This window comes from Rhizobium sp. YTU87027, assembly GCF_050644135.1.
Classification (GTDB): Bacteria; Pseudomonadota; Alphaproteobacteria; order Rhizobiales; family Rhizobiaceae; genus Rhizobium.
This window is the reverse complement of record NZ_CP098441.1, coordinates 225,638-456,323: the sequence shown is the minus strand read 5'-3', so window position 1 is coordinate 456,323 and position 230,686 is coordinate 225,638. Positions and strand designations below refer to the sequence as shown.

188 protein-coding genes and 8 pseudogenes (2 of these 196 cut by a window edge) are annotated in these 230,686 nt (G+C 59.1%); 105 read left to right on the top strand and 91 right to left on the bottom strand.

All coding sequences use genetic code 11. From position 1 onward, the window contains the following. Positions 1 to 43: the end of a CocE/NonD family hydrolase gene (locus NBG89_RS20905; RefSeq protein ID WP_431324038.1), read on the top strand. Its footprint begins 1,961 nt before the window's first position; 43 of the gene's 2,004 nt are visible here — the last part of the coding sequence; the start codon falls outside the window, past its left edge; its stop codon occupies positions 41 to 43. 3 nt (positions 44 to 46) lie between these two features. Here NBG89_RS20905 and NBG89_RS20900 read toward each other — a convergent pair whose 3' ends face one another. From NBG89_RS20900 to NBG89_RS20890, 3 genes are all read right to left on the bottom strand, one after another. Continuing rightward, on the bottom strand, positions 47 to 958 hold the full coding sequence (locus NBG89_RS20900; protein ID WP_431324037.1) for an alpha/beta hydrolase: 912 nt from the start codon (positions 956 to 958) through the stop codon (positions 47 to 49). Positions 959 to 1,182: 224 nt separating this feature from the next. Beyond that, the gene (locus NBG89_RS20895) at positions 1,183 to 2,178 is read right to left on the bottom strand and encodes an AraC family transcriptional regulator (RefSeq protein ID WP_431324036.1); all 996 of its coding nucleotides are present in this window, start codon (positions 2,176 to 2,178) and stop codon (positions 1,183 to 1,185) included. Between the two features lie 117 nt (positions 2,179 to 2,295). Further along, the gene (locus NBG89_RS20890) at positions 2,296 to 3,195 is read right to left on the bottom strand and encodes an AraC family transcriptional regulator (protein ID WP_431324593.1); all 900 of its coding nucleotides are present in this window, start codon (positions 3,193 to 3,195) and stop codon (positions 2,296 to 2,298) included. On the opposite strand from NBG89_RS20890, the gene NBG89_RS20885 reads away from it, so the two are divergent. The 8 genes from NBG89_RS20885 to NBG89_RS20850 all read left to right on the top strand — a co-directional run bounded on the left by NBG89_RS20885 (position 3,174) and on the right by NBG89_RS20850 (position 12,494). Next, positions 3,174 to 3,464 (top strand): hypothetical protein, encoded by a 291-nt coding sequence (locus tag NBG89_RS20885; protein ID WP_431324609.1) that lies wholly within the window; start codon positions 3,174 to 3,176, stop codon positions 3,462 to 3,464. The genes NBG89_RS20890 and NBG89_RS20885 overlap by 22 nt on opposite strands. Positions 3,465 to 3,747: 283 nt before the next feature. Next, on the top strand, positions 3,748 to 4,329 hold the full coding sequence (locus NBG89_RS20880; protein ID WP_431324035.1) for a helix-turn-helix transcriptional regulator: 582 nt from the start codon (positions 3,748 to 3,750) through the stop codon (positions 4,327 to 4,329). Positions 4,330 to 4,905: 576 nt separating this feature from the next. Further along, positions 4,906 to 6,564 carry a methyl-accepting chemotaxis protein gene (locus NBG89_RS20875; RefSeq protein WP_431324034.1) on the top strand — a complete coding sequence of 553 codons (1,659 nt, stop codon included), beginning with the start codon at positions 4,906 to 4,908 and terminating at the stop codon, positions 6,562 to 6,564. 128 nt (positions 6,565 to 6,692) lie between these two features. Then, entirely contained in the window at positions 6,693 to 6,959 is a 267-nt protein-coding gene (locus NBG89_RS20870; protein ID WP_431324033.1) for a hypothetical protein, read from the top strand. Positions 6,960 to 7,487: 528 nt separating this feature from the next. Then, entirely contained in the window at positions 7,488 to 9,614 is a 2,127-nt protein-coding gene (locus NBG89_RS20865; RefSeq protein WP_431324032.1) for a bifunctional diguanylate cyclase/phosphodiesterase, read from the top strand. 348 nt (positions 9,615 to 9,962) lie between these two features. Beyond that, positions 9,963 to 11,381, top strand: a complete 1,419-nt coding sequence (locus tag NBG89_RS20860; protein WP_431324031.1) for a pilus assembly protein TadG-related protein — start codon at positions 9,963 to 9,965, stop codon at positions 11,379 to 11,381. A 10-nt stretch (positions 11,382 to 11,391) separates the two neighbouring features. Beyond that, the gene (locus tag NBG89_RS20855) at positions 11,392 to 11,901 is read left to right on the top strand and encodes a TadE/TadG family type IV pilus assembly protein (RefSeq protein WP_431324030.1); all 510 of its coding nucleotides are present in this window, start codon (positions 11,392 to 11,394) and stop codon (positions 11,899 to 11,901) included. Then, complete coding sequence (locus NBG89_RS20850; RefSeq protein WP_431324029.1) at positions 11,901 to 12,494, top strand: TadE/TadG family type IV pilus assembly protein; 594 nt, start codon at positions 11,901 to 11,903, stop codon at positions 12,492 to 12,494. The genes NBG89_RS20855 and NBG89_RS20850 overlap by 1 nt, the downstream gene beginning before the upstream one ends. Before the next feature lie 368 nt (positions 12,495 to 12,862). Here NBG89_RS20850 and NBG89_RS20845 read toward each other — a convergent pair whose 3' ends face one another. The 3 genes from NBG89_RS20845 to NBG89_RS20835 all read right to left on the bottom strand — a co-directional run bounded on the left by NBG89_RS20845 (position 12,863) and on the right by NBG89_RS20835 (position 15,261). Further along, the gene (locus NBG89_RS20845; protein ID WP_431324028.1) at positions 12,863 to 13,201 is read right to left on the bottom strand and encodes a hypothetical protein; all 339 of its coding nucleotides are present in this window, start codon (positions 13,199 to 13,201) and stop codon (positions 12,863 to 12,865) included. An 11-nt stretch (positions 13,202 to 13,212) separates the two neighbouring features. Then, entirely contained in the window at positions 13,213 to 13,989 is a 777-nt protein-coding gene (locus NBG89_RS20840; protein WP_431324027.1) for a protocatechuate 3,4-dioxygenase, read from the bottom strand. A 156-nt stretch (positions 13,990 to 14,145) separates the two neighbouring features. Continuing rightward, positions 14,146 to 15,261 (bottom strand): LysR family transcriptional regulator, encoded by a 1,116-nt coding sequence (locus tag NBG89_RS20835; protein ID WP_431324026.1) that lies wholly within the window; start codon positions 15,259 to 15,261, stop codon positions 14,146 to 14,148. A 152-nt stretch (positions 15,262 to 15,413) separates the two neighbouring features. Here NBG89_RS20835 and NBG89_RS20830 point away from each other — a divergent pair, with 152 nt between their 5' ends. After that, complete coding sequence (locus tag NBG89_RS20830) at positions 15,414 to 16,022, top strand: EamA family transporter (RefSeq protein ID WP_431324025.1); 609 nt, start codon at positions 15,414 to 15,416, stop codon at positions 16,020 to 16,022. 189 nt (positions 16,023 to 16,211) lie between these two features. On the opposite strand, the gene NBG89_RS20825 is transcribed toward NBG89_RS20830, so the two are convergent. The 3 genes from NBG89_RS20825 to NBG89_RS20815 all read right to left on the bottom strand — a co-directional run bounded on the left by NBG89_RS20825 (position 16,212) and on the right by NBG89_RS20815 (position 19,887). Further along, the gene (locus NBG89_RS20825; protein WP_431324024.1) at positions 16,212 to 17,234 is read right to left on the bottom strand and encodes an ABC transporter permease; all 1,023 of its coding nucleotides are present in this window, start codon (positions 17,232 to 17,234) and stop codon (positions 16,212 to 16,214) included. Beyond that, entirely contained in the window at positions 17,218 to 18,738 is a 1,521-nt protein-coding gene (locus NBG89_RS20820; protein WP_431324023.1) for a sugar ABC transporter ATP-binding protein, read from the bottom strand. The genes NBG89_RS20825 and NBG89_RS20820 overlap by 17 nt, the downstream gene beginning before the upstream one ends. Positions 18,739 to 18,900: 162 nt before the next feature. Then, entirely contained in the window at positions 18,901 to 19,887 is a 987-nt protein-coding gene (locus NBG89_RS20815) for a sugar ABC transporter substrate-binding protein (RefSeq protein WP_431324022.1), read from the bottom strand. Positions 19,888 to 20,223: 336 nt separating this feature from the next. Here NBG89_RS20815 and NBG89_RS20810 point away from each other — a divergent pair, with 336 nt between their 5' ends. Continuing rightward, a complete protein-coding gene (locus NBG89_RS20810) occupies positions 20,224 to 21,234 on the top strand; it encodes a LacI family DNA-binding transcriptional regulator (RefSeq protein ID WP_431324021.1) in 1,011 nt (336 codons plus the stop codon). Between the two features lie 134 nt (positions 21,235 to 21,368). On the opposite strand, the gene NBG89_RS20805 is transcribed toward NBG89_RS20810, so the two are convergent. From NBG89_RS20805 to msuE, 8 genes are all read right to left on the bottom strand, one after another. Continuing rightward, the gene (locus NBG89_RS20805) at positions 21,369 to 22,616 is read right to left on the bottom strand and encodes an SfnB family sulfur acquisition oxidoreductase (RefSeq protein ID WP_431324020.1); all 1,248 of its coding nucleotides are present in this window, start codon (positions 22,614 to 22,616) and stop codon (positions 21,369 to 21,371) included. A gap of 25 nt (positions 22,617 to 22,641) precedes the next feature. Beyond that, complete coding sequence (locus NBG89_RS20800; protein ID WP_431324019.1) at positions 22,642 to 23,421, bottom strand: ABC transporter ATP-binding protein; 780 nt, start codon at positions 23,419 to 23,421, stop codon at positions 22,642 to 22,644. Positions 23,422 to 23,490: 69 nt separating this feature from the next. Next, complete coding sequence (locus NBG89_RS20795) at positions 23,491 to 24,825, bottom strand: ABC transporter substrate-binding protein (RefSeq protein WP_431324018.1); 1,335 nt, start codon at positions 24,823 to 24,825, stop codon at positions 23,491 to 23,493. Between the two features lie 117 nt (positions 24,826 to 24,942). Continuing rightward, positions 24,943 to 25,983, bottom strand: a complete 1,041-nt coding sequence (locus NBG89_RS20790) for a branched-chain amino acid ABC transporter permease (protein WP_431324017.1) — start codon at positions 25,981 to 25,983, stop codon at positions 24,943 to 24,945. 1 nt (position 25,984) lies between these two features. Beyond that, entirely contained in the window at positions 25,985 to 26,884 is a 900-nt protein-coding gene (locus NBG89_RS20785) for a branched-chain amino acid ABC transporter permease (protein WP_431324016.1), read from the bottom strand. Further along, positions 26,884 to 27,801 (bottom strand): ABC transporter ATP-binding protein, encoded by a 918-nt coding sequence (locus NBG89_RS20780; protein ID WP_431324015.1) that lies wholly within the window; start codon positions 27,799 to 27,801, stop codon positions 26,884 to 26,886. The genes NBG89_RS20785 and NBG89_RS20780 overlap by 1 nt, the downstream gene beginning before the upstream one ends. A gap of 115 nt (positions 27,802 to 27,916) precedes the next feature. Then, positions 27,917 to 29,020, bottom strand: a complete 1,104-nt coding sequence (gene sfnG, locus NBG89_RS20775; RefSeq protein ID WP_431324014.1) for a dimethylsulfone monooxygenase SfnG — start codon at positions 29,018 to 29,020, stop codon at positions 27,917 to 27,919. A gap of 24 nt (positions 29,021 to 29,044) precedes the next feature. After that, a complete protein-coding gene (gene msuE / locus NBG89_RS20770) occupies positions 29,045 to 29,638 on the bottom strand; it encodes an FMN reductase (RefSeq protein WP_431324013.1) in 594 nt (197 codons plus the stop codon). Positions 29,639 to 29,943: 305 nt separating this feature from the next. Here msuE and NBG89_RS20765 point away from each other — a divergent pair, with 305 nt between their 5' ends. Next, positions 29,944 to 32,196 carry a bifunctional diguanylate cyclase/phosphodiesterase gene (locus NBG89_RS20765; protein ID WP_431324012.1) on the top strand — a complete coding sequence of 751 codons (2,253 nt, stop codon included), beginning with the start codon at positions 29,944 to 29,946 and terminating at the stop codon, positions 32,194 to 32,196. 235 nt (positions 32,197 to 32,431) lie between these two features. On the opposite strand, the gene NBG89_RS20760 is transcribed toward NBG89_RS20765, so the two are convergent. After that, entirely contained in the window at positions 32,432 to 32,593 is a 162-nt protein-coding gene (locus tag NBG89_RS20760) for a DUF1328 domain-containing protein (protein WP_088705163.1), read from the bottom strand. Positions 32,594 to 32,650: 57 nt separating this feature from the next. Further along, positions 32,651 to 33,055: a hypothetical protein gene (locus NBG89_RS20755; protein WP_431324011.1), complete on the bottom strand. Its 405-nt coding sequence runs from the start codon at positions 33,053 to 33,055 to the stop codon at positions 32,651 to 32,653. Between the two features lie 537 nt (positions 33,056 to 33,592). Here NBG89_RS20755 and NBG89_RS20750 point away from each other — a divergent pair. Both NBG89_RS20750 and NBG89_RS20745 read left to right on the top strand, forming a co-directional pair. Further along, on the top strand, positions 33,593 to 34,228 hold the full coding sequence (locus NBG89_RS20750; protein WP_431324010.1) for a UdgX family uracil-DNA binding protein: 636 nt from the start codon (positions 33,593 to 33,595) through the stop codon (positions 34,226 to 34,228). A 274-nt stretch (positions 34,229 to 34,502) separates the two neighbouring features. Next, entirely contained in the window at positions 34,503 to 34,808 is a 306-nt protein-coding gene (locus NBG89_RS20745; protein ID WP_431324009.1) for a hypothetical protein, read from the top strand. A gap of 28 nt (positions 34,809 to 34,836) precedes the next feature. Here NBG89_RS20745 and NBG89_RS20740 read toward each other — a convergent pair. Further along, positions 34,837 to 35,025 (bottom strand): annotated as a pseudogene (locus NBG89_RS20740) (nucleotidyl transferase AbiEii/AbiGii toxin family protein); the annotation flags it as partial. 99 nt (positions 35,026 to 35,124) lie between these two features. Here NBG89_RS20740 and NBG89_RS20735 point away from each other — a divergent pair. After that, on the top strand, positions 35,125 to 35,421 hold the full coding sequence (locus tag NBG89_RS20735) for a hypothetical protein (RefSeq protein WP_431324008.1): 297 nt from the start codon (positions 35,125 to 35,127) through the stop codon (positions 35,419 to 35,421). A 211-nt stretch (positions 35,422 to 35,632) separates the two neighbouring features. Here NBG89_RS20735 and NBG89_RS20730 read toward each other — a convergent pair whose 3' ends face one another. Continuing rightward, complete coding sequence (locus NBG89_RS20730; RefSeq protein WP_431324007.1) at positions 35,633 to 36,493, bottom strand: DMT family transporter; 861 nt, start codon at positions 36,491 to 36,493, stop codon at positions 35,633 to 35,635. An 89-nt stretch (positions 36,494 to 36,582) separates the two neighbouring features. Between NBG89_RS20730 and NBG89_RS20725 the strand changes: the two genes are divergently transcribed. Beyond that, positions 36,583 to 37,998, top strand: coding sequence for a PLP-dependent aminotransferase family protein (locus NBG89_RS20725; protein WP_431324006.1), 1,416 nt, complete (start codon positions 36,583 to 36,585; stop codon positions 37,996 to 37,998). 37 nt (positions 37,999 to 38,035) lie between these two features. Here the strand turns inward: NBG89_RS20725 and NBG89_RS20720 are convergent, their stop codons facing one another. Further along, the gene (locus tag NBG89_RS20720) at positions 38,036 to 38,812 is read right to left on the bottom strand and encodes a DUF1194 domain-containing protein (protein WP_431324005.1); all 777 of its coding nucleotides are present in this window, start codon (positions 38,810 to 38,812) and stop codon (positions 38,036 to 38,038) included. A gap of 109 nt (positions 38,813 to 38,921) precedes the next feature. After that, positions 38,922 to 39,270, bottom strand: a pseudogene (locus tag NBG89_RS20715) (AAA family ATPase); the annotation flags it as partial. A gap of 143 nt (positions 39,271 to 39,413) precedes the next feature. Here NBG89_RS20715 and NBG89_RS20710 point away from each other — a divergent pair. Next, positions 39,414 to 40,379 carry a S1C family serine protease gene (locus tag NBG89_RS20710; RefSeq protein ID WP_431324004.1) on the top strand — a complete coding sequence of 322 codons (966 nt, stop codon included), beginning with the start codon at positions 39,414 to 39,416 and terminating at the stop codon, positions 40,377 to 40,379. Positions 40,380 to 40,521: 142 nt separating this feature from the next. On the opposite strand, the gene xdhC is transcribed toward NBG89_RS20710, so the two are convergent. Together xdhC and NBG89_RS20700 are read right to left on the bottom strand one after the other, a co-directional pair. Beyond that, positions 40,522 to 41,376, bottom strand: a complete 855-nt coding sequence (xdhC, locus tag NBG89_RS20705) for a xanthine dehydrogenase accessory protein XdhC (protein WP_431324003.1) — start codon at positions 41,374 to 41,376, stop codon at positions 40,522 to 40,524. A gap of 36 nt (positions 41,377 to 41,412) precedes the next feature. Further along, on the bottom strand, positions 41,413 to 41,613 hold the full coding sequence (locus tag NBG89_RS20700) for a hypothetical protein (RefSeq protein WP_431324002.1): 201 nt from the start codon (positions 41,611 to 41,613) through the stop codon (positions 41,413 to 41,415). A 295-nt stretch (positions 41,614 to 41,908) separates the two neighbouring features. Between NBG89_RS20700 and NBG89_RS20695 the strand changes: the two genes are divergently transcribed. Beyond that, positions 41,909 to 43,456: a Fic family protein gene (locus NBG89_RS20695; RefSeq protein ID WP_431324001.1), complete on the top strand. Its 1,548-nt coding sequence runs from the start codon at positions 41,909 to 41,911 to the stop codon at positions 43,454 to 43,456. A 273-nt stretch (positions 43,457 to 43,729) separates the two neighbouring features. Here the strand turns inward: NBG89_RS20695 and NBG89_RS20690 are convergent, their stop codons facing one another. Further along, positions 43,730 to 44,791 carry an AraC family transcriptional regulator gene (locus NBG89_RS20690; protein WP_431324000.1) on the bottom strand — a complete coding sequence of 354 codons (1,062 nt, stop codon included), beginning with the start codon at positions 44,789 to 44,791 and terminating at the stop codon, positions 43,730 to 43,732. A 100-nt stretch (positions 44,792 to 44,891) separates the two neighbouring features. On the opposite strand from NBG89_RS20690, the gene NBG89_RS20685 reads away from it, so the two are divergent. The 8 genes from NBG89_RS20685 (at position 44,892) to NBG89_RS20650 (ending at position 53,597) form a co-directional block, all read left to right on the top strand. Next, the gene (locus NBG89_RS20685) at positions 44,892 to 45,659 is read left to right on the top strand and encodes a 3-hydroxyacyl-CoA dehydrogenase (protein ID WP_431323999.1); all 768 of its coding nucleotides are present in this window, start codon (positions 44,892 to 44,894) and stop codon (positions 45,657 to 45,659) included. A 25-nt stretch (positions 45,660 to 45,684) separates the two neighbouring features. After that, positions 45,685 to 46,872 carry an acetyl-CoA C-acyltransferase gene (locus tag NBG89_RS20680; RefSeq protein WP_431323998.1) on the top strand — a complete coding sequence of 396 codons (1,188 nt, stop codon included), beginning with the start codon at positions 45,685 to 45,687 and terminating at the stop codon, positions 46,870 to 46,872. A 22-nt stretch (positions 46,873 to 46,894) separates the two neighbouring features. Then, a complete protein-coding gene (locus NBG89_RS20675) occupies positions 46,895 to 48,022 on the top strand; it encodes an acyl-CoA dehydrogenase family protein (RefSeq protein ID WP_431323997.1) in 1,128 nt (375 codons plus the stop codon). Between the two features lie 68 nt (positions 48,023 to 48,090). Next, positions 48,091 to 49,323 carry a 3-methyl-2-oxobutanoate dehydrogenase (2-methylpropanoyl-transferring) subunit alpha gene (locus NBG89_RS20670; RefSeq protein ID WP_431323996.1) on the top strand — a complete coding sequence of 411 codons (1,233 nt, stop codon included), beginning with the start codon at positions 48,091 to 48,093 and terminating at the stop codon, positions 49,321 to 49,323. 1 nt (position 49,324) lies between these two features. After that, positions 49,325 to 50,338 (top strand): alpha-ketoacid dehydrogenase subunit beta, encoded by a 1,014-nt coding sequence (locus NBG89_RS20665; protein ID WP_431323995.1) that lies wholly within the window; start codon positions 49,325 to 49,327, stop codon positions 50,336 to 50,338. Positions 50,339 to 50,341: 3 nt separating this feature from the next. Continuing rightward, complete coding sequence (locus tag NBG89_RS20660) at positions 50,342 to 51,568, top strand: dihydrolipoamide acetyltransferase family protein (protein WP_431323994.1); 1,227 nt, start codon at positions 50,342 to 50,344, stop codon at positions 51,566 to 51,568. A gap of 5 nt (positions 51,569 to 51,573) precedes the next feature. Further along, complete coding sequence (gene lpdA / locus NBG89_RS20655; RefSeq protein WP_431323993.1) at positions 51,574 to 52,971, top strand: dihydrolipoyl dehydrogenase; 1,398 nt, start codon at positions 51,574 to 51,576, stop codon at positions 52,969 to 52,971. A gap of 101 nt (positions 52,972 to 53,072) precedes the next feature. Then, positions 53,073 to 53,597 carry a hypothetical protein gene (locus tag NBG89_RS20650; protein WP_431323992.1) on the top strand — a complete coding sequence of 175 codons (525 nt, stop codon included), beginning with the start codon at positions 53,073 to 53,075 and terminating at the stop codon, positions 53,595 to 53,597. A gap of 55 nt (positions 53,598 to 53,652) precedes the next feature. Here the strand turns inward: NBG89_RS20650 and NBG89_RS20645 are convergent, their stop codons facing one another. Continuing rightward, positions 53,653 to 55,413 (bottom strand): acyltransferase family protein, encoded by a 1,761-nt coding sequence (locus tag NBG89_RS20645; RefSeq protein WP_431323991.1) that lies wholly within the window; start codon positions 55,411 to 55,413, stop codon positions 53,653 to 53,655. A gap of 327 nt (positions 55,414 to 55,740) precedes the next feature. Then, entirely contained in the window at positions 55,741 to 56,757 is a 1,017-nt protein-coding gene (locus NBG89_RS20640) for a LacI family DNA-binding transcriptional regulator (RefSeq protein ID WP_431323990.1), read from the bottom strand. Positions 56,758 to 57,199: 442 nt separating this feature from the next. Here NBG89_RS20640 and paaX point away from each other — a divergent pair, with 442 nt between their 5' ends. From paaX to NBG89_RS20590, 10 genes are all read left to right on the top strand, one after another. Next, a complete protein-coding gene (gene paaX / locus NBG89_RS20635) occupies positions 57,200 to 58,093 on the top strand; it encodes a phenylacetic acid degradation operon negative regulatory protein PaaX (protein ID WP_431323989.1) in 894 nt (297 codons plus the stop codon). 191 nt (positions 58,094 to 58,284) lie between these two features. Next, the gene (pcaF, locus tag NBG89_RS20630) at positions 58,285 to 59,490 is read left to right on the top strand and encodes a 3-oxoadipyl-CoA thiolase (protein ID WP_431323988.1); all 1,206 of its coding nucleotides are present in this window, start codon (positions 58,285 to 58,287) and stop codon (positions 59,488 to 59,490) included. A gap of 25 nt (positions 59,491 to 59,515) precedes the next feature. Further along, positions 59,516 to 60,520 carry a 1,2-phenylacetyl-CoA epoxidase subunit PaaA gene (paaA, locus tag NBG89_RS20625; RefSeq protein ID WP_431323987.1) on the top strand — a complete coding sequence of 335 codons (1,005 nt, stop codon included), beginning with the start codon at positions 59,516 to 59,518 and terminating at the stop codon, positions 60,518 to 60,520. A 104-nt stretch (positions 60,521 to 60,624) separates the two neighbouring features. Further along, on the top strand, positions 60,625 to 60,909 hold the full coding sequence (gene paaB, locus NBG89_RS20620) for a 1,2-phenylacetyl-CoA epoxidase subunit PaaB (protein WP_088705202.1): 285 nt from the start codon (positions 60,625 to 60,627) through the stop codon (positions 60,907 to 60,909). Beyond that, on the top strand, positions 60,909 to 61,688 hold the full coding sequence (gene paaC / locus NBG89_RS20615) for a 1,2-phenylacetyl-CoA epoxidase subunit PaaC (protein WP_431323986.1): 780 nt from the start codon (positions 60,909 to 60,911) through the stop codon (positions 61,686 to 61,688). Before paaB ends, paaC begins: the two co-directional genes overlap by 1 nt. A gap of 15 nt (positions 61,689 to 61,703) precedes the next feature. Further along, positions 61,704 to 62,228, top strand: coding sequence for a 1,2-phenylacetyl-CoA epoxidase subunit PaaD (gene paaD, locus NBG89_RS20610; protein WP_431323985.1), 525 nt, complete (start codon positions 61,704 to 61,706; stop codon positions 62,226 to 62,228). A gap of 25 nt (positions 62,229 to 62,253) precedes the next feature. Then, positions 62,254 to 63,330 (top strand): 1,2-phenylacetyl-CoA epoxidase subunit PaaE, encoded by a 1,077-nt coding sequence (gene paaE, locus NBG89_RS20605; RefSeq protein WP_431323984.1) that lies wholly within the window; start codon positions 62,254 to 62,256, stop codon positions 63,328 to 63,330. 27 nt (positions 63,331 to 63,357) lie between these two features. Beyond that, complete coding sequence (locus NBG89_RS20600; protein WP_431323983.1) at positions 63,358 to 64,113, top strand: Phenylacetic acid catabolic protein; 756 nt, start codon at positions 63,358 to 63,360, stop codon at positions 64,111 to 64,113. A gap of 17 nt (positions 64,114 to 64,130) precedes the next feature. Next, positions 64,131 to 66,188, top strand: coding sequence for a phenylacetic acid degradation bifunctional protein PaaZ (gene paaZ, locus NBG89_RS20595; RefSeq protein ID WP_431323982.1), 2,058 nt, complete (start codon positions 64,131 to 64,133; stop codon positions 66,186 to 66,188). Positions 66,189 to 66,193: 5 nt separating this feature from the next. Beyond that, on the top strand, positions 66,194 to 66,808 hold the full coding sequence (locus tag NBG89_RS20590; protein ID WP_431323981.1) for a phenylacetic acid degradation protein PaaY: 615 nt from the start codon (positions 66,194 to 66,196) through the stop codon (positions 66,806 to 66,808). 834 nt (positions 66,809 to 67,642) lie between these two features. Here the strand turns inward: NBG89_RS20590 and NBG89_RS20585 are convergent. The 6 genes from NBG89_RS20585 to NBG89_RS20560 all read right to left on the bottom strand — a co-directional run bounded on the left by NBG89_RS20585 (position 67,643) and on the right by NBG89_RS20560 (position 73,615). Then, positions 67,643 to 68,650, bottom strand: coding sequence for a ScyD/ScyE family protein (locus NBG89_RS20585; RefSeq protein ID WP_431323980.1), 1,008 nt, complete (start codon positions 68,648 to 68,650; stop codon positions 67,643 to 67,645). Next, positions 68,629 to 69,357 (bottom strand): formylglycine-generating enzyme family protein, encoded by a 729-nt coding sequence (locus tag NBG89_RS20580; RefSeq protein WP_431324592.1) that lies wholly within the window; start codon positions 69,355 to 69,357, stop codon positions 68,629 to 68,631. Before NBG89_RS20580 ends, NBG89_RS20585 begins: the two co-directional genes overlap by 22 nt. 28 nt (positions 69,358 to 69,385) lie before the next feature. Then, positions 69,386 to 70,447, bottom strand: a complete 1,062-nt coding sequence (locus NBG89_RS20575; RefSeq protein ID WP_431323979.1) for an ABC transporter ATP-binding protein — start codon at positions 70,445 to 70,447, stop codon at positions 69,386 to 69,388. Positions 70,448 to 70,450: 3 nt separating this feature from the next. Next, positions 70,451 to 71,308, bottom strand: a complete 858-nt coding sequence (locus NBG89_RS20570) for a carbohydrate ABC transporter permease (protein ID WP_431323978.1) — start codon at positions 71,306 to 71,308, stop codon at positions 70,451 to 70,453. 10 nt (positions 71,309 to 71,318) lie between these two features. Beyond that, complete coding sequence (locus NBG89_RS20565) at positions 71,319 to 72,221, bottom strand: carbohydrate ABC transporter permease (RefSeq protein WP_431323977.1); 903 nt, start codon at positions 72,219 to 72,221, stop codon at positions 71,319 to 71,321. 128 nt (positions 72,222 to 72,349) lie between these two features. Continuing rightward, positions 72,350 to 73,615 carry an ABC transporter substrate-binding protein gene (locus tag NBG89_RS20560; RefSeq protein ID WP_431323976.1) on the bottom strand — a complete coding sequence of 422 codons (1,266 nt, stop codon included), beginning with the start codon at positions 73,613 to 73,615 and terminating at the stop codon, positions 72,350 to 72,352. A 244-nt stretch (positions 73,616 to 73,859) separates the two neighbouring features. Here NBG89_RS20560 and NBG89_RS20555 point away from each other — a divergent pair. Continuing rightward, positions 73,860 to 74,356, top strand: a pseudogene (locus NBG89_RS20555) (IS66 family transposase); the annotation flags it as partial. A gap of 194 nt (positions 74,357 to 74,550) precedes the next feature. Continuing rightward, positions 74,551 to 76,221: an FAD-dependent oxidoreductase gene (locus tag NBG89_RS20550; RefSeq protein ID WP_431323975.1), complete on the top strand. Its 1,671-nt coding sequence runs from the start codon at positions 74,551 to 74,553 to the stop codon at positions 76,219 to 76,221. Between the two features lie 3 nt (positions 76,222 to 76,224). Here the strand turns inward: NBG89_RS20550 and NBG89_RS20545 are convergent. Next, a pseudogene (locus tag NBG89_RS20545) lies at positions 76,225 to 76,287 on the bottom strand (DUF6429 family protein); the annotation flags it as partial. 86 nt (positions 76,288 to 76,373) lie between these two features. Between NBG89_RS20545 and NBG89_RS20540 the strand changes: the two are divergent. The 3 genes from NBG89_RS20540 (at position 76,374) to NBG89_RS20530 (ending at position 79,192) form a co-directional block, all read left to right on the top strand. Then, entirely contained in the window at positions 76,374 to 76,736 is a 363-nt protein-coding gene (locus NBG89_RS20540; protein ID WP_431323974.1) for a hypothetical protein, read from the top strand. A gap of 245 nt (positions 76,737 to 76,981) precedes the next feature. Beyond that, positions 76,982 to 78,391 (top strand): NfeD family protein, encoded by a 1,410-nt coding sequence (locus NBG89_RS20535; protein WP_431323973.1) that lies wholly within the window; start codon positions 76,982 to 76,984, stop codon positions 78,389 to 78,391. A 27-nt stretch (positions 78,392 to 78,418) separates the two neighbouring features. Further along, a complete protein-coding gene (locus tag NBG89_RS20530; RefSeq protein WP_431323972.1) occupies positions 78,419 to 79,192 on the top strand; it encodes a slipin family protein in 774 nt (257 codons plus the stop codon). A gap of 85 nt (positions 79,193 to 79,277) precedes the next feature. Here the strand turns inward: NBG89_RS20530 and NBG89_RS20525 are convergent, their stop codons facing one another. From NBG89_RS20525 to paaG, 4 genes are all read right to left on the bottom strand, one after another. Continuing rightward, positions 79,278 to 79,874 carry a TetR/AcrR family transcriptional regulator gene (locus tag NBG89_RS20525; protein ID WP_431323971.1) on the bottom strand — a complete coding sequence of 199 codons (597 nt, stop codon included), beginning with the start codon at positions 79,872 to 79,874 and terminating at the stop codon, positions 79,278 to 79,280. A gap of 108 nt (positions 79,875 to 79,982) precedes the next feature. After that, positions 79,983 to 81,293 (bottom strand): phenylacetate--CoA ligase PaaK, encoded by a 1,311-nt coding sequence (gene paaK / locus NBG89_RS20520; protein WP_431323970.1) that lies wholly within the window; start codon positions 81,291 to 81,293, stop codon positions 79,983 to 79,985. Between the two features lie 33 nt (positions 81,294 to 81,326). Then, positions 81,327 to 81,776 (bottom strand): hydroxyphenylacetyl-CoA thioesterase PaaI, encoded by a 450-nt coding sequence (gene paaI, locus NBG89_RS20515; protein ID WP_431323969.1) that lies wholly within the window; start codon positions 81,774 to 81,776, stop codon positions 81,327 to 81,329. Beyond that, positions 81,773 to 82,567: a 2-(1,2-epoxy-1,2-dihydrophenyl)acetyl-CoA isomerase PaaG gene (gene paaG, locus NBG89_RS20510; protein ID WP_431323968.1), complete on the bottom strand. Its 795-nt coding sequence runs from the start codon at positions 82,565 to 82,567 to the stop codon at positions 81,773 to 81,775. Before paaG ends, paaI begins: the two co-directional genes overlap by 4 nt. Before the next feature lie 101 nt (positions 82,568 to 82,668). Between paaG and paaN the strand changes: the two genes are divergently transcribed. Next, positions 82,669 to 84,342: a phenylacetic acid degradation protein PaaN gene (gene paaN / locus NBG89_RS20505; RefSeq protein ID WP_431323967.1), complete on the top strand. Its 1,674-nt coding sequence runs from the start codon at positions 82,669 to 82,671 to the stop codon at positions 84,340 to 84,342. Positions 84,343 to 84,403: 61 nt separating this feature from the next. Further along, a complete protein-coding gene (locus NBG89_RS20500) occupies positions 84,404 to 86,461 on the top strand; it encodes a 3-hydroxyacyl-CoA dehydrogenase NAD-binding domain-containing protein (protein ID WP_431323966.1) in 2,058 nt (685 codons plus the stop codon). A gap of 234 nt (positions 86,462 to 86,695) precedes the next feature. On the opposite strand, the gene NBG89_RS20495 is transcribed toward NBG89_RS20500, so the two are convergent. Then, positions 86,696 to 90,334: a hydantoinase B/oxoprolinase family protein gene (locus NBG89_RS20495; RefSeq protein WP_431323965.1), complete on the bottom strand. Its 3,639-nt coding sequence runs from the start codon at positions 90,332 to 90,334 to the stop codon at positions 86,696 to 86,698. A gap of 89 nt (positions 90,335 to 90,423) precedes the next feature. Here NBG89_RS20495 and NBG89_RS20490 point away from each other — a divergent pair, with 89 nt between their 5' ends. The 5 genes from NBG89_RS20490 (at position 90,424) to NBG89_RS20470 (ending at position 94,345) form a co-directional block, all read left to right on the top strand. Beyond that, positions 90,424 to 90,945: a winged helix DNA-binding protein gene (locus NBG89_RS20490; RefSeq protein WP_431323964.1), complete on the top strand. Its 522-nt coding sequence runs from the start codon at positions 90,424 to 90,426 to the stop codon at positions 90,943 to 90,945. Between the two features lie 873 nt (positions 90,946 to 91,818). Next, positions 91,819 to 92,331: a copper chaperone PCu(A)C gene (locus NBG89_RS20485; protein WP_431323963.1), complete on the top strand. Its 513-nt coding sequence runs from the start codon at positions 91,819 to 91,821 to the stop codon at positions 92,329 to 92,331. Between the two features lie 50 nt (positions 92,332 to 92,381). Next, entirely contained in the window at positions 92,382 to 92,750 is a 369-nt protein-coding gene (gene copC / locus NBG89_RS20480) for a copper homeostasis periplasmic binding protein CopC (protein ID WP_431323962.1), read from the top strand. A 50-nt stretch (positions 92,751 to 92,800) separates the two neighbouring features. Beyond that, positions 92,801 to 93,625, top strand: coding sequence for a copper homeostasis membrane protein CopD (gene copD / locus NBG89_RS20475; protein ID WP_431324591.1), 825 nt, complete (start codon positions 92,801 to 92,803; stop codon positions 93,623 to 93,625). A gap of 117 nt (positions 93,626 to 93,742) precedes the next feature. Then, a complete protein-coding gene (locus NBG89_RS20470) occupies positions 93,743 to 94,345 on the top strand; it encodes a HupE/UreJ family protein (protein WP_431323961.1) in 603 nt (200 codons plus the stop codon). 37 nt (positions 94,346 to 94,382) lie between these two features. Here NBG89_RS20470 and NBG89_RS20465 read toward each other — a convergent pair. Together NBG89_RS20465 and NBG89_RS20460 are read right to left on the bottom strand one after the other, a co-directional pair. Then, a pseudogene (locus NBG89_RS20465) lies at positions 94,383 to 94,493 on the bottom strand (SDR family oxidoreductase); the annotation flags it as partial. Then, entirely contained in the window at positions 94,494 to 94,895 is a 402-nt protein-coding gene (locus tag NBG89_RS20460; protein ID WP_431323960.1) for a response regulator, read from the bottom strand. It abuts the pseudogene before it with no gap. Between the two features lie 542 nt (positions 94,896 to 95,437). Here NBG89_RS20460 and NBG89_RS20455 point away from each other — a divergent pair. The 3 genes from NBG89_RS20455 to NBG89_RS20445 all read left to right on the top strand — a co-directional run bounded on the left by NBG89_RS20455 (position 95,438) and on the right by NBG89_RS20445 (position 104,772). Then, positions 95,438 to 100,915, top strand: coding sequence for an MG2 domain-containing protein (locus NBG89_RS20455; protein ID WP_431323959.1), 5,478 nt, complete (start codon positions 95,438 to 95,440; stop codon positions 100,913 to 100,915). Further along, positions 100,912 to 102,993 (top strand): penicillin-binding protein 1C, encoded by a 2,082-nt coding sequence (gene pbpC / locus NBG89_RS20450; RefSeq protein WP_431323958.1) that lies wholly within the window; start codon positions 100,912 to 100,914, stop codon positions 102,991 to 102,993. Before NBG89_RS20455 ends, pbpC begins: the two co-directional genes overlap by 4 nt. A gap of 525 nt (positions 102,994 to 103,518) precedes the next feature. Then, on the top strand, positions 103,519 to 104,772 hold the full coding sequence (locus NBG89_RS20445; protein WP_431323957.1) for a polysaccharide pyruvyl transferase family protein: 1,254 nt from the start codon (positions 103,519 to 103,521) through the stop codon (positions 104,770 to 104,772). Here the strand turns inward: NBG89_RS20445 and NBG89_RS20440 are convergent. The 4 genes from NBG89_RS20440 to NBG89_RS20425 form a co-directional block, all read right to left on the bottom strand. After that, positions 104,755 to 105,774 carry a glycosyltransferase gene (locus NBG89_RS20440; RefSeq protein WP_431323956.1) on the bottom strand — a complete coding sequence of 340 codons (1,020 nt, stop codon included), beginning with the start codon at positions 105,772 to 105,774 and terminating at the stop codon, positions 104,755 to 104,757. The two genes, NBG89_RS20445 and NBG89_RS20440, sit on opposite strands and share 18 nt — an antisense overlap. Next, on the bottom strand, positions 105,744 to 107,210 hold the full coding sequence (locus NBG89_RS20435; protein ID WP_431323955.1) for an oligosaccharide flippase family protein: 1,467 nt from the start codon (positions 107,208 to 107,210) through the stop codon (positions 105,744 to 105,746). The genes NBG89_RS20440 and NBG89_RS20435 overlap by 31 nt, the downstream gene beginning before the upstream one ends. A 404-nt stretch (positions 107,211 to 107,614) precedes the next feature. Then, the gene (locus NBG89_RS20430) at positions 107,615 to 110,086 is read right to left on the bottom strand and encodes a glycosyl hydrolase family 28-related protein (RefSeq protein ID WP_431323954.1); all 2,472 of its coding nucleotides are present in this window, start codon (positions 110,084 to 110,086) and stop codon (positions 107,615 to 107,617) included. 138 nt (positions 110,087 to 110,224) lie between these two features. Then, positions 110,225 to 111,358 (bottom strand): MraY family glycosyltransferase, encoded by a 1,134-nt coding sequence (locus tag NBG89_RS20425; protein WP_431323953.1) that lies wholly within the window; start codon positions 111,356 to 111,358, stop codon positions 110,225 to 110,227. A gap of 528 nt (positions 111,359 to 111,886) precedes the next feature. On the opposite strand from NBG89_RS20425, the gene NBG89_RS20420 reads away from it, so the two are divergent. After that, the gene (locus NBG89_RS20420) at positions 111,887 to 112,141 is read left to right on the top strand and encodes an alpha-hydroxy-acid oxidizing protein (RefSeq protein ID WP_431324590.1); all 255 of its coding nucleotides are present in this window, start codon (positions 111,887 to 111,889) and stop codon (positions 112,139 to 112,141) included. Positions 112,142 to 112,196: 55 nt separating this feature from the next. On the opposite strand, the gene NBG89_RS20415 is transcribed toward NBG89_RS20420, so the two are convergent. Beyond that, entirely contained in the window at positions 112,197 to 113,393 is a 1,197-nt protein-coding gene (locus NBG89_RS20415; protein ID WP_431323952.1) for a glycosyltransferase family 4 protein, read from the bottom strand. A 320-nt stretch (positions 113,394 to 113,713) separates the two neighbouring features. Here NBG89_RS20415 and NBG89_RS20410 point away from each other — a divergent pair. The 5 genes and pseudogenes from NBG89_RS20410 to NBG89_RS20390 all read left to right on the top strand — a co-directional run. Beyond that, positions 113,714 to 113,841, top strand: a pseudogene (locus NBG89_RS20410) (IS630 family transposase); the annotation flags it as partial. 830 nt (positions 113,842 to 114,671) lie between these two features. Then, a complete protein-coding gene (locus NBG89_RS20405; RefSeq protein WP_431323951.1) occupies positions 114,672 to 115,415 on the top strand; it encodes a LuxR C-terminal-related transcriptional regulator in 744 nt (247 codons plus the stop codon). A gap of 253 nt (positions 115,416 to 115,668) precedes the next feature. After that, a complete protein-coding gene (locus NBG89_RS20400; protein ID WP_431323950.1) occupies positions 115,669 to 117,036 on the top strand; it encodes a glutamate-1-semialdehyde 2,1-aminomutase in 1,368 nt (455 codons plus the stop codon). A gap of 147 nt (positions 117,037 to 117,183) precedes the next feature. Further along, positions 117,184 to 118,233 carry an NAD-dependent epimerase/dehydratase family protein gene (locus tag NBG89_RS20395; RefSeq protein ID WP_431323949.1) on the top strand — a complete coding sequence of 350 codons (1,050 nt, stop codon included), beginning with the start codon at positions 117,184 to 117,186 and terminating at the stop codon, positions 118,231 to 118,233. 9 nt (positions 118,234 to 118,242) lie between these two features. After that, the gene (locus NBG89_RS20390) at positions 118,243 to 119,577 is read left to right on the top strand and encodes a DUF4910 domain-containing protein (protein WP_431323948.1); all 1,335 of its coding nucleotides are present in this window, start codon (positions 118,243 to 118,245) and stop codon (positions 119,575 to 119,577) included. On the opposite strand, the gene rfbC is transcribed toward NBG89_RS20390, so the two are convergent. After that, on the bottom strand, positions 119,574 to 120,116 hold the full coding sequence (gene rfbC / locus NBG89_RS20385) for a dTDP-4-dehydrorhamnose 3,5-epimerase (RefSeq protein WP_431323947.1): 543 nt from the start codon (positions 120,114 to 120,116) through the stop codon (positions 119,574 to 119,576). The genes NBG89_RS20390 and rfbC overlap by 4 nt on opposite strands. 298 nt (positions 120,117 to 120,414) lie before the next feature. Between rfbC and NBG89_RS20380 the strand changes: the two genes are divergently transcribed. The 7 genes and pseudogenes from NBG89_RS20380 to NBG89_RS20350 all read left to right on the top strand — a co-directional run bounded on the left by NBG89_RS20380 (position 120,415) and on the right by NBG89_RS20350 (position 127,529). Further along, a complete protein-coding gene (locus NBG89_RS20380; protein ID WP_431323946.1) occupies positions 120,415 to 121,710 on the top strand; it encodes a methyltransferase domain-containing protein in 1,296 nt (431 codons plus the stop codon). Further along, positions 121,707 to 122,510: a sugar phosphate nucleotidyltransferase gene (locus tag NBG89_RS20375; RefSeq protein WP_431323945.1), complete on the top strand. Its 804-nt coding sequence runs from the start codon at positions 121,707 to 121,709 to the stop codon at positions 122,508 to 122,510. Before NBG89_RS20380 ends, NBG89_RS20375 begins: the two co-directional genes overlap by 4 nt. Further along, positions 122,507 to 123,160 carry a PIG-L deacetylase family protein gene (locus NBG89_RS20370; RefSeq protein WP_431323944.1) on the top strand — a complete coding sequence of 218 codons (654 nt, stop codon included), beginning with the start codon at positions 122,507 to 122,509 and terminating at the stop codon, positions 123,158 to 123,160. The genes NBG89_RS20375 and NBG89_RS20370 overlap by 4 nt, the downstream gene beginning before the upstream one ends. 75 nt (positions 123,161 to 123,235) lie before the next feature. Next, complete coding sequence (locus tag NBG89_RS20365; RefSeq protein ID WP_431323943.1) at positions 123,236 to 124,000, top strand: LuxR C-terminal-related transcriptional regulator; 765 nt, start codon at positions 123,236 to 123,238, stop codon at positions 123,998 to 124,000. Positions 124,001 to 124,131: 131 nt separating this feature from the next. Then, positions 124,132 to 126,249, top strand: a complete 2,118-nt coding sequence (locus NBG89_RS20360; RefSeq protein ID WP_431323942.1) for a GumC family protein — start codon at positions 124,132 to 124,134, stop codon at positions 126,247 to 126,249. Next, a pseudogene (locus tag NBG89_RS20355) lies at positions 126,246 to 126,530 on the top strand (polysaccharide biosynthesis/export family protein); the annotation flags it as partial. The gene NBG89_RS20360 and the pseudogene NBG89_RS20355, both read left to right, overlap by 4 nt. A gap of 51 nt (positions 126,531 to 126,581) precedes the next feature. Next, a complete protein-coding gene (locus NBG89_RS20350) occupies positions 126,582 to 127,529 on the top strand; it encodes an SLBB domain-containing protein (protein ID WP_431324589.1) in 948 nt (315 codons plus the stop codon). A 260-nt stretch (positions 127,530 to 127,789) separates the two neighbouring features. On the opposite strand, the gene NBG89_RS20345 is transcribed toward NBG89_RS20350, so the two are convergent. Together NBG89_RS20345 and gmd are read right to left on the bottom strand one after the other, a co-directional pair. Beyond that, positions 127,790 to 128,770, bottom strand: a complete 981-nt coding sequence (locus tag NBG89_RS20345; protein ID WP_431323941.1) for a GDP-L-fucose synthase family protein — start codon at positions 128,768 to 128,770, stop codon at positions 127,790 to 127,792. Beyond that, a complete protein-coding gene (gene gmd / locus NBG89_RS20340) occupies positions 128,754 to 129,824 on the bottom strand; it encodes a GDP-mannose 4,6-dehydratase (RefSeq protein ID WP_431323940.1) in 1,071 nt (356 codons plus the stop codon). The genes NBG89_RS20345 and gmd overlap by 17 nt, the downstream gene beginning before the upstream one ends. A 312-nt stretch (positions 129,825 to 130,136) precedes the next feature. Here gmd and NBG89_RS20335 point away from each other — a divergent pair, with 312 nt between their 5' ends. Genes NBG89_RS20335 through NBG89_RS20325 form a run of 3 tightly spaced genes read left to right on the top strand, consistent with a single transcriptional unit; the run spans position 130,137 to position 133,862 of the window. Further along, positions 130,137 to 131,396: a glycosyltransferase family 4 protein gene (locus tag NBG89_RS20335; RefSeq protein ID WP_431323939.1), complete on the top strand. Its 1,260-nt coding sequence runs from the start codon at positions 130,137 to 130,139 to the stop codon at positions 131,394 to 131,396. Next, positions 131,393 to 132,652, top strand: coding sequence for a glycosyltransferase family 4 protein (locus NBG89_RS20330; RefSeq protein WP_431323938.1), 1,260 nt, complete (start codon positions 131,393 to 131,395; stop codon positions 132,650 to 132,652). The genes NBG89_RS20335 and NBG89_RS20330 overlap by 4 nt, the downstream gene beginning before the upstream one ends. Positions 132,653 to 132,704: 52 nt before the next feature. Next, entirely contained in the window at positions 132,705 to 133,862 is a 1,158-nt protein-coding gene (locus NBG89_RS20325; protein WP_431323937.1) for a glycosyltransferase, read from the top strand. On the opposite strand, the gene NBG89_RS20320 is transcribed toward NBG89_RS20325, so the two are convergent. Genes NBG89_RS20320 through NBG89_RS20305 form a run of 4 tightly spaced genes read right to left on the bottom strand, consistent with a single transcriptional unit; the run spans position 133,844 to position 137,313 of the window. Continuing rightward, positions 133,844 to 134,446 (bottom strand): putative colanic acid biosynthesis acetyltransferase, encoded by a 603-nt coding sequence (locus NBG89_RS20320; RefSeq protein ID WP_431323936.1) that lies wholly within the window; start codon positions 134,444 to 134,446, stop codon positions 133,844 to 133,846. The two genes, NBG89_RS20325 and NBG89_RS20320, sit on opposite strands and share 19 nt — an antisense overlap. After that, a complete protein-coding gene (locus tag NBG89_RS20315) occupies positions 134,436 to 135,734 on the bottom strand; it encodes an O-antigen polymerase (RefSeq protein WP_431324588.1) in 1,299 nt (432 codons plus the stop codon). The genes NBG89_RS20320 and NBG89_RS20315 overlap by 11 nt, the downstream gene beginning before the upstream one ends. 26 nt (positions 135,735 to 135,760) lie before the next feature. Further along, positions 135,761 to 136,357, bottom strand: coding sequence for a YdcF family protein (locus NBG89_RS20310; protein ID WP_431323935.1), 597 nt, complete (start codon positions 136,355 to 136,357; stop codon positions 135,761 to 135,763). A gap of 53 nt (positions 136,358 to 136,410) precedes the next feature. Beyond that, the gene (locus NBG89_RS20305; RefSeq protein WP_431323934.1) at positions 136,411 to 137,313 is read right to left on the bottom strand and encodes a glycosyltransferase family 2 protein; all 903 of its coding nucleotides are present in this window, start codon (positions 137,311 to 137,313) and stop codon (positions 136,411 to 136,413) included. 702 nt (positions 137,314 to 138,015) lie between these two features. Here NBG89_RS20305 and NBG89_RS20300 point away from each other — a divergent pair. The 5 genes from NBG89_RS20300 to NBG89_RS20280 all read left to right on the top strand — a co-directional run bounded on the left by NBG89_RS20300 (position 138,016) and on the right by NBG89_RS20280 (position 143,110). Continuing rightward, complete coding sequence (locus NBG89_RS20300) at positions 138,016 to 140,532, top strand: heavy metal translocating P-type ATPase (RefSeq protein ID WP_431323933.1); 2,517 nt, start codon at positions 138,016 to 138,018, stop codon at positions 140,530 to 140,532. A gap of 8 nt (positions 140,533 to 140,540) precedes the next feature. Continuing rightward, positions 140,541 to 140,936: a Cu(I)-responsive transcriptional regulator gene (gene cueR / locus NBG89_RS20295; protein WP_431323932.1), complete on the top strand. Its 396-nt coding sequence runs from the start codon at positions 140,541 to 140,543 to the stop codon at positions 140,934 to 140,936. Positions 140,937 to 141,076: 140 nt separating this feature from the next. Then, positions 141,077 to 141,616, top strand: a complete 540-nt coding sequence (locus NBG89_RS20290; RefSeq protein ID WP_431323931.1) for a sigma-70 family RNA polymerase sigma factor — start codon at positions 141,077 to 141,079, stop codon at positions 141,614 to 141,616. Then, the gene (locus tag NBG89_RS20285) at positions 141,603 to 142,370 is read left to right on the top strand and encodes an anti-sigma factor family protein (protein WP_431323930.1); all 768 of its coding nucleotides are present in this window, start codon (positions 141,603 to 141,605) and stop codon (positions 142,368 to 142,370) included. Before NBG89_RS20290 ends, NBG89_RS20285 begins: the two co-directional genes overlap by 14 nt. A 23-nt stretch (positions 142,371 to 142,393) precedes the next feature. Beyond that, on the top strand, positions 142,394 to 143,110 hold the full coding sequence (locus NBG89_RS20280) for a Bax inhibitor-1/YccA family protein (RefSeq protein ID WP_431323929.1): 717 nt from the start codon (positions 142,394 to 142,396) through the stop codon (positions 143,108 to 143,110). 136 nt (positions 143,111 to 143,246) lie between these two features. Here NBG89_RS20280 and NBG89_RS20275 read toward each other — a convergent pair whose 3' ends face one another. From NBG89_RS20275 to repA, 3 genes are all read right to left on the bottom strand, one after another. Next, entirely contained in the window at positions 143,247 to 144,371 is a 1,125-nt protein-coding gene (locus NBG89_RS20275) for an RHE_PE00001 family protein (protein ID WP_431323928.1), read from the bottom strand. Between the two features lie 170 nt (positions 144,372 to 144,541). After that, positions 144,542 to 145,525 carry a plasmid partitioning protein RepB gene (repB, locus tag NBG89_RS20270; protein ID WP_431323927.1) on the bottom strand — a complete coding sequence of 328 codons (984 nt, stop codon included), beginning with the start codon at positions 145,523 to 145,525 and terminating at the stop codon, positions 144,542 to 144,544. Further along, complete coding sequence (repA, locus tag NBG89_RS20265; RefSeq protein ID WP_431323926.1) at positions 145,522 to 146,718, bottom strand: plasmid partitioning protein RepA; 1,197 nt, start codon at positions 146,716 to 146,718, stop codon at positions 145,522 to 145,524. Before repA ends, repB begins: the two co-directional genes overlap by 4 nt. A gap of 197 nt (positions 146,719 to 146,915) precedes the next feature. On the opposite strand from repA, the gene cobF reads away from it, so the two are divergent. The 5 genes from cobF (at position 146,916) to NBG89_RS20240 (ending at position 151,235) form a co-directional block, all read left to right on the top strand. Continuing rightward, positions 146,916 to 147,683 carry a precorrin-6A synthase (deacetylating) gene (cobF, locus tag NBG89_RS20260; protein WP_431323925.1) on the top strand — a complete coding sequence of 256 codons (768 nt, stop codon included), beginning with the start codon at positions 146,916 to 146,918 and terminating at the stop codon, positions 147,681 to 147,683. A gap of 66 nt (positions 147,684 to 147,749) precedes the next feature. Continuing rightward, complete coding sequence (gene cobG, locus NBG89_RS20255; protein WP_431323924.1) at positions 147,750 to 149,111, top strand: precorrin-3B synthase; 1,362 nt, start codon at positions 147,750 to 147,752, stop codon at positions 149,109 to 149,111. A 2-nt stretch (positions 149,112 to 149,113) separates the two neighbouring features. Beyond that, a complete protein-coding gene (locus NBG89_RS20250; protein WP_431323923.1) occupies positions 149,114 to 149,746 on the top strand; it encodes a precorrin-8X methylmutase in 633 nt (210 codons plus the stop codon). Further along, positions 149,743 to 150,474: a precorrin-2 C(20)-methyltransferase gene (locus NBG89_RS20245; protein WP_431323922.1), complete on the top strand. Its 732-nt coding sequence runs from the start codon at positions 149,743 to 149,745 to the stop codon at positions 150,472 to 150,474. The genes NBG89_RS20250 and NBG89_RS20245 overlap by 4 nt, the downstream gene beginning before the upstream one ends. Next, the gene (locus NBG89_RS20240; RefSeq protein ID WP_431323921.1) at positions 150,471 to 151,235 is read left to right on the top strand and encodes a precorrin-3B C(17)-methyltransferase; all 765 of its coding nucleotides are present in this window, start codon (positions 150,471 to 150,473) and stop codon (positions 151,233 to 151,235) included. Before NBG89_RS20245 ends, NBG89_RS20240 begins: the two co-directional genes overlap by 4 nt. Here NBG89_RS20240 and NBG89_RS20235 read toward each other — a convergent pair. Continuing rightward, the gene (locus NBG89_RS20235) at positions 151,199 to 151,969 is read right to left on the bottom strand and encodes a cobalt-precorrin-6A reductase (protein WP_431323920.1); all 771 of its coding nucleotides are present in this window, start codon (positions 151,967 to 151,969) and stop codon (positions 151,199 to 151,201) included. The genes NBG89_RS20240 and NBG89_RS20235 overlap by 37 nt on opposite strands. Here NBG89_RS20235 and cbiE point away from each other — a divergent pair. Both cbiE and cobM read left to right on the top strand, forming a co-directional pair. Beyond that, on the top strand, positions 151,968 to 153,200 hold the full coding sequence (gene cbiE, locus NBG89_RS20230; protein WP_431323919.1) for a precorrin-6y C5,15-methyltransferase (decarboxylating) subunit CbiE: 1,233 nt from the start codon (positions 151,968 to 151,970) through the stop codon (positions 153,198 to 153,200). The two genes, NBG89_RS20235 and cbiE, sit on opposite strands and share 2 nt — an antisense overlap. A 10-nt stretch (positions 153,201 to 153,210) precedes the next feature. Beyond that, positions 153,211 to 153,972 (top strand): precorrin-4 C(11)-methyltransferase, encoded by a 762-nt coding sequence (gene cobM, locus NBG89_RS20225; protein ID WP_431323918.1) that lies wholly within the window; start codon positions 153,211 to 153,213, stop codon positions 153,970 to 153,972. 13 nt (positions 153,973 to 153,985) lie between these two features. Here the strand turns inward: cobM and NBG89_RS20220 are convergent, their stop codons facing one another. Continuing rightward, positions 153,986 to 154,798 carry a TIM barrel protein gene (locus NBG89_RS20220; RefSeq protein ID WP_431323917.1) on the bottom strand — a complete coding sequence of 271 codons (813 nt, stop codon included), beginning with the start codon at positions 154,796 to 154,798 and terminating at the stop codon, positions 153,986 to 153,988. A 679-nt stretch (positions 154,799 to 155,477) separates the two neighbouring features. Between NBG89_RS20220 and NBG89_RS20215 the strand changes: the two genes are divergently transcribed. Further along, entirely contained in the window at positions 155,478 to 156,263 is a 786-nt protein-coding gene (locus NBG89_RS20215; protein ID WP_431323916.1) for a LuxR C-terminal-related transcriptional regulator, read from the top strand. Positions 156,264 to 156,381: 118 nt separating this feature from the next. Here NBG89_RS20215 and NBG89_RS20210 read toward each other — a convergent pair whose 3' ends face one another. Beyond that, complete coding sequence (locus tag NBG89_RS20210) at positions 156,382 to 157,374, bottom strand: sterol desaturase family protein (protein ID WP_431323915.1); 993 nt, start codon at positions 157,372 to 157,374, stop codon at positions 156,382 to 156,384. Positions 157,375 to 157,624: 250 nt separating this feature from the next. On the opposite strand from NBG89_RS20210, the gene NBG89_RS20205 reads away from it, so the two are divergent. From NBG89_RS20205 to NBG89_RS20170, 8 genes are all read left to right on the top strand, one after another. Then, a complete protein-coding gene (locus NBG89_RS20205; RefSeq protein ID WP_431323914.1) occupies positions 157,625 to 158,527 on the top strand; it encodes a DMT family transporter in 903 nt (300 codons plus the stop codon). A gap of 465 nt (positions 158,528 to 158,992) precedes the next feature. Continuing rightward, entirely contained in the window at positions 158,993 to 160,384 is a 1,392-nt protein-coding gene (locus tag NBG89_RS20200) for a nucleotide sugar dehydrogenase (protein ID WP_431323913.1), read from the top strand. A gap of 111 nt (positions 160,385 to 160,495) precedes the next feature. Next, positions 160,496 to 162,151 carry a glycosyltransferase gene (locus tag NBG89_RS20195; protein WP_431323912.1) on the top strand — a complete coding sequence of 552 codons (1,656 nt, stop codon included), beginning with the start codon at positions 160,496 to 160,498 and terminating at the stop codon, positions 162,149 to 162,151. A 10-nt stretch (positions 162,152 to 162,161) separates the two neighbouring features. Continuing rightward, positions 162,162 to 163,292: an HlyD family efflux transporter periplasmic adaptor subunit gene (locus NBG89_RS20190; protein ID WP_431323911.1), complete on the top strand. Its 1,131-nt coding sequence runs from the start codon at positions 162,162 to 162,164 to the stop codon at positions 163,290 to 163,292. Between the two features lie 86 nt (positions 163,293 to 163,378). Continuing rightward, a complete protein-coding gene (locus NBG89_RS20185) occupies positions 163,379 to 167,122 on the top strand; it encodes a NosD domain-containing protein (RefSeq protein ID WP_431323910.1) in 3,744 nt (1,247 codons plus the stop codon). Next, positions 167,119 to 168,288 carry an alginate lyase family protein gene (locus tag NBG89_RS20180; protein ID WP_431323909.1) on the top strand — a complete coding sequence of 390 codons (1,170 nt, stop codon included), beginning with the start codon at positions 167,119 to 167,121 and terminating at the stop codon, positions 168,286 to 168,288. The genes NBG89_RS20185 and NBG89_RS20180 overlap by 4 nt, the downstream gene beginning before the upstream one ends. Next, positions 168,285 to 171,230, top strand: a complete 2,946-nt coding sequence (locus NBG89_RS20175) for a tetratricopeptide repeat protein (RefSeq protein ID WP_431323908.1) — start codon at positions 168,285 to 168,287, stop codon at positions 171,228 to 171,230. Before NBG89_RS20180 ends, NBG89_RS20175 begins: the two co-directional genes overlap by 4 nt. Positions 171,231 to 171,503: 273 nt before the next feature. Further along, complete coding sequence (locus NBG89_RS20170) at positions 171,504 to 173,285, top strand: tetratricopeptide repeat protein (RefSeq protein WP_431323907.1); 1,782 nt, start codon at positions 171,504 to 171,506, stop codon at positions 173,283 to 173,285. Positions 173,286 to 173,531: 246 nt separating this feature from the next. On the opposite strand, the gene NBG89_RS20165 is transcribed toward NBG89_RS20170, so the two are convergent. Next, positions 173,532 to 174,563 (bottom strand): IS110 family transposase, encoded by a 1,032-nt coding sequence (locus tag NBG89_RS20165; protein WP_099086550.1) that lies wholly within the window; start codon positions 174,561 to 174,563, stop codon positions 173,532 to 173,534. Between the two features lie 161 nt (positions 174,564 to 174,724). Between NBG89_RS20165 and NBG89_RS20160 the strand changes: the two genes are divergently transcribed. Then, on the top strand, positions 174,725 to 175,780 hold the full coding sequence (locus NBG89_RS20160) for a hypothetical protein (protein WP_431323906.1): 1,056 nt from the start codon (positions 174,725 to 174,727) through the stop codon (positions 175,778 to 175,780). A 24-nt stretch (positions 175,781 to 175,804) separates the two neighbouring features. Further along, entirely contained in the window at positions 175,805 to 177,097 is a 1,293-nt protein-coding gene (locus NBG89_RS20155) for a tetratricopeptide repeat protein (protein WP_431323905.1), read from the top strand. A gap of 36 nt (positions 177,098 to 177,133) precedes the next feature. Here NBG89_RS20155 and NBG89_RS20150 read toward each other — a convergent pair whose 3' ends face one another. Continuing rightward, positions 177,134 to 178,000 (bottom strand): hypothetical protein, encoded by an 867-nt coding sequence (locus tag NBG89_RS20150; RefSeq protein WP_431323904.1) that lies wholly within the window; start codon positions 177,998 to 178,000, stop codon positions 177,134 to 177,136. Positions 178,001 to 178,417: 417 nt separating this feature from the next. Here NBG89_RS20150 and NBG89_RS20145 point away from each other — a divergent pair, with 417 nt between their 5' ends. From NBG89_RS20145 to NBG89_RS20105, 9 genes are all read left to right on the top strand, one after another. After that, positions 178,418 to 178,789, top strand: coding sequence for a hypothetical protein (locus tag NBG89_RS20145; RefSeq protein WP_431323903.1), 372 nt, complete (start codon positions 178,418 to 178,420; stop codon positions 178,787 to 178,789). Between the two features lie 85 nt (positions 178,790 to 178,874). After that, positions 178,875 to 179,231 (top strand): hypothetical protein, encoded by a 357-nt coding sequence (locus tag NBG89_RS20140; RefSeq protein WP_431323902.1) that lies wholly within the window; start codon positions 178,875 to 178,877, stop codon positions 179,229 to 179,231. A gap of 72 nt (positions 179,232 to 179,303) precedes the next feature. Continuing rightward, positions 179,304 to 180,341: a LacI family DNA-binding transcriptional regulator gene (locus NBG89_RS20135; protein ID WP_431323901.1), complete on the top strand. Its 1,038-nt coding sequence runs from the start codon at positions 179,304 to 179,306 to the stop codon at positions 180,339 to 180,341. 329 nt (positions 180,342 to 180,670) lie between these two features. Next, entirely contained in the window at positions 180,671 to 181,669 is a 999-nt protein-coding gene (locus NBG89_RS20130) for a Gfo/Idh/MocA family protein (protein WP_431324587.1), read from the top strand. A gap of 11 nt (positions 181,670 to 181,680) precedes the next feature. Beyond that, on the top strand, positions 181,681 to 182,583 hold the full coding sequence (locus tag NBG89_RS20125; RefSeq protein ID WP_431323900.1) for a sugar phosphate isomerase/epimerase family protein: 903 nt from the start codon (positions 181,681 to 181,683) through the stop codon (positions 182,581 to 182,583). Between the two features lie 65 nt (positions 182,584 to 182,648). Beyond that, entirely contained in the window at positions 182,649 to 183,887 is a 1,239-nt protein-coding gene (locus tag NBG89_RS20120; RefSeq protein ID WP_431323899.1) for an ABC transporter substrate-binding protein, read from the top strand. Between the two features lie 283 nt (positions 183,888 to 184,170). Beyond that, positions 184,171 to 185,073 carry a carbohydrate ABC transporter permease gene (locus tag NBG89_RS20115; protein WP_431323898.1) on the top strand — a complete coding sequence of 301 codons (903 nt, stop codon included), beginning with the start codon at positions 184,171 to 184,173 and terminating at the stop codon, positions 185,071 to 185,073. Continuing rightward, positions 185,070 to 185,897, top strand: coding sequence for a carbohydrate ABC transporter permease (locus NBG89_RS20110; protein ID WP_431323897.1), 828 nt, complete (start codon positions 185,070 to 185,072; stop codon positions 185,895 to 185,897). The genes NBG89_RS20115 and NBG89_RS20110 overlap by 4 nt, the downstream gene beginning before the upstream one ends. Then, positions 185,894 to 186,964, top strand: coding sequence for an ABC transporter ATP-binding protein (locus NBG89_RS20105; protein ID WP_431323896.1), 1,071 nt, complete (start codon positions 185,894 to 185,896; stop codon positions 186,962 to 186,964). Before NBG89_RS20110 ends, NBG89_RS20105 begins: the two co-directional genes overlap by 4 nt. A gap of 42 nt (positions 186,965 to 187,006) precedes the next feature. Here NBG89_RS20105 and NBG89_RS20100 read toward each other — a convergent pair whose 3' ends face one another. The 3 genes and pseudogenes from NBG89_RS20100 to NBG89_RS20090 all read right to left on the bottom strand — a co-directional run bounded on the left by NBG89_RS20100 (position 187,007) and on the right by NBG89_RS20090 (position 191,802). Next, on the bottom strand, positions 187,007 to 188,038 hold the full coding sequence (locus NBG89_RS20100; protein WP_431323895.1) for an aldo/keto reductase: 1,032 nt from the start codon (positions 188,036 to 188,038) through the stop codon (positions 187,007 to 187,009). Between the two features lie 49 nt (positions 188,039 to 188,087). Further along, complete coding sequence (locus NBG89_RS20095) at positions 188,088 to 189,986, bottom strand: ABC transporter ATP-binding protein (RefSeq protein ID WP_431323894.1); 1,899 nt, start codon at positions 189,984 to 189,986, stop codon at positions 188,088 to 188,090. 11 nt (positions 189,987 to 189,997) lie between these two features. Further along, positions 189,998 to 191,802 (bottom strand): annotated as a pseudogene (locus tag NBG89_RS20090) (ABC transporter ATP-binding protein). Positions 191,803 to 192,253: 451 nt separating this feature from the next. Here NBG89_RS20090 and NBG89_RS20085 point away from each other — a divergent pair. Continuing rightward, on the top strand, positions 192,254 to 193,660 hold the full coding sequence (locus NBG89_RS20085; RefSeq protein ID WP_431323893.1) for an FAD/NAD(P)-binding protein: 1,407 nt from the start codon (positions 192,254 to 192,256) through the stop codon (positions 193,658 to 193,660). Here NBG89_RS20085 and NBG89_RS20080 read toward each other — a convergent pair whose 3' ends face one another. The 5 genes from NBG89_RS20080 to cyoA are packed head-to-tail and all read right to left on the bottom strand — an operon-like array spanning position 193,661 to position 198,710. Beyond that, positions 193,661 to 194,416 (bottom strand): SURF1 family protein, encoded by a 756-nt coding sequence (locus NBG89_RS20080; protein WP_431323892.1) that lies wholly within the window; start codon positions 194,414 to 194,416, stop codon positions 193,661 to 193,663. 45 nt (positions 194,417 to 194,461) lie between these two features. Next, entirely contained in the window at positions 194,462 to 194,863 is a 402-nt protein-coding gene (cyoD, locus tag NBG89_RS20075; protein WP_431323891.1) for a cytochrome o ubiquinol oxidase subunit IV, read from the bottom strand. Further along, the gene (gene cyoC, locus NBG89_RS20070) at positions 194,860 to 195,480 is read right to left on the bottom strand and encodes a cytochrome o ubiquinol oxidase subunit III (protein ID WP_431323890.1); all 621 of its coding nucleotides are present in this window, start codon (positions 195,478 to 195,480) and stop codon (positions 194,860 to 194,862) included. The genes cyoD and cyoC overlap by 4 nt, the downstream gene beginning before the upstream one ends. A gap of 4 nt (positions 195,481 to 195,484) precedes the next feature. After that, positions 195,485 to 197,488, bottom strand: a complete 2,004-nt coding sequence (cyoB, locus tag NBG89_RS20065) for a cytochrome o ubiquinol oxidase subunit I (RefSeq protein WP_431323889.1) — start codon at positions 197,486 to 197,488, stop codon at positions 195,485 to 195,487. Between the two features lie 46 nt (positions 197,489 to 197,534). After that, a complete protein-coding gene (gene cyoA / locus NBG89_RS20060) occupies positions 197,535 to 198,710 on the bottom strand; it encodes a ubiquinol oxidase subunit II (protein ID WP_431323888.1) in 1,176 nt (391 codons plus the stop codon). Positions 198,711 to 199,091: 381 nt separating this feature from the next. On the opposite strand from cyoA, the gene NBG89_RS20055 reads away from it, so the two are divergent. Further along, entirely contained in the window at positions 199,092 to 200,423 is a 1,332-nt protein-coding gene (locus NBG89_RS20055) for an MFS transporter (RefSeq protein WP_431323887.1), read from the top strand. 73 nt (positions 200,424 to 200,496) lie between these two features. Here the strand turns inward: NBG89_RS20055 and NBG89_RS20050 are convergent, their stop codons facing one another. The 10 genes from NBG89_RS20050 to NBG89_RS20005 all read right to left on the bottom strand — a co-directional run bounded on the left by NBG89_RS20050 (position 200,497) and on the right by NBG89_RS20005 (position 215,127). After that, entirely contained in the window at positions 200,497 to 200,967 is a 471-nt protein-coding gene (locus tag NBG89_RS20050) for a cyclic nucleotide-binding domain-containing protein (RefSeq protein WP_431323886.1), read from the bottom strand. Between the two features lie 92 nt (positions 200,968 to 201,059). Next, on the bottom strand, positions 201,060 to 203,774 hold the full coding sequence (locus NBG89_RS20045; protein WP_431323885.1) for an ABC transporter transmembrane domain-containing protein: 2,715 nt from the start codon (positions 203,772 to 203,774) through the stop codon (positions 201,060 to 201,062). Between the two features lie 195 nt (positions 203,775 to 203,969). Beyond that, positions 203,970 to 205,103 carry a glycosyltransferase family protein gene (locus tag NBG89_RS20040; RefSeq protein ID WP_431323884.1) on the bottom strand — a complete coding sequence of 378 codons (1,134 nt, stop codon included), beginning with the start codon at positions 205,101 to 205,103 and terminating at the stop codon, positions 203,970 to 203,972. Next, the gene (locus NBG89_RS20035) at positions 205,100 to 206,347 is read right to left on the bottom strand and encodes a glycosyltransferase (protein ID WP_431323883.1); all 1,248 of its coding nucleotides are present in this window, start codon (positions 206,345 to 206,347) and stop codon (positions 205,100 to 205,102) included. Before NBG89_RS20035 ends, NBG89_RS20040 begins: the two co-directional genes overlap by 4 nt. Positions 206,348 to 206,358: 11 nt before the next feature. Then, complete coding sequence (locus tag NBG89_RS20030; RefSeq protein ID WP_431323882.1) at positions 206,359 to 207,567, bottom strand: glycosyltransferase family protein; 1,209 nt, start codon at positions 207,565 to 207,567, stop codon at positions 206,359 to 206,361. A 91-nt stretch (positions 207,568 to 207,658) separates the two neighbouring features. Continuing rightward, on the bottom strand, positions 207,659 to 208,831 hold the full coding sequence (locus NBG89_RS20025; protein ID WP_431323881.1) for an ABC transporter permease: 1,173 nt from the start codon (positions 208,829 to 208,831) through the stop codon (positions 207,659 to 207,661). After that, positions 208,832 to 209,830 carry an ABC transporter permease gene (locus NBG89_RS20020; protein WP_088693997.1) on the bottom strand — a complete coding sequence of 333 codons (999 nt, stop codon included), beginning with the start codon at positions 209,828 to 209,830 and terminating at the stop codon, positions 208,832 to 208,834. A 3-nt stretch (positions 209,831 to 209,833) separates the two neighbouring features. After that, positions 209,834 to 211,741 carry an ABC transporter substrate-binding protein gene (locus NBG89_RS20015; protein WP_431323880.1) on the bottom strand — a complete coding sequence of 636 codons (1,908 nt, stop codon included), beginning with the start codon at positions 211,739 to 211,741 and terminating at the stop codon, positions 209,834 to 209,836. After that, the gene (locus tag NBG89_RS20010; RefSeq protein ID WP_431323879.1) at positions 211,735 to 213,627 is read right to left on the bottom strand and encodes an ABC transporter ATP-binding protein; all 1,893 of its coding nucleotides are present in this window, start codon (positions 213,625 to 213,627) and stop codon (positions 211,735 to 211,737) included. Before NBG89_RS20010 ends, NBG89_RS20015 begins: the two co-directional genes overlap by 7 nt. A 153-nt stretch (positions 213,628 to 213,780) precedes the next feature. Then, positions 213,781 to 215,127, bottom strand: coding sequence for an adenylate/guanylate cyclase domain-containing protein (locus NBG89_RS20005; RefSeq protein WP_431323878.1), 1,347 nt, complete (start codon positions 215,125 to 215,127; stop codon positions 213,781 to 213,783). Between the two features lie 429 nt (positions 215,128 to 215,556). On the opposite strand from NBG89_RS20005, the gene NBG89_RS20000 reads away from it, so the two are divergent. After that, positions 215,557 to 216,918, top strand: a complete 1,362-nt coding sequence (locus tag NBG89_RS20000; protein WP_431323877.1) for a nucleotide sugar dehydrogenase — start codon at positions 215,557 to 215,559, stop codon at positions 216,916 to 216,918. On the opposite strand, the gene NBG89_RS19995 is transcribed toward NBG89_RS20000, so the two are convergent. Next, entirely contained in the window at positions 216,908 to 218,086 is a 1,179-nt protein-coding gene (locus tag NBG89_RS19995; protein ID WP_431323876.1) for a DUF3095 domain-containing protein, read from the bottom strand. The two genes, NBG89_RS20000 and NBG89_RS19995, sit on opposite strands and share 11 nt — an antisense overlap. A gap of 124 nt (positions 218,087 to 218,210) precedes the next feature. Between NBG89_RS19995 and NBG89_RS19990 the strand changes: the two genes are divergently transcribed. Next, positions 218,211 to 218,690, top strand: coding sequence for a class I SAM-dependent methyltransferase (locus NBG89_RS19990; protein ID WP_431323875.1), 480 nt, complete (start codon positions 218,211 to 218,213; stop codon positions 218,688 to 218,690). Here NBG89_RS19990 and NBG89_RS19985 read toward each other — a convergent pair whose 3' ends face one another. Both NBG89_RS19985 and NBG89_RS19980 read right to left on the bottom strand, forming a co-directional pair. Then, positions 218,691 to 219,569 (bottom strand): FkbM family methyltransferase, encoded by an 879-nt coding sequence (locus tag NBG89_RS19985; protein ID WP_431323874.1) that lies wholly within the window; start codon positions 219,567 to 219,569, stop codon positions 218,691 to 218,693. Then, positions 219,566 to 221,287 carry an adenylate/guanylate cyclase domain-containing protein gene (locus NBG89_RS19980; protein WP_431324586.1) on the bottom strand — a complete coding sequence of 574 codons (1,722 nt, stop codon included), beginning with the start codon at positions 221,285 to 221,287 and terminating at the stop codon, positions 219,566 to 219,568. The genes NBG89_RS19985 and NBG89_RS19980 overlap by 4 nt, the downstream gene beginning before the upstream one ends. A 192-nt stretch (positions 221,288 to 221,479) precedes the next feature. Here NBG89_RS19980 and NBG89_RS19975 point away from each other — a divergent pair, with 192 nt between their 5' ends. Both NBG89_RS19975 and NBG89_RS19970 read left to right on the top strand, forming a co-directional pair. Next, a complete protein-coding gene (locus NBG89_RS19975) occupies positions 221,480 to 222,568 on the top strand; it encodes a glycosyltransferase family 4 protein (protein ID WP_431323873.1) in 1,089 nt (362 codons plus the stop codon). Beyond that, positions 222,565 to 223,314 (top strand): polysaccharide deacetylase family protein, encoded by a 750-nt coding sequence (locus NBG89_RS19970; RefSeq protein ID WP_431323872.1) that lies wholly within the window; start codon positions 222,565 to 222,567, stop codon positions 223,312 to 223,314. Before NBG89_RS19975 ends, NBG89_RS19970 begins: the two co-directional genes overlap by 4 nt. Here the strand turns inward: NBG89_RS19970 and NBG89_RS19965 are convergent. The 8 genes from NBG89_RS19965 to pcaG form a co-directional block, all read right to left on the bottom strand. Then, the gene (locus tag NBG89_RS19965; RefSeq protein WP_431323871.1) at positions 223,311 to 224,141 is read right to left on the bottom strand and encodes an MBL fold metallo-hydrolase; all 831 of its coding nucleotides are present in this window, start codon (positions 224,139 to 224,141) and stop codon (positions 223,311 to 223,313) included. The two genes, NBG89_RS19970 and NBG89_RS19965, sit on opposite strands and share 4 nt — an antisense overlap. Positions 224,142 to 224,491: 350 nt before the next feature. Next, entirely contained in the window at positions 224,492 to 225,208 is a 717-nt protein-coding gene (locus tag NBG89_RS19960; RefSeq protein ID WP_431323870.1) for an ABC transporter ATP-binding protein, read from the bottom strand. Next, positions 225,189 to 225,953, bottom strand: a complete 765-nt coding sequence (locus tag NBG89_RS19955) for an ABC transporter ATP-binding protein (protein ID WP_431323869.1) — start codon at positions 225,951 to 225,953, stop codon at positions 225,189 to 225,191. Before NBG89_RS19955 ends, NBG89_RS19960 begins: the two co-directional genes overlap by 20 nt. Continuing rightward, positions 225,950 to 226,960, bottom strand: coding sequence for a branched-chain amino acid ABC transporter permease (locus NBG89_RS19950; RefSeq protein WP_431323868.1), 1,011 nt, complete (start codon positions 226,958 to 226,960; stop codon positions 225,950 to 225,952). The genes NBG89_RS19955 and NBG89_RS19950 overlap by 4 nt, the downstream gene beginning before the upstream one ends. 1 nt (position 226,961) lies before the next feature. Continuing rightward, on the bottom strand, positions 226,962 to 227,825 hold the full coding sequence (locus tag NBG89_RS19945) for a branched-chain amino acid ABC transporter permease (RefSeq protein ID WP_431323867.1): 864 nt from the start codon (positions 227,823 to 227,825) through the stop codon (positions 226,962 to 226,964). A gap of 101 nt (positions 227,826 to 227,926) precedes the next feature. After that, on the bottom strand, positions 227,927 to 229,099 hold the full coding sequence (locus NBG89_RS19940) for an ABC transporter substrate-binding protein (protein ID WP_431323866.1): 1,173 nt from the start codon (positions 229,097 to 229,099) through the stop codon (positions 227,927 to 227,929). Between the two features lie 126 nt (positions 229,100 to 229,225). Beyond that, positions 229,226 to 230,278, bottom strand: a complete 1,053-nt coding sequence (locus NBG89_RS19935; protein ID WP_431323865.1) for a 3-carboxy-cis,cis-muconate cycloisomerase — start codon at positions 230,276 to 230,278, stop codon at positions 229,226 to 229,228. A 73-nt stretch (positions 230,279 to 230,351) separates the two neighbouring features. Continuing rightward, positions 230,352 to 230,686, bottom strand: partial view of a protocatechuate 3,4-dioxygenase subunit alpha gene (gene pcaG / locus NBG89_RS19930; protein ID WP_431323864.1) — the 3' portion only. 280 nt of this gene lie beyond the right edge of the window; only the last 335 of its 615 coding nucleotides appear in the window; its start codon lies off the right edge, out of view; the stop codon is at positions 230,352 to 230,354.

Genomic DNA, 230,686 nt, shown 5'->3' with positions numbered 1-230,686 from the left:
AAAGATCTTTGCGGAAAAACGGATCGGGCGCGACCTGATGTGATCGTCAGGCCGTCGCAAAATGCCTGATGGCCTCGCAGACGGCATGGAAGCCGTCCCGCGCGCCATCGCTCATGTGGCGGGCCCGCAGCCAGGCATGCACCATCTGTGGCTCTTCTCTGAACCGAACTTCAATGCCTTCAGCGGCTAGTCGGGCGGCATATTGCCGGCCGTCGTCTCGCAGTGGATCGAAATGCGCGACCGTGATGAAGGCCGGCGGCAGTCCTGTAACGGTAGATGCCTTTAGCGGCTCGGCGATCTCATTGTCTGCCGGCGCCCGCAAAATCTCGCGGTAATAGGCGACATCCGCGGTCGTCAGGCCGGGAGCTGCTGCCATTTCGACATAGGAGCCGGCGGCAAGGTCTCCGCCGAGGGCCGGGTAGATCAGGACCTGGCCGACGACGCCCGGCATGCCCTCACCGCGTGCACGCAATGCAAGGCCTGCCGCAAGATTGCCGCCGGCACTGTCGCCGATCAGCACAACCCTTTTGTTGGCGCAAAGCAGATGTTTTAAAACGGCAAAGCCGTCGTCCGTCTGAGCCGGCCAGCGATATTCGGGGGCTAGCCGGTAACCGACGGAAACGAGTTCCGCGCCGGCATAATCAGCAATCTCGGCGCAGATTGCATTGTGGCTATCAAGTGAGCCTACAACGAAGCCGCCACCATGCAGGTAGAGCAGAGTGGTGGGCGTGGTGATATCCCGCGGACGGTAGCGCCGGATCGGTATGCGCTGGAGCATGCCGTCCGCAAAGGTCATCTCGGCGGGCAGCGGGCGGTCAAACCGTGCGCAAAGGGCGTTGTACCAATCCCGCTGCTGTTCAATCGGCGCTTCAACAGCGTCTGGCGGATAGAAGGCATCGCAGATCGCGAGAAACTGTAGAATGCCCTCTTCGGAGGGGACAGGCGATTGGGCGGACATGAAAGGTCCTTTCGCGATTTGGGACAAGCGGATCATGTCCGCGCCAGCTCAACGCCCGATCATAGGCCCTCGTGATGAAACCGACCTGTCTGGTCGCGACCCGTTGATGTCGCGCAGGGCACGTGAATACGGTCAAGATGCCGGCGCCCCATACGAAGAGCGCATTTTCCGTCTTATCGGATAGGCCCTCGAAGAGCTCCTCCGCCTGGCCGATCGACGAAGCGTCAAATGACGTCACGGGGCCCTTTTTTAGTTGCGGATGGGGCTTCTCCGTAGGCGGCTTTATAAAGCTGAGAGAAGCGGCCGAAATGAAAGAAGCCCCACTTCAGGCATATGTCTCGTACCGATTGCCGGTTTGACGGATCGAGCAGATCGTCTCGAGCCGCTCGTAGCCGCATGGTTCGTAGAAAGGCTGCCGGCGTCGTTGCTCGGAAGGCCCGAAAGCCGGTTTCAAGCGCACGAACGGAAATACCGATCTCCTCCGCGACCGTTTGCATGGAAACCGGCCGGGCAATATTTACCTGCATATACTCAATGGCTTGGCGCACATGCCATGGCGCGATCAAAGACGTTTTCTTGTCCAGGAGATGGGAGAAGCGATGCGGGATTGATCGCAGCATCAGGTCCGCAAACGCGTCAGTGAGATTCGACATGGCGATCGGCGAATGCAACAGTGGCCCATCGTCACGCATGCCAACAATGATCGTCTGGGCCAGGCGCCCGATCAACTGGCCGGACGCAGTGGAGAGATCAACCACAGGCGAAAGCTCCAAGGCGCCCACCAACGGCGTGTCCAATATAGCGGCAAATTTCCGCACAATCATTGTCCAGTTCAGGCGAAGCACGTCTGACAGATGGGGTTCTCCCCTTACAAAAAAGCGTTCCGCCTCATGATTGGCCGCCAGAAGGAGCTTTCCTGGTGTGCCCTCAAATATCTCTCGGCCGAGAGCGACATTGATGGCGCCGCTGCGAGGAAACATGATCGACAGCCATTGTGGCGTCTCAGGTTCGGCGCTTGCGGACCACTCGGACGCAAAATGGGAGGTAATCAGCGTAGCTGTACCATCGGAACAGAAATCACTTTTCCAGTGGAAGTTTCGGGCCGATTTAGCAGGCGATGCAGCAAAAGGGCCGAAACTCCCTTTGAATGTTTCGACCATCTGCTCGAAAGATGATCCTTGATAGCGCGGCAAGAAATCGCGCGGGACATTATCTGGCATGCAAAATCACCACATGGAATACACGAGGACTGAACACGTAAAACCGCGTCGTTCCGCACTCAGAAGCCAACGCAAGACAAACAAATTTCGTGCCATACTGGCGTGATCCATAAAACCTCAGCGCTTCAGGGTTTGCGATGGCAGATGCCCGAAACGCTTTTTGTATTCGGCAGCAAATCGCCCGAAATGCGTAAATCCCCATTTGAGGGCAATGTCGGCGACGACCGGTTTCGTACCGGCCTCGAGCAAATCGCGATGGGCGGCAACCAACCGAATTTCATGCAGATATGACATCGGGCTCGTGTTTCTGAATTGCCTAAAGCCCTGCTGCAGGGTTCGAACGCTCACCTTGGCTGCAATCGCGATATCGACGAGCGAAATCGGCTCCGCCTTATGCTCCTGCATGAAGTCGACTGCCCATTTTACATGGCGCGGGGCCGGTGCCGGAGCGGCTCGTTCGAGCTCATTTGAATATCGATTGGGACAGTTCTCCAGAAGGAGGTAGATGGCAGCGTCGCAGAGAGAGCTGAAAGCCAATGGCGAGCGTTGCAGGGGTCCACTGTCGCTCAGACCACGATGAAGGTTCTGCACAAGCTGCATCAATGCAAGCCCAGCACCGGCCGTCAGGTCGATGTGAGGATGAATGTCGAGATCGCCGCCGACCGTGCGCTCAAGCATTTGGGTCAGGTGGTTGGCAATTACCGCCTGATCAATGAACAGACCGAGATGACGGCGGGGACCAACCAGACGGGCACCTGTGTTACGGCTTGCCTCCAAGATTGCAGCGCGGCCGGGAATTGAGTGTATCTCCTCCCGCCCGTAGTCGAAGGAGGCGTTTCCTTGCAGGGGCAGAAAAACAAGCACTTTTTCAAACGGCGCCTCGCGCTTTACGAGAAATGTCCCTTCGTAAGCGCAATCTGCCAAAACGATCTGTCCCGCCGATACGAAATTGCAGCGGAATGCGGTAGGTCCACTGCATTGCGCGATAACCTTGAGTGGTGACTGCGACGTCGACAATGCTTGTGAGAGCTCGTCCGGATTTGTTCCACTATGCGTCGTTTCGCGAAATGACACGCTTTGGATTGCTTGATGCTGGCTTGGACCACCGCTGGAGCGCGTATGGGCATTTATGGACATTCGTGACCTCAAAAACACCCGAAGCTCGTGATCAGGCACGTACCTCAGATCACCTCAAAGCTGTCATCGCGTCAGAGCTGACGTCGATCAGCCTCATCGACGATCCAAAAATTGGGGTAGACCGATTAACGATTGGTAAAAAATGGTAATAAGTATGATTAAAATTAATCAAACCCGGAGCGGCAAACGAGTACAGCGGGTTATTGATGGGAATTCTTGCTTATGACGATAGTGCTCTCTTAACTGTTCCTCGCCAGAATCGTGAGCCACTTGGTTATCAAAGGGATCGCGATGGCCTTCAATGACCGTGTAGGTGACATCAAAAGCTACGCTGACCTGTCTTCGGTTCCAACGGTCCGACGGCTGCGCGACAACGCGCTCGTCGACAGACTGCGGAAGGCTGTTTCATTCGAGTACCTGACCATCGGCGGTTTGGATCTGGAAGGCTACGAATTCGGTAGCAGCCAGTCGATCGACACGGACATGCCTCCGCATTACATTGAAGCCTATTTTGCAGAAAAGATGAGTCCGCAAGACCCATTGGTTGCTGTGGGCAAGACCAAGAAGACGACCTACACCGAGGAAGAGGCTTTCGATCTGATCTCGCCGCCGCAGAGATTGGTTTATCTTTCCCGCGCCCACGGTGTTCGAAACAGAATCTTGTTTCCATTGTCCAGGAAAGACACCGTTTACGGCGCCGTTTGCTTCACAAATGCACGGCCATTCACACAAGGCGAATGCGAGTTTTTGTCTTTGATGGCCGAACCGGTGCATACTGCCATCACCAAACCTATCATGGACAGATTTGCTGCCGACCAGCTTCGCCTCACCAAGGGCGAACTTCTTTGCCTGGAAATGGCCGGCCGGGGTCTGACAAGTGAAGAGATCTCCAATGCATCCGACTACGCATTGGAAACAATCAACAGCTACCTCAAATCGGCAACGCGAAAACTTGGAGCATCCAACCGCCTGCAAGCGGTCGCCGAGGCGATCAGAAGGCGCCTGATCGACTGAGGTCCTCAAGCCGGGTTCGTAGCCGGCGACGGCGCGGCTATGCGCTGCGGAGACGACGCACACACAGTCCGGCGGCCCCAGCGCGTAACTGTTATGTGTGGCCTTCGGTTCATCCGACGGCAATAGCGGCAACCACACGCCTCCCGGCTTCCGACATGCTGTCCGTCAAGGGGACGAAGGTGGCGACGCCCCTCGCAAGCGTGGGGATGTGGCTCGTCTTGATGGGCGATTGCCTCACATCGATGCCGCCAAGCGAATCGTCCCAGCTTCCGCATCAACCAGCCAAGGCGAGAGTGAAGACCCGCCCGGTATTGATACCGACTCGGTTCGTGCACCGAACGCAGGCTCGGCTCGGCCGCTGACAGCAATCCAAATATACGGAACGCGAAGTGGCTATCCACCATGCGCAACATAAGTTGTGCGGCATTCAAGCATTTACTTCTTGTAAACCATACAACCCCGAATTGGGGGCTACCCGATAAGGTTCGGTCTGTACCTTTTAGCGCCATGAAGGCGGGTCTCGGAGCGCAATAGCGCACATCATTATTTTAGAAACCTTACTTCTCAGAGGGTATAATGTCGAACCATTCTCATGCACGTGCCGGTCATAACCACGGGTTGGCCGCGGCACCGGCGAAAAACCAGAACATCGAGCGCCGCTTGGAGTTCATGCAACTCGATGGTGAAGGCCGCGCCAGCATCCGGTCCTTGAAAACCTTGATCGAACGTGAGCTGCCGCACGGGCTCGACAAGTTCTACACCCAGCTTCGCAAGAGCCCCGAGGTGAAACGCTTCTTCTCTTCCGACGAGCACATTTCCCGGGCCAAGGGTGCGCAGATGGGCCATTGGGTGAATATTTCCGACGGCAACTTCAACGAAGACTATGTCGGAAAGGTCCGGACGATCGGCACGGTTCACGCCCGGATCGGCCTTGAGCCTCAATGGTATATTGGCGGCTATGCCATTATCCTCGATCACCTGATCCGCAGTGCGATCGAGGAAATGTTCCCAAAAGGCGGAATGTTCTCGAAGAAGTCGATGAAGCCTGCCGACTTCGGCAACGCGCTCTCAAGTCTCGTAAAGGCTGTCTTGCTCGACATGGACCTCGCCATTTCCGTCTATATTGACGAGGCAGAGATCGCAAAGCAGAAGGCGCAGGCTGAAGCTATCGATGCCGAAAGACGGCTCGTCTCGGACAGTTTCGGCAAAGCCATGGCCGCGATCGCCAGCAAAGATGTAAGCTACCGTATTGCTGACGATCTGCCGGAAGCCTACGACGCGCTGCGTAACGACTTCAATTCCGCGCTGGAGCAGCTCTCCGGCACAATCGACCGGATCAGTGACGCTGCTTCGCAAATTCATGCAGGATCGCAAGAGATCCGCTCTGCGTCCGACGATCTTTCCAAACGCACCGAGCAGCAGGCAGCGTCGATCGAAGAAACAGCAGCAGCTCTCGAGGAAATCACCACGACCGTCAAGGATTCGAGCCGGCGTGCGGAAGAAGCCGGCCAACTCGTTGCCAAGGCCCGCATGGGTGCGGAGAAATCCGGCGAAATCGTCCGGCAAGCCGTTGGCGCGATGGGCGCCATCGATACCTCGTCACGCGAGATCTCGAACATCATCGGCGTGATTGACGAAATCGCCTTCCAGACCAATCTTTTGGCTCTCAATGCCGGGGTTGAGGCCGCACGCGCGGGCGAAGCCGGCAAGGGTTTCGCCGTTGTCGCCCAGGAGGTGCGCGAACTCGCGCAGCGCTCCGCCAAGGCAGCAAAAGAAATCAAGGAGCTGATCAACAACTCGGGCGAACAGGTCAAGTCCGGCGTCTCGCTGGTTGGGGCGACCGGTGAAGCGCTGACGGTGATCGTCGAGGAAGTCAAGGAGATCGACCGGCATATCGGTGCCATCGTCGAGGCGGCCCGCGAGCAGGCAACGGCGCTCCAGGAAATCAACACAGCCGTCAACACCATGGATCAGGGGACGCAACAGAATGCGGCCATGGTCGAGCAGTCGACCGCCGCAAGTCATACGCTGGTCCAGGAGGTCAGCCGCATCGCGGCGATGCTTAGCGAATTCAATATCGGCAAAGGCTCTGCGCCGCATGCATCGCAACGCCAGGGCGCTGCGATGGCGCATTCGTCCAATTCACCCGCACGCGAACTCAGGGCCAAGATCGCCAGAGCGTACCCCGCTGATGGAAATGCCGCCGTCGCCACCGACGGTTGGGAAGCGTTCTGACGTTCCTTCCACCATCCCTTGTTTGCAGCCTGAGCACAAAGCGCTGGAGAGCCGCGCTCTCCGTCGCCTTGAGCAGAAGTGTGTTTGCGCTCGGATAGAGTTCGGGCATTTCAGATACAGGAATTTCAATGAGCAATATTGTCGCTTTTCCACTCAATCAGACTTCCGGAGTTTCAGGGCTTGGTAGCGATGGGGCCAATTCGTTGCGAAAGATGGAAGATGCCCGCAGCGAGATCCAGCTCGTCTTTACCCGACTGACCGCCATTCTGGAGGAGCTGACGAAATCCAACCTTCCCGCTCATCTGCAGCTGGAGGCTGCGACCATGCGCCAACCGGCATCATCGGGCCCGGCAGGACCGAAGCGATATCCGATAGGCGCAAAAGATATACAATAGGCGACGAAATTCGAGCATCGTGAAGCGTGCCGTCGCCAAAAGCATTGAACTTCGACGCCCGAGCCAGCAACCTCAAACGGCAAGCGTGACGACCATGAGGGTCAACAGCTTCATATAGCACCCGCCCATCGAACCATCCCTCGATGGGCGGGTCGCACTACCGGCTCAGTCCCCCTTGGGAAAACTGCCCGCCAGGACTTCTCATCCAATGTCGAAGCGCGCAGAGGCAACATGGTTGCTGCGGCATCGTCGATGTCCGTCGAGATCACATTTGTCAACAAGCCAGGTGTCGGGAAGAGATACAGAGGTTCGACCGCATTCGCTTCGCGACGAGTTGGCCAGATAGCGCAATGCCTAGCCGCATAACGCATAATTTGTCGGGGGAAGGCGCACCTTCGAGGCATATGCGGCGGATGTTAAGCATGCCTTATGGCATCGGCGCTAGCGGCTTGAATGCAGCGCGTTGCGGACATGATGTCTCCTGCCGTCTCTAAGGCATGACCTTCCAATCCCATTCGCGGAGCCCTGATGTCGTCGACCTTCGCAGCCGGGCGTATTCGTGCCCAAACGTCTTCCATCATCACTACAACAGTCTGCTTTCTTGTGATTGCCCTGTTGCTTACCGGGCTCGTGGCGCACGTCGTCACGACAATGACCCAGTCGGCAAATGAAATCGACGATGCTCGAGCGGAGCGAGCCGCGCGAGCGGCCCTCACCGCTCTTGCGACCCAACTGGATGCGACCACCAAGGACAACGCGGTCTGGGACGACGCCTATTCCGCCGTTGGCTCTCCCGCGGCTGCGGACTGGGCCTATGAGAATTGGGGAAAAACGAGCGCCGATTATCCACTCTATGACGGCGCGATCGTGATCGGACCCGACGGTCGTGCCATATCATCCTATTCGAAGGGCAATCCGTTTCAACCGCTGGAATATTTCGGGAAGGCGTTCGATCGGCAGATCAAGGCCGCCGCCCATCCTCAATCCGCACCTTTGCTCAACTTCTTCCGGACCGAAACCGGCATCGCGTTGGTGGCGACGCAGGCGATCCAACCCTTTGAAGCAACTGACGAGCTTTCGTTGCTCAGCGTGCTGAGCTTTTACAAGGAACTTACGCCGACTGTGATCGACATGCTCTCAAACGAGCACGAGCTTGAGGGGCTGCGGCTCCAGTCGACGCCCGAACCCGGCTTGCTGAACGCTCCGATCAAAGACATGGATGGCGCCACCATTGCTTATCTCGTCTGGCCAAGCAAAGCGCCAGGAAGTGCCGTGTTTCGCAAGGTCTCTCCCTACGTGGCCGCCGCCGGTGTTATCCTTGTGTTATTTCTGGGAGGGGTCTTGCTTGCCGGTGCGTCTGAGGCCCGACGTCTCCATCGTCTCGCCGAGGGGGCGCGCTTTGAAGCAAGCCATGACAGTCTGAGCGGTTTGCTTAACAGACACGGCCTCCTCAATAAATTGGAGCAATCGGACAGCGCGGGTCCGGCCGCGTCGCTCTACTTGATCGACCTCGATGGCTTCAAGGCCGTCAATGACGCCTGGGGGCATGCGGTTGGTGACGAGCTGATCCATATCGTGGCGAAGGCGCTACAAAACTGTCATCCTGAAATCCTTGCTTCGGCAAGACTTGGCGGTGATGAGTTTGCACTGCTGCAATTCGGATCTGCACCCCACCGCGAGATAGAGGAATCCATTCTCCGGCTCTTTGTCGACCCCTTCAAAATTGGCGGGCGAACGATTGAAGTCGGTGCCAGCATCGGCATAGCAGCACGGACTGGCAGCACAACGCCCCTGGAGCTGCTTCGCAGAGCCGACATGGCACTTTATCGCGCCAAGGAAAATGGCAAGGGCCAGGCGGTTGCCTATGACGTCGAGTTGGATCGCGAGCGCCAGCGTGTCGCCGAACTGGAAAGTGAATTGAGAAGTGCTATCGGCGACGGAGCGATAGAGCCTGTTTTCCAGCCTCTTGTCTCCGCCTCGACCGGCTCCATTATCGGCCTTGAGGCTCTGGCGCGCTGGCAAAATGCCGCCGGAGAGATCAGTCCGGAGGTTTTCATCCCGCTTGCCGAAAGATCGGGGCTTATCGACGCGCTCGGTGTCCACATGCTGAAGACGTCGATCCGTCACGCAAAGAACTGGCCCCAGCTCAGCCTGTCGGTCAACGTCTCGCCAATCCAGCTCTGCAATCCCGATTTTGCCGCGCAAGTGACTTCGGTCCTTCGGGAGTTCGATTTTGATCCCGGCCGTCTGACGCTGGAGATAACGGAAGGTGTGTTGATGACAAATCCCGATCAAGCACGTCGCTCCATAGACCAGCTCAGGCAGATCGGCATCAAATTCGCGCTTGATGATTTCGGCTGCGGCTATGCAAGTATCGGTGCATTGCGTCAGTTCGGATTCGATCGCATGAAAATTGATCGATCGCTTGTCGCCGGCCTTGAGGAAAATGCAAACGGCGCCGATGTGCTGCGCGCGACGATTGCTTTGGCAATCGCGCTCGATATTCCCGTGACGGCCGAGGGCATCGAAACCCGTCGTCAGGCGGAGATCTTGCGAGATTCCGGCTGCGACCAGTTTCAGGGCTATCTGGTCGGAAAACCGATGTCTGCCGGCGAGGTTCAAGACAGGCTGCGCCAGCAAGCGACCGCTGCGTGAGCTCCAAGCCATCCATCTTTATCGACTTCGAGCGATTGTACACCGGAAGGCCGCTCGGCATGGCGGACTGAATCAAGGAGCCTTGCCGAAACGCTTCTTTGCCCGTTGACCGGACATCAAGGCATCTTGCTTGGTCATCAGATCCGCTGCTGTATTCTCCTTGGACGTCGCAAGGCTGGACCAGGCGCTGTGGCTTAGTCCTAGGCAATGCAGGCCTGCTAGCAACGAATACTGCGCGATCTGGCTAGGGATGCGCAATTTGGATTCGCCGCGAAACTTTCATTAACCTGCGCATAAGCCTTCGCCCCCAGCATGCCCGCCATCTAGAACCCGGGGGCTGGTGGCATAGTGAAACTCAAACACGTCTGGAGCAAAGTTCGCTCGACCACGTGGGCAGCGCTGCTGCACAGCAGCAACGGCAACGTCGCGATCTCCTTCGCCCTGGTTCTGGTACCAATGCTGCTCGCGGTTGGCGCGAGCATTGACTACGTTCGAGCCTATAACGTCCAGGCAAAGATGCAGAGTGATCTTGATGCTGCGCTGCTCGCCGCCATCAAGGAGGTCGACACTTTGGACGAGGACAAGATCCAGAAGAAGGTGGAGACTTGGTTTGCGGCCCAAACCGACCTTGATAGCAGCAAATATTCGCTTTCTGGAAGCAACATCAAAATCAGCAAGACGAACAAGTCAATCCAGGCTGTTGCCGCGGCGAGTGTCGCCACGACCTTTATGCGCCTTGCCAACATCGATACGGTGAACGTCTCCGTGGCGTCGTCAGTGGCGGGGCCTGCGACTTCGTTCATGAATGTCTATGTCGTACTGGATAAGTCGGCCTCGATGCTGCTTGCCGCGACGACTGCTGGCCAAACCTCACTGAGAAACAGTGCTGCAAGCTGCGAATTTGCCTGCCACACCGATGAGGGGCAGAGCTTTACGTACAAGGGGACGAAGTACAGCAATGTCTACGACCTGTCCAAGGCAATGGGGATAACCCTGCGCGCCGATGTATCTGTCGCCGCAGTCAAAGAAGTCCTCACCATGATCGATAGCGCGAATAAATCGAGCAGCCATGTCAAGGTCGGCCTTTATACGATCGGTGCGACCGCCACCGAGGTTCTTGCTCCAACCTATTCGACGGCGACGGCGCTGAAATATCTTTCGACCGATTCCATGAAGCTCAATAGCGCAACGTCCGAGGACGCGACCTATTTCGATGTGGCGCTTGCCAAGATGGCCTCGCTTGTCGGGACGGCCGGCGACGGCAGCAGTGCGTCGCAGCCCTTGAAACTGGTGCTCCTGCTGACCGACGGTGTTCAGTCGACCCGCGACTGGGTGATTAACAATCCCAAGAAAAAATGGTTGTGCACGCAATGGTCAGGTTCGACCTGTATCCACTTCGATTCCAGTTACTTTCCCTATCAGCTCAAAGTCTCGCCACTCAATCCGAAGTGGTGCGACGCGATGAAGACAAGCGCTGTCACGATCGGTGTCCTCTATACTGAATATCTGTCGATTCCCAAGGACTGGGGCTACAACATGACCGTTGGCGAAACGATGAAATCCAGCGGCTTTGCCTCGATCTGGGGCGGCACGATGCGCTCGGATGTTTCAAGCAGCACGACGAGACGTGACTACATTCCCTATGCTCTCAAGGATTGTGCATCGTCGGAAGACTTGTTCCTTTCGGCATCGGATTCGAATGAAATCGAATCCGGACTATCCTCACTCTTTCAACAATACCTGACCAGTGTCCGGCTCACTCAATAGAGTTGCTCAGATGTTAATCCTACGGCGTTTCGCCGGAAACCGGCAGGGTGCTGCTGCGATTGAGTTCGCCATCCTCGCTCTTCCTTTTTTCCTCGTGATCTTCGCCATAATCGAGATTGCCGTAATGTGTTTCGTCGATGCAGGTCTCGATAGAGCCTTGCACAAAACTGCCCGACAGGTGCGTGTGGGGACTGCGACGGCCGATCGATGGGATCTCAGCAAATTCAAGGCGACCCTGTGCAGCGAACTCTCCTATTACTTTGATTGCTCAAACAGTTTGCTGGTAAGGGCAACGGTCATCACGGACATGAATTCGGTTACACGCATCTCGGGGATAGCCGATGGGACGCTATCAGTATCCGAGGACTTCGATATTGGTGGTGCCGGCGACTACGTGCTTATCCAGGCATTTCTTCCCTGGGATCCCGTCGTGCACTACTACAGTTATTCATCGAGCAAGCTGGACGATGGAAGATACGTCCTAGGTGCTGCCGAACTCTTCAAGAACGAGCCGTTTTGATGCCTCAGGCAAAACACACGCCATCGCCCCTGCTAGCGCGACTGACCCGCATTTCGCGCAAATTCCTGCGCAACGGGAGCGGCGCCTCGGCAATCGAGTTCGTTATAGTCTTTCCAATAATGATCGTCCTGCTTGCCGGTACGGTCGATCTTGGCCAGGCGCTCCTTGTTAACCGCAAGATGAACCAGATTGCCGCCACCCTTGGTGATATGATTTCTCAAAAGGCGACATGGAAGGAAGCCGACGTAAACGCCATCATTGTAGGTGCTGCAAGCATCATCGAGCCGTTCGATACGAGCGACCTCACCATCCAACTGGCCGTCGTCGACATTGACAGCAATTTGGCAGCGAGCGTGGATTGGGCGCAGGCCTACAATACGACTGCGTTGTCGAAGGGTGCCGCATCGCCGGTTGATATCCCCTCGGAGGTTGCGAGCGCCGACGTGCAGCTGATCGCCGTCAATGCCACCTATACGCTGACCACGCCGTTTTCCAGTTTGCTTGAGAGCATCACCGGGATGACCTCGTACCACTATAGCAAGAACTATATCATGCGGCCGCGTATTCAGGATTCTGTTGCACTGAAAACTTGACCCACTGCTGAACAATCGATCGCTCCTGGACACTGCCGAATTCGCCATTGACGTCAGGACGGACGACAAAGGGATCGTGCAACAAATCCGGCTGCGTTTGCAGACTTCAATGGCAACATATGGGTACGGTGGTCGTGACGATACTCGCGGAAGAAAGCGGGCCCCGGGGAGCCGTTTGATCGGGCTCGCGCCTGCACCGCAAGGCAACAGGGCATTCGAGAGTTATCACAAGATCGCGATCTATTCTGGGCCTTAGCGTGAAGGGGGTAGGCCTTAAAAAAAAGAGGGCGCGACGGTCAAGGACTCCGGCCAGATTATTTCCTTGGAAGCATCCCCATCATAGCGCCTGCAGTTGGTCCAACAGAAGGCTACCCAAAATTGCCCGTCTTTATGCGGTAAGCTGCAAAGCCCAAGAAAGCGATCAACACAATGCCGAAAATCACGATCTGACGGATAACCCGCAACCGCTTTTCTTGTGGGGACAAGGTTTTTTCTCCTGGCTGATGTAATTTACGGATTGGAGCCTGATAGACGGCGGCAGAAGAACGAGTGAACGATCTGGCCAAAGCGGTTGCAAAGAAGGCCAAGCCGGTAATGGGAGACTGGATTAGAGCCCGGCGCGTTTCGAACCCGCCCAGGTTTCTGGACCACCAGACTGCAGTTTCTGGCTGCCGGTTATCCGGAGGAACAGGGAACAGGCTTGCCACCCCGAGATGCCTCACGAGGAAAATCCGATCGTGATCGTTGCTGAGAGGACACCCCTGTCGATCTTTTCGAAATCGAAAATGTGATTGGCGGCATCGGCCGGTATGATGCCATCGTCGCTATTGCGGGTATCACGCGCCGGTCGCCCGACATAATCGGGATGCTGGTCATAGACGATGTCGTTCAGCGTATCGTCGAAATAAAGCTGACTGACCAGCAGCTCCTTGCCGTCGGCGAGGATCCGACAATGGATATGCGACGTGCGTCCCTGGTACCAACCTGGATAAGTCGTCAGGAATGTGGCCTGCCCTGTTGAATTCGTCAGCTGCCGCCCGCGAAACGCAAGGCCACTCAGCGCTTCCAAGTCACCGCTGGTACACATCTCGGCCGCCTCGCGGCCGGAATAGATGCCACGATGGTCGGTATGCCAGATTTCGACAGCTGCATTTTCGATCGGCCGGCAGTCGTCGGCATGGACGATCCTGAGCGCCATGCGCATCGGCAGGCCAACCTTGCCTTCCGACACGTCCTGACGCTCGGGAACGTCGTTGACGTGACAGGGTCCAAGTGTCTGGGCGGCGGTGACGATGCAATTCGGGTGGCTGCGAAACACAGGCGCCGGCAGTGTCGCCAGATCCACGGCCCTGGTGCCGCCACTCAGAAAATCGCTTCCCTTCCAGTCGAAGCGTTGAGCAGCAATGGCTCGCTGCCGATGTGGCCACAGAGATACGCCGGCTAGGGATGTAGCGGCGATCGCAGCTCCGCCAAGGATAATAGTTCGTCTCTTCATTCGGTCCCGTCCAATCCTGGCGGAAAATCGTGTACGGCTGGGTAGAAGAAATCCAGTTAAATCTTGTTCATGGCTGAAGGACGGTAAATGGCGTGCGTGAGCCGCCGCCATCGAAGGATACTCACGAACAAGCGAGACTGTCCTTGGCGAGGAGCGTCATCTGCTTGCTAGATCATCCTGAGGAATTTGAAGTTCATTGGCGATGCACTCCCACAGTGCTCCGATCGGCTGGGAAGACAGGTCCTTCCCCTCGGCCATAAAGAGCCCGAATTCCACGAGCGGCGCAGGCGGCATGCCATCGGCAGGCTCCAGAACCGTCATTGTCGCCCGGCGGATGTTAACATCCAAGAGAACGGCAACACCCAAGCCAGCTTCAATCGCCGACTGTATGGACGAGAGATTGGTGCTGCTTAGCGCTGTGCGCCAGGGTCTGGTGACGCTGTTCAGCGCTGCCGTCATCTTCTGGTTCCAACTGCAAGTCCCGTCAAATGTAATCAGGGGCAAAGGGATCTGTTCCTGCGCGACAAAGCCTCGCGCGGCGACCCACCTCAAGGGCAGCTGCCAGGCCAATATCGGGGCAATGCGAATCCGTGCCGGGTCGCCAACGACAATGTCCAACAAGCCCGATGACAGTTTTTCGGAAAGCGCATCGCTATCTGCGACTGTCAGATCCAAAGCGACACCAGGATAAGAGGCCGCGAAACTCTGCAGTGCCTTGGGCAGCGAACCGACGGCAATGTCTTCGATCATTCCCAGCCGGATCCGGCCCTCCACGGTTTGACCGGAAAGTGCCCGCCGTGCGCTTGCTCCGAGACCCAATATCTTGTGGGCATATGGAAGGAGAACGTGCCCGGCTTCTGTCAGATCCATTCCCCTTGGACCTCGCCTCAGCAGTTGCACGCCAACATCGTCCTCCAGACGTCGCAATTGCATGCTGACCGCAGCCTGGGTCCTTGCAAGGCGGCGTGCCGCCTTGCTGACGCTTCCGCATTCGGCGGTGACAACAAAGGCTCGCAAGAGGCTGGTTTCCAAATCACGCATATAAGATTTTCTAATACCACCATCAGAACTATCAGAGTTCCTTAATTCTATCGCCTTGCTATCTCTGCGCAAGAAGCAATGAGGAACATCAAGAGATGGCGCAGACAGCAACGACAGTTGAGAGCAACAAGCGGCCTCAGGCCGCGAAGCAGCAGAATTTTGCTCGGAAGACCTATCTCGCTGTCGTCTTTTGCGTTCTATCCATGTGTAGCGTGCAGTTTGGCGCAGCATTGTCCAGGCCGATTATGCACATCACGGGCTCTTTCGGAACGACGTGGCTCCGGCTCTCCTTTGCAACAGTGATGTTGTTTGTCTTCGTCCGTCCGCCTTTTTTACGCTTTTCACGGTCGCAATGGCTCGCCGCCCTGGCGCTGGGCGGCGCCATGGCCATGATGACACTTTGCTTTTTCGCTGCGATCGAGCGCATCCCGCTTGGGTTGGCCGTAGCGATTGATTTCTTCGGGCCGTTGACCGTTGCAACCCTGTTTGGCGGCCGCGGGTGGCGGCTCGTCTGCCCGTTGATCGCCGCAGCTGGCATTCTTTGCCTGTCGTGGGATGGGAGGGCCCTGGTCGGTGATTTGATCGGTGTGCTGTTTGCGTTTGGCGCAGCGGTCGGCTGGGGCAGCTACATTGTGCTCATGAAGCGCGTGGGCCAACAGTTCAAAGGGCTCGAGGGTCTGTCGGTGTCGCTCATATTTGCGGCGCTTGCTGCAGCCCCTTTCGGCATTCATCAGTGGCAGTCCGGATTTTCCTATGAGGCCGTCCTCGCGGCCGGCTTGCTTGCGGTCCTCGTACCGCTGCTTCCATATGCGCTCGAGTTCACGGCGCTTCGCTGGATGAAGGCATCGGCCTTCGCCATCCTGATGAGCCTGGAGCCGGCGATCGGCGCGATAGCCGGCTTCATCGTTCTCGGGCAGGCGTTGACCGGGATCCAAATGCTTGGCGTTGCGCTGGCCGTTGCTGCAAGCGCAGCCAGCACCGTGTCGAGCTAGGCCGACCGTTCTTCGACACCGGCGTTCAAGACAGTGCCCACGATCTTAACGCCCTGCTGGCTTGAAGCAGGTCGATGTGAACAATCCGCCCGCCTTTGTCATCTCGTCGTGCCACCAGATCTCTGGCGCAGTTCTCCTGGCCTTCGGCCAAGGCGTACTACCAAGTTGGGCCTGGAGCATCGCGATCGATCACCGCGTTTCCAGTATCCGCATCAATCGGCCGCGATAGCTATCCAGGATAACCGCCAACACGATAACGGCACCGATGACGATCGGCTTGATGTTGTCGTCGGCACCCAAAAGCTGCAATCCCGTCGACAGAACCTGCAGAATGCAGGCCCCGACGAGCGTGCCGATGATCGAGCCCTTTCCGCCCGCGAGACTGGTCCCGCCGATAATGACTGCGGCTATGGCATTCAGTTCGTAGCCAATGCCCGCAACCGGACTGCCGACATTGAGGCGGAGCAGATAGACCATGGCGGCAATGCCCGCGGTCAATCCAGAAATCGTGAATACGGCGATCTTGTATCTTTTGGGCTCGTGGCCCGACAAGCGGACAGCCTCCTCATTGGTGCCGATCGCAAAGACGAAGCGCCCGAAGACGGTGTAGCGCAGTACAAACCAGCCGATAAGGACGACGACGATCGCAATCAGAAAGATCGAGGGAAAAATGCCCCAGAAGATCAGGTTGCCGAAGTCAACGAAGGGCTGTGGCAGGCCGGTAATCGTGGAATTATCACTGACCACGCGCGCCAGCCCGCTTGCGACGTTCAGCATGCCGAGAGTGACGATGAACGAAGGAAGCTTCCACTTCTCGCATATCCACCCGTTAACGGCGCCGAGGACCGCGCCCGTGCCCATCGACGCAACAGATGCCAGAACGATGGCCTGCCAGGGAGAAAACTGCGGATTGATCATGATCGTTGCGCCAATGACCGTGCAAAGGGCAAGCAGCGACCCGACCGAAAGATCAATGCCGCCGGTAAGGATGACGAAGGTCATGCCCGAAGCAAGCACGGTGTTGATGGCGATCTGCACGAAGATCTTCAGGAAGTTCTCTGGTGTTGCGAAATACGGCGCCGTCGCCGAAAAAAACACCAGAATGAGAACAAGGGCGATGGCGACGCCCGCTTCCTTCATCGAGATCCGAATAAGCTTGTCCCAGAAGCTGGTCTCTTTCGCCTCGGTCTGTTTTTCAATGCTGGCGGACACGGCTGTACTCCTTGTAGGCGAGTGAAAGGATCCTGCTCTCGTCAAATTGCTCTCGAGGTACTTCGCCGGCTATCTTGCCATCGGAGAAAACGATGATGCGATGGCAAATGCCGATGAGCTCCGGCAAATCCGAAGACACGACCAAAACACCTTTTCCCTCGGCCGCAAATTTCCACAGAAGCTCGTAAATCTCGGCTTTGGCACCGACGTCGATTCCACGGGTCGGCTCGTCGAAAATCAAGACTTTAGGGCCGCGGAACAGCCATTTCGCAATAACGACCTTCTGCTGATTGCCGCCGGAAAACGTTCTGACGGCCTGATGGATGGAGGGCGTCTTTATATGCAGCTCACGCACGAGGCGCTGCGCTTGATCATCCTCCACCCTTTTGATGATCAGGCCATTGCGAGAAATCTTGCCGAGATCCGTTATGGTGGCATTTTCAGCGCAGCTCATGTCGAGCATCAGGCCCTGCATCTTGCGGTCCTCGGTTGCCAGGCACAGCCCGGCAGCAACGGCGTCCCTCGGCGAATTGATCTCGGCCGGCTCGCCATTCAAGCGAATTTCGCCGGCAGCTTTGGCGTCGGCACCGAATATGGCGCGCACCGCCTCCGTCCGACCACTGCCGACAAGTCCTGCAATGCCGACGATTTCTCCCTTTGCCACGGAAAATGACAGTTCCGGGCTATTTCGCGTCACCTTCAGCCGGGAAATGCCGAGCGCCTCCCCTGACACGGCGCTGCCGCTGCGAAAGACGCCATGATCCGAAAGCTTGCGCCCGACCATGAGTTCGACGATATCAGGAATAGCCAGTCCCGACAGCGGGCGCGTCATCACATGCTGGCCGTCGCGCAGCACCGTCACATCGTCACCGACTTCGAATATCTCCTCCAGCCGGTGAGATATGTAGAGCGTCGTAACGCCACGCCTCTTCAGCCGCTTCAAGATTTCAAAGAGGCGATCGACCTCCTTGGAGGTCAGGGTTGCTGTCGGCTCGTCAAGAACGAGAAGCCTGCTTTCGTAGCAGAGCGCCTTGGCTATCTCGACCAGCTGGAGTTGCGCGACACTGAGGCGATTGGCAGGCGCCGTCGGCGGCACGTCCAGGCCAACCTCTTCTAGCAGTTCGGCCGCCCTCTTATTCATCTGCTTATAGTTCACCAACCCGTATCGGCGCGGCAGGTGCTCAAAGAGCAGGTTTTCTGCGACCGTCAGGTTGGAAAGGGGGTGCAGTTCCTGATGGATGACACGGATGCCCGCCTTGAATGCCTCCAATGGCGAGGCAGGATCATAATGCTTGCCGTCAAACAGGATGTGACCGTCATCCGGTTTGAAGACGCCGCCCAGCAGATTGATCAGGGTCGACTTTCCGGCGCCGTTCTCGCCAAGGAGAATGTGCCCCTTGCCGCGACCGATCCGCATGGAAACATCTTTGAGCGCAACAACACCAGGGAATCGCTTGCCGATCCCTTCCAGCTTCAGGATGTCGTCATCTGATGTGTCTGACACGTCCACCTCATGTGTGGTCTATTGCAATGGGAGATGGTCAGCCTCCACGCAGCACGTATCCCCGAGGCCGAAAAAAACGACCTCACCGGCGTGATCAACACGGAAAGCGGCTGCGGTGAGCGCCGGCCATCAGCCGGCGCCTGTCTTTAGCCTTACAGTCGGCTATTTGAGGTCCTTGGCGGTGACGAGCTTGACATCCGTCTTGACCCAACCGGTGAACTTTTCACCGGCAAGTTCACGCAGACCATAGTCGATGCCCATGACCGCCATCTGCGCACCATATTGCTCGACGGTAGCCAGCATCTTGCCATTCTTGATCAGCGGCTGAACCGGCGGGATGTTGTCGAAGCCGACAACCTTGATCTTGCCGCTCTGGCCGCTTGCATCGAGAGCCTTGACGACACCGAGGGCCATGGAGTCATTGGCTGCCATGACACCCTGAATGTCCTTATATTTCGTCAGGAAGTTGGTCATGACGGTGTTGGCTTCTTCTGTCTCCCAATGAGCGGTCTTGCTGTCGAGAAGCTGAAGCTTGCCGCCACTGACGGAGTCCATAAAGCCTTCCTTGCGCTGCTTGGCGTTGTCAGCCTCGGGGTTGCCCTCCAGGATGACAACCTTCGCGCCAGGTCCCAAATCCTTGGCAAGCGCATCACCCGCAAGCTTCGCCCCTTCCCGATTGTCAGGACCGAAGAAGGCGAGATCGATACCGGCTGCCTTCTTCGCATCGGCATCGAGCGGCACGTCGATGTTGATGACCTTGACGCCGGCCTTCACAGCTTTGGCAAGCGGAGTGGCCATTGCCTTTGAATCGGCCGGCGCAACGACGATGATGTCGTATTTCTGCGTGACGAAGTTTTCGACGGCATCGACCTGTGCGGCGAAATCACGCTCGTCCTTCATGCCGACGGCCTTGAAATCGAACTTGTCCTTGTTTTCAGCCGCATATTTGTCGGCGCCGGCCTTCATCTGTTTGAAGAACTCATTGGACAGCGACTTCATGATCAAGCCGACCTTAGGCTTGCTCGCAGCAAAGGCTGGGGACACGCCACAGGACAGCGCGAGCATCAACGTACCGGCAAGCCCAAGCTTCAACGCCGCACGACGCGGCGCACTCATCAAGACGGATTCACGCTTCATAGAATTGGACATTTCTTTCCTCCCGAACGGCCCTAGGCTCAGCTCCATCTGAGTTGCCAGCGGCAATGAACCGTTTCCAACGGTCCCTGCGTAACAGCGCCACAAATGGCTGTCAAGTCGCCGCAACGAACCAGAAAGGCGGTGCGCACCGGGAAACCGCCATTCTTCGAAGCGAAATGGATGAACCGTTTCCATTGAATATCTGCAGTGGCGATGTTATGGGAGATCAGCGGTCAGAATTGAGATGTAGCCCTTTGACCAAGGCGATAGAGACGATTAGCTGAAAGCGCGGATCAGGCGCCTTTGGATGTCCCCGAAGGCGAAGATGAAGGGACGTATGTTTCTGCTATGCCAAAGGTTGGAATTCGAGACGTTGCCAGGCTCGCGGGCGTTTCTACCGGGACCGTCTCAAGGGTTTTGAATGATCATCCCTCTGTTACGGATGAATTGAGAGCACGTGTCAGAGGCATCATCGAAGAACTGGACTACCTGCCCGACCCATCCGCCAGAAGCATGCGCAGCAAGGTCAGCCGCCTCATAGGGATTGTCATTCCTGACCTGACCAATCCCTTCTTCTCGGAGCTCGTCCAGTCCGCCGAACAAGCGGCAGCAGACCATGGCTATAACATCATCGTCATGACCTCCTTTGACGATGCGTCCAAGGAGGCCGATCGTATCGGACAGCTGACAAGCAGGAAGGTGGACGGCATCATCCTCGTTCCCAGCAACGATTTCCATACGATCAAGCCGCCGAGGGGATTGCCAATCATCGTTGTGGACCGTCTCATGCCAGGATATTCTGGCATTGCCGCCGACCATCGCAACGGCGTTCGCCTGGGTGTTGAATACCTTCTGAAGCTTGGCCATCGCCGCATCGGCTTCATCTCGGGCCCGAAAGATTCTGTCCCAGCCAATGACCGCCTCAAGGGCTATCTGGGCGCAATGGAGCAGATAAAGGGCGACGGGCAAACGGATAGTCCATCCCTGATAGCCGAGGCGGGCTTTGACTATGAAAGCGGCCGCCTCGCAGGAAACTATCTTCTTGCCCGCGCACGCAACGAGCGCCCGACTGCGATCTTCGCAAGCTCGGACCAGCAGGCGATCGGCTGCATGCGCGCGGCACACGATCTCGGCATTCCGGTACCGGCAGCACTCTCGATCATGGGCTTCGACGGCATCCCCCTCTCAAATATGACGACGCCGCGCCTAACGACAGTGAAGCAACCTATTCAAAGGATTGCTGCGGTCGCTGTGGCAATTCTGCTAAACAAGCAATCCGTCCCCGATCTCGACCATCCCATCCTGCTTGCTTGCGAGATTTTAGATGGCGAAACGACCTCGGCGCCCCAACCAGACTGAACAAAATGCTGGCCGGGCCTCTAGCAAACGCTCACCGAAAGGCTCGGGTTCACAAAGGAGATTGGACCATGGCCAACACCACCTTTTAGGAACAACAGTAGCGGTGCGCCAGATTCTGACGCACCGTTACCCAATCAGCTCCAGGCATGAAGCGGTGGTTTTTCACCGTTCAGAAAATACTTGCCGAGGATGGCGTATTTCCACCGCACGGGATCGTGTAGCGTATGCGTGCGCGCATTGCGCCAATGCCGGTCGAGGTGGTGTTCGGCCAAGGTGGAACGGGTGCCGGCTAGCTCGAACAGCTTGTTGCTCGCAGCGATGGCGATTTCCGTCGATAGGATTTTTGCCTCGGCGGTGACGATCTGGGCTTCGGCCACCGTCTCCGCATTGGGCTTTTCCACAGCGCGGTCGATAGCGTGGCCGGCCTTTTCAAGAAGGGCCTGCGCCGCATGCAGGTGGAGTGTCAGGTCCCCGACGGCCTGGATTGTGTATGGATCGTCCCAAGCATGCTCGAGACCGCTGTCGACCCAGGCCCGGCTCTTGGTGCGCACGAAGGCAACAGTCTCGTCGATTGCTGCCTGGGCAATACCGGTATCGACGGCCACCTGGATGATCTGGAAGATTGCGCCGTCCGCAGTCGGCACCTCGTAACCCTTGTAGCCTGGCACCAAATGGGTCTTTGGTACCTTGACATTATTGAGGATCACCGTGCCTGAAAGCGTCGTGCGCTGGCCGAATGAGGACCAGTCGTCGATGACGGTGAGGCCAGGCGCATTGCGCTCGGCAATTGCATACCAGGCGCGACCTTCCTCATCCAGCGCAACAATCGGCACGAGATGGGCGAGCAGCGCGCCGGAGGAGTAGAACTTCTGGCCATTGACGACGACATGGTCGCCCGCGTCGGTAAACTTCGTTTCGAAATCCACCGCGCGCCTGGAGCCGAATTCGGAGAAGGCATTGCCGAAACGCGTACCACGCAGCACCTCGGCAAAAAGCGCCTTTTGCTGCGCTTCATCGGAGACGGTGCGGATCGCCGCGACGACGCCGAGATGGTTCTGCGCAATCTGACCGATGGAGGAATCCGCCGCAGAAATGATCTCAATGACCTTGGCAAGCGTCGCGTAGGAGACTTCCGGGCCACCGAACGCCTTCGGCACGTTGATCGACCAGAGGCCGCTTTGCGAGAAGGCGTCAAGTTCCTTCACCGGCCAGATGCGGTCGCGGTCGCGGATCGCCGCGCCGGGCGCGATCTCGGATGCGACCCGCCTGGCAACAGCAATCGCCTCGGCATCGCTCTTAATAATGTGCGCCGGCTCGCTCGGCCGCGGCACTGCGGGAACGCCCTCGGCGGCATTCTTTGTGTTGACGTTTGAAACGGTCACGACATGTCTCCTTTTCGGGTTGGGTTCAATGGGCAAGACGGCCGGCGGCCGCGACGGGTCTCTGGCCCAGATAGAAGGCCTTGACGTCGTCCCGTGCCTTGAGCTCGGCAGCACTGCCTGAATGCACGCTGACGCCGTTCTCCAGGATAACGGCCCTGTCGGCGTAGGTAAGCGCGACTGCCGAGTTCTGCTCGGCAACGAGGATTGAGAGCCCCTCCTCGCGATTGAGGCGCTTCAGGGTGCAAAAAATATCCTGCACGACAAGCGGCGCGAGCCCCATGGACGGCTCATCAAGCACGATGAGCCGTGGGCGTGACATCAGCGCCCGCCCGATCGCCGTCATCTGCTGCTCGCCGCCCGAGGTGAGGCCAGAAAGTATCCGGCGCCTTTCCTTAAGCCGCGGGAAATGAGCGTAGACCTTCTCAAGATCGGCCGAGATCTCGGCGCGTGAAGCAGAACGACCGAGGCCACCGGAAACAAGATTTTCTTCCACCGTGAGTGTCTTGAAGCAATGGCGGCCCTCCAGCACTTGCACCACACCGAGCCGAACGAGGCTTGCCGGTGTCAGGCGCGTCACGTCACGACCTTCGACGAGGATACGGCCCGCCAGTACCTGCCCACGCTCGGCCGGCAGGAGGTTCGAAACCGCCTTCAGCGTCGTCGTCTTGCCGGCGCCGTTGGCGCCGAGAATGGCGAGGATTTCTCCGCGCCCGAGCGAAAGGGTGACGCCGTGCAGAGCCTGTATGGAATGGTTGTAGGTCACATGGAGGCCCTTCACGGTGAGCAGCCTGCTTTCCTTGGTCATGTGCGGTCTCCTTTCGGGCGTTTTACAGCCGGGCGCAGCGGGAATGGCCTCTCAGCCCGGCTGCAAGCATCAGTTTGTTACGACACCGGCATCCTCGGCCGTGCGAAGCTTGATGCCCTTCTCCGCCGCATAAGCTTCAGACGACTTCTCAATGATCGGACGCAGCAACGCCCAATCCGGCGCGATCCAATCGGAGACAACCTTCCACTTCTTGCCGTCCCATTGCTGGAAGGTCACGTAGCCATTGCCCTCATGATTATCCCAAGTGACGTTGATGGAGTGGAAGAGGTCCTTGGCCCCGAGCGCCTCGACACGGGCCGGGTCGAGTTGCAGGTGCTCGAACCCCCAGCGCACTTCGTCGCCGGTCAAGGTGCGCTTTCCGAACTTCTCCTGGGCGATGCGCACTGCCTCGACGTTCAGGATGCCATTGACGATGCCGAGGTTATGATAGACCGAACCGATGCGGCTCTTGTCTTCGAGATTGCCCTTCCCGGCATCGTAAAGGGTCTTCACGATCTCCTTGACGACCGGATACTCGGCGCCCGAAGCCTGGGTGGTAATTGCCGTATAGCCTTTGGCCGCATCACCCGCCGGGATCACGTCCTCTTCCGAGTTCGACCAGACGTTGCCGATGATGTGGTCTACCGGGAAACCTGTCTTGGCAGCCGTCTTCAATGCCACCGGGTTCATCACCCCCCAGCCGCGCAGCACGACGTAATCCGGCTTGGCGCGGCGGATTGTCAGCCACTGCGACTGTTGCTCATTACCAGGATGAGGAACCTCGATCTGCTGCAATTCGAAGCCGTACTTCTTGGCCAGAAGTTCGTAGATCGGGATCGTCTCCTTGCCATAGGGCGAGCCATGATAGAGTACGACGATCTTCTTGCCCTTGAGCCCTTCGAGACCGCCTTCCTTCGAGGCGATGTAGTTCACGATGCCGGAAGTCTCGCTGTAAGGGTTCAGCAGCAGCGGGAAAACGTAGGGGAAAACGCGCCCGTCAGTGGAATCTGTGCGGCCGTGATTGATCGTGATCAGCGGCACCTTGTCCTGCGTGATGCGGTCGATCATGGCATAGGCGATGCCGACCGAAAGCGGGTTCCAGGCAGCGATGCCGGGATTGCTCTTCAGGCGCTCGTAGGCCTCTACGCCGCGCTCGACCTCGTACTGGGTTTCAGCCTCCGACCACGTCAGCTTGACGCCGTTGACGCCACCGTCGCGGGTGTTGATGAGGTTGAGATAGTCGATGAAGCCGCCGAAGAAGCCGGTTCCGCCGGCCGCATAGGGCCCGACGCGGTAGCTCTGCAGCGGAAAATGCTGCTCGTCTGCCTGTGCCTGGAAGGCGATGGCTGCAAGGCCGATGCCGGCGGCAAAAGCAGCTGCTCTGATCTTCGTATAAATGGTCATGTCTGGACGCACTCCGTCTGTCGGCTGGCGCTCGGCCACCCGGTCTGGTTTCGAATTTTCAATGGCTTTTGTTGTTGGAAGCCCATTTTGATTTTCATGGCTGGGCTTCGGAGGATCTCACGGCTGCCTGACGGCAGATTGAACGTGCAACCTCAAGCGATCCCACAACGACACGAGTCCGTCGGGCTCGAGGATCAGGAACAGGATGATGAAGGCGCCGATGACGATGCGCTGCGTCATGTCGAGGACGCCGGAATCGAAGAGGTCGCCGAGCAGGAAGGCGCCGAGCCGGGAAAGAACGAGCGGGAAAATGACGATCAGTGCCGCGCCGAAGAAGGCACCGCGGATCGACGCGAGGCCGCCGATGATGATGATGAAGAGGATCTGGAACGAGCGATCGAGGTTGAAGCCGGCCGGTTCCACGGTGCGCAGATAGGCGAAGGCCCAGAGCACACCGGCAACCCCGATAATGAAGGACGAGATCGCGAAGGCGAGCAACTTCGTTTTGAGCACCGGCACCCCGATAATGCGTGCAGCCGTCTCGTTGTCACGCACGGCGATGAAATTTCGGCCGGTCTGCGACGACACAAGACGGTAGGCGAGAAAGGTGATGACTGCCACGACCGTCAGCGCGAAGAGATAGCGACCGACCGGCCCCACAAAGGCAATGCCTGCGAGTGACAGCGGCGGCGCATCAATCACGCCCGAAGCGGAATTGTTGGAGAACCAGCTGAATTTCGTCAGCGCCCACTGGACGAAGAACTGCGCGGCGAGCGTGGAGACGGCGAGATAGAAGCCGCGCAGGCGAAGGCTCGGAAGGCCGAAGACGACACCGATGACGGCAGCTGATAGGCCGGCGAGCACTGTCGAGACGATGAGCGCCAGCCCATCGATCCGAAGATTGAAATTGTATGCGGCAAACGCACCCACGGCCATGAAGGCGGCCGAACCCAACGAAACCTGGCCCGCATAGCCGGTGAGAAGGTTCAAACCCACCCCGGCAAGACTGAGCGCGAGAAACGGCAGCAGGATTGCCTCAAAGAGATAGCTTGTACCCAAAAACGGCACGAGGAGATAGGCGACGGCAAGCACTACGACTGTCGCGACATGACGCAGCGGGGGAAGGGGCGAAGGACGTTTGGTCGTAATGGCGGACATGTCAGACCCTTTCCACGAGCTTCTGGCCAAATAGGCCGGAGGGGCGAATAAGCAGGAAGGCGAGCGCGACGACATAGGCAAACCAGCCCTCGATACCGCCGCCGAAGTAACCGCCGATATAGACTTCGGCGAGCTTTTCGGACGCGCCGACCAGAAGGCCACCGACGATCGCGCCGAGAATGGAATCGAAGCCGCCGAGAACGAGCACCGGCAACGCCTTCAGGACCACCAGCGATAGCGAGAACTGTACGCCGAGCCGCGCACCCCACAGCAGCCCGGCGACCAGCGCCACAAGACCCGCCGCTGCCCAGACGCTTGCCCAGATCAAGGGAAGCTTGAGGCCGACGGCAAGGGCGGCGAACTGATCGTCGGCGACCGCGCGAAAACCGAGGCCGATGCGGGTGTAGCGGAAGAAGACAGCAAGCAACACCACCATACCAGAGGCGACAACAGCGGCAAAAATGTCGAACTGGCTGACGAACACGCCACCGACATCGAAGGGAATGTCTTCGATGCCAAGGTCAAGGCCGTGAACCTGTGTGCCCCAAATCAGCTGTGCGGCACCTTCAATGATGTAGGAGAGGCCGAGCGTCGCCATAAAGAGCGTGATCGGCGGCTTGTTGGTGAGCGGCCGCAACACCGCGCGTTCGATTGCGATACCGATAAGCCCCATGGCAGCGAAGGTGATGGCGAAGGCAACGGCGAAGGGCGCACCCCGTTCGACAAGGCTGACAAAGGTCAGCGCGGCAAAAAGGAGTAGGGCACCCTGCGAAAAGTTCAGCACGCCAGAGGTTTTGTAGATCAGCACGAAGCCGAGCGCGACGAGCGAATACATGACGCCGGAGAGAAGCCCGCCGATCAACACCTCAGTGAAGAAAAGCCAGTCAAAGTCAGCAGCCATCAGATGCCCTCCCCGTCTTCGTTTTCCGGCGTGACGCCGAGATACGCATCGATCACGCGCTGGTCCGCGGCGATCTCCTGCGGGGTACCGTCGGCGATCTTGCGGCCGTAATCGAGAACGGCGATCCTGTCGGAAAGGCCCATGACCACGCCGATATCGTGCTCGATCAGCACGACCGTGATCGCGTATTCGTCGCGCGCCAGACGGACATAGTCGGAAAGCTCGTTCTTCTCGGTTGCCGTCATGCCGGCCATCGGCTCGTCAAGCAACAGGATGCGAGGTTCGGCGGCGAGCGCCCGGGCAAGTTCGACGCGCTTCTGCAGGCCGTAGGGCAGCGTGCCGGCAAGCCGGTCGGCATAAGGCGTCAACTGCAGGAAGTCGATGGCGCGGCTTGCCCGCTCACGCGCATCAGCCTGCTCGCGACGCGCCTTCGGCAGACCGACGATCTGGCTCAGGAAATTTGCTTGCCCGACATAGGCCCGCCCCGCCGCCACGTTGTCGAGTACGCTGAGGCCCTTGAACAGAGCGAGGTTCTGGAAGGTACGAGCGACGCCGAGACGAGCAAGCTTCTGCGTCGGAACCGGCTGAAAGGCGACGCCGTTTATCGCGACATGTCCATGGTCGGGACGATAAACACCGGAAATGATATTGATGAGCGAGCTTTTGCCGGCTCCGTTCGGGCCAATGATCGCGCGGATTTCGCCAGGCTGCACGGCTAGGTCGATATCCCGGAGGGCCACGACCCCACCGAAGGAGAGGTTGATGCCATGCAGCTCCAGGGCAGGCGTCTCATCCGGACGGGCCGCGGCCCGGCCCGGCGCCGCAGGAGCACTGCGAAGGGCAAATTGCTCCGCGATGTCCGGCCGTCGTGCCACGTCGCCGGTGAGGCCTGCGAGCAGAAAGTTCGGTGCCGACATGATTTGTTCCATGCTTCGTCCCTATGGACACAGGTTTCCACGCGCGGGCGCGATGGCGCCCGCGTTGGAGGGAGGGAAAACGCCGCGTCGCCGCGCCGTCTCAATTCTCTTGGCCCTACTCGGCTGCGATTGCTGCGCCTTCTTCCAGCTCTTCCAACTCGCGCACGAGCGGAATGACGTGCTTGCCAAAAGACTCGACTTCTTCCTGGAAATGCAGGAAGCCGAGCAGAATGAGGTCGGCGCCGGCGCGTTTCAAGCGGAGGATGCGTTCGGCCACCTGTCTTGGCGTACCGATCAGGTTGGAACGGAAACCGTCATTGTATTGTACAAGATCCTCAAAGCTGGACTTCGCCCAGTTGCCCTCGCCCTCCGGCGAAGCCTTGCCGGCATTTTTGACCTCGTGGCCGAAGGCATTGACCGCCTCCGGATTGGCCTTCTCGATAATCTCGGCAAGTACGGCCTTGGCCTCTTCCTCGGTTTCGCGGACGATGGCGAAGGCATTGACGCCGACCTTGACCGAATGGTTGTTCTCCTTGGCCTTGGCGCCGATGTCGTCGACCTGCCTGGCGATTTCCTCCGGCGTGTTGCCGTTGGTGAAGTACCAGTCGGAGACACGGGCGGCCATGTCGCGCGCCGCGCGTGAAGAGCCGCCCTGGAAGATTTCCGGCTGCGGATCGATCGGCTTCGGCTTCAGGGAATAGTTGTTGAAACGGTAGAAGTCGCCGCGGAAGGTGAAGTTGTCTTCCGTCCAGATGCCGCGCAGCGCCCGGATGAACTCTTCCGAACGACGGTAGCGCTCGTCGTGGTCGAGCCATGGTTCGCCGATGGCGTGGAACTCGCCCCGGAACCAGCCGCTGACGATGTTGACCGCCACGCGGCCGTTCGTCAGGTGGTTGATCGTGGCGATCTGCTTGGCGGCGAGCGCCGGGTTCCACGGGCCTGGCAGAATGGCAGCGATGACCTTCAGTTTCGTGGTCGCCTCGAGCAACGAATGGCTGAAGGAAACGGATTCATGCTGGAATTCCGCGCCGTAGCCAGCCGTGAAGCGGATCTGGCTCAGCGCGTAGTCGAAGCCACCTTCTTCGGCGATCTTCGCGAGTTTGCGATTATAGTCGATCGTCCAGCTGGTTCGCTGCTCGATGTTGGAGATCACGAGGCCGCCGGAGACGTTTGGTACCCAATAGGCGAATTTCACGGGTTCCCTGCTGCGCTCGGTCATGGGTAAAGTCCTCTCTTCCTGATGTCAGTTGGCGGCCGTTTCGCGCGAAACGAGGCGGATGGCCGGATGGGCGAGATCGCCGCCGGCAAGGGTGGCGGCGGGCAAAAGGTCGAACAGTTCGGCCACGGCGCGCTCGATGCGTGCTTCGACAGCCGGATTCGTCAGGGTGTATTCGGTAAAGTCGCTTTCGAGCGCGTAAACGGTCGTCGGGATGGTAACGGCACCGAAGAACCCGAACAGCGGCCGGAACTGGTGCTCCAGCATGAGGCCATGAAATGGCGTGCCGCCGGTGGCGGCCAGGATCACACGCTTGCCTTGAAGCGCACGGAAATCGACGAGGTCAAAGAGATGCTTGAGGGCGCCCGTGTAAGAGGCCCGATAAACGGGTGAACCAACGACCAATACGTCAGCACTTTCAACCGCCTCCACGATTGCACGCCCCTTCTCTGTCAATTGATCTGCTCTCAAGGCTTGAAAGAGGACAGGTGCGGCCTGCGTCAACGCGATAACTTCCGGCGTGGTGGTTACACGCTGGGTGATGCGAGCAAGTAATTCCATAACCAGCGTGGCGGTACGCGAGGGTTGCTTGACGCTGCCGTTTATGCCCAAAATTCTCACGCTACAGGCTCCAATATGATATATGTGTAATATCTATAGATTTTATAGAGTATCAAACACGGATGTTCTAAAGTCGCCTCGGTTTTTGGAATCCAATATTATTGTCGGGATTTCAGGCGCAATCGAAATGAGATTGCTCTCATCGCGGCGCGCCGATGTGGCTGCGGCGGCCACGTCACGAAACGCGACCTAGTCCTGCCTTGTGCCCCCGACGCCCCCCATTTGCGTGGGTGCGTTGCGGGTTTTAGCGTTGCCTTAAAGAAACTGTGCAAGGATCCAGGCCTGTCTTCCATGCCGGCAAACTGATGAAGTTTCGAAAAAATCGATCACGCGGCTTCGCGAGCTCCGCAATAAGCCATACCAGCGCATTTGCCCCAGCAATATTTGCGGCAACTATTGCGATTATCGTCGTCTATGTTGCAACGAACTGGCGGCTGGAACGATCGCTGGCCGATGAACGCTCGATCGTTGCCGGCGAGCTTGCCATCATATCGTCTCGGCTTCAGACGAACCTCAATAGCAATGTGAAACTGTTGCAGGGCCTGGCGGCGGGTATCGCTGTCAATCCGGCAATGGATCAGAGTGCTTTTGCCAAGCTCGCCGCGCAGATCCTGCAACCCGATTCACAATTGAAAAGCTTTGCCGCCGCGCCCGGCATGGTCGTCAAGTGGGTTTATCCAGAAAAGGGCAACGAAAAGGCCATCGGACTCGACTACCGAACGAACGAAAAGCAACGAGATGGCGCGATGCTGGCGCGCAACACCCACAATATCGTTTTGACGGGACCGGTGGACCTTGTCCAAGGTGGGACTGCCTTCGTGGCCAGGTGCCCAATCTATATCAATGACGGAAGAAGTCAGATCTTTTGGGGGCTTCTCTCAGGTATCATAGACATACCAAGGCTCTACCAGGATAGCGGCCTGGAATCGGCCGACCTTGAGATTGCCATCAGCACCGTACCGGAGCCAAACTCGCCCAAACAGGTTTTTCTCGGGGGCCTGGAAACCTTTTCGAAGCAACCGGTCGTGGCATCCGTTGATATGATGTATGGCCGATGGACCCTTATTGCCGTGCCAAAGGGCGGATGGGGTCAAAATAAGGGCATAGCCATATTTGAGGTTTTTGCGAGCCTGTTGTCATTGTGCGTCGTTGCTCCGATTGTCTGGGTCGGGTTTTTGACCAAATCACGCCAAAGAACCATTGAAAAGCTTCGCCTTCACAAGAAAAAGCTCGTTCGGGCACGGCAAAGGCTGGAACACCTGTCGTTGCATGACGCGCTAACCGGGCTTCCCAATCGACGATTTGTTGACCAGATGATCTCGCGACCCCAGAGACCTGGTCCAAAAGACTGCCTGATACTCATTCATATCGACCTGGATCGCTTCAAAGCGATCAATGACACGAAAGGGCACGCGGGAGGCGACGCAGTCTTGCAGGCAACGGCTTCACGCCTTGCCAATTTGGCTGGTCCGCACGAGGTAGCAGCTCGGATCGGTGGAGACGAGTTCATCTTCGCCAGCTGGAGTGCCAATCCCGAGCCTAGAGCAAACGAATTGGCCCAACAGATTGTCGCCGCGCTCGAAAAGACGCTTTTCATTGATGGTTCGGAGTGTGTTGTCGGTGCAAGCGTCGGCGTGGCTTGGGAGACCGAAGGCGTGGACGCCCGCGACCTTGGTCAATTGCTTCTAAATGCCGATCTGGCGCTCTACGAGGCGAAGAAAGCTGGCCGCGGCCGCGCGGCCATTTTCACCGAAGATCTTCGCAGCGCGGCGATCCTGTCGAAAGAATTGGCCGACGAATTCAACAATGCGCTCGACCGCGACGAACTCGTTGCATTCTTCCAGCCGCAGTTTGACGCAAACACATTGGATATCGCTGGCGTCGAAACCCTTGCCCGCTGGGATCACCGGCGAAAGGGTCTGCTCGGCCCGGACAAATTTCTTGGCGTCGCGGAAAGCCTCGGGCGTTCTGGCGACCTGGACAGGCTGATCTTGCAAAAGGCCCTGTTCGAGCTTGCAAGATGGGACAGCCTGGAAATGCGCATCCCGCGTGTCTCAGTAAACATTTCAGCGCATAGACTGGCGCAGGCAAATCTGCTTGCCGAGTTGTCCGAGCTTCCCATGGCGAGAGGTCGCCTGTGTTTCGAGCTCCTCGAGACAATCTCCTTCGACGATCTTCAACCTGTTCTCAATGACATAATCCCTGCGGTCAAAGAACTCGGTATTGAAATCGAGATCGATGATTTTGGCACCGGACATGCCAGCATCGTCAGCCTCCTCAGATTCGAGCCAAGAAGGCTCAAGATCGATCGGGAGATTATCAAGCCGATCGTCACCTCTCGATCTCAACGCCGTCTGGTCTCCTCGATTATCGAAATCGGCCGGTCCCAGAACATCGACATTGTTGCGGAGGGCGTGGAGACAATGGAGCACGCGAAGATACTGAGGGATCTTGGTTGCCACTTGCTGCAGGGCTACGCTCTCGCACGGCCAATGAGCTCGAAGCAGTTGGTCGAATTTTGCCGCGCGAAGGATAAAGGAATGATACGGGCTGGGTAAAAGCTACGCTTCGGCCACCGCACTTCAGAGTCGACCAGGGCTCGACCGCGCTGGCCGATCGCATTGCCGAACCTTCGCGATCTCATCGCTAGCTCGTATCTGGCGCATCCCCTGCCAAAGGCTTCTCCTCGCCTGCATCACGGCGAACGCCTGATGCGAAAATGCACCGAGGGCGGGCCGGGAGATCGGCGGCCGTGAGCGCTCGGGGCGAACGTGGACCGGCAATCAACAAGCTTTAGCGCCTCATGACACGCATAACGAGCGAGACGACAAAGAGCACCAGGAAGATGAAGAACAGAACCTGGGCGATCGATGCGGATGCTCCGGCGATACCACCGAAACCGAGGACGCCGGCAATCAATGCGACCACCAGGAAAACGAGAGCATAGTAGAGCATTTCCACCTCCGTCATTCTGACCACAGAAAAACGGAACGGCAGACGATTGGTTCCGAGTTAGGCCGCAGCCATGACGAGGCGCCGCGTCGACACGCCATCTCCGTCCCTAGGCCTCGGGGGTTCGGCAGCGGCCAGATACGCGTTCGCGGGAACCGTCAGAACGAACCAGAGGCCAGCACCGACAATGAACAAATCCCCAGCATGGTCGCCGCCCCGGGCAAGCATCGGCAGACAGGCGGAGATCACCAGCACCATTACCCGCACCGCCCACTCTGTTTCGCGCTTTCTAGTCGCGAGAACGGCCAAGGCGCGATATGCGCGCGCGTCATAGTCCGCACGCTCCGGCCTCGTCAGAAGTTTCCATGCATGTGGAAATGACAGCATCGCCAATGTGGCAGCGGCAAGAACACCGGCAGATCCGGGAAGAACCCACCAACTCAACGCCACCAGGCACGAAATCACGAAGAGGTTCCAACACGGGGTAAGCTCCTCCGGAGAACGACGGCTCCGCTCATGCCAGATCTGGAGAACTCGCGATGCCCCCTGAAGCATCGGTTGATCAATAAATCGATTGATGAATTCCATCTCGCGCCCTTCGGTCCACGATGCACCAACAGCAGAGAATTCCGGCACGAACGTGGCGTGACCCTGCGAATTTCCATTGCGCGGGGGATCCGTCGTTATCTTGCGGTTCACAGACGATGCCGGCGTGCCTCCTGGCGACATAAGCTGGCGCTGGACGGTCGCTGGTCCACTACGAGCGCGCAAAATGCCTGCATTTCGAAGAGATTGAACCACGGCCCAAAGAATATCGCTGTAAAGAAGTCTCTCCCTGGTCCCGTGCCTTGCCGGTTCCGGAACGAATTGACTGCCTCGGTTGTTTTTCAACCTGCAAGGATGCGCTGGGGCCAAGCTGCGCGACCTGGAGCTCAGGAAGCAACATCTTGCATGGCCGGCCTGCTGGTCTAACCCTGCTGGTCTAACAAGGAGTATTCACATATGGCAGAATTCCTCGGTCCGGCTCTGCTGCAGGAGGAAACGCCTGGTGCGCACTTGGACGACGTCCGCAATCGGGCAGCCGGTTGTACGCGGTGCGGTCTCTACAAAAACGCGACGCAGACCGTCTTCGGAGAAGGTCCGAAAACAGCGGAACTCGTATTCGTCGGGGAGCAGCCCGGCGACAAGGAGGATCTTGCCGGACGACCGTTCGTCGGCCCCGCGGGAAAGCTTCTTGATCGCTGCCTGGACGAGGCCGGCATCGAGCGCAGCAGATGTTACCTGACCAATGCGGTCAAACACTTCAAGTTCGAAGCTCGCGGCAAACGCCGTATCCATGCAAAGCCCAACAGAGGCGAGGTCAAGATTTGCGCATGGTGGCTCGGGGCAGAACTGCGCCTGGTCCGCCCGAAACTGGTGGTGGCCCTTGGTGCCACGGCAACCTATACGCTGCTCGGACCGCAGGCAAAGGTCAGCCGGGATCGAGGCTCCGTGCTGCACGCGCCCGTCGGACTCCCGGTTTTCGTCACCATACATCCGTCCGCCCTCTTGCGAATGCTCAATCAGCCGAGGCGAGAGGAAGAAATCGCACGCTTTGTCGATGACCTGAGATCTGTGGTCTCTTTTCTCGATCATTAGCTCGCCATCTGGACGGAGCGAGCCGTCACCGACGGCGCACTGTGGAACACAGAGTACCGGCTACGGCAAAGATTGTCTGTTTCGAGCTTGCACTATGCTCTGCTCGGAGCGCTGTGCGTCGTGGCCAGTAGCATCGTTCCACCGAGTTCAAGAAACTCGACCCGATCCGCTGATCGGGCAGCCAATCGATTTGGGACGGGTTGTAAAGTTTGAGTTGACCGTTTTCGACGGCGAGGCGACACTTGCAACCTGCAGCGAGGCAGGAGGAGAAGTCATGGACGAGCCAGGCCGCTGGCGCCACATGGCAAGCGCACCGAAAGACGGCAGTCGGATTCTCGTCACGATCCACCCATCCGAACAGGGGCCGGCGGAAGTTGACCTGGCGTATTGGTCGAATGGCGATCAATTCGGTGCAGAAGGCTGGCGCGCCTCCGATTCCTCGCCCGGCCGCGTCATCGCATACGCCGAGCCGGAATTGAAGTGCTGGATGCCGATGCCCTTGGCCAATCTCAATCGCGCCTCGATGCCCTCCCCTTGGGAAGGCGATGACGACCAAGAGCTCGACGGGTCAGGGATCTGAGAACTCTCGCCGCGGTGTTGCGAAGAATATCCTTCGCGCAGCTGTTGGAACGCCGGAGCAGCACCATCGCCTTGACCTTCTCGGCAATGACCGTTTTCCGCGCATAAGCTCGCAGCCGAGGCGCAGGGAAATCCAGCCTGGACGGATAGTTCAACACCGCCGCCCAGAGCTCGGGCGCATCACCAAAACAAATGTCGACCGTCAGGTTGATGCGGGCGCGCTGAGCGAGGCGATCTGACTGATCCCGACGGAACATCGGCTATTCGGCATCGTTTCACAACCAGTTGCAATCAAGCAACGTGACATGGAGGATGTTATGTCCCTGAAAATCGTCGCGACCTTGCTGCTTGGCATCGGTCTTGCCAGTTCCGCGTTTGCACAGTCGAACCCGGCTCCGGCAGGCTCCACGATGAACAAGAACCATGGTGATGCCACAAGCACGACCCATGGCATGAAGATGAAAAAGATCGACAGGACGACCACCGGCAGCACGACCCACAACGTCAACAAGGAAAACTGCAAGTCACTGAAGGGCAAGGGTTCGCTGCAGACCCAGGGCGGCAACAGCAACACCGAGAATACCGAGGACACCTGCGCCGACAACAATAACTGATCCGTCGGACAGAACGTGTCAGGATGGCCGTTGTGAAGCACCGCCGTCCTGACACTTTTTGGCCTTCCGAAGCGCTTCGTGCGGTCGGCCGCCAAGGCGAGCCACGTGGCGGGCCGGGCGGCCCGCACGCGGCATCTGCGAAGACCCGCGCAATGCAGCGCAAATCGGAAATGTCTCAGACAGCGGCACTATCGATCGGATGCGTCTGCTATCAGGCAAATTTTCGGGCCACCGCCACGCAGGCAATGACGGCGGCGGTGACAGCAAACATCGTCCATGTCACCGTTTCATGCAGCAACGTGGCCGCCAGGATGAGACCGAGGAAGGGTTGCAGCAATTGCAACTGTCCAACGCTGGCAATCCCGCCCTGCGCAAGTCCACGATACCAGAACACAAAACCTATCAGCATGCTGAACAGCGAGACGTAGGCCAGGCCTGCAAGGGCTGGCGCATCGATGTTTGCAAAACTTGGCGGCATGAACCAGATCGACGAGGCGATCATCAGCGGCAGCGACAGGACAAGCGCCCAGGATATCACCTGCCATCCCCCGAGCCTTCGCGAAAGCCTGGCGCCTTCGGCATAGCCGAGCCCACAGGCGATGATCGCCGCCATCATCAGCGCGTCTCCGACGGGCGCTGCACTCAGCCCCTGCGACAGGGCGAAACCGCAGACCAATGCACTTCCAGTCACGGCAAACAGCCAGAAGACCGGCTTCGGGCGCTCTCCGCCGCGAATGACACCAAAGACAGCGGTCGCAAGCGGCAACAGCCCGACGAAGACGATCGAGTGCGCCGACGTAACATGCTGCAGGGCAAGCGCGGTCAAAAGCGGGAAGCCCACAACCACGCCCGCGGCGACCACCGTCAACGACAAGACATCGCGTCCTGCTGGTCGCTTTTCTTTGAAGAAGAGCAGCAACAGCAGCGCCAGCATACCGGCAATCCCTGCCCGCGCGACGGTCAAAAACACCGGATCAAACTGTATCACCGCCAAACGCGTAGCGGGTAGCGAGCCGCTGAAGATCACGACGCCGATTAGGCCGTTAAGCCATCCAGATGCTGTGCGGTCCATATATACACTGCCTTTCTCAACTGCTGTCCTTGTCCGACAAAAGCCATGGCAACACCAGCGACGGTCTGATACAGTTTGAGAAAACTGTTATGGATAAGGTAGCAGTACGGATGGACCAAAACAGGGAACACACCATCACGAGGGTGATGATGGTCATGACGACAATCCGACAGCGGATTGCCGGCCGCAATTTGACGCCAGGCGCGAAACTGCCATCGGTTCGGGCAATGGCTGCAGCAGCTGGCGTGTCCACGTCGACAGTCGTCGATGCCTATGAGCGCATGGTCGCCGAAGGCGTCATCCTGTCTCGACCGGGCTCCGGTTTTTACGTCGCGGACCAGGCCGCTCCATTTTCGCTTGCCGACGTTGGCCCGAAACTGGACCGCGCCGTCGATCCGTTCTGGGTATCGCGACAATCGCTCGAGGCCGGGGAGAGCGATCTGAAGCCAGGCTGCGGCTGGCTGCCGCCATCCTGGCTTCCGGAAGATAGCATTCGCCGGGCCCTGCGAACACTTTCGCGCGCCGACAATGCCGCGCTTGTCGACTACGGCTCGCCGCTTGGCTTACCGCCGCTGCGCCAGCATATCGCACGACGCATGGCTGAGCGAGGCGTGGAGGCCTCGCCGGATCAGATCATGCTGACGGAATCCGGCACCCAGTCAATCGACCTGCTTTGCCGCTTCCTCCTCGAACCGGACTCTGTCGTGCTGGTCGACGATCCCTGCTATTTCAATTTCCAGGCGCTGCTGCGGGCGCATCGTGCCAGGATCGTCAGTGTTCCCTATACGCCGTCGGGCCCGGACCTCGAACTGTTCGCGCAGGTCGTTGCAGAGCACCGGCCGCGCCTCTACATCACCAACTCGGCCATCCACAATCCGACCGGCGCCACGCTTTCTCCCGTTGTCGCCCACCGGGTCTTGAAGATCGCCGATCAATTCGACGTCACGATCGTCGAAGACGATATCTTTGCCGACTTCGAGCACACACCAGCACCACGCCTTGCGGCCTTTGACGGCCTGGACCGGGTCATCCATATCGGAAGCTTTTCGAAAACCCTGTCGGCCGCCGCCCGTTGCGGTTTCATCGCCGCCAGACGAGAATGGGTCGATGGGCTGATCGACCTCAAGATCGCGACCTCGTTCGGCGGCGGGCGGCTTTCGGCTGAGCTTGTCTACAGGGTGCTTAGCGATGGCGGCCATCGCAAGCACATCGAGGCACTGCGCAGCCGGCTCTCGAAGGCGAGGTTCGAGGTTTCGATCAAGCTGAAGAACCTTGGAATAAGGCCCTGGCTGGAACCTTCCGCAGGCATGTTCCTCTGGTGTCGATTGCCAGGAGACACCAGCGCCACCGACATCGCACGCGCGGCATTGGAAAGAAAAATTGTGCTCGCGCCCGGGAATGCGTTCAGCCTGTCCCAGACAGCCACGAATTTCATGCGTTTCAACGTGTCCCAGATGCTTGAGCCGCAGGTCTTCGATGCGCTGCGCGAGATCCTGAAGCAATAGACCGATGGCGATGTCGCGCCACCGGGTTCCCCTTGCCTCAGCGCTCGAACATGTCTTGCCATTGGCGCTCGCCGATCATGCAATCGGTTGCCGGCTGATCCGCAATTTTGCCGACCGTGGGCGCAAGAGGAAGCCCACTGACCTCAAGGACAAGCTTTCGGCGCACCGCCACGGCGAAGTCCTCGATCTTATAGACCGGCAGGACAAACGAACCCGGGCCACCAATGACGCAATCGGCATAATACCTGTCGAGCCCTCCCGGTGCGCCAGAGGGACGCAACATCAGCGTCAGTCCATTGATGACGATACCGGCCTCCACCGCCTTGTCTCGGGTTGGCGCGACCGGATTGCCGGAATTGTTCGTACCGTCGCCTGAGACATCGATCACCTGCCGCAAGCCGGAATAGGGACTGGAGACGATCATTGCAGCGCCCTGGGTAATCGCGGTGGAGATGGACGTGCGGCGCTGGGTGATGATCGGTCGCTGTTCGAGCTTGTTGGCAAAGGCAATCGCATCCTGTTCCGTCTCGATCAAATGCCAGTCGATGACGGAATCCGGCACGACATAGCCGGCCCATTCAAAGTAGCTGATCGCAATGCGCCCAGTGAGCCCGCCGGTCACCGCCTCGATGAACTCCCTGTGCTTGAGCGCCTCGACATAGCCGTCGCGCTGAATGCGAACCTCTTCCTGATCCATCGACCGGGAGGTGTCGACTGCCAGGACCAATTTCACATCAACGTCGTTCGCCCCCAGTTGCGCAGCAACCGGAGTTGCACCGGAGAGGCTCAGGATCATCGCAATCGCTGCAATCATCGGCGTCCAGTCCCGCCTCATAACGAGAAAAAAAATGTAGCACAGCTTGGTTTGCAGGCGACATCGCCATGCACGGTTTACGTCAATTTTCGATGATGAACATGGCGATTTCGTTGAGGGCGCTTATCAAGTCTCCCATCATCAATTGAAACTGGCTCATCGAGGCAAGCATCGAGCATGGCGGGATGAACCGTAGTGATCAGGCTGGTCGCGGCGTAGATTGCACTCACCGTCAGGAAGCCGAGCGATGGAGGCGTGTCGAGAATGACAACATCGTAATCCGCTTCGACCTCGGAAAGTGCGAGCTTCAGCCGCTCGAAAAAGATCGCACCGGACGCCGATTTATTTGCCAAGACCCGCAATGTTTCGTGCTCATACACCATGACTTCGAGGTTGCCCGGAATAAGGTCAACGCCGTCGAAATAGGTTTTGCGGAGAATGTCACGAATGGGCCGCCGCACGTGCGGCGGCTGCACTTGATTTGAGTTGTGCGCAATCTCATCTGAATAGAACTGTTTTCAATCTGTCGAACCGACAGCCTCTCGCCTCTGCAGCCGCTGCCGCTTCCCAATGCGACGCTTGCGCGTCGGAAGGGCTTTTCATGGGTTTCCTAGATCGTGACATCCAGCCGTCAAAGGACGCCAGCCTGCTGGATGCCTATTCTCATTCCGTATCGAACGCGGTTGACCTCGTTGGCCCCGCGGTCAGCCGTATCGAACGAGTTAGCGGTCGCGCCGGACATGGTTCCGGATTTGCGATTTCGCCGGATGGCCTGGTTGTTACGAACAACCATGTCGTCGACGATGCCAGGACCGTTCGCATCAAAACGCCCGATGGCACGGTAATCGAAGGCAAAGTGCTGGGCCGCGACCCGGACAGCGACCTCGCGCTCATTCGTGCCAACGACTGGGCAGGCGCCTTTGCGAACCTTGGAGACTCCAAGACGCTGAAGCGCGGGCACATTGCCATCGCGATCGGCAATCCCCTCGGTTTCGAGTGGACGGTAACGGCCGGCATCATATCGGCACTCGGCCGATCGATGCGCGCCGCCAGCGGCCGCCTGATGGATGATATCATCCAGACCGATGCTGCGCTCAATCCCGGAAATTCCGGCGGCCCGCTTGTCTCGTCGGCAGGTGAAGTCATTGGCGTCAACACGGCCGTCATTCAAGGCGCGCAAAGCATAGCTTTTGCCGTCGCATCCAACACCGCCGAACATGTCGTGTCGGAACTTCTGCGCTTCGGCCACGTGCGGCGCGCCTATATCGGCATTTCAGCTGATACAGTGGAACTGCATCGTCGTGTGGCGCTGGAAGCCGGGCTCGTTCAGACAACGGCCGTGCGCCTGCGCCGGGTAGAAACCGAAAGCCCGGCAGCGCGAGCCGGACTTCAGGAAGGAGACTATCTGCTGGCAATCGACGGCCAGCCCACCTCGGGTATCGACGACGTGGTCAGGCTTATGGACGGGGACAAGATCGACGTTAATGTCGAGGTCTTGATCTTTTCGGTTGCCGGTCGGGTCGAACGTCACACGGTCCGCCCAACGCATCGACCGAAATCGGCGTAGCCGACCGGGCATAATCGTTTGCGAAGTGAGGTCGCTGACGGGCGGCGGATCGTTTCGCAAGGCCACGAGTTGACGACACCGCAGCTGTCGACGACTTCCTGCGCAATGCAGATGGCGCATGTCCAGGACAACAGTCACAGCATCATCTGCTGACTTTCAGCGTCGGCTCTCCTGTTTTGGCCGCTGCGGCAAAGGACAACGCCGCCACCATGATCTCGGCAGCGGCCAATGTCGCGATGACAGAGGGACGCTTGTCCTTGATTGCGGTGCCTCCGATCGGGCAGACGAGCCGATCGAGAAGCTTTGGCCTTTTGACCTCGCGTAAGAGCCAATTCTTGAAGGTCGCACGCTTCGTCTTCGAGCCGATCATCCCGACATAAGCGGCATCGTCCCGACACAGTGCTTCTGCGGCAATCAAAAAGTCGAGCGCGTGGTCGTGCGTGAGGATGACGAAGGCGCTCCCAGCCGGTGCATCGCGCACGATCGCCTCGGGTATTGCGGTCAGGCAAGTTTCGATGCCCGACGCACGCGACGCCGCAAGCTCGTCTTCACGGGTATCGATCAGGACTGTGCGCAATGGCGCCAGCGACAGCGCCGCGGCCAACGCGTCACCGACATGGCCCGCACCAAAGATATAGACATGCGGACGCCGGGCAATTTCGGCATCGGCTCGCACAATCAATTCATCGGCCAGTTCGGGTGTTACTGCCGCGAAGGAAAGCCCGACCCGACCGCCGCAGCATTGACCGATCTCCGGTCCGAGAGGAATGCTCATTGCTGCGATCGGCTGGGAGTTGCGAAGCGCCCGTCGTGCCTGGTCAATTGCCATATACTCCAATTGCCCGCCTCCAATGGTTAAAAAGGCGCGGCGTTTGGAAACCAGCATCCACGCGTCGGTATCGCGCGGCGTCGAGCCGACCGCTCCCGTCACTTCGACGAGGATGCAATGGCGCTCCTCGCGCAGAAAGTCCCGCAAATCGTCGCGAGCGGCAGGCATCCGGTTCAACCTTTCCTTTCAACAAAACGCGTGCGTTCAATGGCCATCGATGCACGCTCGGCGTGACGGGCTGATCGATGCAGGAAGAGCATGATAGTCCGCAACGCTCGCATCCGCCATCGAGATTGCCTCGAAGAGCGAAATTGCGAGCATGATCTGTGCCGTGCCGACGGCCCTCGACCAACGGACGCTATCCTCCTTGTTCAGCGACCACTCCGCAACGCGAACGTTAAACATTCTGATCGACGTTCTTCGCGCCGAGGGGCTTGCAGGCAGGCGGGCCTGGATGTGCTGTCGCAGTGGCGGAGGGTCGTGGCGATGCATGAGGGCAGCCCGTTATGGCTAAGGTTGACGGAGAATTCGTACCAGTCGCGATAGCCCAACACGCGAGCTGGAAATTGCTGCGCTCAACGTGTCGCCAGAATCATTCTTCGCAAAGAGAGCCTCTCTTTCATCAAAATTCATTGCTGCTTATCGAATTTCATGAGAGCTTCGCTCCAAAAGTAATTTTCAGATGCGGATATCAGAGTTCATGGAACACGGACAAAGAAAGCCGTTTTCAGGCGCGGTCAGCATTTTTCACGGTCGCTCGATGCCGGAAGCCGCCATCCCTGTCGGCTATGCGGCCATGATCGATGCCTTTGAATTATCCGTTCCTTTGCCAATTACCCTGTCCGCGATCGGTCCACGCCACAAAGTCTATCAGGCTGAGGGCTGGAAACTTTACACCCCGCGCCACCAGCCGGACAATAACCTTGCCGGACACCTGACCTTCGCGCTGCGCTATGAAGGGCTGGACCTTGCCGTTCTGAAAGCCCTGTTCCGAGAAACAGGTTCTGAAGCGATCACCAACATGGTGCGCGCGGCGCCTACTGGCGCCTATGCGCGACGGCTGTGGTTTCTCTACGAATGGCTGCTCGATACACGGCTCGATCTGCCCGACGCGGCACAGGGCACCTATGCTCTCATCGTCGATCCCGAAAGGCAATTCGCGGTTGGCGGAACGAGCTCGACAAGACATCGGGTAAAAAACAATTTGCCCGGCACACCAGACTTCTGCCCGATGATCTTCCGCACGCCCGCACTCGAGGCGTTCGTTGCGCGCGGGCTCGGCGACGAAGCGCGGCAATTGATCGCCGAAGTGCCGGCGGACCTGCTTGCACGCACCGCTGCATTCCTGCTGCTCAAGGATTCGCGCTCGAGCTTCCAGATCGAGGGAGAAGATCCGCCGCAAGATCGCATCCAGCGCTGGGGCCAGGTGATCGGTGAAGCCGGCCGCCGGCCAGTAGATCGCGCCGAACTGGAGCGGTTGCAGCGCATTGTCATCGGCGACGCGCGCTTCGTCCGTCTTGGCCTGCGCGTTGAGGGTGGCTTCATCGGCGAGCATGATCGCCTGACGGGCGCGCCCATCCCCGATCATGTCAGCGCACGACATGAAGATCTGCCCTCGTTGATCGACGGCCTGACCTCTTTCGACCGCGGCGCGGCACAGCACTTCGATCCAGTTCTCGCCGCCGCGGCTCTCGCTTTCGGCTTCGTCTATATCCACCCTTTCGAAGACGGAAACGGCCGACTGCACCGCTATCTGATCCATCATGTTCTCGCCGAGCGCGGGTTCAATCCTCCCGGGCTTGTCTTTCCGATCTCGGCCGTCATCCTAGACCGCATCGATGCCTATCGAAACGTATTGGAAAGTTACTCACGCCGCCTTTTGCCACTTGTTCGTTGGCAATCAACGGATCGTGGCAACGTCACGGTGCTGAATGACACCGCCGACTTCTACCGCTACTTCGACGCGACGCCGCACGCCGAATTCCTGTTCGAGTGTGTAGCCCGAACGATCGATGTGGATCTGCCGGCCGAGACGGCATTCCTGCGCGTCTATGACGCGTTCAAGATCGAAGTGCAGCAGATGATTGATATGCCCGATCGCATGCTGGACCTCTTATTCCGCTTCATGCGTCAGAACGAAGGGAGACTGTCAAAGCGGGCTCGCGACAATGAGTTTTCGGCGCTTAGCGACGCAGAGGCCAGTCGCATCGAGGCCATCTATGCTGATATTCGACGAGTGGCGAGCTGAACGCAATGTCATCTATCGCGATCCGCGGTCGCGGCACAGCAGGCCTGCTGAAGCCATTAGGAGCTGATGTGTCTGGCGACCCTCGTTTTGTCGATACCTGGCCCGAACATGTCGACCGTGTCGACATGTCGAGCAAAGTGACCCGCCGGGCGAAGCTGCCAGGCTTTGTTCAGAAGCCATTGCCGCCTTATACTCGGCAGGACAATAGTGCGCCGTTTGGAATACTATCGCCACCCGTGCATTTTCATGCCACCGGCGCGGGTTGTGTCCATCCTACCCGGAGATCACACGGCCTTCACGCCGGAACGCGTCGGGGCTCTTCGACATCCATTTGCGAAACGCACGGAAGAAGGCGCTGGGCTCCGAATAGCCAAGCTGGGCGGCGATATCGCCTGTCGTTTTCGATGTGTTGAGCAGCAGATCGACGGCAAGATCACGACGTATGTCGTCCTTGATGCTGGCGTAGCTTTGCCCCTCATCACGCAGCCGGTGACGCAGGGTCGAGGGCGGCATGCGCATCTCTGCGGCAAGACCGGAGAAGGTTTTCCATGCGGCAGGGGGCATCTTGTCCAGCCTCCGCCTGACACTGGAAGCGAGCCCCGCATCGTAGCGGTAGCGCACAAGGATATTGGCCGGCGCCCCGCGTAAGAACTGTTTCAACGCTTGCTCGGTGCGCATCACCGGCAGATCAAGCATCGCGCTGTCGAAACCAAGGCGGCTTGCCGGCTGCGCGAATCTGACCGGCGCACCGAAGAAGAGCCGATAGTCGGCCTCCTGCTTCGGCTCGGCGCAGCGGAAATCGACAAGGCGGATTGGAATGCGCCTCCCAACCAGCCAGCAGGCTATTCCATGAATAAGGATCCAGTAGGTGCGGTAGGCGAAAGCTGAACGCGCTTCGCCGGCCTCCGCCAACTCGATCTGGGCAAGCCCGTCCCTGACGACAAGTTGGCCGCGCGGATCATCCAATACGACATCGAGGAAACGCAGAGCCCGGCGCAGCGCATGGCCGAGGGTTGCCGCATGCAGGACGCAATGGCAAAGCAGGGTGAAGCTGCCACTGCGCATCGGACGCCCGCCCATCCCGAAAAACTCGTCATCGAGTTCTCTGGCAATGGCGAGCCAGAGAGCGCCATAGCTCTCAGCCGACACAGGTTGATCGACGATGGCCGGCAGCCCGGCCGAATACAGCAGCGGCGCTGTCGGTCGTCCCATGCGCCTTAGACTGTCCAGCGCCTCCTCAACGAAAGCCGGCGCGATCATGCGCCTCTCCATGTCAGCCACCAGTTCCTCCACCCTATGGCAAAACTGTCCGAAACAATGCAGCACTTTGGTCATCGCTTGCAATATGGCGACAGAATAGAATCGACCGAGTTGGGTCGTGCCGGGAGGACGGCGCGCTCCCAAGAGACGATCGCAAGGTGATGGGAGCAGACCGATGCTGATCCGTGGAGGAGCCTTTATCGTCACCGGCGGCGGGTCTGGCCTCGGTGCAGCAACGGCGCGCATGCTGGTTGAAAATGGCGCGCGGGTGGTCATCGCCGACCTCAATGAGGCGGCCGGGGAGGCGATCGCCGCAGACCTCGGCGCGGATGCCCGCTATATCAGGGCCGACGTGACGAGCGCGGAGGATGGGGCCGCAGTGGTGGCGGCAGCGCTGGAGTCCTTCGGCAATTTGAGCGGACTGGTAAACTGCGCCGGCGTGGCACCGGGCGAGAAAATTATCGGTCGCGATGGACCACACCGTCTCGACAGTTTCGTGCGGACAATCAGCATCAACCTCATCGGCACATTCAACATGATCCGCCTTGCGGCATCGGCCATCCAGCATCAGCAACCCGATGCCGAAGGCGAGCGTGGCGTCATCGTCAATACCGCCTCGATCGCTGCCTTCGATGGGCAAGTCGGACAGGCGGCCTATGCCGCCTCGAAGGGTGGCATCGCCTCGATGACGCTTCCGATGGCACGCGAGCTCGCCCGTCACGGCATTCGCGTCGTGTCGATTGCCCCTGGTATTTTCGAGACGCCGATGATGGCGGGTATGCCGCACGAAGTGCAGGAAGCGCTCGGCAAGAGTGTGCCCTTCCCACCCCGCCTCGGCAGGCCGGCGGAATTTGCAGCACTCGTGCACCATATATGTGAAAACAGCATGCTGAACGGCGAGGTCATACGCCTCGATGGCGCACTACGAATGAGCGTGCGCTAGGCCGTTCGGCACAGGAGGCTTGAACATGGCTTTGCAGGACCCCGTCGTCATTGTCGGAACGGCGCGCACGCCGATCGGCGGCTTCCAGGGTGAGCTCAAGGAGGCAAAGGCGCCCGATCTTGGAGCTGCTGCGATCCGCGCAGCACTTCAGCGCGCCAAGGTGGCTCCGGATGCCATTGACGAAGTCGTCTTCGGCTGCGTGCTTCCGGCCGGTCAGGGACAAGCGCCGGCCCGGCAGGCGGCAATCGGCGCAGGACTGCCCTTTTCCACAGGTGCAACCACGGTCAACAAGATGTGTGGTTCCGGCATGAAGGCAGTCATGTTGACCCATGACCTTTTGGCCGCGGGAAGCGCCACTGTCGGCGTTGCCGGCGGCATGGAAAGCATGACCAATGCGCCCTATCTTCTTGATCGTGCCCGTGGCGGTTACAGGCTCGGCCACGGACGCGTCATCGATCATATGTTCCTCGACGGGCTGGAGGATGCTTATGACAAGGGACGTTTGATGGGCACCTTCGCGGAGGACTGTGCTGAAGCTTACCAGTTCACGCGCGAGGCGCAGGATCGTTACGCAGTGACGTCGCTCACCCGCGCTCAAAGGGCCATCGATGCGGGCTACTTCGATGCCGAGATCACGCCGGTCACGATCGCAGTGGGAAAGGCCGAGCAGACGGTCAGCCGGGACGAACAGCCAGGCAAGGCGAAGATCGACAAGATCCCCCTCCTCAAGCCAGCCTTTCGTGACGGTGGCACCGTAACGGCCGCCAATTCCAGCTCGATTTCCGACGGCGCTGCCGCTCTCGTGCTGATGCGTCGTTCCGAAGCCGAACGAAAGGGATTACAACCCCTTGCGACGATCACCGGCCACGCCACGCATTCGCAGGCGCCCAGTCTTTTTGCCACCGCTCCGATCGGTGCCCTGCAGACACTCTCCGATCGCACGGGCTGGCCGCTCGACACCGTCGATCTCTTCGAGATCAACGAGGCATTTGCCGTCGTCGCCATGGCTGCAATGCGCGACCTCCGGCTGCCGGATGAAAGGGTAAACGTCCATGGCGGGGCCTGCGCGCTTGGCCACCCGATCGGTGCGTCAGGCGCACGCATTCTTGTCACACTGCTTGCCGCGCTCGAGCGCTACGATCTGAAACGCGGCATGGCAGCTCTATGCATCGGCGGTGGCGAGGCAACCGCCTTGGCGATCGAGCGTCACTAGGAAAGGCCGGGAGGAAACCAGCATGATCCTTTCCGAACTGCAGCAGCAAATCCGCGATCTCGCAAGAGATTTCGCCCGCGAGCGGCTTTGGCCCGGAGCGGCTGCCCGTGACCGTGAGCACAGGTTCCCGCGCGAAGAGCTTGATGAGATGGGTGAACTTGGCCTGCTCGGCATGCTGGTTCCGGAACAATATGGTGGCTCCGACACCGGCACGCTTGCCTATGCAGCTGCTCTGGAGGAGATCGCAGCCGGCGACGGACCGTGTTCCACGATCATGAGCGTCCACAGCTCGGTCGCGTGCGTACCGATCCTGAAATTCGGCACCGAAGAACAGAAGCAGCATTTCCTTCCCAGGCTTGCCAGTGGCGAATGGATCGGCGGCTTTGCGCTGACCGAGCCACAGGCCGGCTCGGACGCGTCCAGTCTGCGCAGTCGCGCACGCCGCGATGGTGATCATTACGTCCTCGATGGTGCCAAGCAGTTCATCACCTCGGGCAAGAACGGCCAGATGATCATCGTGTTTGCGGTGACCGATCCGGACGCCGGCAAGAAGGGGATCACCGCCTTCATCGTGCCGACCGATACGCCAGGCTATGAAGTGATCCGCGTCGAGGAAAAGCTTGGGCTGCATTCGACAGACACCTGCCAGATCGCCTTCAACGGCCTGCGGATCCCCGCTGAATTGAGGTTGGGCGCGGACGGCGAAGGATACCGGATCGCACTGGCAAACCTTGAGGGTGGACGTATCGGCATTGGCGCTCAGGCCGTTGGCATGGCGCGCGCTGCTTTTGAGGCAGCACGCGACTACGCGCGTGAACGCACGGCCTTCGGCAAGGCGATCATCGAACATCAGGCGGTAGCCTTCCGGCTTGCCGACATGGCGACCCAGATCGAAGCAGCCCGCCAACTCGTCTTTCACGCAGCGGCGTTGCGCGACAATGGGCTGCCCTGCCTTTCTGAGGCGTCGATGGCCAAGCTTTTCGCGTCCGAGATGGCAGAGCGGGTATGCTCGGATGCGATCCAGATCCATGGGGGCTATGGCTACATGGCCGATTATCCCGTCGAGCGCATCTATCGGGATGTCCGCATCTGCCAGATATACGAGGGAACAAGCGACGTGCAGAAGATGGTGATCGCGCGCAATCTATAAGAATAAGGAATGCGACGTTCCGCTTCTGAGGAGAGAAGCGAACATCGCCGTTGGGAGGGAAATACGATATGACGGACGCTGCTCAACTGAGCCTCCATGTTCCGGAACCTGCCGTCCGGCCGGGCGGCCAACCCGATTTTTCCAACGTGAAGATTGCCAAGGCCGGCCTTGTGCCGCGCCCCGAGGTCGACGTTGCGCCCGAGGAAATCCGCGATCTCGCCTATTCGATCATCCGCGTGCTCAATCGCGAAGGCGAAGCAGTCGGTCCCTGGTCAGGCATGCTTTCCGACGACCAGTTGTTGACCGGCCTGCGCAACATGATGAAGCTTCGCGCCTTTGACGCCCGCATGTTGATGGCGCAACGCCAGGGCAAGACGTCCTTCTACATGCAGCATCTCGGCGAGGAGGCAGTCAGCTGTGCCTTCCGCAAGGCGCTGCAAAAGGGCGACATGAATTTTCCGACCTATCGGCAGGCAGGGCTGCTGATTGCCGACGGCTACCCGATGGTCGAGATGATGAACCAGATCTTCTCGAACGAGAGCGATCCGCTGCACGGCCGCCAGCTGCCGATCATGTATTCGTCGAAGGAGCACGGTTTCTTCACGATCTCCGGCAACCTTGCGACGCAATACGTGCAGGCCGTCGGCTGGGCGATGGCGTCTGCCATCAAGAACGACAGGAGGATTGCGGCGGGCTGGATCGGAGATGGTTCGACTGCCGAATCCGACTTCCACTCCGCACTGGTTTTTGCCTCCACGTACAAGGCACCGGTTATTCTCAACATCGTCAACAATCAGTGGGCAATTTCCACGTTCCAGGGCATTGCGCGTGGCGGCTCCGGAACGTTTGCCGCACGTGGACTTGGCTTTGGCATTCCGGCGCTGCGCGTAGACGGCAACGATTACCTCGCCGTCTACGCCGTCGCCTGCTGGGCGGCCGAGCGTGCGAGGCGAAATCTCGGCCCGACGTTGATCGAGTATGTCACCTACCGTGTCGGTGCGCATTCGACATCGGATGATCCGAGCGCCTATCGACCGAAGACGGAGTCGGAAGCCTGGCCGTTGGGTGATCCGGTCCTGCGTCTGAAGAAGCATCTGATCGTCAGGGGAGTGTGGTCGGAAGAGCGCCACGTACAGGCCGAGGCCGAAATCATCGACGAGGTCATCGAAGCCCAGAAGCAGGCCGAGCATCACGGCACGCTGCACGCTGGCGGCAAACCCTCCGTGCGCGACATCTTCGAAGGTGTCTACGCCGAAATGCCACCGCACATTCGTCGCCAAAGGCAGAAGGCAGGTTTCTGACATGGCCAGAATGACGATGATTGAAGCGGTACGCAGCGCCATGGACGTCTCAATGGCGCGCGACGACAATGTCGTGGTGTTCGGAGAGGACGTCGGATATTTCGGCGGCGTCTTTCGCTGTACTCAGGGGCTTCAGGCGAAGTACGGCAAGACGCGCTGTTTCGACACGCCCATCAGCGAATCCGGTATTGTCGGAACCGCGATCGGCATGGCCGCCTACGGGCTGAAGCCCTGCGTCGAGATCCAGTTCGCCGACTACATGTATCCGGCCTACGACCAGATCACCCAGGAGGCAGCGCGCATCCGCTATCGCTCGAATGGCGATTTCACATGCCCGATCGTGCTGCGCATGCCGACCGGCGGCGGCATCTTCGGCGGCCAGACGCACAGCCAGAGTCCGGAGGCGCTGTTTACGCATGTCTGCGGCTTGAAGGTCGTCGTTCCCTCCAATCCCTATGACGCGAAGGGACTGCTGATCGCGGCAATCGAGGATCCGGACCCGGTGATGTTCCTGGAGCCGAAGCGGCTCTATAACGGGCCGTTCGATGGCCATCATGAGCGGCCTGTGACACCCTGGTCGAGGCATGAACTCGGCGAAGTGCCCGAGGGACACTACTCTATTCCCATCGGCAAGGCTGACGTGCGCCGTCCGGGCTCGGCCGTGACGGTGATCACTTACGGCACGATGGTGCACGTCGCGCTTGCCGCGGCCGAAGACACCGGCATCGACGCCGAAGTGATCGATCTGCGCAGCCTGCTGCCGCTCGATCTCGATGCAATCGTGCAATCGGTCAAGAAGACGGGACGTTGCGTGGTCGTTCACGAGGCGACTCTGACTTCGGGGTTCGGCGCGGAGATCGCTTCCCTCGTGCAGGAGCACTGTTTCTACCATCTCGAGGCACCGGTGGTGCGCGTCGCCGGTTGGGATACGCCCTATCCGCACGCCCAGGAATGGGACTACTTTCCCGGCCCCGGGCGCGTCGGACGCGCACTTGCCGAAGTCATGGAGGCCTGACGCATGGGCGAGTTTGTCATCAAGATGCCCGATGTCGGCGAAGGCGTGGCCGAGGCCGAGCTTGTGGAATGGCATGTCAAGGCGGGTGACCCGGTCAAGGAGGATATGGTCATCGCTGCCGTCATGACCGACAAGGCGACGGTCGAGATCCCTTCGCCCGTCACGGGGACCGTCGTCTGGCTGGGCGCTGAAATTGGCGACAAGATTGCAGTCAAGGCTCCGCTCGTCAGGATCGAGACGAGTGGCGGCGAGGCGAGCGGCCACGTGGAAGCGCGTCCTGCCGAAGTCCTTGCAAAAGCGACCGATAGCCCAGCGCCGAAGGCCGCCAGTGTGCCACGACCCGAGGCTGCGGCTCCGGCAGATAAGCCGCTAGCGTCACCATCGGTGCGGCTGTTTGCCCGGGAAAGCGGCGTCGACCTGCGTCAACTCAAGGGATCAGGTCCTGCCGGCCGCATCCTTCGCGAGGACGTCGAACAATTCATTGCCCGTGGCGAGCCGTCCTACATCCAGCCAGCCATGGCGAAGAAGACGTCGACCGAGGAGGTCAAGCTTACTGGTCTCAGGCGCCGGATCGCCGAGAAAATGTCGCTGTCGACGTCCCGCATTCCTCACATCACCTATGTCGAGGAAGTGGACATGACCGCGCTTGAGGAATTGCGGGCGACAATGAACCGCGACCGCAAGCGCGAGCAGCCGAAGCTCACGGTGCTGCCGTTCTTGATGCGAGCGATCGTAAAGGCAGTTGCCGAGCAACCGAACGTCAACGCGACCTTCGACGACGAGAAGGGCATTCTCACTCGTCACGGCGCCGTCCATATCGGCATCGCCGCGCAGACGCCTGCCGGGCTTGTCGTTCCGGTGGTTAGGAACGCCGAGGCGCGCGGCATCTGGGATTGCGCCAGTGAGATGGGCCGACTGGCGGAAGCTGCACGCGCTGGCACTGCGACCCGCGACGAGCTTGGGGGTTCGACCATCACCATCAGTTCGCTCGGCGCGCTCGGCGGCATCGTCTCGACGCCTGTGATCAACCATCCGGAAGTCGCGATCGTTGGGGTCAACAAGATCGCGGTGCGACCGGCCTGGGATGGAACGCAGTTTGTCCCGCGCAAGATGATGAACCTGTCCTCGAGTTTCGACCATCGCATCATCGATGGATGGGATGCAGCCACCTTCGTCCAACGTGTCCGGGTTCTTCTTGAAACCCCCGCCCTTATCTTCATCGAAGGCTAGGATCCATGAAAGAGATCGTCTGCAAGCTTCTCGTCATCGGCGCCGGACCGGGAGGCTACGTCTGCGCCATCAGGGCCGGACAACTCGGCCTCGACACCGTTATCGTTGAGGCCGACAAGCCCGGCGGCACCTGCCTGAACGTCGGCTGCATTCCCTCAAAGGCCCTCATTCATGCTGCCGAGGAGTTTGGCGCCACCAGACAAATGCTTGCCGGCAGGAACGCCATGGGCATTCGAGTCGAAGCCGCATCGATCGACCTTGCAAAGACCATCGCCTGGAAGGACGGTATCGTCGGCCGGTTGAATGGAGGCGTCTCTGCCCTCCTGCAAAAGGCAAGGGTCAAGATCGTCCATGGCCGGGCCGCCTTCCGTGACGGGAAAACGGTGGAGGTCGAGACCGAAGTGGGCGTGCAGGTCATTCGCGCCGAGACGGTGGTGATTGCTACAGGTTCAGAACCTGTCGAACTGGCTGCCATGCCCTTCGCAGGTCCGGTCATTTCGTCGACGGAGGCGCTTTCGCTCGCCGAATTGCCAAAGCAACTCGTTGTCGTGGGTGGAGGCTATATCGGCCTTGAGCTTGGCACGGCATTCGCCAAGCTCGGCTCGGACGTAACCGTCGTTGAAGCCATGCAGCAGATACTGCCGCAATATGATGCCGATCTCGTACGGCCGGTTGCACGACGCCTTGGCGAACTCGGCGTTCGCGTTCTGACAGGCGCAAAAGCGAAGGGCCTCTCGGACGACGGCAATGCGCTGGCCGTCGTAACGTCGGACGGCCAGCAACAGTTGTTTCCTGCCGATCGCGTGCTGGTGACTGTTGGTCGCCGTCCGAAGATTGCCGGATCGGGGATCGAGGAGCTCGATCTCGATCGCACAGGACCATACCTGCGCATCGACGATTGCTGCCGCACCTCGATGCGGGGCGTCTACGCGATCGGCGATATTACCGGTGAACCGATGCTGGCCCATCGCGCGATGGCGCAGGGGGAAATGGTCGCGGAGATTGTTGCCGGCAAGAAGCGCGCCTGGGACAAACGCTGCATCCCGGCGATCTGCTTTACCGATCCGGAAATCGTCACGGCGGGGCTTTCAGCCGATGAGGCTCGTGCTCAAGGCTACGCGATCCGTGTCGGGCAATTCCCGTTCAGCGCAAACGGCCGCGCAATGACGATGCTGTCCGAGGAAGGTTTCGTGCGGGTCGTCGCGCGTACCGATACCGGTCTTGTTCTCGGCCTGCAGGCCGTCGGTACCGGCGTATCCGAGCTCTCGGCTGACTTTGCGCTGGCAATCGAGATGGGCGCGCGGCTGGAGGACCTCGCGGGCACCATCCACGCGCATCCGACACGCAGCGAGGCTGTCCAGGAAGCAGCGTTGAAGGCACTGGGGCACGCGTTGCACATCTGAACGCCGTTTTGACGCGTGGTCGGCACTGGAAGCACGATATCTGTTTGGACACGCCGCTTTATCTGCTAGCTAGCGCTCCAATCAAGACCGGAGCAATTGGAATGGCCGCCGCATTCTACCGAGACTATATCGTTGATTTGAAAGCCAGGATCGACGACCTTCACGCCAACGCGGAGCGCTATCAGACCTATGAGTTGACGATGGAACTGCTCGCACAGAAGAACCTCGTCAGCTATTCCGAAAAGAAGGCGAAGGGGCAGACAGAGGGCCTGTCTTACCGTCGCGACTTCACGACGGGTCAAGCCGTCCAGATGCAGCAGCAAAGCGCCTATGCCCTGTTCAGCGGCTTTTTCAATCTCGGCCAGTTTCTGGCCTTTACGGGAGAGGGACGCGAGCAGGACGCGAAGCGGTTTGCAGAGCTTTTGACCGATAACTGGCAGTACCCGACATGCGCCATACACTTCATCTACCGCAAGAAAGGCCAGCCAAAGACGACATCAACCAGGATGCACTTTGTCGGGCTAAACGGAGAAGCCGATGCAGCAGTCTATGAGCGGCAGGCTCGAGCAGACGGCGTCGTGCAGCAGGGGCCTTTTTCATCTGCTGTGTTCTGGGAATGGAAGTAATGGGTTAGGCCTAGTCGCGGTCGGTTCGAGTGCGTCACAGTTGCGCCGCCAAGATCTAATGAAGGGCCGCTAAAGCCGGATCCGTGAATATGCGTTGCGCGAAGTAGATGGCCCCTGGCTTTGTCAGGTGGACCCTGTCCTGCGATAGGAAATGACCGTTTTCATCGAACACTGGCAGCGTCGTGCCGTCCCTGCCGACAAGGTGCAGAAGATCGACGAACTTGCCGCCCGGCGGAAGCGTCGCGCGCTGGATGTTGTTCTCATCAACGACGGACGGAAGCACCTTGGCCCGCGCGGCCGCGCGTTCATGAGACGGGATTCGCAGGAAGGGATTGAGGTTGTAGCCGAAATGTTTCGGCCCGACGACGATTAGCTTCTTTGCGTTCTCCGCGCCGATATCCGCGACCAGTTGGCCGGCGCAAGGGGCGGCGATATAGACGATAATGAAGACATCAGCCTCGTCGAAAAGCCGGGTTAGTTTTGGGGAGGGCGGTGCCTTGCTGGGGCATTCATAGTCGTCCCGATAGATCAGGTTGTAGTCCCTCTGGCGCCTGGCCTCCTCGATGATATTGACGAAATCGCGCCCTGTGCTGTCGCCCATCACCAGCACGTTTCGTCTTCCGTTCTTCGGAAAATCGTCCTCCTTGAAGCGGAAGACAGCCGCATTGTAAGCGATGAACATCCCACGCTCGTCGGTGCCGTTGAAGATACGATCGGGGAAGCCGTGACTGAAGTGCGCCCCGAGCCCGACTGAAAGCAGTACTGTCGCAGCCGTAGCGAGCCCCGTCGCAAAAAGCCGGATGGGCATAACGGAGCGATCTCGAAAGGGGGTCTCGACAAACTTCCACGTTAACCAGGCGAATATGAAGGTTGCTGCGACGAGGGCAGACATGACAGCGGGTGTAAGCGGATCGAGGCTGTAGGTCCGTGCAAAGGCAAACAACGGCTGGTGCCAGAGATAGACGCTGTAGCTGATCAGCCCAATGCCAACCAGCGGCGGCAGTGAAAGCATGCTGCAAGCGATGGTCCCCTGACGCGCAAACAGCAGGACCAGGGCAGTGCCGACGACCGGCACAACCGTGAAAAGCGAGGGAAATGGGACATTCTTATCGTAGAAGAAAATCGAGACGGCGATCAGAAGCAGGCCGACGGCGGAGAGCGCTTCGTTGCTTCTCCTCGATAGACGCAAGCCGACGAATGCGCAGATCGAGCCGACAAGGATTTCCCATGCGCGCGAGGTGGTCAGGTAGAAATTTACTTGCGGAGAGAGATGACCGCCGATCTCACACGTGATGAAACTTGCCAGCAGGATGACCGCCGTGGCCACCAGAGCGGATTTGCGCCCCCAGCGCCACAGGATCAGCAGCAGCAATGGGAAAAGCACATAATATTGCTCCTCGACGCCGAGGCTCCAGGTATGCAGCAGCGGCTTGAACTCCGCTTCCAAATCCCAGTAGCCGCTGGTCTTGGCAAGCAGCAGGTTGTTGGCAAAGAGCAAGGTTGCGACGACGCTTTGCCCAAAGTTCTCCAACATGTCCGGCAGCATCCAGAACCATGCGAAGGGGACGCACGCCACGACAACGACGAAAAGTGCCGGAAGGATGCGCCGGGCGCGACGTTCGTAGAACCGCGCAAGCGAGAAGCGTCCCTCGTCAAGTTCGTGAATAATGATTCCCGTGATAAGAAATCCGGAGATGACGAAGAAGATATCGACGCCGACAAATCCCCCGCTGAAAGGAGTAAAACCCGCGTGCCACAGAACGACCGGCACCACGGCAATAGCGCGAAGCCCATCAATCTCCCGGCGATGTTCCATAGACCTGGCCCTAACCGCAAATCTTTCGCCCATGCCCCGGTTTGCCTCGGTACACGGCGAGCTGTTGCCGACGCCGGCGGGCCTGTCCGCGCGCACCCAAAATCCGTATCACGGGCACATCCAGCGAATAATATGAACAAATGGCGTAGGGCCGCGATCGGCTGCTGCCGAATGCGGTAGCTGCGGACGGCCGCTCAGCCGAATAGTTAGCATGAGCCCGCCGCCTAGACCTTTTTGGCGGCGTTGTCCGAAAGCGATTCCAGGAAAAGTGGGGAGCGCTTGTCCATCGGCAAACAAGATAGCGTTTCCGAGAAAAGCGGAAACGTTCTAGCCACCTCGAATCGACCCACGCCAAACCAGTTCGGCATGAAGTCTGATCGACTGCCCGTGGATGGTGCCATCGTTCTCCGCCTTAGGAAGCGAAAGCCACTCGACCGTTTTGAAAGCGATCGCTGAAATCGGCTGGGCAAATGTCGTGAGGCCATAAGAAGACCCGGCGGCCTGCTCGATATCGTCGAAGCCGGCAATGCAGAGTTGGCCCGGCACCGAGATCGAGAATTGATGGCGGGCGGCATCCATGAAGCCGCAGGCCAAGAGATCGGTCGCGCAAAAGACGGCATCTGGACGTTCGCTGCGCGTCAGCATTCGCTGCGCCAGGACCTTTCCCGCCTCGTAGCCTGTCCAGCCATAGCGATCGACGGAAACCTCCATCCCGAGCGCGGCCGCCGCGGCAACAAAACCACGTTCTCTCGCCATCAGACTTGGTGTTCCCGCTTCCGAATTGGCAAAGGCCAGCTTCCTGCATCCCGCTCTGACGAAGGCCGTGACCACACGTCCGGCCGCCTCGCAATCGTCGAGGTTGATCCGCAACGGACCGGGTTGCTCGTCGTCGCGATTGATGAGAACAAGCCGCTGTCCACTGCGCAGGCAGAGTTGCGCGATCGACTTGTCCGGCATACCCGATAGGATGATTGAAGCATCAGCACGATAGCGGATCGCCTGGCGAAGGGCACGATCAACACTGCCGTCCGAGCGATCGGTATTGATCAGCATCGCGACCTTGCCGGCATTCTGCAGCAGCAACGTCAGTTCGCGCAGCAGCGCAGACCGGTAAGGTGTCGCGACATCCGAGACGATCAGACAGACGATGCCGCTCTCATTGCGCATGAGACCGCGCGCAAGCTCGTTGACATGGTAGCCAAGCGCTTCGGCAGCTTCGAGAACTCGCCGTCGCGTCTCTGCTGAGACACTGGCACCCGGCGTGAACGTCCGCGACACGGCGGATCGCGAAACGCCTGCCCTGTCGGCGACCTCCTGGGCGCTCACAAAAACCTTTTCAGACACGCGGTTCAATCTCCATTTGCCAGGACTGCGCACATAGCTGCAAAAGTGTGCAAGCATATGCTTCAACGCGGATGCATGAAACTTTTATGAACAAGCGTAGTGAAGCGACGACTGACGAGGCCCACAACTGCACGCGATTGCAACAAGAGCCGACGCAGTATCGACGTCGTGCGGCCATCGGGACTCGGACGAACCCGTGCGACTGCTTCCTGGCATGATCGTATCAGCCGAGATCATGGCACCGTCAGCTCGTATTTCCCCTATCCGATCCTGCGAGGACTGGATAGCGCGCTGCGGGAACCGTGATACGACGGCAGCCACTATCGGCGGCCCTCGAAGAACGGTTCATCGCGATTTCGCCAAAAGCACCCCATCTCGTGGTGGGGGTGCGGCGGCCTGCTCAATATGATAGATCGCACCGCCACCATCCAAGGAGGAGCCGGTGACGGCAGCGACCAATCAGGCAGATGCCCGGGCAAGCGAACTGATCCGACGGATTCTTGCCGAAAGCCCGCTTAAGGCAGCGGGTTTTATCGTGACGATCTACGGCGACGTCATCGAGCCGCGTGGCGGCATTGCATGGATTGGCAACCTGATCGAGACCTGTGTGGAAGTCGGCATCAGCGAGACGCTCGTGCGCACCGCCGTCTCGCGGCTTGTCGCCGCAGGTCAGCTTTCCGGTGAGAGAGAGGGCCGGCGCAGCTACTACCGGCTGTCGCGGTCGGCCGGCCGCGAGTTTGCCACGGCAGCGCGCGTGCTGTTTGGCACTCCTGAGGAGGGCAGTTGGCAGTTCGTCCATGTTTTGGGGCCTTCTGTCGAGGAGGCCATGCAAACGCTTAAACGTGCAGGCCATGCCCGTCTTGCCACCCGCCTGACGGTCGGGCCTGCAAGGATTTCGGCTGAAGCAATTCCTGGTTTGGTATTTCGAGCAGAGGTCCCGCTGGACCACGACGCCCTTCAGGCCTTTGCCTTGGAATACTGGGACTTGCCCACCCATGCCAGCGCCTATGAAACATTCCTGGAGCAGTTCGGCTCGATGTCAGATCCCGCCGAGACCACCGGGATTTCACCCGCAACGGCGCTTATAATCCGGCTTCTCCTGGTGCATCGGTTTCGCGCCGTCCATCTTCACGATCCAAGGCTGCCAGCCGCTGCATTACCCGACAACTGGCCCGGCAAAGCGGCACGGCAGTTATTTTCACAGCTCTATCGACGGCTCTCGCCTGCGGCGGATGCGTTCGTAGCCCGAACATTCCTGACGGCCTCCGGCCCCCTGCCAGCCTCAACGCCGACAACTAATCTTCGCCTTGAGACGCTTGCCAGCGAGGCCATCTAGCTCCCCGTTCCCGATGCTTTTCAGCTCGGTGCGCGGCTTTTGTGCTAGAATTTTCCCAGCAACATTAAACATTACATATCTACGCAAATACTCCATTGATCTGTGACATATCACATGCTAAATACATGACCGATCGGTCGGTTAATCAATGAGGGATTGATCGGCTTTGCGGGAGCAGGAGGAAATCGCGCATGTCGGAAGCGTTCATCTGTGATGCCGTTCGTACACCGATCGGTCGCTATGGCGGCGCATTGGCGACGGTGCGCGCAGACGATCTGGCAGCCCTGCCCCTTGCGGCGCTGATTGAACGCAATCCTGATGTCGACTGGAGCAAAGTCGATGATCTCATCTATGGCTGCGCCAATCAGGCGGGCGAAGACAATCGCAACGTCGCCCGAATGGCTGTGCTCCTTTCCGGCATGCCGATCACCGTTCCAGCAACCACCGTCAACCGCCTGTGCGGATCCGGCATGGATGCCGTCGGCATGGCTGCAAGAGCCATTCGCGCCGGTGACTGTGACTTCGTAATTGCCGGTGGCGTCGAAAGCATGAGCCGCGCGCCTTTCGTGATGCCGAAGGCAGACAGCGCCTTTTCCCGCGCCAACGCCGTCCACGACACCACGATCGGCTGGCGCTTCGTCAATCCGAAGATGAAGGCTGAGTTCGGCGTCGATTCCATGCCTGAGACAGCCGACAATGTGGCGGCCGATTTTGGCGTCAGCCGCGCCGACCAGGATGCATTCGCGGCCCGTAGCCAGGCGCGTTGGGCGGCTGCCCAGGAGGCGGGCCTGTTTGCGGACGAACTGGTTGCCGTCAAGGTTACGCAGAAGAAGGGTGATCCCGTTGTCGTCGATCGCGACGAACACCCGCGCCCAGGCACGACGATCGAACAGCTTTCAAGGCTCAACGGGGTAAACGGACCGCACCTCAGCGTCACCGCCGGCAATGCGTCGGGCGTCAATGACGGTGCGGCGGCCCTTGTCGTCGCAAGCGAAATGGCTGCAAAAGCCCAAGGCCTGACACCGAAGGCACGCATCGTGGCAATGGCAGCAGCCGGCGTCGAACCGCGCATCATGGGCGTCGGTCCCGCACCCGCCGCCCGACGGGTGCTCGAGCGCGCTTGTCTTTCGATCGGCCAGATGGACGTGATCGAGCTGAACGAGGCATTTGCCGCCCAGGCGCTCGCCGTGCTGCGCGATCTGGACCTCGCTGATGATGCGCCCCATGTCAATCCGAATGGCGGTGCCATTGCGATGGGCCATCCGCTGGGCATGAGCGGCGCACGACTGGTGACAACGGCAACCTATCAATTGCACCGCCAGGGCGGTCGCTACGCGCTTTGCACCATGTGCATTGGCGTCGGCCAAGGCATCGCAATCATCCTCGAGCGCATCTGACGCGCGACGGCAAAGGAGACGAACCATGTACGCACAGATGGTCAAGACCGACAGCGCCCGCGTCAAGACGCTCGATGAGATGGATCCGGTCGAACGTGCCTTCCAGGAGCGCATCGACGCCGGCCAGAAGATCGAGCCGAAGGAATGGATGCCGGAAGGCTATCGCAAGACACTGATGCGCCAGATCAGCCAGCATGCGCATTCCGAGATCGTAGGCCAACTGCCAGAGGGCAACTGGATCACCCGAGCCCCGACGCTCGAGCGCAAGGCAATCCTGCTCGCCAAGGTGCAGGATGAAGCCGGTCACGGTCTCTACCTTTATTGCGCTGCCGAGACGCTCGGCATCAGCCGGGACGAGATGTACGAACAGCTGCACAGTGGCAAGGCGAAGTACTCCTCGATCTTCAATTACCCGTCGCTCAGCTGGGCCGACATCGGCGCGATCGGCTGGCTGGTCGATGGCGCGGCGATCATGAACCAGGTGCCGCTGCAACGCTGTTCCTACGGGCCTTACGCCCGTGCCATGGTGCGCATCTGCAAGGAAGAAAGCTTCCATCAGCGCCAGGGCTTCGACATCCTGATGAAGATGGTCAAGGGTACACCTGCCCAGAAGGAAATGGTCCAGGACGCACTGAACCGTTGGTGGTGGCCGTCGCTGATGATGTTTGGGCCCTCTGACGACGCATCGGTGCACTCCGCCCAGTCGATGTCCTGGAAGATCAAGCAGAACTCGAACGACGAACTGCGCCAGAAGTTCGTCGACCAGACAGTCCCACAAGCTGAATATCTCGGCCTGACAGTGCCTGATCCCGATCTGAAGTGGAACGAGGAAAAGGGCGGCTACGACTTTGGCGAGCCCGATTGGACAGAGTTCTTCGCCGTCATCGCGGGCAACGGCCCGTGCAATGCCGAGCGCCTCGGTGCCCGCCAGAAGGCATGGAACGACGGTGCGTGGTTCCGTGATGGTCTCATTGCCCATGCCGAAAAGATGAAATCACGACGCGACGTCGCTGGGATCGCCGCCGAATAAATATCAAAGCGCCCGGAAGGGCGCCGCTCTGAGCAGTTGCTATCGTAACAAATACGCGATTTTCGGGTCTTCGACCGAGGAGTCGCAAGCAGGGAGAAACAAAGATGTCCAGCGAATGGCCCCTCTGGGAAGTCTTCATCCGCGGCCAGCACGGCCTCAATCACCGTCATGTTGGCAGCCTTCATGCACCCGATGCCGAGATGGCCGTCAACAACGCCCGCGACGTCTACACCCGTCGAAACGAGGGCGTGAGCATCTGGGTGGTTCGTTCCAGCGACATCACGGCGAGCGCACCGTCGGAAAAGGGCCCGCTGTTCGATCCCTCGAATTCGAAAGTCTATCGCCACCCGACCTTCTTCGACATTCCCGAAGAAGTGGGGCATATGTGATGAGCGCGATCTCCAATATGTCAGTCAGCGACACGGCGCTTTTCGAGTTCCTGACGCGCCTCGGCGACAATGCGCTGATCCTCGGTCATCGCGTGTCAGAATGGTGCGGACATTCACCGGCCCTTGAAGAGGACATTGCGCTTTCCAACACGGCCCTTGACCTGATCGGCCAGACCCAGCTCTGGCTCGGCCTTGCCGGCGAGATCGAAGGTCGGGGCCGCAGCGCTGACAATCTTGCCTACCTGCGCGATGCCCGCGACTTCCACAACGTTCTGCTCGTCGAACGTCCGAACGGCGATTTCGGCAAGACGCTGATGCGTCAGTTCCTGTTCGACGGCTGGCATTTCCTGATGCTGAAGGCACTGTCGCAATCGACAGACAAGCGCATCGCCGACATTGCAGAAAAGGCTTTCAAGGAAGTGGCCTACCATCTTGATCGCAGTCGCGATCTGATCATCCGTCTTGGCGATGGCACAGCCGAAAGCCACCAGCGAATGCAGGAGGCGCTTGATGAGCTATGGGCCTATACCGGCGAACTCTTCATCGGCGACCAGATTGATGCCGAGCTTGCTTCCGCAGGCATTGCACCGCAGCCCGAGACCCTGAAAGCCGAATGGGACGAGCTGGTTGGCGAGGCCCTAAACGAAGCGACGCTCAAAAAGCCAGCCGATGGTTTCATGCATAAGGGCGGCAAGCGCGGTATTCACACCGAGCACATGGGCTTCATTCTGGCTGACCTGCAATTTCTGCAGCGGGCCTATCCAGGGGCGACCTGGTAACGGAAGGAGGCGGTTATGACGACCGCAACTTTGCCATCCACCGCCGATGTCTGGCAGTGGCTTGGAGAGGTTCCGGATCCTGAGATTCCGGTGATCTCGCTTGTCGATCTTGGCATCATCCGCGATGTCAGCTTTGAGGATGACACGCTGGTTGTGACGCTGACGCCGACCTATTCCGGCTGTCCGGCAACCGCAATCATCAACCTCGACATCGAGCGGGCACTCAAGGAAAGGGGGGTCGAAAAGCTGCGACTGCAGCGGCAGCTTTCGCCTGCCTGGACGACGAACTGGATCAGCACCGAAGGTCGCGACAAGCTCAAGGCCTACGGCATCGCCCCGCCGGTCGACGGCACCGCCATAGACGGCATCCTGCGCCAGCGCATTGACCGGCTATCCGGCCGCTCCAACCTGACAATCGCCTGTCCGCGCTGCGGATCGACGAACACGGAAAGGATCAGCCAGTTCGGATCGACGCCCTGCAAGGCGAGCTATCGCTGCGCCGACTGTCTGGAACCATTCGATTATTTCAAGTGCATCTGACCCTTTGCCTAGTGAGGTCCGCAACATGGCACGTTTCCATTCCCTTCAGGTCACCGACGTCAGGCGCGAGACGCGCGATGCCGTGGTCGTCACGCTTGCCCCGCAAGACGAGGACCGCGGTTCGTTCGATTTCACGCAGGGCCAGTACCTGACGTTCCGCCGCAAGTTCGACGGCGAGGAGCTGCGCCGGTCCTATTCGATCTGTGCGGGACGTGACGAAGGCGTTTTGAGGGTCGGAATCAAGCGGGTCGATGGCGGCTGCTTTTCGACCTGGGCAAACGAAGAATTGCGGATCGGTGATACGCTGGAAGCGATGCCGCCGATGGGTGCGTTCTTTACCGCGATCGAACCTGAGGTTTCCAAGAGCTATCTCGGCTTTGCCGGCGGCAGCGGCATCACGCCGGTGCTTTCCATCATCAAGACCACGCTTTCGCGCGAGCCCCGTTCGCGCTTCACGCTCGTCTACGCAAACCGACAGATCAGTTCGATCATGTTCCGTGAGGAACTGGACGACCTGAAGAATACCTATCTTGGCCGCCTGTCGATTCTGCATGTGCTGGAAAGCGAAGCCCAGGATATCGACCTCTTTACCGGGCGGATCGACGCGGAGAAGTGCGCAGCACTCTTCAAGCACTGGATCGATCCAAAGTCGGTCGATACCGCCTTCATCTGCGGTCCAGAACCGATGATGCTGACGATCGCAGCCGCCCTTCGCGATCACGGCATGCGCGAGGAGCAGATCAAGTTCGAGCTCTTCGCGTCCTCGCAGCCCGGCCGCGCACGCCGCAAGACCGAAAGCGTTTCCGCCGCCGACAGGGAGGCCGCATGCGAGGCAACCGTAACGCTCGACGGCGCCACCCGCATCTTCAAGATGCCAAAGCAGCGGCAAACGCTGCTGGAAGCCGCTCTCGAAAACAGCATGGACGCCCCTTATGCCTGCAAGGCAGGCGTCTGTTCGACGTGCCGGGCCAAGGTGCTCGAGGGCGAGACCGAGATGGAGGTCAACCATGCACTCGAAGACTATGAGGTCCGCCAGGGCTACGTCTTGACCTGCCAGTGCTATCCGCTGAGCGACCGTGTCGTGGTCAGCTACGACCAATAAGGCGCGAAGGCGAGGGAGGAATTGCCGATGTCCGATACGATGCCGATCGAGGAATATCTGCTCAAGGGCGGCGTGCTGACGTCGCCTGATAATGTGCCCCCGCGCTATCGCGGCGAGCTTCTGCGCCTGATGGCGAGTTTCGTCGACAGCGAGCTTGCGGGTGCCGCCGGCTTTGCCGACACGATCAACGATGCGCCTGGTATCAAGGAGCGCATCGCTTCCGCAAAAATCGTACTTGAAAAGACTGACCATGCCGGTCGCGTTCTCGATATCATGGGCAGTTTCGGCGCAGATACCGGGCGATATGCCGTGCATCATCCCTGGGACGTCCGCCTGACACGCGAGGCCGATATCGGCGCCGCCCGTCGGGGCGGCGACATGCGCCTTTCCGTTTTCCACTATCCGCTGCAGGGCTGGATCGACGCGGTCGTCATGAACGTGCTGATGGGCACGGCGAGCACAATCCAGCTACGCGAGCTGACCCACGTTTCCTATCAGCCACTTGCCGAAGTGTTCCGCGCGATTCTGCCGAGAGAGGCCCATCACACCGAACTTGGCATCGAAGCGCTGAAACGGATTGCCGAAGATGACGAAGGGGCGAAGGCCGCGCGTGAAGCGATCATCTATTGGCGTCCGCGCGTTGCCGCAAGCTTTGGATTCTCCGGATCGGCTCGCTACGAAACACTGTCCCGTTTCGGCCTTCGCCATACCCCTAACGAGGCGCTGTTGTCTGAATGGCAGGCGGCAATCGACGCGCAGCTTGCGGCGCTCAATCTGAACTGACCCGGAAGGATAAGACAATGAACGTTCTGGTAGACCCGCCGCGCCGCCTCGAAAGCTATGTCTATGGTCGCTGGGTTCCCGGCACGAAGGATGGCGCTGAACTGCGCGACGCCTCGACAGGCGCACCGGTGGCACTGATCGATTCTACCGGCGTCGATTTTGCCGCGTCTGTGGCCTACGGCCGCGAGAAGGCGGGCCCGGCGCTGCGCCGCATGTCATTTCATGAGCGCGCCGCCATGCTGAAGGCACTTGGGCAGGCGCTGATGGACCGCAAGGAGGAGTTCTACGGCCTCTCGTATGCGACCGGCGCCACCAGGGCGGACAGCTGGATCGATATCGACGGCGGCATCGGCACTCTGCTGTCCTATGCCTCAAAGGGTCGCCGTGAGCTGCCCAATACGCGCGTGCTTGTTGATGGTGACGTCGAGACCCTGTCGCGCGACGGCACCTTCTCAGCCCTGCATATTCTCTCGCCGCTGCAGGGCGTCGCTATCCACATCAACGCCTTCAACTTCCCGGTCTGGGGCATGCTGGAGAAGCTGGCCCCGACACTGCTTGCCGGCATGCCGGCAATCGTCAAGCCGGCAAGCCAGACGGCTTATCTTACCGAGCTCGTCGTGCGTCGCATGATGGAAACCGGTCTTCTGCCTGAAGGCGCGGTGCAATTGGTGTGCGGCTCGGTCGGCGATCTGCTGGACCATGTCGACGGACAGGATGTCGTCACGTTCACCGGCTCGGCCTGGACGGGTCGTAAATTGAAGACGCACCCGGCGATCATTGCGAATTCGGTACGCTTTACCATGGAGGCAGACAGCCTCAATGCCTCGGTCCTTGGCCTCGATGCCGCCCCAGGTACCGAAGAGTTCGACCTCTTCGTCAAAGAAGTCTCCCGCGAAATGACGGCAAAGGCCGGTCAGAAGTGCACGGCGATCCGCCGTGTCGTCGCCCCACGCGCCTATTGCGATGGGTTGATCTCCGCCCTTGGGGAGCGTCTTGGCAAGACCGCGCTTGGCAATGCGGCCGATGAGAACGTCCGGATGGGCCCGCTTGCCAGTCTTGCCCAGCGTGACGAGGTCCGCGCACGCATCCGCGATCTTCTTTCCGATGCCGAGATTGTCGCCGGCGATCTGGACAATCCGCGTGTCGTGTCGGGTGATGCCGATGCCGGCGCCTTCCTCAATCCGGTGCTCCTTTATTGCGACAAGCCGTGGGAAGCTCGGGCAGTGCACGACGTCGAGGCCTTCGGTCCGGTCAGCACGGTCATGCCCTATGACAGCGCCGAGGAGGCCGTCGATCTTGCCGGCCGTGGCAAGGGAAGCTTGGTGTCCTCGGTGTTCACCAACGACCCCGCCTTTGCCGAAAGGGTTGTCCTTGGCATGGCGCCGTTCCACGGTCGCGTGCTGATCGGCAACCGCGTCAGCGCCAAGACGTCGACCGGCCATGGCTCGCCGCTGCCGGGCCTGGTACATGGCGGCCCTGGACGCGCTGGCGGCGGCGAGGAGCTGGGCGGGCTGCGCGGGGTCAAGCACTACATGCAGCGTACCGCCGTACAAGGTTCGCCGACGCTACTGTCGGCAGTCACCGGCCGCTGGGTTTCGGATGCTAACGTGCGCAAGGACGGCGAGCATCCTTTCCGAAAGTCGCTTGCCGAGTTGCGGATCGGCGACCAGCTCGTCACTGGCACGCGCACGGTCACGCTTGAGGATATCGAGCACTTCGCCAATTTCACGGGCGATACTTTCTATGCCCACATGGATGAAGAAGCCGCCCGCGCCAATCCCTTCTTCGATGGGCGCGTCGCCCATGGCTATCTGATCGTCTCCTTCGCTGCCGGCCTCTTCGTCGACCCGGCCCCCGGTCCGGTCCTTGCCAATTACGGCGTCGACAACCTGCGCTTCCTCACGCCCGTCAATCCAGGCGATACCTTGCAGGTGCAACTGACCTGCAAGGAAATCAATCCGCGCATTGGCGCCGAACATGGCGAGGTGCGCTGGGATTGCCGGGTGACCAACCAGAACGATGCGACGGTCGCGCAATACGACGTGCTGACGATGGTCGCCAAGACAAGGGACTGATTAAGATGGCGCAGGTCTATTCCTATGATGGCGTTGTGCCTGTCATCCATCCGACGGCCTTCGTCCATCCGGCCGCGGTGGTGATCGGCGACGTCATCATCGGCCCGGCCTGCTATGTTGGCCCCTGTGCAGTGCTGCGCGGCGATTTCGGACGGATCATCATGGAACGCGGCTCGAACGTTCAGGAGACATGCGTCGTTCACAGCTTTCCAAATGTCGAGGTGGTGATTGGCGAAGACGGCCATATCGGCCACGGAGCGGTTCTGCACGGCTGCCGGATTGGTCGCAATGCCATGGTCGGGATGAATGCGGTCATCATGGACGAAGCAGTGATCGGCGAAAACTCGATTGTTGCCGCCATGACCTTCGTCAAGGCAGGCGCCGACATCCCCGCAAACAGCCTGGCGGTCGGATCGCCAGCCAGGATCGTTCGCGAACTCAGTGAAAAAGAAATCGCCTGGAAGCGCCAGGGAACGGGCGTCTATCAACGCCTCGCACTGGAAGCCAAGGACAAGCTTCAACCCGTCGAACCGCTCAGCGCGCCGGAGGCAGATCGTCGTCGGATCCAGGCTCCCGCGTATGACCCGCTGATACTGGAGCGGGTGAAATTCGGTGATTGAGCCAAGCCAGCAAGCGTAATCTGAAGGATCGCGATAGGCAGCCGTGGTGGACAGGCGCAGGCGGCGTGGAACGCCCCTTTCAGCCAGCATTTATGCGTCGATTGCGCGACGTCTCGTGGGATGGTTTTCAGGCTTGCTGTGTGTAAACGCCCTGAATTGAGAGGTAATTCACCGAATATCGAAGATGTTTCTATTTGATGGAAGCCTTTTTTGGCCCGCACGCAGGGAAACCGACGTCACGATGTCGAAGAAAGGTTCGATTTCGAGAGCAACACCCTCTGGCACGATCGTCATCGCAAGAGCGCCCTCGGCCAAAAAGCCGCCGATGGTGGTGGCAGTCAGGTTTTCAACAACGTCATCAACAGGCGCTCTGGGCGGAAGATGTGGAACCGCTGGTAACGTCGCAGGAAGTACGGCTGGCTACTATGCTGGTGGGTACGGCGTGAGCGCCGGTGAACCTGCAGAGCGGTCGGAAGAGGTGGCTTCCGAGGTGATTTGAGTGGCCTCCGCTAAGCCTGCGTAATCTAGAGTGCCTCTGCGCTTCCGGAAGCGTGGAGACACTTCATTGACGACGAAATGTCAAACTTTTCAACGGCCCTACTTATCGGCGTATTCTCGGGCTTGCTCTTTATCGTTATGGCGGATTAGCAAAGCAGTTTCCTGAGGCCCTTCTCGCCTGTGGCGTAGTCAAAAGACTATTCCAGGGCAGAGCCTCATGGCGACCTGCGGTGATCTTATAGGTTGGAAAGAGCTTACGGCCGTCGTGGATAAGCAATGGCCCTTGGCGTCAGGCAAGCATGTGCATTAGTCGGGGACCAAAACCGGGAGCCCCGGTCAGCGAGGAGATTCGCGCGTCAGAACATAGAGGTTGCCGTCCAAGGCGGCAACGACGATCCGCCGCTCGTCCCAGACAAGCACAGAGACAGGGCGCGTCAGACCCTCGAGAATAACCTTCGGTTCCCGCGTCATTTTATCGAACTTGAGCAATCTTCCGCTCCCCTTCCGAAAACCTTCTTTCTGATCGTAGGTGCCGTGCTCGAGGACAAGCATCTCTCCATCGTTGTCGAAAGCAATACTGACGGGCGCATTGAGCGCTTCGACGTCAATCTGCGGCATTGACTGATCGCCAGCCTCGGGAATTGAAACGATCTTTCCGGCACCGGCAAGAAAGGGAAAGCCGCCGAACAGTGCTATATGGAGGCGCCCGCCGTGAAGGACGATGCCGGTCGGCACCGCATCGGTTTCGTAGCCGTTGCCTTCGGCAAACTCGGTCGGTGAAAGGCTGCGCAGCGCCGTGGCCGCCTGCCCCATGCGGCGGAATGTAAGAAGCGTGCTGGTCCTGCCGTCGGGCTGTACGCGTTCGACACTGTTTCGAGCGGAGTCTATCACGTAGTAGTTTCCGCTCGCCGCAACGAAGTCGAACGGATTCCAGAAATCGCTGCTGATGACACGGACCTTTCCGGCCGCGTCGAGCGCAACGAGCGCGTGGTCAAACGGCCCTTCCTTGGAGTCGACTGGCGTCCACCCCTGAGCGACGACAAAGCCGTCGTCGGCGCGCACCACACGATATGGGCCGGTCGGGTCGCCGATCACGTCGAGGCCATGGGGAAATACCGGACCGAATGCGACAAGCTTGCCGTCCGCGCCACGCCGGTAGAGCCTGCCGTTGGCGAGATCGCTGACGAGCAAGTCTCCCGCGTCGCGAGATAGGCCGGCGAAGGCGGCACCCGGCGTGTTGAAGGTCTCAAATGTGTAGCCAGGCGGCGCCGTCGGTTCAGCACCGGCGCCGACGGCTAGGAGCAGAAAACGGGTGATGACAATCAAGGTGTAGAACGAACGCATCTGAAGCCACCATTGGCTGAGAACCGGAATTCCGGATCATAGGCGAGCCGATAGGTCGTCGTCAGGTGGTTTTTGTCGCTGTTCCAGGAGCCGCCACGAAGTACACGGTACGGCCCGGCGCTCCTCGCCGTGGTCCCGCCTTCGTACGGCGCGTAGACATCACGGGTCCACTCCCAGACATTGCCGACAAGATTGAGGACGCCCTCTTTGCTCGCGCCATCGGCAAAGGACCCCGCCGGTGCGGTCATCGGATACCCATCGCGCGCGTCGCCGGAACAACAGACATCTGCTCCCGAATTTGCCCGCGTATTGCCCGGCGGGACCTCGCCCCACGGAAACGCGCTGCCCTGAGTTCCTCGCGCCGCCCTCTCGTACTGCTGTTCCGTTGGTAGAACCAACCCGTAGTGGCGACAGAAGGCATCCGCGTCTCCCCAGCTCACCCCGACCACCGGCCGGTCGTCCAGCCCGAGCAGCGGGTGATTGGCGTAGAAGGCCGGGCGGTGACCGCTCTCCTCGACAAAGCGAGCATATTGCCGGTTCGTGATCTCGGTCCGATTGATCGCGAAGGCCTGCCCCTCCAACGCGCGCCGAGGGCGTTCATTTTCGGGGCCGTCGTCGCGGCCGAAGATGAACGTCCCGGCGGGAATGTCGATCAGCGGATTGCCGACGACGGGACCGAGGTCGGCCGCAACGGCGCGCGATGTCATGGCGATCACCGTCACCGCTGCCCGGATGTCAGACGTCCACACGGTCTCGAGACTCTCCGTCGAACAGAAACACGCGATCGGCCGCAAGCTTGACGCCGATCTGCTGGTCGATCTGACCGGCGAAATTCTTGTCGGCGCGCAGGGTCATGAGTTGATTGCCCAACCGCAAGCTGACCAGCGTGCTCTCCCCCGTGAGTTCCACCGAATAGATCGGGGCAACCAGATTGACGTCGGCATCGCCGGCACCCGCGACATGGACGTCCTCCGGGCGGACGCCGAGCACGGCACGAGAGACGTTGGCCCGGCCGATGCCGCCTACCCTGAGGCCGGCACTCACGAATATGCCGTCCTTCACTTCCCCGGGGATCAGGTTCATTGGCGGCGAGCCAATGAAGCCGGCAACGAAGAGCGTGCGTGGATCGTTGTAGATCTCCCGCGGCGTACCAAGCTGCTCGATCACGCCGTTGTTCATCACTGCCACGCGGTGCGCAAGCGTCATCGCCTCGATCTGGTCGTGAGTGACATAGATCGTCGTCACCTGAAGCTCATGCTGGAGGTGCTTCAGTTGCGCGCGCATTTGGGTGCGAAGCTTGGCGTCGAGGTTGGACAGCGGCTCGTCCATGAGAAAGACCCGCGGGGTGCGGACGATGGCGCGCGCGAGTGCGACGCGCTGACGCTGCCCGCCCGATAGCTCCTTCGGAAGACGGGACAACAGCGTGTCCAGTTCGACCCTACGCGCGACCTCCATTATTCGCCGCTTGCATTCGGCGGGCGGCACTTTGCGGATCTTCAGCGGGTAACCGATATTATCGGCGACGCTGAGGTGCGGATACAAGGCATAGGACTGGAACACCATCGCCACGTCGCGGTACTTGGGCAGCACACCATTGATCCGATCGGCGTCGATGTAGATATCGCCCGACGTGGCCTCCTCGAGACCCGCGACCATGCGCATCGTCGTCGTCTTGCCACAACCGGAAGGTCCGAGCAGAACGAGAAACTCCTTGTCGCGAACCTCGAGGTTGAGGTTCATGACGGCCGTGAACTTGCCGAACTTCTTGACGACGTCCTTGAATGTCACAGAAGCCATGCGTCACCCCTTAACCGCGCCGAAGGAAAGGCCGCGCACGAGATGGCGCTGCACGATCAGCGCGAAGATGATGATCGGGACGCTGGCAAGAAAGCCGGCCGCGCTGATCTCGCCCCAATGGGTCGTGTACTGGGTGACCCGGCCGGAGATGCCGACCGGCAGTGTCATCGACCGCTCCGTCTGGGTAAGGATCAGCGCCAGCAGGAACTCGTTCCAGGCAAGGATCAGGCTGAAGATCGCCGTTGCGGCGAGACCGGGCCGGGCCAAGGGCAATGCCACGTGCAAGAATGCGCCCCACCGCGTATCACCGTCGACCATTGCCGCCTCCTCGAGTTCGGGGGGAAGATCCTGGAAGTAGCTCTTCATCATCCAGGTCACGAAGGGAAGGTTAAAGGCGGTGTAAGCAACGACGACGGCAAGCTTCGTGTTCAGCAGGCCGAAGAAGTTGAAGAATATGAACAGCGGAATGATCGTCACGATCGGCGGCATCATGCGCGTTGACAGGATCCAAAACGAGATCTGGTACCGCCACCGGCCGGGATAGTCGAAGCGGGCCAAGGCGTAGCCGGCCATGGTCCCGAAAACTAGCGACACGATCGTCGTCGTGACCGCGATGATCAGGCTGTTCAAGGCATAGATCAGGAACGGCTGGCCGATGAACGCCGCGTCGTAGTGCTTGAGGGTCGGCGAGAATTCGAACCACACGGGGGGCACCGCGAAGATGTCGATGTCGAGCTTGAATGAATTCACGGCGAGCCAATAGACCGGGAAGATGGTGATGAACAGGGCGAAGGCCATCACCAGATAGGCCAGCAGGCGGGGGATCACTTCGGTGGCTCGATGCCGGACGCCAGTTGTCATCCAAACCTCCTCAATCCGCCAGCCGCATTCGCTTGATGAACCAGGTGCTGAAGCCGATCGTCACGAACAGGATCACCAGCGAGATGGCGGCGGCATAGCCGATATCAACGAATGTGAACGCGACCTTGAAGACATACAGGCTGAGCGTCTCGGTCGCCCCCGCCGGGCCGCCTACCGTCAGGATAAACACCAGGTCGAACAATCTGAGCGCATCCATGATCCTGAGGATCAGGGCAATGGCGATCACCGGCTTGAGGAAGGGGACCGTCAGGTCCCAGAACTGGCGCCAGGCGGAGGCGCCATCGACCTGGGCCGCCTCGTAGGGCTCGCTCGGCAGGCTCGCCAGCCCGGCCAGCATCAGAAGGAAGATGAACGGCGTCCACTCCCAAACGTCCGCGGCGATGATTGTTCCCATGGCGAGGTTGACATCGCCGGCCCAAGCCTGCGACGGCAATCCGAGGCGAAACATCAACTCGTTGAGGACCCCGAATTGGGGTTGATAGATGAGCTTCCACGTCAGCGCGACGGCGATCGGCGGGATCATCATCGGCACCAACAGGATCGTCTTGAGGAAATTCAGCCGGCGAATGTACTTGTCGAAAAGCAAGGCAAGGCCGAGGCCGAGCAGGAACTCAAGCGTCACCGCAATGCTGGTGAACACCACCGTGTTCTTGACGGCGACATGGAGTTCCGGGTCGGCGAGTATCCGCGCGAAATTGCCGAGACCGATGAACTCGCGAGGCACATCCGGATCTGGGCTGACCTTCTGGACGGCCGCGGTAAACATGTAGACGGTCGGAAACAGCGTCAGCCCTGCAAGGATCAGCAGTGTCGGCGCCAGCATGAGGACGCGTAAGTGCCGCTCGCGCCAGCGCTCGAAAGCCGAACCGATGCCCCCAACCGTGCCGGTCATCGTTGGATCATCCATCCGCTCTTGCATCTCGGGACACCCGTCGCGTCGGAAAATAGCCCGACGCCTCGCCGATCAGAGTGCGAAGCGGGGGCGCCCCCCGCTTCGCTGACGATGGGAAAACCGGCGCGCTATTTGCTGATACCGGTAATCTTCTCGATGGCCACCTGCGCATTGGCAAGCGCCTTGTCCGCGTCTTCACTGCCTGCAACTGCCTTGGAAAGCTCGATGCCGAGTGCGTTCTCGATCTCTGGCCACTTGGGATGGCGCGGCCGGGGTGTCGAAAAGTCAATCGCCTGCATCAGCGTCGGGTAGTGTCGGAATTGCGGCTGCGAGGTGAGTTCGGGGTCGGTGAAAACCGAGAAGCGGACCGGCGGATTGCCGCGCGTGGCGGAAATCTTGATCTGTTCCGGTGACGTCGCCCAGATCATGAAGTCGAAGGCCTCCTGCTTGTTCTTGGACGCCGACATGATGCCCATGGTCCAATGGCCTATCTCCGATGACCCGGCGTGCGTACCTGCCGGCATCGGCGCGTAGGAGATCTTGCCGACCACCTGGCTCTGGCTCGGGTCCTCAAACGTCGCGACCCAATTCGGCCAGTTGATCGACGAGGCGGCGATGCCCGACGTCATCGAGCGACCGACGTCCTCGGGGGCAAAACTCTCAACCCCCTTCGGCGAGATGCCCTTCAGCTGCATGAACATCGCCATCGCGTCCTTGGCCTCCTTGGTGTCAAGCGTCACCTTGGTGCGGTCGGCGTTGAAGAGGTTGCCGCCATAAGACCACAGAAGCGGCATGAAATCGGCGACCACGTTGTTACCCTGTCCACCACGGAACACGTAGCCATAGAAGCGGCCTTTGCCTGCGTCGGTGATCACCTTGGCCGCCTTGTAGACATCGTCCCACGTCGCGGGTGCGCCGGATACTCCAGCCTGCGCGAACCTGGCACCATCATAGAAGAACATCTGGGCATTGCCGACATAGGGGATACAGACGAACGGACCGGTGTTATACGGGTTGCGGCAAACCGCCAGCGACTTTGCAAGGAAGTCGTTGTCGGGACCCGGGACCCCAAGCTTGGCGAAATAGGGGCTCAGATCCTCGAGATGACCATTTTCGGCAAAGAATGGGATCCACGGGTCGTCCATCAGTACGATGTCGAAAGCGCCCGATTTTGTCTGGCCGGCATTCGCCGCCTTCTCGAAGACATTGGCATAGGGCGCCTGGACGATTTCGACCTTCGAACCCTTCAATTTCGAGTAGTCCCCGGCAGCGGCGGTAAGGCCGTTGCCTTCGCTGCCCGACGGCACCAGGACCGTGATGTCGGCCCACGCGACGCCATTGATCGCCAGCGCGGACGTCGCAATAGCCAAGGTGAGAAACAATCTGCGGAGCATTGCACACCTCCCATTCCGAGATGTTGTCCCGAGGCCTCTTTATCGGTGGGATCTTTCCGGCATGGCGGAAACGCTGGTTCGACATCCAGACGAACCACTCCGCGAAAAGTCGAAACGTCGCCCGGCATCTCGTCCTCGGGCGAGTTGAAAATTATATCACATTGTGAGCTATATTTAGAGTATCTATATTAGCATTTTCTGTATTTTTGTCCGGTGGTCATCGCAGTTCCTCGAGGCGCGGTTTTCCGATGCCCGGCGCAAGGCGAAAGGCAAACCGCTGCCGTCATCTCGCCTATCGCCATCGAGATGGTCCTCCGGATCGATGCGCTGTTCGAGATCGAACGTCAGATCAATGGCCAGACGGCCGAAGATCGCAAAGCGGCGCGTCAGCAGCATAGCGTGCCGCCGATCGCCGATATGGAAGTGTGGATGCGCGAGCAACGTGCCAAGCTGTCTCGCGACAATGACCTGGCCAAGTCCTTCGACGACATGCTGAACCGCTGGGCATCGTTTACCCGTTTCCCACCGATGGCCGGACCTGCCTGTCGAACAACGCGGCAGAGCGTTCGCTGGGGTGGTCAACGGGCCGCCGCCATGTACAGTTTGATGGTTCACGGCAAAAATGAACCATGTCGACCCGCAGGCCCGGCTTGGATCGCCGATCATCCGGCCAACACCGACGAGTTGTTGCCGTGGGCTTGGAAGGCCGAAAAAGCGGCAGCTATTGCGGCGGCCGCGTAAACCGGAAATTCTGCGGCCCATGCCGCGACCCTAAAACTTTCGGATGATGCATCCATCGGTTGGGTACTCCCAATATTCCGATGTACAGATGTAAATTACAGCGTTCCCGAAGCAAGATGTGCAGATCGCGCCTATCAGGGGATGTGCTTGGAAATAAACAATAAACAATCGGATTGAGGGGGGGCAGGTAGATCATGCTCATCGAGGCTGGACTATTGCCGAATGATTCCACCTTGGATGCGGAAATCTGCATCATTGGGGGCGGCGTCGCGGGTATCACACTTGCGCTCGAGTTCGACCGCCAGGGCATCGCTACATGCGTATTGGAGGGTGGTGGCCTAAAGCCAAGCACTAAATCGCAAGGCCTCTACGAGGGCGAGAATGTGGGTCTTCCCTATGATCTGCAGGCAACACGCACCCGGCGGCTGGGTGGCAGCTCGAATTGCTGGGGAGGCTGGATACGTCCCTTTATTAGCATCGACTTCGAGGAGCGCGACTGGATACCGAACAGCGGCTGGCCGTTCCGCCTTGACGAGGTTGAACCCTACTACCGGCGCGCCGACGATCTCGTCCAGGTCAACCATCATGGATTCGAACCGGCGTTTTGGCATAGCCAGCTGAACAAGCGGATAGGGTTGCTTGAGCTTGACCGCAAGGCCCTCGAAACAGTCGTCAGCAAGTTCAGCCCACCGACGCGGTTCGGCCGAGACTATTACGCGCAGCTGGTATCGGCAAAGAACACAAAGGTCATTCTCAATGCCAACGCGGTCCAGCTCGCGACATGCAGCAACGCCACTACCGTGCGCGGCGTCCATGTGATGTCGGCATCGCGCTCCGCCTTCTTCGTGCGGGCGAAACACACGATTCTTGCTGCGGGCGGCATCGAAAATGCGCGGCTTCTTTTGTTGTCAAACAGTGTCGATGTACGGGGGCTCGGCAACCAGCACGACCTCGTCGGTCGCTATTTCATGGAGCATCCGCGCATTCGCCATGGTCGCATGACGCCAGCGCGGAGCGCTGATCCGTTCCGCTTCTACGACGCTCGGTTCACCTATCACAATCCTCGCCTGTCGGTGGATGGCACTAGCGCAAGCGCGCATCTTGCTCTATCCGAACAGATCCAGCGGCGTGAACGGCTGCTGCAATGCCGGACCTATTTCCGAGCATGCCGATCCGGCGAGGACAGCGCACTCACCGAACAGTTCCACGAACTCTATAATGCTGTCCGCTGGCGCCACTTTCGGGACATCAAGCTACAGACCTATGCCGCTGTCGTCCGACACAGCCCGAACCTGATGACGTCGCTGCTCTATCGACGCCTGAAACTGGCGGCTAAATCGGACTATTTCCAGATCGAGACTGTTGTCGAGCCGGCGCCGGACCGTGAGAGCCGCGTTACCCTTTCGTCACAACGGGATCGCCTCGGCCTCCATCGCGCCCATCTCGACTGGCGCATTGGCGACCACGAAAAGCGCACGCACCTGCGCATGCTCGAACTCGTACGCGATGAGTTCGCTCGATCGGGCCTTGGCCATGTCGATCTCGAAGATGCCGACAAAGGGCATCCGCTCTCGGTCATCGGCTGCGCCCACCACATGGGCACGACCCGCATGCATGTCGATCCGCGGCAAGGCGTCGTCGACCAGAACTGCAAGGTGCATGGCATGCACAATTTGCACGTTGCCGGTAGTTCGATCTTTCCGACGTGCGGCAATGACATGCCCACGTTGACCATCGTTGCGCTAGCACTGCGTCTCGCCGACCATATCAAGGCGCAATATGGCCTCGGCAGTCCTGCCCCGGCCAATCGACAGCAACTTCAAATGGCGCCCAATGTTCCGTGGGCAGAGGCCGAACCGAGCTAGACGATAAAGCGTCAGCCACAACAGCGCCAGCACCGCATCGTCGATCTTGTCCTCGTCGATCTCCATTCCGCCATGCTACCATGCGCTAACCCGTAAGTACTGCGGCCCAACTCGGATGGATACGAATCGATGTCGCAAACGTAGGTTTGCGGATGACATTGGGAATTCCACTGCGCGATGACTTCGACGGTTTTGCCCTGCGGGCATTGTCCAAAAAAACGAAGGATGCGGCGCGCGCTCGGCGGCTTCTTGCCCTTGCCGAAATCGATGATGGCCATTCACGCAGCGACGCGGCCAGGATCGGACGGGTGACCCTGCAGATTGTCCGCGATTGGGCTATTCGTTTCAATACACGCGGTCCTTCCCGAGGCTTCTTATCGGGCTTCACCCTTTTCGGCATAGCGGAAACGCTACCTCGACGCCCAGGCGAACCACTCTGCGAAAAGTCAACGTCGCCCGGCATCTCGTCGAGCGAGTTGCAAATTTTACCACATCGGGACCTATGTTTAGATTAACTGTATTAGCAGTTTCTGTATTTTTACTCTCGTAACCATCGCAGTTCTAGGGGCAGGCTTGCGACGTGCGAAGCGTTCTGATGAAAGGGCAGTGGCACAATCAGCGTGCGCTCAAGAGCCCATATCAGACTGAGGCGTCGCATACAGCTGCCCCCTGGAGCGAAGGCTTGAGCTCTGCATTCGTATTGCACGTACGCTGCGTACGCTTCCTTTCTCTTTGTGATTTCTGCCATATATTAGAGATTATGAGCGTTCCGCAGGTGGTAGCGCTGAGCTTAAGGTGTTGGCGGTGGCTGCCGCCAATCCTGATCGCGTTGTTGTTGCTGTTCTCAACTCCGGGCATCTTCACGCCAGCGGCGTCGGAATCCAGCCGCGTTGCGGTCGTGCTAAAGGTGAACGGTGCCATCGGACCCGCAACATCAGACTATGTGATACGGGGCCTTCGGCGTGCTGGCGAAGATGGCGCGGGCTTGATTATCCTTCAGATGGACACGCCCGGTGGCCTTGACACTTCCATGCGGGACATCATTCGCGCCATCCTTGCCTCGCCCGTGCCTGTCGCCGGCTTCGTCGCACCGAGCGGTGCACGTGCTGCCAGCGCCGGCACCTATATTCTCTACGCATGCCACATTGCGGCGATGGCGCCAGGCACCAACTTGGGAGCAGCGACACCGATTGCGATCGGCGTCAACCCTTTTGGCGGCGATACCAAACCCGAAAAGGAACCGGGCAAGCAAAATGACAAGCAAGCCGAGGCCCCAGGCAGCGCCAGCGACAAGAAAATCATTAACGACGCGGTGGCGTATATTCGCGGGCTCGCGGAACTGCGCAACCGCAATGCCGACTGGGCAGAGCAGGCCGTGCGGGAGGGCGCGAGCCTTTCATCGACTGCTGCCGTGCGCGAACACGCCATTGATTTCACGGCAGTTGATGTCAACGATCTCATTGCGCAGACTCAGGCGCGCATAGTACGGGTCGGTCAGACAGACATCCGAATAGATACCACCGGCTTAGCAGTGCAGGAATTCGAACCGGACTGGCGCACCCGCCTGCTTTCGGTAATCACCGATCCGAACATTGCAATCATCCTGATGATGGTCGGCATCTATGGTCTGATCTTCGAATTTCTTGCGCCTGGGACGATGCTTCCAGGCACGATCGGCGGTATCTGCCTGCTTCTTGGTCTCTATGCGTTGGCATTGCTTCCAGTGAGCTTTGCCGGCGTCGGGCTTATTTTCCTCGGCGTAGGACTGACGGTGGCCGAAATACATTCGCCGAGCTTCGGCGCCCTGGGCATCGGCGGCGGGATCGCCGTGATCCTGGGCGCAACCATTCTGTTTGATACGGATATGCCAGGCTTGCAGGTTTCGCGCCCCGTACTGGGTGCAATCGCGTTTGCATGCCTCACCTTCAGCCTTCTCGTTGCTCGCCTCGCCTTTACCTCGCGGTGGCGCGGCGTCGCAACGGGTGCAGAGCAGATGATCGGGATTTCGGGCGAGGTCGAGAGTTGGGCTGGAGCCACGGGTTACATCATCGCACATGGCGAGCGCTGGAAGGCGATTTCCACCGATTCGCTTACCGCTGGGGACGCTGTCAGCGTGATCGCCCGCAACGGGCTGACGCTTGAGGTCGAGAAGCGGCTCAACGAGACTTAGCGGCCCTTTGAAGCAGGAGAAGACGTCATGGCCATGTTTGCAGATCTTGCCTTTTATCTTGTAGCGATCCTAATCTTGCTCGTCATCATTGCATCCGCGGTCAAGATTCTGCGGGAATACGAACGCGGCGTCGTTTTTACGCTTGGCCGCTTCACCGGCGTCAAGGGACCTGGCCTGATACTCCTCGTCCCCTACGTCCAGCAGATGATACGGGTAGATTTGCGCACGCGCGTACTCGATGTCCCCAGCCAGGACGTTATCTCTCATGATAATGTCTCGGTCCGCGTCAGCGCCGTGATCTACTTCAGGGTCATCGATCCCGAGAAGTCGACGATACAGGTCGAGGACTTCATGATGGCGACAAGTCAGCTTGCCCAGACGACGTTGCGCTCGGTACTCGGCAAGCACGACCTCGATGAGATGCTGGCAGAACGCGACAGGCTCAACCTGGACATTCAGGAGATCCTTGATGCTCAAACGGATGCCTGGGGCATCAAAGTCGCCACTGTCGAGATCAAGCATGTCGATATCAACGAATCGATGATCCGCGCAATTGCCCGCCAAGCGGAAGCCGAACGCGAGCGCCGGGCAAAGGTCATCAATGCCGAGGGAGAACAGCAGGCGGCTGCAAAGCTCCTCGAGGCGGCCGAAATACTCGCAAGGCAGCCAGAGGCCATGCAACTTCGTTACTTGAGCACCTTGAACGTCATCGCCAGCGAGAAGAGCTCAACCATCTTGTTCCCGTTTCCGATGGAACTCGGCAATCTCATATCCGCCAAATCGAAACAGCCGACCGTCTAGGCTCGTCACCGTCCGTCATCACTCTCTATGACCGTGATCTGTCGGATAGCGCCCCGCCGGCACCAAGCGTGATAACGCCATGCGCTCAGCGCACCGCCTTGACGCCCTCGAGGATCAGAGTGGTGGCGATGTCGGCATATTCGTCGCGGCTGACCGGACCGCCGGGACGAAACCACATGTAGACCCAGTTCATCATGCCGAAGAGCGACATGGTCACCGGCATCAGCAGTGGTTTGTTCGCATTGAGATCCGGATTGATCTCGATGATGGTGTTGGAGAAACGCTTGACGATCCGGCGTTCGATGGCCCGCAGCTCGTCGAGCTGTTCGGGGGAAAGGGCGCTGGTGCCGTTTAGCTGCACCTTGTGCTCATTGTCGGCGCCGCGATAGTTTTCCAGTACCTGGCGCACGAGGAGCTTCAATCTTTCCTGAGGAGAGATCCCGGGTTTATCCGCGGCAGCAACGGCAGCTTCCAGTTCCTCGAGATGGTTGCGAATGATGTCGAAGATCAGGGCATCCTTGCTCGGATAATAATGGTAGAGCAGGGCTTTGGAAACGTTGCTGCGCGAGGCGATATGAGCCATGGAGGCTTTCTCCATCCCCATCTCGGCAAAGACGGCAGCGGCGCTGCTCAGGAGGCTGCGTTGTTTCTCTTCAAAGTCGATCGCGCGCGTTCGTGCCATATGATCCTGTGTTCCTGTTCTTCCTCCGCGCCCTCCACGCGACGAGCTCGTGACAGCTCCTGAATTTATGCTTCCCGGAATGATCGCCATGCCGGGAAGCAATCGCTTTCATTGCTTTGGTCGGTTGTCGACGACCCGTTTTGCCTTGCCCTCGGACCGTGCGACTCCACCCGGGTCGCGAATCTCGATCTTTGTGGTAACACCAACGACGCTCTTGATGTAGTGGGCAAGGGATTTTGCCGAGGAGGCGCGAGCAGTTTCGTCGGCGGCCTCAGGCGTACACTCGACATGGACGGTCATCTGGTCCATCCGGCCGGACCGGCTGAGCTCGATCTGGAAATGCGGCGCAAGCCCCTGACACTTCAGGATCTGCTCCTCGATCTGGGTCGGGAAGACGTTGACGCCGCGAAGGATCATCATGTCGTCGCAACGGCCGGTGATCTTTTCGATGCGCCGCATGGAGCGTGCCGTGCCAGGCAGCAGGCGCGTCAGATCGCGGGTGCGGTAACGGATGATCGGCAGGCCTTCCTTGGTCAGTGTGGTGAAGACCAGTTCGCCCATTTCTCCATCGGGAAGAACCTCACCCGTCGCCGGATCGATGATCTCCGGATAAAAGTGGTCTTCCCAGATATGCAATCCGTCCTTGGTCTCGACGCACTCACTGGCGACGCCTGGGCCCATCACTTCCGAGAGGCCATAGATATCGACCGCATGCATGTCGAACGACTGCTCGATTTCCTGGCGCATCGCATTTGTCCAAGGTTCGGCTCCGAAGATGCCGACCGCCAGCGAGCTTTCTCGCGGGTCGATCCCCTGCCTGCGGAACTCGTCGAGGATCGAGAGCATGTAGGAGGGGGTGACCATGATGATGCGCGGCCTGAAATCCTCAATCAACGTGACCTGCCGCTCTGTCATGCCACCCGACATCGGTACGACAGTGCAGCCGAGCCGCTCGGCGCCGTAATGGGCGCCAAGGCCACCGGTAAAGAGTCCATAGCCGTAGGCGACATGCACCATGTCGCCAGGACGGCCGCCGGCGGCCCGGATCGAGCGCGCCACCATATCGGCCCAGGTGTCGATATCCTTCCGGGTGTAACCAACGACAGTCGGTTTGCCTGTCGTGCCCGAAGACCCATGAATGCGCACCAGTTTTTCCCGCGGTACGGCAAACATGCCGAACGGATAGGTATCACGCAGATCCTTCTTCGTCGTGAAGGGGAATTTCGCCAAATCGGCCAGCGACTTCAGATCCGAGGGATGAACGCCTGCCTCGTCAAATCGCGCACCGTAGAAGGGCGAGTTCTCGTAGGCGTGGCTTAGCGACCATTTCATCCGCTCAAGCTGAAGCGCAGCAATCTCGTCGCGCGAGGCGGTCTCGATTGCGTCGAGATCGCCGGGGCGGGGTGATAGGTCTTCCATGTCTGTCTCCTCCGAAACGAATGACCGGCAGCTTCACGCCTTTTCCGGCAAAAGGGTGCCCTTGACGGTGCGCGAGTGGCCGCGAAATTCGGCTATGTGGTCGCCGTTCTGATTGGTCACGTTGATATCGTAGATGCCGCCGCGTCCGCGCCGCGAGACCTCGCGCGCGGAAGCTGTCAACCGGTCGCCGACAAAGGCCGGTGCAATATAGGTTACCGAGCAGTGCTGCCCGACGGTCCGCTCGTTGTAGGTGTTGCAGGCAAAGGCGAAGGCCGAGTCGGCCAGCATAAAGATATAGCCGCCATGGCAGGTTCCGTGACCGTTGGTCATCTCCGGCTTGATGACCATGGAGATGACAGCCAGCCCGGGCGCCACGCGCTCCATGACCATGCCGAGGTGACGGGTGGCGTTATCCTCGCGCCACATGGTATCCGCGCAGGCATTGGCAAGCTCCTGCGCCGTCTGTACGATCCTGTCGGTCATTGTCCCTTGAACTCCGGCTTGCGCTTTTCCAGGAACGCGGCCACGCCCTCGGCGTAGTCCGCGCTGCGTCCGGCCTCGCGCTGTAGATCGCGTTCAAGCTCGAGCTGTTCGTCCAGTGAGTTGGTCGCCGCGGCCTGAATGGCACGCTTGGTCATGCCGAGGCCTTTAGTCGGTCCGGCCGCGAGTTTCGTGACAAGAGCCTTGGCCTCGGCAAGAAGTGCCGCATCGTCGACCGCCTTCCAGATCAGGCCCCAGCTTGCCGCCGTTTCCGCGTCCAGAGGCTCGGCTGTCAGTGCCAGCGCTTTGGCGCGCGCTTCACCAAGCAGCCTGGGCAGGCTCCAGGTGCCGCCGGAATCAGGTACCAGCCCGATCTTGGCAAAGGCCTGAATGAAACGCGCAGAGCGCGCGGCCAATGTGATGTCGCAGGCAAGCGCGATATTGGCGCCGGCCCCTGCGGCAACGCCGTTGACGGCACAGATGACCGGCTTTTCCAGTGTCCTGATCAGACGGATCAGCGGATTGTAGAAAAGCTCGATCGTGCGTCCAAGGTCCGGGGTCGCCCCACCCTTGCGCGGATCGCGATCGCCCAAATCCTGTCCGGCACAGAAGCCACGACCAGCACCGGTCAGGAGCACCGCCCGCACGGACGCATCCTGATGCGCACGCTCGAAGCCGGCGCGCAGCGCCAGATGCATCTCTTCGTTGAAGGCATTGAGCTTGTCGGGACGGTTGAGGGTCAGAGTAAGAACGCCATCGGCGAACGCCGATAGGACGGTGTCGGATTCGGACATGTTTCCTCCAGTTCCGCCAGGATCGGGCGGTTCATGAAAAAACTCTTGCATAAACCGACCGGCCGGTCAATTATAAATCTACAGCATGAGAGGAACATGTGATGGATGCCCTTTTCGACCGCCACCAGCCGACACTTGCCGCAGCTCTGCAGGCAGTGCAAGAACGCGGCTATTGGTCGGCCTACCCGGAAATCCCGAGCGGCAAGATCTACGGCGAAACCGCCAAGGATGACGGTCTCGCATCCTATAACGCCCGGCTCGGCAAGCGCTTCGACATGCCCGGTCATCCCGCTACAACGCGGCTCGGTGCCGAAATTTCGCCGTTCGGTCCGACCCTCGGCATCACCTATCCGGCCGCCGATGCCCGCACCCTGATTGCTGCCTCGCGGGCTGCGGCACCTCTATGGGCGGCCGCCCCGGTCGAGACACGGGTTGGCATCTGCCTCGAAATTCTTGCCCGCCTCAATCGCATCAGCTTCGAAATAGCGAACGCCGTTATGCATACGACGGGACAGGCTTTTGCCATGGCCTTTCAGGCTGGCGGACCGCATGCGCAGGATCGTGGCCTTGAGGCCGTTGCCTATGCTTTTTCGGAAATGACCCGCACACCCGGCCAGGCTGTCTGGACCAAACCGCAGGGAAGAGCCGAGCCGATCGTTCTCGAAAAGCACTGGCGGATCGTACCGCGTGGCGTCTCGCTGGTGATCGGCTGCCAGACTTTCCCGACATGGAACAGCTATCCCGGCCTGTTTGCCAGCCTTGCAACGGGCAATACGGTCATCGTCAAACCACATCCGGGCGCGATCCTGCCGTTGGCGATCACCGTTTCGGTTATCCGCCAAGTGCTTACTGAAGAGGGATTTGACGCCAATATCGCGCTTCTGGCAGCCGATGCATCGGGGGCTGAAATCACCTGCGATCTCGTTTTGAACGATGCGGTATCGATCATCGATTACACGGGCTCGAACAGCTTCGGCGATTGGGTGCGTCGACATGCCGGAGACGCTCAAATCTATACGGAAGAGGCCGGCGTCAATTCGATCGCCGTCGCTGCCACCGACGACTTCACAGGCATGTGCGCCAACATCGCCTTCTCGCTGTCGCTCTACAGCGGCCAGATGTGCACTGCGCCGCAAAACATCTACGTCCCCAGGAGCGGCATTAAGACGAACCACGGTCTCAAGAGCTTTGACGAGGTTGCAGTGGGCATTGTTGCGGCAATCGACGCATTGCTTGCCGATACGGCGCGCGCCGCCGGCATCTGCGGCGCGATCGCCAATCCGGCAACCATGACCCGGATCGAGGCTGCTCGTGGCCTCGGAAAGATCATTCGCGATTCCGCCCCGATCAACACAGGCGATCAGCGAACGGCAACGCCCCTTGTTCTTGTGGTCGATTCCGACAACACGAATGCGCACGAGGAAGAGCGCTTCGGTCCGATCGCCTTTATCGTCGGCGTTGCGGATGCCGCCGACGGTATCGAAAAGGCGGCAACCCTTGCCCACCGCAAGGGTGCCATCACGGCGGCGCTCTACGACACCGACGAAGGCCGCGTTGATGCTGCCGTGGATGCTTTTGCCAAAGCTGGCGTCAACCTTTCGATCAATCTGACGGGCGGCATCTTCGTCAACCAAAGTGCTGCGTTCAGCGATTTCCATGTCACGGGCGCCAACCCGGCAGGCAGTGCCAGCCTGACCGATACCGCCTTCGTGGCGAACCGATTCCGCACCGTCATGTGGCGCCGCCCGAAAGCGCCCGACCGGATTACAGCGTAGGGGCCAGCGCCGGACCTGATCGCCGATTAAGCATTCGCGAGCCTACCTGGGGAGATGACATATGACCGTCACCATCGAGCGCAACGGCGACATTGCCGTCGTCACCATTGACAACCCGCCTGTGAACGCCTTGTCGCAAGCGGTGCGGCAGGATCTGTGGAATGCGGTCGAGACGCTGGATACCGATCCCTCGGTGCGCGCAGTCGTGCTGATCTGCGAGGGGCGAACGTTCATTGCCGGTGCCGATGTCAACGAATTCGGCAAGCCGCCGATGCCCCCTCACCTTCCCGATCTTGTCGCCCGTATCGAAACAGCGACCAAACCATGGCTGGCTGCAATTCATGGCAGTGCGCTCGGTGGCGGGTTCGAGGTGGCGCTCGGCTGCCGTTTTCGCGTAGCCGTATCATCGGCAAGCGTCGGCTTGCCCGAGGTCCGGCTCGGCCTCGTTCCGGGTGCTGGGGGCACCGTGCGCCTTCCGCGGCTGATTGGAGCGGCGCTCGCCACGGAGATGGTCACAACAGGCGCACCGATGGCCGCGCCGAAGGCTCGGTCGCAAGGGCTGATCGACGCCATCATCGAGGGGGATCTGGAAAAGGGGGCGATCGACTTTGCACGCGCGGCTGCGGATCAATCGCTTCCACTCCCACTCCACCAACGAAGCCTACCAGTCGTTGGCGCAACATTCTGGGAAACAACCGAGAAGGCCGTTGCTGGTCGCGCCAAGCGCGAGGACGCGCCCCTTCGGGCGCTCGAATGCGTCCGCAAGGCGACCGAGGCGGATTTCGAGACTGCAATGGCCTTCGAGCGCCAGACGTTTCTCGACCTGCGCGGCTCACCCCAAGCTTGCGCCTTGCGCCATGTTTTCTTCGCAGAGCGTAGCGCGCCACGTCCCCCCGAGCTTGCAGGTATTGAACCACGCTCGATCCGTTCTGCCGCGGTCATAGGCGGCGGCACCATGGGAGCAGGGATTGCCGCAGCCCTTCGCGATGCGGGCCTGCCCGTCACGCTCGTGGAACGCGACGAAGTGGCGGTCGAGCGGGGGCTATCGAACCTACGTTCGATTTTTGAAAGCTCCGTCAAGCGCGGCAGAATCACGTCCGAAACAGCTGCCGAACGTCTCTCCGGTATCATCGGTACGACCGACTACGGGCTTCTTGCTCGAGTGGACCTCGTCATCGAAGCCGTGTTTGAAGATCTCGACGTAAAGCGTGAAGTCTTCGGCAAGCTTTCAACATCCTGTCGTTCCGATGCCGTGCTCGCGACGAACACCTCCTACCTCGATCCCGAGCAGATAGCGGCCGGCATCAAGCACCCGGAACGCTTTCTCGGGTTGCATTTCTTCAGCCCGGCTCACGTCATGCAGCTGCTGGAGCTCGTGCCGACCGCTCAAACCACTGCCATAACACTTGCGACAGGTTTCGCGCTCGCCCGCATGCTGAAGAAGATTCCGGTGCGCGCCGGCATCTGCGATGGCTTTATCGGGAACCGGATCCTGAAAGTCACCCGCGCACAGGCCGAGCGCCTGTTGCTATCAGGCGCGACACCACGGGCGGTCGACGCGGCCATGCGTGCCTTTGGCCTTCCGATGGGCCCGTTCGAGGCGCAGGACCTCGGCGGCCTTGACATTGCCGCTTTCCAGCGCAGGGCGGCGCGCGCCCGCGGCGAAACCCCCTTCGCGCCGATCGCGGACCGGCTTTGCACGCTGGAACGCCTTGGGCAGAAAAGCGGCGGCGGCTGGTACGACTACGCGAAGGGCGAGCGCACTCCTCAGCCCTCGGAAACCGTCGCCGGCATTATTGCCGAGGAAGCCCGGGAAACATCGCAGCGAGAGTGGGATGAAGCCAGCATCATCGACTGCATCGCCCTACCGATGGTCAACGAGGCCGCGAAGATCCTGCGCGAGAAGGTCGCGCTAAGAGCTGTGGACATCGACCTCGTGGAAATCCATGGATATGGCTTCCCGCGCTGGCGCGGTGGTCTGATGTATTATGCTGAAGAGCGCGGACTTGCTCGCGTTGTTGCAGCACTTGAAACATTGGCCGCCGAAGACCTCGCCGAACCGCCGTCTGATCTGCTGCTCCGGAGCGCAGAAAGTGGTCAATTCGTGTCCAGGGACTAATGCCAGGCACTATGGCGCGCGTAGATATGCTTCGAACCTACGTCACTCCCTAGCGGAATATCCCGTTTTTCGCGAGGTCCGGGATGATCTTGTATTCGCCGTGATCGGTTTTGATCGAGCAGGCTTCGAGGGCTATGGCAACGTCTGGGGCTTGGTATCGAACCTGGCCGGTTTTCAGCCGGCTGGCGAAGTATCGCCATGTAGGCAACGACACGCTTGAGATCCGTTGGCCTATCACGGCAAGGGCGTGCCGAAGCCGCCCGCGGTCGGCGTTTTAATCGTTACGGCTTCGCCCGCTTCCAGGATTGTCTGATCGCTCGCCCTTAATGTATCAACACGTCCATCCAGACGTCGAACCGTCGTGGATCCGGCTTCCCCGTCGTGACCACCATGGCAGCCCTTAGGCGGCCGGTTGCGGTGAGATGACAGGATTGCGCATTCCATACGTTCGAGAAAACGGATCGTCCGTTTTGTGCCATCGCCAGCGTTCCAGCTTCCTCTGCCCCCCGAGCCTTCCCTGATATGAAAGTCTTCGAGCAAGACCGGGAAGCGAAGCTCAAGTACTTCGGGATCCGTTAGCCGGGAATTGGTCATGTGGGTATGAACGCCGGACGTCCCGCCAAAGGCGCGACCGCTGTTCATCTGGCCCGCCGGCGATCCCGAGCAGATCGTTTCGTAGTATTGATAACGATCATTGCCGAAGGTTAGATTGTTCATTGTCCCCTGGGCGTTGGCCATCGCTCCCATCGCCCCGAAAAGCGCGTTCGTAACGTGCTGCGAGGTCTCGACGTTACCGGCCACGACAGCGGCTGGATAAGCGGGCTTCAGCATGCAGCCGTCCGGAATGACGATCCTGATCGGCCTGAGGCAGCCGGCGTTCATCGGGATATTATCCTCGACCATCACGCGAAAAGCGTAAAGCACGGCAGCTCGTGTTACGGGTTCCGGAGCATTGAAATTGTTCTTCTCGACTTTTGATGTGCCGGTGAAATCGACCGTCGCCTCGCGCTTTTCCCGGTCGATCGTAATCCTGACCTTGATAGTCTGGCCGGTGTCGGTCGGATAATTGTATTCAGAAGCGTCAGGGAGGCGTTCGAGGACGCGGCGCACGCTCTCTGCCGCGTTATCCTGGACATGCCCCATATAAGCCTCAACGACGGAAAGCCCGAAATGAGCAACCATCTTGCGCAGTTCTGCAACCCCCTTCTCGTTCGAGGCGATCTGCGCCTTGATGTCACCGATGTTCTGTTGCGGATTGCGGGCAGGATACGGATGTCTGGTCAAGAGATCGTGTAACTGCCTCTCGCAAAACTCACCGCGATCGACGAGTTTGAAGTTGTCGAAGAGAATTCCCTCCTCGTCGACCGTCGTTGCAAGTGGCGTCATGGACCCAGGCGCGGTTCCCCCGATATCGGCATGATGGCCGCGAGACGCGACATAAAACAATATGTCATGACCGATATCATCGAAGACAGGCGTCACAACGGTAATATCGGGCAAGTGAGTGCCGCCATTATAAGGCGCGTTCAATGCGAAAACGTCGCCGGGTCGAATATTGCCTTGGTTCAACTGGATGACGGCTTCCACGGATCGGTCCATTGACCCAAGATGCACCGGCATGTGTGGAGCGTTGGCAACCAAAGCCCCGGTACGATCAAAAACCGCACAGGAAAAATCGAGGCGCTCCTTTATGTTCACGGAGTAGGCGGTGTTTTGGAGCGTCACGCCCATCTGCTCTGCGATTGACATGAAGAGATTGTTGAAGACCTCCAGCATGATCGGATCCGCATTCGTTCCCAGCGCTGCGGGATTTCGCTTCTTCTCGGTCCTGCGCAGCAACACATGGTCTTTGGCGGTGATCGCCGCTTGCCAGCCTGGCTCCACGACAATCGTCTGATTGGCTTCAATGATCAGTGCTGGGCCGGTAATCATGGCTCCTGGCGACAGATCGACGCGCCGGAAGACGCCCGCATCCTGCCATGAGCCATCAACGAAGATACGCCGGCTCTCGTCTGCAATTACAACCCTGCGATCCACCACTTGGTCGTTTTCCTCATGCGTGGCGCTGCTCTTGTCCGTGCCTTCAACACCCACAGAATCGACCACGATTGCCTTTCCATCATAGATGAATCCGAACTGCGCTTTATGCGCGCGTTCGAAATTTCTTCTTGCGCCATCGATGGATCCATCTTCGAAATTCACCGGCAGCGTTGTATCCGTTCCGTCATAGCGTACGTGCAAAACAGGCTTGAAATCGATTGCACCTCTCGCAATTCCCTGGGCCGCGAGGTCGCCAGCGACTTGGCTGCTTAGCGAAGCGATCAGTTCATCAATTGCTGGCTTGGCCTGATCGGATACGGGCTTCAGGAGCGCTTGCTGGCGGGAGGCAAAGACCGATGACAGGCCCATGCCATAAGCCGACAATAACCCCGAGTATGGGTGGATGAGAACGGCCTGCATGCCAAGCGCGTCGGCAACGAGACAGGCATGTTGGCCACCAGCACCGCCGAAGCAGTTCAGCAGGTAGCCAGTGACGTCGTAGCCACGCTGGACCGAGATCTTCTTGATTGCATTCGCCATGTTCTCGACGGCGATCCTGATGAAGCCCTCAGCCACGCTTTCAGACGTATGTTCGCCGCCGGCCTCGGCTGCAAGTATCTGAAATTTCTGACGGACAACAGCGGCATCCAGTGGCTCGTCCTGGCTCCGGCCAAAAATCGACGGAAATAGATCCGGCTGCAGCTTTCCCAGCATGACGTTTGCGTCGGTCACCGCCAAGTCGCCGCCCCGGCGATAACAGGCCGGTCCCGGATTGGCACCCGCAGAGTCCGGGCCGACGCGAAAACGGCCGGCCTCAAAGTGAAGGATCGAGCCACCACCGGCCGCGACCGTGTGGATTCGCATCATCGGCGCGCGCACCCGCACGCCCGCGACTTCGGTGTCAAACGCACGCTCGTATTCGCCGTCGTAGTGGGCCACGTCAGTGGACGTGCCGCCCATATCGAAACCGATGACTTTGTCGAAACCGGCAAGTTTTGCGGTTTCCACCATGCCGACCACGCCGCCCGCCGGACCCGACAGGAGGGCATCCTTGCCCTGAAACAGGTCAGCAGCAGTCAATCCGCCGGATGACATCATGAACTTCAGTCGCGGCGCACGATCTGTGGATTTGTCGATGCCGAGCTCCGCGGCAACCTGCTGTACGTAGCGCGACAGAATCGGGGAGAGGTACGCATCAACAACTGTCGTATCTCCTCGTCCCACGAGTTTGAGCAAGGGCGAAACCCGATGACTGACGGAGATCTGCGGAAATCCAATTGACTTGCAAAGTTCGGCAACCGCATCCTCGTGTCGCGGATACTTCCAGGAATGCATGAAGACGATGGCCACCGCATCGATACCGTCGGATTTGGCTGCCTCGATCCTATCCTTCACTGCCAAAAGGTCGAGCGGGAGTTCGATGGAGCCGTCCGCGCGAACGCGTTCATCCACTTCGATAACACGTTCATAGAGCTGCTCCGGCAGAACGATCTCCTTCGCGAAAATATCCGGCCGCGCCTGATAGGCGATACGCAGAGCGTCCCGAAAGCCCTTGGTGATGAGAAGAAGGACCCTGTCACCTTTGCGCTCAAGAAGCGCGTTCGTGGCCACCGTCGTCCCCATGCGGACATCGCCTATCAGCCGGAACGAGATGGCTTCTTGATCAGCGACACCGAGAAGGTCACGGATACCTTGGATGGCGGCGTCGCGATAAGCTTCCGGATTTTCCGACAGAAGCTTGCGTGGGTGGAGGCTGCCGTCAGGAGCGCGCCCGATCACATCCGTAAAGGTGCCACCACGATCGATCCAGAAATCCCAAGCACCATCCGTCATTTGCCGCACACCCTTGGTAGCCCTTCCTAAACAGCTTCAATTGCTGTAATTTGCCGATAAAATATCGACAAATTGTGAGTGATGCAAATATGAAAAGCGGCAAGCATTCCATCGGACCGGTCGTATCGGCGTCTCATCTTGCAGAAGGGGCGATGCCGGCGCTATCGGAGATGGAATTTGCATTGACGGTTGCGGGCAATGCATTTCAGCGATGGATCATCAGATGCATGGCAGCAGCAGGCGCGCCCGGCCTTCAGTCCACTGATGTGCTCATCCTGCACGCCGCCAATCACCGCAGCCGCGAAAAAACCCTCGCTGACATCGCTGTCATGTTCAACATCGAGGACACGCACATAGTGACCTATGCAGTGAAGAAGCTGCAATTACTTGGTTTGGTCGAAAGCGGTCGCCGCGGCAAGGAAAAGACCATACGGGTCACCGATGAAGGTGAGAGGATCTGCCGGCGCTACCATGAAGTGCGCGAAGCTCTTCTCGTCTCTGGAATGAAGTCCTTGGCAATTGATGAAGAGGCCGTGAGCCAGTTTGCAGGCCTGATGCGGCTTCTGTCTGGCCAATACGACCAGGCTGCGCGCGGCGCGGTCAGTCTGTAGGTGGCCGCTAGCTTGCCGGTCGGGGTCGGCCGGGTCGGTCCTCGCCCAGTCGTCGGACGCCGGGGCGAGCTTTCGGCAGGCCGGGCCTTGAAGGCAGCGTAGAGTGGCACTCTCGCCCAGCTCTTCGTGAAGGAACTCGTCACCCGCGCGCGAAGAGGCCCTTCTTAGCTCCGCAAGGCTACGACCGGCATCGATCGACGCCCAGTCCAGTGACTTCAGGCTCCTTTAGGACTTCAACTGCTAGCAATTGCCGCATTGAGGTTTGCGAGAATCTGCCGTAGAGCTTCTTGCCAACTTAGGAGGAGCAAAGGCTGCGATCGGTCGTGATTCCGAGATTGACAGGGTGGTTCGTGCGGGTGACCTGCGCGATAGCACTGCTGTTTGTGGGCTTCACCCATCAAGTCCCAGGCGTTGCGAGTGATGCTTTAGCTTCCGCAGAGTTAACCGAGTACGTTCTGCCGGATGGCACATTGCCTGTCATCTGCACTGACGGCAGCAAGCGCACCGTGGACCACCATGGAAAAGTGCATGGCAATGGCTGTGAGGCATGCCGCATTGCTGCCTCGACGCTCCTGCCGTTGCCCGATTTGGCCGACGTCGCAAGGCTTCGGATCAACACCGACGTCACTCTGCCGTCGATGAGAGAGGCAGGGAACGAGAAACCGTTTCCGCCCAACAGGGGCCCGAGAGCTCCGCCCCAGATTCCGGTTATCGGGTAAAGCCGAGCCGCGGCCGACACCGTGACGTCAGTCCATCGCCAGTCGTCATTCGCCGGTGCGCCGGTCCCGTCGTTTCGTTTCATTCACACAGGCGCGTCAACGAGGTCGGCATGATCCGCTCACCCGCGCGACGGCCAAACCGAGAATAGTGATCATGAAAAAGTTTAGAACCTTCATCGCCAGCCTCCTGTTTACCGGTCTGTCTGCTACATTTGCCGCGGCCAATGACATCAAGGTCGGCGACATCGACATCGGCCACCCGCACGCGCGGGCCATGGTGCCAGGCGCCAAGGTCGGCGGCGGCTATCTGAAGCTGACCAACACCGGTTCGACTGACGACAAGCTGGTCAGCATCACGTCGGATCGGGCCGCGACAACCGAAGTCCATCAGATGAGTGTCAACAACGGTGTGATGACCATGCGCCCCGTCGTCGGCGGGCTCGTCATTCCAGCCGGCCAAACCGTCGAACTGAAGCCAGGTGGCTTCCACATCATGTTCATGGGTGTGGAAAGACCCTTCAAGGAGGGCGAGATGATCAAGGCGACCCTGACATTCGAAAAGGCGGGCTCCATCGACATAGCGTTTGATGTTGGAAGTGCCGGTGGCGCCGGCTCCAAAGATCACCACTCCGACATGGGCGGGATGGATATGTCCAAACCGCAATAGGCCGACTGCGTCGATAGCGAAGTCATCATCCGAATTGAGGAACTAAGAACATGTCGACACTTTCCCGCCTTGTCGCATTGTCCACCGTTGCGATCCTTGGCTTTGCCGGGCAGGCCCTCGCGCATGCACATCTGACGGAAACTGTGCCTGCCGACGAGGCCACGGTGGCGGCCTCCCCTGCCGAACTCGACCTGCATTTCTCGGAAGAACTCAACATCAAGTTCTCCGGCGTGAAAATCACTGGCCCGGACAAGGCTGTGGTGAAAACCGGCGATGCTATGCTGATGGATGAAGGCAAGACGCTGATGGTCCCTCTTCCGGAAACGCTGGGGCCTGGGGCCTATGCGGTGGAATGGCATGTTCTTTCGACGGACGGTCATAAGACCAACGGTACCTATGGCTTCACGGTCAAGCCGTGACGCCGGGCGCTGCGCTCATCCTGTGCCGGTTCCTGTTTGATGGTGCCGCCATGTTTCTGTGGGGTGCATCAGCTTACATTTGCTGGGCTGCGCCTGCAGACCTGGCGGCGCAGGTGAGCCGACGACTTCGGCATTGGGATAGCTTCGCAGTCCTCTTGGTCATCGGTACAACCGCGGCTTTTCTCCCGTTGCGAGCGGCAACGATCGGAGAGGGCTGGGGCGATGCGCTCGCACCGCAGATGCTGCAATCGATCCTTACGCTAACCAATGCCGGGCAGGCCTGGATTGCCCAGGCTGGCGCCGCCGGTCTCCTCATCGCGTCCTGCCTGACGACAGGTCGGTTCAGATACCGAGCTCTCTCGATCAGCGCCGGGTTGCTGCTCAGCAGCCTGACGATCAGTGGTCATGCCGCGATGAACAGCGGCTGGTTGCGCACGATGCATCGCCTCAACGATGGCCTTCATCTCCTGTCTGGTGGCGCCTGGCTCGGGGCACTGGTGCCGGTCGTCGTCACCTTGCCGATGCTCCATAACGCGCGATGGCAGCAGGATGCACGGACCGCACTGATGCGGTTTTCGACCGCGGGCCATGTTGCAGTGGCACTTGTGCTTACGACCGGCATCATCAATACGATCCTGATTGTCGGATCCGCTCCGTTGGATTGGCAGTTCGATTATCAGCTGCTGCTCAGCATCAAGATCCTGATCGTGTTCGCCTTGGTGACCCTTGCGATAACCAATCGCTACGTGCTTGTCCCGAGGCTCGCCCGCAACCCGTCACTGCAGCCGCTCCAGTGTGCGACCGCCGCGGAAATAGTCCTGGGGTTCGCCGTGCTTGGCCTTGTCTCGGTGTTCGGTACACTGCAGCCGACTTGAGGGAGGCGAGGTTCGGAAGCGATCTACGTCAAATGACGGTGACGTTGATTTTTTCACTTTATCCCCCTGATCCCGCGTGCCATTTTCGCCGCAACATGCACAAGGTAGGGGCCATCCATGTTCTCAGAGATTTCAAAATTTAGCGCCGCGCTTACGGCTTGCGTCCTTGCTCCATCACTCGCCTTCGCTCACACCGGCGTTGGCCATACGGTTGGCTTCGTTAACGGTTTCACGCACCCTGTCTCAGGCCTCGATCACATCCTCGCGATGGTTCTTGTCGGCGTTGTCGCCTGGCAGCTGGGCGGCCGTGCGCTCTGGCTCGTTCCGACAACCTTCATCTCGGTGATGGCTGTCGGTGGCGCGCTCGGCGTGATGGGAATTTTGCTCCCCTTTGTCGAAGCCGGAATCGCTTTCTCCGTCATCATCCTTGGAGCCGTCGTCGCGCTCGGCATCCGTGCTCCCGTGGCCATCGCGGCAGGGGTCGTCGGCCTCTTTGCAATCTTCCACGGACACGCGCACGGCTCCGAAATGCCTGCAGTTGTGGGCGGCGTTGCCTATGCGGCAGGCTTCATGCTGGCGACAGCAGCGCTGCACATTGCCGGCATTGGGCTGGGTCTTCTGGTCGGCAAGGTGAGCGAGCAGCAGGGAGCGATTGTCATCCGCTCGGCTGGCAGTATTGCTGCACTGGCCGGCGTTTGCCTGCTCACCGGTCTCATTTAGCCATTGGACTGCCCGGCAGATGGGCCGGGCACGCCCGTCAGCGCACGCCGATACCTGCCGTCAGACCTCCATCGAGGCGGTGATCCGATCCGGTAATGAAAGCAGCCTTGTCCGAAGCCAGGAATGCCGCAAGTGCGGCTACCTCTTCCTACAGTCCCGCCGTGGAGCGCGCCGCGAGCGCATGCCTTAGCGAATTCTGCACGATCGAGGGCGTTGTCGGTTTGCTCACGACGCTCAGAGCGCCTTGAACTCGCCCCAAGACCGCTTCCGGGTTGCCGGTCATGAAAACCACCGTCACACCGAATTCCTCAACGAGACGTCGCCCGATTTCGGGGCCTGTCGCGCCGTCAGCAAGGTTGACATCGACAAACGCGATATCGGCCATCGGCGCAAGCCTCAACGCTTGCTCCTTGTCGGTTGCAAGACCAATCACGTCGAGCCCCATGTCCCTGACAGTCGTTTCAAGGTCGATGGCAATGAGGAACTCGTCCTCAACGATTAAGACGCTATGCCCGGCACCCCCGTTTGTCCGTGGTTTGCTTTCGTCCATAAATCGTCCCTTGTTCTGCTCTTTTCACAACACTGGTTACGCTCAACTACATGTTGACCGAGTGATAACGGCGTTTGGGTCGATATGTTCCGGGTTGGAGCGAAATAGCACCGGGGCAAATCACTGTTAACATTGACAAATCGTTAACAACAAACCGCAGTGCACGTAAGATCCCAGCGGATCTTGGCGTGATATCAATCATTTGTCTTAAAGGCGAGCCGAGTTCGCTGCGAAAATTGCGTAGAAATACCCCAACGCTAGGTTCTCTATATCGCCAGCTTGTTAACAGCGACACAGGAATAGGTCGGGTGAAACGGCATTTTCCGGAGAAGGAAGGCCCTATCGAAGTCTCCGGTTTGCTGATGCAACGATTGTTCACGGTCCCCCCACCAAACAAATCGGAAGCCGGCACCTCACGCCTAAGTGAGCCCGGCGCTGCCGCCCTTGGCTCATTCCGAAACAACGCTTTAACCTGTGTTGACAACCGGTTGTGGAGTGCAGAGAGTGCACCCCGGACCAGCGCCAGCATCTTGGGGGGACCTATGTCTGTACGCGCGTTTTTCGCCATCGCTTCAGTTGCTTTCGTGTCGATCACCGCAAGCCTTCCCGCATTTGCGGCAGACACGAAACGCGAAATCCAGACAATCCAGGACGCAGACTACTTCGGCTTCGATTTGCGAACCGAACAGAACCTTACGTTGGATCAGTGCAAAGCGTCGTGCATCGGCGACAGGTCGTGCAAGGCCTTCACCTACAATCCGAAGGTGAAATGGTGCTTCCTGAAGTCAGACTTCAAGACGATGAATGCGTTCCCAGGCGCCATCGCCGGCAAGATCGTTGAGACCGCCGCCAGAAAGCCGGAGCCGGACATCGGCGCCGCTCCGCGCTTGAGCTTCCTGTCGGGCGATGTGATCCAACAGGCGCGCGACGACAAAACCAATCTCGAGGTGGTCGATGATCAGCAGGGCCAGAGCGCCGACAGCCTGATCGCCAACGGCCGCCTCGACCTGACGGCAGGCAATGCGATCGACGCCGTGAAGTCCTTCCGCAGTGCGCTCGCGCTTTCCCCCGACAATGCCGATCTCTGGCTGGAAGCGGCGCGCGCCGCCGACAGTTTCGTCAAGACCGACGACAACGATGGCAGCGCGATCTTCGGACAGGCGGTGCTGGCCGCAGTCAATGGCTATGAGTTGACACGGACAACCTCTGCCCGTGCCGAGGCGCTTTCCGTGCTCGCCGCGGCACTCGACAAGAACACCAACTATCGCGCTGCCCTCAACGCCTACAAGGCAAGCCTGGCGCTGGTGAATTCCAAGGAAGTCCAAGCGGCCTTCCTGCAGCTGAAATCGACGCAAGGGTTTCGCATTACCGAACATACTGTCGACGCCGACAGTGCCAATCCGCGCGCCTGCGCGACGTTCTCCGAGGCCCTGGTCAAGTCCCTGGACTATACGCCTTTCGTGACACTGAACGGTGCCGCGCCCAAAGCGCTCGAAACCAAGGACAAGCAGGTCTGCATCGAAGGACTGACCCACGGCGAAAACTACAAGATCACCTTCCGCACCGGCCTGCCGTCGTCGGTCGACGAGGTCCTCGAGGCTCCGGTCAGCCTTGACATCTATGTCAAGGATCGCACGGCAAGCGTGCGCTTTACCGGCGACAGCTTCGTGCTGCCTTCGACCGCGCGACGCGGGATCCCGATCGTTTCCGTCAACATGGCCTCGGCCAATCTCAAGCTTTACCGTATCGGTGATCGTGGCATCGCGCCGCTTCTGACGAGCTCGCAGTTCCTGACACAGCTCGATGGCTACAGCGCACAGAGGATCGAAGACGAGAGCGGCGAACTTGTCTGGCAAGGCGCAATCGACATTGGCAATGATCTCAACAAGGATGTCGTCACAAGCTTCCCGGTGGATGAGGCACTGCCAGAGCGCAAGCCGGGCGTCTATGTGTTGACGGCAACGGGGCCGAACGCCCCGGACCAGGACTGGAATGCCCAGGCGACACAATGGTTTGTCGTTTCCGATATCGGCATCACGACATATGCGGGTACCGATGGCCTCAACGTCTTCACCCGCTCGCTCGCCTCGGCAAAGCCGATCGCTGGCATCGAGCTGCAGCTTCTGGCGAAGAACAATGAAGTGCTCGGAACTGCGACGACGGATGAGAACGGTCGGGCGACGTTCACAGCCGGCCTGATGCGTGCAACGGCTGCCCTGACGCCCGCTGTTGTTACCGCCAGGAAAGGTGACGCCGACTACGTGTTCCTCGACATGACGCGCGCTGGCTTTGATCTCTCCGATCGCGGCGTCACCGGTCGCGCTTCGCCAGGCGCCATCGATGTCTTGAGCTGGACGGAGCGCGGCATCTACCGCGCCGGCGAAACGGTTCATGCGGCCGCCCTTGCCCGCGATAGCGATGGCAAGGCCATCGAGAACCTGCCACTGACCTTCATCTTCCTGCGTCCCGATGGTGTCGAGGACCGCCGGATCGTCAGCCAGACCAATAATGTTGGCGGCTATGCGATCGACCTGCCCGTTCAGGAAAACGCCATGCGCGGCACCTGGACGATGAACATTCATACCGATCCGAAGGGTTCGCCGATCGCGACGAAGACCTTCCTTGTCGATGACTTCGTGCCCGATCGCACCGACATGGAGATCAAGACGGAAGCGAAGGTCATCGGTCCGGAAACGGCGGCGACAATCGACATCAGCGGCAAGTATCTTTATGGGGCGCCGGCGGCCGGGCTGTCGCTCGAAGGCGATGTCGTGATCAAGCCGACACGACAGGCAGACGCCTTCCCTGGCTATGTTTTCGGCCTTGCCGACGAGGACGCGAGCGAAGACACACGCCAGACGATCGAAGGCCTCCCCGAACTTGACGAGAATGGCGAAGCTATCACGGAGTTGACTGTCGGTGATCTGCCGGCGACGACACAGCTTCTGAACGCCACCGTCTATATCCGCATGCAGGAAGCCGGCGGTCGCGCCATCGAGCGTTCGCTCGTACTTCCGGTCAAGAATCAGGGCCCGATGATCGGCATCAAGCCGGAATTCTCCGGCGATCTTGGCGAGAACTCGATTGCCAACTTCACCATTATCGGCATAGGTGCAGACGGCGCGAAACAGGCGATGAGCGGTCTTCGCTGGAAGCTCTTCAAGCTGGATCGCGACTATCAATGGTATCGCGACGGCACCGCCTGGAAATACGAGCCGATCTACACCGCCAAGCAGGTTGCCAACGGCAATGTCGATGCGTCTCTCGACGGAGCGAGGATATCATCCCCTGTCGCTTGGGGACGCTACCGCCTCGAAGTCGAAAGCACGCAGACCGACGGTCCTGCTTCGAGCGTGGAATTCGATGCCGGCTGGTTCGTCCAGGCAACCTCGACGGAGACCCCTGACGGACTTGAGATCGCGCTCGACAAGGACAGCTACAAGATCGGTGAGACCGCCAGGCTGAAGGTCTCTTCGCGCTATGCAGGCGAATTGATGATCGCAGCTGGCACGGAAAATCTCGTCGCCGTCCAGAACGCCTCGATTGGCGCGAATGGTGGCGAAGTCGATATTCCCGTCACCTCCAATTGGGGTGCCGGCGCTTACGTTACCGCCACCCTGTTTCGCCCCGGGGATGCGCAGGAGAGCCACATGCCGATGCGCGCCATCGGCGTGAAATGGCTGAATGTCGACCCGGCAGAGCGCGCATTGCGCGTTGCGATCGGCGCACCGGAAAAGATGCTGCCGCGCGCACCGCTGCCGATCACGCTTGCCGTTTCCGGTGCGGGTGCCAACGAGGACGCTTACGTGACCGTTGCTGCCGTCGACGTCGGCATTCTCAACCTGACGCGCTACGAACCGCCAGACCCGGAAACCTGGTATTTCGGCCAGCGCCAGCTTGGTCTCGAAATCCGGGACCTTTACGGACGGCTGATCGACGGTTCGCTCGGCGCCAGCGGCAAGCTTAGGACGGGTGGTGACGGAGGTGCCGTGGCGCTTCAGGCAAGCCCTCCGACGCAAAAGCTCGTCGCCTTCTTCTCCGGCCCCGTGAAACTTGATGCCGAGGGCAAGGCAAACGTCAGCTTTGACATCCCGCAGTTCAACGGGACAGCCCGCGTCATGGCGCTCGCCTGGTCGAAGGCTGGCGTTGGCCATGCGACGAAGGATGTCATCATTCGCGATCCGGTCGTCGTGACGGCGAGCCTGCCGCGCTTCCTCGCACCCGGAGACAGGTCCGAGCTTCGCCTCGATATTGCCAATACCGACGCGCCAACTGGCGACTTCAAGCTGAGAGTTGCCGGCAACGAGGCAGTGGGCGTCGACCAGGCTTCGCAGACGATCCGTCTTGAGGCCGGCGCGAAATCTGCCCTGACGCTCGCCGTCACCGGCAAGCAGCCGGGCAATGGCAGCGTTTCAATCAACCTTTCTGACGCCGCGGGCCTATCGCTGGATCAGACGGTTGACGTCCCGGTCCGGCCAGCTGTTCTGCCGATGACCGAACGCAGGGTACTGGCGCTCAATCCAGCCACCAAACTGACCGTCGACAAGGCATTGCTGGCAGACAGCGTGCTGCCTGGCGCCTCCGTCAGCGTCAGCGTCACGCGTTCGGCCGCCTTCGACATTCCGGCTCTGCTGATGTCGCTCGACCGCTACCCGTTCGGCTGCGCCGAGCAGACGACGAGCCGTGCCCTGCCTCTGCTCTACCTGAGCGAGCTTGCCAGGCAGGCCGGCGTGGAAGATGACGCCGATGTCAAGAAACGCGTTCAGGACGCAATCTACCGCGTGCTCTCCTATCAGGCCTCGGCCGGCAGCTTTGGCCTCTGGGGGCCCGATAGCGGCGATCTCTGGCTTGATTCCTATGTCACCGATTTCCTGACGCGCGCCCGCGAACAGAAGTATGACGTCCCGGACCGCGCTTTTGCGCAGGCATTGGAGAACCTTCAAAATGCGCTGAGCTATGATGTCAATGTCAAGGATCAGGGTGACCAGATCGCCTATGCGCTCTACGTTCTCGCCCGCAACAAGAAAGCGGCGATCAGCGACCTTCGCTACTATGCTGATACGATGATCAACGATTTCCCGACGCCACTTGCCAAGGCCCATATCGCGGCAGCACTGGCGCTTTATGGCGACGCGACGCGGTCGAAGAACATCTTCGTCGATGCCTTGCAGATGTCGGAACAGTCGATGGTGGCACGTGTCAATCTTTCGAGAACGGACTACGGCTCGATCCTGCGCGATGGTGCCGCAATCCTCGCTCTTGCAGCCGAGAGTCGTCCGGTCCCGCCGGTCGTGCCTGAACTCGCGAAAGCAGTCGCCAAGGAATGGAACCGCAGCAAATATACAAGCACTCAGGAGCAGGCATGGATGCTGCTTGCCGCACGCGCCATCCAGGGCGGCGATAACTCGATCAAGATCGACGTCAACGGCGCGCTGCACAACGGCGCCTATATGGCGAAAATGACCGGGGACGCGTTGATGGGCAACGCACTCACGCTCACCAACCAGACCGGCGAGCCCGTCTCGGCAGTCGTGACGACGGTCGCCGCCCCCGTCGTGCCACTGCCGGCAGGTGGGGACGGCTTTGCCATCGAGCGCACCTACTACACGATGGATGGCGAGCAGGCGAATGTGACCGAGGCCCAGCAGAACGAACGCTATGTCGTTGTCCTGCACATTACCGAAAGCAACAACTGGCCGTCGCGCATTGTTGTGACGGATCTTCTGCCGGCCGGCTTCCAGATCGACAATCCAAGCCTGGTCGACAGCGCGCAACTGACGAACTTCGACTGGATCGGCGAGGTGACGGCCGCCCATACCGAATTCCGCAATGACCGCTTCGTGGCCGCATTCAACCGCTCGGCGGACGACGATCGCGAAATCAATGTCGCCTATGTCGTACGCGCCGTCACACCGGGCACTTACGATCATCCGGCCGCCGTCGTCGAGGACATGTATCGACCGCAGCTTTCTGCGCGTACGGCGACCGGCAAGATGGAGGTCACCGCAGCGCCGAAATGAGAGCGAAGAAGAAGCTCGCGATCGGAAGCCTCGCCGGCATCCTCCTTGCCGGCGTCGGGCTGGTGTTGCTCGACGCTGCCGACCGGGCCTATCCGCCGCCGCTCGCTAGGGCGGACACGGTCTCTGCGGAAATGCGCGACGCGGACGGACAATTGCTGCGCGCCTTCGCAACGCCCGAAGGTCTCTGGCGTCTGAAGACCAGAGCGGTCGATGTCGATCCGCAATTCCTCAAAATGCTTGTCGCCTACGAGGACCGGCGGTTCTATACCCATGCTGGCGTCGATCTTCAGGCGATAGGCCGTGCCGCCATCCAACTCGTCACCAATGGCCGCATTGTGTCTGGCGCATCGACGCTGTCGATGCAGGTCGCACGGCTGATCGAACCGCGCCAGGGCCGCTCGCTGTCGGCAAAGCTCTTGCAGATCGCCCGCGCCCTCCAGATCGAACGACGGCTGTCGAAGGAGCAGATCCTCGATCTCTATCTGACGCACGCACCCTATGGCGGCAATCTCGAAGGTGTTCGGGCTGCAAGCCTTGCCTATTTCGGAAAAGAGCCGCGGCGGTTGACCATCGCTGAGGCCGCTCTCCTCGTGGCGCTGCCGCAGCTACCGGAAAAGCGGCGCCCGGACCGCAATCTCGCGATGGCCGAGGCAGCACGCAAACGTGTGCTCGAGCGTGTCGCCGTCGCCGACGCTATCGGTGAGGGGGAAGCTGCACGTGCCGAAAACGTGCCAGTCCCGTCTCAGCGCATGCAGCTTCCGGCGCTCGCCGCGCATGTGGCCGAAGCGGCGCGACGCAAGGACTTGAAAGCGCTGCAATACCCGACGACCCTGAAGAAGCAGGTGCAGGCAGGCTTGGAAGCCGTTGCCCGCGCCTCCGCATTGAAACTCGGCCCGAAGCTCTCGATCGCCATGGTCATGGCGGACGCACGGACGGGTGAGATCGTCGGCGAGGTTGGCTCGGCCGACTACTTCGACGCCAGCCGTTCGGGCTGGATCGACATGACGCGTGCCAGCCGTTCGCCCGGCTCGACGCTGAAGCCGTTCATTTATGGCCTCGCATTCGAGGAAGGCCTGGTGAGCCAGGAGACGATTATCGAAGATCGTCCGGCCGATTTCTTCGGATACCGACCACGAAATTTCGACATGAGCTATCAGGGCGACGTCACCGTGCGCGAAGCTCTGCAATTGTCTCTGAACGTGCCGGCCGTCAAGCTGCTCGATGCCATCAATCCGGCCAAGCTGCTCATCCGCTTTCGCCGTGCGCAGGTGCGTCCACTTTTGCCCCCGAACGAAACTCCTGGCCTGGCGATCGGCCTCGGTGGCCTTGGCATCACGCTGAAGGATCTGGTCCAACTCTATTCCGCGCTCGCCAATCGGGGCCAGCCGATACGCATCGGCGATGGCGTCAACGAGCAGCCTGGCAAGATCGATTGCGAGGGCATGCTTGAGCCAGTGGCTGCCTGGAATGTCACCGATATCCTCTCGGGCGTCATCCCGCCGGCCGGCGCTCGCAAGCAAGGGATCGCCTACAAGACCGGCACGAGCTATGGCTATCGAGACGCCTGGTCCATCGGCTACGATGGACGCCATGTGCTCGGTGTCTGGGTCGGGCGTCCCGACAACAGCGCTGTGCCGGGACTAACGGGTTACGGCACAGCAGCACCCATCCTTTTTGAAGGCTTTGCAAAATCAGGGATCGCGACGACGCCCCTTTCCAGCCCGCCTTTGGGAGCAATGCGGATCGCCCAGTCCGAGCTGCCGATCAGCCAACGTCGTTTTGCCGTCAATCCAGGTGGCCTGTTGGCAACCTCCGGCCGCGAAGCAGCACCCCAGATCGTCTATCCACCTGAAGGCGCGCATGTCGATCTTGGCGCAAAGAGTGGCGATCTTTCGCCACTGATGCTGAAGCTGCAGGGCGGACGCGCCCCCTTCCGCTGGCTTGCCAACGGCAAGCCATTGCCCGACATATCTCGGCGTCGCACCAAACAGTGGATGCCGGATGGCCGCGGCTACTCGAAACTCACCGTCATTGACGCCATGGGCCGGGCCGCAAGTGTCGGAGTTTTCGTCGACTGATCACGTGCGAGGAAAACTAAGCAACAACAGGTCGCCGGTTGTCGCTTGGTCAAGACCCGTGGCCGCTCAGGCTGCTCCATACCAAATTCTAGCGACGCGGCCTCTGGGAGGGTTCCTTTGCAAAAATCTTTGGCACACTGCCATGCTCGATCGCAGTCCGTCCGGACCGACAGTTGAAAATAGAACGTACCATTCCCGCCCTCAAGGCGCACCCGGCGCGTGAGGCTAAAGAGGCTTGCGCGGGAACGCTTTACGACCGCCAATTGCATCGAATCCAACGCCGAGAAGATCAAAAATCAAGAGCGTGATTTGGCCGGAGTGCTTCCAGCTGGCATCGTTGGTGTCAGGATCGCGCAAGACTAAGTCTTTTGACCCATCGCAACCTACCAACGGCTAGGTGGCAATCGACAGGCCTTTCTTCCATAGTTGTTGCGGTAACAGGCGATCTATGCCTGCAGGCCTGAATTCGGCCGCTCACCCCTGTCGCCCGCACGTTTGTCGTTGGCTAGCAACGCAGGAGCTTCGATGAAAATCGGATTATTCGGCCAGTTCGGCAGTGGAAACAGCGGTAACGACGGTTCCCTCGAAGCAATGTTGAATTTGCTGCGCGAGCGTTGCCCTGAAGCGGAACTCCTTTGCATCTGTTCCAATCCGGATCTCGTCAGGAAAAAATACGGGATTCTCTCCGTCGGTCTCAGCGGCACGATCTCCGGCAGTCCGCGGGCGGATAGGTTGAACCGCATCCTGGGAAGAGTACCGCATCGGCTCGCACGCATCAGGTCCCTTTTCAAACAGGTCAAAGTGCTCGACCTCATCATCATACCGGGAACGGGGATCCTTGATGACTATCAGGAGACGCCCTGGGGATGGCCGTTCGTCATCTTCCGATGGTGCATGGCCGCCAGGCTGCGTAACGTTCCCGTCGCCTTCGTCAGCATCGGCGCCGGCCCGATCTCGCATCCGCTCAGCCGATTCTTCCTTAGAACCGCCGCGCAAACCGCCAAGTACCGATCCTACCGTGACGATTTCTCTCGCCGATACCTCGAAAAAATCGGCATGGATGTCGCTCAGGATTTCCGATTTCCGGACATCGCCTTCCGCCTGCCGGCACCGAAGACAGCCCGGGTCACCGAGGGGCCGCACCGCACCGTCGGCGTTGGTGTCATGCATTATCGGGGCTGGGCCAAATCGAGCCGTGATGGGAACGCGATTTATCGGACCTATATTGGCAAGCTTGCAGAGTTCGTCATCTGGCTTGCAGGCGAAGGTTACGATATTCGCCTGCTGACCGGCGATCTGCGCGACCAGATCGCTGTCCACGACCTGATGAAGAAAATTAAGGACATGGATGGACAAAGCGCGCTCGACCATGTGGCCGTCGGGCTCGGCGAAACTCTGCACGATCTCATGCGCGAAATCGAACAAACCGATGTCGCGATTGTCTCGCGCTACCATAACGTCGTCTGCTCGCTGAAACTCGGCCGACCGATCGTTTCACTCGGATACGCTCAAAAGAACGACGACCTCTTGGCGGAGTTCTCGCAGGATCAGTATTGCCAGCACATCGAGACGTTCGATCTGGACATGCTCAAGCTGCAGCTCCACCAGATACTGGCCAATTTCGATGATATCCGGAAGCAGATTGCAGACGGCAACGACCGGGTTCAGAAAAGCCTTGCCGAGCAAGACGAGCTTCTGACGGGACGCCTGCTTGCGCCGCGCAACGCGAGAGGAAAACGCCCAAGCCCGATCGGCAGCGATTCACGAGCCCTTGGCTGATAAAACGGCATGTCTCTTGAGCGCCCGATCCTGCAGCATCTTCACCGCCAGATAGCGCACCGGAGGAAAAACCGCAGCGGCCGGCCGCAGCCGGATCGCGTGCAGCAGGAGTTCCATGGCGCCAAGCTCGCCGCGGCTCAGGCTGGAAAGGGCGGAACCGTAGGATCGGTTGCTCAGCGCACGTTTCACCATCCTCAGCAGATCCGAAGCATTGTGCAATGAGGCGCCGTCTCCGCGAAAGAAGGAGCGGTAGGCGGCTTCGAACTGCAGGTTCCATTGGTGAGTGTTCTTGACGGAGGAGGACTGGTTGAAGGAATGCACTCTGGCGATCGCCTGGTGGCTGCTCGTGTGCGCCACCTTGCCCCTGGCCGCTATGCGCAACCACATTTCCAGATCGTCAGTGTGGGTAAGGCTCGGATTGTAGTGGCCGACAGCTTTCTGGATGGCGGTGCGAACCACGACCGTGGGGCCGCTGATCGGATTGCCGCCGCTCCTGCACAGTCTTTCGATCAGGGCGGTCCCTTCTTCGACGGACCATGTCGCGGGCTGCAGATCGATCACCCGTGTATCGACATCTTCCGGCTTCAGGAAGAAAGCCTCTCCATAGGTCAGGTTCACTTGAGAATATTGCTCCATGATGCCCACCGCATTTGACAATGCATGCGGCGTCAGCAGATCGTCGGAGCAAAGGATGAGAAAATAATCCGATTGCGCCCAATCGATGCCTTCATTGAAGGATGCGTGAGGGCCGAGGTTCTGCGAGCGCAGGCGAAGCTCTACCCGCGGGTCCGCCGCGGCGAGCCTCCGTGCAATCTGGGCGCTGTCGTCCGTGGATGCGTTATCGATGATCAAGACACGCAGCGTCTCGATCTTCTGTCGAAGTATGCTGCGGACACAGCCTTCCAGGTAATGACCGTAATTGTAGTTCGGGATGGCGACATCAAGGCTGGGCATGACACTCCACTCACGCGTTACGCCGCTGCGCTGGGTTTTCGAATCCACCGCCCAAACATTCTTTCCAGGATCGCCGGCAGCTCATCGAGCAGAGGGTGTCGAAAGACGATAATGCCGGTCATCCATCCAGCCGCCGCGAGAAGAATGCAAAGCACACTCTCAGCAAGCGAAAGGCCGAAGTCGAAGCCGCTCAGCGCGACAATCATGAGGGGACCTGCGATCGCCATCAGCGTAATCACGCCGCTTCTGGCAAGAACGGCGAGCAATCCCTTCCATTCGAACGGAACGCGCCGCCGGATGTAGCGAAAGGAGATGTACATCTGGAACGGCAGCGAGATGAACTGGCTCAGCGCCAGTGCGACAAGCCCGTGAAAGCTTGCAAAACAGATGACCACAGTCGAAACGCCCCGCCCCACGAAATTCGCCGTGAACGCATCCCTGTTTGCTCCGAAGGCGACGAGCACGGGATAGGTCAGGATATTGGCGAACGAGAATATGGTCGCGCAGCACAATATCCGCAGGATCGGCACGACCGGCAGCCAACCGTGTCCGAGAACGATATTGACGATGGGATCGGCCAGAATCGCGAGCATCAGGGACGATGGCCAGAAGAGAACCGAGATGTAGCTGACCATCCTCAGGTAGGTTTCCTTGATGGCACGCTTGGCCCTCACTTCGGCGGCGAACGCAGGAAACGCGACGGAAAAGGCCGCCGACAGCATGAGTTTATCGGGAAGACCACAGACAAGATTGGCACGGTTGAAGATACCGACGGCCGACGGAAGCATGATACGCCCCAGGACCAGCTGCGGCAGCGATTCATACACGCGGTCAAGAACCGACGAAGCACCCTTGTATCCACCGAAGCCAAAGATGGACCTGCTGCCGACAAGGGAGGGGCGAAACATCCATATCTCCGGCTTGGCATGGAGTGTCAGGACAGCCCTAACGGCCGACGCCGCAATCACGGCGATCGCCAGGCTCATGAAGCCGTAGCCCTGCCATGCCGCAACCAGTGCCACGATCGCATTCGCAACAGCACCGGCAACATTGATGCGCGTGAGCGAACCGAATTCGATTTCTCGACGCAGCAACGCGGTGTGGGGACTGACCAGCCCGTCTATCACGCCTGAAACCGCCACCAGGCAGATGAATGCCTGCAGTGAAGGAAGGCTATAGAACGACGCGATGAAGGGCGACAAAACGGAAAGGCCGACTGCAATGATGGTCGACAAGCCGAAAACGAGAGTCGTCCCCGTTCTGACATCGACCGGCTGGAGCTGTTCGCGCTGGATCAGGAATTCCGATGTCGCAAACTCGCGCACCGTGAATGCGATGGTCCCGATGCTCAGGCCGATGGCGGCGACACCGATCGCGGTAGAGTCGAGCAACCGGGAGAGAACTGCGATCAATACCACGCTGATGACAATTTGGCAGTATTGATCCAGCGTCGCCATAAAGAAGGCACGGCGAACAGTCCCCATCGAACGAGATCCTTGATTCTGTTACAGGATTCTTGTCCGGCGACGAACGCTCGCACTGCAGGCAGGCATCGCCGGGGTTAAATCTATTTGCGGCGGGGGGGACAACTATGCCGAGATCCTCAGCGATGTGCCCCGATTGTCGCCCTCACCAACCTTCACGCGCATTATGTGGTATTCGGATTGGGGGACAAGTGAGCCATTTGGCGTAGGCTGGGCTCGGACTCAGCCAAACGGGCCATTGAAAATTGCCGCTGTCCCGCCGCTGGGTGCCAGCTCCTCGAAGAGGCTGCGAATACGAGTCGCGACGATGCTTTTTGCGGGCGCGTAAACACGGGTCGTTGGCGAGTTTGCAGGCCAATTTGCCGGCCAGCTGCCCAACTTCGCCGGCAAAAGCTTTCGCACCGTCAATCGGGAAGAGACTTGGTGACTATGGGTCCGTCATTGCCTGAGGCGAAATCCTTCCATGTCGAGCCGATATTCAGCCAACTATTCGAAGGGTGGCGCGTGACAAAGCCGACACTCCCGTGAGCAGCGGCTGAGCCTCGATCAAAGTCGTTCTCATGGAGAATGGTGTTCACCTTCATTGAATGACTGCCCGGAGCAGATTTGAACCGACCATCATAGGTCCAAATCAACTGGTAGGCGTCCACGAAGCCATAGGGGACATTCTTGAAGCTGTTTCGCTCGAATACGGTGCCGTTGTAGTCCGAACCGTCGTGCGCCCAGGTTTCGTATTCGACTCCAATGTGGGTGAGGTTCTCAAATCTGTTATTGCGATAGACATTGCCAAGGCCACCCCAAATACCTGAGTTACCTGAGTCCGCGAACGTCGTCCCCACATAGAGACCACTGTTGCTGTCGCTGACGGTGTTGTTTGAATATTGCAGGAAGTATGGGGCAAGACCAAGCGTCGGGTCGAGTGCGATAGTCATCATTCCATGCCGCATCCTGGAAATGCGGTTGTTATCGACGACCGCGTCATAAACGTTCCCAAAAAGCAGAACGCTCGTGGAATCGGAATCATGTTCGCTGTAGGTCGAGCGTCCATCAAAATTGTTGTCGTAAATCGCGACCCTTGACGCGATTGCCGCCAGTGCAAAGCGGCTGGTCTGATCAGGAACGACATTCCACGGAGCATCAAGCGTTACGGTTGAATCGGCGGAGGCAACGATATGCCGATGCTGACCAGCACCCCTGCCACCGACCACAACGAGGTCCTGGCCGCCTGGCGTTACCTCACCCAAATCCGAGAGCGATTTGAAGGATACGGTATCTGCTGTTGCCGTCACAAAATCGCTTTTGATTTTGCTGCCGACTATTTCAAAGCAGATCTGTTCACCTTTGTTGCAATCGACCTTGTCGCAATCATGCGGCGCGGCGTTTCGCGACGTGTTGTTGCCCCAGTAGAGATTGCGCAGACTTCCAAAATGCGCTTGGCCGACAAAAAAGCGGCCAATACCGTGGCCGTCGTCCTGGCTCTCATCGGCATTTGAAAGCTCGTTGCCAACCATGGAAAAATCGCGACCTCCCCACAAAGCCGCCACGGACTCACCATAGCCCGTCATCCGGAACTTATTGCCGGACAAGAAGACCTGCCTACTGCTTCCGTAGAACGAGCCATTTTCCACCAACTCGGAGTCGCTTATGTAGAGACCTGAGGCGCCGTTGGCCTCCAGCGCCGCCACACCCCACGCATTGAGCTTGACGGAGGCGATCCGAAGATCCTTGGCCGAATATACCTGCATCAAGACCTGCTTACCGGTCTTGCGATTTGCGTTAACAGTTAGCCCTTCGAATTGTACGTTTTCGCCGGCGATCTCGATCATGCTGTGGTCAATGCTACGATCAAGACGGATCTCCGTCATATTCATGCCATCGCCAGCCCATCCAACATTACCGGGTGCCGTCAGGAAAGAGGTTACAAGGTAGGTTCCTGCGGGAAAATAAACGGTCGCGGGTGCAGCGGTCTTTGCTGCCTCCAGAGCCCGCTGCAATGCCGCCGTATCGTCAGTGATGCCGTCGCCTGCAGCGCCGAAACGTTTCACATTCAGCAAATTGCTTTTCTGATCCGCCCACGGTGATCGGGTGAGAATATCAAGCTTCAGTGGACCGCTCCAGCCGAAGCGGCCGCCATGGCTATTGTGTATCCAAACCTCATAGGAGCCGGCCGGCATGTCCGGAATCGGAAAGTCCACCTTAAAGGGGTTGACCGCGACGGGCTTGACATAGCTGCCGCTGCCACCGGGTGGCTTGATATATAAATAGGATAGCGACGTTCCGTTGCCGCGGGTAAGGTTGCGCCCATAGACGGAAATGAGGGTCCCAGGTGTTCCCTTGTTCGGCCCAAGCCACCACGCCTCAGTGCGATTGATGGCAATAGGCTGACCGCGGTCCCCATTTCTGTTAGGCCAGATGAGATACATCGACCATTCTGGTAGAGAGACGGGCAACAGAACTGTCGCGGCAGTCTTATCGGCGCGCAGGGGGCTGACGGCGGTAACTTCCCCTTTTACCGCGGACGGCGCCTGAGAGAAAATCTCAAAATTCGACGAACGATCCAGCTCCACGCCGGTCATCGAGACGATCTCATTGCGGTCTGCTGTCCTCGAGAACTCGGCAATCGCGGGCGACGATCTGCTGACGCGAAACAATGGAGGATTGAAAGAATCTGCTCCCTCGGGCAAGGGCGCTTCCGGAGTTGGAACAGGCATGCCGAAGTCACCCGGACCCCTGGCTTCTTCCGCCGAGAAGGCGCCGCGTAACGCCGCATCGTGGAAAGTAGCCGCGTTGCCGGTTCCACGCTGGGCAACCGCCACCCCGATCAGCGTCAAAGCGACAAGCGATGCAAGTACAACCGACGCCAATACTTTCATCATCGCCCCCCTGCTGATGGACCCGATCGGAAACGGGCATTCATAGATGCGCTGCCGTCGCAGCATTCCCCGCGCGAGCAATCAGAAGATCGTGGCGGTCAACGCAATGACAACGAAGCAATCCATGGAACACTCGCAACTTCAAATCTTCACATTGGTCTTGCGCGGCATGATGACAGTTTGTGGCTTGTCGCCCGCTGCAGCATCTCCGACCGAACCACGGCTTTTCGACAAGACAGTTCGCAGTCTGGCAATCGAGCGGCTGGCGATCGTAACGAAAAGCGTGTGAATTCCAACCGGGATCACCAGACCGGCCATCATCACTATTTCCGGGACATCGGTGCGAATTCCGAGATAGCCGATGCCTCCGCAGACGGCCGATGCCACCAGTATGATATTGGTGGTCGCCATCGGCGTATAGCCGGCGTCGAGAAGGAGATGATGCAGATGCCAGCGATCGGCTGACATCGGGCTGCGACCTGCCAGGACACGCCGGATCATCAAGCTTAAAGTATCTGTCACCGGAATGATGACGATCCACAAGAGTGCCATAAAAGGAGCCGGAGATGTGTCGGATGCAAGCAAGAGAATGCCGTAAGCGATTGTCGCCCCAAGTGCCATGCTGCCGGCGTCACCGAGAAAGATGCTCGCGCGCGTTCGCCACGGGCTCCGCATATTGAAGATCAGAAAACCACAAAGGCCTGTCAGCAAGAGCTCGAACGGCAGTATCAGCTCGCCCATGTCCTTCACTTCAGCGACCAGCATGAGCCATATCAATGCGACAACCGCCGCTCCGCCCGCCAGTCCATCAACGCCGTCAATCATGTTCCACGAATTCATGAGACCGGCGATGAAGCAGAGCCCGACGACGACGATGAGAGCCCCTGCCCAGGCTGCCACGCCCGGTGCAAATTCGGCAGACGAAATCTGCCCGATATTCAGTCCTCCGATCAAAATCGCGGCCACCAGAAACTGCATAATGAGGCGCAGCGAGGCCGGTAGCGGGTGACGATCATCAAGAGTACCAACCGCGACGACGACAAACAGTCCGACCCAGAAATTCAGACCGAACGCATGCATGTGACCGCTTAGAAAGTTGACCACAGCAAAAGTCGTAAAGATCGCAATACCACCGCACAACGGAACCGCACCGATATGCTGTTTGCGGGCATCGGGAAGATCCACCAGAGCGAGCGCGACTGAGGCTCTACGCAAGACGACGATAAGGGCAACGCACAATACGAAGATTGAGATATTGCTTATCACTACTTCCATATCAGCCCCCCTCGGCCACGCCAAAACCACGCCCAAGGCACTTGGACGGTGCACAATGCTTTGACGACAATATAAGAGGGGGCCTGCACCGGCATATTCGCAAAATCGATATCCAACATTCACCTTATTGGTAAGGCGTTAGGTTGGATCTCCAACCTTCACCTTATTGATGCAGGGTTAGATTTGGGCTTAGCTGGCTCATGCTTAAGGAGAAGAGAGGCGCCAATTCCGTTGTCAACACGCGAGGCGAGGCGCGGCGGAGGCGTTTGGCCGGCCAGAAAGTTCGTGCGTAACTCCGTTGGAGAATAGGGAAGAGTTATGCCCTCCACCGTCGCGTCGATAGACACGCGCATCAGGTTCCGTCAGATGCATAATGCGCCGATGGCGGGACAATTGGTGTGTCGAGTATCGGTCCAGGGCGGAACTGACCAATGACGAAAATGCCGAACCGGACAGAGACGACAGATACGTCCCGACGCCTTCGCAACGCGCCATCGCTCGACGATTTCGAAGCTCTAGCCCGGCGGCATCAGCAGTCAGCTGGATGCTGCGATATCGCCCCTGCGCGTCCGGCCAAGGATTGCCGAGGCGGTCGGCAGCAAGGCGACCGTGAAGGTCGACGGTGGCATCCGCCGCGGAACCGACGTTTTGAAAGCACTTGCGCTCGGAACCGAGTTCACCTTCGTCGGTCGCCCTTTTCTCTATGCAACAGCGATCGGCGGCCATGCGGCAGCGATGAAAGTCGCCGCGATATGGCGCTGCTGGGTGTCACTGGTTCGATGAGCTACGCCGGATTTCCTTGAGTGCATCTAGCCGAACAGGACCGTAGCATGACGGCCTACAGCCTCTCCCGCATGACGCGCAGCCAATTCTTCAATGGACCCGGAATATAGGTCCTCAGGCCAGGACGCAAACCTGGTGGCAAAGACCAGCCATTGAGATCGAGGGGGGGCGAAAGAGTTTGACTGTCGGCCTTGATCGATCCGATGACCTCGTAATATCGACGTGCCATTTCATCAGATGAAAACCTCTCGGCGACCTTTCGCCTCGCCGCAGCCGACATCTGAGCCAGCAAGCTGCGATCACGCTCAAGACCGGCAATGAGCCGAACCGCCTGCCCATAATTGCCGACCGGGAAAAGCAGGCCATCCTGACCGTCATGAACGATCGTATCCGTAACGCCACGAATGTTCGATACGACAGGGACACATCCCGCTGCCATCGCCTCGATAAGGGTCATCCCAAATCCCTCGAAACGCGAGGGCATAATGAGCACGTCGTGGCGCGCGACCAGTTCGGGAACCTTATGCGGACTGACGGCCCCCTCATAGAAGACGCGCGCGTTGTGCGCAGCACTGAACCTTGCCTTCAATCTTGGAAGGTCCGGTCCGTCGCCGGCTATGGTCAGCATAACGGTATTGGGCAAGCCCTCAAGAATGGGTGGGAGCCACAGCACTCCTTTGGAAGCGTCTTCGATCCTGCCGAGGAAGAGCACGCGCATAGGCGATTGCGCAGACGGCTTGCGCTCGACTTGAGCAAATTTCGACCTGTCGAGCGCGTTCGGAATTGTGAACGTGGACTTTGGTGAAAAGCCGTGGCGGGCAATGAGATCGCTGCGACAACGCTCCGACACGCCGACGGTCGCGTGGACATAATTACGAATGGAAGTCGCAGCCGCATAAGTGCCGGGGGTAATATTGTGCACGATCATGATGCGCAGAATATCCTCTCGAAGATAGCGCGCGATATTCGTCTGCATGCGATCGCCGAGTACATTGATGAAAACGCCGTCATAGCCCCGGCTTTCAATCGCCGCAGCAAGGCATCGAGCACACGTCCGCTCGTCAAGCGTATCGGGCGTATTGAGAAGTGTTCCAAACGCCATCTCGTCGCGCAAGTCAGGCGTTAGCGTCTGCCCGGTGCCCTGCGCCAGCCAACCAACATCGATGCCAAAATCGGCTAGGCCATGCCTCAGTTGCTTGAAGACAGAGTATGTGCCGCCGATGTGTGGCAGAGCGAAATATGCAAACCTCACCGCATTCTCTTTCGAAAGTCGCGCTATCGTTCACTGCGCAATCGTTTGCGATATCGGAAACAATAGCCGCTTCATCTCTGCGCCATAGATGGATGCTTGGCGGAGGGCTGTCCCCCTTCGAGGGAAGCAGAATGCAGACGCCGTCCATTCGGACTAAGACAATTATACGAAAGGCCACCTTCCCCATTTTGTCTTCGATCGCATGCGATGTCGTGAAGAGTGGCTGCCGGCCTAGAGCACGTCCGCTAAACGCGGAATCGGAATGTGGATGACAGCCGCATTTGCCGTGATTCCCTGCGCCTTCGAATCTGGAGGTAGTGATGGCACGTGCATTGAGCGATGATCTTCGCAGTCGTGTTCTGGCGGTATCTGCAGGCGGGTGTCTGCGCGATCCGTTGCGTCGCGGTTTGGGATCGGGATTTCGACGGTAAATGCCTGGATCGCAAGCGGGAATACAGTCGGCGAGATCGTCAAACTCTTCGAGCCACAGGAATGCGCCAACTACTTCGCGGCAGCCGGATATGACCTCGATCAAAACGGACGGGCTCTAGGTCCTGCGTCTGCTGGGCAAGATCAATGGCCCGTGTCTTCTGCGAGCCTCCCATAACCGTTCTACACTTCACGATCATCGGATTTTCCCCGAATTGCTGGTTTTTTGAGCGGCTCCCATTCCGGCGAACGAGGCGACGAGGGAGCGATTATGGTCTGCGGCCCCGCGTAGAAATGGACCTCCACAAAAACCTGCCGAGACGTGTTTATTTATACTTAATTTTGCAGTCTTGAGCGATGAAGTATCCGCGATAATATATCTCAACGAAGATCAATACTCATCAACGACCTGAATCGTTTTTGTTATTTGCGCCACAACGGTTCGTGCTCGTTTACCCAATCGATTTAACTCGTCTTAATAACTCAGTATAATGTCGCCTATAAAATAGATTAACTCAAATATCATACGGTTATCGACAGATTCTATATCACCTCTGAACGTATATGGTACGTAATTAAATTTTATATTCAATATTTCTGAAGAATGGTGCTATAGGAATTCCATCTCACTATGGGAAACCTCAAGAAGATCCACAACTGAGGATAAATGTAGGCATCGCAACGGAAATCCGAAAATGGCTCCCTGATGAAGCCATGCGGCTGTACAGAATACTGTCGACGGACCCGTTACTGCCTGACCGATCGCATTGGCAACTGCACCTCGGGAAACTGGGAAGCGTGTCATCAAACGCATTAAAGGGTGGCGGCGTACAAGCATAGGGGATGCTAATGTCTGGCATGGTCAACGGGAAAAACCAATCACAACTTCACCAAACGGACCGATTTCACGTCATATCGAGGACAATAAAAAAATCGGCGGCGGAGACCCATAACGCGAACACACTCGCCATCATCGACGATCACGCACTGGAGCGAGAACGTTTGGCCCAGAGTCTGATTGCCCACGGACTCGATTTGGACATAAGGCTCTTCGCCTCGATCAATGATTGGCTCAAATTGCCCGAGCACGACTTCGCAGGCATCTTGATCAACACTGGCCACAGGGAATTCTCTGAGAAGAAGATGGTCGAAGAGATCCGGCAACTGGTCGGCCAGTTTCCGAATATCCCGGTCGTCATCCTTTCGGAAAATAACGATCTGAGACAGGTGATTCTGGCCCTGGAAGCCGGCGTCAAAGGCTATATACCGTCCGCAATCGGGCTGCCCATTTGCGTCGAGGCGATCGGACTAGCTTTGGCGGGAGGGGTCTTTATTTCGGCGGAAATCCTGACGGATCTGCATAAACTTGTTGCGACCGCTGAACACAAGGAGCGTCAACGCGCCGAACTCTTCACACCTCGCGAAGAGGAGGTGATCGATGCACTTAGCCGAGGCAAGCCCAATAAGATCATCGCCTATGAACTCAAACTGCGCGAAAGCACGGTGAAGGTTCATGTCCGCAACATTATGAAGAAGCTCAATGCCAGCAACCGGACCGAGGTCATGTTCAAACTGGGCGACCTCTTCAACTGATTGCTAATGATGATTGTCTGCATAGCATGGCGCCCCGGACGGGCTTGCCCTTAGACTTGTCCATTCTGCGTAAAGGACGAGCGAAGGGCAAAGCTCAGCCTCCACGCAGGATGATACGATCTGCGATTTTCAGGACATGTGATTTCGCCTTCTAAGCCTTTAGGCTAGCCTGACACGCCAAACGGCGAGAATGATCCGAAGCATCAATTTTGCCATACTGGCCCGACGTCAATTGAACGGACCGAGGGCGCAGGTGAACGGCTTCATTCAGAATTTTGAGATATCCGACCATCTTCGCAAACGCGCCAAAGCGCTTATCCCCGGCGGCGCCCATACCTATGCGAAAGGTGACGATCAATATCCTATCCTTTCCCCTGGCTTTATCGCCAGAGGGAGCGGCTGCCATGTATGGGATGTCGATGGCAACGAATACATCGAATATGGCATGGGCAATCGCGCTGTAGGGCTCGGTCATGCCTACGCGCCGGTGCTGGACGCGGTACGGCGCGAACTTGAATTCGGCTGCAATTTCACCCGTCCGTCGAAGATCGAGGTCGAATGCGCGACGGCGTTTCTTCAAACCATCGCAACCGCGGACATGGTCAAATTTTGCAAGGACGGGTCGGACGCCACGTCTGGTGCCATGCGGCTGGCCCGTGCCGTCACTGGGCGTGACCTGATCGCACGTTGCGAGGACCATCCATTCTTCTCGACCGACGACTGGTTTATCGGAGCGACGGAGATGAATGCCGGTATTCCGGCTGTCGTTCGTGAACTTACCCTTGGCTTCAAATACAACGATCTTGAAAGCGCACGCAGGCTGTTTCAAGCCCATCCTGGCAAGATCGCCGCATTCATGCTGGAGCCGACGCGGGGCGAAAACCCCAGAGACAATTTTCTGCAACAGCTGCAGCAGCTCTGCCACGAAAACGGCGCGCTGCTTATTTTTGACGAAATGATTACCGGCTTTCGATGGCATGTCGGCGGAGCACAGAAACTCTATGGCGTCACACCCGACCTATCGTGTTTCGGCAAGGCGCTCGGCAATGGTTTCTCAATCTCCGCACTTGCCGGCAAACGCGAGTTCATGGAACAGGGTGGTATCGACCAGGCATTTCTGCCTCGCGTCTTTCTCCTCTCGACGACACACGGCGCGGAGACGCATGCGATGGCGGCCGCGATGGCCACGATGCATGTCTATCGGCAGGAGCCCGTGATCGAGCGCTTGGTGCAACAAGGCAAGTCGCTCCAGAGCGGAATTGAGCAACTTATTAGTGCGCACGAGCTGCAGAACTTCTTTTCCGTTGTCGGTCACCCCGCCTGCCTCAGCTACACGACGCGCGACGTCGATGGAACGCCCTCGCAGGCATTTCGCACGCTGTTCCTGCAGGAGATTATTCGGCGAGGGATTCTGGCTCCCTCCCTGGTGGTGAGCTACACCCATGCCGACGAGGACATCATACGCACGATCGATGCGTTCGATGGCGCCCTTCGCGTTTACAAGCTTGCCATTGAAAACGGTGTCGAAAAGTATCTCGTCGGGCGCGCGTCGCAGGTCGTGTTCCGCCGCTTCAACCATCCGCCCCCGACAGAGCAATTACCAATCGCGCGTCACGCCTGACCGGATCCGGCTGATGCTGAGGAATTGGATGCCGCCGCATCTAGCCCATTGATACCGCGCTCGATGCCAATCGGCGCGATGCGTGCCACCAAGACGAAACGCCAATGTGCCCAGGCACAGGCCCCGAACCCAGAAAAGGCAAAGACAATGAAGGTATTGGTTACCGGACATCGCGGCTACATCGGATCCGTCATGGTCACAATCCTGCGCCAGGCAGGCCATGAAGTTCATGGTTACGATTGCGAATTGTATCATCGCTGCCACTATGCACCCGGCGGCGATCTGCCCGCCGTGCCCGGTGTGAAAAAGGATGTGCGGGACGTGTCGGTATCGGATCTGAGGGGCTTCGACGCCGTCATCCATCTCGCTGCCCTTTCGAATGATCCGTTGAGCAACCTCAATCCAGAGATCACCTATGAAATCAATCACCGCGGCAGCGTGAGCGTTGCCAAAGCGGCCAAGCAGGCAGGAGTGAGGCGCTTTCTCTTCGCCTCGTCCTGCAGCAACTACGGTGCTGCAGGAGAAGGTCTCGTCGACGAAACCGCGGAGCTCAAACCCGTTTCCGCATATGGAACATCGAAGGTTCTAGCCGAACGCGACATTGCGCATCTCGCCGACAACGATTTCTCTCCGACCTATATGCGCCCCGCGACCGCCTATGGCCTCTCGCCGATGCTACGCTTCGACATCGTACTGAACAATCTGGTTGCCTGGGCCGTAACCGAAGGCCGGATCTTGCTCAAATCTGACGGCACACCTTGGCGGCCTATCGTACATATCGAGGATATTTCCCGGGCTTTTCTGGCCGCCCTTGAGGCACCTACTGCCGTGGTTCACAATCAGGCTTTCAACGTCGGCCAGGCAGCGCACAATTATCAGATCAGGGAGATTGCCGAAATCGTCGCCAAGACCGTCCCTGACTGTCATTTGGCCTTCGCCGCCGACGCCAGTCCGGATACACGGTCCTACAGAGTTGATTTCAGCAAGATTAACCGCCTTCTTCCGGCCTTCAAGCCGACCTGGGATGCAGCTGCCGGTGCCGCTCAACTTTACAACGCCTATACCAGCACCGGCCTGACGCTTGCTGAATTTGAAGGGCCCCGTTATCAGCGGATCGCCCAGCTCAAGCAACTCCTTGCCAATCACGCGTTGGATGAAAATCTGCGCCCACAGGTCGCCGCCGCTGCGGCAGAATAGGTCTGCGGCATGCACTCTGCTGTGCCACCCCGAGCCAACCACCTAGCAGACAGCAACGAGAGCATAGGCCCAGCTATCTACGCTCTCGCCAGCCGCCTTTTTCCGATCTGCCGCAGCATTACCGGCAGCGGTGTTCGTGAGACCATCAACATTCTGCGCGAATATGTCGATATCGAACTCCACGAGGTAGCGACAGGCACAAAAGTCTTCGACTGGGTCGTTCCGCCCGAATGGAACATAAGGGATGCATATATAAGGGATGCTGCCGGCCGAAAAGTCGTCGATTTCGCGCGTACAAACCTTCATGTCATGAGCTACAGCCGGAATGTTCGAAAGGTCATGCCGCTGAGTGAGCTTAAGGAGCATATCTATACGCTGCCGGCGCAACCTGACCTCATCCCTTACAAGACAGCCTATTATATCGACGACTGGGCGTTTTGCATGTCGCACAGCCAGTTCCTTGAGTTGGCTGACGGCGATTATCAAGTCGTTATCGACTCGACGAAAGCCGATGGGCATCTGTCTTATGGGGAGTTTCTCCATCGAGGAACGAGTGGCAGGGAAGTTCTGCTATCCGCCCATATTTGCCATCCATCGCTTGCCAACGACAATTGCTCGGGGCTTGCGGTATTGACTCACTTGGCTCAGCTTCTGCGGGGTAGGAACACGCGCTACAGCTACCGCTTTCTCTTTGCTCCAGGCACGATCGGATCGCTCACCTGGCTCTTCCGGAACGAAGATCGCCTCGGCAGCATCGACCATGGCCTGGTCGTATCCTGCATTGGCGACGGAGGCGGACCGATCTACAAAAAAAGCCGTCGGGGAAACGCGATCATAGATCGCCTGATGGCACGGATATCCTGTGCTGAAACGCTGATGACCGTTCAGGACTTCAGTCCTTACGGCTACGATGAGAGGCAGTTTTGTTCGCCGGGCTTCAATATGCCGGTTGGGCTTTTGCAAAGAAGCGCTTTCGGGACCTTTGCGCAGTATCACACATCAGCGGACGATCTGGATTTCATACGCCCTGAACATCTTGCCTCATCATTCCAGATGCTGATCGATGTGATCGATGCGCTCGAGGGCAATTGGATTCCTCTCAATCTGTCGCCCAAAGGCGAACCACAGCTTGGCAAGCGCGGACTCTTTGCGACGGTGGGCGGTCACAAAACCAACACCGTGAAAACAATGGCTTACCTATGGGTGCTGAACCTGGCCGATGGCAAGCATTCGCTGCTGGATATCGCCGAGCGAGCAAGCATGGTGTTTTCGGAGATCTCGGAGGCAGCTGCAAGGCTGAGGGATGCGGGGTTGCTTGCAGACCTCGGCCCCGCAGAAAATTAGACCGGATCGCATGCGCGCAGGAGCGGCCAGCTTTTATCCTTGTCGGACATGACGGTGGGATCTGCGGGCCAACTGACGCCTACAGCCGGGTCGTCAAAACGTATGCCGCTGGCGGCCGTGGGCTCATATGGCGTCGATATCAGATAAGACACCACGGCATCATCGGTGAGTGATTGAAAGCCGTGGGCAAAACCCTTCGGAATATAGAACTGCGCCCGGTTTTCGCTGGAGAGCACCGCACCTGCCCACTCGAGGTAGGTTGGAGATTCTGGCCTTAGATCCACTGCGATATCCCATATTGCGCCTTGTGTGCAGGAGACAAGCTTGTCTTCCTCATACGGCCTTTTCTGGAAATGAAGGCCTCGAATCGTATGCTTCTGGCGCGAATGCGAATAGCTGTGCTGGACAAAGTCTTGGATGAGCCCGTGTTGAGCGAACTCCTCCTTGCAGAAGGTTCGCGCAAACGAACCACGACTGTCCGTCGATGGTGTGGGCTCGACGATCCAAAGGCCCTCGATTCTCATCTTGTTGAAACGCATTCGATCCTTGACCAATTCCTGAAACGTATCCGATCACGAGCAAAATCCAAACACTTGCAGGATATTAACCAGACAGTACTTCAATACAAGTCAACTGAGAACAATTACTTACAGTAATATTAAATCATTAACAGTATACCTTTGCGTTATTGCTCAAACAAGTGAGAATTCATACGGCTTTTGGACGATATCCCTATTACGGTATCGTTTTAATTGTTCCCCGCAGATACTTTGCCAACCATGACGGGCTCTTCAGGTCCGCGATAAAGTCATCTTCGATCATGTAGGGGACGGGGGCATGAATCTTCAGGCCAGTCAGAGCTCATCGATGACGGCTGCCGTTCGCAGCGCCCGGCTTTGCCGGCTCTGCGGCGTGGCTCTGCAAGACACTTTCGTAGACCTCGGAATGTCGCCGCCATGCGAAAGTTTCGTACCGGCGGCGGAAATAGGCAATATGGAAGCCTACTATCCCCTCCATGCCTTTGTCTGCCGCGAGTGCCTTCTGGTTCAGCTCGAGGAGCATATCAGCCCGCAGAACATATTCGAGGAATATGCATACTTTTCCTCCTATTCGGACAGTTGGGTAGAGCATGCCCGTCGCTACTGCGACATGGCAACCGATCGTTTCGGTCTCAACTCGGGAAGCCTTGTCGTCGAGCTTGCCAGCAACGACGGCTATCTCCTGCAGCACTTTGTGCGGAAGGCCATACCGGTGATCGGTATAGAGCCGGCAATCAACGTCGCCAAGGTTGCGATCGAAAAAGGCGTGCCCACTGTAACACGCTTCTTCGGAAGATCGCTTGCCCGCGAAATGGTCGCTGAAGGCAAAATGGCAGATCTCATCGTCGGCAACAATGTCCTGGCACAGGTCCCGGATCTCAACGACTTTGTTGCCGGGATGAAGATTCTTCTTAAACGCCATGGCGTGATCACCCTAGAATTCCCCCATATCGCGACGCTAATTGCGGAAAGCCAATTCGATACGATCTACCACGAGCACTTCTCGTACTTCTCCTTGATGACGATCGAGAAGATGGCCCGGCGTCATGACCTCAAGGTGTTCGATGTCGAGGAGCTGCCGACACACGGCGGCTCGCTGCGCATTTACCTTTGCCACAGAGAAGAAGACATACATCGGGAGGCACGCGTCGATGCCCTGCGGATGTCCGAGTTCAAGGCAGGCCTGGACCTGGTCGAAACCTATACATCTTTCGGCGAAGCGGTGCGTATGAAGAAACGCAACCTGCTTTCCTACCTTATCCAATTGAAGGACGCAGGCAGAACCATTTGCGGCTACGGCGCGCCCGGCAAGGGAAATACGCTTCTCAACTATTGCGCAATAGGCACCGATTTTCTCGACTTCACGGTCGACCGCAACCCCTACAAGCACGGTCGTTTCACGCCTGGCATGCACATACCAATCAGACCGGTCAATGAAATCGACGCGCATAAACCAGATTACGTGCTCATCCTGCCCTGGAATCTCAAAGATGAGATCGTCAAGCAGATGAGACATATCGGCGACTGGGGCGGGAAATTCATCGTTGCAATCCCCCACGTGACCGTCATCGATCCAACGGAGAGCCAGCAATGAAAGTCGTCCTTTTTTGCGGTGGCATGGGAACCCGGATCCGCGAGTATTCCGAGAGCATTCCGAAGCCGCTTATCCCGCTGGGCTCGCAGCCGATCATGCGCCACGTCATGCAATATTATTCGGATTACGGTCACGATGAATTCATTCTTTGTCTCGGCTACAAAGCCAATGTGATCAAAGACTTCTTCCTGAACACCAAGCCCCAGGCCTTCTCAGATTGCGTCGTCTCGGGTTCTGGCCAGGTCGAATTGCTGGGCGAGATGCATAGGGAGTGGCGCGTTTCGCTGATCGATACCGGTATCTGGCGCAATATCGGCGAGCGGCTCTGGGCTGTGCGTGATCACGTCAAGAATGAAAAGATCTTCCTGGCGAACTATAGCGATGGGCTGACCGACGTCGACCTGGATGACATGATCGCCCGCTTTGAGGCTAGCGACAAGCTCGCCTGCTTCCTCGCCGTGCGACCGCCCCTCACCTATCACCTCGCCGATATCGAAGAAGACGGCCGAGTGCGCGAATTCAGATCATCGGACAGATCCGACATCTGGATCAATGGCGGCTACTTCCTCATGCGCGGCGAGATCTTCGACTATATGCGCGAAGGTGAGGAGCTTGTGCTGGAGCCCTTCTCCCGTCTGATCGCAGAAGACAAGCTCATGGCCTACAAACATCAAGGCTTCTGGCGGTCCATGGACACCCTTCGTGACTGGCAATCCCTTCAGGAGATGGTCGAGCGGGGAGATATGCCCTGGACGTATCACGGCAGGTCAATTGATCGGAGAATGGCGAAGCTGTTATGAAGAATCTGTCACTCGCCAAATTCGGAGAACGGTTATCCGTCCTGTGCATCGGCGCCCACTCCGACGATATCGAAATTGGCGTGGGCGGCACGATCCTGCGGCTGTTGGCGGAAGGCGTCAAGCTGGATGTGCATTGGTGCGTCCTGAGTGCCTCGGGAAATCGAGGCGAGGAAGCGCTAGGTTCGGCGCGCGCATTCCTTGAGCAGGCAGAGTCGCAGTCGATAGAACTCGCCGGCTTCGAGGACAGCTTCTTTCCCAGCCAGACCCGCGAAATCAAGAACTGGCTGCTGGCCATTCGTGACAAGGTCGTTCCGGATATCATTTTTACACATAGCCGCGAGGACGAGCATCAGGACCACCGCGAGCTCAACCGGCTGACGACCAACGTGTTTCGAAATCATTTGGTTCTCGAATATGAAATCCCGAAATGGGATGGCGATCTGATCCAGCGAAACGCCTACGTTCCGCTCACTGCAGACATCATGGAGAGGAAGGTCGCTTTGCTTCTCCGGCACTTTGCCACACAAAGATCGAAGGATTGGTTCGACGGTGACACATTTCGAAGCCTTGCGCGACTGAGGGGAATGGAATGTCGTGCTCCGGCACGTTTTGCAGAGGCCTTCACGATCCGAAAAGTTCTCCTGGCCTGAGGGGATCGCGGTCGCCGCGAAATGCAGTAGCAGCAAGTCATGAGTATCTACGGCAAATCGAGGGGTATGGGGTAAATGGGCGAAGAAGTCATTGATTATACGCAGAACATGCTGAGGGCATCGAAGATACTGGCCGCCATTTCCGCCGAGGATCAGGTTCCTTTTCCTCGGGTGAAATCTGCCAGCGTAGACTACCTTGCTCTTATCGATCGACGCATGCTGGAGCGGGAGTGCCTCGCTCACGCGCTGAATGTGTATCGTCTTGGCATGAAAGTCATGACATTTGCAGATCTGACAGCATTGCAGGAGGCCCAAGGCGACGCGGGAATGCCGCGGGCGATCCTATTCAATGCCGGGAACGCCAGCCTGGAAAACAGTCGGCTGAAAACGGAAATGCGCGAGCTGGTGGCAGCAACGACACCCACGCCGGTTGTCGTTGTGTCTGAAAATCAAAACCTTTCGGACGTCCTCAATGCCATCGCACTCGGAGTTCAGGGATACATCCCCAGTTCTGTCGGCATCGGTGTATGCGTACAGGCAATCGGGCTGGCGATGGCGGGCGGCAAATTCGTCCCGGCAAGCAGCGTCATGCATATGCGCGCTTTGCTCGGCGTCAATTCAACCGTCAGCACGAAATCCAGATTTACCGAGCGTCAATCGGCGGTCGCGGAAGCCCTCCGACGTGGCATGGCGAACAAGGACATCGCTTTGGAACTCGATCTGTCCGAAAGCACCGTAAAGGTTCACATCCGAAACATAATGAAGAAGCTGGGAGCGACCAACCGAACGGAGGTTGCTTGCAAGATAGGTGGTGTCGGGGATGGCGACCGGCCGACTTGAACTCTCGCGAAAAACTACGATCCACTTAGTCGCATCGGTGTACGTCCATGATTTTGTCCCATGATCCGCCAGATGGCCGCGAAATGAATATGTATCGCGTCCTTTCGATATTGAGGGACCGAAGACGAACCTTGCTGGCCTGCATAATCTTCAGTCTGGCTGTCTGCGCTATTGGCTATTTCAGGACAAAGCCGCTGTACAGGTCAGAAGCGATCCTGGCGCTCGACGGCAGAAAACTTCAGGCTCTACCCATCGAGGCGGTCGTCTCTGCGCTTCCTCAGGAAAGCCCGGTCCTTCGTACGGAACTCGACATCATCGGCTCGCGTACCATGGCAGAGCGTGTCGCGAGCCGATTGGCGGCCCTGGGCATCGGGGTGGAGAGTACAAAACAGGGCAGCCTCAGGCAGAGCCCAAGCGTTTCCGTACAAGCCGAGGACACATCTCCGGAAGAAGGGAGCGCAGAAAACGAGGCATTAGTCGACGACCTGATTTCGAACGTTCACGTGGCAAATGACGGCCGCTCATACACGATCTATATCTCCTTCATTGCTCCCGATCCCAATTTTGCATCCGTGGCTGCTAATGCCTACGGCGAAGCATATATCGACTATCAGATCGACGTCCAAACTTCGGCAACCAGGCGTGTGAGCGAGTGGCTCGGCGAGAAGCTGGTTGACCTCAGAACCAAGCTGGAAGAATCCGAGCGGCTGGCAACCGATTTTCGTGATACCGCCGGCATCGTCAAAACCGATGGCACCACTCTTCAATCACAACAGATTACAGGGCTGAACAACGAACTCACTGTACTCCGCAGCAAGATTGCAGCCGCAGAAGCGCGGCTATCGACGGCCGTCGACGGGCTGCGCAACGGCAGCGATCTCGAACTTTCTGAAGTCCTCTCCTCATCGATGATCCAGCAACTCAGGACGGAGGAAGCGCGTGTCAAACGCGCGATTACCGAAATCGATCAAAGTGGCGCGATAAAGAACGTTCAGCTTGTACAATTGAACTCGCAACTGGTTTCCCTGCAGGAACAAATCAAGACAGAAGTAGCGCGGGTCATCGAAAGTCTGCGCAATGAAATTGAGGTAAACCGACGGCAGCAGGCAGGTCTGGAGGAAAGCATCAAAGAGATGCGCGCCGCGATGACGACCAACAGCCAGAGCCTCGTCCATGCCGATCAGCTTGATCGCGAAGCCAGCGCAAATCGCGCGATATATGAGAGCTATCTGGCCCGGTACAAGCAGACGATCGAACAGGATGGCATCGCGACCGCTGAAGCGCGGATGATTTCACGAGCGACACCGTCACCGAAGCCGACAACCCCAAATCCTGTCATATGGGCGTTGGCTGGTGTCGTCTTCGGCCTCACCGGGGGCATTGCCGCCGCCTTTATCCGACATTTTACGGACAGGAAGGTGCGTTCAGCGGAGTCGTTGGAGGCAAAGACGGGCATTGCCGTTATCGCGAAGGTGCCGCGGATCAGGCTGGGGCACAATGCGGATGCTTCGGCGCTTGTTCATGATCATAACTCGTCTCTCGGCCAAGCCATGGCCGTGATTCAATCGGAGCTGCGATTGTTCGCCGATGCCGAAGCGCCCTCCGGAAGGATGAAGCGTGCAATCGCGATTACGCCGGTTTCCAGCAGCAAAGGAAAGTCTCATATCGTAGCAAATCTCGCTCGGCTGGTCGCTGCAACGGGATTGAAGACCATCGTTATCGAAGCAAACCTGCGAAATCCAACCCTTGCAGACCAGTTTGAGGTGTCCAACGCTGCCCACCTCAATCAAATCGTCACCCAGGACCTTCCTTTTGGCGATGCCATCCAATCCGATCCGAAATCGATGGTCGATTTCATCCTGGCACAGCACAGCAAGGCACCGGAACCGATTCTGGCTAATCAACGATTTGCTCAGTTGATCCAGGAGATGAAGCGACGCTACGATCTGGTGCTCATCGATATGCCTTGTGCTTCCAATGGCTTCGACCTGATGCGTGTCGCTTCCTTCTGCGAAGACGTCATTCTTGTCGTTCGTCCGAAATTTACGAGAATCCTGGATCTGGATGCATGCATCAAAAAGCTGCGGGCAGCAAATCGCAACATAGCCGGGATCGTGTTCGACAGCGCCTATCGTTCAAAAGCAGCCACAGCGTCGCAACCCGGGATGCCTCCTCATCAACAATATCTCAGCGGCGTCCGTCGAAAGCGGAGTGGCGATCAAGTAAAGCCCCTCGCAGCCAGGGTATGACACGGGAGCGGAAAGTGTTTCTTGCAGCACGAAATCAAATCCAGTCCAGGTCGCTCAAGTCGGCGATATGCATCATCCCGATGCTGGCAATGTTTCTGTCATCCACCTCGGTGATAGCGCAACCGCAGCAATACAAGGTGACTTCCGGCGACGTCCTGTCTGTCGTCGCCTATGGCGACGCGCAGTTGACCGGCCTCTTTCCCGTAAGCACGGACGGCACGATCGGATATCCGATTCTCGGTAACATAGCGGTGACGAACAAAACGACGGAGGAGATTGGCGCCGCGATCACCGCATCGCTGCGAGAGCACATTCCCAATCTCTCCGTTGCGGTGTCGGTCAAGGAATACGCGCCGGTTTTTATCCTTGGCGACGTTAAGAACCCCGGCAAGTACGAGTTCCGACCCGGAATGATCGCGTTGGAGGTTTTCGCCCTCGGCGGTGGTTTACGTCAGCAGCCCGACCGGGTTCTCGACTCCGGGGTACAATTGGTGGCTGCGCAGCAAGAATACGACGATACTGCGCTTCAGCTATTGTCGCAGGATGTCAGGCGCGTGCGGCTGGAAGCAGAAATTAATGGCAAACCGTTTGAATACGCGGCAGACGCAGCCAGTACCGGCGTGCGCGATGCCGCTACGATCCAAAGCGTCATCGCTGCCGAACGCAGCCTTTTTGAACTGCGACTTTCCACCCTGGAAAGCGACAGAAGAAATCTCGAGGCACAGCGCCACAACTATGAGGAAGAAATCACGATGCTCGAAAAGAGCTCGGGTTTGAGAAACGAACAGTTCAATCTGGCGCAGCTCGACGTGGAGGCATCACAGGGTCTGGTCAGCAGAGGAGCCTCTTCTGAAGCCGCCTTGCGCGAAAAAAAGCGGGATCTGCTGGCAATGAATCAACAAGTCCTCGAAGCGGGATCCTTTCTTGCGCGCGCTCGCCAGAACAAGAATGAAGTCGAGCGCAGGATTCGAGAACTCGACGACAAGCGAAAGAACGACGCCGCTGGTGAATTGCTAGAAATCACCGTCGATATGCTGCGCCTGAAAAAGAAGATGACCGCTAAGGTTCAGACGATGGCCGAAATCGGCGCCGCCGCACAGCGTGTCAGCAGACTCGAGGAAACCGTGAAAACGAAGTTCTCCGTCGTTCGCATGGTTGATGGCGGCTACAAGGAACTGCCGATCGATGAACATGCGGACCTCAGCGCAGGCGATATCGTTCGCGTTGAGCTCGTTCCCGCGGTGCAGGCCATCGCGAACCGGAGCGGAACCGAAAACTAGATCGCAACGCATTTGAGATGCGATCCCATGAAGAGTGTTCAGCGGTTTTTCCAACCGAGTTCCGCAAAATCTAAAAGCTGGAGCAGCTCAGCGTTTCCGTCAAAGCTTAAACGCTCTGCTTTGGCTGTGATTTCGGCAACGGATCACGTCGCGAACTCAACCGCGACCGAAGGCTCTATGAAGCATGCCGCAAGTCCAAACGGATTTGCGGGAGGCTATCTATTCTGCGCGGCGCAGCGGGCTGGGTATCGAGTTGTAAGTCACGCAACTTGCGAGACATTAGCCGCTTGCTGGCGCCATGCTGCATAAACAGCGCCGATACCAGCCTCGAGCTCGATCTTCGGTTGCCATCCCATTGACCGGATATAGGTACTGTCAAGCAGCTTGCGGGGCGTTCCGTCAGGCATGGCGGAGTTGAACACAATGCGTCCTTCGTAACCAAGAACCGCCGCAACAAGCATAGCCAGATCATGGATGGTTATTTCCCTACCGGATCCGATGTTGACTATCCTTGGACCGGCATATCTCGCCATCAGGTGAACACAGGCATCCGCAAGATCGTCGACATGGAGAAATTCGCGTTGGGGCGCTCCAGTACCCCAGAGCTCGACAGTGCTCCCGCCGCCAACTTTGGCGTCATGGATCTTTCTGATAAGAGCAGGCAGGACGTGCGAAGTTTCGAGATCAAAATTGTCGTTCGGTCCATACAAATTTGTCGGCATGGCGGAAATCGCCTGCGTACCGTATTGCTTCGCACATGCCTCGACCAGCTTCAGCCCTGCGATCTTCGCAATAGCATAAGGCTCGTTGGTCGGCTCCAGGCTCCCTGTCAGCAGCGAATCCTCGCTGATCGGCTGGCCGGCGAATTTCGGGTAGATGCAGCTCGAACCCAACCATAGAAGCTTTTCTACCTTTATATCGGCCGCCGTCTTGATGACGTTCATCGCGATCATCATATTGATATAGAGAAAATCGACCGGATATTGCGCATTTGCTTTGATGCCGCCGGCAAGCGCGGCAGCGACAAAAATTGCGTCCGGACGGTTCCGCCGCATCCAGTTTTCGGTCTCGCTTTGTCGGGTGAGGTCGAGTTCACGGTGCGAAACCGTCAGGATTTCACAGTCTTCCTGCTGCAACCGTCTCACGAGTGCGGAGCCGACCATTCCAGAGTGACCTGCAACCCAGATTCGCTTACCCCGGAGATTGTAAGCAGGCCTGTTTGCCTCAGCCGTAAAAATCATTTCGGCCCTCCTCCTTCATGATTGTTCTGAGATCCGCCTCGACCATTTCGGATACAAGGGCATCGAACGAAATCGAATGCTGCCAGTTTAATTTTTTCCTGGCCTTTTCCGGGTTCCCGAGAAGAATATCGACCTCTGTCGGCCGGAAATAGACAGGATCGATCTCGATGATAGGATCGCCGCTTCGACGGTCGAAACCGACCTCATCAACGCCGTCGCCTTCCCACGCAATGTCTCTGTCCACAGCCTTGAAGGCGCGCTCGACAAATTCTCGCACGGTATGCGTCTCGCCTGTCGCGAGTACGTAATCATCCGGTGTCTCCTGTTGCACGATACGCCACATACCATCGACGTAATCGCGGGCATGCCCCCAGTCGCGCTTGGCGTTGAGGTTGCCCAGCCGCAATTTCTTCTGCAATCCGCGCTCGATCGCCGCGACACCGCGCGTAATCTTGCGCGTGACGAAGGTTTCGCCGCGCAGGGGGCTCTCATGGTTGAAGAGGATCCCGTTTGAGGCATGAATGCCGTAAGCCTCACGATAATTCACGGTAATCCAGTAGGCATAGAGCTTTGCGGCACCATAGGGACTACGAGGACAAAACGGCGTTCCCTCATGCTGCGGTACCTCGCCCAATCCGCCAAAAAGCTCAGACGTGGAAGCCTGGTAGAACCTGCAGGTTCTTTCCAGCTTCAGTATCCGCATCGCCTCAAGCAGACGCAGGACGCCGACCGCGTCGGCATTGGCTGTATATTCAGGTGTTTCGAAGCTGACCTTCACATGGCTCTGGGCGCCAAGATTGTAAATCTCGTCAGGCTGGATGTCCTGTACGACACGGCACAGATTGGTGCCATCCGTCAGGTCGCCAAAATGCAGATGGAATCGCGAGCTGTGTTCGTAGCGATCGTGAAAGAGATGATCGACACGCGCCGTATTAAATGACGAGGAGCGTCTTTTCAGGCCATGCACACGGTAGCCCTTGGAAAGAAGCAATTCGCTCAGATACGCACCGTCCTGGCCGGTGACGCCAACAATCAAAGCAACTTTCTCTGACATCGATAATCCCCTCTTCCGGCCCGCGCATCCGTCCAGCCTTCCCTTAGACAGTATAAAGTCACCGCAGGCGTGGCACTTTGCCAAAAAGGTGTAGTTCACCAGTACTTAGCCCCTGTTGGGTGGGATTTGTGCATCGCCGAAGAAACTCCGAACGTCGCAGACATCCCACATAAGGGGTAGCAAAGGCCCTTTGGGTGCATCAGCCTATCGCCTTTGGCGAACTTGCGACCAGTGGGTCGCCTGCCAGAATGGGCACACGGTTATCGGCCAGCCCGCCGGACACCTCTCGCGCCCGGATGCTTAGGAAACGGTATGAGGATTATTTTCGCCAATCGTTACTTCTACCCGGATCAATCCGCCACCAGTCGGATGGTATCCTCCATAGCGTTCGCCCTGGCGCAGCACGGCTTCGACGTCACTGCGCTGGCCGGTCGAAGTCTGCACAACAGGCAGGATACCCTCTTGCCCGCGGAAGAAACGATATCAGGCGTGAGGGTGTGCCGCCTGACCACATCTCGTTTCGGGCGACAATCGTTCGTCGGCAGATCGATCGACTATCTCTCCTTTCACGCACTCGCGCTCTTGTGGCTCCTCAGAAACGTCTCCAAGACTGATGTGGCAGTCATATGCACGGATCCGCCATTCCTTTCGGTCAGCAGCGCCATTGCGCTAAAGCTGCGGGGAGCTCGAATGATCAACTGGATCATGGACCTGTTTCCAGAGACCGCGATCGAGCTCGGATATATGAGGAATCGTCGATCCCCCGGCCGGCTCGCAAGAGCCATTCGAGATTGGTCGATCAAGAAGTCCGCACTGATCATCTGCCCAACGAAGACTATGGCGGACTATATGATCGAGCAGGCTCTGCCACAGGAGAAAATTGCCGTTCAATACCATTGGTCCAATGAGGATGAGATCTTTCCCGTAGACCCGGAACATAACCGCCTTCGTCAGGAATGGGGCCTCGTTGAAGATTTCGTCGTCGGATATTCGGGCAATTTCGGTAGAGCGCACGAATTCACGACCATCATTGAAACCGCTGAACTCCTCAAGGATCGCAAGGATATCCGCTTCCTTCTGATCGGCAGTGGTCATCAGCATGCCGCAGTTCAGGAAGCCGTTCGCGAGCGTAGCCTCAAGAACGTCATCTTCAAGCCGTTGCAGCCGGCTGAGCGCCTGGCAGAAAGTCTCGGCGCGGCCGATGTCCATCTTGTTTCGCTGCTGCCGCGCCTCGAGCACTGCATTCTACCGAGCAAGATTTACGGCATCCTGGCAGCGGGCAGGCCGACAATCTTCATCGGCGACAGGGATGGTGAAGTTGCGCGCATATTGGCTTCGGGGGCATGTGGAATGTCGGTTGCGATCGGAGATGCCGAACAGCTTGCCCTCGCCATCCGTGAGCTGAAGGATTCTCCAATCCGCCGTGCGGACATGGGTACCGCTGCACGACATCTGGTCGAAACCGCTTACTCCCGCCGTGCCGCAATAGAAACCTGGTGTACGTTGTTCCAGCAGCTGGGGGAACCGGTGCCAGCCCCTTCCCATACTGGGATGCAGAGGCAGCTTTCATGAGTGGAAAGGTCATCGTCAGCCAGCTCGGCGCCCGCATGCACTATGCGGTGCCGGCCATATTCGCGTCTCAGGATCGCCTTGCGCATTTCTATACGGATATCTGTGCAACGAAGGGCTGGTATCGCTTTGCGACCGCCCTGCCCGCGTCGCTTACGCCGGCTGCTGTCCGACGTTTCGCCGGACGGCAGCCGAAGAACGTCTCTCCAAACCTGATTACGATCTTTCCTGCATTTGGAATCCGCTCGGCTTTGCGACGCATGCGCGGGAAGGATGTCGTCGACGAGACCTCGCATGCCCTTTGGGCCGGCGCATATTTTTCGCGTCTCGTCGCCCAAAGCGGCTTTCACGGAGCTGATGGGATCTACGCCTTCAGCGGCGACGCGCTCGAACAAATGCGCGCCGCCAAGCAGCAGGGCCTTTGGACAGCACTCGAACAGATGATTGCTCCCCGCGATGTGCTCGAGCAACTCGTGCAGGAAGAGGCTCAATCGTTTCCCGACTGGACACGCCCGCTTCCGAAAAACGCCCTCGCCCGCATCTTTGCCGATCGTGAAAAGGCGGAATGGAATATCGCGGATCTGATCATATGTCCGTCCGAATTCGTTCGCCGCCACGTCGTTGCCTCCGGCGGCGATGAGAGCCGTTGCGTCGTCATTCCCTATGGGGTCGACGCCAGATCGCCAGTGACCGCCCGGCCGCCGCGCTTGCCGGGGCCGTTGCGCGTTCTTACCGCAGGTGCGGTGGGCCTGCGAAAGGGCTCTCCCTACGTCGTCCAAGCCGCCCAGCTGCTCGGTGAATCCGCAACATTCCGCATGGTCGGTCCCTGCAATCTTCCCAAGACGCTGCAGAACAAGCTCGCCAGTTCCGTCGAACTGGCCGGCATCATTCCGCGCGCGGCAATGGCCGAGCAGTACCGATGGGCGGACATCTTCCTGTTGCCCTCCATTTGTGAGGGCTCGGCGACTGTCATCTACGAAGCTCTTGCGGCAGGTCTACCGGTTATCACGACAGAAAATACGGGAAGCGTGGTGCGCGACGGCAAAGAGGGCTTCATCGTTCCCCTTCGCGACAGCCATGCCATTGCGCAGGCCATCGAAAGACTGGCGAAGGACGAAGAGCTAAGAGCCGAGATGTCGGTAAATGCCTTGCGCCAGGCGGCGGATTTCACGGTCGAAAAATATGGCACTCGCTTGCTCGCGGCGATCGAATCCCTTTCCTCCAGACAGGTACCGGATCGCCCGAGGCCGCAACTATGAACTGCAGAATGTTAGTCCTTGTATTCCGTCCGACGCGGGGATTTCGCGCATCATGAAGATCGTTCACGTGATCTCGTCAATAGATCCGGCCAAGGGAGGCCCGCCGGCCGGCGTTGCACGCATTGCGGCCGCACAATGTATGCTGGGGCACGACGTCCACGTCATCAGCTATGCCGGCGCCACTGTACAGGAAAAGGCATTCCAAACGGCTGCGGGCATACCTGAGTTCGAAAAGATCCAGTGGCATCTGTTGCCCGACGCGGATCGCCTCGAGCGCGTCACATGCATAAAGGGGGCGAAACTGATCAGCAAGGTGCTGCGGTTCGCCGATTTCGTTCATCTCCACGGCATATGGGAACCAATCCTGCTGCGATCTGCCTTCAAGGCAAGAGTTGCGGGGATCCCGTATTGCGTAGCTCCCCATGGCATGCTTGATGTCTGGAGCCTCCGACAAAAAGCCTGGAAAAAACGCCTTGCCCTGTCACTCGGCTATCGTCGTATGCTGCGTGACGCGAAGTTCATACACACGCTGAACAGCGATGAGGCGCAACTGATGCGGCCGCTAGGCCTCAACGTTCCGATGGTCGTCATTCCCAACGGCGTCTTTCCGCAGGAGTTCGAGCAGCGCAGCTCGGAAGCGCCCTTCCGTGAGCAGATCGGAATGCCAGCCGATCGCCGCTTTGTTCTGTTTCTGTCTCGCCTGCACTTTAAGAAGGGACTTGATCTGCTTGCCCATGCCTTTCAGTCGGTCGCTTCCAGATGTCCCGACGTTGATCTCGTCGTTGCGGGACCCGATGACGGTGCTCAAGACGAATTTTTGGCGATCATCCGGGAACTTGGCATCGAGCATCGCGTTCGGCTGACGGGACCGCTCTATGGCACCTCGAAGCAGCAGGCGCTTTTCGCAGCCGCCTGCTTTTGCCTGCCAAGCCGACAGGAGGGCTTCAGTCTGGCAATTACCGAAGCTTTGGCCTGCCGCGCGCCGGTTGTCATAAGCGATGCCTGCCATTTCCCCGAGGTCGACAGGGCCGAGGCGGGATTTGTTACACCTCTCGCGCCCGCCGCAATCGCGAACGCGTTGGTAACAGTGTTGGAGAATGATCGCCTGGCCAGAAAAATGGGCGAAAATGGTCACCGACTGGTGATCGAAAATTTCACGTGGCCCATCATTGCCGGAAAGACCATAAGCAGCTACCGCTTGTATGCATAGCAGGCGGCAGCAGCCGGGTTGCGTCGACCGACGGGCCTTGCCGGATTGCCCACATAGACCGTCCATGCTTCGAGCGATTTTGCCGCAACCCCTCTCGCGCCAAGGACAGCCCCCTCTCCGACGATGACATCCGGCCCGACGAAGGCTTCTGCCGCGACCCAGCAATTCGCCTGAAGCGTAATCGGTTTGCTGATCAACGGGAATCGGCTGTCCTGAATATCGTGGGTTCCGGTGCACAGATGTGCGCGTTGCGAAACGATCGCATGGTCGCCAATCGTCACGCGGGCGACATTGTAGCAGATTACGCCAGGGCCAATTAAAGCGAACTCCCCCATCACGAGGTTGCCTGGCCACCAGATTCTAGCCCTCCCATTGACCGAGGCCGTCGAATGAACGCGCGCACCGAAGCAGCGTAGCAAGCTGAGCCGCCACCACCCCATCTGCCGCGGCGTCCACACGGCGAGCATAAACCAGCATATCGCCCACAACAGGCGCATGGCTCGAAACTTCACTGAAAATGTAGCTCCCCCGAACCTCGGGAGAAGAACTTCGGGACTGTCGAAGTCGATCTGCTCACGGTTCATAATATGCGGTCTCCTTCGAAACAAACGGTATATTCGACTTCCCATTGTCGCGTCGGGCTCTCGTTTGCGGCGTAGTGCGGGCAAAAGCCAAGGACGGTGCAAGAAAAATCAGCATATGAACCCAGACCATCAATACCCAATCCGTCGTATGAGAAACGGCGTGCATGGCGGGGACTATGGAAAGCATATAGACCACTTGTGCCGATGCCTCTCCTGCATTGGCCGAAACCCAGATCCGGTGCATCAAGTAGGACAGGAGGAAAAATTTCAGCGCACCAAAATACCAGAAGGACTGGAAAGCATCCGCCATTCCGGTCTCGGTAGTCCCGGTCAAGGGATTGTAATCGCGCGGGGGAACAGGCATCTGTAGCATCAATGCGCTCTTGAACCTGCTACCAAGAAGCTGGGCGGGTACATAGCTAAAGATCAAGCGATTCCAGTGAAATTTGCCGTAATCGAAATCCAACGTGGTATCGGTATTGTTTATCAGGAGCACTGCATTGCGCATCTCCGGCCCACCATCCCTCAATACCTGGGTGATATTGCCAACCACATCAATTCTCTCTACGTCGTCCCAGACCGGTGCGCCATTCGCCCGGGTGATATTGCGATAGTCCCCCATGCTGAACATGCCGACTGTCCCAAGCAGCAAAACCGCAAGCGTCAGCACACGCGGGAGCATCCAGCCGCGGTAAAACCAGAAGGCGAGCACGAAGATGAAGCAAAGCTCCACGGCCTCGGCGCGTTTTCCTGTTACGAGAATTCGATCGAGATAGAAGACAAGATCGAGCGCGATGATGATGAGCGCCGCAAATGACATACGTCTTGCAAAGCAAAGTACCGCAATGGCGAGACCATAGCAAAGTAGTCTCGAGAAAAAGACATACATCACCGAAACGCCGGTCATTTCCACACCGACGAGAGAATCGGTCGGCAGGCGACTGAGCTGGTAGTAGAAGTAGGCGCCTAGGAGAGAAAGGACAAAGGCAACGATAAGAAGACGCTTTTCTGAAAAGTCGTGACGAAAGAAGGAGACGGGCTTAACGCGGGATATGTAGCCCAACCAAGTCATCAGGAGACAAAGAATGGTGAATCCGATGGCTTTCGCGAATGCATTTTCCGGCAGGAAGCGATCGTCGGCGAGAGCGGGAACCTGCGGCAGGAGAAAGGCGAAGGTGATGACGCCCGTCAGGAACGGAAATTGATAAAGGTTCACGCGCCTAACCATGCCAACGCCCAACAGGCAGAAGACGACGATGACAAGAATGTAGGTCAACCACCAGTTCATCGCTTTTACCGTCTCCCGCTCGCCGCCTATAACGGATCGGCCAAGAAAAACCACAACTTGTACAATGGCAGTTTCAGATATTCCTTGGCGATCTGAAGTCCCGTCTGATTGAAGATAAGCTTCCGATACGACATGCTTCGTTCCGCGGGCCAGGACACCCAGGTGATTTCCTTTGCGGCTGTTGCGAAACAATCGAACGCTCGTCTGGAATGAAACCAGCTCGTGACCACAGCACCACGGTGTATATTCATCGGCTTCAGGAGCCGTGCCGAAAATTCCGCGTTTTCCCACGTATTGGCCGATTGGCATTCGACGTCGATCGCCCCTGCCCCAACGCCCTGAGCCATCATCGCGTCCCTAATAGACAGGCAATCTCCGCGGCCGCTGACGAGAATACGTGGCGCAAGCCCTTCCCGCCAAAGCTCGACGGCACGGGCGGCCCGTGGAGGGCCATCGCCACCCAACACAACGATGACATCGGTTTTCGCGAGAGGATCGCCAACGGCAAGAAGCTCATCCGAGGCGATTAGCGCGAGGACATACAAGCCGGCAAGCAGGGTTGCCACGACGCAAACGCCCCCTGTGATATACCAACGTCTGAAAGTTGCAGTTTGCGGCGTCATGCGGGCAATCCGCGCGCGTGCAGCTATCGCTCCATTGTTTTGATCACGATCGTTCATTCGTATGGCGCGATCATTCTGCAGTAATGATAGCTTCGGATGCCATCAAGGAATTCGCCGCGCAGAAAGTACATGTATACGAACCGGGCGGTCGCGCGGAACGGAATGTGCATCGACAATTCCTTCAATCCGCGTCGACGACCTTCCGACCGCGAACTCAGTATCGCGCTCCAGGGAATGCGTCCATTCCGCGGACATTCGGCTGTTTCGCGGGCTTCCGAGGACGAATAGCGGTTGTACTTTTTGTGCCAAGCCCCAAGTCCCTTGTTGAAGCTGTAATGAATAAAGTGGCTTTTCAGCTTTCCCTCCGGCCCCTCTCCGAGCGGGCGGAGATGCACCTCGCGCTCGAAGCCGATCATGCGGTCTGGGCGGAAAAATCTCGGTATCCAGGTGGGATAAAGACTGCTGTGCTTGATCCAGCGGCCCTTGAACATATTCTTGTAGCGGATCCGGAAAAGGGCTTCTGGTCGTGTTGGATCTACAGCGATTGCCAGCATCTCGTCTCGCAGATCATCTGTTGTGATCTCGTCGGCATCGGGCATTAAAACCCATTTATGCTTGTATTCAATTTCCTTAAGGGCAAACAAGCGCTGGCGATCTTCTCCGTCACAGGCGCGTTGATAGACACGTGCGCCAGCCTCCTTGGCGATCTCGACTGTCGTGTCGGTACTGAAACAGTCGAGGACGACGATGTCGTCGCACCAGCGCAGAGCTGCAAGGCAGGCCGGAAGATTGCGCTCTTCGTTCAAAGTAAGAATGCATACTGAGATCACGTGCTTACTCCCCAGCCAACTCTTACCGTTGCAATTCACCCGTGGTCGCCGGTGACGGGCGCAGTTCAGAAGACAGGTTAAGATCGGGCGAGGCGCCTGGACACGTGGAAAAATGGAGCAAGGCATCCGCTAAATGGGGAATTGGTCGTATTTTGTGATAGCCACCACCACCTTTGGGAGGAGGGCGTTCCGCCAGTCGAGATAACGTGGAGAACCACCCAACGCTAATCCATCGCTGCATCGTAGTATCTGAGCTTATCGGTGATCATCGTAAGTATCGTCATCGCAAATACATCGGCGCCTCGGCTACCGCGTAACGCTCGCCACCTGTCCACACCACCGCGGCTGCGTGGGCAAGAGAGCATTCGTCTCTGCCTGCGTCGATCATTCCTCAAAGTTTCACTTGACCTTCCAGTTGCTGGAAGGTTCATAAGGGTGCCGCCAGCCAGCAGCATGGCAAAGGAGGTGGCAAAGATGTCGCGTCCGCTGCGAGAACGGATCAGTTGATATGCAGTTGATGATCGAGAGACAGTCACGTTTCCGGCGCGCCGAATTGATTCGGAGCCCGATCCGCGAACTCCCGTACGAGCCAGTGACGGATAAACGATGGCGCGAAAGGCCGGACAGACGCCCGCACGCGACTGCGCGCGGTATCCCGAAACTCTTCTCGCATTCGCCGGGGCGTTCACAGATGGAGAATGGTTCAAGACCGAAGAGCAGAATCGCCTCAGCAAAGGGCGGAGATGCCGATCGAACCCAGACCGACCCCAAGGAAAAGCTGTCAGTCGCGGCCGTTTTGCTCGCCTGTATTTTTCATCGGAGAATCGCATGAATTCTGCGCACGACCATCACAACCACGGGCATCACAACCACGAACATCATGGCCATGAGCACAGCGCCGTTCCAATGGGTGACATTGTACGCGATCCCGTCTGCGGCATGACGGTCGATCCAGAGGCTGGCAAGCCCTCGCTTCAATATGACGGGCATACCTATCATTTCTGCTCGCATGGCTGCCGGCAGAAATTCGAGACAGCACCACAAGACTATCTGGCAGCAAAGGATCCAGTCTGCGGAATGACCGTGGACCGGGCGACAGCCAAGCACTTCGCAAAGCACGAAGGCGAGAGGTTCTACTTCTGTTCGGCCGGTTGCAAGGCGAAGTTCGAAGCCGATCCTGCCGCCTACCGCGGGGACAACCGGCCTGCCCCGCAGCCGATGCCAAAGAGCACGCTCTACACCTGTCCGATGCATCCCGAGGTCGTCAGCGACCATCCGGGCGACTGCCCGAAATGCGGCATGGCACTGGAACCGATGGGCATCCCCCCAGTGGACGAAGGACCAAATCCCGAGCTTGTGGATTTTACCCGCCGGCTCTGGGTCAGTGGAGCCCTGTCGCTTCCGCTACTCGCCGTCAGCATGGGACCGATGCTAGGCTTGCCGCTGCGCGACTGGATCGGCGAACCGCAAGCAACGTGGATCGAACTGCTTCTTGCCACGCCGGTCATCCTTTGGGCCGCCCTGCCTTTCTTTCGCCGCGCATGGGCGTCCCTCGTCCATCGCAGTCCGAACATGTGGACGCTGATCGGGCTCGGTGTTGGGACGGCCTATCTCTATAGCGTCGTCGCCGCGGTCGTGCCTGACATCTTCCCACATGCCTTCCGCGGCCATGGCGGAACGGTCCCTGTTTACTTCGAAGCCGCTGCTGTCATCGTCGCCTTGGTATTCGTCGGGCAGGTTCTTGAGCTCAAGGCAAGAGAGAAAACTGGTTCGGCCATACGTGCACTGCTCGATCTTGCGCCGAAGACGGCACGCCGCATCAATGCTGACGGTTCGGAGACCGACGTCGCCGTCGATGATATCCAGGTCGGCGATCCCGTCCGGGTTCGCCCGGGCGAGCGTATCCCGATCGATGGCTCAGTGCGCGAGGGGCAGTCGACGGTCGACGAGTCCATGATAACGGGCGAACCGATCCCGGTCGAAAAACAGCAAGGCGACCAGGTCACCGGCGGCACGATCAACAAGAACGGCACCCTGGTCATGATCGCCGAGAGGGTCGGAGCCGACACGACGCTGTCGCGCGTCGTCGATCTGGTCGCGAAGGCGCAGCGTTCGCGCGCTCCCATCCAGGGCGCCGTCGACCGCGTTTCGGCGATCTTCGTTCCCGCTGTCGTCGCCGCTGCGATCGCTGCCTTCCTCGTCTGGAGCTTTGTCGGCCCCGAACCTCGCATGGCGCATGCGCTTTTGGCCGCGGTTGCCGTGCTCATCATCGCGTGCCCTTGCGCACTTGGTTTAGCCACGCCGATGTCGATCATGATCGCAACCGGTCGGGGCGCGCATGAAGGCGTCCTGATCAAGGATGCCGAGGCGCTCGAACGCTTCGCGCGCGTGGACACGTTGATCGTCGACAAGACGGGCACCCTGACAGAAGGAAAGCCAAGACTTACGGATGTCATTCCCCTTGACGACGTCGAGGAGGCTCGCCTCCTGAAGCTCGCCGCCAGCCTTGAGCGTGGATCCGAACATCCGCTAGCCGAGGCAATCGTTTCCGGCGCTGGCGAGCGCGGCATCGACCTCACTGAGGTCAACGGATTCGAAGCAAGAACCGGCAAGGGCGTCCTGGGCCGGGTTGACGATACGATTGTTGCGCTCGGTAATGCCGCGATGATGGATGATCTCGGTCTTGACGTCACCCCGCTCGCCGAACAGATCCGATCGCTGCGCGACGAAGGCAAGACGGTGATGTTCGTGGTCATCGAGGAAGGGCTCGCCGGTTTTGTTGCTGTTGCCGATCGGATCAAGCCGACCACGACGGCCGCCATCAAGGCGTTGCACGAGCACGGCCTGAAGATCATCATGGCGACGGGCGACAACGAACATACCGCGCGCGCCGTTGCAAGGAGCCTCGGCATCGACGAAGTTCGCGCCGACATCCTACCCGAAGGCAAGAAGATTTTGGTCGACGAACTGCGCGCCAAGGGGGCCGTGGTCGCCATGGCAGGCGATGGTGTCAATGACGCGCCGGCGCTTGCTGCGGCCGACGTGGGTATCGCGATGGGAACGGGCGCTGATGTTGCGATGGAAAGCGCCGGTCTGACGTTGGTCAAGGGCGATCTGAACGGGATCGTTCGCGCAAGGCGGTTGGCGATGGCCACCATGGGCAACATCCGCCAGAACTTGGGCTTTGCCTTCGGTTACAATGCTCTTGGCGTACCACTGGCGGCAGGCGTGCTCTACCCAGTGTTCGGACTGCTGCTGTCGCCGATGATCGCCGCCGCCGCCATGAGCCTGTCGTCGGTTTCAGTTATCGCCAACGCGCTGCGCCTGCGGCTCGTCAAACTCTAGGAGGAGGCATGAACATCGGGCAAGCATCGGAACGCTCCGGATTGGCTCCGAAGACGATACGTTACTACGAAGATATCGGCTTGATCCGCCCCGACCGGGGCGCAAACGGCTATCGCGACTATGCCGAAGCCGACGTCCACAAACTGCGCTTCCTGCAGAGATCGCGCGGCCTTGGCTTTTCCGTCGAGGAATGTCGTCAGTTGCTGGCACTCTACGAGGACAAGAGCCGTGCGAGTTCGGATGTAAAGGACCTGACGCAGGCGAAGTTGACGGAAATCGATCGCAAGATCCGGGAACTCACGGAGCTGCGCCGCACATTGGAGCATCTGGTCCACGCATGTCATGGTAATAACAGACCCGATTGTCCCATCCTTGAGGAGCTGTCGGACGGTCGGCCTGAATAGGCCTCCGCATCGTTCCACGCGTCCTTGCGCCAGCATCCTCCCGATACCGGTCCGTCTGTTTCCCATCGGTGAGCGAAAGCTCGGTCGGATTTTTTTGCGATGGCTGGAATAAATCCACGCGCGCAACCGTATACGCAATCATGGAACGGAAAGAACGCTCATTCGATGTCATCGGCCAGCTCGCAGCGCTTCGCCGCTATGCGCGCTCGCTCGTGCGCAATGTGGATGATGCGGAAGACCTCGTTCACGACGCGCTGCTGCGGGCCTACGAGAAAAAGCAGAGCTTCCGCCGTGGCGGCAACCTGCGCACCTGGCTTTTATCGATCATGCACAATGCTCACATCGATCGCGTCCGCCAGGACCGATCCCTAGCACGTCGGCATGACGAAGCAGCCATTGAGACGGAACAGTCGCTGCAGGCTGGCCAGGAACACGCCGTTCGTCTCCAGCAAGTGCGAGACGCATTCTTCCATCTCCCGGAGGAACAGCGCGAGGCGCTGCATCTCGTCGCAATCGAGGATCTTTCCTATCAGGAAGCGGCATCGGCCCTCGGGATACCGATTGGCACCTTGATGTCGCGCATTTCGCGCGCCCGTGCGCAGCTTCGCGAGTTCGAAGAGAAGGCGCCGCGCGCAGCGCAGCTGAGGCTAGTCAGAGGGAACGGCAATGAAGGCAATTGATCCTATCACCGACGCTGATCTCGATGCTTATGTCGACGGTGAACTCACTGTGGCGCGCCGCATTCAGGTCGAATCCTTTCTTTCTGAAAACCCCGCGATTGCCGCCAAGGTCATGGCCGACCTCGGCATGAGGGGTGAGTTGCGCCTTGCACTCGCCGGCGAAAGCGCATTTGGCCGCCCGCAGACGCGTGACGCCGCTCGACGCCTGGAGCGCGGTCTCACCTACGGCCGCATTTTCCATTCGATGCAGCGGATTGCGGCTGTCGGCGTTCTTATCGCCGCAGGCTGGGTCGCGCATACCTCCTTCGGCGCATTTACGGCAACCGAGGTCGCCGCTTCGGTGCCGGCGCCGGCCTATGTCGAAGATGCGGTGCGCGCCTATCACACGGCGATGCTGCGCCAGTCCGTGCCGTCTCAGTCTGTCGCGAGCTACAAGGCGGAGGACATTCGCGCGGCGACTGCGATCGTCATGCCGCAACTGCCTGAAGACTGGAAGATCTCCGACGTTCAGATTTTCCCGTCCGAATTCGGTCCAAGCGTCGAGATGGCCATCAAGACGTCGCAGGACAAGCAGATCTCGCTGTTTGCCGTACGCCCGGGTGCATTCGCCGTGCAGTCCGTCAAGCATGTCGCGCTCGACAGGGCTGAGGCAGCCTACTGGCAGATCGGCGATGTAGCCTATGCGCTTGTGGCCGGCGATCGCGACATAAATCTGGATGCGGAAGCCGATCGGCTTGCCCGCACGCTCTACTAGTTCGTTCAACCGAGGAGATCAGTATGAACCCGACCAATCCGCGTTTTGGCTACGGCTCGGCCGCCGGCTCCCAGGCGCTTTTCGACGAGGGCCTGCGTCAGCATATGCTGCGCGTCTATAACTACATGGGGCTTGGCCTCGTCATTACGGGCATCGTCGCATTTGTCGTCGGCAGCACGCCGGCGCTCTACGTGCCGATCTTCCAGTCCCCGCTGAAGTGGGTGGTGATGCTGGCGCCCCTCGCCTTCGTCTTCTTCTTCTCGTTCAAGCTTCAGACGATGTCGGCCAGCGCTGCGCAGATGACCTTCTGGGCCTTCTGCGCTGTCATGGGCCTGTCGCTCGCATCCGTCTTCCTGGTGTTTACGGGCACGAGCATTGCACGCACCTTCTTCATCGCCGCGACCATGTTCGGCGCGACCAGCCTCTACGGCTATGTGGCCAAGCAGGATCTCTCGCGCTTCGGCTCGTTGCTGATGATGGGTCTGATTGGCGTCGTCATCGCGAGCATCGTCAACATCTTCCTTGGCTCGAGCGCGCTGCAGTTCGCGATCTCGGTGATCGGCATCCTCGTCTTCGTTGGCCTGACCGCCTATGACACGCAGAACATCAAGCAACAATATTCCGAAAACTACGATCAGGAATCGAACCAGAAGCTGGCCGTCTTCGGCGCGCTGTCGCTCTATCTGAACTTCGTCAACATCTTCCAGCTTCTGCTCAATTTCACGGGCGAACGGGAATAGGGACAAGCGCTTCTGGGGGCAATGGAAGCGCTAAGGGCACCCGGTTCGCACTCTGTGACAGGATGCGCGGATCGGGTGCCCACTCAACGAAAGCGGCCGGGTCACCACGCCCGGCCGCTTTCGTTTTGATCTCCAATCAGATGATGCCCCAGGCGCGGTAGCGCCCTCGCCCGGTGATTTCCCGGATGCCGATGTCGTTCAAGAGATTGAGCGCGCCGCGGCTCGTTACCCGCAACTCGCGGGCCACCATTGCCGAAGAGACCATCGGCCGCGACAGGACGAAATCCGCAAGCTGCGGTAGGCTGCTGTTTGAGCGGCGATCCCTGAAGCGGATTTCCATCTGTGTGCGCGCCAGCGAAAGACGGTCCATTTCCTTCAAACCGGCAGACGCGCTCTCCACCATGGCCTCAAGAAACGCCTGCAACCGCGTCAGCCGGTCGCGCGAACGCCGCCGCTCATGGCGTATTGTTTTGAGGCCGGCATAAAAAGCAAAGAGATGAGAGGTGACCTTGCCACGCGCGCGCAGATAGCTGGCAACGAGGAGACCTCCGAGCCAATGTTGCCGACGAAGAGGCTCGATCCTCTCCCAGGCATCAAAGATCAGAGCTGCGCCAAGCGTGGCGGGCAAGCCGTCCGCGATCACAACAGTCTGGCGCCACGCGCGCAAGCGTGCCGGCTCGTCCCATTCCTCGTCGTCGAACAGACCAAGAGGATCGTCGCTCCGTTTTTCACGAACCGGGTCTGGCGTCTCATGCAGCTCCGGCACATCGAGACGGCCATGACTATCCAACAGCCGCTGCGACCTCTCCAGGATCGCATCGATCTCGGCCAGCTCAGTCGACAGAGGACCATCGTCTGCATCCTCATCGACCAAAATCCTTGCGCTTTTGATTTCGAGGGCTGCCTCCTCCCCTTCCGTGCCGCCTGCCAGAGCTGACAGTCCTGAGGGAGCGAGCGCCCAGTCCGGCGCTGCCGTCCAGATGCGCCGTCGTGCACGCAGGATGGAATGGGCAATCGTCAGTTCGTGACTTGGCGTGCGGCTATCCATACGGGCGTCATGGAGAACGAGGTCCTCGACATGGACCAACTCACCGGCGATCCAGAGGGCACCGACCGCATCGAAAAAATGCCTGCGCTCGGCAAAGCCTCCCGCGACCGCTGCACGTGCTGCCCGCTCATCCAGCCTCGCCAGGCGATCTTCGGCCTCGACAATCGTCGGCAACAGGCTGACCAGCAGCGGACTGTCGATTTCATAGCGCATTGTTAGCTATTTCAATTTTCCCGCAAAGGAACTCAAATCACGCTTAACTTCCGTCATGTATGACATGATTGATCTGCGCATTCAAATCGCCGAGGGCCAAAAATTCACGCCAAGCGCTGAGATCCGCTTTCGACAGGCAGGCTCGGCGCCCCTTTTTGGCATTGCAAACGCTATCTCCCAGCCTTGAACGCGTCGTAGAGGTCGTCGAGGCGGCGCGAGATGTAATCGCCGAAGTCCGCTGCATCGCCGGTTTTTAGCGCTATGGTGAAGGAATCGCCTGAGTTGCGGATGCGGCCTCTGACCTTACCCGCTCCCTTCGGAGCCCATTCGTACTCGCTCACCGCCTGCCTGTCCGGCTTCCTCGCCAGTTCGGCGACAACGAGTTCGAAGCGCCGATCGCTGTCCTGGGCGATGAAGCCAGTCGAGCCAAGCAGCTCCCGCAGGCGGGACGCAGTCGCAGTGGTCCAAGCCTGCGCAAGCGCAATCCATTTGCGGCGTCCGGCGGAAGGCGCGGCCCCGATCGCCGTAATCACATCCATCGGTATGCTTCTGGCAACTGAAATCAGTTTCGACAATTCCGTCTTGTCCGTCGAAAGTGCCTTCATGATAACAGTTCGCTCGAAACCCTTGCTCTCGAGATTGAAGGCAAACACGGCCCGTTCGATATAGGAGAGGTTGCGCCTTGCAGAATTCTCGATGCCTTGCGCGATGACAACGTCGACATCATCGAGCTTCCGGATGATCGCCTGGACCTTGCGTCCAAGCAGCCGCAGCGCCTGAAGCCGCCGATGCCCATAGACGACCTGGTAGCGCGCAGCGTCCAGGGGATGCTGGCGAACGAGAATAGGCACCTCCTGCCCATTCTCCTCGATCGACCGCACTAGTTCGTCCGCAAGATGCTGTGGCAGCTCGGCCAGCCGATCCCTGACGATGGACATGTCGACAAGGTCAGGATCGAGTTCAACAATGCGCTCGCCGGACAGCAGCGCCTCCTGCATCGCCCTGCTCTCTTCTTCCATGCGCCCGAGCGTCAGCGCCATCGAACGGACCGGACCAGCCGGGCCGCGCAGCGGCGTTTCATCTTCCGAGTTGGCCGCGGCCAACTCCTGCGCGGTATCGTCGAACAGCCCCTTCAGTCGGTCCCGTCTGCTCATGTCCGGCCCCATGCTTTGTGAATTCCTGCCAGTACCTCGCCATTCGCGGCGTTGACCGATTCCAACGCGCGGTCGTAGGTCGAACGCCGAACCTGACCTCTTTCAATCTCGTAGAGTGACTGTTTCGTCAGTCCGGCATCGGCGATCGCCGTGGACTTGAGGATGGTCGCCGTCAGTACGTCGTCGCTGAAAAGGTTGCGCAGCAGGGCAACGATCTGCGACTGCGGCGCGTCGAACGGTTCGTGGCGCGTGACGACATACTTGATAAAATCGTGCTGCAAGTTGCCGCCAGCCTTGCGCACGACCGATAGCAAATCCGAAGTCATCAGCAGGAACTGCGACATCGATGCGACGTCAACCATCTGCGGATGAATGGTAATCAGAAGCGATGTTGCCGCGCAGACGGCTCCGAGCGTCAGATATCCGAGTTGCGGCGGGCAATCGATGACGACGATATCGTAGTTGGCCTCGACCTCGGAGATGGCAACCCCAACGCGCCGGAAGAACACCTCACCCGTGCGCTGGCGATCTCCAAGCGCGCGCGGCGTCTCGTGTTCGAACTCCATCAGTTCGAGATTTCCCGGCACGAGGTCGAGTCCGTCGAAATAGGTCTTGCGCACCACGTCCTTCAGCGAGCGGCGGCTCGTATCATAGCGGATCGCACCGTAAAGCGTGTCTCCGTCGCCCAGATCGAACTCGGGCTGAACGCCGAGCATCGACGACAGCGATGCCTGCGGATCGAGATCGATTGCCAGGACACGATAGCCGTTCAGCGCAAGGTACTGAGCAAGGTAGAGCGTTGTTGTGGTCTTTGCCGAGCCGCCCTTGAAATTCGTCACCGCGACCGTCTGCAGCTTTTCGCCGTGCCTGCGCCATGGAAGGTAGGAAAGCGCGTCCTTCGGCTTGATCCGCACCATATGGTGCCGCAACTCGTTGATTTGACCGAGCGTATAGGAACGCCGGCCATTGAGGGAAACCTCCGGCTGCGGTCCCTTGCCATCGAGCGACAGCTGGCGCAGGTATCCGTCGGATACGCCGATCATCTGCGCGGCCTCCCCGGATGTGAACGTGCGCAACGTCTTCTGTGACAGTGGCGGAAAGAGCTTCTCGCGAAGAAGCTTCAGCTGACGCGAAAGCTGGTTGGCGTGCCGCTCGATGCGGACGTCCGTCGTCGATACGCTAATGTTGTCCAAAACACCCGATCCCTATCAATGCGCTTTTCTGTCAACATCACGCTAAAAAGCGTATCGAAGATGCCATGATTCGCGAATCGCGACAACAACAGTCATGCTGGCATTGGCAAAGTTGGCCGCGGCCAACATCGCAGCCTTGGCCCTTGCAGAGATCGGCTGGCTGCGCCAGAAACGATCAAAGCAGCAGGGGAAAAGGCGTGCGTCATATCCACATCATCGGCATCGGGACAGGAAATCCCGAGCATCTGACTGTCCAGGCGATCAACGCGATGAACGCCGTGGATGCCATCTTCATTCCGACCAAAGGCACCGAAAAAGACGGACTTGCTGCTGTCCGCCGAGAAATTTGCAGCCGCTACGTCGCAAACAACACCACCAAGCTCATCGAATTTACCGTGCCGAAGCGTGCCACCGCTGAGCGGACCTATCTGGAGAGCGTGGACGAATGGCATGCCGCCGTTGCCAAGACCTATGCCAAACTCATCAAAGATCTGCCGGAAGACGGTGAGGGTGCTTTCCTCGTCTGGGGCGATCCTAGCCTCTATGACAGCACCATCCGCGTTCTCGAGCGTGCCCGGCAAGCTAGCGGCCTTGCCTTCGAGTTCAGTGTCATTCCGGGCATTACAAGCGTTCAGGCGCTGGCCGCAAGCCACCGCATTCCCATCAACCTCGTTGGAAAGCCCATCGAAATCACCACTGGCCGACGTCTCGTCGAGCAAGGCAATCAGGCCGAAAGCACAGTTGTCATGCTTGATGGCGAGACTGCATTTTCGAAGATCGATGACCCTGACGCGGAAATCTTCTGGGGCGCCTACCTCGGAACCCGAGACGAGATAACACGCGCCGGACGACTGGCGGACGTTGCAGACGAGATTGTCAGGCTCCGGGCTGAAGCACGGGCACGTCACGGCTGGATCATGGACATCTATCTCCTCCGCAAAGGGCATGATTTCGACGAACTTTGACCTGGATCATGGTTTTGCGCTGATCGCGTCGATCATGTAAGGACGTGATCAAAGGAACCGGCGACGATGGTATTTGGCGAACAAACGGCACGCAGCGGTCGGGAGGAGGCACCCTCGCCCTGGATGCGTCGTGGCGCCTGTCCAACGCTCGTTGAGCCGATGCGAACTGGTGACGGTCTTTTGGCTCGGCTGCGGCCCAAAGGCGGCATTCTTTCCATGCGGCAATTCATGCAGTTGGCCGAGGCCGCGCAAAAACACGGAAACGGAATAGTCGAGATCACGGCGCGCGGCAGCCTGCAAATCCGCGGTCTCCGAGGAGAGACCGTCCAACCGCTTGCGGCGGATCTCGACGCAGCCGGTATCTCGGTTCACGCCGGCCCCAGCATCGAACTCTCGCCGCTGCATGGCATCACAGCTGACGAGATCGGAAATCCAGCCGAGATCGAAGCGCGGCTGCGCGAAAAGCTAGATGCGGAACTTCTGTCACCCCTGCTGGCCCCAAAATTGTCGATTCTGATCGATGGCGGCGGCAGCTGTGGCCTTGCTGCTGTGACCGGAGACATCCGTGTGACCGCGGTCTCCCGTGGCGTCTGGCGGGTCGCTATTAACGGCGATGAACGAACAGCCCTGCCCTTGCTGACAGGAAGCGCCGATGCCGCAGTTCACGCGGTTGGAGAACTGCTTCGTCTGCTTGTTTCGCTTGGCCGACACAAGCGCTGCCGCGATATCGAACGCGAGCGTCTGCTGGCGGTTTTCCCTTCGATGGAGCGGGTGCTTGCATCAGCTCCCGAGCGTAAAGGCCCCTTGGTCGGCACCCTCGCCCTAACCAACGGTTCTGCAGTTCTTGGTCTAAGGCCTCGCTTCGGGCAGATACATGCCACCGAGCTTATCGCATTTTTGGCCGCAGCCGAGGCGCTCGGCGCAACGCAAGTCAGGCCAAGCCCCGGGCGTATGTTCTTTCTCGCGGGGCTCCACTCTCAATCAGCCGCGCGCATCACGGAAATAGCAGCCGGATACGCGCTATCCGCCGACATCGGTGATACGGCGATGCATATCGCTGCCTGCGCCGGCGCCGGTGCCTGCACTTCAGGCCATTTTCAGACCAAGGCTCGCGCCGGGAGATTGGTCGCCATTGCGCCCGAGTTGCTGGACGGATCGATGGTTGTGCACCTGTCCGGCTGCGCCAAAGGCTGCGCCCATTCGGGACGCACCCTTTCGATTGTCGGTACTGACGACGGCTACCATCTCATACTGTACGGCGTAGCGTCGGACACTCCCGATGCACAGATTGCTGGCGGCGGCATCGATTCCGCTATAGAGAAGCTCGCTCGCCTCATCAAAGACAAGAGGCAAGCTGGCGAATCGACTGCTGCCTGCCTTAGACGGGTCGGCAGGCACGACGTCACAAAGGCGCTGCGACAGGAATAGGAATGCCCGACTACGACTATATTCACAGCGGCGACGCAATATACGAGCGATCCTTTGCGATCATTCGCAGCGAAGCCGACCTTTCACGGTTTTCCGGTGAAGAGGCCGATATTGCCGTGCGAATGATCCACGCATGCGGGCTGGTTGAAGCGGCCGAGCATTTCGTGTTTTCGCCCGGCTTCGTCAGCGCCGCGCGCACTGCCTTACACGATGGTGCGCCGATCTTTTGCGACGCGGAAATGGTGGCGCACGGTGTCACGCGCACGCGCTTGCCGACGCACAACGACGTGCTCTGCACATTGCACGATCCGCGTACGGCGGAGATTGCAAAGCAGGGTGGCAACACCCGCTCGGCAGCAGCACTCCACCTTTGGCTGGAGCGGATCGCAGGCAGCGTCGTTGCCATCGGCAACGCTCCGACAGCCCTCTTCCACCTGCTTGAACTGCTGCGAGACGGCGCTCCGAAACCGGCAGCGATCATCGGCATGCCGGTTGGCTTCGTCGGCGCAGCGGAATCGAAAGATGCCCTGGCGGAAAACTCCTACGGCGTGCCGTTTGCTATCGTGCGCGGCCGCCTCGGCGGCAGCGCCATGACAGCCGCCGCCCTCAACGCTCTTGCGAGACCGGGCCTATGAAGAACTCTGGCCGTCTTATTGGCGTTGGCACCGGTCCCGGCGACCCGGAACTCCTGACGGTCAAGGCCGTCAAGGCGATCGAGGCAGCACATGTCATTGCGTACTTTGCCAAGCAGGGCAGGGGCGGAAACGGCAAGGCTATCGTCGAGCATCTGTTGAACGCAGAAAAAACCCTGCTGCCGCTCTATTATCCGGTGACGACCGAGATCGAAAAGACGGACGAGGCCTACCGGAGCCAGATTACTGCCTTCTACGATCAATCGGCCGCCACGGTGGCCGCGCAGTTGGAGAACGGTCGGACCGTCGCTGTGCTGAGCGAGGGCGACCCCCTGTTTTACGGATCCTACATGCATCTGCATGTGCGCCTGGCGAAGCGCTATCCGACCGAGGTCATTCCCGGGATCAGCGCCATGTCAGGATGCTGGTCGCTCGCCGGCATTCCAATCGTGCAGGGAGATGACGTCCTCTCCGTACTGCCCGGTACGATGGCCGAGGCTGAGCTGCAACGCAGACTGTCGGACACCCAAGCCGCCGTGATCATGAAGGTGGGCCGCAATCTTCCGAAGATCCGCCGCGCGCTGGAGGCATCCGGGCGCCTCGCCGAGGCCGTCTACGTGGAGCGAGGCACTATGGTCAATGCGGCGATGACGAAACTTGCCGACCGCCCCGATGGTGACGCGCCGTACTTTTCACTGGTGCTCGTACCCGGCTGGGAGGCAGCCCGATGACCGGGAAGCTCTTCGTGATCGGGACGGGGCCAGGCAATCCGGAACAGATGACACCTGAAGCGGCCGCCGCTGTTTCCCGGGCAACTGAGTTTTATGGGTACGGACCCTATCTCGACCGGCTGAACCTCAGGTCTGATCAACGGCGACAGGCGTCCGACAACCGGGAAGAACTGGATCGAGCTGCGGCTGCTTTGCGTGCCGCAGCAACCGGCGCGACCGTGTGCGTCGTTTCCGGCGGAGACCCGGGGATCTTTGCAATGGCAGCCGCCGTTTGCGAGGCCATTGACAACGGTCCGACAGAATGGCGCGCAGTTGATCTGGCAGTGCTGCCGGGGATTACAGCGATGCTTGCAGTCGCCGCCCGCATTGGTGCACCACTTGGCCACGACTTCTGCGCCATTTCACTATCAGACAATCTAAAGCCTTGGAATATAATAGAAAATAGACTTTCGATGGCAGCGCAGGCAGGCTTCGTCATCGCCCTCTACAACCCGATCAGCAAGGCACGACCCTGGCAATTGGGCAAGGCGTTCGAATTGCTGCGCTCGGACCTGCCTGCAACGACGCCAGTGATTTTCGGCAGGGCTGCAGGACGCCCCGACGAACGCATCACGATCCAACCGCTTGGAGAAGCCGACGCTGCGACTGCGGATATGGCAACCTGCGTCATCATTGGCTCGCCCGATACAAGGGTGATCGCGCGAGACGGCAAGCCGGACCTCGTCTACACGCCGCGGTTCATCGCAGGGGGAAACAGGTGATCGATCGCCGCCAACATCGCTTCGATTGTGGTGAGCGTCTGCATGGCGGCGGCTGGCGCCCGGGCGACCATGATCACCTCGATACCCAGCCGGCGTGCCGCCTCGATCTTCGCATGGGTCGCCGAACCACCGCTGTTCTTGGTCACCAGGGCGTCGATGCGATGGGCGCGAAGCAGCGAGGCTTCGCTTTCGACATCGTAAGGGCCGCGACTGAGGACCATGTGAACCTTGGGGAGGTCAAGCGGCGGCTCGACAGGATCGACGCTGCGCACGAGATAAAAGTGCTGAGGAGCGGCTTCAGCGCGATGTGCTTCCTGACGGCCAATCGCCAAGAACACCCGGCGAGGGGAGGGGCCAAGCCTCTCGATCGCTTCCGTGATGGTCGTAACATGTGTCCACCGATCGCCTGGTTCAGCCGTCCATTCTGGCCGGCGCAGCGCGAATGCGGGAATGCCGACAGCCGCAGAGGCCTCGCTGGCGCTTCTGGAGATGCGCACTGCAAAGGGATGCGTGGCGTCGATCATAAGGTCGAAGCGACCATCACGCAGAAACGCAGCCAGCCCCTCGGCGCCGCCAAAACCGCCGATGCGAACAGGAACCGGCTGATCGGACGGTTTTTCCGTTCGTCCGGCGAGCGAGTACAAGACGTCGTACCGGTCGCTGTCAGCAAGCGCTTCAGTAAGGGCACGCGCTTCGCCAGTACCGCCCAGCATCAGGATGCGGATCTTGCCCATGTCTGATATGCCCTCCGCTCCCAGCCAACGCTGGCTGACTATTATCGGCATCGGCGAAGATGGTCCAGCCGGGCTGGGTGACGAGGCGAAACGGCTGATCGCAGCCGCGGCCGTCGTCTTCGGCGGTCGGCGGCATCATGAGCTTTCAGCAGAGATCACCACGGGCAAGAGGCTCGCCTGGGAAAGCCCGTTCGAGAAGTCTGTCGAGGCAGTCGTCGCGCACCGGGGATCGCCGGTCGTCGTCCTCGGCTCAGGCGATCCGTTTCTCTACGGCGTCGGCGCGACGCTGTCCCGGCGCATTGACGCCGCCGAAATGCATGTCATCCCTGCCCCGTCTTCGTTCAGCCTTGCCGCCTCGCGTCTTGGCTGGCCACTGCAAGAGGTGACCAGCATTTCGCTCCATGGCCGCCCGTTGGACCTGATCCGACCACATCTGCATCACGGCCGGCGGATCATCGCACTGACGTCGGACGACAAGACACCCGGCCAGCTCGCGGAACTCCTTTGCGTCTCCGGCTTCGGCCAATCCCGATTGCACGTCCTTGAGGCGCTTGGAGGGGACCGCGAGCGGCACCGTCATGCGGTGGCCGATGGCTTTGAGCTTGCACAGATTGACCCGCTGAACGTCTGCGCGATCGAGGTCGTGGCAGGGGAGGGGGCGCGAGCGATTGCCTTTACACCGGGCCTTGATGATGCACTTTTCGAACACGATGGGCAGATCACCAAGCAGGACCTCCGTGCGATCACACTTGCCGCATTGGCCCCGCGCCACGGTGAACTGCTCTGGGACATCGGCGCCGGCTCCGGATCGATCGGCATCGAGTGGATGCTGGCCGACCCGTCGCTGCACGCGATCGCCATCGAGCAATCGAGCGAGCGGGCCGCGCGCATTGCAAGGAATGCGCTTGCCTTTGGCGTCCCCGCGCTTGCGATCGTGGAAGGCACGGCCCCGGAAGCGCTTGCGAACCTGCCCGAGCCCGACGCGATCTTTGTGGGGGGTGGCGGCAGCGAGGCTGATGTGCTTGAGACAGCGCTTCAGGCGCTGAGGAGGGGAGGGCGTATTGTTGCCAACGCCGTGACGCTCGAGATGGAGGCAATGGTGCTTTCCCTGTATCGGCAGTATGGCGGCAGGTTGACACGGATTGAAATCACACGTGCAGCCCCTCTTGGCAGCATGAACGGCTGGCGTGCGGCCATGCCCGTCACACAGTGGTGCTATATAAAGAAGTGAGACAAAGCAGATGACGACAGTGCATTTCATCGGCGCGGGCCCGGGCGCGGCCGACCTGATCACAGTGCGCGGCCGCGATCTCATCGCCAGGTGCCCCGTCTGTCTTTATGCGGGCTCAATCGTGTCCCCGGACCTCTTGCAATACTGCCCGCCCGGCGCGCGCATCGTCGATACGGCACCAATGTCGCTGGACGAGATCGAGGCCGAATACCTGCGTGCCGCTGCAGCCGGCGATAGTGTCGCACGGTTGCATTCGGGTGACCTTTCCGTTTGGAGCGCCGTTGCCGAGCAAATCCGCCGGCTCAAAAAGCATAACATCGACTATACGATGACGCCCGGCGTGCCGGCTTTTGCGGCAGCAGCAGCGACCCTTGGCAGGGAGCTGACCATTCCAGCCGTTGCGCAAAGCCTGGTGCTCACGCGTGTTTCTGGTCGCGCATCACCGATGCCGAACGAGGAAACTTTGGCAAGATTCGGCGCGACGGGCTCAACACTGGCCATCCACCTTGCCATTCATGCCCTGGAACAGGTGGTTGCGGAACTGGCGCCGCTCTACGGCAGCGACTGCCCTGTCGCGATCGTAGCCAAGGCGTCCTGGCCGGATGAACGGATCATCCGGGGGACGCTTGGCGACATCGAGGCAAAGCTGATCGCCGAACCCATCGAAAGAACGGCGATCATCTTCGTCGGCCCGTCGCTTTCGGCCGACGACTTTCGTGAAAGCTCCCTCTACGATGCGGCCTACCAGCGACGCTTTCGTGGCCGGGAGTAGGGAGGGCCCGGGCTCAGACGTGCGCCGAAAGGTAATCCATGCTCGCCCGCAACGCCTTTGCCGGATCCTTGAGCTGGTGCACCTCGGCTGCGAACGGTTCAAACGAGAACAGTCCGGCATAACCCGCCTTTATGAGTGCACGCACCTGCCCGACATTGTCCAGACGATCATCCGCCGCCACCAGCACGCGGTGGGGATCACGCATATCAGCAATGGAAACAGCGGGATCCGCGACACCCGAAATGTGGACCAGCCCGGTCAGGTCGGGAAAGAGTTGGGCTTCGCCGGCAATATGATGATGGAACGTGTCATGGACCAGCTTGAATGTCGATCGGCCCGCCACCGCCTCGATTGCTTGGACGGCTTCCGCCTTTGACCGCAGCGAGCAAATCTCGAATCCCAACGGCTCGACGAGGCCTATGATCCCGGCGGCCTCAAGCATCGGCTTTAGTGCAGCCAGAGACTGGCGCAGATTCTCCTGACGCTCACCGTCAGCTCGGCCGGTGCCGTCGTTCTTCGGAACAAGAACGAGCGCCTTGGCGCCACACGCGTTCGCATAGCTGATCATCGCCTGCGCTTCCTCGGCGCGGGCGGCGTTCCATTCATTGAAGCGCTGCAGCGCGTTGATCGAGATAATGGTCAACTCATGGTTCAGCGCGGCGCGCGAGATCGTGTCCGGCGCGGTTCCATCGAGGATCGCATTGTCCGTGAGATCGTTGCGTATCTCGACTGCGTCAACGCCAAGCGACCTCGCCAACGCAAAGAAGTCTTCAATCGGCAGCGCCGGCGCCGCCATATGGTTGAGGGCAAAACGAAGCGATGGCATTTCAGGTCTCCTCCTAAGCCTTGAACACCCCGAAAGGGCTCTTGCCTAGTTCCTTTACCCGACCTTCCGATGCGATCCACCCTTTTGCATCAGCCCACACCTTCATCCTTGAGAGAAAATCATTCCCTGATGATGTAACGACCTCATGCGGCCGCGACGGAACGCGCCCACAAAGAACACTTAATGGGAACGCCTATGGTGGGATCATTGCGACAGCAACGGCAGCCTAAATGTCGACGATCGAAATCGGCACAACTTGCAGAAATGCCTAAAATTAAATGCGTCCGATAGCAGCAGTTTCATCGAAAAAGCCCAATCTCAATAACATCTGTAAGGAATTTTATTCCGCCGTAGATCACTTCCGCCCACCGCGCACCGATGTACTTCTTATGTTGAGAAAATACATTCCGAGTTTTCCAAAAACAAAGCATATTTTTATATACTCGAAGCCTCCGCCTTAACTGTCTGAAATATTTTTGTATTGCTTATTAGCATCCATGTATGTACTTTCTTAATAAAGTAGAAACCATCCGATCAGCAGACTTGTGATTGGACATATGCAGTATTTCTACTTTGGAGGCATACTAAAGGGGATCAGCAAATCGTTCTAGAGACGTCGCAATGTATTGCGCTCATTACGCACGACTATTCTCCAGAACTATAGAGGTATGAGGCTAGTATGAATTACGTACCTTCGGAATTCGAAAGCGGACGAATACCACTGGGCACGCTTCGGCGTGAGATGGCAACGTCGGGGGCGAAAGAGGGCTTCGAGCATTCTAACGGCGTCCAGGACGATGATCGCTGCGTGCTGATTGTCGACGCCAGAACACTCGAACGCGAATGCCTTGCGACGACTTTGAAAGCGAATGGTCTCGGCATGATGGCCCATGCCGTCGGCTCGATCGCAGAATGGCAGCGAAAGAAAGATACATGCCGGCCCGTTGGCGCGGTTCTTCTCAACATCGCTGGCCGAAAGGCAGATGAAGCCGCCCTTTCAGAGGAGATCGCGATGATCACCTCGCAGCTTGCACCGGCTCCGGTTGTTATCTTGGCCGATGACGACGACCTCGGCCAAACTTTGAAGATGCTCCAATACGGTGCTCGTGGCTTCATTCCGACATCTGTAGGAATTGAAGTATGCGTCGAGGCAATTGCCCTGGCAGTCGCAGGCGGCACCTTTATTGTCGCGGGCAACGCCTTTTCGACGTCTGCAGCGACGGTCGAGAGGAGCCAACAGCAACAGCGGCCAAAGGAACTCACGCGCATCTTCACACTGAGGCAAGCCGAGGTCGTACAGGCGCTTCGCAAGGGAAAGGCGAACAAGATCATCGCCTATGAACTCAATCTCCGCGAAAGCACAGTTAAGGTTCATATTCGGAACATTATGAAGAAGCTGAAGGCAACGAACCGGACGGAAGTTGCTTACAAGCTCAACGATATGTTCCAAAGCGATGCAAGATGAACTCGGGCTGCCGAGTAGGGGGCTTTCCGGGTCGTACCTCCGAATAAAGACGGCTACATCTCCAGAGATGGCGCGCAGCAAAGGGCTGAGCGCCATCTGCCGCTATGCGCCAGCTATTTCAATGAAGGGAACCGGAAGTTCCAGCGCGGACGCCGGTGTCCTGCTCGACCCGTTCCATTTCAGGCGCGGCGTTCATTTGAAGCGCATGGCGACGCCCTAGGATCTGCCTGAACCCTTTGGCCGAAAAGGGCTGCGCGAGTTGCGCCAAGAAGCCCTCGGCAATCCGTCCACTGATCCCGATATCAACGGGAGACCGGCGTGCAGGATTGAAGTACGTCCCGAATATTTGATCCCACAGAACGAGATTCTCGCCGTAGTTGGTGTTTCCCTCGGCAAGCACCTTCGAGTGATGCCAGCGGTGCAGGCGCGGGGTGCTGAAAAGCCAGTCGAGCGGGCCTGTCCTGACATCCATGTTGCAGTGCGTGAGGAGGCCGATGAACGCCGTCACCGCACTGATCCAGAGGAAAACGGGAAGCGGCGCGCCCAGGATATAAAGCGGGATTTGGCTAAGCGCGATCTTGAAGAGCGAATCGACCACGTGAAAACGACCGGTGTTGACGACCCACAGGCGCTCGACACTGTGGTGCAGGGCGTGAAACCGCCACAACGAAAGGATCTCGTGCGCGGCGCGGTGCGCGACATAGAGACCGAATTCCGCGATGATCAAACCCACCACGACCTGGAAGGCAAGGGGCCAGTGGTCCGGCCATAGCGCCGTCGGCGATGTAACTGCTGGCTGCACGACTGTGGCAATCGCTATTGGGGCAGACGCTCCAACGGCCGCGGCAAGTTGTACGCCGCCCTTGGTCAGAAGCGTGTGTGCGATGTCGTTGAAAGTTTCGCCATCACGCTTCAGCCATTCGTGTTCATAGGGCATCAACCGCTCGAAGCCTGCGATCGCGGCGACGATCGACAGATAGACGACGTTAAACCACAACAGCGGCGCGCCTGTGTCAAAAGCCCAGCCCGCCCCGATCAACCCCGCAGCGAAGAGCGCTGGCCACAACGCCCACGACGTGGCCACATAAAGCGTCGACTTGCCCTCATTCATCACACGCACCTTTGCTTTACCTGAGAGGCCGTAGATAGACCGCAGTTACGTCCGCGAAGCAAGGCCCGAAGCTAGGATCTGCCATATGGCGACCCTGACGAAGCAACCCATAAGCGCGCGAGCCGGATAGGTCCAAAATCGCTTGGCTGGCCGCCCGACGACAGCTTTGCCGTATTGATTTCTCGCGATTGTCACATGGCGAACTTCTTGATAGGCATTATCCATAAGATGTGATCCCTGCCACACGCCAATGCTCCAACGATTCGATGACCACCCCGCGAGCCCACTCGTCGGAATTGCGCTCGCCTGCTCCGGCTATTCGCTGTTTGCCATTCAGGACGCGGTGGTGAAGTGGCTTGTGGCCGACTACGCGGTCCCACAGATCCTCTTTATGCGCAGCATCCTGATCGCCGTTATCGCCGGCATCATGGTTCGACGGCTGCGGCATCCTTCAATACTGAAAAGCCCGCACCGGAAATCTCTGTTGTTGCGTGCAGGGCTCATGCTCGCCGCCTGGATGGCCTATTATTCGGCTGCCCGCGACCTCGGTCTTGCCGAGATCACGACGATGTATTTCTCGGCACCCATCATAGTAGTGCTGCTCTCGATCCTCGTCCTCAAGGAATATGTCGGGCCGATGCGCTGGTTGGCATGCATCGGTGGATTCGCCGGTGTGGTGCTTGCCGCCGATCCTGCAGAAGCGCCAAGCCTTGTGCCGGCTGGAATGGTCATCTTCGCCGGCTTCTGCTGGGCATGGAGCACTGTGCTTGTTCGCCTCGTCAGCCGCACCGAAAGCACTCCGAACCAGATGATGGCGACAAGCTTTCTCTTCGCCGTCGCCTGCGGCGCGACGCTGCCGTGGTTGTGGAGGACGCCCGATCTTTTCGGCTGGGTGCTGATGATCGGTCTCGGCTTCGTGGCGGCGGCCGGCCAGTATCTGCTCTACGAGGGTTTTCGCCGTGCACCCGCGTCGACGCTTGCTCCGATGGAATATAGCGGCCTCGTCTGGGCGTTTCTTTACGGCTATCTCATCTGGTCGGACGTCCCGACGGTCAATGTCGTGGCAGGCGCGGTGCTGATCATTGCCTCCAGCCTAGCGCTTGTGTGGTGGGAACGTCGTCAGATGCTCTTAAGCCGCCGCCTGACTGCATAGTATTGGTCGCCACGCCATCCACCGGAGACACAGCAATGAGCGCTTCTGCGAAACAGCAGTAATACTTTCCATAGATAGTATCGGCGATACACTTTAATCATCTTGCCAAGTTCCAAAGCAAAATAACTTCATCTGCCCTGACTTGATCGTAAAAAAGCTAATAGTTAATCCATAAAAGCGTTAGAATTTGGCACTACTCGCACCCCCTGCACTCGATCAATCCTCATTGTAATCACTTGATTTAGCTCGCCTATTTTTAATAAAAGTATGATTCCTTCAAATTATATTATCTAATGCTAATTTTTATCTATTGCATACAGAGTTATTTGCGCTTAGCATCGCGCTTTACCGCGACAACAAAGACGTTCAACGAATTACGTCTGGTGGGGGTTTCCTTAACTGTAAGCGTGTGTCCCGACGAAAGAATTCGCCGGAGAATTCAACTGCGCGCAGACGAGGTTCCACATGGAAATCGAACTGAATTCCGCTCACCCTGCCGCCAAACAAAAAGTTACTGTTCTAGACGATTACTATCCGAGCGCCGAGACTGGTCGATATCGAGTTAGTGTCTTTGGCGCCGGTTATGTCGGTTGCGTTTTCTCCGCCTGCCTCAGCAAGGATGGCTTTGCCGTGATCGCTGTTGATCCAGACCGGTTCAAAGTCGAGCGTCTTGCCGAAGGTGAGCCCCCGATCGTCGAGCCGGGCCTGGATGAATTGCTGCACGCCGCCCATGCAATCGACCTGTTGAGCGCTACCCACTCCGCAGCCGACGCCATCAACGATACCGACATCTCTTTCTGCTGTGTCGGAACGCCGAGCCTGCCGGATGGCACACTGAACACCAACTACGTCCGTCAGGTCTGTGAAGACATTGGCAAGGCCCTGCGGCACAAAGCCGACTTTCATATCGTTGTCATGCGCTCGACGATCCTTCCCGGGACAATGGAGGAGCTCGTCATTCCCACACTGGAGAAAGCGTCAGGCAAGATCGCCGGACGTGACTTCGGCATTGCCTACTACCCCGAATTCCTTCGTGAAAGCACAGCAATCGCCGACTACTACAGACCCGGCGCCATCGTGTTCGGGCAGTATGCAGACGATACGCGCTCCATTGCGGCGCTCAAGACTCTTGTCCGCCACATTGGCGTCACACCGCATGTCATTCCAATGCGCAGTGCCGAAATCGTCAAATACGCCAATAACTGCTGGCACGCCGTCAAGATCAGCTTCTCGAATGAGATCGGCAATATCTGCAAGGCCAAGAACATCGACAGCCATGTCGTCATGGATGTGCTGTGTTCCGACACACGCCTGAACATATCCCGGGCCTATATGAAGCCGGGCTTCGCCTATGGCGGTTCCTGCCTTCCCAAGGACCTGCGAGCTCTGACGGCACTCGGCCGTTCGATGAACGTGCCGACACCGATATTGGACGCCGCAAGGCTCGCCAATACCATGCAAATCGATCACGCCCGTTCGCTCGTCGATGGCGCATCGCATGAGGCAATCGGCTTCATCGGTGTGACCTTCAAGGCGGATACGGATGACCTCAGGGAAAGCCCGCTGCTCGAACTCGTCGAAGGCTTTCTTGGCAAAGGCAAGGACGTGTCCATCTACGATCCGAATGTTGCCAGGGATGCCAACCAGGGCCGCAACTTCCTCAAGCACATCGCGCCGCTGCTAAAGGACACCATCAAGGATGTCATCGCACGATCCGAGGTCATTGTTGTTGGCAACAAGTATCCCGGTCTCATCGATGCAATCGAGACCGCCGGCAAACCGATCACAGTCATCGATCTGGCGCGTATCGAAGAGCCGGAAAACAAAAGCGTCATCTACCACGGCCTGTGCTGGTGACGTGTTGACGCTCGCCGCCTGGCGCGGCCGGCGCTCATATTCAAACAGACGCAAAGGGGAAGTCGGAGCGCTTCTCGCCGCATGGCTGCGGGAACATCGAGGCAGGAACCGATGGCAGGAATGCAATATGCCGATGGCTACGTGCCGGTTGCAGCACCAGTAGATCGTCTGCTGGCGCCGTCGTCCGACGGATGGGACGCCCGATCCGCTTCGTGGCTTGTCGCCTGGAGTGAAACCCTTGAAGCACATCTCGCCTATATTGCTCTGGTCTTCTGCATCGCTTCGATTACGCCATTCGATAGTCTTGTCGGCGCTCATTCCGGTGCCCTCTTCGGTCTCGGTTTCCTTGCCGTCTGGCGCTACGGTTGGGGCCTCACGCATTTTGTGCGCTCCAACATCTACCGTTCGATCGTCTTTCCAAAGATGCGCGCCGAGGCCGAGGATGCAATGCGCAGGAGCGCCGACGCGCTCGGTGATCAGCACGTCTTTTTCCTTGTCACCAGTTTCCGCATCGACAGCGATACGACGGCCGCCGTTTACCGCGCTGCGTTTGAAGCCGCAATGCGCGCGCCCGGTGGCGCGACCGTGGTCGCTTCCATTGTCGAAATGGGAGATCAGCGCCTCATCACGTTACTCTACAAGCTGATCTGCGGCGAGGACACCGATATTCGCCTCGTTATCACTCGTATCGCAGGCACCGGCAAACGCGATGCATTGGCCTATGGTTTCCGCGCGATTTCTCGGCAGGAGCCGAAGGCCGACGATGTGGTGGCCGTCATTGACGGCGACTCTATCGTTCCACCTGATCTTGTCAGCAAATGCGTGGGGTTTTTCCGCGCCGATAACAGTGTTGGCGCGCTTACGACAGATGAGGTCTCACGTGTGCACGGCAAGGCAAAGTTCCATATCTGGTACAGCCTGCGCTTTGCGCAGCGTCATATCCTCATGTCGTCGAATGGGTTGTCGCGAAAGGTACTGACACTGACCGGCCGCATGTCGATGTTCCGGGCGTCGATCATCTGCAACCCCGATTTTGTCAGGCAGGTCGAATCCGATTACGTCGATCACTGGCGGTTCGGCCGCCTGAAGTTCCTGACCGGAGACGATAAGTCGAGCTGGTTCTGGTTGCTGCGCAACGGCTTCAGGATGCTCTATATTCCCGACGTCGTCGTCGCGACCGTCGAGCAGCCTCCGTCCAAACACTTTCTGCCGGCCGCAACGCAACTGATGGTGCGCTGGTTCGGCAATATGCTGCGCACGAATTCACGGGCGCTGGCATTGGGGTCATCCAAGGTCGGCTTCTTCACGTGGTGGACGATCTTCGATCAACGCGTCTCGATGTGGACCTCGCTGGCGGGGCTGGCAATGGTCCTCCTCGTCGGACTGTTCGAGACACCGTTTGCCTTTCTGATCTACCTTCTTTGGGTGCTCGCCACGCGTTACCTTCTGACGCTGATGCTATTCAATTCGCGCCGCCGCGTTTCGGCCTTCTATCCCTTCTTCATCTATTTCAATCAGATCTACGGATCGATCGTCAAAACCTACATTTTCTTCCACCTCAACAAGCAAAGGTGGACGCGCCAGAAGACGACACTTGCAGATAGCCGGACACGCTTCGAAAGCCGCGTGCGCGAGGTTTCGTCAGCGCTTGTTCATCTCTTCGCGATCACGCTTTTCATAACGATTGTCGCCCTCGTCCTGGGACAATTGGCAATTCCTGACGCATCCATACTTGCGATGGCTTACGGGCTGGACCCGATAAATTGAGGGAGTGGATATGAACGTCGTAAAATTCGAGGCGGATGTACACCGCCAGCACGCACGCTACAAACTCCCGTTGAAATGCGTCATCGACGGGTACCGGTACAACTGTCTCGACTGGTCGGTCGGCGGTATAGGCGTCGCGACCGGAAAGACGGTCCTGCCCGAATTCAAAACGTTCCCGATCGATCTTGAATTCCCTTTCGATGGCTTTGTCTTCACGCTAAGGGTCGATGCGCAGGTTCGCTATTGTGACCCCACGAAGGGGCGCACCGGCTTTCAGTACATGTCCCTAACGGGGGAACAACTCCGTTTTCTGCGTTATGTGCGCGATGCTCATCTGACCGGCGAAGTGGTCACACTCAACGATGTTCTCGACCTGTCGAGCCGGTTCATCGACCCCCGCAGTCGTAAAAAGGATCCCAGCCCGCAGGACCAATCCGCCGGCCAGAGATACAAGGCGGTTGCCAAGAGGTCGTTGCGCATCGCGTTGCCGGTGGTACTCGGCCTCGGAGTCGTGTTTTTCCTGTGGGGTGCGCTTTATCAAAAGCTTTGGACCTTCAGCGCGGACGGTTCGCTGGTGACGATCGATTCAGCGGCCGTGATCGCCCCGTCGGACGGGATCGTCACAAATATCGTGACACAAGGGGCCGTCAACGCCGGTGACCCGGTGGCGACTATCCTGCCGACAGCCAACAACCGCAGCGTTACCGTGCTCGCCCGCTGTGACTGCACCATTCAGGACGTTCAGGTCGGATTGGACAGCCAGGTCCGAGCCGGACAACGGCTTCTTTCTCTCAGCATGCGGAATGCCAAGCCGCACGTCGTCGCAATGGTCGACTATTCCCAAGCGCTGCGCCTCTATAAGGGCGCCCGTGTTCTGGTCGAGTTGCCGCATGGCGAGAAAATCTCGAATGCGACCATCCGGGAGCTGCCGAAGCTTACAAGCACTGATCTGGCGTCCGGAAACAAGATCCCGATCAACATCGACGTCAGGGATGCCAATCTCTCATCCATCGTGGGAACGCCCGTGACAGTGCGATTTGTGCAGTCGCCGTGGGCAACCGCAAGCCTGCCGGAAATGCTGAAGAACGTCATCGGCATAACCGGCAAAGACAGCCAAACTGCCGCCGAAACCAATGGATGAACGAGCGCTCGTGTCGGTGAAACATCTAAGGACAAAGCGCGTGAGATAAGTTCGATACCGCGCAAAGGACGAGGGAGTTAATGCGCATGAGCACAAAACGATACCTCGCCGGATTGACCGTCTCGATCTTGACCGTGACCGCGCTCTTCGGCGCAGTCGGGACGTATCCTGCGTTCACTCAGACGTCGGATGGCGCTCAGCAGATCGTCGAGAAAATCCGGCAATCTGTTCTGGATGTCGACAAGGCCAGGACGCCTGCCGAGCGGATCAAGGCTTATGACCGCGCCCGCGGCCACCTCGCCGCACTTTCGGTGAGCGCGGAAGGTGGAGATGCGGCTGCTAAAGCGAGCATTGCCGACCTAAAGGCCGACGGCATTACTGGCGACGTGGTCACAACAGGAACGCTCAGCGCCACGCTCTCAAGCCTGACTGACAAGGGCACCGATCCAGATGCGCGCGTCACGACGAGGCTAAGGATCGACGATCTCATCGACGCCCTGTCGGCGCCGGAACTCAAAGTATCGGCGCTGGCCGACTATGCGCGACAGATCGCGAGCGACCACGATGCCGCTTTGACCCTTTTGGAAAGAGCAATCGATGTCAGCACACAGATCGCCTCGGCTGAAGAGAAGAATGCGGCGCTCAATAACATCGCCCAGGTTGGCGCATACGTCGAACCGAAGCTGACCTCGAACATCATCAACAAGGCCGTCGGCGGCATGTGGCCAGCGCGCATGCGTGGATTTGCCCGCTATGATATCGCCCTGCGGCTGCTCGGCGACAAGAAGCTCGGCAAGACGGCGATCAAGGACGCCAAATTTGACGACATCTCGGCTGCGATGAAGGCGGAACTCAAGGCTGGCAGAATCGAGCCGGCCCTGCTGCTGGCTCTCGCCGTCGATCCTCAGTCCTCCGAACACCGGGCGGACGTCGTCAACGAGGTCTTGAGCGCAGCCCTCACGGCGAATGCAGTAAGCCTGTTTCCGGTCTTTGCCACAAGCCTCGCTGATCGAAGTGATCAGGAAGATCTCATCGTCCGCATCGTCAAGAACCGTGTCGATGCTGACCGCCTGATCGATGCGACGGCAATGACCGACGTCATGGAAACCGGACCAGGGCTTGCGGAGATCGACTTCACCCTTGCTGCCGAATTTAATGACCGTGGCCTGGCGAAGATGGCGTCCCAGCAATATGACCGTGGCAGGGAGATCGTCAAAACGCTCAACGGTGACGCGAAGGAAGCAGCGCTCATTGCCGCTATCAGCGGAGCGACCGACCTCAGGCGCTTCGATGACGCGCAAGCCTTCGCAGATCAGCTGACCGACATGAAGGGCGCGTCGAACGCCCTGGGAAACCTTGCCAAGGCGCTCGCAGACAGCGACGATTTGAAGAAGGCTGAAGCACTTCTTCCGAAGATCACCACCCTCAAGGACCGCGAGCAGGCGCTCTCGGGGATAGGCCGCGCCAAGGCGCGAGAGGGAGATCTCGATGCCGCAACGAAGATCGCCGGCGAGATAACAAACGACGAAGACCAAGGCCGTGTGAAGTCGGAAATTGTCCGCGTCTTGGCACGCAATGGCAAGATCGACGACGCAATCGGTCTGGCAGGCTCCATCAAGGAACCCGAATATCGTGTCGAGGCGCTTCTTCGGCTTGCCAAGGAGATATCTGCGAAGGACGGAGCAGAAAAGGCGGCCGATGTCGTTGACCAGGCGATCGCCTATGCAGGCAAAGTGGACAAGGCAGACCAGCGAGATGACCTGTTCTTCGACATCATCGACTACTTATCAAAGTCCAACCAGATCGAGCTTGCAAAGAGGCTCGTTAGCAGGATTTCCGACGAGAAGCTGAAAGCGAAAGCAGCAGGACGCATCGCGAGCCGGGCTGCGTTGTCGGGTGACAGCAAAAGCGCCGTCGCCTATTTCGACAACCAGGTGGCTGGCAGCGACGAGCGGCTGAAAGCCGAGGTGATGATCGCGGTGGCCAGCGATCCGGACTACGTCAGGACGGCCATTCTCGTCACCCGGGATATTCACGATCCGATGCTGCGAGTGCGCACATTTCGGGCCATTGCCGAGGCGCAGTTACGCCACCTCGATAGGCTCGGTTGGGGGTTGGGGAAGGGTGAGCCGCCGGACTACAGGGACTGGCTGAACAAGGTGTCATTGCAGGCGAAAGACGAGGACCTGCCCCAATCCTCAAAGGCCCTCTTCAGTGATGGCCGCATGTCGCTTCGCACGACAGCCCTGATGAGCGCTCCGCTCAGCAAATATGGATATCCCGACATAGCCAAGACGGCCGCAACGACGCGCTCGATGCTACCGCTGCCGACACCGGGGCGGGTATCAATAACGTTGGGAAACCTTAGCCCTTACGAAAGCAAATTCATGGAGGATCTTTCCGGCGGATTTACCGGTCTTTCCCATGCCGCGCGCGCGCAAGGACTTCTCTATCCACGACTTATCGTCATTCAAAGCGGCATCTATACACTCGGTAGTCTTGCAATGCAGCTGGACAGCGCCGCTGGCGAGCCGTTGGTCGAAAGGGAAGGCGACATCATCACGCTTCGCGCGCCGCTGCTCGTTAGCGAAGGCGCCGCGTTGATCCTGTCCGGCCAGGAGGCATCGGTCTATCGCTTGTCGGCCACTGCTGGTGCGTTTGTCGCGGTTGGCGGCAAACTCTTCATTCAGGACACGACGGTGACATCCTGGGATGAGGTGCTGCAGAAGCCACGCAATTCCACCAAAGACACGCGCGAGGTCTTCCGGCCCTTCATCGTTGGCTGGAGCAACTCCGAAATGTACATTGGCGGATCGGTCCTGGATTCGCTCGGATACGCGGCATCCAAATCATTCGGGCTCACCTTCTCGGCCGGCCCGAAGACGATCGCCAAGGTCCGCGAGCAATTGCGAAATCCAACGGGCATCGTCGTCGAGAACTATTTTCATAACTTCGAATACGGCTTCTATTCCTACGAAGCCGATGACATCTCGCTGATCGGCAACGAATACGCAAGCAACGTCCTTTATGGCGTCGATCCGCACGACCGCTCGCATCGACTGCTCATCGCGCTCAATACAGCCCATGACACGATGGTGAAGCACGGCATCATCATTTCGCGGAGCGTCGATGCCAGTTGGAAGGTCGGCAACGTCGTGTTCCACAACAAGGGCTCCGGCCTGATGCTCGACCGCGACAGCGTGGACAACCTTGTCTATGGCAATCTTTCCTTTGAGAACGACCAGGATGGCCTGACCTTCTTCGAAAGTAGCTGCAATCTCGCTGTCGCCAACGCCTTCATCGACAATGGTCGCTCCGGTGTGCGCATGCGCAATAGCTGGGACATCGCCGTTTATGACAACGCCATCGTCGGCAACAAACTCGAGGCCATCAGCGGCTACATCAGCGACCTGTCGCTTGCAGAGGGCGAGCACAAGCGCGATCTGGTGATGGACCCCTATGTGCCGCTGACGACCTTTGCGGCGTCAGACAATATGATTTCAGCGAACGGCAAGGGAATAAAAGCTGCCGGCGTTTCGGGTCTCACATTGGCAAAGAACGAATTTCGCAACCAGGAGGGGCGTCTGCTCGACGGCGACACACGCCCCTTCGAGGGGCATGTCCTGCGCTTCAACGGACATCAGGACGTGGCAATCGCATCGACTTGCCGTCCGCAGCGGCCGGCAAACTACGAATGCGCTTTCCGGCAGGCGGGGTTCCTGGGGGAGAACGACGCACTTTTCTTTGACAGCAAAACGGCCGGCAATTGCACGGACGCCCGCGGCTCGGTGCAATTCGAAAGTTTCCATGGAAAAGGAGACAACACTTGAAAAATGCGGCTCGTTCTCTCTTCGCGGTTCGTAACGGCATCGCCCTTGCCGCTGCCATTGTCAGCGCAACAATGTTGCCGAACTCGACGCAGGCATCCGCAAGTCAGGCTGCGAACGGCGGCTATCAAGGCCTGTTTGACGTGAAGGCACGCAAGGCCTTTCTCGCACAAAATCCGTCATCCGATGCGCATAGGGCCTGCCTTGCGGTCGACGCCGACGCCAAGTGGGGCAGCATCGAGATCATCAAGGGCCTGACGACCACAGAAGGCTACGGCACGGACCGGTCCGGCAACGAGTACGCCTGGGCGGTCATGGTTCTGTCCGGGCGAGCACTCGCTGGAGATAAACGCGCCGAGGAAATGCTCAAGACCTTTCTTCTGAAATGGGCCGATGCCGACGCATTCTCCGAAACCGAGAAAGTTCACGATGCCTACTATGCCCTGAAGCGTCTGATGCTGCCGACTGTGGTGGCTTATTCGATCATCCGCGACGGGCTCAGCGATGAAGAAAAGCAGAAGCTGATCGCCTGGATCGATCCGCTGGTTCGACGCACAGATCAGATCTTTGAGGGAAGCGTCGACTACAACAACCACCGCTATCTTGCCGACAGCGTCCTGATGGCCTGGGGCAGCCTGACCGGTGACCAGGAACTCTACCAGAAGGGGATCGACCGCTTCCACGTCATCCTGGACGATGCCCGGGCCGACGGCAGCCTGCCTCTGGAAACCCGTCGCGGTGCCCGCGCGCTCTGGTACATGCGCCAATCGCTGACCAGCATGACCGTCATGGCTGAAATCGCAGCCGGCGGCCAGGACGACTTGTTCGATGCTACCGCGACGGCCGATGGAAAGAAGAAATCCATGTGGACGGTCCTGTCCTACTGGATGAATGGCATGACCAATCCGATCCTGGTCAACGCCTACTCCGCCGAAAACTACATTCCGGGGCCGGAACAGGATTTCATGAGGCCGGATCTCGGCTTCCTGGAAAACCGCGGCAACGGACGCCACTATCTGGCGTTCCTCGAGGCGCTCGCCGTTCATGAGCCCGCAAACTTCACGCAGCGGCGCGCAGGCGCTCTGCTTGAACGAGAAGGCGCAAATGAACGTCCTCTCATCGATGAATTCGCCGGCGGCAACGCCACATGTTTCTGGAGGCTGGGATGACAGCACGCCTGAAGCATCTGTCGGTTTTGCTTGCGGCAACCTGTCTGGCCTTTTCGATGCCGATGGTGGCATTCGCGGAACTGACAGCGACACCAGCGGAACAGGTCGATCTGCTGATCCAGCAGAGCGATGGTGAAGGTCTTGTGAAAATCGCCAAGCAGCTACGTGGCGGCGTGGCGGTATCGGCCGATAATTCTCTGAGGGTTCCGAACTTCGCCAAGGCCCGCCAGGCCCTTGAGACCGCCGTGACCCTGCCCGGTGCCAGGCAGGCGGAAGCAAAGCTTCTGCTGGCCAAGATGATGCTGGCGGGTGAGGGAGGTCCGGTTGACGCCGATCGCGCGCTCACCTTGCTGGATGACGTTATCAAGACAGGCAGCGCCGAAGCAGCTTTTATCCGTGGTCAGAAGCTGGCGGTATTTCCGAACCGCGTTCAGGAAGCGCGCGACAGCCTCAATCTTGCTCTTCGCCTCGGTGACGGCGCGGCGGCATTCGAGCTGGCGAAGCTTCCCGGCGCCACACCGGATGAGGCTGCGGCGATGACGAACTTCGGCCTCAACCTGCTGCGTCAACGTGCAGCAAGGGGCGATGCGGGCGCCGCCTTCGATCTCGGCGGATATTACCGAAGGCTGTCGGACAAGCCCGAGGATCAGAAAGAGGCTCTGGCCTGGTATCGAAAGTCCGCGCAACTGGGCCAGCTGACGGCAGTTGTCTGGGTCGCACGTCTGCTTGGCGAACCTGAAACGCCACTCTTCGATCCTGCCGCCGCTGTCGAACAATACCAGGCAGCCGCCAACGCCGGATCCATCGAGGCCGCACAGGAATTGGTGCGCGACTTTGCCGACGCCGGTGCGTTGAACGTCCCACCGCATGTCTATGATATGTGGATTGCCAGGCTGATCGACGCCAGGGACGCGACGGCGGTCCTCTATTATTCCCAGGCATTGCAGGAAACGGCCGAGCAACGCAGGCGGTCGTCGGACCAACTGTACGAAGCGACAATGGCCGGCGATGTTGCCAATGATGATCTGATCCGGATTGGCGAAAGCTTTCGCGACGGGGCAAGCGTCGTCATCGACCAGACGCGCGCCGCAAATATTTTCCGGCTCGGGGTCAAGAATGGCTCCAATGCCGCCCTCACGAGATTTGCCCATCTGGTCATTGAGGCCCCATCGTTGAGAAGCAAGGAAAACGTTGAGCTGGCAGTCAAAAAGCTGAACGAGCTGGCCGCGAAGGGAAGCGTTACCGGCCAATTGCTGCTGGGCGACATATACGCCAAGGGCGTCCTTGGAGAGATCGACGAAACGAAGGCAATTGACCTCTATCGCCGAGCCCTTGCCGCGTCCGAGTCGGTCGAGGTGCTCAATCGCCTGGCCGAGGTCTATCTCTCATCAGCCGATATCAACAAGCGCAAGAAAGCCTTCCCCTATATCGAGCGCGCGTCGCGAGCCGGCAGCGAGAGCGCCATGCTGAAGGAAGCCGAGGCCTATGCCGACGGCGAAATCGTCGGGCAGGATTTCGACCAGGCCGTCACACTCTACAAGAAGGCAATCGCGCTTGGCGCCACCGATGCCCTCGTCAGCCTGGCGAACCTCTACCTCTCCCGTGGCGGGCAGACTGCGTTTCGTGACGCGCATGAGGCCTTCTCCGACGCGATCGCTGCCGGGAACCGGGAAGCGCCTGTTGAAATGGCGCGGTTCCTCAAGGCAAATGGCAAGCTGGACGAAGCGATCGAGCGATTGACGACTGCCGCGCGCAAGAACAACAGCCCGGCGGCCGTTGCGCTTTACGAATACGTGTCCGGGCGGGCGCAAAATCCAAATGTCGGGGCAGGGTGGCTACGCCTGGCCCTGAAGACGGCGAGCGACGTTCCACGCGAGAAGGTGCATCTCGCAAGCGCCATGCTGAAGCCATCGGATATCCGCCTGAACCTTCAGGCGGCCTCGATGCTGCGCGAACTGGCGGGTGCCAAGATTCCCGGCGCCGCCGTTGCCCTGTCAAATGTCTACATTGAAGGTAAGGGGGATGCCAAGGATGTCGCGACCGGCCTCGAACTCCTGGAGCAGGCATCTCAAAAGGGGGACGTCGATGCCCTGCTGAAACTTGGCGACCTTTACCTGGACGGCAAGTATGTCGATAGCGATGGCGAGAAAGCCATTGGCTACTACCGTGCGGTGATCGCCCTCCATCCGGACGACCCCGGCGCCAACATGCGCATGGCTCGCGCCTATCGGGAAGGGCGGGGCGTCGAGCGCAATCTCGCTGTCGCGGCAGCTTACTTGAAGATTTCCTCCGACGCGGGAAGCCGTATGGCAACGCGCGACCTTGGCCTCGCCTATGTGTGGGGCAGCGGTGTCAAACGGGAGGAGGAAAAGGCCGTTCGGCTGCTACGCTCTGCGGCCGAGCACGGCTATGCGTTTGCCTGGCACGACCTTGCGGAGACATATGGTGCAGCGATCGGACCTGCGGTCGATGCATCGCAGAACTTCCGCCTGAATATGCGCGGTGCCAAAGAAGGTGACGCATCCGCGATGATCGGTGCAGGTATCGCGCTTCTATCCGGTTTCGGCACCCAGCGTGATCCCGAGGCAGGCCTCCTCTGGCTGGAGCGGGCTTCGGCCAGCACGGGATGGGATGCTCCCGACGCCATGTACAGGCTGGCCGAGGTCTACAAATACGGCATCGGTGTCGACAAGGATCCGAAGAAGGCGCGCCAATGGGAGCTGCGAGCCGCGAATGCAGGCAGCACCACCGCGATGTTTCATCTCGCTCTGGAGCTGGAAGCCGACAACACCGACGCCAGCAAGGCCGAGGCAATCAAGTGGCTGCAGAGAGCGCGCGCTTTGCAGCATGTTCAAGCTGCAAAGAAACTCAAAAAAATGGGAGCGGGAGAGATGTCTTCCGTAGCGTCGCAGGGGATCGAAGATGATGGTGTGGAAGAGTGAGCGCCAACGCAGCGTCACATTTCGCAAGCGAATACCACGTCGATTGGTGGGTGGTTTGACCCTGGAGGGACCCCGGGGAAGCCATCCACGAATCCTCGCATGCACCGCTCTCATCGTGCCGGCCTGGAGCGATCGTGAACTCGGGCCGGCCAACAACTGGGTCGTCCTGGTGAGAAACGAGATTATCGCGCGGGCACGCCAGCGTGTGGTCGACAGAATGAGATCGGCACAAGACGAGGGTGACGACGGTCCGAAGCAATAAGGTAGCGTTTAATGTCGAACGGAAACGAGATTTGGAGCGCGGCCGACGGCCGACGGCTTGAAAGCTTCCGAAGAACCATCCTCGCTGCAGCGCTTGTCGTCTGTGCGCCCGTTCTGGTGGCGAACGCCATCGCTGCGACTGAGACCTTGATCCCCCTTAGCCCGGATTTCGACTACTCACATATCTGCGTCGCGCCGCCTGCCGTGCCTGCGCCGCGGAACTGGAGCCGCTGGGATGGCAAGAACCCGGCCACGCTCTCGCCCGACGACATGCTGCAGGACGCGCAAACGCTCTTCGACCCCTACAGTCTCTATCAGAGAAGTCCCGCGACCGCTGAACGCCTTGCCGTTTACCTGAGCCAGCTACCTTTTGCCGGAGCGGGTCGAGCGCTCCATCTCTACGGCCGTATTCTTGCAGACGATGACAATGCGTCTCTGCGCGCCGATGAAATCATCAGGGTCGAGACGGAGGCAATCAAACGCGGGACGATCGAGGCGGGCACCTTTCTTGGCAAGCTCTATCGCAAAGGCGAGGTCGTGCCGGCCGACGTCAGGAAGTCACAGGCATATCTCAATGCGGCAGCAAATGCCGGCGATCCGAACGCCGAACTCGAGCTTGCACGTCTTTACCACCGCAATCCACAACTCGCCGAGACCGCCGACGCCAGCCGCCTCTATCTGAACCGGGCGATCTCGAAAATGTCCGAGAGATTGGGCACTGGCGATTGCAGCGTCCTGACCGGCTTCGCCGATATCCTGATCGACCCCGATTTGGGGCTCGACGACCAGCAGACCTCGGCACAATGGTTGCAGGCTGCGGTGAAACTCGGTGATGTCAGGGCAATGTCAACGCTCGCACGCAGATACCTGCAAGACAGCGGCGTTGGCGCCAATCAGCAACAGGCGATCGCACTCTTGAGGCAAGCATCGGTGCTTGGGCATTCGGCAAGCCGGTTGACCCTTGCTGGCCTCCTGCTTTCAACCCCACCAGAAGGAAGCGGCAAGAGCGAAGCATTCAGACTGCTGGCTCAGGAGGCGGAGCGCGGTAACCCGCGCGCTTATGAAATGAAGGCAGCTTACTATCGCGGAGCCTATGGGGCCGGAGCCGATCCTGGTCTCGAGCTGCAGAGCCTGCAGAAGGCGGCCGTGCTGCCAGACGTCAGCCTGCGCACATTGGAGCAACTCGGCATCATCTATGCCCGCGGCAGCGCCGGCGCACCGAATTTCGAACTCGCCAAGCAGACGCTGGTGAAGGCTGCCGATCTTGGCTCGTCTCGTTCCGCCTTCGAGCTTTACAACCTCGCGTCGGGTGAAAAGCCGTCGATAAAACTCGACAAGGATCCTTTGACATATCTGAAGGCGGCAGCCGACGGCGGCCTCGGCATTGCGATGAGCGAGCTGTCATCGCTCTACTTCTGCGGAACGGGCGTCGAGAAGGACCGTGCCGAGGCGCGTGTCTGGCTCGAGAAGGCCGCAACAGCCGGCAACGCAGCAAGTCTTTTGACCCTTGCAGACGAGGCCTTTTCCAAGCGCACCTCAGACGGCAACGCAGCAGCCCTCCAATTTCTGACGCAAGCAGCCGAGCAAGGCAACGTCGAAGCCATGATGCGGGTCAGCCTGTCTTACCGTGACGGCCGGGGAACGGCCAAGGATGCGGCTGCGGCCGACACATGGTACCAGCGCGCGATGATAGCTGACCCCGGAGTCGCGACACTGACACAGGCGCAGGCGGTTTTGTCGCCTGATCCCCCCGAGGAGCGCGATGCCATAAAGGCGAGAGTAATGCTTCTGTAATGGGCCTTTGTTCGTCAAGTCCCTCTGAATGATTATCTCGTCGCTGAGGCCATGCTTCTGTCCGTGGTCAGCACGAAGACCGCCACACTATGCCATCAGATCAACAAGCCGACAGGTCAATCTAGAAAGCGTGCTTCGCCGAAGCGGTCACAGCACTACACACGACCTTGCCAAGCCTGCGTCCCAGCGACGGGACCTCATCAGACGCAAGCCTTGCACTTGCCCGCGTCAATCACGTAGCTCTCTTCATGCCGCCATAGGGTTTGCGCTCCAGCGAAAGTCCGTCGCATCCATCCACATGCGGTGAAGTACGACACCCAGTTTGCGTGCGAGGGCAACCTTCGCGCGCTTCATCCCGCGACGCCTGGCCACATCGAGCGCCCAGCGCTTTAGACTGGAAAAGCGCGTCGCCCGCGTCAGCATTATGTGCGCAGACTCGAACAATGCGGTTCGCACCATCGCGTCGCCGACCTTGCTGACACCGCCATCGCGATCAGTTTCGCCGGATTGATATTTCTTCGGCGTCAGCCCGAAGTAGGCACCCACTGTGCTGGACTTTTCGAACCGGGCTGGATCATCGACCGCGGAGCGGTAGGTCAGCGCAACCAAGGCACCGACACCCGGCGCACTCATCAGCCGTTGGCAAACTCTGTCGGCGCGGGCGATCCTGAGCATCTCGCGGTGCAGCTTCGTAAATTCGCTCCACAGCGCTGCTCGCGCCGTCAGCATCGCGTCAATCACCATCGACAATATCGCATGCCCTGCAATCAGTTCGCGGATGCGCGCCTCGAAACGCCCTCGGCTGACTTCGCCGACCTTTAATCCATAGCCACGCAGGATACCCCGGATGCTGAGCTCGACGTCGAGCAGCTTGGATTGCAGAAGCTTGCGGCCAACCAGGAGAGCCCGAGTGTCCTGGGCCGGCGACGATTTGGCGTGGACCGGACGATACCACCCCATGCGGAGCAGTTGCGCGATCCCCCGTGCATCCTTGCGGTCGGTCTTCACCGTCATCGCCGAAAGCGCCGCCTTCACATGCCGCGTTTCCAGCAAAACCACCTCATGACCCGCAGCAACGAGAGCCGCGTGTAGCCATTGGGACAACGGCCCCGCTTCAAGGCCGATGCGCTCTACCGGAAAGTCCAGTTGATCAAAATACCCGACCAGGCATTCAGGCTCGCTGCCTACCTTGACCTCGCGAACCAACTTGCCCGTCGCGTCGACCACGCACACGCTGCTCTCTTTCAGCGAGACGTCGATTCCTGCATAATATTCCATGGCTGTTCCTCTCATGATGCTTGAGGCCGATCGCTCGGACCTCGTTTCCAAACATCATCATTCTGAGGGACAGCCACCCAACTGGCTACTCATGAGACGCCGGCCCATTACGGCATCTGGAGGCATCAGCCCAGACCGGAAATCCGGACCTGCTCTTCGAGTTGGCCAGGCTTTACATCGATCCCGATCCGACGCTCGAACCGGATCCCAAGAAGGCCACCGGCCTTTTCGTCGAGGCAGCGTCCAAAGGCAGCATCTCTGCAATGCTGCGGCTGGTGGACATGAAGGTAGCCGCCGCTGAGGGTGGCGGGGCGGATTGGCAGCGATGGCTCACGCGCGCGAACGCGACAGGCGATTTGCGCGCGCTCCTCAAGCAGGCCGAAGTCGAAAGCGATGCCGATCGGAAAGCCGCCATGTTCAAAACTGCCCTCGGCCGGCCGCTCTGCCTGGGGAAGGAAAAGATACAGGTCGCGTTGGCGATAAGAACCGTGCCTCAGTTTAGGCAGGATTATCTCGATCTCTTCGATCAGGTGATGGCCGAGCCAATGAAGGATCCAGGCACGCAATACCAGGTTGCCCGTTTCCTGCTGGACGAACGGCCGGCCGAAAAGGCAAGGGCAATCGAGTTCATGAAGGCCGCCGCCGAGGGTGGAAAGCGGGAGGCCATGCGCGAGATCGGCCGCATGTATAGCACCGGCGAGGGTCTGCCGGTGGATGCGAAGAATAGCTACATGTGGCTTCTGAAAAGTGCACGGCTCGGCGACGAAGGAGCCTTGCAAAGCCTGGTGACGGAAATTCTGTCGCAGCAGACCGCGCTCGACGATCCGTCAAGCGGCGACGAGAAGGTGGAAACGCTGCTTCGCGACCTGGCGGCGCAGAATTCCCCACAGGTCGCAACGCTGCTCTCCAGGCTCTATCTGCGGCTATCCGAAGGCAGTCCCGCATTCACGCAAGCAGCAAAAACCTGGACCTTGAAGGCAGCAACGCTCGGCAATGGCGCCGCCATGCTCAAGGTGTCCGACTTCTACGCGGCTGGCACCCACGGGTTCGAACACTCCGATACCAGGAGCACCGAATGGCTGTCGAGGGCGGCACATGCCGGCTACCGCGGCGCTTTCGAGAAGTATGCAATCGCGTTGCAGATCGGCTTCGGCACAAAAGCCGACACCGAGGAGGCACAACGGTGGCTGAGCAAGTCGACTGACGTGGCAAACTGAACAGTCAATGCAGGAGTCGGAACCATGAAGGCCATCCTACGCATATCGCTGACCGTTCTGATGGCAACAGCAACGACAGCGACCGCCGAGGCGGCCAAGATCGCAAAACCGACGCCGCGACCCGTGGTCGAAACATACGCGAATTGGGAAGAATTGCGGATCGCAAAGGGTTGGCCCGAGGTCAATGCGGCAGTCAAGCTGCCCTTGCCCAAACGCCTGTTGATCGCCACAGCAGCGTTGACCGCACCCGACCGAAAGGTACGCGATCCCAACTACGGCTTCGCCATTCTGCTGGCTGCTCCAACGTCAAGAGATGCCACACGGCTTCTCGCCAAAGGCGTTCTGATGAACGACTATGTCTTCGGGGACAGGACGCCGGCCGTCCTGCGCTCACTTGCGGCAGAGGCGATGCGAGGGTGCAAGAGCTGTGTGGCGGCCTACGGATTGATTCAGTACGCCGGGCTGGACGTCCCACAAAATGACGCGGTCGCCTACAAATGGTACCGATGGGCAGCCGTTGTCGGAAACGCCAAGGGTATCGAGGCGACGTCGCTTGCTCTTGCCGAAGGTCGTGGTACCCCCAAGAACATTCCCGAGGCGAAGAAATGGGCCGCTCGCCTTGAGCCGGCGCGCCGGGCAAAGCTTTACACCGAGATTGCCAAGCGCATCGTGCTCAGCAAGACGCCCGAGGATGTGGCGGCAAGCTCCGAGTTGCTTCTGCAGTCGATGGCGCTCAATCCGCTGGACGCAGGCAGGCCCGCGAAGCAATTGCTCAATCTCGACTACCCGCAGTCCATACAAGACGAAGCAATGGCTGCCATCCGGGCGCAGGGGCGAGCAGCCGACCCAAATGCACTCAAGATCATGGCGCAGGTTTTGTGGAAAAGGGACAAGCCGGAGGCTGTCAACGAGGCGATTTCGATATTCCAGTCCCTGGCGGAACGCGGCAACGCCGATGCCATCGATTACCTCTCAAAGGCTCTCGCGCGCTCAGATGTCGACAAGGGCAGAAAGGATCTGATCGTCGCAAGTCTCCAATCGGCTGCAGCCAGCGGATACGCGTCCGCCTCAAAGGTCCTGGGTGATGCCTACTATTACGGGACGGGCGTCACTGCCTCACTTGAAACAGCGCAGACCTATCGCGAAGGCGCAGCCAAACAGAATGATCCAGAGGCCCAATACCTGCTCGGCATGATGATGCTTCAATCGAACGACAAACCGCAGGATGATGCCGCCGGTCGACAATGGCTGGAGAAGTCGGCGGCAGGCGGATATCCTCTGGCGCGCGCCGCACTCGAAAAGCTGTCGTCCAACTGAGCCCTGACATGCCCGGCCACCGGGCGAAAGCAACGCTCAGCAGCCGGCTAGCGGCTCGAGTTGAACCTTGCCTGTCTTCTTTTGCTTATTTTCGGCATCGCTCTGCGAGGAGTTGCCGCACACCTTTCCTTGCGGCCCACGTTCTGCGCGCACGACCGCTACGCCGACCTTGCGAAACCTATTGCCGTAAACGTCGTTGTTGATGCCATCCTTGTCACTGTCCCCACCGAGGCGCACCCCCGCGCCACGCACGTCGCTGACGGTATTGTAGCGGAAAACGTTATTGTTACCGCGGGAATCGAAGCCGCCGGAGTTCTTGTCCTTCTGACCGGAACATTGGTTATGCTCGATGACGTTGCGGCTTGATCCTTCCTTGATATCCACGCACTCGTTGCCTTTGGTGTCGATGATATTGTGATGAACATGGTTGGCATCCGAGGCATCGACGGATCGGTCCGGAGCCCCGTGGGCTCCCCGCTGCTCCGGCGCCGTGCCGATGTAGATGCCCTCGCCATTCTTACCGCCGTCCCCGAAAGCGAAGTCGTAGCGGCCGCAATTGCTGATCTGCGAATAGGCAATCTCGTTTCGGCGCGTCTGGTAGCGGAGCCTGATGCACTCTCCCCCGGCATTCTTGACGGACATGCTCAATATCCGCAGGCCCGTTACGCCATCTCCACGCGTCTTGCCGATCACGTAGATCAGCTTGTCGCGGTAGCTCCGCTTGGTGTTGCCGGCGCCAAACCTGCCATCCACGGTGAAGCCGCGCAGTTCCGTATAGTCGTGGTTGATTTCGATCACTCGCGCAGCGCCGCCTCCCTTGACGATTGCCGACCGCGGACCAGTTATCACGATCGGCTTTCCGGGCTTGCCGTCTCGGACCGTCTTGAAGTCTTGATAGTACACTCCGGGTCTCAGCCGGATCACGTCACCGGGCCCTGCCCTGTCAAGAGCGGCCTGGATACTGTGCGGCGGCGACGGCGAAACATCAATTGTGGTTGCGAAACTCGTATCGACGAAGGCTGCGCAACCACAGAAGAGCGAAAAGCAGCTGACAAGAAAAGGCGCCAAAGATCCATGAGTCATTGTGAACCTCTTCGCAATCATCAAAGGATTTAACCGACGACGGAAACAGCGTTTCCAAGGCAAGATAAATACATGCTCTTGCCATTTGAGGTATTACCAGAATTTCTCATATGACTATGTCAAATCATTGATGAAGAACCAGATCCGATCTCGTTTTCTTCTTGCAACTCGAAAAAATCTTGTCGATCACCACAAGCTAATATAACTTTAATTTCTTGACGATGAAGGAGCTGCACCATGTTGAGACTATTCCTTGTTGCCTGCGCCCTGCTGTCGTTATCCGTGCCCAACGTTCTCGCCGACAGTCCATGGTACCGGATTATTCCGGTTCCAAATGCACCCGGCTGCAAGGTTCTTGCCGACCCTAGCGGCCGGCCTATTCAACAGCGTTACGAAAAAGGCGGCGCGCGCATCTACGCCATCGGTGGCAAGGCATGCCCGGAAAAATTCCCGGGAGAGAACTACGCCACGATTTCGACTGCGCGCTCGATTACGACCGACGGAAATTTCGCGCGCATCACAACCAAGACGCGCAAACTGGTGGTCACCCGCGGGGGCACCGGCAACAACTATACATTTGCAATAAACAAGCTCGATGTACCGAGATAACAGCGGCAGGCAGAATCGATATCTCCACCCTTGCGCTTTTCTCTCTTGCCAATGCCTCGCCCGCGTTTCGGCGAGGTATGTTACGTTGTCGCTGCAGAACAGTGGATCTTCTGCGAACAAAGAACTGTCGGGTGCCATAAGTGGTGCCGATACGGCTGCGGCCGCGGACGATCAGCTCAACCTCGACAGAAGGCCGGCTTTTGCGGTGATGGCGCTCTTCTTTATTCTTGGCTATTGGCACACTTCGGTGGTGGTTGCGACCGCCTGCGTCGTCGGTTCTGTCTTTCGGAATTGCTGCACCTGTTGCCGGCGTCACGACACGCGCGACTTGCCAATGCCATGGCGAAATCGATCGGAGCCGACGCCGGCGCGCCTTTCACAGCAATTGCTGCGCTGTCTACCTTCGCCCTGGCAGCGAATCAAGAAGAGCCGCCATCAATGATGCTTTCCGGAAACGTTTTAGTATGGCAGATAGGAGGGCAAAGCGTCCAATCCGGGAGGAAGATTGCCGCAGATGAAGGGAATTCGCCAACTCGCCAAGCATCTCGACATCTCGATAGGGACGGTTTCGCGCGCGCTGAACGGCAGGCCTGACGTCAACGAAGAGACGCGCAAGCGCGTTCTGGCCGCAGCCGAAGAGCTGGGCTATGTGGCGAACCAATCCGGACGCAGTCTCCGTCAGGGAACGACAAACGTCATCGGCCTGATGATCGAATCCAGCAAGGAAACGGTCGAAAACAGCGACAACTTCTTCCTTGGTGTCACCGGCGGTCTCCAGAGCGTACTTTCCCGTCACAAGCTTGACCTGCTCATGCTGCCGTGCCCGAATGACGAGGACCCTTACGAGTATTTGAAGCGGATGGTCGCGCGGCGAATCGTCGATGCAATGATCATTTCGGCCACCCAGCGCGTCGACAAGCGTATCGACCTTCTGGTCAAGGCCAAGATTCCGTTCGTCGCGCTCGGGCGCAGCACGTCCGGCGGCAACCATACCTGGATCGACCTTGACTTCGAGGGCGTCGCGGCCTGCGCCGTCGACCGCCTCGTGTCGAAGGGGCATCGCCGTATCGCGATCGCTGCGCCATCCAACGACATCAATCTTGGCTATATCTTCGTCGACGCCTATCGCCAGGCGCTCGAGCGGCACGCCATCGCCTATGATCCGTCGCTTGTCATTCGCGTCAAATCGAGCGAGCAGGGCGGCTATCAGGCTGGTCACGAAATGCTGCGGCTCGACAGCAAACCGACCGCGATCATCCTGATCTATGAGCTGATGGCGATCGGTCTTTATCGCCGACTCAACGAGGCAGGCATTGTTCCGGGCCGCGATCTCGCCGTCATCGGCTTTCGCGAGGAGCCGCGCGGCAAGTTCCTGCAACCATCGCTGACCTGTTTTCGCATGTCGCTGCGCGATCTCGGTGTCGAGCTTGCCGAAACCTTGCTGGCGACAATGCCGGCCTATGCCGAGCACTACCCCAAAGGCGCACGCAATACGATCTGGCCACTCGAACTGGCCCCCGGCGAGAGTGATGCTTTTTCGCTGAGCGCGTAGCCAGGAGGGCTCCTCGTTCTTTCCAACCTCGAGCTGCAGGCGGCGCAGCGATCGGTATTGCCGAACACTCTGCCCGGGATGTGCCGGTTGTCGCGACAAAGGTTTTGCGGGAAATTTTTCATGCTGCAGCGCCAGAGGAATTTGCCTAACGCCCCGCATTCGCAGGTGTTTTTCGCAGCATTTCATTCCGGTTCGGCCACTATTGACAGCAGGAAACGTTTCCGCCTAGTATCGTAAACGTTTACGGGATGCGTTTCGGGAGGAAAACCAGAAACGATCCACCGGAGGAAATCGTGATTTTGAATGCCGTTCTATGCGGGTGCGGAGCCATGTCCAAGGGCTGGTTGCGCGCCATCAAGGAGACCCCGGCGCTTGCAGCCGCCATAAAGGTCAAGGGCCTTGTCGATGTCAATCCGGCGGCAGCCGACGCACTCACTGCCGAGTTCGGCCTTGAGGGCGCTGTCACCGGCACCGATCTCGCCGACGTCATCGCCAGGTCCAGGGCCGACATCGTCTTCGACGTCGTTATTCCGACGGCCCGTTTCGACGTCGTCTCCACGGCGCTGAAAGCTGGCTGCCATGTTCTCAGCGAAAAGCCGATGGCAACCTCGCTTGCCGAAGGCGCCGCGCTGATCGATCTTGCTGCCGAGACCGGCAAGATCCACGCCATCATCCAGAACCGTCGCTTCATCTCCGGCGTGCGCCGTATGCGCCGCTTCGTCGAGAGCGGAGCGATTGGCGACCTGACCGCCATCCATTGCGACTTCTTCCTCGGCCCGCATTTCGGTGGTTTTCGCGAGGAAATGGACAACGTTCTATTGCTCGACATGGCAATCCATACCTTCGATGCCGCCCGCTACGTCGCCGACAAGAAGCCGCTCGCGGTCTATTGCATCGAGCGCAATCCGAAGGGCTCCTGGTACAAGCATGGCGCCTGCGCCAATGCGACCTTCGAGTTTTCTGACGATGTCGTCTTCACCTATCGCGGCTCCTGGTGCGCGGAAGGCGAGCGTACGAGCTGGGAAAGCGAATGGCGTCTCGTCGGCTCCAAGGGCATGTTGACCTGGGATGGCGCCGATACGTTCAATGCAGCGGTCGCCGGCAAGGATCCCGGCCTGCTGCATGGGTTTACGCCCGTAAACGTTCCCGAGCCCGCGCATGAGGAAGAGACGCACGGCCATGCCAGCGTCATTGCAAGCTTCGTCGAGGCGATCAAGACAGGCAAGCGGCCCGAAACGGCAAGTTCCGACAACATCAGAAGCCTCGCCATGGTCTTCGGCGCGATCGAAAGCGCCAAGACCGGCCAGCGGATTGAAATTTCAGCGTGAGGATTAGTGACGTGAGCAACCCTGCCAAGTCCATTCGTATCGGCACCATGGTGAGCGCCTCCAAGGGCGGCGCCGACAAGCGCATCGGCCAGATTGCAGAGATGGGCTTTGAAAGCTTCGAACCCTTCTTCTGGCAGACGACGAACGGCCAGAACCTGGCCGAACTCGGCAAGCGCTGCGTTGACGCGATCGGTGATCGCGACATCACGATCTCGACCCTCGGCATGTTCGGCAATCCTCTGGAAACGACCGAGATCGACCTGCAGACGCTACAGGGCTGGAAGGACTGCATCGACAATGCGCACCATTTCGGCGCGACCTGCATTGCTGGCTTTACCGGTCGCATCCGCAACAAGCCGCTGACAGACAGCCTGCCGCGCTACAAGGAAATCTGGAGCGAGCTTTCAAAGCGCGCCGCCGACAAGGGCGTCAAGATCGCCTTCGAAAACTGCGCCATGGACGGCAACTGGGCGACCGGCGACTGGAACATCGCGCACAACCCGGACGCCTGGGAACTGATCTTCAACGAAACGCCCGACGACCACATCGGCCTTGAGTGGGAACCCTGCCACCAGATGGTTTATCTGATCGAGCCGCTGCCGCAGATCCGCAAGTGGGCCAAGAAGATTTTCCACGTGCACGGCAAGGACGCGACGATCCGCTGGGACGTGATCAGGGAACACGGCATTTTCGGCAGGGAAAAGTTCGTCTTCATGCGCACGCCGGGCTTTGGCGACAGCAACTGGACCGACATCATTTCGGAACTGCGCCTTGCGGGCTGGTCCGGTTCGATCGACATCGAAGGCTGGCATGACCCGGTCTATCGCGACGCGCTGGAAATGACCGGTCAGGTCTATGCGCTCAACCATCTCAAGCATGCCCGGGGCGGCGACTTCGTCGTCGATCCGGCCTGATGTCATCGTGGTCGGCGAGGAGGAATCGCCGACTTCCGACAGGATAACCACAAAGGAGGAGAACCATGGCTATCCGCAAGTTTGCAATGATTGGCGCCCTGGCGCTGGCAGGCGTTTCGCTCTTCGGCCTGGCCGCCAAGGCCGAAGATGTCACCTTGACCCTCTGGTCGCTGGACAAGGATGTCCAGCCGGCACCGAATCTGGTGAAGGAATTCAACGCACTGAACAACGGCATCAAGATCGAATATCGCGAGATTCAGTTCGACGATGTTGTCAGTGAAGCGATGCGCGCTTATTCCACCGGTCAGGCGCCAGACATCATTGCCGTCGACAATCCCGAGCATGCGATGTTCGCCTCGCATGGGACGTTCCTCGATCTCACCGACATGATCGCCAAGTCCTCGGTGATCAAGAAGGACAACTATTTCCCTGGTCCGCTGAACTCGGTCACGTGGGACAGCAAGCTCTTCGGGGTACCGAAAGCAACCAATACGATTGCGCTTTACTACAATGTCGACATGTTCAAGGCCAAGGGCCTCGATCCCGACAAGCCGCCGCATACCTGGGATCAATTGGTGGATGCGGCCCGCAAGCTGAACGATCCGGCGAAGAACGTCTATGGTCTGGCTTTCTCGGCCAAGGCAAACGAGGAAGGCACGTTCCAGTTCCTGCCTTGGGCGCAGATGGGCGGGGGTGGCTATGACCACATCAACACAGCTGGCGCCGTCAAGGCGCTGGAAACCTGGAAGACCATCCTCGACGAGAAGCTTGCTTCGCCTGACACCCTGACCCGCGGACAGTGGGACTCGACGGGTACCTTCAATTCCGGCAATGCGGCGATGGTGATTTCCGGTCCGTGGGAACTCGAGCGCATGTCGCAGGAAGCCAAGTTCAACTGGCGCGTGACGCTGATGCCGGTGCCGAAGGACGGCGTCGAGCCGTCATCCGCGATGGGCGACTTCAACTGGGCGATCTTCGCCAGTACCAAGCATCCGGCCGAGGCCTTCAAGGCGCTTGAATATTTCGCTTCACAGGATGACAAGATGTTCAAGAACTATGGCCAGTTGCCGGCCCGTTCGGACATTGCCATTCCGCCGACCGGCAACGAGAAGAAGGATGCTGCACTCAAGGTATTCCTGGAGCAACTGAAATACGCCAAGCCGCGCGGTCCGCATCCGCAATGGCCGAAGATCTCTAAGGCGATCCAGGACGCAATCCAGTCCGCGCTGACGGGGCAGGCCACGCCGCAGGCTGCGCTCGACCAGGCAGCCGAGACCATCAAGGGTATCCTCGGCGAGGGCTGAGATCGGCCTGACGTGCCGCTGGATGGTGGTCTGGCGGCACCGCCAAGGACACGGATTGTCGTGTCCTTGTTCGTCGGACATCTTCCTCTCAAGGGAGAGGGTGGAGACTGTGGTGGCGCTACCTCCCGGCACTCTCTGCTCTTGCTTGCGCGGCACCGATCTTGACGTCGCGGTTCGGCAAGCATCTGCTCTCTTCCTTGAGAGGAGGGTGCCGGAGGGCATTCAGAAAATATGGACATTCGAAGCATATCGCGTCGAATGTATCGGTCAGGAGCCTTGGAGTATGAGCACTGTTGTCAGCGGAATAAGAGACGGAAAGGGGTTTGACGTCACACTCGCAGCGATTCCGTTCGCATTTCTGTTTTTCCTGTCTTTCCTGCCACTTGTCTACAATGTGCTGATGAGCCTGCAACAGGTCGATATGTTCAGTCTCGCGCAGGTCTTCCGCCCCTTTGTCGGCTTGAAGAACTATCAGGAGGTGTTCGCGCGGCCCGAAGCCTGGCTAGTGATGAAGAACACCGTCGTCTTCGTCGTAGCATCGATCGCCGGACAGTTCCTGATCGGCTTCGGGCTTGCGCTGTTCTTCTGGATCGGTTTTCCCGGATCGTCGTGGCTGCGCGGCCTGTTTCTTGTTTCGTGGGTGATGCCCGGCCTCGTCGTCGGCGCGATCTGGAATCTGATCCTGTCGGGCGATTTCGGCGTCCTGAACTACCTGCTGAAGAGCCTGTCGATCACAGATGCCAATATTTTCTGGCGCTCAGATCCGGCCTATTCGCTGTGGGCGGTGATTATCGCCAATATCTGGCTCGGCGTGTCCTTCAACATGATCCTGCTTTCTGTTGGTCTCTCCTCCATTCCCGGCGACCTCTACGAGGCGGCCGAACTTGACGGCGCCAATGGTTGGCAGCGCTTCTGGACCATTACGCTGCCGATGATGCGTTCGACGATCGGTGCCGTCATCTCGCTCGGCATGATCTTCACGTTGCAGCAATTCGATCTCTTTGCGGTTATCACATCAGGCGGCCCGAACAATTCCTCCAACGTGGCGCAATACTGGGCGTGGCTTTGGTCCTTCAAGGAATATGATTTCGCCAAGGGCGCGACGATTTCAGTGGTGATGATCATCGTCGTGATGATCGCCTCGGTCATCTATGTACGTTCGACCCGGCATGAGGTGCGCGGATGAGCGAGGCCATGAAGTACCGTCTGCTTTTCGTGATTGCCATGGTGCTGGCAATCATCTACCTCTTCCCGCTCTACTGGATGTATTTGAGCAGCCTCAAGACCACGTCGGACATGTTCGCGACGCCGCCGACTTTCCATGCCAGCCATCCGCAATGGCATGTCTATGGTGACGTCTGGTTGGGCTTGAACATAGGCCGCTACATCTGGAACTCGGTGGTGATCGCCACCGGCAGCGTCGCGCTGGTGACGATACTGGGCACCGGGCTTGCTTATGTGCTGGCGCGCTATCGCAACATCTGGATCGATATCGGTCTTTTCCTCGTCCTGATGCTGCAGGTCTTGCCCGCCTCGCTGATGATTACGCCGATTTTCGTCGGGTTTTCGCAGATTGGCGTTCTCGACTTCCCACGCTTTGCTGTAATTTTGGCGACAGCGGCGAAAACCATGCCCTTCTTCGTGGTGCTTGTGCGAGCCACGTTCATGAGCGTGCCCCAGGAACTCGAGGAGGCGGCGCTGGTCGACGGAAATTCGCGAGTCGGCGCTTTCTTCAACATCGTCCTGCCACTGGCGCGCAACGGCATCCTGGTCGCCGCGATCCTGATCTTCATGCAGGCCTTCGGCGAATTCGTCTATTCGAAGTCGATGATCCAGAACATTGAACTCCAGCCGTCGAGTGTCGGCCTTTACTCCTTCATCGGCCCAAACACCAGTGAGTGGAACAAGATCATGGCTTTCGCGGCGATGTATGTGACGCCGATCCTCGCCATCTTCGTTCTTCTACAGCGTCGGATCGTCTCCGGCCTGACTTCCGGAGCTTTGAAATGACCACACAGATCGAATTGACCGGCGTCAACAAGCATTACGGTGCCTACCATGCGCTGAGGGATATCAACCTTACGATCCCAAAAGGCAGTTTCGTGGCACTTGTCGGTCCGTCGGGCTGCGGCAAATCCACGTTGCTGCGGTCGCTGGCGGGGCTGGAGAAGATTTCCGAAGGCACCTTGCAGATCGCCGGCGAGGTAATGAACGACATACCGCCGCGCAAGCGTGACATCGCCATGGTGTTCCAGTCCTATGCGCTTTATCCGCATATGACTGTGGCCGAAAACCTGACCTATTCACTACGCATGCGTGGCGCATCGAAGGATGAAGCGAGAAAGAAGGCGGACGAAGTGGCGCAAATAACCGGTCTTACCGGACTGCTCGACCGCTATCCACGTCAACTTTCCGGCGGTCAGCGCCAGCGCGTCGCCATGGGCCGCGCGATCATCCGGCATCCCAAGGCCTTCCTGTTTGACGAGCCGTTGTCCAATCTCGATGCGGCCCTGCGCGTGTCGATGCGCAAGGAAATCCGCGCGCTGCACGACCGGCTCGGCGCGACGTCGGTCTATGTCACCCACGACCAGATCGAGGCGATGACCATGGCCGACCATGTTGTCGTCATGCGCGAGGGCGTGATCGAGCAGCAGGGCAAGCCGCTCGACCTCTACGACAGGCCCGCCAACAAGTTCGTTGCAGGTTTCATCGGCTCTCCGGCCATGAACTTCATTCCGGCTGTCATTGCGGAGGACGGCAAGAGCCTGACAATCGATCTCGGCAGTGTGAAGCAGAAGATCGCGATCGACCATCAAGTCCAACCCGGCCGCAAGGTCACCGTTGGCCTTCGTCCGGAGCATATCGGGATCACGGCCGCAGGGCAGGGCACGTTCGACGTCCCGGTAGCCGTAGTGGAATCGACCGGTTCATCAACCTTCGTCACCGCGGCGACCACACCCGAACTGACGATCGTCGAGACGGGCCGAGGCATCGCACGGGCACGCGAGACGATTGGCGTGACAGTCGATCCCTCGCAGCTGCATCTTTTCGACGACACGAGCGGCGTCCGCCTTTGATCAATACGGCGGCCGAGCCAAACCCGGCCGCCGCAACTGCCCTTATCGTCCGCCTTCAATCTTGCGGCTCCGCTGGTTGGTGCCGCCGGCGCCATAGGGGTAGTCGGCCACATGCGGCCGGCTGACGTCGCTCAGCTTCCTCATCTCTTCTTCTGACAGGACAAGCTTTGCCGCAGCCAGATTGTCGGCGAGCTGCTCGCTCGTTCGCGCTCCAACGATAACCGAAGTCACGGCGGGTCGCGCTGCCGTCCAGGCAAGTGCAACCTGCGCCATGCTGACGCCACGCGCCTTGGCGATGGCCTCCACCGTCTCGATGATCGCCCAGGTCCGCTCCTGCGCATTCCGCTGGGCATAAGATTCCATGCCACGGTTCGGGTTCTCCCCGAGACGGGTCGCGCCCGTCGGCATTTGGTCGCGCCGGTATTTGCCCGTCAGCCAGCCGCCGCCAAGCGGTGACCATGGCAAAAGGCCCATGCCGGCATCCTGGCAGGCAGCCACGATCTCCAGCTCGATGTCGCGTACTAGCAAATTGTACTGCGGCTGCAGCGTCACCGGCCGCGTGTAGCCCAGCGCCCTGGCAATCTCGACGGCCTTGGCGATCTGCCATCCGACATAGTTGGAAAAACCGTAATAGCCGATCTTGCCGGCGCAGACGGCATCATCGAGAAAGCGCAGCGTCTCCTCGATCGGGGTCAGTGCGTCCCAGGCGTGCATTTGATAGAGATCGATGTGGCCGACGCCAAGGCGCGCAAGCGAGGCGTCGAGCGCCTGATTCAGGTGGCGACGTGAAAGGCCGATGTCGTTCGGACCAGGCCCCATCGGAAACCGCCCCTTGGTCGCGATCACGGCTTGTTTGGCTTCCGTCGGCCGTGCCTTGAGCCATCTGCCGATGATCTCTTCGGACATGCCAGCGCTGTAGACATCGGCGGTGTCGATGAAGTTTCCGCCCCAGGCGAAATAATCGTCGAGCAGCTTGTGCGATGCAGTTTCGTCGGCCTCCGCGCCGAACGTCATGGTGCCGAGGCAGTAGGCGGTGACGACTGCACCGCTATGGCCAAGCTTGCGATAATCCATGGAAGATCCTCCTCTTCGAACAGTGGCGTTGCTTGGAAAGGTTTTGGTCCTATGTCGCCGAACCGTTCGCCGTGGTCTCTTCGAACACGGCGTCCGGAATATCGTCGAAGGACGCGTAGTTCAGGTTGTAGAGCCGCGAATAGAGCTTGCGGTTCTTCATAAGCTCCTGGTGGTTGCCGCTCTCGATCAGCTCACCATTCTGCAGGACGATGATACGGTCCGCCTCCCTGATGGTTGCAAGGCGGTGAGCGATGACCAATCCGGTGCGGTTTTCGAGCAGCTTGACGAGCGCCTTCTGGATCAGCATCTCCGTATAGCTGTCGATATTGGCAGTTGCCTCGTCGAGCACCAGGATCTTCGCGTCGGCGACCAGCGCGCGGGCAAAGCTTAGCAGCTGACGCTGGCCGAGCGAAAGATTGCCGCCGCGCTCGCCGAGCATGCTGTCATAACCCAGCGGCAAGCGCATGATGAAATCATGGGCGCCGACCGCCTTGGCCGCCTCGATCACCTGTTGGCGGGTCGCTGCCGCCTTGTGATAGCGAATGTTCTCGAAGACCGTGCCCGTAAACAGGAATGGCTCCTGAAGAACCATGGCGATCTGGCTGCCGAGCGAATCCTGTGTCAGATCGCGCACATCATACCCGCCGACCAGCACCTGGCCTTGCTGCACGTCATAGAAACGGTGAATGAGCGACATGCAGCTCGACTTGCCGGAACCCGTCGGCCCGACAAGGGCAACCGTTTCGCCCGGGTTCACCTTGAAGCTCACATGCTTCAAAACGGGGTGCTTGGGATGATAGCCGAAGACCACATCGCGAAACTCCACCGAGCCGTCCATGTCGGCGGCAAGCTCCTTCGCATTTGGCGCGTCCCTGATCTCGACGGGAACATCCAGGACTTCCGTCAGTCGCTGACCGGAGGCCATGGCACGCTGCATCACCGAATACTGTAGCGTCAGTGAACGGATCGGGTCGAAGAAGCGCTGGATGTAGAACAGGAAGGCGACGAGCACGCCGACATCGAGCGCCTGGTTGAGAACGCGCGCACCACCGACGACAATGACGAGCGCCATGGCAACACCGGTCAGCGAGTCCACGATCGGCACCATGACCTGGGCGTAGCGCGCTGCCGTCAGATGCGTCTTCAGGTTTGCCTTGGCCTTGTCGTCGTAAAGCATGAAGTTGACGCCCTGGCGGTCCATGCTCTGGACGGCGCGCACGCCATGGATGGCTTCGGCCAATGCCCCGTTGGCAACGGAATTGGTCTCATGCGCTGCCATGAAGGATTTTCGGGCCAGTGGCAGCCAGAAGAGGCGGACGACAAAAAGGATCGGCAGGACCGAAAGCGTCAGAAGACCGAGCTTGAAGTCGAGGTAGAGCATGACGAAGACGATCCCGAACAGCAGTGCGATATCGCCCACCGACAGGACCGATGTTTCCAAAAACTCCTGCATCGAATTGACGTCGCCCTGCAGACGCGACATCAGGCGCCCGACCTCGGTCTTGTCCATGAAGGAGAGCGAGACCCGCTGCAGGTGGGAAAACATCGCCTTGCGAATATCGAAAAGAACCTCCTCGGCGACGTTGCCGACCAGCGTTTCCTGCCAATAACTGGCGCAGTAGTTGATCAGGATCGCAGCGAGAAAGGCGATCATCGCCCATGTCAGCGCTGAACGACGTCCGCCCGGCTGCATCCCGTGATCGATCGCGTAACGGATGATCAGCGGGATCAGCAGTTGCATAGCCGTGAACGTCAAAACCGCGGCGACCGACAATAGAACCTGCCGGCGATAGGGGTGCACGAACGCCCAGATGCGTTTGATGATGTTGCCGTCGAAGGCCTTGCCGAACATCTCCTCCTCGACGCGATGGGAGCCGACGACCGCGCGTGGTGGCCGGCGTCCATCCTCGCGAACGTCGGAGCGTTCGGTTTCCAGTTCCTCGGCCATATTCTTCCTCCCTAGGCGCTGAGCGCCTCGCCCGGCCGCACCTGCAGATCGTAGAGCGCCTTGTAGCGTCCGCCCTGAGCCAGCAATTCCTCGTGGGTGCCACGTTCGACGATTTCGCCGTTTTCGACGAACAGGATCTGGTCAGCATGCATCAGCGAGCTCAAGCGGTGTGCGACGATGATCGTCACGCGATCGGCCGCATATTTGCGCATTGCCGTGCGGATGCGCTGTTCGGTCGCCGCATCGATCGCCGCTGTCGAATCATCAAAGACCATGACGGTGGGTTTCAGCATCAGCACGCGGGCGATCGACAGACGCTGGCGCTGCCCTCCCGACAGCGACACACCGCGTTCGCCCACGACCGTGCCATAGCCGGTCGGCAGACCAAGCACGTAATTGTGCAATTGAGCACTTTCGCTCGCGCGCTCGATGCGGCTTTCCTTTGCCCAGGGGTCCCCGTAGGCGATGTTGTTTTCGATCGAGGTGGTAAACAGGAAGGAATCCTGCTGGACAACGGCAACCGCCCGACGAAGCGACTGCAGTGTCGCCTTGCGGATATCCTGGCCATCAATGGTGATCTTGCCCTTCGTGACCTCATAGAAACGCGGGATCAGATGGGCAAGCGTCGACTTGCCGCTGCCCGGCGGCCCGACAATGCCGATCGTCTCGCCGCGCTTAGCCTCGAAGGAGACACTGCGCAGCACCTCATGCATCGGCGAACTCGGATAGGAAAAGCTTACGTTTTCGAAGCGAAGCGTGCCGTCGGTCAGCGCCAGATCCCTGGCGTCAGGTGCATCACGAACGGCAATTTCGAGGTCGAGCAGGTTGAACAGACGGGTGCCGCAGGTCGAGGCGCGTGCAAAGGCATTGACCATCAGGCCAAGCTGACGGACCGGCATCTGCAGGATCGTCATGAAGGTTAGAAACGATGCGAGCGTACCGACAGTAATTTCGCCGGACAAGACCTTGCCGCCGCCGATCCAAAGCACGAGACCCATGGCTGCGAAGAAGGAGAAGGTCATCGCGCTGGTATTGCCGACGCGGATACCGACGCGCTGATGAGCAAGCGAAAGGGCGTTCTTCGACGCCTTCTCGAACTTCGTCATCTCGTGCGCCTGGGCGGCAAAGGCCCGCACCACGCGGATACCACCGAGATTTTCCTCCATGATGCGCGTCAGCACCGACAACCGTTCCTGCAGGTCGAGCCAGGTCGCGCGCAACCGCAATTGCGTGACCGAGGAACGCCAGGCAACGAAGGGCACGAAGCTCAGGGCGAGTAAGCCGAGGATAACATCGGTGGAGAGCAGCATGTAGGCGCCGATGCCGATCAGCATGGTCAGGAGCACCATGCGCACCAGCGCCGTTGAGAAATACATACCACACCTTCGAGGTCGAGCAGACCGACGGTAATCAGATCGCCCGAGTGGACACTGTCATGAAAACTGAAGGAGAGGCGCTGGATTTTCTCGTAGCAGGCAAGGCGCAGCTCATAGCCCAAATGGTGGCCGACGCTCTCGCTGTAATAGTTCTGGATCATCGTGAAGATGCCGCGCAGGACACTCGCACCGAGCAGCATCAGCGCCGTCGTCAGCAGCGCCTCCTGCGCGATTTGTCCCGCCTGTCCGCCTTCCATCGCCAGTTGCGTGTGATCGACGGCCCGGCCGAGCAGGCGAGGGATCATCAACTGGAAAGTGGAGGCGACAAGGGTTGCGCCAATGGCAAGACCAGATTGCCAGGGATGGCGAAACGCCATGACGGTAATGCGAACGAGCGTGAAGAGGCCCTTGCCCCAGCCTGCCGCGGTCACCTTCGCCATCGAAGCCGACGGCGTCGTCGCACGTGTTAAAGCATCACTGCTCACGGTAATGTTCCAAGACAGAAGTGTGGTCGGACGCTGGTCCGGAAAGGCGGCGAATCCATGAAGGGATTGGTTAGCGCCCTTACCTTTGCCGATTCCTTTCGGCCCTTCAAGTCAAGAATTCACCAATTGGTTATTTTATCGTGAGCCCGCAAGGACGAAGAAGAGACGCCATTGCAGCCTTATTGCGCCTCAAAATATCCCAGCAATTTCCGTTTGTTATCGTCGGAGTACCATAGTGTCTGAGACAAATGGCTTGCCTAAACCGTCTTTTGGAGCTTTGATACACGACCAGTTTGATAGACTAATAGGCGGTTCAAAACCGCGTGAACCAGCTCAACGCGCGATCGATGTTTCCCGCGTTGAAACCAATCGAGACACGATGCGCATGGGTCGCAGGGGAGTTGAGATGACGGTTCAAGGCCTGTTTTCTTCGAAGTCAGCGGCGGCGGCACAGATCTCCGCCATGCCACGTTTTGCCATAGTCGGGCGCGGCTTTTCCGGAATGATGACGGCGATCGCGCTGATGAAGACGGTGCATACGCCTTTTCATCTGCAGCTCTTCGACCCCAATTCTTCGGTGAGCGGCGGGCAGGCGCTCTCGTCGGCGCGTGCCTCGACGATCCTCAACACACGCGTTCGCGATCTTTCCGTTTCCGCCGGCGATATCGACGACTTCAACGATTGGCTCTGTAGCAACGCGGAATTCCGCGCCGCCGTACCAGCGGCAATTCCGGGGTTCCGCCAGATCTTCGTGCCGAAGGATATCTTCAGCGACTACGTTTACCAACGGTTTTCCGAGGCGCTGTCCTCCCGCGCAGATATCACCGTTCAGGTCTGCCCCGAACCGGTTGTGGCGATTCGAAGAAGCCACGGCAACCGCTTCCTGCTCGAAAGTGCCAATCCCGCCAATCCGTTGTTCGACACGGTCATCCTGGCCACCGGCTACGGCCTGCCCGAAGTCGAAGCCCCCCAGCAAGAGCTGTCGCACGTGAGAGCCCAGCGTCTGATTGCGCGCCCCCACACGGTTCTCCTCGGCAGCGGCATCAGGGTCGTCGATCAGCTCCTGCAATTACGCGATGCCGGCTACACGGGTCAGGTTACCATTCTTTCGAGGCATGGTTTCCTGCCGCAGAGCCATACGCCGAACTCTGCCGATCCGGTTTTTCCAGCAAGCGCTCTGCCGTCAAATCTTCCCGACATCCTGCGCTTCATCCGCAGCGCCTGCCGACAGGCAGAGAAGGAGGGCCGAAGCTGGCAATCGGTCATGAACGGATTGCGCAAACACGCCCGGTCCTTGTGGCGTGCGCTGCCTGCCCATCAGAAGCGTCAGTTCAATCGCCACTTGCGGGCCGTCTACGACAGCCACCGCAACCGATTGCCGGAGGCCATCTATGCGCGCCTTCAAGGCGAATTGGCCAACGGCAAAACGGTTCTTCGCCGAGGCGTCGCCGGGCGACAAGGTTTAAGCGGCCTCTTTTTCCGGCCAGCCGGCGCGCAGTCGGACGAGATCGTTAACGCCGAGCGTATCCTGGATTGCCGCTGCCGTGGGCCACAATTGACTTCACAGCTGCTTGCCAGCCTGCTCGGCGCAGGACTGGCGCTGCCGGATGAATTATCGCTCGGCCTCGCGGTCAATCAGCGCGGCCAGCCTTGCCTGGATGATGGGTCTGTGGTTGAGGGCCTGTTTGCCGTTGGCCCGCTTGGCCTTGGCAGCCTGCCTGACATCGACCTTGTTCCCGAAATCGTCAACCAGGCTTACGCTGTTGGAGACCATATTGCCCAGCGTTTCTATGCCCGGAGCAAGGCGATCTGATCAGGCCCGACGGGCCCGCATTTCTCCGTGAACGACGAAGACAAGCAGTCCGGCAGCCATGATCGCCAGCGCGAACCAGGTCATCGCGTAAACCAGATGGTTATTGGGGAAGGCGATCTGCGTCAGCCCGCCAACCGGAAGGCCGCCCGGATTTGGCGTCGCATCAGCGTCGACAAAGTAGGGGGCAACATCGGCGACATGGCGGCGATCGGCGATTGCCGCGACATCGCGTGAATACCAGCGATCATCGGCCGGATCGTTGGATCTGATCAGGGTGCCTTTCGGCTCAGTGATCCGCAACAGTCCGGTGATCTTCACCGGGGTCGCAATCTGCCCTTTGCTGCGTGTCGCTGGATCGCGCCGGTCCGTCGGAACGAAACCGCGGTTGATCAGGATCGAGGTGCCATCGGCGAGCTTGAGCGGCGCGATCACCCAATAGCCGGCACCGAGCGTCGTCGACGCATAAATCAGCGTTTCCTTGTCGTTTTGCAGGATGCCTTCGGCTGTCACATGACGATATTCGTCGGCGCCGCGGGTGACCTGTCCCCATTCGGCGCGCGCCGGAGCCGGAACCGGAACCTGATGGACGCGCTGATCAACGCGGGCGATCAGATCCTCCTTCCACGACAGCCGTTCGACCTGCCAGACACCCAGCGAAACCAGGGCAGCAATCAGCACCACCATGAGGCCGCAGAATATAGCGAGCCTTGCGGCACCATGCTGTCTTCGCGCTTTTTCGGAGGGGACGTCGGCCATGGCCCGAACCTTGGCGGGCGGCGTGACCGCCGCCCGCTCTTGCCTTCAGGGCATATTCTTCATCATTTCCGGGCTCATCGGCATCATGTTGGTATTCAGGTGATGCATGACCCAGAGGGAGCCGGCGAGCGCAATGGCGACGAGCAGCAGCGTGAAGATCAGCGCCATCATCGTCCAGCCGCCCTCCGATCGCGGGTTCATATGAAGGAAGAAGATCATATGAACGACGATCTGCACGGCTGCGAGCCCCATGACCCACGCGGCCGTTATCGACGGATTTTCGAACACGCCGGCCATGACCAGCCAGAACGGGATCGCCGTCAGGATAACCGACAGCACGAAGCCGATCATATAGCTCCTGAAGGTGCCGTGGGCCGCCTCGTGTCCGTGGCTGTGGCCGTGATGGGCTTCGTGAGCGTCTTCGGTTGCGGGTGCATTGGAGGTCATCCGAGAACTCCCATAAGGTAAACGAAGGAAAAGACGCCGATCCAGACGACGTCGAGGAAGTGCCAGAACATCGACAGGCACATCAGGCGGCGGCGATTTTCCGGGATCAGACCGCGCAGCTGCACCTGCACCATCAACGTTATCAGCCAGACGATGCCGAAGGTGACGTGCAGACCATGCGTGCCGACCAACGTGAAGAAGCCGGACAGGAAAGCGCTGCGGGTCGGACCCGCACCCTCGTGGATCAGGTGCCCGAACTCAAAGAGTTCAATCCCAAGGAAGGCCAGACCGAAAAGGCCGGTAATGGCAAGCCAGAAGAGGGTGGCGCTCTTTTCCTTCCGTTCCATCTGCAGCATCGCAAAGCCGTAGGTGATGGACGACAGAAGCAGCATCGACGTGTTGATCGCCACGAGCGGCAGATCGAAGAGATCGGCCGGTGACGGTCCGGCCGCGTAGTTGCGGCCGAGAACGGCGTAGGTGGCAAAAAGCACCGCGAAGATGAGGCAGTCGCTCATCAGGTAGAGCCAGAAGCCCAGCATCGTGCTGCCTTCCGGATGGTGCTCCTCGGTCAGGTAGAATTCAGGCTTGCTGGCCTTGTCGATGACAGTATCGCTCATGGTCTTACACCTGCTCGGCAAGCAGCGCCGTGCGCTTGCCTTCCGTTTCGGTGACTTCCTCGGCGGGGATGTAGAAGTCGCGTTTGTAGTTGAAGGTATGGCCGATCGCGACCGCAATCATGGCGACGAACGACAGCAGTGCCAGCCACCACATGTACCAGATGAGGCCGAAAGCCAGGCCGATGCTGAGTGCGCCAAGGATGACACCTGTCCCGGTGTTCTTCGGCATGTGGATCGGCTTGAAGCCCTCCAGCGGGCGGGCATAGCCGCGCGCCTTCATGTCGTACCAGGAATCATGGTCGTGGACGACAGGCGTGAAGGCGAAGTTGTAGTCCGGCGGCGGCGACGAAGTCGACCATTCCAGCGTACGCCCATCCCACGGATCACCAGTCGTGTCGCGCAGCTCTTCGCGCTTGAAGAAGCTGACGACCAGTTGGATGATGAAGGAGGCAATGCCGATCGCGATCAGGACGGCGCCAAAGGCGGCGATGATGAACCAGATCTGCAAGGACGGATCCTCGAATTGCGACACACGGCGGGTCACGCCCATCAGGCCGAGCACGTAAAGCGGCATGAAGGCGAAGTAGAAGCCAATCAGCCAGAACCAGAAGGACATCTTGCCCCAGAACGGATCGAGCTTGTAGCCGAACGCCTTCGGGAACCAGTAGGTGACACCAGCCATCAGGCCGAACACGACGCCGCCGATGATGACGTTGTGGAAGTGAGCGATCAGGAAGAGCGAGTTATGCAGCACGAAGTCTGCGGGCGGAACAGCCAGCAGAACGCCGGTCATGCCACCAATCACGAAGGTCACCATGAAGCCGATCGTCCACAGCATCGGTACTTCGTAGCGGATGCGTCCCCGATACATCGTAAACAGCCAGTTGAACATCTTTGCTCCCGTCGGGATCGAGATGATCATCGTGGTGATGCCGAAGAAGGAGTTGACGCTGGCGCCCGAACCCATCGTGAAGAAGTGGTGCAGCCAGACGAGGTAGGACAGGATCATGATCACGCAGGTGGCGTAGACCATCGAGGCGTAACCGAAGAGGCGCTTGCCGCAGAAGGTGGCAACGACTTCCGAGAAGATGCCAAACGCCGGCAGCACCAGGATATAGACCTCCGGGTGACCCCAGATCCAGATGAGGTTGACATACATCATCGGATTGCCGCCGAGATCGTTCGTGAAGAAGTTCGTTCCCGCATAGCGGTCGAGCGACAGGAGCGCCAGGGTCGCCGTCAGAATCGGGAAGGTCGCGACGATCAGGATGTTGGTGCAGAGCGCCGTCCAGGTGAAGACCGGCATCTTCATGAAGCTCATGCCGGGTGCACGCATCTTCACGATGGTCGCAATGAGGTTGATCCCTGACAGGGTCGTGCCGATACCGGCCACCTGCAAGCCCCAGATGTAGTAGTCGACACCGACGCCCGGGCTGTAGGCGGCTCCCGACAGCGGCGGATAGGCAAGCCAGCCGGTTTGGGCGAATTCGCCGACGAAAAGCGAGATCATGATGATGATCGCGCCTGCGGTCGTCATCCAGAACGAGAAGTTGTTCAGGAAGGGGAAGGAAACGTCACGTGCGCCGATCTGTAGCGGCACCACAAGATTCATCAGGCCGGTAACAAACGGCATCGCCATGAAGAAGATCATGATGACGCCATGGGCCGTGAAGACCTGGTCGTAGTGATGCGGCGGCAGGTAACCGGCCGATCCATTGAAGGCAAGCGCCTGCTGCAAGCGCATCATGATGGCGTCGGAGAAGCCACGCAGCAGCATGATCAGTGCCAGGATGACGTACATGATGCCGATCTTCTTGTGATCGACGCTCGTCAGCCATTCACGCCAGAGATAACCCCAAAGCTTGAAGTAGGTAACAACACAAAGAAGCGCGATGCCGCCAAGGGCTACGGCGGCGAAGGTCGCGACCAGGATCGGCTCGTGATAGGGGATCGATTCTAGGGTCAACCGACCGAAGACGAACTTCAGGAGGTCAGGATTGGAAAACATGGATTAACCCGTTCATTGATGTCGTATCGACGCAAAGCGCCAGGTCTTAGTTGCTGTTGGATTGCGCAGGCGCCGTCTCGCCGCCGGTATTGCTGTCCATGCCAGGCATTGCGTGACCGTCATGTTGCATTCCCGGCATGTTCTGCATGTCGTTCGTCGCGTCAGTGCCGCTTGTAGCGTCTGACGGCTTGGCTTCGTCGGTATCGTGGCTTTCGCCAGCAAGAGCCCCGGGTTCGCCACCGGCTTGAGCGGCGTGACGGTCGTCATAGCGCAGCTTCTCGCGATTTTCGGCGCTTTCCTTGCCGCCGCCGCCCATTCTGTCGATGTGCATCATCTCGTTCATGCACATCTTGCCGGGTGCCGCGCACATGTTGAGGATTGCATCGAAGAGGTCCTTGTCGACCGACGAGAAGTAGCGCACCGGCTCTCTCTCACTTGGCCGCTCGAGCTTCAGATAGGTGTCCCGGTTCAGCGCGGTGCCCTTTTCCCTGACCTGCGCCACCCACTGTTCGAAGCCCTGCTGGTTTACGCCATGGAACTTGAAGCGCATGTGCGAGAAGCCCGCGCCGCTGTAGTTGGCCGAAAAACCGTCGAAGATGCCTTCCTTGTTGATGACAGCATGCAGCCTGGTCTCCATGCCGGGCATCGCATAGATCTGGCCGGCGAGCGCGGGGACGTAGAAGGAGTTCATCACCGACGAGGAAGTGATCCTGAAACTGATCGGAACGTCGACCGGCGCTGCCATTTCATTGACGCTCGCAATGCCGAGTTCGGGATAGAAGAACAGCCATTTCCAGTCGAGCGCGACGACTTCGACGGTCAGCGGTTTGGTATCGGCCGGGATGGCGCGCTCAGCGTCAATCCGATCGAGAGGACGAAACGGGTCGAGCTTGTGCGTGCTGATCCAGGTGATCGCCCCGAGCGCGATGATGATCGCCAGCGGCGCTGACCAGATGACCACCTCGAGACGGGTGGAATGATGCCATTCCGGATCATAGGTGGCGGCTGTGTTGGAACGGCGATAACGCCAGGCAAACAGTAGTGTCAGAAAGATCACCGGAACGATGATGAGCAGCATCAAAACCGTCGACACAATGATCAGGTCGCGTTGCTGCATGGCGATATCGCCCGAAGGCGACATGACCACCAAATTGCATCCTGCCAGCGCCAAAAGCAGTGGCAGAACGAGGAGATGGCGGGAAAACTTGGGCAGTTTTTGCACGTCTCTATGCTCTTCTTGTTTCGTCCAAACCGCGACTAAAGCACTGTACCGGATAGCAACATGAGGTGTTTGGTCGCAGCGCAGCAGAAATGCCGCACTGCGGGATAAGGCACGTGGCGCAGGATGTCAAAATCCTGAAAGCCATTCGAAGGATTTTCGCGCGCAACCCTTTTTGAGGCGCTAATATATCCGCGAAGGCCGGTCGTGCCAGCCTTTTGGGCGCCGATTTCACGGTGTGAGCTCCGATTTTTCGTCTACATCCAATTTTCGAGGAGGAGGATGAACTATTTACGTCGATCGGACTTGATAAGCTCAGTGGTTTGATCAAGATCGCTAGTGAGGCGCTTTGCCACACAGTGCCTCGACGAGGGAGGCATTTGAATGGCGAATACTACACACTACGGACCATCGACGACATCGATGGAACAGGATGCGCGGCGGATTCATGCCGACAAGCCGGTATCACCTGGCAGCATCGCAATCGGCGTCGTTATCGGGCGGATGTCCGAATTCTTCGATTTCTTCGTCTACGGCCTGGCATCTGTGCTGGTCTTCCCTCAGCTTGTCTTTCCTTTCGCGCCCGACCGACTGACGGCAACGCTCTATTCCTTTGCGATCTTTTCGCTTGCATTTCTGGCGCGTCCGGTCGGATCCGTCGTGTTCATGACCATCGACCGCATCTACGGGCGCGGCGCCAAGCTGACGATCGCATTGTTCCTGCTCGGCGGCTCCACCGCGTCAATCGCGTTCCTGCCCGGCTATAACGAGATCGGCGCCTGGTCCATCGCGTTGCTGGCCCTGTTCCGGCTTGGCCAGGGCTTTGCGCTCGGCGGCGCATGGGATGGCCTGGCCTCGCTGCTTGCACTCAACACACCGCCAAACCACCGCGGTTGGTATGCGATGATCCCGCAGATCGGCGCTCCTATCGGCTTTGCGCTGGCAAGCGTGCTGTTTGGATATTTCATCGCCAACCTGTCCAATGAAGACTTCCTGAGCTGGGGCTGGCGTTATCCGTTCTTTGTCGCCTTTGCGATCAATGTCGTTGCGCTTTTTGCCCGCTTGCGTCTCGTCATGACGCCGGAGTTCGGCTCAGCACTGGAACAACATGAGCTGGAGGCAGCGCCGATCCGCGACGTGTTGCGCGTTCATGGACGCGATATCCTGCTCGGCGCGTTCGTGCCGCTCGCAACCTTTGCCATGTTCCACCTGGTGACCATCTTCCCGCTTGGCTGGATGTACCTCTACGGAACCCAACCTGTCGGCGCCTTCATGGTGGTGCAGATCCTCGGCGCCATGGTCGGTCTGGTCGCCGTCGTCGTCTCCGGACTGATCGCAGATCGCATCGGCCGGCGCGCCCACCTTGCCATCTGCGCGGTCCTCATCGCAATCTTCAGCTTCATTGGTCCGATCCTGATGGGCACGGGCTCCGAAGGGCAGGATGCCTTTGTCATCATCGGCTTCGGCGTGCTTGGCCTGTCGTTCGGCCAAGCGACCGGCTCGATTTCATCGCGCTTCGGCAGGGGCTACCGTTACACCGGCGCGGCTTTCACGTCCGATCTTGCCTGGCTCGTCGGCGCCGGCTTTGCGCCACTCGTCGCGCTGACCTTGTCCAGCCGCTTCGGTCTGCCATTCGTCGGCTACTATCTGCTGTCTGGCGCCTTGTGTACCCTTGCTGCACTGGCATTCAGCAGGGCACTCGAGCAGCGAGACTGATCGCGCAAACGACAAAAGCGCCCGCCTCACGGATCGCGAGGCGGGCCTTTTGCGTTTGGAGAAGGTGAAATCGTTAGATTGCGGCTGCCTGAGGCTGCCTTGCCGCACGCGCTGCCGTCAGTTCGGCCGTCGTGTGGTTGAGGCGGTCTGCCAGCACACGCATGATCTCGACAGCCATTTCAGGGAAATCGCTCAGCAATTTCAGGAAGTGTTCCTTGCTGATGCGCAGAACTTCCAGGGGCGACGTCGCGCGAACCGTCGCGGTACGGGAGACATCGCACAGAATGGCGATCTCGCCGACGATTGAGTTGGGCTCCACATCGGCCACCTTGATATCACCGGCGGAGGAGTGGACAAGAATGTCGGCAGTACCGGACAAGACGACATAGGCGGCATCGCCTGGATCGCCCTGATGGAAGAGGTCCTGACCGATATTGTACGTCATTCGATCGGAAGTGAAGGCCAACAGCTTGAGTTTCGCAGGTGCAATCCTTGCAAAGATCGGCACCCGCCGCAGCATTTCGACTTCGTCTCTCAGCAGCATATGCGTACTACCCCCTGCCGCACTGTACGGTGCGCGGCGCTAGACCGTGGCACCTCTCGAGGGGCGCCATCTTATTGTCCCCCCATAGAGTATTACGATAACAGTTCCTTGAACATACCGTTTTGTTCGGAAAGCTCCGGAAAGTTGCCCGCTTCGGCCAAGGCGCCTCTGTCGAAGAGCAGGATTCGATCAAAGATTTCGGCCAGTTTCGCGTTCGACAACACCCAGATGATGGCGGGCTTTTCGCCCTCCTTGTGCAGTCCTTCGACAATGTTGTGGGTGATCTGATCCTGGACACGCTGGTCAAGGGCCGATAGCGGCCTGTTGAAAACGAAATAGTCCGAGCGCTTGAGAAGCGCGCGAGCAAGGTTCAGCTTCTGCCGCTGCACCATGGTCAGGCGCTTGCCGCCAGAACCGACATCGAATTCGAGGCCGATCGACAAGACATCGTCGATGAGCTCGAGTGCTTCGAACAGTTCACCCATGATGGCCCTGATACGATCGGAGGCGTCGGCCTGCTGATAGGCAATGCGCCCGAACAGGACATTGTCCATCAAGCTTGCCGAAGAGATGAAGTGCTCCGGATCGTAACGCTCGATCACGGCGGCAAGGTCATCTGGTATGTTCTCATGGAACTGCTTGCGGGCGCTGACGATCTTGTCCATCAGCTCGTCAGTCAAGAGACCAAAACGATGCCGGGGCTCGATGTAGGCAAAGCTCAAGCGGATAATGGCCGAGCGCTCCTCGGGGGCTGCATCATCGAAGCGTCGGCTCTGCAGCTTTTGAAGCAGAGCCTGATAGGTCGGAATGTCATCCGCCGTCATGAAGGTGAGCTGTTGGAAGAATGGATGGTCTGGCGGCAGATCGTGGAAGAGTTCGACTGCGTTTTCCGCAATCTCCAGGCCCATGGCGTAAAGATCGTTGCTGAGGCCGGTCTGCCTGAAGAGCGCCTGAAAATACGGATGCGCCGCCAGCCGACGATTGTTCATCATCGGCCGCTTCATCGACCCGAAGAGCAGGTTTTCACCAACCGTGGCCTGGGGATTGTAGGCGTCGAAATCAAACGGAACGACGATGTTGCCAAGCTCGGATTCCTGCATGCGCTGGCGCAGCGCCGTGCGCAGATCGACGATGTGGTCGGCGAGCGCGACATGCACGCTCGTGTTGACCGTCGATCGTAATGCGAGATCAAGAATGTCCTGCGAAATCAGGACCGCATCGAGAACCGGACGGATCGCCGTCAGGATGTCCTCCGGGCCAGTCGCACCGGCGGCCTGGTAGTCCACCCAGTCGCTGTTGATGTCCATCGTCGGATTGCCGGCTTTGACCGCCTCCTCGGCGTGCCACTTGGCCTCTTGAGCCTCCTTGTCGTCATACTTCGGCTCCCTCAGGGGGGCGTGTTTCAAGCCGTAAAGCAGATTGTCCTGCAGCGTTCCATGGAAGAAGTAGGTGTCGGCAGACGCGTAGGAAATGCGCCGGCCGGTAATGGATTCAGGCAGATCAAGAAGGTCCTTGCCGTCGATGGTGACACGGCCGGAATCCGGCCACACCAGCCGCCCGAGTGCTTCCGCGAAGGCTTCAGCTCCGCTGGAATTCGGGCCGACCACGGCGACTGTTTCGTTCGGTTTGATTTCGACCGAAACGTGATCGACCAACCGCGCGCCGCTATCGTCGCTCACCGTCAGGTTGGTAACCATGAGCGGAGCTGTCAGGGCAACGATCGCCTCTGGAGACAGGTTCTGGATCTTGCCGTCGATCAATGGCTCGACATTGAACTGCTCGTAAACCTGCTGGTATTTGACCTGCACGTCCTGGCGCATCTGGTCCCAGTCGATCAGCTCCTTGAGCGGACCGGGCAGATCCTTGTAGGCGCTGATGACGGCGACGAGCTGGCCGATATCCAGTCGGCCCTGAAGTGCGAGATAGCCGCCGATCGCGTAAAAGAGGAACGGCGTGACCTGCGCAAGGAAATTGTTCAGGAACTTGACCAGGAACTTCCACTGATAAAGATCGTAGCGGATCGAGAAAATCAGCCCGAGCCGGGTGGCGATGTCGGCGCGCTCGAAATTCGATGTGTCGTTGCCGTGGATCGTGCCGATGCCGTCGACGATTTCACCGACGCGACCGGACAGCTCACGGGCCGTCAGCTGCCGTTGGCGGCCAAGGTCGAGCAGGCGCTTTCTCATGCGTGGGATCACCACCGCCTGGACCCCGACAATGGCCGCGGCAATCATTCCAAGCCAGAAATTCTGAACGATGATGAAGGCGAGCGCCGTCAGCGCCTGACCGCCGAGCAGGGCAGGCGAAACGAAGGCATCCCCGGTGAAGCCGCCCATCGGCTCGACTTCATCCTTGATCATCGTCGCGATTTCAGCCGACTTGACGCGCTTGAAATGCGCTGGCGGGAACCGCAGGACCCGGTCGATTAGCTCGAAGCGAATGCGCCGCAGCATCCGCTCGCCAAGCCGTCCCTTGTAGGTGTTGATGTAGAACTTGAAGAGGCCGTTGAGGACGACCAGCGCAAGGAAGACGAGGCTCAGCCCCATCAACATCTGCAGCCGGTCGAGCTGGAGCCCCTTGAAGAACTCGACCTCGCCAATGATTGGGAACTTATAGGCCAGGCGCATGAAGGTCTGCGTTGCGCCTTCGCCCTCGAAGCCAGAGCCCTGAATCGGTCCGTTGACGATCTGCTTTGGCAGGTCGAAGGACAGAAAGTAGGGGATCATCGAGACTGCAACGACTGCTAGGATCCAGAGCTGCTGCAGCCGCGTGTTTGACCAGATGTAACGCGCGAGGCTTTTTTCCATTGCTAACCGTCAGTTGCCTGGGAAATCTGGGGGCAGTGAACCTGCGGCAAGACAAGGAGGAATGCCGAAAACAGGACCATGCAACCGGACCGCCGGATCTCATAATGAAAACAAGGCGAATCGGCTTGCCGTCGTCATGCCGATTCTCGCCGGGATGTTGTTTATATCACATGACTTTCGCAAAGTGCGAGGGTTTCAGCCAGTCATTGAACGAATGATTGCCGCTGTCTTCTGCGCACCGGCGAGATCCAGCGACACCGGAGCTGCGCGCGGCGTCGCAAGTGCCGTGCGGACAGCGTCGGCAACAATCTTTGGGGTCAGGCCGGCCTCTGGCAGAATATCTGCGAGCCCGAGGGCTTTCAACCGCTCTGCACGAACCGTCTGCTCCGTCTCGCCACCGGCAACAAATGGAACGAGGATCGCCCTGCAGTCCGTCTGCAACAGGTCGCCAACGGTATTGTAACCGGCCTGTGAAATGGAAACGCGTGCGCCGCGCAGCAGCGAGGGGAAGTCTTTTCGGAAGCGGGCGAGCGTGACATTCCCCGGCCTTGTATTCGCCAGGTCGGCAAAATCAGCCTCCGGGAGGTTCGGTCCACTGATTAGCAACCACCGCAGGTTCGCCGGCAGCATGGCAGCAGCTGCATTGGCGGCCCGAAGCAGATCGAGCCCGACGGCGCCGCCGCCCGCGGAGGCTATGATGTCGAAGGTCTCCTCCGGCGCGGCCGCGCGCGATGCTGCCACCATGCCGGTATAGCGAATTTTGGAGGCGATATCCGATGTCAGAGGAAAAGTATCTTCCAGACGAACGAAGTTCGGATCCCCGTGGACGAGAACGCCGTCGAAATGGTCCCGAACCAGCGTGACCGTCTCTTCGTCGCGTCCCGGCTTGCGGTTTTGCTGCAGGATATCGCGCACGGAGCTGAAAAGTTTCGGCCTTGGATGCGCCTTCGCGATCGCGTCGAGAAGCGGAAGCAGCTCGAAACGCATCTGCCGGCGGCCAAAGGGAAAGGCTTCAACGATGACAACATCGGGCTCGCAATCGCGAAAGGCCGAAAGCAAGAGGTGGCGGCGCCGGCTCAAAAACGCTTCGTCCGCGGCAACGCCATTGCTGTCGGCAAGTCCTGAGAAACCTGCATTGCTGGCGACGACCGGCGGCAGTGCCACCGTCTTGATGCCGTCTGCGGGAAAGCCAGGCACGGGTAGACCGCCGGTGACAACGGTGACGTCGAACCCGTCGCGGACGAGCGCGCCCGCGATGCGGCTTGCCCGGGCGATATGCCCGATGCCAAGCAAATGCTGAACGTAGAAGAAAACGCGGGGCATGCTCATGAGGCTTTCTGCCATTCCTCTTCAAACAGCCGGCCGAGCTGATCGATACTTGCCTCGTGATCGAAATGCTCGCGCACGCGCCGTTCCGCCGCATCGCCAAGCTGCAACCGCAAGGCAGGATCCCGGATCATTTTCTCAAGTGCGCCCGCGAACGCGACGGAATCTTGCGGTGGCACCACCATCCCGTTCTCACCATCGACCAGGAGTTCAGGTACGCCCGATACCGAGGTCGAGACGCAAGGCAGGCGCTGACTGGACGCCTCGACCAAGACATTCGGTAGGCCATCGCGATCGCCATTAGACGCAATCCGACAGGCAAGCGCGAAAACATCGGCGCGACGATAGTGGTCGAGCACGTCTTCCTGAGCAAGCGGGCCCTTCCAGCTGATGCGATCCGTCAGGTTGAGCTCCGCGGCAAGAGCCTCCAGCTTCGGTAATTTGTCTCCGCCGCCGATATGTTCAAACCGCCAATTCAGATCGCGCGGCAGGAGAGCGAGTGCCCTCAAAAGCGTTTCGTAGCCCTTCTTTTCCACTGCCCGCCCGACGCTGAGAATGAGCACGGGGTCGGCCGGATCGCCGCCATCGCGGTGAGAACGCGCACCGCCGAAATGGGCAAAGCGCGCAAGGTCGAGGCCATGGTAGCTCAGATGCACCGCTTCCTTGCGCGGTGTCAGCGTGCGCATGTGTTCATAGCCGCTTCGTGTGCAGGTCACCGTCCAGCGTGCACTGCCGAGCTTTTCGTGCAGGTCCCAATCGGGCGATGTCCAGATATCCTTGGCATGGGCAGAGCAAGTCCAGGGTACGCCCGTCAGGATGCTTGCATATTCGGTCACCGATGCAGGCGTGTGGATGAAGTGCGCGTGCAACCATTCGCCGTTATCAGGCCACTCACGCCCGAGCACCAGCGCCTGCCCCAAGCGTCTGAAGCGGCTACGGGAGACGTCACGCGGCAGGTCCGTCAGGAAGCGTTTCCACAGCGCCTTGATCCCCGGCTTGCGAAAGCTCGCAAGAAAACCCTTGAGGACGCGTATCGGCTCCTCGTGGAGGTATTCCGGCAGATAGATGACACGTGCCCTGATCTCGTCATGCACTGGATGCCGTTTCTTGTCGGTCGGCCGGCGCATCGAGATCAAGGTCAGGTCGAAACCGGCCTTCTCCAGGCCGAGCAGTTCCTGAGCGATAAAGGTCTCCGAAAGGCGCGGATAGCCCTTCAGCACGACGAGAATCTTACGACGTTGCAACAAGGTCCTGGCCTTCACTCGGCTCCGACGACGGACAGATGACGGCTGCGGCCGTCCAGCCAATGCCCGACGGTTTGCGAGATATGATCGAGGCCCTGCAGTTGCAAGGTACAGCCACTTTGGGATGGCGGCGCGCGATCGGGTAGTCGCTTCAGGGCTTCGGACATTATCGTCGGATTTGCGGACTGATCTGGCAGCAACACGTCGATGAGGCCAAGCTCGCTCGCCCGCTTTGCACGCAACAGCTGCTCTTCACGCGGCTTTACCCGCGGCACGATGAGGGCAGGTTTGTCGAACGACAGAATTTCGCAATAAGTGTTGTAACCACCCATGGCGACGACACCCGTGGCGCCCACAACCAACTCTTCCATGTGATTGTCGAACTCGATCACCTCGATGTAGGGAATGCGGGCTCCTTTGGCGACCAGCTTGGCGCGTTCGGCCGCGGGCATGTACGGGCCGAGGACCACAAGCGCCTTTTGTTGCAGCGTCGGATCATGCTCATAGGCATTCATGACGTCATGCACGAGATCGGAGCCATCGCCACCACCGCCGGTCGTGACCAGAATATAGTTGTCCGATCGCGCGTTAATCGAGGTCTTGCTCGTGGAGACGCTGCGTTGCAGGAAGCCGACGAAATCCATTTTCCGGCGCACGCTTGCCGGAACATCAAGGCCGACCAGCGGGTCGTAGAAATCAGGCGGGCCGTAGACCCAGACGGAATCATAATATTGGTCGATCTTCTGCATGATGCCGTTTCGCTTCCATTCGGCATCGAGAAGGTGCGGCGCGTCCATGATCTCGCGCAGTCCAAGCACCAGGACGGTACCGCGTGCTTTAAGATAGGCCAGCGTGTCCTCGACCTCCCCCTTCAGTCCCATCGGTTCCTTGTCGACGATGAAGATGTCGGGCTGGAAGGTTTCGGCCGTGTGTCGAATACTCGCCTCTCGCATCTTCAGCGTTTCATGCAGATCGATATGGCCCGCCATCGACGTGTATTCGCCGTTGCGAAGCTTGATCACGCTCGGAATCTTCACGAAGTCGACGCGCGCTCGGTAGTCGAAAGCGCCGGCGATCGTCGCACCGGAGATGATCAGAATGTTAAGCCCGCGATAGTCCTCGACCAAAGCGTGTGCGATCGCGCGACAGCGGCGCAGATGACCAAGGCCGAACGTGTCGTGGCTGTACATGAGGATGCGGGCATCTTCCAGGCGCCGTGCCATGGGCACTCCTTCTGCGCTGTCGTTCATACTAGCACCGCCGGTTTCCGCTGGCCGACCAGAAGACAGAGCAAAGCTCCGCCGGGGCTGGCCGCTATTTGTAGGGATCTGCCGCATCGCGCAAGCCATCTCCCAGAAAGTTGAACGCCAAAATGACCAGAACGACAGGTATAATCGGAAAAAGCAACCATGGATAGAACGCGATGACGCTTACGCTTTTGGCCTCCGTCAGCAAAATGCCCCAACTGGTGATCGGCGGACGCAGACCCAGGCCCAGAAAGCTGAGCGCCGTCTCGCCGAGAATCATGCCGGGGATCGAAATCGTGGCCGAAGCGATCAGGTGGGACATGAAGCCGGGCACAAGATGCCGGCCGATGACACGCGGCGTGCTGGCACCCATTAGCTGGGCGGCCTGGACATAATCCTCCTCACGCAACGCCAAGAGTTTCGAGCGCACGGCTCGCGCCAGTCCAGTCCAATCGATGATCCCGAGGATGACCGTGATCCCGAAATAAATGACAATCGGACTCCACGTAACCGGCATGATCGCCGCCAGTGCCATCCAGAGCGGCAGGCTCGGCAGCGACTGCAGAACTTCGATGAGGCGCTGGACGATCAGATCGAAGATGCCACCCCAATACCCTGCCAGTCCGCCGATGACGATACCAAGGCAGAAGCTGATGGCGATACCAATCAGGCCAATCGTCAACGAAATGCGCGCGCCATAGAGAATACGGGAAAGAACGTCGCGGCCAAGACGGTCGGTGCCAAGCAGGAACATCTGCCCGCCGACTGCCGGGCAGACGAGGTGCAGGTCGGAACTGACCAGTCCCCAGAACTTGTATGGATCCCCGCGACAGAAGAAGCGGATCGGCTGCACATCGTTTGGTCTATCGGTGTAGATTCGATGCAGCGTATCGAGGTCAAGCGACATGCTGCGTCCATAGACGAAGGGGCCGATGAACTTGCCGTTGTCGAAGAAGTGGACCCGCTGTGGCGGCGAATGGATGAAGTCGACATTCTTGGTATGCAGCCCATAGGGCGCAACGAATTCGACGATGATGATCATGAAATAGAGGGCAAGCAGGAAGACGGCGGAGACAAGCGCCAGCCGGTGCTGCTTGAACTTCCACCACATCAACTGCTTCTGCGAGGCAAGGTGGATACGCGATTGCGCAGCTGTCATCCCTTCTGTTGCCATCGGATCGAAGGGTGCGGTCGAAACGTAGTGCGGCATCGGCGCGCCGGGCGGTGGCAAGGGCGACATTTATTTGGTGCTCCTGCCTTGGAGGCGGATACGCGGATCGAGGAAGCCCAGCGCGATATCGGAAACAAGAACCCCGATCACGTTGAGGAAGGCGAGGAACATCAGGAATGACCCAGCGAGATACATGTCCTGGCTCTGTAGGGCCTTGATGAGCATTGGGCCCGTCGTTTCGAGCGACAGCACGATCGCGACGATTTCGGCGCCCGAGATGATCGAAGGCAGGATCGAGCCGATATCGGCGACGAAAAAGTTAAGGGCCATGCGCAAGGGATATTTCACGAGCGCGCGTAGCGGGTGAAGCCCCTTGGCGCGCGCCGTCACGACATATTGCTTCTGCATCTCGTCGAGCAGATTGGCCCGTAGCCGTCGGATCATGCCGGCCGTTCCCGCCGTGCCGACGATAATAACCGGAATCCACAGATGCGACAGAATCGACCGGGCCTTTTCCCAGCTCATCGGCTCGTTGAGGAACTTCTGGTCCATCAAATGCCCGATCGAGACGCCGAACCAGATGTTTGCAAAGTACATCAGGATCAAAGCCAGCATGAAGTTTGGGATGGCGATGCCAAGCAACCCCAGAAAGGTCAGCCCGTAGTCGCCCCAGCTGTACTGGTGGGTCGCGGAATAGATGCCGATCGGAAACGCGATCAACCACGTCAGCAGGATCGTGGAAAAGGAGACGAGGATCGTCAGCCAAAGACGATCGCCAACGACTTCCGAGACCGGCAGCTGATATTCGAACGAATAGCCGAAGTCTCCATGCAGCATGCCCCCGACCCAGAAGAAGTAGCGGACGATCTCAGGCTTGTCGAAACCGTATTGCTTTCGCAGCTCCTCGATTTCCTGAAGATTGGCACTCTCGCCTTGGGCCCGCAACTCGGCGATCTGGCTCTCGAAGAAATCGCCTGGCGGGAGCTCGATGATGGTGAAGACTAGCGCCGAGATGATGAACAGTGTCGGCACCATCGCTGCAATGCGCCAAAGGATGTATTTCAGCATCCCTCAAGCCTCCTTGAACCAGAAGGCATCCGGCATGTAGAGGCCGAGATAGGACGTTGGGTCAAAACCATAGAGGGCCTGCTCTGGCACGTTCTGCAATTTGGCGGATCTGAGGATCGGCTGCAGCGTGCTGTTGATGAGGCCGATCGAGAAGACCTGTTGCGTGTAGAGCGCCAGCATCTGATGCCAGATTACCTCGCGCTCCTCGAATCTCGTGGTATCACCCCACTGCTTGAGAAGATCGACCAGCTGCTGCACTTCCTTGAGGTCGGGCGCGCTGCCTTCCTGCCCGGCAGACAGGTGGTACATCCCCCAAAGCGGCCATTGCAGTTGATCGTCGAGGGTTGGGGCAAGCTGGCCCGGAGACATGTCGGCGGTTGCGACGCCGTTCTCTATGCCGTACCAGATCGACATCATGATCGTGCCGCTCATGGCGCGGCTGCGGAACACGTCGCGCTGCGAGGTGCGGGTGTAGAGAGCAAGACCGACCTCAAGCCAATGATCACGCACCAGTTCCAAAACATCGGTGTCGAGATTGCTTTCGCCGGCCGTTTCCACTGTGATTTCTGCACGGCGACCGTCCGGCAACAAGCGAATGCCGTCGGCGCCACGGCTCGTCAAACCGAGTTCGTCAAGGAGCTTGTTTGCCTGATTTGGATCATGGGCAATGAAGGCATCCGCATATTCGGGCCTGAAGAGGGGACTATCGGGTAGAACGGTATCAGCGCTAGCCTTGCCGAGACCATAGAAGGCTACCATGTTGATCTCGTGCCGATCGATCGCCATCGACAGCGCGCGGCGGAACCGGACCTCGCGAAAGAGGTTGCGCCAGACCTCATCGGCGCAGTTGAGGTTCGGCAGCAGCGCGACACGCGATCCGCGCACCTGCTTCCACAGGTTGACCCTCACCGGAAACCGCTTTTCCGCATCCTTCAAGAAAGTGTAGTCGCTAAAGTCAACGCCAGTTGCCTGCAAGTCGGATTCACCGGCGCCCGCCTTGGCGGCAATGATCGAGGACGAGCTGACGTTGAGGATGAACTGGTCGATATAAGGGAGTTGCACCCCGTTCTCGTCGACCCGATGGAAAAACGGGTTGCGGACGAAGACGAACTGTTCGGCTGGCAGCGGCGTGGTGTTGCGCCACGGATCGAGCGTCGGCAAGTCCGGGTTTTCGGGGCGCGAGGCGCGCGACATCTTGATGTGCAGGTCAGCCCACTTCTTGACGCGGTTTTCCTTCATCAAAGCCGAAAGACGGAAATCGTCCTGATATTTCTTGTGGAACTGCTTGAGGTAGTGTCCGGGTCCAAAGATCACCAGCGGTAGCGGACCGGCGAGCGCCGGCATGAACATCGGATTGGGCCGCTCCCAGGTATAGCGAACAGTCAAAGCGTCGACGACCTCGAATTTCGGCAGACTGCCATGCGGTCTGAGCTCGAGCGCCCCGCCTCCTGGCGTCAGTTCCTTGTTGAGGATCACATCTTCCCACCAGTAACGGAAGTCGTCGACCGTGAAGGGCGCCCCGTCAGACCAGCGGTGTCCCTCGCGCAGATGGAAGGTGAAGACGGTGTCATCCTTGGATTCGAAACCAAGCAGAATATCCGGTTGGAACATCAGGTGCTTGTCATAACCGACCAGGCGGGAATAGCCGTAGACGGTCATGTAGCGAATGTCCTTCTGGCTGCCGATGATCGTGCGTACCGTGCCGCCATAGACGCCGGGCTGCCGCCCCGCCTCCTTCATGTTGACGATCCGTGGATGGGTCGGCAAGCGATCCACCATGACGGGAATACGCCCCGCTCGCAGCCAATCCCTGAGGAATTCAGGCTCGATGTCGCGATCCGCCGCCTTGGCGAGCGAAGGCAGCACCGCCGAACCAACAAGACCACCGAGAAACCTGCGTCGCGTTACCATGAGCGAAGCTCCTTTACGTCCGCACCCTTGCGGGCCCGCACGAAGTGGCCGTTGCCGAGATCTGCATAGTCCAGTTCGGAAGCGTCGTCATGCTCCGCCGTAAAGGTGATACCCCAATTCTGCTTGTCTGCGGCGCCATTCCTTCTCAGCGCCTCGAAATCGAGCGGCCGGTTCAGGTCGGGGAAGGGAACCGCTGCCAAAAGCGATTTCGTATAAGGATGCACGGGATCACGCAGAATGATCTCGCGTGGTGCGATCTCGACGATGCGCCCCTTGCACATGACGGCAATGCGGTCGGCCATGTAGTCGACGACCGCCAGATTGTGCGAAATGAAAAGATAGGTAAGCCCAAGGTCCTTCTGCAGGTCCTTGAGCAGGTTGAGAATCTGGGCCTGAACGGAAACGTCGAGCGCTGACACCGGCTCGTCGAGAATGATGAGCTTCGGCCCAAGTGCCAACGCGCGCGCGATGCCGATGCGCTGCCGTTGGCCACCCGAAAAGCTGTGCGGATAACGGTTCAGATAACGTCGGTCGAGACCAATGGCGCCCATCAGCGCCTCCACGCGCTGTTTACGCTCCGCGCCGTCCCCGCGGTCGTGAATCTCCAGAGGCTCGCTGAGAATGTTGCGCACCGTCATGCGCGGTGACAGTGAGGAAACCGGATCCTGGAAGACCATTTGTATCTTGGTGCGCAATTCCTGCAGATCGTCACCCGAGACGGATAAGACGTCGATGACATCCTTTCCGTCGTTGAAAATCACAGAGCCTGCGTCCGGGGTTACGGCACGCATCAATATCTTGCTGACCGTCGTCTTGCCACATCCGGATTCACCGACAAGCCCAAGACATTCGCCGCGCCGGATATCAAAACTGACGTCATCGACGGCGTGAACCAGCGCGGCCTCGCGTGTTCCAAACAGTCCGCGGTTGCGGGTCCTGAACGTCTTCGACAGGTTGTTGACGGAAAGCAGGATCTCCGGCCCCTCCGCCTTCACCTTCTTCTTGCCGATCAGGGATTCGAGGTTGACGGGCACGTCGCGCAGCGCCTTGAGGCGCTCGCCAGGCTTCATGTCGAAGTGCGGAACGGCCGCCATCAGGCCCTTGAGGTATGGATGCTGAGGGTTGCGGAAGATCGACTCGACCGGCCCCGCCTCCATGATCTCGCCGTGATAGATCACCACGACCTCGTCCGCCATGTTGGCGACGACGCCGAGATCATGTGTGATCAACAGCATTGCCATTCCAAGCTTGTGCTGGAGATCGCGCAGCAGTTCCAGGATCTGCGCCTGGATCGTCACGTCGAGCGCAGTTGTTGGTTCGTCGGCGATCAAGAGCGCCGGATTGCAAATCAGTGCCATTGCGATCATCGCGCGCTGGCGCATGCCGCCCGACAGCTCGAACGGGTACATATCGAACGTGCGCTTCGGATTGGCAAAGCCGACGAGACCCAGCATCTCCTCGGTTTTCTCGCGCGCTTGCTTCTTGTCGGCGTCGGTGTGGATGAGGAGCGCTTCGCCGATTTGATTGCCGACCGTGTGGATGGGTGACAGCGAGGTCATCGGCTCCTGAAAAATCGTCGCCATGCGACGACCACGCAGGTCACGCATCTCCTCGCTGTCACGCGAGTAGCGCAGAATGTCCGTCGTCTTGCCGTCCAGCGGGTCGGTAAAAAGAATACGCCCTTCGGCCGCGGCCGGATTCGGGAGGATACCCATGATGCTCTGGCTAATCACGGATTTACCTGAGCCGGATTCTCCGACGAGCGCAGTGACCTTGCCCGGCAAAATACGGATGTTCGCGTTCTTTACGACGCGCAGACGATCGCCGAAAACCGAGAAAGAAACGTCGAGGTTCTCGATGCGCAACAGATCCGAGGCGGACGCCATACCAATGAAATTCCCCAGTTTTTCTATGTTCCCGTTAAGGCACACTATCGTACCGCAATCGGGGTGTCCAGTTGATGACGGACACGGAAAAACCGGCGCATTTCTTGTTAAGCGCGTGGTGAAATCTGGACCTGTTTTGGGGTGGGCGCGCCGCTACTGCATGAACTTCTCGACCGTTGGTTTATTGGCCTGCTTGCGAGCATCGCGATGAAGCAGGATGACCTGCTCGGCCTCCGAAAGGCCGGTCGGAGCCACCTCGCGGAATTTCTCTTCCACATGCAGGACGGGCGCCGGCACATGCGGCTGCAGAACCGTGACCTTTTGGCGAACGCCGCGCAGCTTTTCCTCTCCCAGGGTGCGCCACTCGCCACCGCAGTAGCCGGCAAATGCCTGGCTTGCGACCACCTCGCTCGAATATTTCTTCGTCAGCGATTGCAGGCGCTGAACCTCGTTGACAGCCTGGCCGAACGCCGAAAAGGTCAGCCGGTCTTTCAGGCCGACATTGCCGAACATGACGTTGCCGACGTGCAGCCCGATCCCGTAGGAAACCTTGCTCAAGCCCGCATCCATTCGTTCCCGGTTCAATTCGGCGACCCGCGCTTGCGCCTGATGGACGGCGGAAAGGGCCGCCTGACAGGCAATCTTGGATGGGTCCTTGTGTCGGCCGCAGGGATAGACCGCCAGGAAGCCGTCTCCGAGGAAACTCAAAATCTCGCCACCATTGCGGTTGAACGGCGCAGCGATCGCATCGAAGAACTGGTTCAGCGTATCGATGTAGGCCTGCCGGCCCTCCTTTTCGGCGTACATGGTCGACTGGCGCATATCGCCCATGACGAGGGCAGCACGGATTGTCTCGCCATCACCGCGACGGATCTGGCCGTTCAACACCCGCTTGCCGGCATCGCCGCCCAGATAGGTGGTCAGCATGTTGTTGGCAAGCTTGCCGAGAACCGCCATCTTGGCGGCAACGGCAAGGTGATTTTGCATGCGCAGCAGCGCATCGATCATGTCATCGGAGAAACCGGCATGGCTATCCGTCGACCATGATCCCATCATGCCCTGCACGGAACCATCGCCGAATGGCTGAACAAAAGCCAGATAGTCGGTGATGTGCTCTTGCCGCAGATCGATGAAGACCGGAAACTCAGCTGGCCCATCGGCCGGAATCCGGCGGCGAATGTGCTGCAGATTGTTGTCCAACAGGTAGTAGTAGGGGCTCTGCAGGAAGCGGTCGGGCTTCTGTCCCGCCGCCGTATGGCGAAACCCCTCGATCGTGACGCCGCTTGCCCGTCGCCATGTGAAGCTCAACGCATCGTAAAGCGGATGCAGCATGGAAAACGTCAGGTGCACGCGCACGATCGGCAAGCCTGCTGCCGCAATGCGCTCGCAAAATCCGCGAACGATGTTCTCGAGGTCATCGCCAGCCAACGAAGAATTTGTCAGCCATTCAGCGACCCGATCCAACAAAATAGTGGAGACGGTGGATTCGATCGTGCCCATTCTCGGTAGTATCCTCATAAAGCACGTCCATTCCCGAAAAACGTCGGCACCCCTGCCTGCAGCAACGCCGTGCGCAGGGCGGGGAAAGAGGATGGACGAGCGGTAATATTGTGTCAACGATCTGCCGGGAGCCCGGCAGCGGCACCTGTCAAACCCTTATTATGGTGGGCGGAACAGGCAATCCTTTCTCGTGGTTCGTTATTCAGTTTAAATAGGCACGGGGCCGACCCCAAACAATGGCATCTGCACATTTTCTGACGTTGCAATACAATCTCTTGGCGCATCCGAGTCATTTTGGTCACACCGTCGGGAACGGCGGGGAGACTAAGGCACGCGCGATGGCGCGCGTTTTCACGATCTCGTCAGCTTGAGTAACCTGCTGCGTGGGTTTCAATTGGCTCGGTCTTCCATTAGATCAAGGTACCCTTCATGACTGATATGAGACCTGCCTTGGCCAGTTCCTCCGCCTATGACATCCTTTCCGGCAAGATCGAAACACGAAGCGCCCGAGCCGGCGTCATAGGGCTCGGCTATGTCGGCTTACCCCTGGCAATCGCCATTGCCCGCAGCGGTTTTGCCGTCACCGGCTTCGACATCGATCCGAAGAAAATCGTCTCCCTGGATGCGCGGCGCTCCTATATCGATGCCGTCGCAAGCGATGATCTCGCTACTGAGATCGACGGAGGGCGCTTTTCTGCAACCACGGATTTTGCCGGGCTCGCCGCTTGCGACGTCATCGTCATTTGTGTTCCGACACCGCTCACCAAACACCGCGACCCCGATCTCTCGTTTGTCGAGGCGACGTCCCGATCGATCGCCGAGCATCTGCGGGCCGGTCAGCTTGTGGTTCTGGAGTCGACGACCTATCCGGGCACCACGGATGATGTCGTCAAGGTCATCTTGGAAAGAACCGGCCTCAAATCGGGTACGGATTTCTTCGTCGGCTTTTCCCCGGAGCGAGAGGATCCAGGCAACCAGCATTATCACACGGCGACAATCCCCAAGGTTGTCGCTGGCGATGGCCCGCAAGCATTGGCGCTCATGAAGAGCTTCTATGGCGCGGCAGTGAAAACCGTCGTTCCTGTGTCTTCCAACGCGACGGCAGAGGCCGTCAAGCTGACGGAGAACATCTTCCGGTCGGTCAACATTGCGCTCGTCAACGAGTTGAAGACCGTCTACGCCGCCATGGGCGTTGATGTCTGGGAAGTGATCGAGGCGGCAAAGACCAAGCCGTTCGGCTACATGCCTTTCTATCCCGGGCCGGGACTCGGTGGCCATTGTATCCCGATCGATCCCTTCTACCTGACCTGGAAGTCCCGCGAATACGAGCTGCCGACGCGCTTTATCGAGCTCGCTGGCGAGATCAACTCGGCAATGCCGCGCTACGTCGTCGGCAGACTTGCCGAAGCACTCGACATGCGCTCCGGCAAGGCCCTCAGTCGCTCACGCGTGCTGGTTCTTGGCTTGGCCTACAAGAAGAATGTCGCCGACATTCGCGAGAGCCCTTCGCTGCGCCTGATGGAGATCATCGAAGAGCGGGGCGGCAAGACCGACTACCACGATCCTCATGTCGGCGAGATCCCCTCGACGCGCGAGTACCAGCACTTGAAAGGCCGCAAATCGGTCGACCTCACACGGGAGGTGTTGGAAGCCTACGACGCCGTTCTGGTGGCGACTGATCACGATCACCTAGACTACGCGCTGATCGCAAACAATGCACTGCTGATCGTCGACACCCGCAATGTCTTTGCCCGCCTCGGATTATCCGCCGCCCACATCGTCAAGGCGTGATTTCCACGCCCGACAGCTGTTTTCCCGTGATCTGGCTGGCCGCGACGGCATAGCCGCCGCTGGCACCATCGATGAAGTGCGCGTGATCGCGCGAAAGCGGCGTCGGGACGAAACAGGTCATTAGCGCGGAGGACTGGCGGTGCAGGCCGTAGCGGGCAATGCCCTTTGCTTTCGCTTCTTCGAGGAGCGCCTGAATGCGGCCGAGATGGTCCGCGTCGACATCGATCGTCATCTTCAGGCCATCGTCGAACTTGCGAAAATCCGAATTGCCGGAAACGTCCTGCGTGTAACGCCGGGCATCAAAGCGGCCAAGCTTCGCACCCAGCTTGTGCAGGACGACCACAAGGACGATCTGAAGAAGGATGAACAGCTTCTGTCTCAAGCGCTTTTTCGGCGGCGCGATCGCCCGCGCCTCGCGATCGACCCCCTTCATCGAAAAGGCAAAGTCAGGGCCATCCGCGGGGATCGGGTGGCCGCCACGTCCCTGTTCGGCAGAGATTGCCACGACGTCCATCACGAGCTTGCGAAACTCGGCGGTCGGGCGGCCGCCTTCGGCCGGCACCGCGATGATGGAGACGATTTCGCCGTTGTGTGCCGCGATCGGGCTCCAGCGGCATGACAGACCAGTCAGATCCGGCCGCGTGCCCGGCGGTGCCGGCTCGACACTGTAGCGTCCATTTTTCATCTGGCGCTCGGCCCAACTCGCTCCGCCCCCGGCAAACATCGCGTAGCTGACGAACGGGCTGGCGGCATGACGGGCGACACGAACGTCGAGACCTTCCTTGCGAATATCCGCGATCGGCACGACCGCAATACGCAGCCGCAGGCCCATTTCCTCCTCAACCCAGCGCTGTGCGGCTGCCAGTGCCCCGCGCGCGGCATTTTCCAAGGTTCCTGGCAGTGCGACGACGGCGCCGTCGCCACCGAACACAAACGGGTAATCGCCTTTGTCAACCGCATTCAGGATTGCTGAAATGACACTGACGCCCGCCATGTTCACGTCCTTGTAACGGCCGGCCGCGATCGCCTGTGTCGAACTGACGATGTCAGCCAGCGCCAGGAACCAGCCGTCTGGGAGCGGGTGATAGTTGCTCGTATCCGTCACCCGCTCGAAGTCGGCGAAGACAGGCACGTCAGCGAAGAATCTTTCATTCGAAACATCGTTCATGCGAGAAGCCTAGACACACCCATGCTGTGACTGCAACGCCATTTTGCAACTACGGCAATCGACTTCATATAGTTTCGTGTGCTAGCACCGCTGTCGAAAAACGATTGAATGGACAAGAACATAGATGAGCCGTCTGGACAGCTTCATCCGCCGTTTGGCGGCCCAGCGCGATATCCTCAATGCAATCGTCGAACTTGTGAACGGCACCGAAGGCCCGGTGCTGGAATTTGGCCTTGGCAACGGCCGCACCTACGATCATCTGCGCGAGCTCTTTCCGGAGCGTCGCATCATTGCCTTCGACCGTGAGGTCCGCTCGTATTCGTCCTCGACGCCGCCGGCGGAAAACATGGTCACAGGCGATATCCGCGAATCCGGCCAGTCTTTCGTTGGTATCGGGGCAGCGCTTGCGCATGCCGATATCGGGACCGGTCATGACGATATTGACGCCGTCACACTGACATGGCTGCCGCAACTGATGGTCGGCGTCCTTGCGAAAGACGGAATTGCGGTCAGCGGCCTGCCGCTGGATCGCCCGGAGCTTCAGTCATTGGCGCTTCCTGCAGGTGTGAAGGAAGGCCGCTACTTTCTTTATCGGCGTAAATAATCAGGGAAGAAACAGCACGTCGTACTGTTCGATGCTGCCCGGCAGGTTGACGACCTTCATCTCCTGCTCTGCCTCCTCGAAGAAGACCAGGCAATTCTCATAGAATCCGGCAAGGGTCTTGATGAATTCACGGGTCTGTTCAGGACCATAGAAGAGCGGCGTGAACTCCATGTAGAGAGGAACGCGTCGCGACAGGAGCGGCAGCATCGAGCGGCAGGCGACCGGCTCATAGCCTTCGATGTCCATCCAGACGAGGCCTATATCGGCAGGATCGATAGAAAGCTCGTCGAGAAGCTGCGTCACCGGCCTGACCGGGACGCTCGTCTTCTCATCGCTGGCACTCTTTCGGTACGCGCTGCTTTTTCCATGATTGTTGGCGTTCATGAAGAAGTCGATCTCGCCAGCGGTTGCCCCGGCAGCGCAATTGACCAGCGTCACCACTCCATCGAGCTTGTTCTGGCGGATATTTTTCTGCAGCAGGGGGAAGTTGCGCGGATCGGGCTCGATGCTGACGATGCGGGTATAGGCGCCGCTCAGCGCGAAGTAGACGGTCTGCGTTCCGATGTTGCCGCCAATCTCCAGAAGATAGCCGTGCTTGCGCATCAGGCCGCGCTCACGCAGCACCGTGATCAGCCGGTCAACCTGCTCGCGCTCGAAATGCCCCTTTCGAAAGACCTTGCGGCCAATGTAGTCGGACGGCGAAAAGGTCATCAGATGATCACCCGCATCGACGGTCATCGATACGACCCGCGGTCCGATGTTCTCGATCAAAAGTCGCCTGCCGGTGCGGGTATCGAAGAACCTGCTTGCGACGGCATTGCGCGCCTTGCGCAGGCGTTTCTGCCAGAATTTGGCCTTGAGCCAACCGCGGCCCGTCATGCGTCTTTTCCTTCGACCAGTTCGACGGCTTTGTCGCTCGGAATGACATAGACTTTCAAGGGCAAAGCACGACCGCGCACACTGATTTCACGGCTTTCCACGCCCGCCGTATCAGCGCCTGAAAGGCTCGCGACCGTTTCGGAAATGACAATGGCTGCATCGAATTCCTTGGCAGCTGTCTCCAATCGGCTTGCAACGTTGACCGTGTCGCCGATTGCGGTCACGCTGCGTACCCGGCCATAGCCGAGCGTCCCGACAACTGCGGGGCCTGTGTGAATGCCAATGGCGATGTGAAGCGGCATGGAGAGTTCGTCCGAAAGCTCGGCTCCAAGCTTCTCGATGTCACGCACGATGGTCGCCGCCGCGGCAAGCGCCTGGCGACAGGCCACTTCCGGAGAACTGCCAATGCCAAAGAGCGCCATGGCGCCATCGCCGATGAACTTGTCTATGCGTCCGCCCGCTGTCTCGACGGCATTGCCTACCAAGGCAAAATAGCGGTTGAGCAGAAATACGATGTCGAAGGGGAGCCGCGTTTCCGTCAGTGAAGTGAAATGACGGATATCGCAGAAGAGGACGGTGATCTCGCGTTCACGTCCGGGGCTCGTCTCCTGGGTATTGGGCGGTAATGTCGTCTCCGATGCCGCAACGAGCAGCGGCGCGACCGTCACGTCATGCGTCGGTCTCAGCTGGCAGGCAAGGCGCACGTCGGACGCGGCCTTGATCCTTTTCAGCGTCGATTGCTCCAGCTTGTCGGGTGGCGGCAGATCGTCATAGCGACTGAGGATCTGGACGCGGCAAGTCGAACATTGCCCCTTGCCGCCACAGACGGAATAGTGCGGCAAACCGCCGAGCCTGCTTGCCTCCAGAACCGTGAAGCCGCGCGGCACGCTGATCGCCTCGCCTCCAGGATATCGCACGGTGATTTGATTGACCCGCTCCCTCCACCGCCGCCATGTCCGTGCACCGACGACAATCAGGAGCGCTGCGGAAAACGACCCGTACAGGCCGGCCCGGATCATCGCGATCTGCCTCTGCGCTTCCGGGTCCGAATAATAGCGGATGTTGAGGTTTTCCTGATAGCGCTCCGTATCGACCATGCCCTCGTAGGCAGGTTCAGCAATCGTCCGCCCCATTTCGATAAAGCCGAGTATGCCAAGCACCGGCAGGAGGATCGCAACGGCGAGCAGCATTGCGGCGATGCTGTCGTACCAGGGCCGGTAGCGCAGCCAGAAATGCAGGCCGATGCAGCCGTGGATCCAGACGGCAAGGAGCGCAATGACCTGGCGCCATCCATTGCCCGGCGAGGTGATCCAGAGCAGGCGCACGATCGTCTCGTAGTCATCCCGATGCTGGAAGAGCGCGTGGGCAACCCGCGTGCCGATGACGTGGTCGATCAGCAAAAGCGGAATGGCGATCCCGAGCACAATCTGGGTCATCTCCGCGGCTGGCATCACCAGGCTCCGCCGCCTGTAGACCGAGCGCAGAACCAGCGTGATGTGAACAAGGACAGCCCCGTAGAACACCACCGTCCCCACAGGGTTGCGCCAGATCGCCAGGAAAATCCTTCGCCCATCGTCAGCCGCCGCGACCGAAATCAGGCCGAGCGCATGGTTGGAGAGATGCAGCAGAACAAACAAAAACATGACGAGCCCGGAACCAAGCCTGGCTCTTCTGATCGAACGCTCTGAAAAAATACTGGTGGCAGCGACCGTCGCCATCATTCCCATTCTTGAACACCAAATGACAAATACAATAGAGAGGACGGAATTGAGGTGGAATTGCCGCCACTCCGATTGCGATCGCCTTTCACATGTTTATCAGCAGAACTGAAGGAAGCCGACAATAGCGGAATTTCTCGTGGCAAGCCCAGACATCGATTGTAAACAGTGTGTGTCCGTGGAGGTGCCACAATGCGGGTTGCGTTCTACGCACCGTTGAAATCGCCGAACCACCCCGTGCCGTCGGGTGACCGGCTGATGGCACGTCTGCTCATGCGAGCTCTCGAGCTTGCCGGACATTCGGTCGAAATAGTCTCGGAATTTCGCAGTTTTGCGGCGACCCCGGAAGAGGCGAGCGCCCGGCGCTTTGTCGCGGAAAGAGAGTTGACGCGCCTGCGGGACGACTGGTCGAGCAAGCCGCGGCCCGATCTCTGGTTCTGTTATCATCCCTACTACAAATCGCCTGACATTTTCGGACCGGCACTCTGCCGGGAATTCGCAATTCCATACGTCACAGCCGAGGCATCCTATTCCGCGAAAAGAGAGGCGACGGAATGGGGCGAGCAACAAAGACTGGTCGTGGATGGCCTCCGCCAGGCAGCCGTCAACATCGTTTTCACCGCGCGTGACCGGGCGGGGCTTGCACAAGCCCTGCCCACAGGTTCATTCGCCAACCTGAAGCCCTTCATCGATACGGCCCTTTTCGAGACCGCCCTGCCTCAAGCAAAGCCGCAGCGCCTGATCACCGTCGCGATGATGCGCAGCGGCGACAAGATGCAGAGCTACGCGATGCTCGCAGAGGCACTCCGGCTCATTGGCGATCATCCGTGGACTCTGGCAATTGCCGGGGATGGACCAATGCGGGCTGACGTGGAGCGGTTGTTTGGCACCGTTGAGGCGCATCGCATCGAATGGCTCGGAGAGCTCAACGCCGGAGAAATCGCCCATGAGCTAGGCCGCTCCGGCATCTATGTGTGGCCCGGTTGCGGGGAGGCCTACGGGCTTGCTTATCTGGAGGCACAGGCGGCGGGACTGCCGGTGATCGCCTTGAAGACTGCAGGCGTTCCCGAGGTCGTTATCGACCAGGTTACCGGCCACCTGGTACCGTCGGGCGATGTACCGACGTTCGCAGCCGCAGTCGCGGCTTTGCTTGATGATCCCGCCAGGCGCTCGACGATGGGCGCGAACGCCCGTCACTTCGTACTGGATCAACGATCGCTCAAGGTCGCGGCGAAAGCGCTCGATGCCATCCTGCAAACCTATGTGAGACGAAAAGCATGACCGACGATGAAATCTGGGCACCCCTCGTGCAGGAACTGGACCGCTGGCGGTTGGCGGGTCGACAGGCACGCCTCTGGTTGCGGGACGACGACGCGATCGAGCCGACCGAAGCACTCGAGAGCCTGCTCAGGATCACGCGTCAGTCTTCTGTCCCGCTGACCATTGCGGTCATCCCGGCCTCTACCGGCGAGGCGCTAGCAACACGACTGTCCCGGGAAAATCACGTTCTTGTCGCCGTTCACGGCTGGTCGCACGCAAACCATGCCGGCCCGGAAGAGAAGAAACAGGAGCTCGGTCGTCATCGGCCGGCACAAGTCGTGCTTGCCGAGTTGCGCGATGGCTTCGTCACTCTTGAAGGCCTTTACGGCCCAATGCTTGTCCCGATGCTTGTACCGCCTTGGAACAGGATAAGCGAAGAGCTGGTCCCGCAGCTTGGCGCGCAGAGTTTCGATGTATTGTCGATATTCGGCAGGGCCAAGGCCGGCAGCCCGATCCGTCTGCTGAATACGCATGTCGATGTCGTCAATGCCCGCGGACAGCGTGGGGACCGTGCGCATGCGGATCTGGTAGCAGAATTGGTGGCCGAGCTGCAGTCACGCTTTGGCGGGGATGATGAGGCTGTCGGCATACTCACCCACCATCTGGTGCATGGCGCGCCGGAGTGGGAATTCCTCACCCGTCTCTTCGAGGAAACGAGGCATCATCCGGGCGCCGTGTGGATGTCGGCGCGAGATCTACTGCGCTAGATTTCCAGAACCTGATTATCCCTTGCGGCAAACGCTCCTGGGAATGCCGCCTGGGCCTCCTGCTCCATCTGCTCGAGCTGTGTATCCGTTCGCGACGGCGCATGGTGGAACAGGGCAAACTGCTTGGTGCCGGCCATCTTCGCGAGTTCGACGCCATGCTGCCAGGTGGAGTGGCCGAAGCCCTTGAAACGCTGCATCTCGTCTTCGTTATAGGTGCAGTCGTAGACAGCGAGATCAACGTCCTTCATCATTTCGAGCGCAACCGGATCGTAGACGCCGGGGGTATGCTCTATATCGTAGATCAGGGCCACCGAGCGTCCCTTCCATTCAATACGGTAGCCGATCGCGCCGCCTGGATGGTTCAGCATGAAGGTCTTGATCTTGATCCCGGGCCGCGGCTCGAGCGTCTGGCCCGCGTGAAAGTCACGGAAACTCATCGTCGCCTGGCAGATGTCGGTCTTGACGGGGAACCACGGCGGGCTGATGAACTGCTCGATCATCTCGCGCGTGCTCATCTTGCCGTCGAGATGCCCGGACCAGATCGTCAGGTCAATGGTGGGATAATAGATCGCCTTGAAGAAGGGCAGGCCGATGATGTGGTCGTAGTGACAGTGGCTGAAGAACAGATCGACGTCCCTGACGTCTTCGCTGAGCATGGCAAGCCCGGCTTCGCGTACGCCTGATCCGGCGTCGAAGACCATCCGGTGTTCACCGCAGCGGATTTCGATGCACGAGGTGTTGCCGCCATAGCGATCGAATTCGGGGCCCGAGACCGGGATGCTGCCGCGAACGCCCCAAAACTTTACCTGAAACAGATCTTTACTCATCGCGTCTTCAAATTGGGTCAACCCCACAACGCTATCGTAATCATATAATGATTAGCAAGCGAAGCGTGGAATTCCATGGGCGACCCCGTATCGTTGGTATCGTTCTACCGGCTATCAGTTCAACCGGTAGATTTTCCTAAGCAATCGATTTTTGCTTCGGAAAGCAACTGCCTATGGTTTGTTTTCGGTAAACGGACCATGACGCTCCGGCAGGACAGTAGCGGCACGTTCCGCATTTTCTGTCTATTAGATGGTTGCTCGGCCCTTCAAATACAATTGTCGCCTCCTTCGCCAATAGTATGAGGATACTTGAGTTGTATCGGCATGCGCAATGATCGCATTGCCCGGGGTTAGTGAAGTCCTCCGACGCCGAGCAGACGCTCTATCGCGTCGTGATCGTCTGACAACGCCTTCGGCGTACCCGCCCATGCAAGACGCCCGCGCTCGAGCACGATGACCTGGTCGGCAAAATCCAGGGCGCTCTGGATGCGCTGCTCGACAAGGAGAATGGTCATGTCACCGGTCTTTGCAAGTTCGGCAAAGGCGGCCATCAGTTCCTCGCAGATAACCGGCGCCAATCCCTCGAGGGGTTCGTCAAGGAGAAGCACCGACGGGCGGCCAAGGATCGTACGCGCGGTCGACAGCATCTGTTGTTCGCCGCCAGAGAGTTGGTTTCCGAGGTTGCGGCGTCGCTCCTTCAGCCGCGGAAACATCCCGTAGGCTTCCTCGAGCGCGCTCCTTGGCCGATCCTTCAGGCCGACGAAAAGGTTCTCCTCGACGGTCAGCGTCGGAAAGACACACCGCGCCTGCGGCACATACCCCAATCCCTTGTGCGCGCGCGCTGCACTCGGCATTGCCGTCACATCGGCGGCACCAATGCGGATCGCGCCGCCATAGCGTCTGGTCTGTCCGGCGAGTGTCGCAAGCAATGTGGTCTTGCCCATGCCGTTGCGGCCGAGAACGGCAAGGCGTGCGCCGGCAGGAACGGAGAACGAAATGCCTTCGAGAACGCGTGTCGGCCCGTAGCCGGCGGACAGGTTTTCGACCTCAAGCGGCGTGGCTGGCATTGGCATAGCTCCCGAGATAGGCCTCGCGAACGCGGGCATCCTTGGTGACGTCGGCGGGCGAGCCATCGAAGATGATCGCGCCCGCGGCGAGAACGACGACGCGCTTGGCGAAACGGAACACAAGATCCATGTCGTGCTCGATCATCAGAACGGCGAGATCGGCGGGCAGGTCGGCAAGCGCCTGCTCGATACGGCCGGTATCGCTCTGGGGAACACCGGCGGCAGGTTCATCAAGCAAGAGGACCTTCGGCCGCAGTGCCATGGCAACGGCGATCTCCAGGAGACGCTGCTGGCCGTAGGCAATCTCGTTCACCCTGCGATGCATGAGGTGGGCTATCCCCAGCGTGGCCAGCAGATCGCTGACCTCATCCATGACGGCGGGCATGGCAAGAAAATTTCCGAACATGCGACCCGTGCGTCCCTGACGCTGGAGGATGGCAAGGGCCACATGCTCGGCCGGCGTCATCTCGAGGAAGAGCCGGGTAACCTGGAAAGACCGAACCAGGCCGCGCTTGACGCGGCCGTTGGCCCCAACCTTTGTGACAGCCTCGCCCGCAAGGCGGACATCGCCGGAATCGGGCTGCAAGTTGCCAGTCACCAGATTGACGAATGTCGTCTTGCCCGCACCGTTCGGTCCGATCAGCGCCACGCGGTCGCCTGGCGCCATCGACAGTGAGACGTCATTTGTAACGGCAAGGCCGCCGAAGGATTTCCTGAGGTTGATAACTTCGAAGACGGCGCTCATTGTCCAGCCTCCCTCTTGCGGTTCAGGAAAGATGCAGCGGAGCCGTAGAGTCCCTTCGGCGCAAACAGGACGACAGCGATCAGCAGCGCGCCGACCATGGTCAGCCAGTGGAACGGGTTTGCCGCCGAGACATAGTCCTCAAACAGCATGAAGATGACAGTGCCGGAGAGCGCGCCGAACAGCGAGCCTGTACCCCCAAGGACGAGCATCACCAGCGATTCGGCTGACAGCGTGAACGACAGACTGTCGAGGCCGACGACCTGTGTGGTGATGGCGTTAAGCGCCCCACCGACGCCGGCAACCGCACCCGAGATCACGTACATCTTCATCAGTGCGGCCTTTGGCGAGGCGCCCATCGCGCGGATACGCACCGGATCCTCCTTGATGCCGCGACACAGCATGCCGAAGGGCGAGCGCACCAGCAGCCGCAGGATGATGAAGACGATCAGCAACAGCATAATCGCGAAGACATAGGCGGTATGGCCATAGAGATCGAATTCGAAGTAGCCGAAGATCGGATCGGCCGAGATGCCCGAGAGGCCATCGCTGCCGCCGGTCCAGCTGGACGCCTTGTTGGCGAACTCGTGGAAGAGATTGATCAGCGCGATCGACAGGACGAGCTGCGGCAGGCCATGGCCACGCAAGATAACGGCACCACTGACCAATCCAGCGACCGCCCCGCCGACAATGCCTGCAAGCGTCATCAGCAGCGGATCGTTGATGCCGTAGTGGGCCGAGATGATGCCGGCGGCATAGGCACCCGATCCGAACAGGGCCGCATGGCCGAGTGTTGCAACACCACAATAGCCGGTGACGAGATCGAGCGACAGGACAAGCAAGGCGACCGCAACGATGCGCGTGAGCAGCGCAAGATTGTCCGGAAACAACACGTAGCCGATTGTGGCAACGACTATTATGGCGGTGACGCCGGCCACATCACGCCCTATTGAGCGGCGCGGGCGGGCGGAGGTGGAAATTGCTGCTTCGGTATTCATGACGACAGCCATTCTATTTCGTCCTTCCCGCAAGGCCGCGCGGGAAGATGCAGATGATGGCAATGACCGCGAGATAGAAGAAGAATTCGCCGAACTCCGGCATCAGGTAGCGTCCGGTGGTGTCAATGCCACCAAGCAGGAGGCAGGCCACCAGGGCTCCCGGGATGGACCCAGCGCCGCCGACCGAAACCACCACGAGGAAGGTCACCATATATCGAAGCGCATAGTAGGGTTCGACGGGCAGCATCTCCGCGCCGACAACGCCGCCAAAGGCAGCAAGCCCGACCGCTACGGCAAAGCTCAGTGCATAGATGACTTCAGTGTGTACGCCGAGCGCTGCCGCCATGGCGGCATTGTCGACCGAGGCGCGCAGCTTGACGCCGAAGCTTGTCCTTTCGATCGCGTACCAAAGGCCACCGGCAACGGCAAGACCACACAGGATGGCAAAGAGGCGATGGACGGGGATCGTGCGGAAACCGAGGTCAGCGGACCCCTGAAGGTCTTGCGGCAGGGGGATTGTCTTCAGCGTCGGACCGAAAACGTAATTGGCAATGCCGATAATGCAGAAGGTGATGCCAATCGTCATCAGCACCTGCGTCAGCTCCGGCGCTCCGTAGATGCGTCTATAGAGAAAACGTTCGATCGGAATCGCCATGATGACCGTTCCAATGACCGCGGCGATCACCGCAACCCCGTAGCCGAGCCCGAGATCGCGTGCCGCATAGGACGCAATGTAGCCGCCGATCATCGCAAAGGCGCCGTGTGCGAGATTGACGACGCGCATCAATCCCATTGTCACCGACAGCCCGATCGAGATGACGAACAGCACCATGCCATAGGCAAGCGCATCGACGGCTATGCTGAAGACTGTTTGCATGAGGCTATCCCGATGCTGTTGGAGCGGGCCTGGCATTGCGGTGCTTGCAGCGCGCTCGGCGCTACAAGCATTTTCCGGTCCGCTGCAGATATCAGAGGCCGTTACTTCGCAGCCGCAAGGCCAGGGTCGCCCTGCTTCTCGAAGGTCTGGACTTCCTTGTTGTAATAGGTGCCGTCATCGGCCTTGGTAACTTCACGCAGGTAGATGTTCTGCGTGATGTGGCGGCTTTCCGGATCGATCGAGACCGGACCGCGCGGGCTGACCCAGGTCAAACCCTTGACGGCGTCGACGGCCTTGGCCGCGTCCTGCTTGCCGCCGGTTGCTTCGATCATCTTGTAGATGACATGCATGCCGTCATAGGCGCCGACGGCCGGGAAAGACAGCTCTGCCTTGTTGCCGATTGCCTTGGCCGCAGCTTCGACGAACGCCTTGTTTTCAGGCGAGTCATGCGAGACCGCATAATGGAAGCTCGTCTTTATGCCGAGCGCTGCATCGCCCAGTGCGGGAAGGTCTGATTCCTGTGTCAGGTCGCCCGGCGCGAAGAACTTGATGCCGGCAGCCTTGAGACCGTTTTCGTTGTAGGCCTTGACGAAACCAAGCGTGGTCGGACCGGAAGGCAGGAAGGCAAAAACGCCCTGTGCGCCGGAATCCCTGATGCGCTGCATGATCGGGCTGAAATCGTTTGTCGACAGCGGCATGCGGATTGCCTCGACGACCTGGCCGCCTTGCTTCTCGAAGGCTGCCTTGAAGGCATTTTCCGCGTCGACGCCCGGACCATAATCGCTGACAACCGAAATCACCTTGCTGACGCCGGCATCGTGCGCAACCTTGGCTATCGGCGTCGAGGTCTGCCAGGTCGTGAACGATGTGCGCACCACGAGCGGGCTCTTCGTTACGATCGCCGATGTGGCAGCGTTCATGATGACGAGTGGCGTATTTGCCTGCTTCAGGATCGGCGTCACGGCCATGGCGTCAGGCGTGAAATAAAAGCCAGCCAGGTACTGGACCTTTTCCTTGACGACCAGTTCCTGCGCCAGTGCCTTGGACTGCGCAGGATCGGCGGCCGGCAGATCGCGATAGATCACTTCAACGGTGTTGTCGCCGACCTTGTCGCCATGGATCGCCATGTAGGCGTCGATGCCGGCCTTGAAATTCTTGCCCTGCAGGGCAAACGGACCCGAGAACGGCCCGACGACGCCAACCTTGATGGTATCGGCATAGGCCGCCGTGCTCATGACGACTGCCGCAACGGCGGCCAGGACAAACCGTTTCATAAAACCTCCCATTGACTACGGCGCACTCCTACGCCGGATTAGCCCAGAGCTAAAATCCCGGCGATAGTGTCTCATTCAAAATGGTAATGTAAAATGAAATAAAAGGCGAAAATCATACATGTGGGGTTATGAGTTGCGCTGTCCAATTCGCTTGATGTTGCCGGCCAGTTCAAGCGCCAGACGAAGCGAAGCGGCAGTTGCCACAACCATTTGCGGGAGAATAAGCCATTCAAGCGTCCAGGCGGCGCCCGATCGCTCCTGTTCATGTACCAGCGCCTGATGGCAACCCGAAAGCTGGGTTGCATTGAAGCGCGCAAGGGCAACCAGTGTTTCAGCGGCGACCGGATTTTGCTTGTGCGCCATGGCGGAAGAACCGCCGCCGCCAGCAAGCGCGATCTCGTCGCCTGCCTGTGCCAGAAGCGCGATATCCTGACCGACCTTGCCGAGGCTGCCACTGATCAGAGAAAGCAGATTGGCGAAATCTGCGACCATGCCGCGTTGGCTTTGCCATTGCGGCGTGTCGGAAAGCCCGAGTTCCTGGGCAAGGGCAGCGCGAATGGCCGGCGCCTGGTCCTGAAGCTTGTCGAGCGTGCCAGCCGCCCCGCCGAACTGCACGGGGAACCGCTGTTCGGTCAGCCGGTCGCGATAGCCGCCAAGTGGTGCCTGCCAGGCACGAAGACGATCCGACACGCTGATCGCAATCGCTGCCTGCATGCGGGTGCGTCCCATCAGGACATTCTTTCCAAACTGCGCGTCGAGATTGTCGAAGGCCTTGGCAAGCTGCGAGAGCCGATTTGAAAACAGGAACGCGATTGCCTTGAGCCGGACCATCAGACTGGTGTCGATGACATCCTGGCTCGTGGCGCCGAGGTGAACGCAATCGGAATACGGACTTCCGACTGCCTTGCGAAGCTGTTTGACGAGATCGGCAACGACAACTCCGTCGCGAGCCGTACCGGCCCTCAGTTGCGCACGATCCGGCTCGAACGTCGCGCAAACGGTGCCGATATGGCGTGCGGCCTCGTGCGAAATCACACCATGGATGGCCTCGGCTCGCGCGAGCGCTGCTTCAAAGCCGAGCATGGCGCGAATATCTGCCTCCGGGGAGAAATACGGTGCCGTTTCGTCGTCGCCGACCAGGCCGGAGAGAAAGGGGTGATCGAAGGCTGAGATTGTCATCGGTGTCTTTCTGGCAGGAACCGATAACTGCGCCCGGAATCGTCGCGTTGCAAGGTCCCCGCACTTTCCGCGGTCAAATATCCAGGAACACGGTCTCCCTGTCGCCTTGCAGCCTAATGTCGAAGGTGTAGGTCGAACCCTCACGAACCGCAATCATCGTGTCGACGCGCTCCCGGTGCTCGATGCGCAGAAGTAGCGGGTCGGCCTTGTTGGCCTCGACCTCCTCCGGAAAATACATGCGTGTATGCAGGCCGATGTTGATGCCGCGGGCGACAATCCAGAAGGTGATATGCGGCGCCATCTTGCGGCCGTCCTTGAATGGAACGCGACCCGGCTTGACGGTGTCGAAGCTGAAAACGCCGTCTTCGGCCCTCGTCGGGCAGCGGCCCCAGCCGGCAAAGTTCGGAT

Coding starts and splice junctions, on each gene's coding strand:
- NBG89_RS20900 (WP_431324037.1), bottom strand. CDS start 958: ATGTCCGCCCAATCGCCTGTCCCCTCCGAAGAGGGCATTCTACAGTTT.
- NBG89_RS20895 (WP_431324036.1), bottom strand. CDS start 2,178: ATGCCAGATAATGTCCCGCGCGATTTCTTGCCGCGCTATCAAGGATCA.
- NBG89_RS20875 (WP_431324034.1), top strand. CDS start 4,906: ATGTCGAACCATTCTCATGCACGTGCCGGTCATAACCACGGGTTGGCC.
- NBG89_RS20870 (WP_431324033.1), top strand. CDS start 6,693: ATGAGCAATATTGTCGCTTTTCCACTCAATCAGACTTCCGGAGTTTCA.
- NBG89_RS20865 (WP_431324032.1), top strand. CDS start 7,488: ATGTCGTCGACCTTCGCAGCCGGGCGTATTCGTGCCCAAACGTCTTCC.
- NBG89_RS20855 (WP_431324030.1), top strand. CDS start 11,392: ATGTTAATCCTACGGCGTTTCGCCGGAAACCGGCAGGGTGCTGCTGCG.
- NBG89_RS20850 (WP_431324029.1), top strand. CDS start 11,901: ATGCCTCAGGCAAAACACACGCCATCGCCCCTGCTAGCGCGACTGACC.
- NBG89_RS20840 (WP_431324027.1), bottom strand. CDS start 13,989: ATGAAGAGACGAACTATTATCCTTGGCGGAGCTGCGATCGCCGCTACA.
- NBG89_RS20835 (WP_431324026.1), bottom strand. CDS start 15,261: ATGCTGCGCCAAACTGCACGCTACACATGGATAGAACGCAAAAGACGA.
- NBG89_RS20830 (WP_431324025.1), top strand. CDS start 15,414: ATGGCCATGATGACACTTTGCTTTTTCGCTGCGATCGAGCGCATCCCG.
- NBG89_RS20815 (WP_431324022.1), bottom strand. CDS start 19,887: ATGTCCAATTCTATGAAGCGTGAATCCGTCTTGATGAGTGCGCCGCGT.
- NBG89_RS20810 (WP_431324021.1), top strand. CDS start 20,224: ATGCCAAAGGTTGGAATTCGAGACGTTGCCAGGCTCGCGGGCGTTTCT.
- NBG89_RS20800 (WP_431324019.1), bottom strand. CDS start 23,421: ATGACCAAGGAAAGCAGGCTGCTCACCGTGAAGGGCCTCCATGTGACC.
- NBG89_RS20795 (WP_431324018.1), bottom strand. CDS start 24,825: ATGACCATTTATACGAAGATCAGAGCAGCTGCTTTTGCCGCCGGCATC.
- NBG89_RS20790 (WP_431324017.1), bottom strand. CDS start 25,983: ATGTCCGCCATTACGACCAAACGTCCTTCGCCCCTTCCCCCGCTGCGT.
- NBG89_RS20785 (WP_431324016.1), bottom strand. CDS start 26,884: ATGGCTGCTGACTTTGACTGGCTTTTCTTCACTGAGGTGTTGATCGGC.
- NBG89_RS20780 (WP_431324015.1), bottom strand. CDS start 27,801: ATGTCGGCACCGAACTTTCTGCTCGCAGGCCTCACCGGCGACGTGGCA.
- sfnG (WP_431324014.1), bottom strand. CDS start 29,020: ATGACCGAGCGCAGCAGGGAACCCGTGAAATTCGCCTATTGGGTACCA.
- NBG89_RS20765 (WP_431324012.1), top strand. CDS start 29,944: ATGAAGTTTCGAAAAAATCGATCACGCGGCTTCGCGAGCTCCGCAATA.
- NBG89_RS20760 (WP_088705163.1), bottom strand. CDS start 32,593: ATGCTCTACTATGCTCTCGTTTTCCTGGTGGTCGCATTGATTGCCGGC.
- NBG89_RS20750 (WP_431324010.1), top strand. CDS start 33,593: ATGGCAGAATTCCTCGGTCCGGCTCTGCTGCAGGAGGAAACGCCTGGT.
- NBG89_RS20745 (WP_431324009.1), top strand. CDS start 34,503: ATGGACGAGCCAGGCCGCTGGCGCCACATGGCAAGCGCACCGAAAGAC.
- NBG89_RS20735 (WP_431324008.1), top strand. CDS start 35,125: ATGTCCCTGAAAATCGTCGCGACCTTGCTGCTTGGCATCGGTCTTGCC.
- NBG89_RS20730 (WP_431324007.1), bottom strand. CDS start 36,493: ATGGACCGCACAGCATCTGGATGGCTTAACGGCCTAATCGGCGTCGTG.
- NBG89_RS20725 (WP_431324006.1), top strand. CDS start 36,583: ATGGATAAGGTAGCAGTACGGATGGACCAAAACAGGGAACACACCATC.
- NBG89_RS20720 (WP_431324005.1), bottom strand. CDS start 38,812: ATGATTGCAGCGATTGCGATGATCCTGAGCCTCTCCGGTGCAACTCCG.
- NBG89_RS20710 (WP_431324004.1), top strand. CDS start 39,414: ATGGGTTTCCTAGATCGTGACATCCAGCCGTCAAAGGACGCCAGCCTG.
- xdhC (WP_431324003.1), bottom strand. CDS start 41,376: ATGCCTGCCGCTCGCGACGATTTGCGGGACTTTCTGCGCGAGGAGCGC.
- NBG89_RS20700 (WP_431324002.1), bottom strand. CDS start 41,613: ATGTTTAACGTTCGCGTTGCGGAGTGGTCGCTGAACAAGGAGGATAGC.
- NBG89_RS20695 (WP_431324001.1), top strand. CDS start 41,909: ATGGAACACGGACAAAGAAAGCCGTTTTCAGGCGCGGTCAGCATTTTT.
- NBG89_RS20690 (WP_431324000.1), bottom strand. CDS start 44,791: ATGACCAAAGTGCTGCATTGTTTCGGACAGTTTTGCCATAGGGTGGAG.
- NBG89_RS20685 (WP_431323999.1), top strand. CDS start 44,892: ATGCTGATCCGTGGAGGAGCCTTTATCGTCACCGGCGGCGGGTCTGGC.
- NBG89_RS20680 (WP_431323998.1), top strand. CDS start 45,685: ATGGCTTTGCAGGACCCCGTCGTCATTGTCGGAACGGCGCGCACGCCG.
- NBG89_RS20675 (WP_431323997.1), top strand. CDS start 46,895: ATGATCCTTTCCGAACTGCAGCAGCAAATCCGCGATCTCGCAAGAGAT.
- NBG89_RS20670 (WP_431323996.1), top strand. CDS start 48,091: ATGACGGACGCTGCTCAACTGAGCCTCCATGTTCCGGAACCTGCCGTC.
- NBG89_RS20665 (WP_431323995.1), top strand. CDS start 49,325: ATGGCCAGAATGACGATGATTGAAGCGGTACGCAGCGCCATGGACGTC.
- NBG89_RS20660 (WP_431323994.1), top strand. CDS start 50,342: ATGGGCGAGTTTGTCATCAAGATGCCCGATGTCGGCGAAGGCGTGGCC.
- lpdA (WP_431323993.1), top strand. CDS start 51,574: ATGAAAGAGATCGTCTGCAAGCTTCTCGTCATCGGCGCCGGACCGGGA.
- NBG89_RS20650 (WP_431323992.1), top strand. CDS start 53,073: ATGGCCGCCGCATTCTACCGAGACTATATCGTTGATTTGAAAGCCAGG.
- NBG89_RS20645 (WP_431323991.1), bottom strand. CDS start 55,413: ATGGAACATCGCCGGGAGATTGATGGGCTTCGCGCTATTGCCGTGGTG.
- pcaF (WP_431323988.1), top strand. CDS start 58,285: ATGTCGGAAGCGTTCATCTGTGATGCCGTTCGTACACCGATCGGTCGC.
- paaA (WP_431323987.1), top strand. CDS start 59,516: ATGTACGCACAGATGGTCAAGACCGACAGCGCCCGCGTCAAGACGCTC.
- paaB (WP_088705202.1), top strand. CDS start 60,625: ATGTCCAGCGAATGGCCCCTCTGGGAAGTCTTCATCCGCGGCCAGCAC.
- paaC (WP_431323986.1), top strand. CDS start 60,909: ATGAGCGCGATCTCCAATATGTCAGTCAGCGACACGGCGCTTTTCGAG.
- paaD (WP_431323985.1), top strand. CDS start 61,704: ATGACGACCGCAACTTTGCCATCCACCGCCGATGTCTGGCAGTGGCTT.
- paaE (WP_431323984.1), top strand. CDS start 62,254: ATGGCACGTTTCCATTCCCTTCAGGTCACCGACGTCAGGCGCGAGACG.
- NBG89_RS20600 (WP_431323983.1), top strand. CDS start 63,358: ATGTCCGATACGATGCCGATCGAGGAATATCTGCTCAAGGGCGGCGTG.
- paaZ (WP_431323982.1), top strand. CDS start 64,131: ATGAACGTTCTGGTAGACCCGCCGCGCCGCCTCGAAAGCTATGTCTAT.
- NBG89_RS20590 (WP_431323981.1), top strand. CDS start 66,194: ATGGCGCAGGTCTATTCCTATGATGGCGTTGTGCCTGTCATCCATCCG.
- NBG89_RS20585 (WP_431323980.1), bottom strand. CDS start 68,650: ATGCGTTCGTTCTACACCTTGATTGTCATCACCCGTTTTCTGCTCCTA.
- NBG89_RS20580 (WP_431324592.1), bottom strand. CDS start 69,357: ATGACATCGCGCGCCGTTGCGGCCGACCTCGGTCCCGTCGTCGGCAAT.
- NBG89_RS20575 (WP_431323979.1), bottom strand. CDS start 70,447: ATGGCTTCTGTGACATTCAAGGACGTCGTCAAGAAGTTCGGCAAGTTC.
- NBG89_RS20570 (WP_431323978.1), bottom strand. CDS start 71,308: ATGACAACTGGCGTCCGGCATCGAGCCACCGAAGTGATCCCCCGCCTG.
- NBG89_RS20565 (WP_431323977.1), bottom strand. CDS start 72,221: ATGACCGGCACGGTTGGGGGCATCGGTTCGGCTTTCGAGCGCTGGCGC.
- NBG89_RS20560 (WP_431323976.1), bottom strand. CDS start 73,615: ATGCTCCGCAGATTGTTTCTCACCTTGGCTATTGCGACGTCCGCGCTG.
- NBG89_RS20550 (WP_431323975.1), top strand. CDS start 74,551: ATGCTCATCGAGGCTGGACTATTGCCGAATGATTCCACCTTGGATGCG.
- NBG89_RS20540 (WP_431323974.1), top strand. CDS start 76,374: ATGACATTGGGAATTCCACTGCGCGATGACTTCGACGGTTTTGCCCTG.
- NBG89_RS20535 (WP_431323973.1), top strand. CDS start 76,982: ATGAGCGTTCCGCAGGTGGTAGCGCTGAGCTTAAGGTGTTGGCGGTGG.
- NBG89_RS20530 (WP_431323972.1), top strand. CDS start 78,419: ATGGCCATGTTTGCAGATCTTGCCTTTTATCTTGTAGCGATCCTAATC.
- NBG89_RS20525 (WP_431323971.1), bottom strand. CDS start 79,874: ATGGCACGAACGCGCGCGATCGACTTTGAAGAGAAACAACGCAGCCTC.
- paaK (WP_431323970.1), bottom strand. CDS start 81,293: ATGGAAGACCTATCACCCCGCCCCGGCGATCTCGACGCAATCGAGACC.
- paaI (WP_431323969.1), bottom strand. CDS start 81,776: ATGACCGACAGGATCGTACAGACGGCGCAGGAGCTTGCCAATGCCTGC.
- paaG (WP_431323968.1), bottom strand. CDS start 82,567: ATGTCCGAATCCGACACCGTCCTATCGGCGTTCGCCGATGGCGTTCTT.
- paaN (WP_431323967.1), top strand. CDS start 82,669: ATGGATGCCCTTTTCGACCGCCACCAGCCGACACTTGCCGCAGCTCTG.
- NBG89_RS20500 (WP_431323966.1), top strand. CDS start 84,404: ATGACCGTCACCATCGAGCGCAACGGCGACATTGCCGTCGTCACCATT.
- NBG89_RS20495 (WP_431323965.1), bottom strand. CDS start 90,334: ATGACGGATGGTGCTTGGGATTTCTGGATCGATCGTGGTGGCACCTTT.
- NBG89_RS20490 (WP_431323964.1), top strand. CDS start 90,424: ATGAAAAGCGGCAAGCATTCCATCGGACCGGTCGTATCGGCGTCTCAT.
- NBG89_RS20485 (WP_431323963.1), top strand. CDS start 91,819: ATGAAAAAGTTTAGAACCTTCATCGCCAGCCTCCTGTTTACCGGTCTG.
- copC (WP_431323962.1), top strand. CDS start 92,382: ATGTCGACACTTTCCCGCCTTGTCGCATTGTCCACCGTTGCGATCCTT.
- copD (WP_431324591.1), top strand. CDS start 92,801: ATGTTTCTGTGGGGTGCATCAGCTTACATTTGCTGGGCTGCGCCTGCA.
- NBG89_RS20470 (WP_431323961.1), top strand. CDS start 93,743: ATGTTCTCAGAGATTTCAAAATTTAGCGCCGCGCTTACGGCTTGCGTC.
- NBG89_RS20460 (WP_431323960.1), bottom strand. CDS start 94,895: ATGGACGAAAGCAAACCACGGACAAACGGGGGTGCCGGGCATAGCGTC.
- NBG89_RS20455 (WP_431323959.1), top strand. CDS start 95,438: ATGTCTGTACGCGCGTTTTTCGCCATCGCTTCAGTTGCTTTCGTGTCG.
- pbpC (WP_431323958.1), top strand. CDS start 100,912: ATGAGAGCGAAGAAGAAGCTCGCGATCGGAAGCCTCGCCGGCATCCTC.
- NBG89_RS20445 (WP_431323957.1), top strand. CDS start 103,519: ATGAAAATCGGATTATTCGGCCAGTTCGGCAGTGGAAACAGCGGTAAC.
- NBG89_RS20435 (WP_431323955.1), bottom strand. CDS start 107,210: ATGGGGACTGTTCGCCGTGCCTTCTTTATGGCGACGCTGGATCAATAC.
- NBG89_RS20430 (WP_431323954.1), bottom strand. CDS start 110,086: ATGATGAAAGTATTGGCGTCGGTTGTACTTGCATCGCTTGTCGCTTTG.
- NBG89_RS20425 (WP_431323953.1), bottom strand. CDS start 111,358: ATGGAAGTAGTGATAAGCAATATCTCAATCTTCGTATTGTGCGTTGCC.
- NBG89_RS20405 (WP_431323951.1), top strand. CDS start 114,672: ATGTCTGGCATGGTCAACGGGAAAAACCAATCACAACTTCACCAAACG.
- NBG89_RS20395 (WP_431323949.1), top strand. CDS start 117,184: ATGAAGGTATTGGTTACCGGACATCGCGGCTACATCGGATCCGTCATG.
- NBG89_RS20390 (WP_431323948.1), top strand. CDS start 118,243: ATGCACTCTGCTGTGCCACCCCGAGCCAACCACCTAGCAGACAGCAAC.
- rfbC (WP_431323947.1), bottom strand. CDS start 120,116: ATGCGTTTCAACAAGATGAGAATCGAGGGCCTTTGGATCGTCGAGCCC.
- NBG89_RS20380 (WP_431323946.1), top strand. CDS start 120,415: ATGAATCTTCAGGCCAGTCAGAGCTCATCGATGACGGCTGCCGTTCGC.
- NBG89_RS20375 (WP_431323945.1), top strand. CDS start 121,707: ATGAAAGTCGTCCTTTTTTGCGGTGGCATGGGAACCCGGATCCGCGAG.
- NBG89_RS20370 (WP_431323944.1), top strand. CDS start 122,507: ATGAAGAATCTGTCACTCGCCAAATTCGGAGAACGGTTATCCGTCCTG.
- NBG89_RS20365 (WP_431323943.1), top strand. CDS start 123,236: ATGGGCGAAGAAGTCATTGATTATACGCAGAACATGCTGAGGGCATCG.
- NBG89_RS20345 (WP_431323941.1), bottom strand. CDS start 128,770: ATGATTTTTACGGCTGAGGCAAACAGGCCTGCTTACAATCTCCGGGGT.
- gmd (WP_431323940.1), bottom strand. CDS start 129,824: ATGTCAGAGAAAGTTGCTTTGATTGTTGGCGTCACCGGCCAGGACGGT.
- NBG89_RS20335 (WP_431323939.1), top strand. CDS start 130,137: ATGAGGATTATTTTCGCCAATCGTTACTTCTACCCGGATCAATCCGCC.
- NBG89_RS20330 (WP_431323938.1), top strand. CDS start 131,393: ATGAGTGGAAAGGTCATCGTCAGCCAGCTCGGCGCCCGCATGCACTAT.
- NBG89_RS20325 (WP_431323937.1), top strand. CDS start 132,705: ATGAAGATCGTTCACGTGATCTCGTCAATAGATCCGGCCAAGGGAGGC.
- NBG89_RS20320 (WP_431323936.1), bottom strand. CDS start 134,446: ATGAACCGTGAGCAGATCGACTTCGACAGTCCCGAAGTTCTTCTCCCG.
- NBG89_RS20315 (WP_431324588.1), bottom strand. CDS start 135,734: ATGAACTGGTGGTTGACCTACATTCTTGTCATCGTCGTCTTCTGCCTG.
- NBG89_RS20310 (WP_431323935.1), bottom strand. CDS start 136,357: ATGACGCCGCAAACTGCAACTTTCAGACGTTGGTATATCACAGGGGGC.
- NBG89_RS20305 (WP_431323934.1), bottom strand. CDS start 137,313: ATGCCTTGCTCCATTTTTCCACGTGTCCAGGCGCCTCGCCCGATCTTA.
- NBG89_RS20300 (WP_431323933.1), top strand. CDS start 138,016: ATGAATTCTGCGCACGACCATCACAACCACGGGCATCACAACCACGAA.
- cueR (WP_431323932.1), top strand. CDS start 140,541: ATGAACATCGGGCAAGCATCGGAACGCTCCGGATTGGCTCCGAAGACG.
- NBG89_RS20290 (WP_431323931.1), top strand. CDS start 141,077: ATGGAACGGAAAGAACGCTCATTCGATGTCATCGGCCAGCTCGCAGCG.
- NBG89_RS20285 (WP_431323930.1), top strand. CDS start 141,603: ATGAAGGCAATTGATCCTATCACCGACGCTGATCTCGATGCTTATGTC.
- NBG89_RS20280 (WP_431323929.1), top strand. CDS start 142,394: ATGAACCCGACCAATCCGCGTTTTGGCTACGGCTCGGCCGCCGGCTCC.
- NBG89_RS20275 (WP_431323928.1), bottom strand. CDS start 144,371: ATGCGCTATGAAATCGACAGTCCGCTGCTGGTCAGCCTGTTGCCGACG.
- repB (WP_431323927.1), bottom strand. CDS start 145,525: ATGAGCAGACGGGACCGACTGAAGGGGCTGTTCGACGATACCGCGCAG.
- cobG (WP_431323924.1), top strand. CDS start 147,750: ATGGTATTTGGCGAACAAACGGCACGCAGCGGTCGGGAGGAGGCACCC.
- NBG89_RS20250 (WP_431323923.1), top strand. CDS start 149,114: ATGCCCGACTACGACTATATTCACAGCGGCGACGCAATATACGAGCGA.
- NBG89_RS20245 (WP_431323922.1), top strand. CDS start 149,743: ATGAAGAACTCTGGCCGTCTTATTGGCGTTGGCACCGGTCCCGGCGAC.
- NBG89_RS20240 (WP_431323921.1), top strand. CDS start 150,471: ATGACCGGGAAGCTCTTCGTGATCGGGACGGGGCCAGGCAATCCGGAA.
- cbiE (WP_431323919.1), top strand. CDS start 151,968: ATGTCTGATATGCCCTCCGCTCCCAGCCAACGCTGGCTGACTATTATC.
- NBG89_RS20235 (WP_431323920.1), bottom strand. CDS start 151,969: ATGGGCAAGATCCGCATCCTGATGCTGGGCGGTACTGGCGAAGCGCGT.
- cobM (WP_431323918.1), top strand. CDS start 153,211: ATGACGACAGTGCATTTCATCGGCGCGGGCCCGGGCGCGGCCGACCTG.
- NBG89_RS20220 (WP_431323917.1), bottom strand. CDS start 154,798: ATGCCATCGCTTCGTTTTGCCCTCAACCATATGGCGGCGCCGGCGCTG.
- NBG89_RS20215 (WP_431323916.1), top strand. CDS start 155,478: ATGAATTACGTACCTTCGGAATTCGAAAGCGGACGAATACCACTGGGC.
- NBG89_RS20210 (WP_431323915.1), bottom strand. CDS start 157,374: ATGAATGAGGGCAAGTCGACGCTTTATGTGGCCACGTCGTGGGCGTTG.
- NBG89_RS20205 (WP_431323914.1), top strand. CDS start 157,625: ATGCTCCAACGATTCGATGACCACCCCGCGAGCCCACTCGTCGGAATT.
- NBG89_RS20200 (WP_431323913.1), top strand. CDS start 158,993: ATGGAAATCGAACTGAATTCCGCTCACCCTGCCGCCAAACAAAAAGTT.
- NBG89_RS20195 (WP_431323912.1), top strand. CDS start 160,496: ATGGCAGGAATGCAATATGCCGATGGCTACGTGCCGGTTGCAGCACCA.
- NBG89_RS20190 (WP_431323911.1), top strand. CDS start 162,162: ATGAACGTCGTAAAATTCGAGGCGGATGTACACCGCCAGCACGCACGC.
- NBG89_RS20185 (WP_431323910.1), top strand. CDS start 163,379: ATGAGCACAAAACGATACCTCGCCGGATTGACCGTCTCGATCTTGACC.
- NBG89_RS20175 (WP_431323908.1), top strand. CDS start 168,285: ATGACAGCACGCCTGAAGCATCTGTCGGTTTTGCTTGCGGCAACCTGT.
- NBG89_RS20170 (WP_431323907.1), top strand. CDS start 171,504: ATGTCGAACGGAAACGAGATTTGGAGCGCGGCCGACGGCCGACGGCTT.
- NBG89_RS20165 (WP_099086550.1), bottom strand. CDS start 174,563: ATGGAATATTATGCAGGAATCGACGTCTCGCTGAAAGAGAGCAGCGTG.
- NBG89_RS20155 (WP_431323905.1), top strand. CDS start 175,805: ATGAAGGCCATCCTACGCATATCGCTGACCGTTCTGATGGCAACAGCA.
- NBG89_RS20145 (WP_431323903.1), top strand. CDS start 178,418: ATGTTGAGACTATTCCTTGTTGCCTGCGCCCTGCTGTCGTTATCCGTG.
- NBG89_RS20135 (WP_431323901.1), top strand. CDS start 179,304: ATGAAGGGAATTCGCCAACTCGCCAAGCATCTCGACATCTCGATAGGG.
- NBG89_RS20130 (WP_431324587.1), top strand. CDS start 180,671: ATGTCCAAGGGCTGGTTGCGCGCCATCAAGGAGACCCCGGCGCTTGCA.
- NBG89_RS20120 (WP_431323899.1), top strand. CDS start 182,649: ATGGCTATCCGCAAGTTTGCAATGATTGGCGCCCTGGCGCTGGCAGGC.
- NBG89_RS20115 (WP_431323898.1), top strand. CDS start 184,171: ATGAGCACTGTTGTCAGCGGAATAAGAGACGGAAAGGGGTTTGACGTC.
- NBG89_RS20110 (WP_431323897.1), top strand. CDS start 185,070: ATGAGCGAGGCCATGAAGTACCGTCTGCTTTTCGTGATTGCCATGGTG.
- NBG89_RS20105 (WP_431323896.1), top strand. CDS start 185,894: ATGACCACACAGATCGAATTGACCGGCGTCAACAAGCATTACGGTGCC.
- NBG89_RS20100 (WP_431323895.1), bottom strand. CDS start 188,038: ATGGATTATCGCAAGCTTGGCCATAGCGGTGCAGTCGTCACCGCCTAC.
- NBG89_RS20095 (WP_431323894.1), bottom strand. CDS start 189,986: ATGGCCGAGGAACTGGAAACCGAACGCTCCGACGTTCGCGAGGATGGA.
- NBG89_RS20085 (WP_431323893.1), top strand. CDS start 192,254: ATGACGGTTCAAGGCCTGTTTTCTTCGAAGTCAGCGGCGGCGGCACAG.
- NBG89_RS20080 (WP_431323892.1), bottom strand. CDS start 194,416: ATGGCCGACGTCCCCTCCGAAAAAGCGCGAAGACAGCATGGTGCCGCA.
- cyoD (WP_431323891.1), bottom strand. CDS start 194,863: ATGACCTCCAATGCACCCGCAACCGAAGACGCTCACGAAGCCCATCAC.
- cyoC (WP_431323890.1), bottom strand. CDS start 195,480: ATGAGCGATACTGTCATCGACAAGGCCAGCAAGCCTGAATTCTACCTG.
- cyoB (WP_431323889.1), bottom strand. CDS start 197,488: ATGTTTTCCAATCCTGACCTCCTGAAGTTCGTCTTCGGTCGGTTGACC.
- NBG89_RS20055 (WP_431323887.1), top strand. CDS start 199,092: ATGGCGAATACTACACACTACGGACCATCGACGACATCGATGGAACAG.
- NBG89_RS20050 (WP_431323886.1), bottom strand. CDS start 200,967: ATGCTGCTGAGAGACGAAGTCGAAATGCTGCGGCGGGTGCCGATCTTT.
- NBG89_RS20045 (WP_431323885.1), bottom strand. CDS start 203,774: ATGGAAAAAAGCCTCGCGCGTTACATCTGGTCAAACACGCGGCTGCAG.
- NBG89_RS20040 (WP_431323884.1), bottom strand. CDS start 205,103: ATGAGCATGCCCCGCGTTTTCTTCTACGTTCAGCATTTGCTTGGCATC.
- NBG89_RS20030 (WP_431323882.1), bottom strand. CDS start 207,567: ATGGCACGGCGCCTGGAAGATGCCCGCATCCTCATGTACAGCCACGAC.
- NBG89_RS20025 (WP_431323881.1), bottom strand. CDS start 208,831: ATGTCGCCCTTGCCACCGCCCGGCGCGCCGATGCCGCACTACGTTTCG.
- NBG89_RS20020 (WP_088693997.1), bottom strand. CDS start 209,830: ATGCTGAAATACATCCTTTGGCGCATTGCAGCGATGGTGCCGACACTG.
- NBG89_RS20015 (WP_431323880.1), bottom strand. CDS start 211,741: ATGGTAACGCGACGCAGGTTTCTCGGTGGTCTTGTTGGTTCGGCGGTG.
- NBG89_RS20010 (WP_431323879.1), bottom strand. CDS start 213,627: ATGGCGTCCGCCTCGGATCTGTTGCGCATCGAGAACCTCGACGTTTCT.
- NBG89_RS20005 (WP_431323878.1), bottom strand. CDS start 215,127: ATGGGCACGATCGAATCCACCGTCTCCACTATTTTGTTGGATCGGGTC.
- NBG89_RS20000 (WP_431323877.1), top strand. CDS start 215,557: ATGACTGATATGAGACCTGCCTTGGCCAGTTCCTCCGCCTATGACATC.
- NBG89_RS19995 (WP_431323876.1), bottom strand. CDS start 218,086: ATGAACGATGTTTCGAATGAAAGATTCTTCGCTGACGTGCCTGTCTTC.
- NBG89_RS19990 (WP_431323875.1), top strand. CDS start 218,211: ATGAGCCGTCTGGACAGCTTCATCCGCCGTTTGGCGGCCCAGCGCGAT.
- NBG89_RS19985 (WP_431323874.1), bottom strand. CDS start 219,569: ATGACGGGCCGCGGTTGGCTCAAGGCCAAATTCTGGCAGAAACGCCTG.
- NBG89_RS19980 (WP_431324586.1), bottom strand. CDS start 221,287: ATGGCGACGGTCGCTGCCACCAGTATTTTTTCAGAGCGTTCGATCAGA.
- NBG89_RS19975 (WP_431323873.1), top strand. CDS start 221,480: ATGCGGGTTGCGTTCTACGCACCGTTGAAATCGCCGAACCACCCCGTG.
- NBG89_RS19970 (WP_431323872.1), top strand. CDS start 222,565: ATGACCGACGATGAAATCTGGGCACCCCTCGTGCAGGAACTGGACCGC.
- NBG89_RS19965 (WP_431323871.1), bottom strand. CDS start 224,141: ATGAGTAAAGATCTGTTTCAGGTAAAGTTTTGGGGCGTTCGCGGCAGC.
- NBG89_RS19960 (WP_431323870.1), bottom strand. CDS start 225,208: ATGCCAGCCACGCCGCTTGAGGTCGAAAACCTGTCCGCCGGCTACGGG.
- NBG89_RS19955 (WP_431323869.1), bottom strand. CDS start 225,953: ATGAGCGCCGTCTTCGAAGTTATCAACCTCAGGAAATCCTTCGGCGGC.
- NBG89_RS19950 (WP_431323868.1), bottom strand. CDS start 226,960: ATGGCTGTCGTCATGAATACCGAAGCAGCAATTTCCACCTCCGCCCGC.
- NBG89_RS19945 (WP_431323867.1), bottom strand. CDS start 227,825: ATGCAAACAGTCTTCAGCATAGCCGTCGATGCGCTTGCCTATGGCATG.
- NBG89_RS19940 (WP_431323866.1), bottom strand. CDS start 229,099: ATGAAACGGTTTGTCCTGGCCGCCGTTGCGGCAGTCGTCATGAGCACG.
- NBG89_RS19935 (WP_431323865.1), bottom strand. CDS start 230,278: ATGACAATCTCAGCCTTCGATCACCCCTTTCTCTCCGGCCTGGTCGGC.